Genomic DNA, 163,483 nt, shown 5'->3' on the forward strand with positions numbered 1-163,483 from the left:
TCCGACGCCACCACGCTCGACGCCGTGATCGCCGAGATCGCCGCATCCCGCCTCACCGAACGGGGCGCGACCCGCGCCGACGACAAGCTCTCCGAAGCCGCGATGGAAGACCGCAAGCGCGAGGGGTACTTCTAGACATGACCAGCACCACCAGCACCTCGGAGCAGCTCGCCGGTCTGTCGGAGACCACGCTGCTGCGCTTCGCGACGGCCGGTTCCGTGGACGACGGCAAGTCGACCCTCGTCGGCCGTCTGCTGCACGACTCGAAGTCGGTCCTCGCCGACCAGCTCGAGGCCGTCGAGCGCGCCTCCGCCAGCCGTGGCCAGGAGGGCCCGGACCTGGCGCTGCTCACTGACGGCCTGCGCGCCGAGCGGGAGCAGGGCATCACCATCGACGTCGCCTACCGCTACTTCGCCACGCCCCGGCGCCGGTTCATCCTTGCCGACACCCCCGGCCACGTGCAGTACACCCGCAACATGGTGACGGGTGCCTCCACGGCCGAACTGACGGTCATCCTTGTGGACGCGCGCAACGGCGTCGTCGAGCAGACCCGCCGCCACGCCGCCATCGCCGCCCTCCTCCGCGTCCCCCACGTCGTCCTCGCCGTCAACAAGATGGACCTCGTCGACTACCAGGAGAGCGTGTTCGCGGCCATCGCCCAGGAGTTCACGGCGTACGCGACCGAGCTCGGCGTCCCCGAGGTCACCGCGATCCCGATCTCGGCGCTCGCCGGGGACAACGTCGTGGAACCGTCCGCGAACATGGACTGGTACGGCGGCCCGACCGTGCTCGAGCACCTGGAGACCGTCCCGGTCAGCCACGACCTCGCGCACTGCCACGCCCGCCTCCCCGTGCAGTACGTGATCCGCCCGCAGAGCGCCGAGCACCCCGACTACCGGGGCTACGCGGGTCAGATCGCGGCCGGCACGTTCCGCGTCGGCGACGACGTGACCATCCTGCCGTCCGGCCGTAAGTCGAAGATCTCCGGCATCGACCTGCTCGGCAAGCCGGTCGACGTGGCCTGGACGACCCAGTCGGTGACCGTCCTGCTGGAGGACGACATCGACATCTCGCGCGGCGACCTGATCGTGCCGAGCAAGGACGCGCCCGCGACCACGCAGGACGTCGACGCGACCGTCTGCCACGTCGCGGACCAGCCGCTCACCGTCGGCCACCGCGTGCTGCTCAAGCACGGCACCCGCACCGTCAAGGCGATCGTCAAGGACATCCCGTCCCGGCTGACGCTCGACGACCTGTCCCTGCACCCGCATCCGGGACTGCTCGTCGCCAACGACATCGGCCGCGTCACGATCCGTACCGCGGAGCCGCTGCCGCTCGACTCGTACGCCGACTCCCGCCGCACCGGCTCGTTCATCCTGATCGACCCGGCCGACGGCACCACGCTCACCGCGGGCATGGTCGGCGAGTCCTTCGCCTCGCCGGACCCGGTCAAGGACGAGGCCGACGACGACGGGTGGGACTTCTAGTCATGACCATCACCGACATCTTCTCGACGTTCGCGAAGGAGGGCGGCCGCGTCGGCAGCGGCGCCCTCGGCAGCGGGCAGGGCGGAGTGGCGCGATGTGCGCGATGACGTACGCGCACTGCCTGCGCGCCCCGTCCCCCCACCTGCCGTCCCAGAAGAGACGAAGACCTGCCGACCTCCCGGCCACGACCTGAGAGACCGTGACCGCCGGGCCAACGAGAGGAAAGCCTCCCGTGCCTGCCACTCGCTCCACCGCCGTACGCCGCGGCCTCGCCGTCATAGCAGCCCTGCCCCTTCTCGCCCTTGCCGCCTGCGGTTACGGCTCCGAGGCGAAGGACGACAGCTCGAAGGCCAACGTCGCCTCCGACGCCAAGAAGATCGACGGCCTCGACTCCGTCAAGATCGGCTACTTCGGCAACCTGACCCACGCCACCGCCCTGGTCGGCAACCAGAAGGGCTTCTTCCAGAAGGAGCTCGGCGGTACGGAGGCCAAGTACTCCGTCTTCAACGCGGGCCCCTCGGAGATCGAGGCGCTCAACGCCGGCTCCATCGACATCGGCTGGATCGGCCCCTCCCCCGCGATCAACGGCTACACCAAGTCCGACGGCAAGAGCCTGCGCATCATCGGCGGTTCGGCTTCCGGCGGTGTGAAGCTCGTCGTCAACCCGAAGAAGATCAAGTCCCTGAAGGACGTCAAGGGCAAGAAGATCGCCACCCCGCAGCTGGGCAACACCCAGGACGTGGCGTTCCTCAACTGGATCGCCGACCAGGGCTGGAAGGTCGACGCGCAGAGCGGCGCGGGCGATGTGTCCGTGGTCCGCACCGACAACAAGGTCACGCCGGACGCCTACAAGTCGGGTTCCATCGACGGCGCCTGGGTGCCGGAGCCGACCGCGTCCAAGCTGGTCGCCGAGGGCGGCAAGGTGCTGCTCGACGAGTCGACGCTGTGGCCCGACAAGAAGTTCGTGATCACGAACATCATCGTGTCGCAGAAGTTCCTCAAGGAGCACCCGAAGGCCGTCGAAGCCGTGCTGAAGGCCTCCGTCGAGACCAACAAGTGGATCAACGCCAACCCCGACGAGGCGAAGGCGGCGGCGAACGCCCAGCTCAAGGTGGACTCCGGCAAGGAGCTGCCGGCCGACGTGCTCGACCCGGCGTGGAAGTCCATCCAGATCACCAACGACCCGCTGGCGTCCACCCTCAACACCGAGGCGGAGCACGCGGTGAAGGCCGGTCTGCTGGAGAAGCCGAACCTGAGCGGCATCTACGACCTGACGATCCTCAACAAGGTCCTGAAGGCCGAGGGCGAGTCCGAGGTCGACGACGCCGGTCTCGGCGTCAAGTAAAGCCGTAGTCCCGTAGTCCCGTGAGTTCCCAGGAGGTGACGACCATGGCCACCACCCTCGCCAAGGCCGCCGACAGCGACGCCCCAGCGGTGGACCACGCCGCCCGGATCGAGCACGTCTCGAAGTCCTTCGCAGGCCCGACCGGGCAGCAGCTCGTCCTGGACGACATCACACTCGATGTCGCGCCGGGCGAGTTCGTCACCCTCCTGGGGGCCTCGGGGTGCGGTAAGTCAACGCTGCTCAATCTCGTCGCCGGCCTCGACAGGCCGACTGCGGGCAGCATCAGCACGGACGGCCGTCCCGCGCTGATGTTCCAGGAGCACGCCCTCTTCCCGTGGCTGACCGCGGGCAAGAACATCGAGCTCGCCCTGAAGCTGCGGGGCGTGCCGAAGTCCGAGCGCCGCGAGCGGGCGGAGGAGCTCCTTGAGCTCGTACGGCTGAAGGGCGCGTACGGCAAGCGCGTCCACGAGCTGTCGGGCGGTATGCGCCAGCGCGTCGCGCTGGCCCGCGCGCTGGGCCAGGACAGCAAGTTGCTGCTGATGGACGAGCCGTTCGCCGCGCTCGACGCCATCACCCGCGACGTCCTGCACGACGAACTGACCCGTATCTGGCGCGAGACGAACCTGTCGGTGCTGTTCGTGACGCACAACGTGCGCGAGGCGGTGCGGCTCGCGCAGCGCGTCGTCCTGCTGTCGTCGCGGCCCGGGCGGGTGGCCCGCGAGTGGCGCGTCGACATCCCGCAGCCGCGCCGCATCGAGGACTCCGCCGTTGCGGAGCTGTCCGTCGAGATCACCGAAGAACTGCGTGGGGAGATCCGCCGTCATGGCCAGCACTGAGACGTCCGTCGACAAGGCCGAGCCGGTCGACGAAGCCGAGAAGCTGGCCAGGGAGGCCGGCAGGACCGGCCGGGACCACCACGACCTGGCCGGTCTCGAGGCCGGCCTCGACGCACTGGAGACGGTCCACTCGAGCCGTACTCCCCTGCGTGAGACTCTGCTCCGGAAGGTGCTGCCGCCGGTCGTGGCCGTTGCGCTGGTCGTGGTGGTGTGGCAGGCACTGGTGTCGTTCAAGGTCGTCGACGACCCAAGCAAGCTGCCCTCGCCGGGCGCTGTGTGGGGCGAGGTGACCGACGCCTGGGCGCAGGGCACGCTCCTCGGCTACATCTGGACCAGCATCTCCCGCGGCCTGCTCGGCTTCCTGATGGCACTGGCGATCGGCACGCCGCTCGGACTGCTCGTGGCCCGCGTGAAGTTCGTGCGCGCGGCGATCGGCCCGATCCTGTCCGGCCTGCAGTCGCTGCCGTCGGTGGCGTGGGTGCCCCCGGCGGTCCTCTGGCTGGGCCTGGACAACAAGATGATGTACGCGGTGATCCTGCTCGGCGCAGTCCCCTCGATCGCCAACGGCCTCGTCTCCGGCATCGACCAGGTGCCGCCGCTGTTCCTGCGGGCGGGCCGCACGCTGGGCGCGACCGGCCTGCGCGGGACCTGGCACATCGTCATGCCGGCCGCGCTCCCCGGCTATCTGGCCGGCCTGAAGCAGGGCTGGGCCTTCTCCTGGCGCTCGCTGATGGCCGCGGAGATCATCGCGTCCTCGCCCGACCTGGGCGTGGGCCTCGGACAGCTCCTGGAGAACGGCCGCAACACCAGCTCGATGTCGATGGTCTTCCTCGCCATCCTCCTCATCCTGATCGTCGGTATCGCCATCGACCTGCTGATCTTCAGCCCGCTGGAGCGGTCGGTGCTGCGCAGCCGCGGTCTGCTCGTGAAGAGCTGATCGAGAGCTGACTTCCATGCCCAACCCGGTCCTCCTCGTCATCGCCCACGGCAGCCGCGACCCGCGGCACGCGGCGACCGTGCACGCCCTCGTACGGCGGGTGCGGTCGCTGCGGCCCGGCCTGCGCGTGGAGACCGGCTTCCTGGACTTCAACATCCCGTCGGTGACGGGCGTGCTGGAGTCCCTGGCGGCGGAGGGAGTACGCGACGTCGTCGCCCTCCCCCTGCTGCTGACCCGCGCCTTCCACGCGAAGGCGGACATCCCGGCAGTGCTCCGGGAGGCCCCGCCGCAGCTGCGCATACACCAGGCCGAGGTGCTGGGCCCCTCCCCGCTGCTCCTCTCGGCCCTCGAACGACGCCTGTACGAGGCCGGGCTGACGCCTGCGACTGCATTCTCCCGGGGGGCAACCCCCGTACCCCCGGCCGACAACCCTGCCTGGCGGCGTGAGATCGACCGGATGAAGTCCTCGACCGGCGTCGTACTGGCCTCGGCGGGATCCACAGACCCGGAGGCGATCGCAGTGATCGCTGAAATCGCGCGGGAGTGGCGGCACACCGGTTGGTGCGCCGTGCGACCTGCGTTCGCCTCCGCATCCCTTCCACGCACGGAGGACGCGGTACGCGAGCTGCGCGCTCTCGGCTGCGCCCGCGTCGCCGTCGCGCCGTACGTCCTCGCCCCCGGCTTCCTGCCGGACCGCATCGCACGGGGCGCGGCCGAGGCGGACGCCGACGTCCTGGCGGATGTCCTGGGCCCGACACCGGAGGTGGCGCGGGTGGTGCTGGAACGATACGACGAGGCACGGGTGCCGGTGCTGACGGCGCTGGGGGCCTGACGCGCTTCCGGTTTTCGTAGACGAGGTCGGTCTCAGTCGAAGCTCAGGCTGCCCATGCGCGTCCGCTTCAGCTCGAAGAGGTCGGGGTGGGCGGCGAGGATGCGGAAGCTGTCGAAGATGCGGGCCGCCTCTGCTCCGCGTGGGATGGCCCTGAGCACAGGTCCGAACCACACGGTTCCGTCGACGTGAATGGTGGGGGTGCCCACATAGCCGTCTGCCTCCGGGTCCTTGCCGGCATCGTGGCTGCGGCGCACGGCCTCGTCGTACGCCGGGTCGTGCGCCGCCTTGGCCAGGCCCGCGGGCAGCCCGAGTTCGGCCAGGGCCTGGGCTACGACCTCGTCGAAGTCGTCGCTCTTCTGTTCGTGGATACGGGTGCCGAACGCCGTGTAGAGGTCTCGCAGTACCTCCTCGCCGTGCTGCTCCGCCGCGGCGGCCGCGACCCGGACGGGGCCGATCGACCGGTCGACCAAGTCCCGGTACCCGTCCGGGAGTTCGTTGCCGATGTTGTGCAGGTAGAGGCTCATGACGTGGAAGCGGAGGTCGAGATCGCGTTCGCGCTCGACCTCCAGCAGCCAGCGGGAGGTGATCCAGGCGAAGGGGCAGGCGGGGTCGAAGTAGAAGTCGACGCGGGTGGTGAGGTCATCCGTCAGGTCATCCGTCACGCCTCTGACGCTACCGAGCCAGTGGCTCCCGCCGGTGGTCCACTTATGCCGCCTTCCATTGGGCCACCTTGGTTCGGGGCGCTGAGGAGTCGCCCTAGCTGATCCACTGTCATCGACCCCGCCTCCCTCCGCTCCCGCGCAAAGGCGTTCGCAAGGTGCTGCAGAGTGTCGTTCAGAGGTGTCGGTACGCCGTGCAGGCGGCCCAGCAGGGCGATCTCACCGTTGAGGTAGTCGGCCTCGATGGTGCCGGTGCCGCGGGTCAGGGACTGCCAGGAGGAGCCGCCGCCGCGCTCGGAGCCGTCGAGGGGTTCCAGCCGGATCTTGTCGCCGCGGGTCTCCTTCTCCTCCGCGGCGTCGGCGTACGGGATGCCCGCCGCGGCCAGTACGGCCTCACCCTCCGCCCGTACCCGCCGGAGCAGGGCCAAGCCCTCCTCGCCGGCCACCGGCCCGGTCAGGGCCTCGACGGCGTTCGCGAGATTGGAGAGCAGCTTGGCGTACTTCCAGCGCATCACATCCGGCACGACCGGGGCCTCGAACCGGGACTTCTCCAGGTCGGCGGCGATACGGCTCGCGGTCTCGTCGGTGCCCGACGGGTAGCGGCCGATGTGCAGGATGCCGGTGAGCGGGGTCCCGGCCGCCGAGACCGATCCGGGTTCGAGATACGTGGCGGGCAGCCATACGCACATGCCGTACACCCGGCGGAAGCGGCGCAGCGCCAGGCGTTCGCTCTCCACGCCGTTCTGGGCGCAGACCAGCGGGAGGCGTTCCGCGGCCGTGCCGCCGCCGGCGACCGGGCGGGCGCTCCAGGTCTCGAGGGCCGCCGTGCTGTCCTGTGTCTTCACGGCGAGGATCAGTACGTCGTCGGCTCGGAGTTCGCCGAGCGGTGCGGGGCCGCCGACGACGGGCAGGCGGTGTGTGTGCAGGCCGTCGGGCGTCGCGAGCCGCAGGCCGGTGTCGCGCAGCGCCGCGTAGTGGGCACCGCGGGCGACGAGCACCACCTCGTGGCCCGCCTCTGCCAACCGGCCGCCGATGGCGCCGCCGATCGCTCCTGCTCCGATGATGATGTAACGCATGTGGTCGAGCCTCGCACAGTCGTGTGCAGCGGCGATTACGGCACCGATAAGCGGCCGGAGCGTCAGCCCGCCGGCTTCTCGTCCCCGTCGAACGGCGTCGCCTGGTGGAAGTACAGCCGCCAGCTTCCCTCGGTGTACCGCCACAGGGAACTGCGGTGTGCCCGCCTGCCGTTGTAGTCGGTGTCGAAGGTGAGGTGGACGACGTCCGGGGCGAGCTGGACGCCCTTCATGCGGGAGATGGTGAAGGGGCGTACGCGAGGTTCCGAATCGCCGGTCAGGGTCTCCATGATCGAAGCCCGGTCCCAGCGTCGTCCCGAGGCGCCGAACTCGGTGAACTCGGGGTGCAGAAGCGCACCGAGCCGCGTGGGCGAGCGGCGCACCTCGGCGTCGAGGAGGCTCAGTTCTCTCTCGATGGCGGCGTCGACGGCGTGGTTGCGTTCAGGCACCGGTCAACTCCACGAGTTTGGTGACGGTGTTCCAGTTCCGGGTGGTGGCGACGATTCCCTTCAGCGGGCGGCGGCGCGACAGGGCTTCCGCGAGCTTGGAGCGGCCGAGGCCGTCCGGCGCGTAGAGGTAGAGGGCGCGTTCGCCGAGGCGGAACTCCTCCGGCAGATAGGCGGCCTGGTCGATCTCCGCGAACCGTTCGGGGCCCACCTGCTCGGAGAAGTAGGTGACGTGCAGCTGCTTGGCCTCCAGGGACGCGGCGGGGAAGGGGCAGGCGTCGGCGACCCTGCGCAGATACGTTCCTCCCCGCACCAGGCAGTCGACGGTGAAGCCGAACCGATCCGCTATGGCCTTCTCCAGCGCGCCGGCGACGGCCTGTTCGTCATCCGAGTCGCTGGTGAAGACGGCGTTCCCGCTCTGCAGATAGGTGCGTACATCGCGGTGGCCGAGTCCCTCGATGACCGTGCGCAGCTCGGCCATGGGGAGCTTCTTGTTACCGCCTACGTTGATCCCGCGCAGCAGCGCCGCATACGTCGTTGTCACCCACACACGATAATGCGGCCGCCGTGCCCCGTGGGGGTGGGCACGGCGACCGCGGTACGGAGGCTATTCGACGATCTTGAGCAGCTTGTTCGCGGTGCCCTCGGTCGCGTTGGAGATCGCGTCCGGGGTCGCGCCGTCGGTCAGGGCCTGGGCGACCTGGGCCGGCGTGGCGTCGGGGTGGCCGGCGAGGTAGACGGCGGCGGCGCCCGTGACATGCGGGGTCGCCATCGACGTACCGGAGATCGTGTTGGTGGCGTCGTCGCCGGTGTTCCAGTCGGAGGTGATGTCCGAACCGGGGGCGTAGATGTCCACCGCCGAGCCGTAGTTGGAGAAGGAGGACTGCTCGTCGTCCTTGGTGGAGGAGGCGACGGTGATGGCCTCGGGGACCCGGGCCGGGGAGCCCTCGCTCGCGTCGGTGGACTCGTTGCCGGCCGCCACGGCGAAGGTGACGCCGGACGCGATGGCCTTCTGCACGGCCGCGTCGAGCGCCTCGTCGACGCCGCCGCCGAGGCTCATGTTGGCGACGGACGGGCCCTGGTGGTTCGCCGTGACCCAGTCGATGCCCGCGACGACCTGCTCTGTGGTGCCGGAGCCGTCGTCGTCGAGGACGCGCACGGCGACGATCTTCGCCTTCTTGGCCACACCGTGCGCCTCACCCGCGATGGTGCCCGCGACGTGGGTGCCGTGGCCGTTGCCGTCGTCGGCGCTGTCGTCGTTGTCGATCGCGTCGAAGCCGTACGAGGCGCGGCCCCCGAAGTCCTTGTGGCTGATGCGGACGCCGGTGTCGATGACGTACGCGGTGACGCCCTCGCCGGCGCTGTCCGGGTAGGTGTACGCGCCGTCGCCCGCGGTCTCGGTCTGGTCGATGCGGTCCAGGCCCCACGACGGCGGGTTCTGCTGGGTGGCGTCGATGTGGAACTTCTTGTTCTGGACGACCTTCGAGACAGCCGGGTCGGCGGCCAGGTGCTTGGCCTCTGTCCCGGTCAGGCCGGAGGCGGAGAAGCCGTTGACGGCGGAGGAGTAGTTGCGCTTCAGGGTGCCGCCGTACTCCTTGGCGAGGTCCTGCTTCGCTCCTTTGCTCGTCTTCTCGTCGAGCATGACGATGTAGCTGCCGGCGACGGCGCCCTGGGCGTCGGCGCCGTAGACCTTGCCCTCTGCCGGGGTGGCGGCGCCCGCGAAGGAACCGGCGAAGACGGACACGCCCACTGCGGTGGCAGCGGTGGCTATGGCCGCGGTCAGCTTCATCGAGCGTGTGCGCTTGTGAGTTGCCATGAAGAGGGGTCTCCTCGTGGTTTTTGTGGGGGGAATTGTGGGGGGTTGCCGGGCGATGCCTCGGGTCGGCGCCGACACCTCGTCAGGTCGGCCGACGACCGTGTTGCCGTCAGCATTCCGGCATCAACGCCCGTAGATCCGGAAGATCTCCGGGTGTTGGCACGAAACACTGGCGGATTGACGCGGTCAGATCAAGGCCTTCATACACCTGTGATCCGTTCAACAAGGCTTCGCAATAACAAATCGGCACGGGTGCGGCAGACCGGACAGCCATAGGGCCGGCGGGACGAGGCCCCGAGGGCGCTGCCCCGGAACCCCTATAGATGTAAGGGACTTGTGTCCTTCCTGACGGTGAGGGGGCGCCCGTCCAGAGGGATGACGGAGCGTCGTCGCGGTTCACCGGACAGCACGACGAGACGCTCCACGGCGGCTCATAAGTTCTGTGTGAAGGCGGCGGCGCGGGGTCGTCGCCGCACACGAGGGGGCCGTTACGTCATGGGGAACGCACACACACGGGTCCGGGGCGTCGCCGCCCGGGCGGGCGGCTGGAGCGCCCGGCACCGATGGGCGGCGGTCGGCATCTGGGTCCTGTTCGTCGTCCTGGCGATAGGGCTCGGCTCGGCCCTGGGCACGGTCCAGGTCAAGGACAGCGACCAGCTCAAGGGCGAGACCAGCCAGGCCGCGCACATCATCGAGGACACCGGGATCGAGGAGCCGGCCGGTGAGACCGTGCTCGTCCAGGCGAAGGCCGACGGCACCAAGGCGACGGACGCGGAGTTCCGGGACGCCGTCGACGCGGTGATCAAGGCCGTGGAGGCCACCGGCAAGGTGACGGACGTGACCTCGCCGTACGACACGCAGACCATCTCGAAGGACGGCCGCAGCGCGCTCGTGCAGTTCGACATGCGCGGCGACGCCGAGACCGCGGGCGACCGGGTCGAGCCGGTGCTGAAGGCCGTCGAGGGTGTGCAGAAGGACCACGACGGGCTGCGGATAGAGGAGATCGGCAGCGCCAGCATGAACAAGACGTTCGACGACGCCTTCGGTAAGGACTTCCAGCGGGCCGAGTACTCGGCCGTACCGGTCGCGCTGGGCATTCTGCTGATCGCGTTCGGCGCGGTGGTGGCGGCCCTGTTGCCGGTGGCGCTGGCCATCACCGCGATCATGGCGACGATGGGCCTGATGGGCGTCGTCAGCCATCTGGTGCCGATGAGCGACACCGCCAGCTCCGTGATGCTGCTGGTCGGTCTTGCAGTCGGCGTCGACTACTGCCTGTTCTATCTGCGGCGGGAGCGCGAGGAGCGCGCGGCCGGCCGGGATCCGCAGACCGCGCTGCGCATCGCGGCGGCGACGAGCGGCCGGGCTGTGATCGTCTCGGGTGTCACGGTGTGCGTGGCCATGGCGGGCATGCTGTTCACGGGGCTTGCCGAGTTCGAGGCGATGGGCCTTGCCTCGCTGATGGTCGTCGCGGTCGCGATGGTGGGTTCGGTCACGGTGCTGCCCGCTCTGCTGTCGCTGCTCGGTGAGCGCGTCGAGAGGGGCCGCATTCCGTTCCTGCACCCGGACAAGCGGCGGAACCGGGCCGGTGGTTCGGGCAACGGAGAGAGCAGGTTCTGGAAGCGGGTGCTGGGCGTCGTCCTCGCCAGGCCGGCGATCTCACTGGTCGTGGCGGCAGGCGCGCTGCTGGCGGTCGCGGCACCCGCGGTCGGCATGAAGACCCAGAACCTCACCCTGGACCAGGAGTTCGGCGACTCGCTGCCGATCGTGGCGACGTACAACCGGGTCAACGAGGCCTTCCCGGGCGGCTCGGAACCGGCCGAGGTGGTCGTCAAGGCCGACGACATCAACGCACCCGACGTGCAGGCCGCGCTCACCGACTTCCGCGAGCAGGCGGTGAGTTCGGGCGCCTCGCGCGGCCCGGTCGAAATCAAGGTGCACGATGCGCAGAACATCGCCTTCGTGTACGTACCGCTGGTCGGCGGCTCCGACCTGGACAAGGCGGAGAAGAGCCTCGACGTCATCCGCGACGAGGTGCGGCCCGCCACGCTCGGCAAGGTCGACGGGCTCGAGGCCCCCGTGACCGGTCAGGTCGCCGGTTCGAAGGACTTCAACGACCAGCTGGTCGGCTCGGTGACCCCGGTCTTCGCCTTCGTCGTGGTCTTCGCCTTCCTGCTGATGCTGCTGTCGTTCCGCTCGCTGACGATCGCGATCACCTCGATCGTCCTCAACCTGCTCTCGGTCGGCGCGGCCTACGGCATCCTGGTCGCCGTCTTCCAGCACGGCTGGGGCGCCTCGCTCGTCGGCGCCGAGGGCGTGGGCGCGATCATCACCTGGCTGCCGCTGTTCCTGTTCGTGATCCTGTTCGGTCTGTCGATGGACTACCACGTGTTCGTGGTCTCGCGGATCCGCGAGGCACGGATGCGGGGGCGCACCACGAAGGACGCGATCACCCACGGTGTGGTGACCACGGCCGGCGTGGTGACCAGCGCGGCGGTCATCATGGTCGCGGTGTTCGCGATCTTCGGAACGCTGTCCATGCAGTCCATGAAGCAGATGGGCGTCGGCCTGGCGGCCGCGGTGCTCATCGACGCGACGATCATCCGGGGCGTGCTGCTGCCGGCGGTGATGGCGCTGCTCGGCGAGCGCAACTGGTACCTGCCGAAGTGGCTGCACCGGCTGCCGGACCTGACGCATGACGAGTCGCCGACCGTCCCTGCTCCGGGGGCACCGCCCGCGGTCGAGGGCGAGAAGGTCGGGGTCTGACGGCGGTGATGCGGCCGCGGTGAGGACGGCGGTACGGGGCCGGGGGTGCACACCCCCGGCCCCGTTACCGCGCCGTTCAGGTCGGTCACGCTGCCGTGGAGAGCTTGTCCTCCTCGAAGGAGGCGATGGTCCGGCTGAAGTCGCGAGTGGAGAGCAGAAGCTTGTAGATGATGGCGAGTTCGAAGACCAGCAGGAGCGCGCCGGAAATGATCGTTGCGGGGATCACCGCGTCGCACAGCGGGCCGATGATGAAGACGCCCATCTGGAACTCGATGCCGCTGATCAGGTGGGTGCGGATGCGGTGACGCAGCAGGAAGGAACGCAATCGCAGATACGCGGGGAAGCGGTGCCGGAACTCCTGGTGGAGGTCGATGACCTGGGCCTTGGGCTGTTCGGGAAGCCCGGCTTGTTCGGGAATTCCGGCCTGTTCGGGAATCCCGCGCTGCTGGGGAATCCCGATGTTCTCGGGGTGCGCGGTCACAGTCGCGATCGCTGTCGGAGTCGCGATTTCGGTCCCGGATTCGGCGCGCGGGTCCTGCGCGCGGAGCGACGCCAGATCCTGTTCGACGTCGGCTTCCGGGTTGTCGCGGAGCAGGTCCTCCATGAAGGCGACGCCCGCCTCGTCCTCGCTGCGCCGCGCCTGGCGTATTCGCGCCTTGATCTGCTTCCGCATGGTGTGCCGCGTCTTGAAGATCTCCAGCGAGTTGATGTAGCGCAGGCCGTCGAGGCAGACCACGGCCACCGCCAGCCAGATGTACCGCAGATCGCCGGTGCGCTCGTACTGGCCCGCCATCAGGGCGATGGCGCAGGCGATCACGCGGATGCGGTCGAAGATGTAGTCGAGCCACGCACCGAACACCGAGCCCTGACCGGTGAGCCGGGCGACCTTGCCGTCCATGCAGTCGAGGACGAAGCTCAGGTGGTAGACGATCGCCCCGGCGATCAGCCAGCGCCAGTCGCCCACGGCGAAGCATCCGGCGGCACCGAGTCCCAACAGCAGCGCACCCCAGGTGATCTGGTTCGGGGTGATCCTGGTGCGCAGGGCGACCTGTCTCACGAGCGGCGTGGCGACCGGGTCGACGAGCAGCACGGTCCACCACGCGTCCCGCTTCTTCTGCGTGAGGCGGCGCACCTCGGTGAGTGGCGGAATGTCAGAGCGCATGCATCGGCCAACTTCCTGGCGTTCGACTGAAGTTCGTTTCACGTTAGGAAGCCGGTAAGAGAAGGAACAAGAAGGTGCCTGTGCAACCTTTCTCGGGGGTAACGGGTCGAAGAGAACAGACCGGGTCCATGGCGGTCGAGGGCATGGCCTGCGTTATCCGAGCGTTATCGAATGACCCGACCGTTATCGAATGTGCGCTATCGCTTCACCGCCGCTGTGCAACCAAAGCGGCGCACCTGCCGTACCGCCGCGAAAGCCGCAGGTGGCCGGTGTCCGGGTGGCACTCATCGGGCGAGTGCTGCGTGGAGCGCGAGCCACTGCCCGGGCGGCACCTCGCCGACGAGCACCCGCGGATCGAGGCGCGCGGCACGGAATGCCGCGTCCACGCGGCGCCTCGGATACGCCTGACGCAGCGAGGCGTGCAGAGAGCCGCCGACCCCCGAGAAGCCCAGCTCGACCAGGTGCCGCCAGCTCGGATACGCGTCCGGCGCCACCAGCGGTGCCCGGCGGCGTTCGATGCGTACGATCCCGGCGTCGACGCGCGGCACCGGCCTGAACCGCGTCCGGCCGACCCGGCCGACCAGCCGCCACTCGTATCGGGGCCAGCTTCGGATCGTCACCAGTGTCCAACTCCCGTAGTCGCCGGTGCGTTTGCGGGCGTACTCGAGCTGGGTGAGGAGGGTGGCGTCGGTGAGGGCGGGGGCGCGCAGGCACCAGTCGACGATGGCCGCGGTGCGTGAGAACGGCACGTTCCCGACGACGGAGAAGGGCGTCCGCGGGGGGCGCCCGGCGAGGAAGTCCCCGCCGATGACGCGCACGTGGGGCGTGCCGGCGAACCGGTCGCGCAGCACGGGCACCAGCCGCGGGTCGATCTCATAGGCGACAAGTTCCCGGCAGCGGCGGGCGAGCATCTCGGTCAAAGCTCCCTTTCCCGCGCCGACTTCGAGCAGCAGACCTGCTTGGTGCGGGCGCGGGACGGCGAGACGGGCGATGCGGTCGGCGGTGGCGCGGTCGGCGAGGAAGTTCTGCGAGAGCGCGCGGGAAACGTGCGTGGGGCGGGCCATGGCCTGCGGTCCTTGTCTTCCGTGAAGGGCGTACGGGCAGACGAAGGCCCCGACCGGAGACAGGAGGAGGACGCGCACGGCGGGCACGCGTCGCGTCGGATGCGTGCACGCTCAAGGCGTACGGGAGAGAAGGGGTGCCGCTGCGGTGGAACCGTCAGCGGGCGTTGCTCCCCGGGCCGGTCAGGGCACCGGGGCCGCGGCGCAGCCGGATGAAGTGCGTGCAGCCCCGGCCGTGACCGGAGTTGATGATCGCGTTGAATGCTGCCACGACCGGCACGCTAGGCGAGACCGGTCGAGGCCGACAACAGGTTTTTTTCGTCCCGGCGGCCACGACAGTCGCGGCCGTCACCAGTCCGGCCGGCCGTCATGAGTCGCGGCGGTCACGAATCGCGGGCGTCATGAGTCGCGGCGGTCACGAATCGCGGGCGTCACGAATCGCGGCAATCGCGAATCGCGGCCGTCACGAGCGTTCAGCGGCTGATGAAGCATTCATCAGCGCTGGTAGCGCGCCAGCACGAGATTCCCGTCCTCGACGAGCCGTTCGCGCAGCTCGTCCAGTGTGATCGCCCCGCTGTAGTACTCCTGGAACGCGGGCGTGGCCACCTTGTCCTTCCACTCGGGGTATCCGCGGACCGACTGCGCGGGTGCCGAGCGGAGGTGCTCGGCGAGTGCCGTGCCGGTCGCCCAGTCGTACTTGTCGGTGTGCAGCGCCGGGTCCTCCAGTGCTTTCCTCCCCGTGGGCAGCATCCAGTCGCCGAGCGCCAGCCGCACCATGTTCTCCGGTCGGAGGAGGAAATCGATGAACTCGGCCGCCTCCTTCTTGTGCGGGCTGTCCTCGGCGATCGACAGCGTCTGCGGGCTCACGCCCTGGGTGAGCCCGTCGGCTCCGGCGGGGGCGGGCAGCACCTGCCAGTCGAAGCCCTTGGGCGCCTGCTGCACGATCTGCTGCCGGTAGGAGAACCCGAGCGGGACCATCGCGTACTTGCCGCCGAAGAACCCTGGCAGCGTGTCGGAGCCGCCCATGCCGAGTGTCGTGCCGGACGCGCTCCTGTCGGTGGCCACCTGGTCGTGGACCGTGCGCGGCACCACCTCGTCGGCTGCGTCGAAGCGGACCTCGACCTTGCCGTCCGCGCCGCGGTGGAAGATCCGCCCGCCGGCCGAGAGCGACAGGTTGAGCGTCGCCGACACGGGTTCCTTCAGCGGCCAGGCGACGCCGTACTTGCCGTCGCCGCTCAGCTCCTTGGCGACCTGCCGGAACTCCTCCCAGCTCCAGGGCTTCTCGGGCGTGGGTATGCGTACGCCGGACTCCTTGAGCCATTTGGCGTTGGCGATCAGGACGCGCGGCTCCTGCAGGAACGGCACGCCATAGATGCCGTCGCCGAACGTCGCCGTCTCCCAGCTGCGGGCCGGGATGTCCTCCTTCAGCCGCTGGGGCAGCAGATCGCGCAGGTCGGCGAGATATCCGCCGTACGCGAAGTCAGCGAGGTCGTCGGAGGCGTCATGGATGATGTCCGGCGCCTCGCCGCCCTCGAAGGACGTGAGCAGCTGGTCGTGGACACTGTCCCAGCTGCCCTGGACGTACTCGACCCGCACGTCCGGGTGGGCGGCGTTCCACTCCTTCACCAGCTCCTTGTTGGCCTCGACGGACTCCTTCTGCCAGGCCAGCGACTGGAAGCGGAGCGTGATCCTCCCGCCGGAGCCGGAACCGGAACTGGAACCGGAGTCGGATTCGCCGCTGTCGCCCGTGCATCCGGTCAGCAGCAGTCCGAAGACGGCTGCGAGGGCGGTCAGGACCATTCGGGTACGCATCAGCTCTTCACCGCCCCGGCGAGCATGCCGCTCGTGATCCGCTTCTGGATGATCGCGAAGACGACGAGGGAAGGAAGCGTCGCCAGGAAGGCAGCCGCCGCGAGCGGGCCGAGGTCGGCGACGCCCTCCGCGCCGATGAAGTGCGTGAGGACGACCGGCAGGGTCTGTTTCTCCGGCGTCTTGAGCAGGACGAGCGCGAAGAAGAACTCGTTCCATGCGCTGATGAACGCGAACAGCGCGGTCGCCACAAGACCGGGCGCGAGGAGCGGCGCGACGACGGACGCGAGGGTGCGCACCTTGCCCGCCCCGTCGACGGCAGCCGCCTCCTCCAGCTCGGCCGGTACGGCGCGTACGTACCCGACGAGCATCCACAGCGCGAACGGCAGCGCCCAGACCACGTACACCATGATCAGTCCGGGCACGGAGTTGATCAGCCGCAGATTCTTCAGCACCAGGAACAGCGGGATGATCACCAGGACGAACGGGAACGCCTGGCTGACCACGACCCAGCCGGTCGCGGCCCTCGCCAGCAGGGTCCTGCGACGGGCCATGACATACGCCATGGGGGTCGCGATGACCACGGCGATCAGTGCGGCCCCGAGCGCGGCTACCAGGGAGTTGAGCGCCGCGCCGAGCAGTGGCTGCTCGTCGAAGGCCTGCCGGAAGTTCGCGAGCGTCGGGTCCTTCGGGATCCAGGTCGGATGCAGACTCGCCAGCTCCCGCGGCGGCTTGAAGGCCGTCGAGACCAGCCACAGGAACGGGAAGGCGAGGAACACGAGATACGCGAGGAGCGCGACGTACTGTCCCGCGCGAGCGGGCCGACTGGTCCGGAGCATGCTCACCGCTGGTCGCCTCCCCTCAGCCGCCCCACGAGATGGACTGCCAGGACGAGCGAGATCACGGCGACCATCACGCAGCCCATCGCCGCGGCATAACCGAACTGGCCGTAGCGGAATGCCTCTTCGTAGGCGAAAAGCATCGGCAGCCGCGTACGGCCGCCGGGGCCCCCGCTGGTCAGTACGTAGACCAGCGCGAACGAGTTGAAGTTCCAGATCAGATTGAGCGCCGTGACGGCCAGCGCCACCGGTCGGAGGGCCGGCCAGGTGACCGTGCGGAAGCGGCGCCAGGCGCCCGCGCCGTCCATGGCCGCCGCCTCGTGCAGCTCACGTGGGGTGTTCTGCAGCCCGGCGAGCAGCACCACCGTGGTCTGCGGCATGCCCGCCCAGACGCCGACGACGATCACGGCGGGCAGGGCGGTCGCGAGGCCAGTGAGCCAGTCCCGTCCGTCACCGAGGCCGAGGTCGCGGAGGGTCTCGTTGAGGATGCCCGCGTCCGGGTTGTAGACGAGGCGCCACATGATGCCGACGACGACCTCGGGCATCGCCCAGGGGATGATCGCGAGCGCCCGCGCCAGCCAGCGCAGCCGGAGATCCTGGTTCAGCAGCAGCGCAAGCCCCAGCGCGAGCAGGAATTGCGGGACGGTGACTCCGACCGCCCATAAGAGCCCGATGCGGAACGACTCCCAGAACAGCGTGTCGTGCAGCAGGTCGCTGAAGTTGAGCAGCCCGATCCACTGGGTGGGTGCGGTGCGGCCCGACTGGGCGTCGGTGAAGGCCAGCGCGATGCCGTACAGCAGCGGGCCGACGCTGAGCACCAGAATGGGTAACAGCGCGGGCAGCACCAGGAACCAGGCACCGTGCTCCGTCGGGCGCCGGTCGCTGCCGGGTCCGGGTGCGCGCTTCGTTGACCGCGCCGTTGCGGTCGCCAAGGTCACGGAAATCGGCTCCTTTGGGCGGCTCGTACGGTCCGGATGCGGTTCTGCTGCGGTCCGGCCGCCCACGCGGCCTCCGTCATCGTGGGGGCGGACCCCTGTGCCGTCAAGGCACTGCGCAGTCCCTTCTCGGCCCTTCTCACCGGTCTCTACCTGTGCAAATGCGAGACTGGCGGGCGTACGGCGTGATCGAGTGGAGGCGGATGATGGACGAGGCCCGGGCGCGGGACGTGCTGGCGGCGGCGGGCGTACTGCCGGATGCGGCACCCGACGCGGAACTGCTCGCCCTGGGCGAGAACGCGGTGTTCGCCGCCAGTGGCCTGGTGGTCAAGGTGAGCCGCAGCGCCGAACTCCTCGACCGGGCGCGGCGCGAGCTGCGCATCGCGGGCTGGCTCGCGGAGGCAGGCGTACCGGCGGTGCGGGCCGCAGAACCCGATCCCCTCCTGGTCGACGGCCATCCGGTGACGGTGTGGCACCGCATCCCGGTGGCGCTCCGGCCCGCCGAGCCCTGCGATCTGGCCGAACTGCTACGAGTGGTGCACGCACTTCCCTCCCCCTCCTTCGCGTTGCCGCGCCGCGAGCTGCTCGGCGGCGTCGAGCGCTGGCTGCGGCTCGCGGGCGACGCGATCGATCCGGCCGACGCGGCGTATCTGCGCGAGCGCCGCGACGGCTTCGCGGCCGCCGCTGCCGCGCTGAAGCCGCATCTGCCGCCCGGCCCGATCCACGGCGACGCGCTCCCCCGCAACGTGCATGTCGGCCCCGACGGCCCGGTCCTGGTGGACCTGGAGACGTTCTCCTCCGATCTGCGCGAACACGACCTGGTGGTCATGGCCCTGACCCACGACCGCTACGGCCTGCCGGACGACGCGTACAAGGCCTTCACGGACGCGTACGGCTGGGACGTGCGCGAGTGGGAGGGCTGTGGCGTGCTGCGCGGCGCCCGCGAGACGGCGAGCTGCGCATGGGTCGCGCAGCACGCACCCACGAACCCGAAGGCGCTGGCCGAATTCCAGCGCCGGGTCGCGTCGTTGCGGGACGGGGACGAGACGGTGCGGTGGTATCCGTTCTGACGGACCCCCGGCGCGCCGGAGATCCCTCGGCTCACACCAAGTCGTCCGCCAGCTCCCGCACGGGCCACGCCCCGTCCACCACCGCCTCCGGGTTCCCCTGTCTGCGCAGGAAGCCCTGGAAATCGGCGGCCCACTCCGCGTACCAACCGATCTGGCGGCGGTGCAGCTCCGCCGGGGCGAGGCCCGCGATCTTCGGGTGGCGGGCGGCTATCGCGCAGGCGAGACGGGCCGCGGCCACGGCGTCCGCCGAGGCGTCATGCGCCGTGTCCAGCGCCACGCCGTACTCCGTGCAGACCGCTTCGAGGTTGCGCTTGCCGCGGCGGTAGCGGTCGACGGACCGGTCGATCGTGTACGGGTCGATGACCGGGGCCGGATCGATGCCGCCGAGGCGGTCGCGCAGCGACGGCAGCCCGTGCCGCCGGAGCTCCGCGGAGAGCAGCGTCAGGTCGAAGGCCGCGTTGTACGCCACGACCGGAACGCCCGTCTTCCAGTACCCCACGAGGACCGTGGCGATGGCGTCGGCGACCTCGTCGGCGGGCCGGCCATCGGCGGCTGCCCGTTCGCTGGTGATCCCGTGCACCGCCACGGCCTCGTCGGGGATCGGGACCCCCGGGTCGGCCAGCCACTCGCGGTGCCCCAGCAGCTGCCCGCTCCTCAGCTCGATCACGGCTCCTGTGACGATGCGCGCCTCGCGCGGGTCCGTCCCGGTCGTCTCCAGGTCGAAGCCGATCAGCAGCTCCCGGTGCCAGCCCATGCGGCCCCTCCTTCGTAGTGCCTTCCCCCAGTGACCATCACGATCGCATCCGCCACTGACAATCAGACGAGCCCGTTCCGCTTCCCCTCGCCGCGGGGAGCCCGCAGGGAGCTCCCAGGGACATCGCAAGGCCGTTCACCACAGGCTCAGAACACCGGCCGCAAGCTCAGGACACCGGCCGCGAATCCACCCACGCCGCCTCGAACTCCTCGCGGTATGTCGTAAAAAGCCCGGTCTCACCCATTTCACCGATCTCGCCCGGCTTGACCACCCGGCCCCCGCCCCGCAGCACCAGCACCGGCGCCTCCATCCCGCGGGTCCTGCGCAGATACGACTGGACGACGGCGATGCCGTCCGAGCCGTCCCCGTCGACCAGATACGCCGTGAAGCGGGGCGTCTCGTCGAAGACCTGGATCTCGAAGGCACCGGGGTCGCGCAGCTTGGCGCGCACCCGCCGCATGTGCAGGATGTTCATCTCGACCGACCGGCTCAACTCGCTCCGCTTGAGGCCGAGTTCGCGTTCGCGTCGCTTCACCGCGCTGGACGCCGGGTTCAGGAACAGCAGCCGCACCCGGCAGCCGGACTCGGCGAGGCGCACGAGGCGCCGGCCGGAGAAGTTCTGCACGAGCAGGTTCAGGCCGATGCCGATCGCATCGAGGCGGCGGGCGCCGCCGAAGATGTCCTCGGCCGGGAACTGCCGCAGCAGCCGCACCCGGTCCGGATGCACGGCGACCACGTCCGCGTACCGGTCGCCGACGAGGTCCTCGACGGCGTCGACGGGCAGCCGGCGCGCGGACGGCACGTCGGAGCCGGCCCCGAGTATGTCGAGCAGGCGGGCGGAGGCGCGTTCGGCCTGGGCGAGGACCGTCTCGGACAGGGCGCGGTTGCGGGACACCACGTTCCGGGTGACCTCGAGCTCGTCCAGGGCGAGTTCGACGTCGCGCCGGTCGTCGAAGTAGGGCTCGAAGCACGGCCAGTGCTGGACCATCAGCTCGCGCAGCTGCGGAAGGGTCAGGAAGGAGAGGATGTTGTCGTCCGCGGGGTCGAGCAAGTACCCCTTGCGGCGGCTGACTTCGCGTACGGCGACGGCGCGCTGCACCCATTCCTGGCCTGCGGGTCCTGCGGCCGCGACGACCCAGTCGTCGCCGTGGACGGGCTCGTAGATGGGACGCAGAACGGCGGCCACGACGGCGCGCAGCCGCTGTTCGACCAGGTTCAGCCAGATGTAGGCGCGCCCGGCTCGCTGTGCGCGCGTACGCACCTCGCTCCAGGCGTCGGCGCCCCAGTCCAGTTCGGGTCCGATCTGAGATCCCATCTCCATCGGCCGCGCCAGGGACACCGCACCCGGTGGGGCGTCCGCGGAGCTCCCCTCGTGACCGCTGTCACCAGGGGGCAGCTCCAGCCCTCCCGAGCTCACCCGTGCACCGCCTTCCGCTCCCCCGAGCACTCCCCCGTTCAACGATCAAGGAAGGGTACTCCGGGAGCGGGTGGCGGTGCAGCCTGATGCACAGGGTCCTTTCTCAACTCCCTTCTTCCGGCTTGCCGTTCTGGCCCGCGAGGTCGGGTGGAGTGAGCGGATTCATAGCCGTCACATCGCGCGGGACCAGCGCGAAGCCCTGCCAGTGGACCGGCATGGGCTGCTGGTCCTCGTCCCGGGCGATGTGGTGGAAGCCGATGTTGACCCAGGTGACCGGGTGCTTGAGGGTCTGGCCGTTCACCCATTTGTCGACACTGGTCGGTACGCCGTCCGCGCAGTTCGGGTTGTCGGACGCGTACTGCTCGCACTTCTTGTACTCGGTGAAGTACACGTCGTGCCTCGTGAAGGAGCGGCCGGAGAACTTGTCGGTGTGGCCGGGCACGATCTCGTAACTGCGCGGGTGGCCGTCCTTGTTCTTGCCGGCGGTGCTGACGATCCGCCACCAGCGCATCGACTTGGCGTCGCCCGCGAGTTCCTTGGTCACCGCCGTCCGGGTAGTCCGCGTCGTCGGCATGCCGTTGCCGCGAGGCGGGGTGACCTTCGAGTCGTACTGCTCGACCCTGGCCTTGGAGGAGCCGTCGAGGCCGAAGTTGAGCCGCCAGAAGACGTTGTGGGTGTGGCTCTCGGCGTAGGCGGTGGCGCCCTTGCCGATGGGCCAGCCGCGGCCGTCGCCGCCGTCGTAGTCGTACGGCGAGAGGCTGCCGGTGGCTCCTTCGTTCGCCGTGATCGTGCCGTCCGAGCCGAACCGCCACTCGGTGATGTACTCGTACCAGGACGCCTTGTTGACCGTGTACACGAGCAGGTCCTTGCCCTGAGCCTGCCAGACCTTGGTGCCCTCGTCGTTGGCGAGGCGGTAGGCGTGGCCACGCGCGCGTGTCGTGGTGCACAGGCCCTTCACATTGCCCATGTCCGGGACCTTGACGGTCTTGATGGTGCCGCCCGGGCACTCGCCGGGCCTGAGGTTCTGCAGCGCCAGACCGAAGTCGGTGCCGGTGACGTCGTCGTACTCCTCCTGGCCGTCGTCGTAGGGCACATGGATCTGCGCAAGGCGCGCGCTGGTGAGCACGGGTATGGGCTTGGACTCGCCCTTGGGCTGGTAGCTGACGTTGTCCAGGACGAGCCCGGAGAGGGTGTTGTAGTGCCAGCACATGCGCCAGGTGGTGCCGCCGTCGAGGGTCTGCTCGATGCGGTAGGCGGCGCTGCAGCCGGGGGCGGCGGCGGGGGCCTCCGGCGCCTGCTCGGGCGCGGCTGAGGCGGGGCCTGCGGCCGTCACGGCGGTGCCGAGAAGCGCGGAGACCGCAACGGCGAGGGCTGCTCGCTTGCGGGCGCGCGACAGTCTGCTGACGGGCATGCGGAATGACTCCTTCGTGGAGGAGAAGATCGCGTACGGGAGAAGAAGAGGAAGCGGACGGGCCGCGGATCAGCCGAGGCGGCCGACGGTGCGGGCGCTGAGGTCGACGACCATGGACCGGGTGTCTATCCACGGGCCGTTCTTGACCTTGGCGACGATCCGCAGGCACCGGTGCCGCCCGCAGTCGTCGAGGCCGGACGGCACCTGCCGGGCGGTCTCCTTGCGGAAGACCATGCCGCTCAGCTCCAGCTGGTCCGGGCCGGTCAGCTCCTTGTCCGTGGCGTGCCGGTAGTCGTTCTTGAGGTCCGTGCCGAGCGGGTCGGCGATCAGCAGCTGTGCCGCCTCGCGCAGCTCCTCCTTGCTGGGCGGCGGCTGTACGCCGTGCGCGATGTCCGTCTGTTCGACCTTGCCTGTGGTGAGATTCACAGTCTTGGTGATCACGGCGTCGCTCTTGTAGTCGTAGAGGACGACGTCGGCGCGGCGCTGCTGCGACGTGGCCGCGGTGTCGTCCGGCGCCGGCTCGCTGAGATTGGTGGACAGGCGCTGCGGGCCGCGGTCCCCCTCGACGTCGCGCGCGTCGGACCGCAGGGCCCTGGTCACGGCGATCCGCTCGGCCCGTGTCAGCTCGTCGTCGGTGAGCGGATCGCTGCCGACGCCCTGGTCAGCCTGGGTGGGCGCGGCCTCCACGACGCCCTCGGGCGGTACGGCGTCCTGCTGCGCGGCGCCCGCGGACGCGCGCCTGTCCGCCTGCTCTCCCGCGCCCGCCTCGCCCGGCAGCGTGACGGCGACCATCAGGGCAGTACCCGCCACGGCGATCGCCGCCCCTGCCACCACCTTGCCCAGGTGGCGCCTTGCTAGTTCGCGCACATGTTCCCCCTGTGTCCCTACAGTCTCTGGAGTCCCCTCGGGCGCATACCGGGTGGTCAGTACACATACCGGGTACGCGTGGTCACCCTGTAGGACGGCACGAAGTCCTAGGAGGTTCACTCACTTTCAGGGAGACTCGAGGCCGAGTGGCCCCCCGTACCCGGGCCGGAAATGGAAGAGTCGTATCCATGCAGGTCTGGCCTGGACAGGCGTACCCCCTCGGCGCCACGTACGACGGCGCCGGTACGAACTTCGCGGTCTTCTCCGAGGCCGCGCACCGCATCGAGCTGTGTCTGCTGCACGACGACGGCTCGGAGACAGCCGTGGAGCTGCGCGAGAGCGACGCCTTCGTGCGGCATGCATATCTGCCCGGGATCATGCCGGGGCAGCGCTACGGCTTCCGGGTGCACGGGCCGTACGCGCCGGAGCGCGGGCAGCGCTGCAACTCGGCGAAGCTGCTCCTCGACCCGTACGCACGTGCGATAAGCGGCCGCATCGAATGGGGCGAGGAGGTCTACGGCTACCACTTCGGCGAGCCCCACAAGCGCAACGACCTGGACTCGGCGCCGCACACCATGGCGTCCGTCGTGGTCAATCCGTACTTCGACTGGGGCGACGACCGGCTGCCGCGCACCGACTACCACCGGACGGTGATCTACGAGGCCCATGTGAAGGGCCTGACCATGATGCATCCGGCACTGCCGGACGAGCTGCGCGGCACATACGCGGCCCTGGCGCACCCGGCGATCCTTGAACACCTGACCGAGCTGGGCGTGACGGCCCTCGAGCTGATGCCGGTCCACCAGTTCGTGAACGATCATCGCCTGGTCGAGATGGGCCTCAACAACTACTGGGGCTACAACACCATCGGCTTCTTCGCGCCGCACAACGCCTACGCCTCGTGGGGCGACCGCGGCCAGCAGGTGCTGGAGTTCAAGTCGGCGGTGCGGGCCCTGCACAAGGCCGGCATCGAGGTCATCCTGGATGTCGTCTACAACCACACGGCCGAGGGCAACCACCTGGGCCCGACGCTCTCCTTCCGGGGCCTGGACAACGCGTCGTACTACCGCCTGGCGGACGATCCCCGTTATTACATGGACACGACGGGGACCGGGAACTCGCTGCTGATGCGCTCGCCGCACGTGCTGCAGCTGATCATGGACTCGCTGCGGTACTGGGTCACCGAGATGCACGTGGACGGCTTCCGGTTCGATCTTGCGGCGACGCTGGCGAGGCAGTTCCACGAGGTGGACCGGCTGTCGTCGTTCTTCGACCTCGTGCAGCAGGACCCGGTGGTGTCGCAGGTGAAGCTGATCGCGGAGCCCTGGGACGTCGGCGAGGGTGGCTACCAGGTGGGGAACTTCCCGCCGCTGTGGACCGAGTGGAACGGCAAGTACCGCGACACGGTGCGCGACCTGTGGCGCGGCGAGCCGCGGACACTCGCCGAGTTCGCCTCCCGGCTGACCGGTTCGTCCGATCTGTACCAGGACGACGGGCGCCGCCCGCTCGCCTCGATCAACTTCGTGACCTGCCACGACGGCTTCACGATGCACGATCTCGTGTCGTACAACGAGAAGCACAACCAGGCCAACGGCGAGGACAACCGTGACGGCGAGAGCCACAACCGGTCCTGGAACTGCGGCGCGGAGGGCGAGACCGACGAACCCGAGGTGCTGGAGTTGCGCCTGCGCCAGATGCGCAACTTCATCGCGACGCTGATGCTCTCCCAGGGCGTGCCGATGCTCAGCCACGGCGACGAGTTCGCCCGCACGCAGCGCGGCAACAACAACGCGTACTGCCAGGACAGCGAGCTGTCCTGGGTGCACTGGCCGGAGGACGGCGAGGGAGAGCTGCTGGCCTTCACGCGCGCGATGGTGTGGCTGCGGCGCGACCACCCGGTCTTCCGCCGCCGCCGGTTCTTCCACGGGCGGCCCGTCCAGGGCACCCACGACGAGCTGTCCGACATCGCCTGGTTCACCCCCGAGGGCGAGGAGATGACGCAGCGCGACTGGAGCGCGTCCCAGGCCCGGGCCCTGACGGTGTTCCTCAACGGCAACGCGATCTCCGAGCCCGGCCCGCGCGGCGAGCGCATCGCGGACGACTCGTTCCTGCTGATGGTCAACGCGTCACCCGAGGAGCTGGAGTTCGTGGTGCCCGTCAACCACGGGCGGCAGTGGGAGGTCGTCGTGGACACGGCACGGGCGGACGGGGTGTCGCCGGGGACGGGCGTGAAGGTGCAGGCGGGAGATCGGCTGACGCTGGTGGATCGGAGTCTCGTGGTTCTGCAGCGGCCTGCGTAGGCGGCGCGGCCGCTGCCTGTGAAGGCGCGGCGCGCGGCCTACGTCGTGGGTTGTGCCCACCCTCCCCCAGCTACCGCCGGGAGGTGCCCCCAGCCCTGCGGAACGCCTGCCCACAACGGGAGCGCACTCGGGCGCACCTCCCCCGGGGCATGACACGAATGCCCGCCAGCCGGGTACGTACGTTCCCATGACGCCTCAGCCGATCCCAGCGCCGCCCACCGCCACGTACCGGCTCCAGCTCCAGCCCGCGTTCCCGTTCGCCGCGGCCGAGGCGGCCGTGCCGTATCTCGCCGCGCTCGGCGTCTCGCACCTGCACCTGTCGCCGGTCCTTGAGTCCGTCCCCGGCTCGCTGCACGGGTACGACGTCGTGGACCACGCGCGCGTGCGCGACGAGCTTGGCGGCGAGGAGGGGCTGCGGGCGCTGGCGCGTACCGCGCGGGAGCACGGGCTCGGGCTGATCGCGGACATCGTGCCGAACCACATGGCCGCGGTACCGCGGTTCAATCGGGCCCTGTGGGAGGTGCTGCGCGACGGCCCGCAGTCCCCGTACGCGCGCTGGTTCGACATCGACTGGGAGGCGGGGGGCGGCCAGGTGCTGATGCCGGTCCTGGGTCACCGGGTCGGCGAGGAGTGGGACCGGCTCAAGGCCGACGGCGACGTGCTGCGCTACCACGAGCACACGTTTCCGTTGCGCGAGGGCACCGCGAAACTGCCGCTGCCGCAGCTCCTCGACGCGCAGTGGTACCGGCTCGGCTGGTGGCGGCTGGCCCGCACCGAGCTCAACTACCGGCGGTTCTTCACCATTTCGGATCTCATCGGTGTACGCGTCGAGGACCCCGAGGTGTTCGCCGCCACGCACGGCAAGATCCTGCAACTGCTGAGCGAGGGCGTGCTCGAGGGTCTGCGCATCGACCATCCGGACGGGCTCTCCGACCCCGGCGCGTACCTCCAGAGGCTGCACGAGGCGACCGGTGGGCGCTGGACGGTCGTGGAGAAGATCCTCACGGACGGCGAGCAGCTGCCCGCCGCCTGGCCTGTGGCCGGCACCACCGGCTATGACGCGCTGCGCCACATCGACGGCCTGTTCACGGACCCGGCGGGCGCGGGCGAACTCCTCGGCCAGTACCGGCGCTTCGCCGCCCCGCCCGCCGACCGCGGCGGCGACTGGGCGGCCACGGTGCGGCGCGCCGCGTACAAGGTGGTCACCCGTGAGCTGGCCGCCGAGGTCGACCGCCTCACGCGCGTGGGGACCCTCATCTGCACCGCCGACCCCGCCCTGCGCGACCACGCGCCCTGGGCCCTGCGCACCGCGATCCGCGAACTACTCGTCCGCCTGCGCGTCTACCGGCCGTACGTCAACGGGGGCAGCGAGTTCGTCCTGACCGAGGAGGCCGCCGAGGACGCGAAGGCGGTCTTCGCGGTGCGCGAGGAGGCGGGGGCCGTCGACGTCGTCCGGAACCTGGTGATCGGCCGGCTCGGACACGGCCTTGACCAGGTCGCGTTCGCCACGCGGTTCGGCCAGATCGCGTCGGCGCTGCACGCCAAGTCGGTCGAGGACACGGCGTTCTACCGCTATGTGCCGCTGATGTCGGCGACCGAGGTGGGCGGGAGTCCCGGCAGTCCGGCCGTGTCGCCGGAGGTCTTCCACGCGTACTGCGCGCGCGTGCAGCGCGACTGGCCGCTCACCGGGACGGTGCTGTCCACACACGACACGAAGCGCAGCGCCGACGTACGGGCCGGCATCGCCGTGCTCACCGAGTGCCCGGACCGGTGGGCGGGCCTGCTGGCCGAAGTGACCGAGCAGACCGCGCGCGGGGACGCGCCGGCCACGCCCGACCTGCAGGTGGCCTGGGCGGCCTGGCAGACGGCGGTCGGCTTCGGGCGGGGCTTCCCGGAGGACCCGTCCGGTGGGCACGGCGACCGGCTGCGGCAGGCGATGCTCAAGCACGTGCGCGAGGCGGGGCTGCACACCAGCTGGACCGAGCAGGACCCGGCGTACGAGGAGGCGGTGGCGCGGTTCGTCGAGGCCGGGCCGTCCGGGCCGCCGCTGCACGCGGTCGAGGAGTTCGCGGGCGCGCTGCGTCCCCATCTGCGCGCCAACGTCCTCGGGGCGGCGCTGCTCCAGCTGACGATGCCCGGCGTGCCCGACGTGTACCAGGGCACCGAGAGCGAATACCGAGCGCTGGTGGATCCGGACAACCGGCGGCCGCCGCTGTTCCGGCCTGAGCTGCTGCGGCGCCTGGACGCGCGAAACGGCGGCGCGGAGTCCCCCAGTGTGCCCGACGTCTCGGAGGCTCCCGACGTCTCCGGGCCTCCGGATCTCTCCGCTGAGAAGCTGGCGCTCACCGCGGCCGCACTGCGGCTGCGCAGGCGTCGCCCCGAGCTCTTCGGCGACGCGGCGACGTACGAGCCGCTGGACGCACAGGGGCCCGGTGCCGCGCACTGCGTCGCGTTCGTACGGTCCGGTGAGGTGATCTGTGCCGTGACGCGGCTGTCGCTGCGGCTGGCCGATGCCGGCGGCTGGCGGGACACGCGGCTTCCGCTGCCGGAGGGGCAGTGGTCCGATCTGCTCTCCCCGGGGCGTAGCTTCGCGGGCCACGCGCGCGTGGCGGAGCTTTTCACGGACCTGCCGGTGTCTCTGCTGGTGCGGGCCGAGACCGGAACCGGACTGTAGTTGCGCGGACGGTTCCGGTTGTGGCGCCTTATTGACAGGCGCTTCACAGCGTGGGGTACTGCGGATGCGCACAACGGGGGCGCGACGACCGGCGGAGGGGGGCCTGTGTTCCCTCCGCCCGGCGGTTGTTCGGCTAGGCCAGCGGGAGGAGCCGGGGTGCGTGAGCGGCAGACGCCCTCGTAGGGCCCGATCAGCCGGGATGCCGGTTCCGGACCGGTCGCACAGGCGGCCGGGCGCAGAAAGGCGGCGGCAGTCCGCCCCATCCGCCCCTGCGGTACCGAACCGGCCACCAGCGTGTCCACCACCGCTCCGGACGCGCGCCGAGCGCACGTCCTTACGCCCGTGGCTGCTCGGCGAGGAGGAGCGGTGACCCACCCGATAGACCAGCGCTATCCCAGCGTGAAGGAACTCACCTGGGCTGCCGGGGAGTTGTCCGCTCACCGGCCTGATCTGTGTGTGCTGCGGCAGATCGGCACCTCACGCGCGGGAAGACCGCTGCACCTGCTGTCCGTCGGCCGGTCGTCGCGCGCGGTCCTTGTCGTCGCGGGCGCCCACGCCAACGAGCCGACGGGCGGTTCGACGCTGCTGTACCTCGCCGAACAGGCCCTGCACGACCCGGCGTTGCGCAGCGGTGTCTCCTGGCACTTCCTGCTGTGCGCCGATCCGGACGGTGCGAGCCTCCACCGCACTCCGGCGCCCCGCTCGCTGCTGGACTACCACCGCAACTTCTTCCGTCCCGCGGGCCCCGAACAGCCTGAGTGGTCGCCGTCCGTGCTGCCTCCCCACCGGCTGCCGCCCGAGACGCTGGCCCTCACCGGGGTCATCGACGAGCTGCGGCCCTACCTGCAGGTATCGCTGCACGGGACGGACCTGGGCGGCACCTGGGTGCAGCTGACGAAGGACATCCCCGGGCTCGCCGAGCCGTTCGCCAAGTCGGCAGCGGAGTTGCACATTCCGGTCGAGACGGGGGCGTCCGACGCCGCCGGCTGGCCGGCCTCAGGACCCGGCGTCCATGTGATGCCGGCCGCGGACTCGGACGCGGTGTTCCCGAGCCTGCCCGACGACGCGCGGCAGAGCACCTGGCACCACGCCCACCGGTACGGCGGGCTGACGGCGATCGTCGAGGTGCCGATGTGGGCGAGCGACCTGGTCGGCGACCCGGCGCCGCATCCCGCACCGGCCGAGGCCATGCTGCAGCTGTCCCGGCGGCTGCGCAGGGACACGATCCTGGTGGAGGAGATCCTCGAGGACGCACTGCCGCGCCTGGCCGGGGCTGACGGCCCCCTGCTGCGCGCCGCCGGCTGGGCGCTCGGGCTGGTTCCCGGGCTCGCCGACGACTGGGTCCAGCCGCCGCCCGCGGACGCCACGAGGGCGTACATCAGCAGCATCGACGCGTTCGGCCGCCGGCTGCCGCTGCGCGCCGCCTCCATGCTGCTCCGGGTTCTGCGAGAGAGCGGCGACCGCGCGGCGCCGCGGCTCGACGAGCTCGTGACGCACTGGTGTGCCGCCTTTGCGGAGCGGTTCGGGGCCCGCTGGGTGCCGATGGACCACCAGGTCGAGCACCAGGCCCGTACGGTGGTCGAGGCGACGCGGCAGGCGCTCGCGGTCACATGTTGACCGCACAGGGTCCTCTGCGGCTCAGCCGCCCGACAGACGGAACGACATCTGACCGAAGCTCACTTGGTCGCCGTCCTGGACGACGACCGCGCCGATCACGCGCCGCCCGTTCACCGACGTGCCGTTGGTCGAGCCCAGGTCGCGCAGCACCCACGTGCCGCCCTGGCGGCTGAGTTCGGCGTGCACCCGGGACACCGTCTCGTGGCTGAGCCGCAGCCCGTTCGCCGGGTCCCGGCCGATGCGCAGCGGGTAGGGGCTGCTCGGCGCGGGCAGCAGCAGCTTCGGCAGCCGCTCGGCCTGCCAGGCCCTGCGCAGCCGCACCGTGAACCCGGAGACCGCGCCGACCGCGCCGAACACCCAGCGCGACCAGCGGCCTTCGGTGTGCAGATCGGCGGTGAGCACCGCGAGTTCGTCGGGCCTGCGGGCGGCCAGTACGAGTTCCATGCGCCGTACGAACGTGTCGTGCGACAGCCGGCCCAGGGCCACGCCGTTCCTGAGCACCTTCAGTGCCCTGTCGCGTTCGGCGTCGGAGAGCCGAGCGGGATACGTGTGGAACTCGAAAGACGACGTCACGCTGGTGATTGTCGAGCAGTACCGGACGGGGTGTCCAGGAAACGCCGGACTTCCCGGGCCTGAGGCCCCGCCCTGACCAGGCTCGACGACCGGCATGTCCGGCGAAAGAGGACTCCGCGCGGCGTACGGCGATTTCGGAAGCGCATCGATCCCCTGTACAGCACCATGGACACCGATGCCACAGCCGGGAGACGAGGGGATACCGTCCGTGCAGCAGTTCGAGGTGTGGGCACCGCAGGCCGACCGGGTGACGCTCCATCTGGAGGGCGCCACGCACACGATGGAACGCGATCCGGACCGCGCAGGGTGGTGGACGAGCGACGCGGAGGCGGAGGACGGCGCGCGCTACGGCTACTCGCTCGACCACGGCCCCGTGCTGCCCGACCCACGCTCACAGCGCCAGCCGGACGGCCCCGACGGGCTCAGCGCCGTCGTGGACCACAGCCGGTACGCATGGCGCACGGAGTGGACCGGGCGCGGGCTGCCGGACGCGGTGCTGTACGAGCTGCATGTGGGGACGTACACGCGCGAGGGCACGCTCGACGCGGCGGCCGACCGCCTCGGCCATCTGGTGGAACTGGGCATCACGCATGTGGAGCTGATGCCGCTGTGCCCGTTCCCGGGGCGGCACGGCTGGGGGTACGAGGGGGTCTCACTGTGGGCCGTGCACGAGCCCTACGGAGGCCCGGAGGCGCTGAAGCGCTTTGTCGACAGAGCGCATGAACACGGTCTGGGTGTCGTCCTCGACGTCGTGCACAACCACCTCGGCCCGTCGGGCAACCATCTCCCGCAGTTCGGCCCGTACTTCACGGACGCGTACCACACCCCGTGGGGCGTCGCCGTCAACCTCGACGGCTCCGGTTCGGACGACGTGCGCGCGTATCTCGTCGGCAGCGCGCTGGCCTGGCTGCGCGACTACCGCATCGACGGCCTGCGGCTCGACGCGGTGCACGAGCTGCACGACAGGCGCGCGATCCACTTCCTCGAGGAGCTGTCCACAGCGGTCGACGGGCTCGCCGACGAGCTCGGCCGGCCGCTGTTCCTGATCGCCGAGTCGGACCTCTGCGACCCGCGCCTGATCACCCAGCGCTCGGAGGGCGGCCTGGGACTGCACGCGCAGTGGAACGACGACTTCCACCACGCGCTGCACACCGCGCTCACCGGCGAATCGCAGGGCTACTACGCCGACTTCGCCCGGCAGCCGCTCGCCGCGCTCGCCAAGACGCTGACGGGCGGGTTCTTCCACGACGGTACGTACTCGAGCTTCCGCGGCCGCCACCACGGCCGCCCGCTCGATCTATCACGCATCTCCGCGCATCGCCTCCTCGGCTACTCCCAGACCCACGACCAGGTCGGCAACCGCGCCCAGGGCGACCGGCTCGCCGCCTCCCTCTCCCCCGGCCTGCTCGCCTGCGCGGCGGTCCTCACCCTGACCGGGCCGTTCACGCCGATGCTCTTCATGGGCGAGGAGTGGGCCGCGAGCACGCCCTGGCAGTTCTTCACCGACCACACCGACCCGGCCTTGGCGGAGGCGGTACGGCGCGGCCGGCGGCGGGAGTTCGCGGCCCACGGCTGGGCGGAGGAGGACATCCCGGATCCCCAGGACCCGGCGACCCGGGACCGCTCGTGCCTCGACTGGTCGGAGCGGGAGCGCGACCCCCACGCGCGCGTGCTGGCCTGGTACCGGGAGCTGATCGCCCTGCGGCACAGGCTGCCGGACCTCTCCGACCCGGACCTGGCGGCGGTGCGGGTCTCGTACGACGAGCAGGCGCGCTGGTTCGCCTTCCGGCGAGGCGACGTCCGGGTCGCCGTGAACCTCTCCAAGGAACCCGCCTCGGTCCCGCTGAGCGCGGGCCACGCACGCGTACTGGCCGCGTGGGAGCCGGTCGGAGCGCCGGACTCGGAGGGGACGCTGGTCGTGCCGGGCGAGTCGTGCGCGGTCCTGGTGCAGGGGTGACCTCGGCGCCCGGCCCGGCCTCGCCGGCAGCCGCTTCCGGGACCGTGTGCCACGGGACTGAGACGCCGGCGGCGGCCGCGCCCCGGGAGGAGCCGTCTCCCGCCCGGGTCCCGGGCCCGGGCCTATCCGGTCCCGGCCCGGTACCTCCGGGCCCCGCCCGCCCGTGCCTTCGACGAGTACGCGCAGCACCTGATGGCCTCTCAGGCCGCTGGGCGGCCGCGGCGCGGGCCGCTCCAGCCGGGTCCCGCGGCGGGCTCTGCGAGGCTGCGATTCGTTCCCTGCTGCGCACAGCGGTCCCCGGGCCCAACGCGGGGTGGCGCCCCCAGCGTTGGGCCCGGGTCGGAGACCTTCTCCCGGTCGGGGACCTCGATCCGATGCGGGCCGCTGACCCGCGTCCTGCTCCCTGACCCGCGTGCGGAGCCCTTACCCGCGCGGGGGCCGCTGTCCCTGGTCAGGGACCCTGGTCCGGTACCTCCGTGAGGCGTTCGAGGAGGATCGCCTCCCAGGCGCGCCGCTGCTGTGCGCGCAGCGGCGGCAGCGGGCCCTCGTCCGGGCCGTGGAGTCGGCCGGCGAGGCGGATGACGGTGTCGCAGCGGGCCAGCCACAGACCGCGCAGGCACAGCCGGCCCTCGTATCCCGCAAGGGTCGCGGCCCGGACCGCGGCGGGGGCGCCCACGGCGACGGCGAGGCCCGCGATGTCCTCGGCCGGGTCGCCGATCACCGCGTCGGCCCAGTCGAGGACACCGCACACCCGTCCGTCCGCGGTCACCTTGACGTGCTCGCCCGTGAGGCCGTGGTGGACGACGACACCGGTGCCGGGCAGCGGGGCGAGCTGCTGCATGGCCCGCGGGGTCAGCCGGTCGAGCCGCCCGGGGTCGAACTCGCCGTCCTCCGCGAGCCGCCCCGCGCCCCGTACTGCCTGCGCCCGCAGTTTCTCCAGCGACCGCGGCGCGGTCACCCGCACGCCGAGTGCCGCGGCCGCGCGCACGGGGACCGAGCGGAGCCCGGACAGAAGCGCCGCCAGGTCCGCCTCGCCCGCGGGGGAGACGGCACGGCCCTCCGCGGAGGCACCCGGCAACCGGGTGTCCAGCGTGAAGGCGAGCCCGTCCGCCCACTCACCGGCCGCGTAGCTGACCGGTACCGGAACGCCGACGTGGGGGCGTACGAGACCGCGGAGCCGGACCTCGCGCCGCTGGCGGGCGGAGGCGGCCGGGTCGGAGGCGAGCCGCAGCACATGGCGCCTGCCGATCCACCAGGAGAGAGGCTCGCCGCCCTCCTCGGCCGGGCGCACGTCGAGGCCGTCGCCGACTCCGGCCGCTTCGCCGAGGGCGGTGCGGACGAGTCGCCGTACGGTGTCTGCTGTCGGTGGCCGGTGCATCCTCGCGTCGCTCCCAGTCCACGATCTCCACGATCGCCGGTTACCCGACTTCCACGATGTCCGACCGGCACGCATCGCGCACGGGTGCCCCTCCCCCGCAGTCGGTCCTCAGTGCACGATCGCCATCTTCCGTGCCGTGTTGTTGAGCCGGCGCCCGCCGTCCTCCGTGACGGTCACGATGTCCTCGATACGCACGCCGAAGCGGCCCGGCAGATAGACGCCGGGCTCCACGGAGAAGCACATTCCCGGCACCAGCGTCTGCTGTTCGCCCTCGATCATGTAGGGCGGTTCATGGGTGGTGACGCCGATGCCGTGGCCTGTGCGGTGGATGAAGAACTCGCCGTACCCGGCCTCGGTGATGTAAGCGCGGGCGACCCGGTCGACGTCCTGGCAGGCGATACCCGGCCGTACGGCCTTGACGGCCTCCTCCTGGGCGGCGCGGACCACGTCGTGGACGCGCTGTTCCTCGGCGCTCGGCTCTCCGACGTGCACGGTCCGGGACGTGTCCGATCCGTAGCCGTGCATCAGGCCGCCGAAGTCCAGGACGATCATGTCGCCGTGCTCGATGACCCGGTCGCCCGCCTCGTGGTGCGGATTGGCGCCATTGGGTCCCGAGCCGACGACGGTGAAGTCGACCTGCTCGTGCCCGCACTGCCGCAGCAGATGCGCGAGATCCGCAGCGACGTCCGCCTCCCGGCGACCCTCGAACTGGACTCTCTTGATCTCCTCGTACGTCATGTCGGCGGCCGCCCCGGCGGCCGTGAGACGTTCGAGTTCCGCGGCGTCCTTCACGGCTCGCAGCATCGGCAGGGCGTCCGTGAGCGAGACGTACGAGGTGCCCGGCAACTCCTTCTGGAGCCCGAGCAGATGCAGCGCCCAGGTGTTGTCGCTGATGCCGAACCGGCCGGAGGCGTCCAGGAAGGGTGCGGTCGCCGCGTAGGGGTCCTTGCCGTCGGTCCAGTCGTGCAGGGTCAGCGCGGGCGCGCCCGCCGCCTCGGCCGCGTCCGGCGCCTCGAGCGTCGGCACGACGAGAACGGGGTCCTGCCCGGCGGTGAGCACCAGCAGGGTGAGCCGCTCGGTCGTCGCGGGCGGCCGGTAGCCGGTGAGCCACACGAGATCGGGGCCGGGCGCGACGAGGACGCCGGCAAGGCCCGCATCAGCCGCAGCCTGTGCGGCACGGTCCATACGGGACTTGTAGTCGTCGGCGGTGAAGGGCGCGGGCGTGCCGGACATCAGGACCTCCAGGCCTCCATGGCTCACGCGTCCACGGACCTACGGGTTCGAGGGTTCGCGGGTCTACAGCTCTAACGGTCTACGGGTCTACGGGTCTACGGGTCTACGGGTCTACGGGTCTACGGGTCTACGGGTCTACGGGCAGCATCCTGCCCGTCCGTCCGGGTCCGCGCGAGCGGGCATGCACGGCTTCCGGGCCGGCCGGGAGCGGCCGGTCGAGCCGACCGGTTCATGCGGCGTCAGCTCTCGAGCCCGAGCCGGATCCCGAGGAGCACGAGCACTCCACCCGAGACCTGCTCCAGCCGGCGCCGCACTCCCGTACGCGAGAGGACCTGCTTCATCCGGCCCACGAACCACACGTACGCCCCGTACCAGCCGACTTCGTAGACCGCCCACAGCGCCGCGAGGCCGACCATCGTGGGCAGATGAGGGGCGCCCACCGGTACGAACTGCGGCAGGAAGGACATCGCGAAGATCGCGGCTTTGGGGTTGGCGAGGTTGAGTAGCAGCCCGTCCCGGTAGGAGGCCCAGCCGGACTTCTGTGTGCCGTGCCATCCGTCGTCCGCGGCCCCGGCTGCCTTGTGGCGGCGTGCGTTCCGCAGCGTCTGGACGCCGAAGACGACGAGGACGACGGCGCCGACGATCCGCATGACGTCGTACGCGATCTGGGACGCGGCCAGCAGTGCGCTCAGCCCGAACGCCGCGACGACACCCCAGATGAACACGCCCGTCTCGTTGCCGAGCACGGTGAGGAATCCCGACCGCCTGCTCTGCAGCGACTGCTTGATGATCAGCACGGTGCTGGGGCCCGGCGATGCGGCGATCAGTGTGCAGGCGCCGAGAAAGGCGAGGAGGGTGCTCAGCATGGGCCCATCCTGGTGCCCTCCGCCCCTGCCGGACCAGTGGTTTTCCTCTCAGGTGACGACGCCCGGTGTCGCCGACAGCTCCTGCCGGTCGCCGTCGGCGCGCCGGACGGTGAGGGTGACGGCCTTGCCGGGGCGTGCGGCGGCGACGGCCGACGCAAGGTCGGCGGCCGAGGAGATACGGGTCCCGCCGAACGCGGTCAGTACGTCCCCGCGTACGAGCCCCGCCGCCTGGCCCGGGCCGGGAACGTGTACGCCTACGACCATCGCGCCGCCGCCTTTGGGAGCATCGACGGCCTCGACTCCGAGGGTCGCGCGGGCGCCTCCGGCGGGAAGGGACGCGGCGGCGGTCTCGCCCTCCGGAGGAGCGGACGCGGAACTTCCACCACCGGTGGACGGCTCGGCACCGTCCGGCTGCACGGGCACGGGCGGCTTCTGCTGCGCGCGCTTCTGCTGCCCTGGCTGCCCCGGTGCCGCCTGAGGCCTCGGCTGCTTCTGCAGCTCCGCCACCTTGGTCATGCCGATGACGGCGGCGCTCACGGTGCCGAGGCCCACCCCGGAGAGCACCAGAACGGTCCCGAAGAACAGGCCGAACAACAGGCTCACCAGGCGCCGCCCGCGCCTCCGGGCGGCATGCGGACGAGGGCCCCCACCGGTCTTCCGGTCCCCACCGGCCTTCCGGCCTTCACCGGGCCTCGACGCCGTCTGTTCCTTCAAAGCTGTCTGTTCCATGGCTCGCCTCCGGCGGGTGCTCTACCCGGCGGCCTCCCACGCCAAGATCCACGAACGGGTGACAGGCACAAAGCCGCAGATGACGGCGGTCACCGGACCCCGCCGACACATGGCGCACCACGATCGAGTAAAAAAGATGCCAAATACAAAGACTTGGTAAAGCGCCCTGCAGCGGATCACGCCGCACCACACAGGGACGCACCAGACAGGGGAGACCACCGTGCCCGCACCGCGCCTGCGCCAGACACCGCTGCCCGGCATCGGCGTCCGCTACGACCTCACCACCCGAGAACAGGACCGCTTGTCGGTGATCGCTCACCGTGACGGCGGTCGCACGCTCAGCGCGTATCGGTCGGACGACCCCGACGCCTGTGCCCTCTCACTCCGGCTGACCGCCGGAGAATCGGCTTACCTGATCGACGCGCTGACGCCGGCACACCACAGTCCCAACCTCCTCCACACCACCGATCTGGGGCTGGTCGCCGAACGCATCGAGCTGTCCCCCACCTCGTACTGGAACGGGCGGCTCCTGGGCGACACCCGAATGCGTACCGAGACGGGCGCCTCGATCGTGGCGGTGCTGCGGCGCGCGGAGGCCATCCCCTCGCCCGCCCCGGACTTCCGGCTGGCCGGTGGGGACACGCTGATCGTCATCGGCACCCGCGAGGGTGTCGAGGCGGCCGCGGACATCCTGGGACGGGAGTGATTGCGTGCACTCCGCTGTCTTCCTCATCGAGTTCGGCGCGATCATCCTCGGCCTTGGGCTGCTCGGACGGTTCGCCGCCCGTTTCCGGTTCTCGCCGATTCCGCTCTATCTGCTGGCCGGACTGGCGTTCGGGGAGGGCGGGCTGCTGCCCCTCGGCGCGAGCGAGGAGTTCGTCGCCATCGGCGCCGAGATCGGCGTCATCCTGCTGCTGCTGATGCTGGGCCTGGAGTACACGGCAAGCGATCTGGTCAGCAATCTCAAGACGCAGTACCCGGCCGGCCTCGTCGACTGCGCCCTCAACGCGCTGCCAGGTGCCGCCGTGGCCCTGCTGCTCGGCTGGGGCCCGGTGGCCGCCGTCGTCCTGGCCGGCGTCACCTGGATCTCGTCGTCGGGTGTCATCGCCAAGGTCCTCGGCGACCTCGGCCGGCTGGGCAACCGCGAGACGCCCGTCATCCTGAGCATCCTGGTCCTCGAAGACCTGGCCATGGCCGTGTATCTGCCGATCATCACCGCGCTGCTGGCCGGCGCGGGCTGGGCCGCCGGCGGCGCCACGCTCGCCATCGCGCTGGGCGTGGCCGGGCTCGTACTGATGATCGCCGTGCGCTACGGCAGGCACATCTCGCGGTTCGTCTCCAGCGACGACCCCGAGAAGCTGCTGCTGGTCGTGCTGGGACTGACGCTGCTGGTCGCGGGCATCGCGCAGCAGCTCCAGGTCTCCGCGGCGGTGGGCGCGTTCCTCGTGGGCATCGCGCTGTCCGGGGAGGTCGCCGACGGCGCACACACGCTGCTCAGTCCGCTGCGGGACCTGTTCGCCGCGGTGTTCTTCGTCTTCTTCGGGCTGCACACCGATCCCGCCAGCATCCCGCCGGTCCTGCTGCCCGCGCTCGCGCTGGCCGTCGTCACAGCACTGACGAAGATCGCCACCGGATACTGGGCGGCCCGGCGGGCCGGGATCTCTGCCAAGGGCCGCTGGCGGGCGGGCGGTGCGCTGGTCGCGCGCGGCGAGTTCTCCATCGTCATCGCGGGTCTGGCCGTCAGCGCCGGAATCGAGCCCTCGCTCGGCCCGCTGGCCACGGCGTACGTGCTGATCCTCGTCGTACTGGGTCCGCTCACCGCACGGTTCACGGAGCCGGTGGCCATGGCGCTGGGGGCCCGGCGCCGCAAGGCCGACGGGCGGGGGCGGGCCGACCGGTCGACGGACACACCTGCCCCCGCGTCAGCGCCGGAATCGGCATCGGTTGCGGCCCCGGCGTCGGCTCAGACGCCGGCGCCGGACGACTCACTCACGTCCGAGGAAAGCGACAGCGACGAGGCGGCCGTTCGTCGTCCGTGACGTGCTGTGACGGGACCGCCCCGCAGATGGTCCCGTCACAGCACTGCCGAGGCCGGCGTCCCGGCTCCCCGACCGGTCCAGGTGAAGGGGAGCCGGGGCGGCCGAGGCACGGGCACGGCCGGGCGCCCGGCCGCGGTCCCATGGGCCAGATACTCCTCCCGGTAGCGGCGGCACTCCTGATGCCAGGTCAGGATGCCGGCCATCCAGTTCTCGAGCTCCTTCACGAACCCGCCGAGGACGGTCCGCTCGCTCTCCCCCAGCTCGAAGTCGTCGTACAGCACGGGGAGTTCATGTGCTGCGACGTGCTGGAACTGGCGCAGGCGGCCGTTCATCAGGTCGTGGACGATGGCCACGGCGGTCGGATAGTCGCAGCCGAAGAAGTTCTGCACGACCAGGACGCCGTTGTGGACGTCGCCCTCGAACTCGATCTCCTTCTGGTACGAGAAGAGGTCGTTGAGCAGCGTGGCGTAGTCCACTGCGGCGTTCACCAGGGAGCAGAAGGGGCCGCTGCCGTAGATCTCGGGCGGGACCTGTTTGCCGTGGGAGATCCGCGCGAGGCTCATCGTCATGTCGGCGCCGAAGGTGGCCCTGCGCATCTCGATGTAGTCGACCGGGTCGGGGATGCGGTGCTGCACCTGGTTGGTGAGCTCCCAGTGGAAGCCGTCGAGCATGGCCTCGACCGACTCGCGGAACAGGGCGCGCGCGTCCGGGGCCATCGGTTCCGCCGTCCGCGTCCACAGTTCGGCGAGGCCCCGCTCGATGGCGTTCGCCGGTGCGCCGCCGTTCGTCATGTCGAGCGGCATCAGGGTCTTCAGCCGCTCGGTGCACACCCGCGCCCCGACGACATCGCGCGCGCCACCGTACACGCCCGTGTAGAGGTCGTCGGCGTACGTGCCCCAGGCCAGCCAGGAGGAGCCGATGTCGAGGTCGTCGGGCGTGGCGTCCGGATGGAGCCCGGCGGCGCACAGCGCGAAGTCGAAGCGGCGCAGGGCCTGTTCGTCCCAGAGCCCCTCGCCCAGCATGCCCATGCCGCGCGCCCAGCCCACGAGGCGCTCGCGGGCGCCCGGCAGGTGGGGGCTGAGGGTGGTGCGGTACGGCAGCTCGAGGTCGGGGACCAGCGAGGGCCCGACCCGCTGGTACGGCACATGCGTGTAGCTGCGCACCCGGTTGGCGCCCGATGCGGTCATGAGCGCACCGAGGCCGGCGGCCGACGTCCCCAGCCCCACGGGCCCGCCGAGCAGCGGACGCCCGCTCAGGGCGCCCTCGTTCATATAGCGGCTGGAGCGCAGGTGCCACTCATGTCCGCCGGACTGCCAGTCCTGCAGGCCCTTCACATACGCGGCCACGGCCGCGCACTCCTCGGGTGTGAGCCCCTTCTCCGCACACAGCGCGGGAAGCTCCGTCAGCGCCGTCGTCTCGAACTGCTGCAGCCGTGACGTGATCAGGTCGTTGACGGCGTCCGCGGCCTCCTGGGTCGAGCAGCCGAGGAAGGTCTCCAGGACCAGTACGCCGTTGCTGAGCTCGCCCTCCTCCTCGATCTCACGCTGATAGGAGAAGAGGTCGTTGCGCAGGTGCACACCGTCCGAGAAGGCGTCGCACAGCACGCGCAGCGGCCGGGTGCCGGCGACGGATGCGGGGATCTCGGCCGTCGCGTACTCCACGAGTCCCGACGACCATGGCGCGCCGCCCACCTTGCGGCGCATCTCGATGTACTCGACGGGGTTGGCGACGCGCCCCTCGTTGATGTTGGACAGCTCCCACAGCGACTCGTTCAGCAGGTTCTCGGTCGACTCGGCGAACCGTCTGCGCCACTCCGGGGACATCGCGGGCACCGTGCGCGCCCAGAGATCGGCGAGTCCCGCCTCTACGGGGTTCTGCGGCTCCGGCACGGGCTCCGACAGGTCCATGGGCATGAACAGCGGCAGCCTGTCCAGGTAGGCCTTGCCGCCCTCGCGGTCCTGGCTGCGTTTGAACGTCTCCAGGAAGTGGTCGTCGAAGAAGAACACCCATACGTACCAGTCGGTGATCAGCGACAGCGGCGGGCCGTCGCAGTCCGGGTGGGTGTAGGCGCACAGCAGCGCGTAGTCGTGCGCGTCGAGGTCGCGCTCCTCCCAGATGCCGGAACCCTCCAGCATGGACATCTCGCGTGCCCACTGCCTGGAGTGCGCACGCGCCTCCTCGACATGGGGGTTCAGCCGCGCGGGATACGGCATGTAGAACTGCGGCAGATCGAACGGCTGGCTCATGGCCGGGCATTACCCGCGCCCTCCGACGCACATCCGCGGAGCCGGAGATGATCGCACCATCGCGTGAACAGACGAGTGTGGGCACCGCGTACGGGGAAGAGGGCGCCGACCTGTACGGACGGACATGAACTACCGTAACTCCTGTCACAGTTCGACATTCGGGATGGTCATGCGCGAAGACGCCCTCGTCCAGGTCGCCACCGGCGTGCATCTGGTCCACGGCTCCAACACGAACTGGATCGTCCTGACCGAGGGCGACGCCGTCACCCTGGTGGACACCGGGTACCCGGGAGACCGCGTGCAGCTGCTCGAGTCGGTTGCGGCGCTCGGCCACGCGCCCGAGGCGGTGACGGCCGTGCTCATCACGCATGCGCACAACGACCACATCGGTTCGGCGGAGTACCTCAGCCGCACCTTCGGCACACCCGTTCTCCTGCACGAGGCCGAGGTGCCGCACGCCCGCCGCGAGTTCCTGCACCAGGTGTCGGTCGGCCAGGTCCTGCTGAACGCGTGGCGGCCGGGTGTGCTCCCCTTGGGCGGTGCACGCACTGCGCTCGGGCGGCACCGCCAAGGTCCCCGTCGCCGACCCGCAGGCCTTTCCCGCGCAGGGCCCGCTCGATCTGCCGGGCCGTCCGGTCCCCGTCCACACCCCCGGCCATACGGCGGGCCACTGCGCGTACCACCTCCCTGACGCCGGAATTCTGATCTCCGGGGACGCCCTGGTCAGCGGGCATCCCACGGCACGCGCGCGTGGACCCCAGCTGCTGCCGGCCATGTTCGACACCGAGCGCCGACGCGCCCTCGCGTCGCTCGACGTCATGGAGCCCCTCGCGGCCGACGTCCTGCTGCCGGGCCACGGCCCGGTGCACCACGGTCCGGTGGCCGAGGCGGCGCACCACGCACGGGAGCTCGCTTCCTGATCAGCGCGTACGAGCACGCCGCCTGACCGCGGCCGACCGTTTCCTTACCTGTCCTGCTGCTCGCCCTCGCCCGACCCGTCGCGCAGGGCGTGCCTCGTTCCGATGACGACGGTGGCGTACAGCTCCTCGGAGGCGACGACCTGCGGCGTCAGCCCGCAACCGGTGAAGGTTTCGCACACGGACCGTGCCTGGTGTTCGGTCGTCTCGACCAGCAGATGACCGCCCGGCGCCAACCACAGAGCCGCTTGCGCGGCCACCCGCCGCAGGACGTCGAGCCCGTCAGCGCCGCCGTCCAGCGCGACGCGCGCCTCATGGACACGGGCCTCGGCGGGCAGCAGCCCGATCTCGTCCGTCGGTACGTAGGGCAGGTTGGCGAGCAGGATGTCGACGCGGCCCCGCAGGGCGGCGGGCAGTGGTTCGTAGAGGTCGCCCTCGTAGACCCGGCCGCCGAGGGTGGCGACATTGCGGCGGGCGCACCGCACCGCGGCCGGATCGATGTCGGCTGCGTGCAGCTCGACGCGCTCATGGGACGCGGCCACCGCGGCGCCCAGCGCCCCCGAGCCGCAGCCCAGATCGACGACGACGGCGCCTGGGAAGGCACGGCCGGCGGCCTGCCGTACGAGGAACTCGGTGCGGCGGCGGGGCACGAAGACGCCGGGGTCCACGGCGATCCGCAGGCCGTGGAACTCGGCCCAGCCGACGACGTGTTCGAGGGGAAGTCCGGCGACCCGCCGGTCGACCATCGCGGCGAGTTCGTCGGGTGTCCGCGCCGCGGAGACGAGCACCTGCGCCTCCTCCTCGGCGAAGACGCAGCCCGCGGCGCGCAGCGTGGTGACGACGGTGGAGAGGGAGGTGAGGTCGGAGAAGGCGGAGATGGAGGTGACGTCGGAGAAGGGGGGAAGGGGCGGCGAGGCCGACATGAGAGCCTTTCGAGATACCGAAGGGCGCTCTCGAGCTCGCCTACGCCTGAGCGACCGTGCGGACACGAGTTGAGAGCACCCAGCCTGCTGCAGCGGTAATGGGTCTCACCTCCTCGGTCGTCTTCCGGTGCTGCTTCCTCCAGTGCTGGAGACGGCACACAGTACCTGAGCAGGAACCCTCGGAAGCAACCCCTTTAAGGCCCTTTAGGCCAACCCCTTGCGGTCCGTCTGCATCGGCGTAACGTTGATTACATGATTACAGCCGATCAGCGTGAGAAGCTACGCGGCTGGTTCGCCGGCCGCCTGCCGGAAGATCTCTTCGAGAGCCTGCTGGACGTGACAGCGGACCGCGAGGAGATCACCGTCATCGGACGCATCCCCGAACCCCGGCTGCCCGAGGACGTCTCGGACGCCGAGCGGGAGGCGGCCGTCCAGGGCCGTATCCAGGAGTTTCGTGAACGCACCCGCGAGGACCGCGTCGCCGTGGCCCGCGAGGCCGAGCACGGCTTCGGCCGGAAGGTCTCGTGGGGGGTGGAGTGCGGCGGGGAGCGCGCCCTGTTCACGCATGTCGCCGCGCCGGTGATGACCCGGCTGCGGCAGCCCGAACGCCAGGTCCTCGACACCCTGATCGCCGGCGGCGTGGCCCGCAGCCGCAGCGACGCGCTCGCCTGGTGCGTACGCCTGGTCCAGCAGCACACGGACGACTGGCTGAGGGAGCTGCGCGAGTCGCTGGAACACGTTCAGCGTGTGCGCGCCCAGGGGCCGGACGCGCAGCCGCGGGCGAGCAAGGAGTCAGGTCCGGAGGAGGGCTCGACGCAGGGTCCGGCGGAGGGTCCGGAGGAGGGCAAGTCCGACACGACGGGATGACTCGGTGACGGCGGCGTGACCCGGGCACCGCGTCATGCCACGCCCGTCCCGGAATGGCTGGTGAGACGGGGTGGTGGCGTGCGTGACCGGCACCGGCCGCCGGTAAGCTGAGGCGGCTGCGGCTCCCCCAACTCCCACGTCCGTGGGCGAAATGCGTTCCGTGGCCGTCCAGTTGGCTGCTGTCCGGAACGAGGTTGGTGCGCAAGTGCTGGTGGCGGATCGATACCGGTTGCACTCCCCCATCGGCCGGGGTGGCATGGGCGAGGTGTGGCGCGCCACCGACGAGGTGCTCGGCCGGGCCGTCGCCGTGAAACTGCTGCTGAACCAGGAGCCGGACCCGTCGGCGACCGCCCGCTTCCGGCTGGAGGCGCAGACCTCGGCGCGGCTGAGCCATCCGCATGTGGTGGGCGTCTTCGACTTCGGTGCCTGGGACGGGCGTTTCTACCTCGTCATGGAGCTCGTCGAGGGCGGCAGCCTCGCCCAGGAGACCGCGGGCAGGGCCCGCCTCGACCCGGAGCGGGTCGCCGCCATCGCCGCGGAGGCCGCAGCGGGGCTGGCCGCGGCGCACCGCGAGGGCGTGGTGCACCGGGACATCAAGCCCGGCAATCTGCTGCTCGCCACCGACGGCACGGTGAAACTGGGCGACTTCGGCATCGCCCGGTTCCTCGACGACCCGGCTGCCGCGCTCACCAGCACCGGGCAGATCGTGGGTACCGGCCTCTACCTCGCCCCGGAGCGCGCCCTCGGGCAGCAGGCGGGCCCGGCCTCCGACGTCTACTCGCTGGGCTGCGTCCTGTACCAACTGCTTGCCGGGCAACCCCCGTTCGCCGCGGACACCGCCACCGGCCTGCTCTACCAGCACGTCGACACCCCGCCGGTGCCGCCGGGGCAGCTGGGGGTCGCCGTCCCGCCCGCCTTCGAGAACTATCTGCTGGGGCTGCTCGCCAAGCGGCCCGAGGACCGGCCGTCGGCGCAGCAGGTCGCAGACTGGTTCCGGGCGGACGCATGGCGCGGGCGGCCGGAACCGCTGCCTGCGGCGGCGCCCGCGTCCGGGGGGGCGCCCTCGTATACGGCGACTCCCACGTTCGGGGCGACGGCGCCCACGTATGCAGCGACAACGCCCGCGTCCGGGGCGACACCGCCCCATGCGCCTCGCCCCGGTGCCGGGCCTGCACGAGCCCGGCACACCGCCTCGTACAGCTCACCCACCACTGGGGGTACCTCCCATGCCCTTAAGGCAATGGGAGAGGGCCGGTCCGCCCATGCACGGCAGCGTCCCCCGGCGCGGAGCGGCAGCAGTCTGCGCGCCCTGGCGGGGCGCCGGCCGAGGGTGACAGGCCTCGTCGCGGGCGTCGCGCTCTTCGTTGCTTCCCTGCTGATCGGCATGGCCTGGTTCGCGCCCGACGGCAGCTCCGACGAGCAGCCGACGGCCGACCCGGGGGCCACGACGGACGCCGGTACGAGCTCCGCGTCTCCCACCTCCGCCCCCAGCAGCCCGGCCGCTACGGAACCGGTCGTCGGACAGACACCGGAGTCCGCCTCACCAGTCGTCACCGAAGCGCCGCCCACGGCGGACGATAAGCAGAAGGGGCACAAGGAGGGCCAGGACGAGGAGGAGAACTGAGGCGGCACGGCCGGCGCCCGGCGCCGCGGGTCCGTGACCCGTTCGGGGGGATCCGGCGGTCCGACCGGCGGGGATGGTTCCCACCAACCCGTACGGACACCCCCGCCCGCGACGCCGGAGGTCCACCGCCATGCACGACAGCACCCTCCGTCTCTCCGGCCGGCGTCTGCGCGGGCTGTTCGCGCAGCCCAACGTGGTTTTCGGAGGTGTGTACGGGGCGGTGCTGGCGAGTTCCCTGGCCGCCGCGCTGACCGAGTACGGGGAGACGTCCCGCGCCGACCGCCTGTACGACTCCGCATGGCTGCTGTTCACCGCGTGCGCCTCGGCCCTGGCCCACGGCTATGCGCACATCATCGCCCGGCGCGGTGAGCGGCCCGCCCGTCTCAGCGCCCGGGCCGCGCTGCGCGTACTCGCGGAGGAGTGGCCCCTGGTCGTGGCCACGCTGCCCACGGTGCTGATGCTGTTCGGCGCGGGCCAGGGATGGTGGGAGTCCAAGGAGATCGAGTACATCGCGTTCGGGTTCAACATCCTGCTGCTCTTCACCTGGGGCCTGTTCACGATGCGCGCCGCGGGACGGACCTGGCGCTCATCCCTGGTGATCGCCTGCGTCGATGCGCTGCTCGGCGTGATCGTCGTGATCGCCAACGCGCTGATCCATTAAACGGTGGATGCCGTGCAGGAGGGCCGGGGCCGGCCGGCGCATGTTCCGCGCCTGCCGGCCCCGGCCCGATTCAGTGGACGCCTGGAGCAGCGATCAGAAGGTCAGCTTCCAGCTGTTGATCGTGCCCGTGTCCTGGGCCGCCACGTCCTGGACGCGCAGCTTCCACGTGCCGTTGGCGGTCTCGCTGGAGGCGTCGACGGTGTACGTGGTGGTGACGTTGTCCGCGGAATCGGAACTGCTGGAGGACTTCAGACGGTACGTCGAGCCGTCCGGGGCGACCAGGTCGATCACGAGGTCACCGCGGTAGGTGTGGGTGATGTCCACGCCGACCTGCAGGGCCGAGGGGGCGTTGCCCGTGCGGCCGCTGACGGCGATCGGGGACTCGACCGCCGACCCGGCGTCCGGGATGGCGACGGCCGTGGTGCTCGTGTAGGTGGTGCCACTCGATCCGCCGGAGCCGCTCACGGCCTGGACCGTCTTGGTCGCGTCCGCGAGACCCGCGCCGCAGCCGCCCGAGCAGGTTCCGGGCAGGGCACGCGCGTTGGTCTTGATCGCCGACTCGATCTGGGCCGGGGTCAGCGAGGAGTTGGCGGACTTCATCAGCGCGGCGAGGCCCGCGATGTGGGGGGCGGCCATGCTGGTGCCCTGGTAGTACTCGTAGCTCTCGGTGGACGGGCCCTGCGCGCCGCTGTTCAGCGTGGAGAGGATGCCGTTGGCGGTGCCGGTGCTGGTCTGGCCGCCGGGGGCCGCGATGTCGACGACCGAGCCGTAGTTGGAGTACGAGGCCCTGGAGCCGCTGCGGTTGGTGGCGGCGACGCTGATGACGTTGTTGCAGCTCGCCGGCGAGTAGTTGGCGGCGTTGGCGTTGCTGTTGCCCGCCGCGACGACGACCGTGGTGCCGCGGCTGACGGCCGCGTTGATGGCGCTCTGGGTCGCGGAGGTGCAGGAACCGCTGCCGCCGAGGCTCATGTTGATGACCTTGGCGACGTTGGTGTTGGCGGGGACGCCCGAGACCGTACCGCCCGAGGCCCAGGTGATGGCGTCGATGATGTCGGAGTCGTAGCCGCCGCACTTGCCGAGGACGCGCAGCGGGGAGATCTTCGCGTTGTACGCGATGCCCGCGACGCCCTTGCTGTTGTTGGTGACGGCGGCGATGGTGCCCGCGACGTGCGTGCCGTGCCAGGAGGAGTCGCTGGAGCCGGTGCCCGCACCGCATTCGTCGGTCGCGTACCAGTCGCCGGGGTCGGCCGGGTTGCTGTCGCGTCCGTTGCCGTCGACGGAGACGGCGGTGTCGGAGATGAAGTCGTAGCCGGCGACGATGTTGGCGGCCAGGTCGGAGTGCGTCACGTAGCCGGTGTCGATGACGGCGACCGTGACGCCGCTGCCCGTGGCGGTGGACCAGGCGCCCGGCACGCGCATGCCGGCGGTGGCCTCGAACAGGTCCCACTGCTTGCTGTACTCGGTGTCGTTCGGGTCCGCCATCGGCTTGTTGAGCCGGTCGGGCACGACGTAGGCGACCTGCGGGTCCGCCCCGTACTCGGCGATGACGTCGGCGACCTCGGTCTTGCTGAGCTTGTCGCCCAGGTCGACCAGTGCGGCCCCGGTGCCGAGGCGGCGCCGGAAGTCCAGGTCCTCGCCGGCCTCGCGGCCCTTGGCCTCGGCGTCGGCGGACGCGGCCGAGTTCGACTTGGCCTCGGCGGCGGTCGACTTGTAGCCGACGATCAGCCGCTCGGCCGGAACAGCGGTGGAGGGGGCCGGGGCGGCGGCCTCGGCGGAGGGCGTCCCGGCGGCGGCCGGGCCCGCCAGGGCGACGGCGGTGGCGGTGCCGGACAGCAGGGTCGCGGAGATCGCGGCGACGGATATCAGCTTCCGTCTCGCGGCACGCGAAGGACGTGGAGTGCGCAAGGGATTGCCTTTCGTGGCCGGCTCCGGGCAGCGCGGAGGGGCGGTCGATTCGCCTCGTCGTCGAAGCGGAGGGGGGTCAAATCGAGCAGGGCGCGAAGGCCGGCCTGGCGCGAGCCACCGTCAAGGGGTTACCTGTGGGTCAGCTGTGACCGAACGATAGACAGAGCGCGGGGGCGCCGGATACGGGGGAAACCCTCGATCCTGGGGCGGGAACTCCCTCCGGAGCCAAGGACGTTCAAGGGGAACATGCCGTTTCATCGGCTTAAGTCGTGCTTGCGCAAGCACGTCGGCACAGACCGGCACACGGCGCCGCGGTGCGGACCCGCGTCCGGCGTCCGGCGTCCGGCGTCCGGCGTCCGGCGTCCGGCGTCCGGCGTCCGGCGTCCGGCGTCAAGGGCGCGTACAGCGGCCGGTGACCCCGCCTTGCCCGTCCGGCTCGCACGTGTACAACGGTTCTCGTCCCTCGCTCATTGACCAGTCGGTGACCTGGGCGGGGTGACGGTCGGCACTCATCGGCATTCTGGCCCGTGACCACCTCGATGCTCATCAGGCGGCACACGGCCGGCACACCCGAGACCTGTCCTCGGGAGGCCACGTCGCTGTGGCTCGTCGCGGCCCCGAAGTCTCTCGCGATACGCCACGGAACAGCGACCCACTCGCCCAGCCTGCCGAAAGGCTATGGATCAGCCGGGTCGGTGGCATCCGTAGAACTACGCAACGGGTTACCGAGCGGCGGGCCGTGCCCGTCCGGACCGCTTTACGCGTAAAAACGCCCACTGGCCGGACAGGCACGGCGTACCGTCAGGGGCCGGTGACCTGCCGGGAATTGCCGCCGAGCGGCGGGCGCGGTACCGGTGCCGGGAGGCCGAACAGGCGCGCGTGCACGGCGGAGGCGATGAGCGCCGGATAGAACAGGCCGGCCGGTGAGCCCACGAGATGGTAGATGCCGTCCAGGGTGCGCTGGGCGCGCAGATCGCCGTGTACGGCGAGCCGGTCGAGTTCGTGTGACCAGCGGCCGAACAGCGCGTCGATCCGGGACCGGCCCGTTCCGCTGCCGGTGTATCGGAGATCCTCACCGGTCGCGATGGACCAGGGCAGGTCGGCTGCCCGGGCGAGCCTGCGCATCAGCCGCCGTTCCGAACCGGGCGGCAGACCGGAGGCCAGGGCCCTGCGCAACAGGAGCGCCTGGCACGCGGCCACGGTGATGCCCTGCCCGTAGACCGGGTTGAACGCGCAGGAGGCGTCGCCGACCGCGAGGAGGCCGGTGGGCCAGTTCTTCATGCGGTCGTAGTGGTGGCGCACGTTGCCGGTCCGTCGGTGGACGGCGATGTCGCCGACCGGCCGAGCGCTCCTGGCGAAGTCGGCGAGCGCGGGGTCGCGCAGCCGGCCGAGGAAGGCGTCGAAACCCTCGGCGTCGCGCGGCGGCCGCCGGTCCCCCGCCCCGACGGCGGCGACCACCCAGCGGCCGCCCTCCACGGGAAGGGCCACACCGCCGCACGGGGAGTGCGGGGACAGCAGCATGAGGACGCCCGCGACCCGGCCGAGGTGGTCGGCGGGCGCGGAATAGACCCGGCTCGCGTAGCCCACCCTGGCGTCGACGATGGTCGTGGCCACCTCGCCGTACCCGGACCGGGCCAGCCAGATCGGCAGCCGGGAGGCGCGGCCTGACGCGTCCACCACGAGGTCCGCCGTCAGCGGCGCGTCGCCGGAGCAGTCGACCAGCCAGCCGGTGCCCCCGGCGGGGCGCCGCAGTCCCGAGACCCGTGCGCCACCGTGCAGTTGCACTCCGGCTAGCGCCGCCACTCGCTGCCTCACCAGGTGTTCGACCAGCGGCCGGGTCGCCGAGACCAGCTCGAAGGCCGGCGTGCCGAACGGCGCCCAGCCCTGCTCGCCGAGCCAGGCGAGGTCACCGGTGTTCAGTGGTACGCCGCCCGCCTCGACGAGCTCCCGCCGCAGACCCGGCAGCAGTGTCTCGATCGCGCTCAGCCCGCGGTACAGCAGGACGTGCGGCTGATGACCCTGCGGGACGCCGGGCCGGGGCCCGGGGCCGCCGTTGAGTGCGTCCCGTTCGAGCAGGGTCACCGTCCACCCGGCGCTGCCGAGTGCAGCGGCCGTGAGCAGCCCCGCGAGGCCCGCCCCGACCACGACGGCATGCCCGACCGTTGCACTGCCGCGCCCCTTTGTGTCTTTGTTCCTCCGACTCCGCGAGCTTCCGAAATCACCCATCACTACACCAGCACGAAGAGCAGCCGGCGCATCAGCCGCAGCCAGGAAAGAGGCAGGATCCGCCATAGCGGAGCACCTGCCGACAGTGGTATATGTCCGCGGAGAATGGCCCCGTGATCGAGCGACGATTCGTGCGGGAAATAGTCCGGCTTGCAGGCCTCGATGCTCTTGAAGCCCTTGTTGTAGTAATAGCGGAGCTGCGGGTCCCGCGGAAGATTGTGACGCTTCTCATGTAGATATGCGTCAACCGGCACATCTGAATGGGCCCTTTTCCAGGCACGCAGCCCCGGCATGGGTGATCCGAGGTAGATGTCACGCCAGCCGCTCTTAAGGGCGTAGGGCCAGAAGAACTCGAAGATGGCCGTGACCGCGTCGGCGTCGATACTGCTGAGGCTGATGCCGAACAAGGACCGGGTTTCCGCCGGGACCGGACGCTCCACTCGTGCACAGTCGGCCCAGGTCTTCGCCGCCCGCAGCCGCTCCGGCGTGATCGGCTTCATGAACAGCGAGGCCAGCGCCTCGCCTGTGTCCAGCGCGAAGGCGCCGATGCCCAGCTGCGGATACGCCTCGATGCGGGCCGCCAGCTCGTCGCCGTCTGCGGCCTGCTCCTGATTCCATTTCGTCTGTTCGAGCGCCATCAGCCACTCGACGTCGTCCGACCGCAAGAAGCGGACTTCGACAGAACCGCCAGGCGAATTCGGCCACTGCGGGTCACGCGGTTTCGATGTCCGAACCGGGCTGGTCATGAATTGCCTCTCTCAGCACGACGGGAGGTTCCCGTCCGCTGAGGAGGATTGCACCCGCTCAGGGGGTCAAGAATCGTTGCGCGCGTTTGGTCATCCGACGTTCATCGGGAGATAACCACTTCGCGGACTACGCATCTCCGTTACGTAGTTCTACGGATTCTCAGAAAACGGGCCGTGCGGCATGATTGCCCGGACCGAAATTTCCGGCGTCAGGCGTCAGGCATCAGGCGTCATCCCGCGAAAACATGGGGTGCGGCTGACCGCGGTGCGCGAGCACCGCGGTCAGCCGTCCGAACTGATCGTCAGCAGGGTGGGGCGTCAAGCGCATTCGATTGCCTGTCGGCAGTTGCGCCGAAGACCGGTCAGGGTCGAACGGGCTTGCCGCGCCCCCAGCCCCAGGCGAGCCGGTCGGCTCCGGACTGGTTGGTGGTGGCCAGCCAGGGCCGGTCGGGGTCGCCGATCAGGGTCTGCATCGTGTAGGTGTCGTCGGTGCGCAGGCCGGGCCAGTAGACGGACCCCATCTTGAGCTCGCGGAAGGTGTCGGTGACGGCCTGGATGAAGTTGATGTAGTTCTCGGAGGGAGCCGGCTTGTTGTAGTTGAGGCCGGTGGTCATCGGGGCGCCGAACTCGTCGGCGACGGTCCGGTTGGCACAGTCACCGATGCGCTCCTTGAGGTCGGCCACCCACTGGTCGTAGGTGGCGTACCCCTTCCAGAACCCGTAGTGGTGCAGCGACAGGTAGGTGCCGTCGAGGCGCGGGTCGGCGCAGACGGAGGTGACGTGGTCGTTGTAGCCGGCGCCGCTGACGAACACCCGGTTGCGCGGGACCGACGGGTACGTGGCCAGCCACTGCGCGGCGATGTCGGCCCACTCGGTGTCCGTGTAGCCGTGGGGCTCGTTCATCGGCTCGAAGTAGACCCGAGAGTTGTCCTTGTACGCCTTGACCACGGTGTCCCACATGGGCCAGAAGGTGGCAGGATCGTCGATGAATCCGTCCCTGCGGGCGCCCGCACCCTCCCAGTAGGAGACGATGACCTTGAAGCCCTGGGCCGACGCCGCGTCGATGACCCCGCGGTAGGACTGCCAGTAAGAGCCGTTGACGGTGTACGGGTTGATGGGCAGCCGGACGGTGTTGGCGCCGAGGTTCGCGCGGAATGCCGAGATCACCCGACTCGCCTTGGCATACGTCTGAGCGTAGCTGTCGGAGATCGACAGACCGGACAGCACGACAGCGTCGTCGGCGAAGTTGTCGCGGGGATCGGCCCAGTTCACGCCCCTGAACTGGGTGGTGTCTCCGCTCGGCGCGGCGGAGGCGGGGCTGCCGGCGATGGTTGTGCCGCTGATCGCGGCGATCGCGACCGCCACGAAGGCGGCACGCAGCCGGGGGGTGAGGCGGGTTCTGGCGGGGGTCTTGCGCATCAGCTTGCCCTTTCAGGAGATGGCGGCTCGACGCATGGGGAAATGTGCGTCTGGAGGAGCGGTCGTCGGGAGGTTGCCGGGCCGGAGGGGTGGTGTCGCTCGCCGTCGGTGGGCCCGGTGATGACCGGTGGTGTACCAGTGCCCCCAACGCTTGACGTGAGGGAGTACGGGGTACGGTCCTGCGGCCCGCGCGGGCGGGAAATCGGGGATTCTTCGGCTATGCGGTGGCCGCGGGGAGGGCGCCGCCGTCGACGCGTGTCTGCACGTCGGCGTCGCCGTTGGCGTACTCAGGGAAGGTGTAAGGCGAGGTTCTTATTGGCGCCGGCCTCCGGGATGGCCGACGAGCTTCCGTCGTCGAACTGCCGCCCGATCACGATCGCCGTCTCGAGGGCGACGGCCTCCAGGCGCTGTGCATCCTCGCCTGCGGTGCTTGGACCACCGTTCCGCTCCTCCCTGCTCCACCGACCGCGATGTCGTGTTTACGTAAACACGCTGGGAAACAAGGCGGGCCGGAACTTGAGCCGGGCTGCTCCCGTGGCGATGTTTACGTAAACTCGAGGGCGTCGGAATCGTGGCACCCGCCCCAGCGATCGTCAAGGTTTCCCACACGTAACATCCGTTGCGTTGCGTGGCGGAGTCCCGGGGGCGAGGGAAGCGGGAGTGGTGGAGCGATGGACTTGAACGACCGGGAGCAGCGGGTTTCCGCACCCGCGGGCGGTGCGCAGCGGGGCGGCTCGGGCGTGCCCGGCGGGCGGCGCAAGCAGCGCGTCTCCATGGCCGATGTCGCCAAGCTCGCGGGCGTCTCGTCCCAAACGGTCTCGCGGGTCTCCAACGGTCATGCCGGGGTGATCAGTTCGACACGGGAGCAGGTGCTCTCAGCGATGCGGGAACTGGGCTACCGGCCCAACAGCGCCGCACGCGCCCTGCGGTACGGCCAGTTCAACACCATCGGCGTGATCCTCTTCAGCCTGTCCTCGACGGGCAACAGCCGCACCGTGGAGGCGATCGCCACGCACGCCGCAGCCGAGGGATACGCGATCACCCTGATCCCCATCGACGTCCCGACCCAGGACAACGTACTGGGGGCCTTCACCCGGATGGGCGAGCTGGCCGTCGACGCCGTCATCGTCATCATGGAGATCCATCTGCTCGACACCGGCACGGTGCAACTGCCGCCCGGCGTACACGTCGTCGTCGTGGACTCCGACGCCGGGGACCGCTACAGCGTGGTCGACACCGACCAGGCCGACGGTGCCCGGAAAGCCGTCAGGCACCTGCTCGACCTGGGCCACAGGACCGTCTGGCATGTGACCGGTCCCCAGACGTCCTTCGCCGGCCAGCGCCGGACCCAGGCCTGGCGCGCCGCCTTGGAGGAGGCCGGACGCCCGGTGCCGCCGCCCCTGCACGGCGACTGGTCGGCCGAGTCCGGGTATGCGGCCGGCCTCGCGCTCGTCGAGGAATCCGACTGCACCGCCGTGTTCGCCTCCAACGACCAGATGGCCCTGGGTCTGCTGCGCGCCTTCCACGAACACGGCCTCTCCGTCCCCGGAGACATCAGCGTCGTCGGCTTCGACGACATCCCCGACGCCGCCCACTTCGTCCCGCCCCTCACCACCGTCCACCAGGACTTCGCCGAGGTGGGCCGCCGCTGCGTCCAGGGCGTCCTCCGGCAGATCCGCACCAACGGTGGCTCCCGACCTGGGACCGACCTCGTCCCTACCAGTCTGGTGATCAGGCACAGCACCGCAGCGCCATCAAGCTGACATGCGGGCAGCGCGTGCTCTCAGAGGACTCCCGTCGTTTCGTCCTCGGGTTTTCCTTTCATCCCCGGGTTTTCCTTTCGCCCCCGTGATGTCGGGTCGCGACAGGGACGTCCGTCGGTATGCCCAACGCGAGCCAGGGCGCGAGCGCGGCGAAGAAAGCCATGGGGGCACAAGCGGAGCATCGTCTCTGACCCGCTCGACCTGCTGCCGGGCGCCGCTGCACCCCTGCGCGGTCGATATGCAGGATCGCGTCCATGATCGTGCGAAGGTCGTGCACACGCGGACGGCCGATGTCCAGGCCGCGACCGCGGCGCTCGGTCCGCCAGTCGGCCAAAGTAAGCACGATCGACCTCGGTCCGCCAGTCGGCCAAAATGGGCACGATCGACTCGCCTCGACGAAATCCGCAGCCGGACGTGCCCCCATCCGACTGGCGATCCGTCAGCTTGCCGAGCACCGATCCAGCAAAGGCACCCGGCAATCGACAATGACGAGGCGTCAGGAAATCCAGCACGGATACAGCACCGGGCACGGTGACCCGGCCGACCCACCGGATGGGACGGACCCCGTGCGACCTACTCGTTTGTCAGATCGCTGCATCGATGCCACGGCGGGCACCAAACGTTGAAGCGGAACCCGACGGCTTCGCGAGTCGATGGATTCGCAGGGGCGCCCCCCTCACGCCTCGTCCGGGACCAATCGCAGCGAGATCGAGTTGATGCAGTACCGCTGATCGGTCGGAGTGGGATAGCCCTCCCCCTCGAAGACGTGCCCGAGGTGGGAGCCGCACCGGGCGCACCGCACCTCCGTGCGCACCATCCCATGCGACCGGTCCTCGATGAGTTCGACCGCGTCGGTGTCCTTCGGGTCGAAGAAGGACGGCCAGCCGCAGTGCGACTCGAACTTCGTGTCAGAGGTGAAGAGCTCGGCGCCGCAGGCGCGGCACGAGTAGACGCCCTTCGTCCTGGAGTCGGTGTACTCGCCCGTGAAGGCGGGCTCCGTGCCGGCCTGGCGCAGCACCGCGTACTCCGCCGGGCTCAGCTCCGCCCGCCACTGCTCGTCCGGCTTGTCGACGTCGTACGACATGAAGCTCAGCCCCTCACTCCGGCTACTTCGACAGGTTGTCCAGGATCTGCGGGCCGAGGTCCGTCACGTCGCCCGCGCCCATGGTGAGAACGAGATCACCGGGCTTGGCCATTCCCGCGACGACCGCCGGCGCCGCGGCCTTGTCGTGCACGGCCTGGACGTCCGCGCCTGCCGCCCGCGCCGCGTCGATGATCAGGGCGCTGGTGACGCCCGGGATCGGGTCCTCGCGGGCCGGGTAGATGTCCAGGACCACCGAGGCGTCGGCAAGGGCCAGCGCCTCGCCCATCTCCGTGCCGAGCTCCTGCGTACGGGAGAAGAGGTGCGGCTGGAAGAGGACCAGGATGCGGGATTCCCCGGCTGCGGAGCGCATCGCCTCGAGGTCGGCGGTCATCTCGGTCGGGTGGTGCGCGTAGGAGTCGATGACCTGCACGCCCGCGGCTTCGCCCTTGAGCTGGAGGCGGCGCTTGACGCCGGTGTAGGAGGCGAGGGCGGGAGCGAGATCGGCCGCCGGGACACCGAGGGCGGCGCCCGCGGCCAGCGCCGCGACGGCGTTGGACGCGTAGTGGCGGCCGGGCACTGAGACCGTGAAGGTCAGCTCGGCACCGTCCAGCAGCACCGTGACCTCGCTCTTCAGCCCCTGGGCGACGACGGAGAGGATCCGGACGTCGGCGTCCTCGGCCTCGCCGTACGTCACCACCTTGACGCGGTCCCCGATCCGCCGGGTCAGCTCGCGCGCGCCGTCGTGGTCCGCGGAGATGACCAGCGTCCCGCCAGGGACGATCTTCCCGGCGAACGTCTCGAAGGACTCGTAGATCTCGTCCATGGACGCGTAGTTGGCGTGGTGGTCCAGCTCCACGTTCAGCACGATCGCGACCTCGGGCGCGTACTTGTGGAAGCTGCGGTCGCTCTCGTCCGCCTCGGCGACGAAGATCTCGCCGGTGCCGTGCTGGGCGTTCGAGCCGGGTGCGTCCAGGTCGCCGCCGATCGCGTACGACGGGTTCAGACCGAGCGAGGTGAGGGACACCGCCAGCATCGACGTCGTCGTGGTCTTGCCGTGCGTACCGGCAACCGCGATCGGACGCAGGCCGTCCATCAGCGAGGCCAGGGCGTCCGAGCGGTGGACGACCGGGATGCCGAGCTCGGCGGCGCGGGCCAGCTCGGGGTTGTCGGCGCGGATCGCGGACGAGACGACGACGCAGGTGGCGTCGTCCGCGAGGTGCGCCGCGTCGTGGCCGATGTACACCGTGGCGCCGAGCGCGCGCAGCGCGTCCGCCGTCGCGGACTCCTTCGCGTCACTGCCCGCGACCTTGGCGCCGCGCTGGGTGAGGACCTTCGCGATCCCCGACATTCCGGCGCCGCCGATGCCGATGAAGTGCGGTCGGTCCATGGCGGTGGGAAGGCCGGGTGCCATGCGTGTGTCTCCCAGGTGACGAGTGGTACGGCTGGTTTTGGCAAGTTATACGGCTGGGGCCGCGGCCGGCGAAACGACGCCGGGCGGGGACCCAGCCTATGCCCTTGCGGGTGGCCCTCAGGGCCCCGGCTGGCCGTCACGGTTCCCGGGCCGCGCCCGAACTCCTGGGCACCGGAGCGAGCAGGGGCACCCGCCGTCGTGGGTTGTGCCCACCCTCCCAGCTACCGCTGGGAGGTGCCCCCAGCCCTGCGGAACGCCTGCCCACAACGGGAGCGGCCACTGTCGGCAGTCGCGCTCCTGCCCAAGGGGACGTGGCGGGATGTGCGCCCGCAGCTGCTGGCGCAAAGCTACGGCCTCCTTCGACAACATACGGCTCGGCGCCAGACCGAGGACGTACATCCCGGCGCGGCCCCGACCCTGCCGCCGGCAGGTGGCGCACAGCCCACCCCGGCCGGAAGCCGCGCACACGGCTCGACCCACCCACCGGCAGATGGCGACCCCCGCACGACGGCCCGCACCCCGCAAGCCGCCGCAACCCACAGAAAAGCCCCCGTCCCCGCAGGGGGACAACTCCCGCCAAACCCCCGTACCCCTACGCCTTCCTGTGCGAGAACAGCTTCAGCACCGGCACCCCCACCTTGTGCCGCGCCCGCGACGCCCAGTCGCGGTGGAAGAACTCCTCCACGTAGTGGGGGTCGGTCAGCACGATGACCTCGTCGGCGTTCGTCTCCGCGACGAGCATCTTGAGGGCGTCGAGCGGGTGGTCCGCGACCAGCCGCCCCTCCGCGGCGCAGCCCGAGGCGCGCAGGGCCGCCAGGGAGACCTCGAGGGCCTGCTCGCCGACGGCCGCCGCATCCCTGCCCTCGGGAGTCTCGTGCTCGTGGGCGGCCTCGTCGAGCTCGCCCATCGCGATGTCGTCGATGGCGCGCAGCAGGCGGTCCGCCTGGTCGCCGCGCGGCTGCAGCAGTACGTGGAAGGAAGCCCCCTCGTCACCGTGCAAGGTGGTGATGAACTCCACGTCGGCGGATGTCAGGGCCTTCTCGATCATCAATACGCTCTTGAACACGACAGGAGCCCTCTCCTCCATGGGCCGCGAAGTGCCCCTTCGGAAACCATCCCGCCCCGCCTCTGCACGGGGTCTTCAAGATTCAGTCTGCCTGGCGAAGACAGAGCGGAACGAGTAATTCCGCGGTGTGTCAATTACGACGGTAGCGAGCAAAGAGGAACCCAGTGTCCTCCAACAGGGAGGCCAAGGCGAATCGTTTCAGCACATCCACTTCCGGCCCTCCGACAATGCGCTGTGCCGCCCCCGCGGCCAGCATCGGGGACAGCGTCAGACAGAGCTCGTCAAGGGCGTCCGCGGCCACGAACTGGCCGAGCAGGCGCGGTCCGCCCTCCGTCAGCAGGCGCCTCAAGCCGCGGTCCGCGAGGGCCCGTACGATCCGGGCCGGCTCGGCGCCCGCTCCCTCGCCGGCGATGACCACCTCGACGCCCGCCTTCTCCGCGGCCCGCAGTCGCGCCGGGGGCGCGCCCGCACCGGTCACCAGGAGGGTGGGGACGAGCGGCTCGGTGAAGAGGGGGAGGGTGAAGTCCAGCTCCAGGCCGGCGCTGACGACCGCGATGGCGGGCGCCTGCCCCTGCCCCGCCGCGGCCCGGCGGGCGGCGAATGCCTCACGCGCGCGTGCGGGCCGATAACCCTCCAGACGGACTGTCTCCGCGCCCACGACCACGGCGTCCGCGAGCCCGCGCAGCGTGCCGAAGATCCGCATGTCGGTCTCGCAGGAGATGGGCTGCGAGCGGCCCTCGTGCTGGGCGGCTCCGTCGAGCGTCGAGACCATGTTGGCGCGCAGCCACACGTCCCGGTCGGCCGGGTACGCGTACGCCTCGGCGAGCTCCTCCAGCCCCCACTCGCGGTCGGCGGCCTCCGGGGAACCCGTACGGTCCGCCGTGGAACCCGTACGGTCCGCGGTGGAGCCGGTACGGTCTGCTGTTTCGTCGGTCACAGGGAACAGGCGTCGCATGTCGATCAGTCTTCCACGGCCCCTAAAGTGGGGAAGCGTGTCGTCCTCCACTGCCGCCCGCGGGCACAGCCCGATAACCGAAGCGGCCCCGCTGTCCCTGTGCGCCCGTGAGCCGCACGTCCCCGCGGACCGGCTCGTCGCCGAGATGGTGCCGCCGCCGCGCTTCGATTCCGTGCGCTTCGATACGTACATTCCGGACCCGAACCAGTCCAGCCAGCACGAGGCGGTGCAGGTCCTGAGCGGCTTCGCGGCCGGGCTCGGCGGGGCGCACGCCTCCGGGAGCGGCAGGCGCCGGTGGTTCGGCGGACGGGCGAAGCCCGCCGTGCCGTCCGGTCCGCGCGGTGTGTATCTCGACGGCGGGTACGGCGTCGGCAAGACACATCTGCTGGCCTCGCTCTGGCATGCCGCGCCGGCCGCGCGCGAGCAGAAGGCGTTCGGCACGTTCGTGGAGCTGACCAATCTGGTCGGTGCGCTCGGCTTCCAGCAGACCGTGCAGACGCTGAGCGGCCACAGCCTGCTCTGCATCGACGAGTTCGAGCTGGACGACCCGGGCGACACGGTGCTGGTGTCCACGCTGCTCGGCAAGCTGGTCGACGCGGGCGTGGCGCTCGCCGCGACGTCGAACACGCTGCCCGGCAAGCTGGGCGAGGGCCGGTTCGCGGCCGCCGACTTCCTCCGCGAGATACAGGGCCTGTCCGCGCACTTCCGGGCGCTGCGGATCGACGGCGAGGACTACCGCCACCGCGGCCTTCCCGAGGCGCCCGCGCCGTTCTCGGACGACCAGGTGACGCGGGCGGCGTATGCCACGCCGGACGCCTCGCTGGACGACTTCCCGCATCTGCTGGACCACCTCGCGCGCGTGCACCCCAGCCGGTACGGCGCGCTGACGGACGGTTTGAAGGCGGTCTGCCTCACGGACGTCCAGCCGGTTCCCGACCAGTCGACGGCGCTGCGCCTCGTCGTACTCGCCGACCGACTGTACGACCGCGAGGTCCCGGTCCTGGCCTCCGGCCTGCCCTTCGACAAGCTCTTCAGCGAGGAGATGCTGCGCGGCGGCTACCGGAAGAAGTATTTCCGGGCGATCTCGCGGCTGACCGCACTGGCGAGGGACGCGAAGGGGCTGGTCGGCGAGTAGCCGGGGCGCGGTCCGGGCGCCGCCGACGCCGCGAGGCCCGCGGGACGGCAGGACCGGAGGACTGCGGGGCTCCGAGGGCGCGGCGCCCGCGAGGCCGCGTACCGGCTGGTCCGCGGCCCGCGCGCTCGAGCCGAGGGTCGCGCACTCGAGCCCAGGTCGCCGTCAGGCGCGCAACTTGGGCACGTTCGTGCGTCTGTTCGCCGGTTTCGGTGGAACCGGTGTGCCGTCTGCGGCAGTCTTGCTGATCATGTCCAGCCTCCCGCCTCAGCAGACCGCGTCCACGCCCGCCGCCGGCCACATGGTGGTCTGCGGGGACGACGCGCTGGCCCACCGGCTCGCCGCGGAGCTCCGCAGCCTGTACGGCGAACAGGTCACGTTGGTCGTGCCGCCGGCCGGCCGGAGCGGGCGGCCGCCCGTCGTGGGCCGGACGCGCGCCTCGTCGCTGCTCGGGCGGATGTCGGCGGCGGTGACGCGGACAACCGGCAACGGCGCGGCCGGCAATGGCACGGCCGGCAGCGGAGGGTCCGGCGGCGCCGCGGCCGCCAACGGCGGGAACGGTCACGGCCGGAACGGCAACGGCCGCGCCGGGAACGGCCGGGCCGGCAACGGCGCGACCGCCGATGGCGATGCCGCCGACGGCGCGTCCCGCAATGGCGAATCCGCCCCGCCCGAGCGGCTGCTGGAGGCCGCCGAGCCGACGGAGGAGGTCCTGGCCGAGGCGGGCGTGGAGCACGCGGCGGCACTCGCCCTCGTCCATGACGACGACGAGACGAACATCCGGGCCGCCCTGACCGCGCGCCGCCTCAACCCGCGGCTGCGCCTGGTGATCCGGCTCTACAACCGCCGGCTCGGCCAGCATCTGGAGGCCCTGCTCGACCAGGCGGCCGCGCTGGCCGCACCCGGACCGGACGCGGAACCGCACGACGCGTCGACCACGGTGCTGTCGGACGCCGACACCGCCGCACCCGCCCTGGCCGCCACCGCCGTGGCCGGCACCAGCAAGGTCGTCCAGGCCGACGGACTGCTGCTGCGGGCGGTGGAGCGCACCCCGCCGGCGCCCGGCGAGGTGGCCGACCCCGAGCTGTGCACCCTGGCCCTGCTCTCGGCGACCGCCACGGACCCGGCGGGCAGTGAGGGCGCGGAGGGCAGCGGGGCTGAGGGGCCCCGGCTGCTGCCCGACGAAGGGGCGGTGGCCTCCGCGACCGGCCGCGGCACCGTCGTACTGGAGACCGTGTCGTACTCGGGTCCGGCCCTGCCCGCCGGCCGCAGCGCCCCCTTCGCTTCACTGCTGTCGCGCCGACTGCGCTGGTCCTTCGCGACCCTGGTGGGCAGCGTGGTCGCCCTCGTGGTCGCGGCCATGCTGACGACCGGTGAGCATCCGCTGCACGCGACGTATCTGACGCTGCTGGACCTCTTCGCCATCAACGACCCGGCGCTGGACGAGGGGACCAGCCGCAAGGTGCTCCAGCTGCTGTCCGGGCTGGTGGGTCTGCTGCTGCTTCCGGTGCTGTTCGCCGCCGTACTGGAGGCGCTGGGCACGTTCCGCAGCGGAACCGCGCTGCGCCGGCCGCCGCGCGGGCTGTCCGGCCACGTCGTGCTCCTCGGCCTCGGCAAGATCGGCACCCGGGTGCTGGCGCGGCTGCGGGAACTCGACATCCCCGTCGTGTGCGTGGAGTCCGACCCGGAGGCGCGGGGCCTCGCCCTCGCCCGGCGGCTACGGGTCCCGGTGGTGCTGGGCGACATCACGCACGAGGGCGTCCAGGAAGCCGCCAAGATCGGCCGGGCGCACTCCCTGCTCGCGGTCACCAGCTCCGACACCACCAACCTCGAGGCCGCGCTGGTCGCCCGGTCGGTCAGGCCCGACCTGCGGGTGTCGCTGCGCCTGTACGACGACGACTTCGCGACCGCCGTCTACCGCACCCTGCGCGCCGCGCACCCGGGCGCGCTGACCCGCAGCCGCAGCGTCTCGCACCTCGCCGCGCCCGCCTTCGCCGGGGCCATGATGGGGCGTCAGATCCTGGGGGCGATCCCGGTCGAGCGGCAGGTGCTGCTGGTCGCCGCCGTCGACGTGGCAGGCCATCCGCAGCTCGAGGGCCGCACGGTCCAGGAGGCCTTCCGGCCCGGCGCCTGGCGGGTGCTCGCCCTGGACTCCGCCGCCCCCGGCGAACGGCTGCCCGACCTGTCCGCGAACCCCTCGCCGTACCCGGGCGGCCGCCCGTCGGAACTGGTCTGGGATCTGCACCCCGGCCACCTGCTGCGCCCCGAGGACCGCGTCGTGCTGGCCGCCACCCGGCACGGCCTCGCGGAACTCCTCGGCCGACGGACCCGGCAGCGAACGCACGCTTCCTGACCGGCGTACGCGCTGACCGGCGTACGCACTGACCGGTGTACGCGCTGACCGGCATACGCCGCGACGCCGGCGCGGCGACCGGCTCGTCTGACGCGCGCCAGGTCCTGCGGGCGGGACGCAGGGGCCGAGGGAGAGGCAGGACACCGCGCGCCGGACACCCTCTGGATCGGGCAGGGCCCATCTGGCCGGGCACCTACACGCCGGGCAGCCCACCGGGGAGACACGTCTGCTCGGTGTGATCACCGCGTCGCATCTGCTCCATGAGCTGCTGGCGGCGGCAGGGGCGCTCGGCTCGCCGTGACCACGGCCGTACGGAGCGCTGCGTCACCCGGGCTGGGCGGACCCGGGGGCTCGGTGCGCACCCGGCTCGACGCACCCGTGGGCTCGGTACGCACGTGTGCTCGACCGCGCACCGAGCGCGTCCTATCGTGGTAACCGTGCCGAAAACGGCACGATCGGGCGGCTCAGACGGCATCAGACGTCAGTCGTCAGGCGACAGGGGGTCGTCATGCTCGAGGACCTGCTGGCAGCGGCAGTGGCGGCCGGTGCTGCCGGGGCGGTGTACGTCATAGCGGCGGCCAAGATCATCAAGCAGTACGAGCGGGGCGTGGTCTTCCGTCTCGGACGCGTGCTCGACGGCGTACGCCAGCCCGGATTCACCATGATCATCCCGGCGGTGGACCGGCTGCGGAAAGTGAACCTGCAGATCGTGACCATGCCCGTGCCCGCGCAGGAGGGCATCACGCGGGACAACGTGACGGTCCGCGTCGACGCGGTCGTCTACTTCAAGGTGGTCGACGCGACCTACGCGATCGTCCAGGTCGAGGACTACCGCTTCGCGGTCTCCCAGATGGCGCAGACATCGCTGCGCTCGATCATCGGCAAGAGCGACCTGGACGACCTCCTGTCCAACAGGGAGAAGCTCAACCAGGGCCTGGAGCTGATGATCGACAGCCCGGCGGTCGGCTGGGGCGTGCAGATCGACCGCGTCGAGATCAAGGACGTGTCCCTGCCCGACACGATGAAGCGGTCCATGGCCCGCCAGGCCGAGGCCGACCGCGAACGCCGCGCCCGCGTCATCAACGCCGACGCGGAACTGCAGGCCTCCAAGAAGCTGGCGGAGGCCGCCGGGGTGATGTCCAGCGAGCCGGCCGCGCTCCAACTCCGCCTGCTGCAGACCGTGGTGGCGGTCGCCGCTGAGAAGAACTCCACGCTGGTGCTTCCCTTCCCCGTGGAGCTGCTGCGCTTCCTGGAACGGGCCGCCCAGCAGCAGGGGGCCACGGCGCCCGTCGCCGCTCCTGCTCCCGGTCCCGCTATGGCTCCCGCGGCGCCGAGCTCGGCGCCGGAGCAGGTTGCTCCCGCACCGCCCCCATCGGCACCAGAGTCCCCAGCTGTCATGCCGACGGCACCGTCCCCGGCCGTAGGTGCAGCGACCGAGGTGGAGCCCGCCGCTGCACACGAGCCGAATCCGGCCATGGCGCCCGAGGCGCCGGTGCAGGCGGACCCACCGGCCGGAACGGCCGGAACGCCGGACGAGTCACGGACGCCTGAGCCCTCCTCCCAGAAGGCCTGACCGAAGGTCGAACCGAAGGCCTGACCGAAGGCCTGACCGAAGGCCTGACCATCTGTCAGGCATCGCTCGGCGGGACCGCAATCGTGCGGGCCCGCCGACGCGCGTCCGCATCCGTGACGCGCCCTCCGCCTGACCGCCGCTCGGACGCGCGGCGTGCGTGGCCCGCGCGACAGGCGTGGTTCCGGAGACCCTTGGCGCGTGGTACACACAGGCGGGTCACAGTTCCTGTCCGCCAGCAGGAGGTTGCCCCATGTCTGCGTCCGCACAGCCCGCACCCGCGCGGTCCTCGGAACAGCCGCCGTCGGCACAACCGCCCTCGAAAGAACCGTCCTCGGAACAGCCGTCCTCGGAAGAACGGTTTCCGGAGCAACGGTCCGCACGGTCCGCGACTCGACGCCAAGTCCTCGCCCGCACCGGTGCGGTGGGCGCGGGCATCGCCTTCAGCGGCGCCGTCTCCGAGCTCTTCGCGGGTACGGCCGCCGCCCAGGGCAGGACCGGATACGGCCCGCTCGTACCCGACCCGGACGGCCTGCTCGACCTCCCGCAGGGCTTCCGCTACAAGGTGCTCTCCCGCGAGGGCGACGACCTGCGCTCAGGCGAGGGCAAGGTGCCCAGCAACCACGACGGGATGGCCGCCTTCGCGGGCAGACAGGGCCGCGTGCACCTCGTGCGCAACCACGAGAACCGCGTCACCGGCAGGATCCCCGTGCCGACGGTCGACGGCCTCACCTACGACCCCGCGGCCAAGGGCGGCTGTACCGCGCTCACCCTCGACGGCCGCAACAACGTCCTGTCCGAGCGCGTCGCGATCGCCGGCACCGCGGTCAACTGCGCGGGCGGGCCGACCCCCTGGGGCACCTGGCTGACCTGCGAGGAGACCGAGGACAAGGCCGGCACCAACGGCTACACCAAGGACCACGGCTTCATCTTCGAGGTCCACCCGTCGGATCCGCACCGCTCAGGAGCCGTACCCCTGACCGCGATGGGCCGCTTCCAGCACGAGGCGATCGCCGTCGATCCGCGCTCCGGCATCGTCTACGAGACCGAGGACGCCTTCGAGAAGCCCTTCGGCCTCTTCTACCGCTTCCTGCCCGAGAAGCCGGAGGGCGGGCTCGGCTCCCTGCGCGCGGGCGGCAGGCTGCAGGCCATGCGCGTACCGGGCGTGCCGGACCTCTCCGCCATCCAGGAGACGGGCACGACGTTCGACGGCATCGAGTGGGCCGACGTCCCGGACCCGCTCGCCACCTCGACACCCATCCGCCTCCAGGACTTCGGCAAGAAGGGCATCACGCACGCCCAGAAGCTGGAGGGCTGCTACTGGGGCGGCACGTCCGTGTACTTCGTCTCGTCGTACGCGCGCAGCCGCGAGGGCTCGGCCGCGGACCACTTCGGGCAGATCTGGCGGTACGACCCCGCCCGGCGCCGCCTCACCCTGGTGATCGTCTTCGGCCCGGACACCGATGTGCAGCTGCCCGGCGAGGAACCGGACAACATCTGCCTGGCACCCAGCGGCGGTCTCATGGTCTGCGAGGACGGCGAGGGCGCCCAGCACGTGTTCGGCGTGACGCGGCGTGGCGAGGTCTACGCGATGGCGCGCGGGCGCCAGAACATCGGTACGCCCGAGGCGCCGGAGTGGGGAGAGTTCGCCGGCGTCACCTTCTCGCCCGACGGCTCCACGATGTACGTCAACTGCTACACGCCCGGCACGACGTTCGCGGTGACCGGGCCCTGGTAGAAGCGGCGACGCCGGCAGCTGCCGGAACTCGGGACGGCCCGGCCCACGGTCTCCGTGTGCCGGGCCATCCCCGGGCTCGGAGCCCACTCTGAGCTCCCGTGCGGTACGCAGCGTGATCGCACCCCTCCACGGCTTGCGCCCGCGCTTTCAGGGGCGTACAGGATTGGACGTCACCCTTTCGGACGTACAGGATTGAATGCGGGGATTCCGGGCGTCCCGCAGCGGTGCAACGCGATGGCGAGCATGTAGGAAAGAAGGCGATCGCCATGCAGAACGACGCAACCTGGCATGTGGATCTGGGCATCAAGGAAGACGGCAGCGACACCGGGGCCAACGCGGCACTGAGGCTGCCGGACAGCACCGAGCTGAAGGCTCACGGGCATGCCAAACGGCACCCGGGCGACCCCGTACAGAATCGCGTGGGCGAGGAGCTGGCGGCGGCGCGGGCGCTCAACGACCTGGCGCGGCAGCTGCTGCGCAAGGCGGCCCACGAGATCGAGGAGGCCACGCACGTACCGGCGCACCCGCACCCGTAACACCGGCGTCGCCGGTCGACCGCGGATGCGGTGGCGACCGCGGATGCGAGCGACGTCCGGCGACCGCGACTGCGAGCACGGCGGGCGGCCTCGGATGCGATGGGCAGGTGACCCCGGGCCCCTTGAATGAGCGACTCCGGGTCCGGTGAGCGGGTGACTTCGGCGGGGCGAACGGGGGTGTCCGGCGCGGCACCCCGCCGAAAAGCCGGTTTTAGCACTATATGTTCGCTGAGTGATCACCTCTGCACGGAGAATCATCACGCGCCGCGCGCGGAGCGCCGCGCTTTGCGCGTTGGGCGCCGCACTCGTCGGGTGCGGCGCCCACGGCGTGCAGGACGCCGGACACCCGGAGCGTCCAGGCCACGCGACCGCCAGCGCCTCGGCCTCGGCCTCGCCGTCCCCGTCCCGGCCGCCCACCCTCGCGCCCGGTCCTGCCGGTCTGACCCCGGTCTTCATGAACGGTCCGCGCACCGACGGGAAGACCGTGGCGCTCACCTTCGACGCCGACATGACCGCGGACCAGGGCCCCCGGGCGGCGGCCGGGGAGCACTTCGACAACCCGGAGCTCATCGCCACACTGCGCCGCCTGAAGGTGCCGTCGACCGTCTTCATGACGGGACGGTGGGCCGACGAGTACCCGGACGAGGCCCGTTCCCTGGGACGCGACCCCCTCTTCGAGATCGCCAACCACTCCTACAGCCACTACGCCTTCACCCCCGACTGCTACGGGCTGCCGACCATCGAACCCGCGCAGATGCGCTCCGACGTGGAGCGCGCCTTCACTGCGTTCCGCAGGGCGGGCGTGCCGCACGTGATGCCGTACTTCCGTTTCCCCGGCGGCTGTTACGACGACCGCGCCCTGCGGGAGCTGACTCCCGTGGGCGTCACGGCCGTGCAGTGGGACGTGGTGAGCGGCGACGCCTTCGCGACCGATGCCGACGCGGTGGCGCAGCAGGTGCTGGACGGGGTCCGGCCCGGTTCCGTCGTGGTGATGCACTGCACGCGCAGCGCGGCTCCGGTGACGGAGGAGGCGGTACGGACGATCGTCCCGGAGCTGCGTGAACGCGGGTTCCGGTTCGTGAAGGTGTCGGAGCTGATCGGGGCGAAGGCGGGCGAGGCGGCGGAGGCCGGCGATCGCGGGCAGGCCGGCGGCAGCGGGCAGGCTAGCGGCCGCGGATAGACGCGGGCCGCGGATAGGTGGTCGGCCGGCGAGTGCTCCCGGGCGTTCTAGGCTGGCGGCATGGAGGACTCCTACTGCACCACCGGCGACGCGACCGGCCAGGACGCCGCCGCCCACGACACCGTAGCGGCCGCGGCCCCGCAGGCGGACGGCCCTCCCTTCGCCGAGTGCGTCCTGTGCCGTGAGCCCACCGAGTATCCGGAGTCGTACAAGGGCATCACGCTGTGCCCGGTCTGCGAGTGGCAGGAGGCGCAGCGCACGGCCTGTTCGGGCTAGCGCACAGCCTGCTCGGGCCGGCGCGCGGACTGCTCGGGCTGAGGCACCGGCTGGATCCGGCGGCACCGGGCCGGGCCCGAAGAACCGATCATCCCCCTGGCAGACTGGACGGGTGAGCAGCCACGACGCCCCCAGCACGCCCGACACCGACACGCCCGCCGCGGTCCCCGAGAGTCCCTTCGTCCCCCGGCGGACCGCGCGCGATACGGCCCCCCAGTTCGTACTGCCCCTGGTCGTACGCGTCGAACGCGCCGCTCCCCCGGCCCGTACGGACGCGTTGGAGACCGCCGCACGGGCCGTCCTGAGGATGCTGAGCGACGAGCGGTCGCAGGGCGACGGCGTGTGGGCGCAGGCCGTGCGGGACTGGGAGGACGCGCGGATCCGCAAGGTGGTGCGGCGGGCGCGCGGTGCCGAGTGGCGACGTGCCGAGGCACTGCCCGGCATCACGGTCAACGGCAAGTCGGCCGAGGTGCGGGTCTTCCCGCCTGTGCCGCTGGACGGCTGGCCCAAGGACCTGGCGCGTCTGCAGGTGTCCGGCACCGACCTCGACGACCCGGAGGCCCCGGCCGACGCCGACGCCACCGCTCCTGTCCTGTGGCTGAACCCCGGCGTCGAGATGTCGGCGGGCAAGGAGATGGCCCAGGCGGGTCACGGTGCCCAACTGGCGTGGTGGGGGCTGCCGGACGAGGAGCGCACGGCCTGGCTCGATGCGGGCTTCCCGCTGTCCGTGCGGACGGCGGACCCCGGGCACTGGGACGAACTCACCGGGAGCGGACTGCCGGTGGTACGCGACGCGGGCTTCACGGAGATCGCCCCCGGCTCGTGCACGGTGGTCGCGGACCATCCGGCACTGCACCGGAATCGCTGACGGGGTGGCGGCGCGGCCGAAACGGGCCGCCACCGAACCGGGCCATTGAACATCCCGGCCACTGTGCACGTACCTCTCGATACCGCCAAGTAGCTTGAACCCCCTTGCACGCGGCGGTTGGTTCACGTGATCGAGCAGAGGCAGCTGGCACACGCACCGGGAGGCTCATTTGCTGCGGCGGATCAACGGCACAGGACTCGTCATCGCGGCACTCGTCGCCACCATCGGCGCTCTCGCCTTCCCCGTGTGGTCGTACGCCGACCGGTCGGGCACCGGGCCCGCCAACCTGGCCGCGGGCACCGTGGCCACGCGCTGGGGGCCGCTGTCCACGCTGGACCGCGAGCTGGTGGTCAAGGTGCGGCTCGCCGGGCTGTGGGAGATACCCGCAGGCCAGCAGGCCATGGAGCGGGCACCGACCGAGGCGATCAAGGCCACGGGTGACCATCTGGTGGTCGGCCACACCGATCTGGACAAGCGGGTACGGAACGTCGCCGCGCAGCTCAACATCGAACTTCCCAACCAGCCGAACGAGCAGCAGCAGGGCTGGCTGCGCGAACTGACGGAGGCCCAGGGCCAGGACTACGAGCGGAAGTTCGCCAACCTGCTGCGTGCCGCGCACGGCAAGGTGTTCAGCGTGATCGCCCAGGTCCGCGACAGCACCCGAAACTCGCTGGTCCGGCAGCTGGCCACGGACGCCAACCAGACCGTGCTCGACCACATCACGATGCTCGAAGGGACCGGCATGGTCGACTTCGACGCGATTGCGAACGGCTCCGTCGCCACGCAGACCGCGAGCCCCACCGGGCCTCCGCCGCCCTCCGGCATCGCGCCGTCGGCACCGCCTGCCGGCGCGAGCGGCGACGTCTCGGTCACCTCGCGGCCGTCGCCCACGACGCCGGGAGAGGTCAACACGGACCGGCCCGACCCCGAGTAGGCCGACCAAACCTCTAGGTGCTGCAACCTCAAATGTTGCTCTGAACGTCCCCGCACATGGGTTCGGCGCCGGGCGCCGGGGCCATGACTCCGTCCACACAGGGTCTGCGTGAAGGAGGGGGAACGTGCAGCACTTGGGTACCGGAATCGGCTGGCGGCCGGAGATCGCCGACGCGGTGGAACGGATGCCGGGCATCGACTGGGTCGAGGTCGTGGCGGAGAACATCTGCCCGGGGCACCTTCCCGACTCCCTGCGGCGGCTGCGCGAGCGCGGTGTCACAGTGGTGCCGCACGGGGTGTCGCTCGGCCTGGGCGGCGCGGACCGTCCCGACGAGGAGCGGCTGACCGCCCTCGCCGAGCGCGCGCGGGCCCTGGGCGCCCCGCTCGTCACGGAGCACATCGCGTTCGTACGGGCCGGTGGCGCGCTCACCGCCTCGCAGCCGCTGGAGGCGGGGCACCTGCTGCCGGTGCCCCGCACCCGCGACGCGCTGGACGTGCTCTGCGAGAACGTGCGGATCGCGCAGGACGCACTGCCGGTGCCACTCGCCCTGGAGAACATCGCGGCGCTGATCTCGTGGCCCGACGAGGAGATGACGGAGGGCCAGTTCCTGTACGAGCTGGTGGAGCGCACCGGCGTACGCCTGCTCATCGACGTGGCGAACCTGCACACCAACCACGTCAACCGCGGCGAGGACCCGTCCGCGGCGCTCGACGCACTGCCTGTCGAGGCCATCGCGTACGTCCATGTGGCGGGCGGCTTCGAGCGCGACGGCGTGTGGCACGACAGCCACGCCCACCCGGTCCCGGAGCCGGTCCTCGGCATCCTCGCCGACCTGGCGTCCCGCGTGACCCCGCCTGGCGTCCTGCTGGAGCGCGACGAGAACTTCCCGGCCCCTGCGGAGCTGGAGGCGGAGCTCGACGCGATCCGGTCGACGGTGAGGCGGGAGTCGGTGACACAGAAGTCGGCGACACGGGCCTCGGTGGTCACAACTCGGGAGGCCGTCGGTCCGGCCGGCAGCCGCGAATCCGGCCCCGAGCGCCAGCGCGTAGCGCTCGCGCAAGCCTCGCTGCTGTCCGCGCTGGTAGCCGGGACCCCCGTGCCTGAGGGCTTCGACCGGGCCCGGCTCAAGGTGCAGGCCCGCGCGCTCACCGCCAAGCGGGCCGATGTAGTCGCCAAGGTCGCGCCCGAACTGCCGGAGATCCTCGGGGACACGTACCGGGCCGCCTTCTTCTCGTACGCCCGGACGCGGCCGATGACCGGCGGCTACAGGCGTGACGCGCTGGGCTTCGCCGAGGATCTCCTGCTTGCCGGGAGGCCCGAAGACGCGGAGCAGCGACGGGAGTTGACGGGGTGGTGGCTGGAGCGGACCGGTCCGAAGCCGCCGTCGCGGCGACCCGTGGCCCGGCTGGTCCGCGCGGCCGCGTCCCGCCTCGCACTGCACAGGGGGTGACGTCATGGACACCATGGCAATATCGATCTTGTACTACGTGCTCATCGGTGGCTCCTCAGCCGCCCTGATCGTCGCGCTGGTCAAGGCACGCGGCCGTGGCGCGCCCACAGGCGCGTTCGTGCACGACACTCTGGAAGCCGCCTTCCTGTCCGGCGGGCCCGGCCGGGTCGCGGACACGGTGATCACCGCGATGCACGAGGACGGGCGGCTGGCCGTCGTATGGCCCGGCATCGTCTCGATCCCCCAGGGCGCCGCCACCCGCAACCCCGCCGAGAGCGCGCTGATCGAAGCGCACTCCGCTGCTCCCAACGGCGCCCTGCACCAGCTGCGCGTCGGCGTGATGCGCAGTCTCGCCGTCCAGTCGATCGGCGACGGGCTCGCCGCACGCGGCCTGCTGATCCAGCCCGGCGCACTGCGCCCGATCCGCCGCTGGGCCATCGCCCAGATCGTGCTGTGCGTGGCGGGCTTCCCGCTTGCGATCGTCCTGACCGTCGTACAGTTCGCGCAGATCGACGGGTACGACTTCGAACTGCCTCTCGTCTTCGCGGTGTTCCCCGCCGTGGCCCTCGGCATCGTGGTCGGATCCGTGTGCGCGGCCCGTACCGGGAAACGGCTGACCGGCGCCGGCCGGAGCGCCCTGCGGCAGTACGCGGCATCCCCCGCCGCCCGGGCCGCGGGCGCCGCACACCTGGTAGCCATGGGCGGCCCGCGCGCGGTGCCCGACGCGGAGCTGCGGACCCGACTCGCGGCGGCCGCGCGGACGCGGGTGAGCGTGGGCGGCAGCCCCCACTCCGGCTCCTCCTCATCCGGCTCCCATGACGCCGCGGTGTGGATATCGGCCGCCGACGCCGTCACATGGTGCGGCGGAGGCGGAGGGGGCGGCTCCGACGGCGGTTCCTCGTGCGGCGGTTCGAGCTGCGGAGCGTCGGGCTGCGGTGGCTCTTCGGGCGGTTCGAGCTGCGGTGGGTCGTCCGGTGGGGCGAGCTGCGGTGGCGGTGGATCCAGCTGCGGCAGCTCCTCGTAGCCCGCCTGCGGCGCACCACCCCACCCGCGTACCGAAGTTGACGTACTCACGCGCGTATGGCGACAGCGCGTACCCGAAGCGCATTAGCGTGCGGTGCCGCAACAGGAGGCACCATGCGATCCATCAACGGCACCGGACTCATCGTCGCGGGACTCACGGCGACACTGGTCGCGCTGATCTTCCCCATCTGGTCCTACGCGGACCGCTCGGGCACCGGCCTGGACACCCTCAACGCCCAGACCGTCTCGACCAGATACGGCCCGCTGTCCGCTCTGGACCGCGACTTCATCACCAAGGTGCGGCTCGCGGGCCTGTGGGAGCTGCCCGCGGGCCAGCAGGCCGAGGAGCGCGGGACGACGCAGGCCGTGCAGACCGCCGGCGAGCACCTGATGGAGGGCCACACTTTCTTGGACGCACGGGTACGCGAGGTCGCCGCGCAGCTCAGCCTCGAACTGCCCAACCAGCCGAACGCCCAGCAGCGCGCCTGGCTCACGGAGCTGAGCGCGGCGCACGGCGACGAGTACGACACCCTGTTCGCGAACATCCTGCGCCGCGCCCACGGCAAGGTCTTCTCCGTCGTGGCGCAGGTGCGCGCGACCACCCGCAACACGCTGGTACGGGACCTCGCCGACGACGCCAACACCACGGTCCTGGACCACATCACGGTGCTCGAGGACACAGGGCTCGTGGACTTCGACGCACTGGCGAGGGACGCCGCCACGACGGGCCCGCAGCCGGTGACCAGTTCCCCCGCGCCGCCCGGCCCGACTCCCTCCCCCACCCCGCCCGTACCGGTCACTCCGTCGTCCTCGCCCTCCTTCTCACTGCCCCCGGCCGCGTCCCGGCCGAAGCCGGCAGACACGGACAAGAGCAAGGACGACAAGGACAAGAGCAAGGGGAAGAAGGAGGACTAGGGCCGGGGCGAGGGCAAGCACAGCAAACAAGGAGGACAGAACGTCACCTATGGAACACGCTACGTCCACATCGTGAACACGCCGTGGCGGCCAGGCGATCGGTCGCATAGAAAGCGGCCATGTTCTGGGTCCCTCTCCTGCTTCTCGCCTGGGCCGCTGCCGGTCTCTCCTGCGCCCGGCTTTGCCTGGCGGCCCTCCGTACCGCCTCGGAAGCGGACACCGCGGCCACGGCGGACTCCGGCTCCCCACACGGCCACGACGCCGACCGCGAGTTGACGCTGTATGAGGCCGCCTTCCTGTCCGGCGGCCCCTACCGGGTCGCCGATCTGACCCTGGTGGCGATGGCCCGTCAGCGCCGGCTGCTGCTCGCGCACACCGGCTGGGCGACCGTGGTCGATGCGGAGGGGCGGGACGACATGGAACGGTCGGTGCTGGGCGCGATCGGCCCCGGCGGCCAGTCCCGGATAGCGCCGATACGTTCGGCGGCTGCGGCCGCGGACGCGGTACGCACGCTCGCCGACCGGCTCGTCGCGGCAGGGCTCGCCGTGCCGGACGGGGCGCGTACGACGGTGGCGGGCGCGGTGCGCCAGGTGCAGGCGGCCACAGCGGCGGTGGCGATGCTCGGCGGGGTCGCGCTGCTGATGCTGACTCCGGATCAGGTGGCGCAGGGTCACCGTGCTCCGGTGGTCGCCTCGTTCGTGCTGCCCCTGGTACTCACGCTGGGCTGTCTGACCATCGCCCGCTTCGAAGTGCATCCGTACACGCGCTGGGCGTCACCTGCCGGTCAGCGGCTGCTGGGGCAGCTGACGCCTCTGGGCGGGGCCGCCGACGAACGGGCGTATCTCACGGCTGTGGCCGTCCGCGGCATCCGTGCCGTCACCGATCCCGGTCTCAGGGCGGCGTTCGCGCATCGCCCGTCCGAACGGGAGGCGACGCAACGGGGTCATTGAAGGGGGCATTGACCCGACACCGGCAGTCCGGTGCTTTACTTCACCGTTCACCGATCGAATTATCCCTTTTATTCAGTGGCCTCGACGTCAGTCGGCCTGGAAGGGATACCGAAAAGCGATGAGATCAGCCGTCCTCTGCGGAGCCGCCGGATCCATGGTCTTCACGGCCCTCGTCGCATCCCCCGCGGGCAGTAACACCTCCTCGGACACACGCGGCGCCTCGGCGGAGATGCGCGGCACCGCCGTCGCCGCCACACGCGCCGCGGCAGCCGGTATCCACTTCGGCGCCTGTCCCAAGGAGGAGAACCTCCCCGGCCACATCAAATGCGGCACCGTGAGCGTGCCGCTCGACTACGCCGACCCCGACGGCAAGCAGATCGAACTGACCGTCAGCCGCGTCCAGGCCACCGGCAGGGTCGAGGCCGCCGACAACTCGCCCGCCGAAGGCGACAGGGACGGGAGCACGGACGGGGAAAAGGGCCGGAGCACGGAGGGGGAACGGAAGGGCACGGGCCCCGGGAAGAGCGCTCCGGTCGCCCGCCAGGGGGCGCTCGTCTTCAACCCCGGCGGCCCGGGCGCCTCCGGCATGTACTTCCCGATGGCCGGCGGAATGCCCGAGTGGCGGCGCATCGCGGCCGCGTACGACCTCGTCGGCTACGCCCCCCGCGGCGTCGGCCGGTCGGCGCCGCTGTCCTGCCAGGCCCCGGAGCAGTTCGTGCACGCGCCGACGCAAGCGCCCACGCACCCTTCCGATGCGTACAAGAAGCAGCGCATCGCGGAGGCGAAGGCGTATGCGCAGGGCTGCGCGCGCAGGGCGGGGTCAGCGCTGCGCCACTACACGACGCTGGACAACGCCCGGGATCTGGACGTGCTGCGAGCCGCGCTCGGCGAGAGCAAGCTGACGTTCGTCGGCGCCTCCTACGGCACGTACATCGGGGCCGTCTACGCCACGCTCTTCCCCTCACACGTGCGCCGCATGGTCTTCGACTCTGCGGTCGACCCGGACCCGCGGCAGATCTGGTACCGCAACAACCTCGACCAGTCGCTCGCCTTCGAGCAGCGCTGGGAGGACTTCCGCACCTGGGTGGCCAGGCACGACAGCACGTACCACCTCGGCACCACGCCCGAGGCGGTGCAGCTGAGTTACAAGAAGGTGGAGGCGGAGCTCGCGCGTCGGCCCGCGGGCGGCAAGGTGGGACCCGGCCAGTTGCACGCCGCGTATCTGAAGGTGGGCTACTACGACGACTACTGGCCGATGCGCGCCGCCGCGCTCACCGAGTTCCTGAACGGCGATCCGCAGCCGTTGATCGGCCAGGCGGCGCCGTATCCGCAGGTGGCCGGCGAGGAGGAGAACAGCGCCGCCGTCTACACGGCGGTCCAGTGCAACGACGCGCCCTGGCCCACGGACTGGGCGGCATGGGACCGCGACACCACCCGCCTCGCGCGCGTGGCGCCCTTCACGACCTGGGACAACGCCTGGATGAACCTGCCGTGCGCCTACTGGACGGCGCCGCGGCAGCAGCCCGTCGACGTGGGCACCGCCGAGGGTGCCCTGCCGCCGACGCTGATCCTGGCGGCCGAGCGGGACGCTGCCACGCCCTACAAGGGGGCTCAGGAGCTGCAGCTGCGGCTGCCCGGTTCCGTGCTGGTGACGGAGCGGGGCGCGGGCACGCACGGCATCGGCGGCGGCGCCAACCAGTGCGTCAACGGTTACCTGGACGCGTATCTGCTGGCGGGCCGCCTGCCGGCGCTCCGCGCGACGTGCGCCCCGCACGCGGAGCCGAAGCCGCTGGCGCTCCGCTCCGGCTCATCCGGAGCGGAGCGGGCGGACTAGCCGCCCGTCCGCACCGTCCACACAGGAACCGGTCAGGCGAGCCCTGCCACCAGCTCCGCCACCGACTTGCGGCGCCCCGTGAAGAACGGGACCTCCTCGCGTACGTGCCTGCGGGCCTCGGAGCCGCGCAGGTGACGCATCAGGTCGACGATGCGGTACAGCTCGTCGGCCTCGAAGGCGAGGATCCACTCGTAGTCGCCGAGGGAGAACGAGGCGACCGTGTTGGCGCGCACGTCCGGGAAGCCGCGGGCCATCTTGCCGTGGTCCGCGAGCATGGTGCGGCGCTCCGCGTCGGGCAACAGGTACCAGTCGTAGGAGCGGACGAAGGGGTAGACGCTCACGTAATTGCGGGGCGTCTCGTCGGCGAGGAACGCCGGGATGTGCGAGCGGTTGAACTCGGCGGGGCGGTGCAGCGCCATGTTCGACCACACCGGCTCCAGCGCGCGGCCGAGCTTCGTGCGGCGGAAGAGGTTGTACGCCTCCTGCAGCTGGTCGCTGGTCTCCGCGTGCCACCAGATCATGAGGTCGGCGTCCGCGCGCAGCCCGGACACGTCGTACGTACCGCGGATGGTCACGTCCTTGGCAGCGAGCTGGTCGAAGAGCTCCTGGACCTCGTCGGCGTAACCGGCGCGGTCCTCGGGCAGCACGTCCTTCAGCTTGAAGACGGACCACAGGGTGTAGCGGATGACCTCGTTGAGGTCCTTGGCCAGCTTGCCCTTGTTCGGGACCCTGCCGGACTCGGTGGTGGGGGCGTCGTCACTCATGCGCCTATTCTCCCGCTCCGCCGTGCAGGCTCTGCACCGGGTTCGCGGTGAGCTGCTCCACACCGCGCCGGTCACCGCCCAGCTGGTCCGCGGCCGCGTACGCGCTCGCGATGCAGGCCGGGATGCCCACACCGTCGTACGCCGCCCCGCACACGGCGAGGCCCGGCAGCTTGCCCACGTGCTCGCGGATGCGGGCCACGCGCGCGTGGTGGCCGACCGGGTACTGCGGCAGACCGCCCTGCCAGCGCGTGACGCGGGTGGCGACCGGGGCGGCGCCCAGGCCGGTGGCCTCACGAAGATCGTGCCGGGACAGCGCGACGAGCTCGGCGTCCTCGCGGCCGAGGTCCTGCTCCTCGCCGTACCGGCCGACGGAGGTGCGCACCACCAGCAGCTCCGGGTTCTCGTCGGCGATCCACCCCCACTTGCGGGAGGAGAAGGTGGACGCCTTGATGGTGCGGCCGTCGACGGGCGGCACGAGGAAGCCGCTGCCCTCGGGAAGACGCGCCTCGTCGCGCCGGTACGCGAGCGTGATCAGCGCCATGGAGGCGTACTCGACGGTGCGCAGCTCCGCGGCCGCGGCCGGCGACTCCGAGGCCAGCAGCCGAGCGGCGGCCGGCGCGGGGAGGGCGAGGACGACGGCGTCGGCCGCCTCCACGTGGTCGCCGATCCGCACCTCCCAGCCGTCGGGCGTCCGGCGCAGGCCGCTGACAGGGCTGTTCAGGCGGATTTCGCCGCCACGCGCGCGTACCGACTCCGCGACCGCGAGCGGCAGCTCGCCGATGCCGCCGCTGATGCCCATGAAGACGGGGCCGGTCTGCTGGTTCTGCGCGGCGCGGGCCTGGATCTCGCGCACTGCCTCGGTCAGTGAGGTGTGGCGGTGGGCCGCCTCGAAGAGTTGCGGGACGGCGGAGCGCATCGAGATGCGGTACGCGTCCCCTGCGTAGACGCCGCCGAGCAGGGGCTCGACGAGCCGGTCGACGACCTCGCGGCCGACGCGCTCGGCGACGTAACCGCCGACCGCGACGTCGTCGCCGATCTCGGTGGGCGGAAGATCGCGGTCCTGCTCGATACGGCGCAGACCTTCATCCGACAGGACGCCGGAGAGGGCGTCGGCCGTGCCGGGCACGCCCATCACGTGCCCCTTCGGCATGGGCCGCAGCGCACCACGGGTCCAGATCGACGCGGTCGCGGTGGCGGGCGGCTGCAGCCTGTCGTCGAGGCCGACCTCGCGGGCGAGGGCGACGGCCTCGGGGCGGCGGGCGAGCATCGACTCGGCACCGAGGTCGACTCGCGCGCCCGCGATCTCCCCGGCGTGCAGCTTGCCGCCGATGCGGTCCGATGCCTCCAGTACGGTCACGCGCGTGCCGCCACCGGGCGTTCCGTCGTGGGGGACGGCGGGCGAGTCGGCGGGCGAGCCGCCGGGTGGGCCGAGCAACCGGTGGGCGGCGGCCAGGCCGGCGATTCCGCCCCCGATGACGACGACATGACCGGCACCCGTACGTGTGTCCCCTTCGCGCATGCCTCCACTCTCTCAAACCGTTCTGGGTGGCCATCCCCGCACCGGGCGGCCGTGACGAGTCCCGACCGTGACCGCATCGGGACCGGACAGCGACAACGAAACCGGAGACCGGGGCGTCGAAGGAGCACCAGTCATCACCAACCCCGGGGGTACGCCGAGATGTTCGCTCGTGGCACGTCCAGGCACCGAGACGGCACGTCCATGGACCGATACGGCCCGTCCAGGCACCGGTCCGTCCAGGCACTGTCGGCAGTCCTGCTGGCGGCGGCGCTCGCGCTCGCGGGGTGCGGCGCCAACGACAGTGCCGGGTCCAGCTCCGACAGCGCCGACAAGGGCGCTCTCCCGGCCGCTGGGGACGCCAAGGAGGGCGCGGCCGGCAGCCAGGCCGACAGCGGTTCCGGGGAGCAGGCGGGCGACAAGGCGACCTCCCCGCCGAAGCTCACCGGCACCCACATCATCCGTACCGCATCGCTCACCGTGCTGGTCAAGGACGTGCCCAAGGCGCTCGACGAGGCACGCTCCGCCGCCGAGGGCGCGGGCGGCATCGTCGGCAACGAGACCACGACCCGCGACGAGGACAGCCGCGAGGAGTCCCGCGTCGTACTGCGCGTTCCCACGGAGCGCTACGAGGACGTGCTCACCGAACTGCAGGGCACGGGCAAGCTCATGGAGCGCAAGGTCAAGGCGCAGGACGTCACCGACCAGGTCGTCGACGTCGAGAGCCGCATCAAGACGATGCGCGCGAGCGTGGAACGCGTGCGGGAGCTGATGGACAAGGCCACCAAGCTGAGCGATGTGGTCGCACTGGAAGGCCAGTTGAGCTCCCGTCAGGCGGACCTGGAGGCGCTGCTGGCGCAGCAGGCGTCGCTCAAGGACCGCACCAGCCTGGCCACGATCACCCTGACGTTCTACGAGAACCCGAAGAAGCAGGCCGAGAAGAAGGACGACGACCCCGGGTTCGTGGATGCGCTGGCGGGCGGCTGGGACGCGTTCGTCACGCTGCTGCGCTGGATTGCCGTCGCCTTCGGCGCGACCCTGCCGTTCCTGGCCGCGGCGGTACTGATCATTCTCGTGTGGCTGCGGTTCGCACGCTCCCGGCTGTCGCGCGGTGCGCGGACGCCGGTGCCGGCGGGAACGGGGTCGGCTGCATCGACGGCGCCTGCGGCTCCGACCACACCCGCTGCTCCCGCAACTCGCCCGGCGGAGGAGAAGGGAGAGGAGCAGGGAGGTGACGCCGCCGAGCGGGAGTGATCCGGTAGCCGGCCGACGGAACCACCGGCCCCGGGGCGGCAGCCGTCCACTGCGACTCCTGCCACCCCGGGGCGTCCGCCTCGCGAACCGGGCGTCCGCCTGCCGCCCCGGCGCCCGGCGTCGTACGGTCGCCTGTGCGGCCTACGGTGCCGCGGTGCGTACGGCAGCGGCGCTTCCCGAGGCAGGTGAGGAGAAGGCGATGCGAGAGCGACTGGTGGTCATCGGCGGAGACGCGGCGGGCATGTCGGCCGCGTCGCAGGCGCGCAGGCTCAAGGGCCCGGACGAGCTGGAGATCATCGCGTTCGAGCGCGGCCACTTCACGTCGTTCTCGGCGTGCGGCATCCCGTACTGGGTCAGCGGCGACGTCCCGGAGCGGGATCGGCTGATCGCGCGTTCGCCGGAGGAGCACCGGGCCCGCGCGATCGACCTGCGGATGCGTACCGAGGTGACCGAGATCGATGTCGCCGGCGGCCGTGTCCGGGCCCGTGATCTGGAGTCCGGCGCCGAGGAGTGGACGGCGTACGACAAACTCGTGATCGCCACGGGGGCCCGGCCGGACCGGCCGCCGCTGCCCGGCATGGACGCGCCCGGGGTCCACGGGGTGCAGACCCTCGACGACGGTCAGGCGCTGCTCGACACCCTGGAGCGGACGGAGGGCCGCCGTGCCGTGGTCGTCGGCGCCGGGTACATCGGCGTGGAGATGGCCGAGGCGATGATGAAGCGCGGTTACGACGTCACGGTCGTCAACCGCGGCCAGGAGCCGATGGCCACGCTCGACCCGGACATGGGCCGTCTCGTCCACGAGGCGATGTCCGGTCTCGGTATCACCATGGTCAACGGTGCCGAGGTCACCAAGGTCCTGACGGACGGTGGGGGTACCTCCCTGCTCGAGCGAAGCCGAGAGCTTGGGGGAGGCCGGGCCCGCGCGGTGGCCACGGACGACGCCGAGTTCCCGGCGGACGTGGTGGTGCTCGGCATCGGCGTACGCCCGGAGACCGGGCTCGCCCGTGCGGCGGGGTTGCCCGTGGGCGAGTACGGCGGTCTGCTCACCGACCTGGCGATGCGGGTGCGCGGCCACGACGACATCTGGGCGGGCGGCGACTGCGTGGAGGTCCTCGACCTCGTCTCCGGCCGCGAGCGCCATATCGCGCTGGGCACGCACGCCAACAAGCACGGGCAGGTCATCGGCTCGAACGTGGGCGGCGGGTACGCCACGTTCCCGGGCGTCGTCGGCACGGCGGTCAGCAAGGTCTGCGACCTGGAGATCGCCCGCACGGGGCTGCGCGAGAAGGACGCGCGGGCGGTCGGGCTGCAGTACGTGACGGTCACCGTCGAGTCGACGAGCCGCGCCGGCTACTACCCCGGCGCGGCCCCCATGACCGTGAAGATGCTGGCCGAACGCCGTACGGGACGGCTCCTCGGCGTCCAGATCGTCGGACGCGAGGGTGCGGCGAAGCGGGTCGACATCGCGGCCGTTGCCCTCACGGCCGCTATGACGGTGGAGCAGATGACCGCGCTGGATCTGGGGTACGCGCCGCCGTTCTCGCCCGTGTGGGATCCGGTGCTGGTCGCTGCACGGAAGGCTTCGGCGGCGGTGCGGGCGGCGGGCGACTGAGGTTTCCCCCAGGTGCTCCGCCCCCAGACCCCCGTCGCCCTTCCGGCTCGTCCTCAATCGCCGGACGGGCTGATTTCGAGGGGCCGGGGCCGGGCAGGGATCGAATGTGGTCATCCCCGTCCATGACGTGAATCCGGCGCGACGCACCCCTTGGGTGACGTACGCGCTGATCGTCGCCAATTTCGTCGTCTTCCTGCTTACGCCGGGAATGGCCGGCTCGCTGACCGGCGGAAGCAGCCTTGCGCAGCTGTGCGAGCTGCGGGCGTTCATGGAGCACTGGGCGGCCGTGCCGCAGGAGCTGATCCACCTGAGGATGCCTCGCGCGGTGCCCACGGGCGAGGTGGGCCTCGGTCCGTCCGGGCCCGGCTGCGTGGTGGGTCCGCCCGACTACGAGAAGTCTCCCCCGCTGTCCGTCCTCACCTCGATGTTCCTGCACGGCAGCTGGCTGCACCTGCTCGGCAACATGCTGTTCCTGTGGGTCTTCGGCAACAACGTCGAGGACCGCCTCGGGCATGTGCGGTACGTGCTGTTCTACCTCGTGTGCGGGTACGCCGCCGGCTATGGATACGCGCTGGTCAACCCCGCTTCCGGCGCCCTGCTGATGGGTGCGTCCGGAGCGGTCGCCGGGGTCCTGGGCGCCTATCTGGTGCTGTATCCGAAGGCGAGGGTGTGGGTGCTGGTGCCGTTCCTGTTCTTCCTGCCGCTGCGGCTGGCCGCCTGGATCGTGCTGGGCCTGTGGTTCGTGCTGCAGGCGGTGTACTCGTACGGCGCGGCGGTCACGCAGGCCGGAACCGTGGCCTATGTGGCCCACGTGGTCGGCTTCCTGGTGGGCACGGTCCTCGCCTGGCCGCTGCGCCGGGGCACTCCGCCGCCGCCTGAGCCGAGCCGCATGCTGTGGGGCAGGCAGGCTCGGCACAACTGGTGACGACCGGCCGACGGGACGCGCCGACGGCAGGGGTCAGCGCGCCGTCTGCGTGTGCACGTACTCCACGAGGCGAGTGAGCGCGTCCGGCTCGGTGGTCGGCAGGACGCCGTGTCCGAGGTTGAACACGTGGCCCTCGAGTCCGGCCGCGGCGTCCAGGACCTCCTGGGTCTTCTTCTCGACGGCCTCGGTCGACGAGAAGAGGACCGCCGGGTCGAGGTTGCCCTGCAGCGCCTTGCCGGGGCCGACCCGGCGGGCGGCCTCGTCGAGCGGGACGCGCCAGTCGACGCCGACGACGTCCGCACCGACCTCGCCCATCAGCCCGAGCAGTTCGCCGGTGCCGACGCCGAAGTGGATGCGCGGCACCCCGTATCCGGCCACCGCGTCGAAGACCTTGCGGGAGGCGGGCATCACCGAGCGCCGGTAGTCGGCGGGCGCGAGGGCGCCCACCCACGAGTCGAAGAGCTGCACGGCCGAGGCGCCCGCCTCGATCTGCACCTTCAGGAACGCCGCGGTGATCTCCGCGAGCCGGTCGAGCAGGTCGGCCCACAGCTGCGGGTCGCCGTACATGAGCGCCTTGGTGTGCTCGTGGTTGCGCGACGGACCGCCCTCGACGAGGTAGCTCGCGAGGGTGAACGGCGCACCCGCGAAACCGATCAGCGGGGTCGCACCGAGCTCGGCGGTGAGCAGGCCGATCGCCTCGGTGACGTAGGAGACGTCCTCGGGGGTGAGGTCCCGCAGCTGCGCGAGGTCCGCGCGCGTCCGGATCGGGCGCTCGACGACCGGGCCGACACCGGGCTTGATGTCGAGGTCGATGCCGATGGCCTTGAGCGGTACGACGATGTCGCTGAAGTAGATCGCGGCGTCAACGCCGTGGCGGCGCACCGGCTGCAGCGTGATCTCGGTGACCAGCTCGGGCCGCATGCACGACTCGAGCATGGGGATGCCCTCGCGGACCTTGCGGTACTCGGGCAGTGAGCGCCCGGCCTGCCGCATGAACCACACCGGCGTGTGCGGCACGGGCTCGCGCCTGCACGCCTTCAGGAAGGCTGATTCCTGGACTCCCTGCACTGCCTCGACGTCGTGGTCGACGTCACCGTGCATGGTCGGCTGCTGGCCCGAGGGGCTGTCGTTGGCACTCACGTCGGAAAGTCTCGCATGCAGCGGACATCGCCTGTTCCCGGGGACGGCGAGCGTAAGGGCACCGCCGGTCGTTCACCCGTATGGGGACTGGCGCGCGGAGTATTCATGGGGGCGTGAACCGGACAGCGGTGGCGCTGCCGGGTGTCTCTCCCTGCACGGAGGCTCGGTTCCCCTTAATCTTCCCCGCATGGCTGCGGCTCAGGGACGACTGTCGGACGACGCTGACGATATGGACGGTACGGAGGGCAACGCGGCGGACTCGGCGACGCTGCCCTTCCGCGCGGCTGTCGACGCGCTGCGGGGTGCACGACTGCGCACGGAGATCGAGATCTCCGCGGCGCGCCCGCCACAGCGCCTGGCGCCCTTCGCCCATGCGCTGGAAGCCGTGGTCGTCGACGGCGACGACGACCTCGCCGACGGGCGGCTCGTCCTGCTGCACGACCCGGCGGGGCACGAGGCGTGGCAGGGCTCGTTCCGGCTGGTCACGCTCGTACGGGCCGAGCTGGAGCCGGAAATAGCGGCTGATCCGCTGCTGCCCGAGGTCTGCTGGTCGTGGCTGACGGGCGCGCTGACGACGCGCGGGCTGTCGTTCGGGGAGCCGAGCGGCACCGTCACGCGCGCGGGATCGCACTACTTCGGCGCGCTCGCCGAGCGTCCGCCGGCGTCGCAGATCGAGATCCGGGCCTCCTGGACGCCGCGCGAGGGCCTCGGCGGGGTCCCGGACACGGCAGCGCATCTCGCCGCATGGTGCGACCTGCTGTGCCAGGTGGCCGGGCTGCCACCGGCCGGTCCCGGCGATGCGTCGGTGGTCTCGCTGCCGCAGCGGCGGGGCCCGCAGACGCGCTGAGACCGGCATCGAGGCGGGGGGCTTCGGCCGCGTCCGTACGCCCTGAGAGCAGCGCCCCAAGGTCCCTCCGAGGGATCCCCACCGAAGGGTCCACCCAGGGGGCGCCCACTCCAAGGGGTGCATTTTCGGACGCGTACGGACACGCCGCGGCCCGACTCGGGCGCGCAGCGATGGAACTCGACGGATTGCGACCTGGTTCGGTTCGATTCGATGTCTCACATGATCGCTCGCATGTCTGAATTGCACGAATTGTTACTCACCAAATCGTGATCTTTCTCTAAAGGCGGACGGGTTTGGTGCCGAAGAGGTCTGTGACCTTGAAAGCACGGTTCGTCCCGGCTTCATCCCCGAGCCGGTTCCGTCCCGCACCCCCAGGAGGCCTGGTGTCCGTTCTCCTCGAGCAGCCCGCAAGCCTGGTCGCCTACCGCCCGAACAAGCCGACCGCCATGGTGGTCGTGGCCGACCCGCGCGTACGCTCCACAGTCACCCGTCATCTGTGGGCGCTCGGAGTCCGCGACGTCATCGAGGCGTCGTCCATCGCGGAGGCCCGCCCCAGGATCGGCAACCCGCGCGACATCTGCGTCGCCGACGTCCACCTCCCCGACGGCAGCGGGCTCACCCTGCTGTCCGAGACCCGAGCCGCCGGCTGGCCCAACGGGCTGGCCCTCTCCGCCGCCGACGACATCGGCGCCGTACGCAACGCCCTCGCGGGCGGTGTGAAGGGCTACGTCGTCACCGGCACCCGTACGAACGTGGGTCTTCCCACCCGCCCCGGCGCCGCACCCATCGGTTCGGCCGCCGCCCGTATGCACCGCCGCCCCCCGGGCGCCCCGAGCCACCCGGGCGGCTACCGCGAACTGTCCGGCCGCGAGGTCGAGGTGCTCCGGCTGGTGGCCGAAGGCCAGTCCAACAAGGCCATCGGCGTCTCGATGGGCTTGTCGGCGCTGACCGTCAAGAGCCACCTCGCCCGCATCGCCCGCAAGCTCGGCACCGGCGACCGTGCAGGCATGGTCGCCGTGGCCCTGCGCACCGGAATCATCCACTGACCGGAAACTTCACCGACCTGACTGGTTTACGTCCCTCCCGCGCCCGCCGACGGAACGTTCCGACGACGGGCGCTGTGCATGCACAGATACCCTTGACAGGTGACCGACGCCCAAGAGACCGCAGCAGCCAGTTCACTGCGAACCACCGGGGGCGCCCCTCCGGATCACGGCGTCGCAGGCCTCGTAGTCGACGGGACGCCGATCCCGTTGCTCGAGCCGCGTGACGGCATGCCCCCGGTGGTCGCCGACGAAGCGACCCTCGCCGAGGTGATCGCGGCTTTCGCCGACGGCACCGGACCCGTCGCCGTCGACGCCGAGCGCGCCTCCGGCTACCGCTACGGACAGCGGGCCTACCTCGTGCAGCTGCGCCGTGAAGGCGCCGGTACCGCGCTCATCGACCCCATCGCCTGCCCGGACCTCTCGGGCCTCGGGGCGGCGCTCTCCGACACGGAGTGGGTGCTGCACGCCGCCACCCAGGACCTCCCGTGCCTGCGCGAAATAGGCACGATCCCCACGCGTCTCTTCGACACCGAGCTGGCCGGCCGCCTCGCGGGCTTCCCGCGGGTCGGCCTCGGCGCGATGGTCGAGGGCGTCCTGGGCTACGTACTGGAGAAGGGCCACTCCGCCGTCGACTGGTCGACGCGGCCGCTGCCCGATCCCTGGCTGCGCTACGCCGCCCTCGACGTCGAGCTGCTCGTCGACCTCCGCGACGCGCTGGAGAAGGAGCTCGACCGGCAGGGCAAGCTGGAGTGGGCCCAGCAGGAGTTCGACGCCATCGTCTCGGCGCCGCCCGCGGCGCCGCGCAAGGACCCCTGGCGCCGCACCTCCGGCATGCACAAGGTGCGCCGCCGCCGGCAGATGGCGGTCGTACGGGAGATGTGGAACACCCGGGACCGGATCGCGCAGCGGCGCGACGTGTCGCCCGGGAAGGTGCTGAGCGACACGGCGATCGTCGAGGCGGCGCTCGCCATGCCCCCGAACGTCCATGCCCTGGCCGGGCTGAACGGGTTCGGGCACCGCACGGGGCGGCGCCAGCTGGAGCAGTGGCAGGCCGCGGTGGACCGCGCCAGGGCGCTGCCCGACTCGTCCCTGCCGCAGCCGGGTCAGCCCGTGACCGGGCCGCCGCCGCCGCGCGCCTGGGCGGACAAGGACCCGGCCGCGGCCGCGCGTCTGTCCGCGGCCCGGGCCGCGGTCTCGGCGCTTGCCGAGCAGCTGAACATGCCTCAGGAGAACCTGATCACTCCGGACACGGTTCGGAGGGTGTGCTGGGAGCCGCCCGTCTCGCCGTCCGCGGCCTCGGTCGCCGAGGCCCTGGCCGGGTACGGGGCGCGCCCCTGGCAGATCGAACAGGTCACGCCGGTTCTGGTGGCGGCTCTGAAGGCCACGTAGGGCTGACGGACCGCTGCGGGGTTTCCCCTCGCGGGCCCCAGTAAGCGACGCAGCGTACGCCGTGGGGTTGTGCCCACCCTCCCCCAGCTACCGCTGGGAGGTGCCCCCAGCCCTGCGGAACGCCTGCCCACAACGGTATCGGCGCGCCTGCCCACAAGGGTGGCGGCGCGGCTGCCCACACGGCGCGGCCCCGACCCACCCACCGGCAGGTGGCCCAAACCGGCAGGGTAACCACGGGAACAAACCGGGAATGAGGCCGTATAGCACTCGTAATACCGAAAGGGCAGCTGTGGGGATGCGCGAGGAGAGAGACCGCACCCGACGCCAGGCCGCATTCGATGTGGCGGATGCCTCGATACTGCTGCTCGACGCCGGGGGCGTGGTGCTCAGCTGCAGCGGGAACACGGGACAGCTCCTCGGCTACCCGCAGGACGGCCTCGTGGGCAGCAGCGTCACCTCACTCCTGACCGACGAGGACGCGGCACGGCTTCCGGCCGTCACCGAACGGTGCCGGCAGGACGGCGGGTGGAGCGGCCTGCTGTCGGCACGGCACCGGGACGGCCGACCGGTCAGGCTGATGGTGCGGATGATCCCCGTACAGGAGACCGGCGGATGTGCGCGCTGGATCGTCCTGGCCGGGGACATGACCGGCGCCCAGGGCTGGGACATGAGCCGCCACCTGCTGGAGCGGATCGCCTCGCAGTCGCCCATGGGCATCGCCGTCGTGGACACGGACCTGCGGTACGTGTGGTCGAACACCGCCCTGGAGAAGTTCGGCGGAGGACCACCGCAGCGGCGGCTCGGGCGCCGGCTCGGCGACATCCAGCCCGACCTGGACGTGCAGGCGATCGAGGCGCGGATGCGCCGGGTGCTCGAGACCGGTGAACCGGTGATCGGTTACGAGCACGTGGGCCGGCTGCGGGCGGCCCCGCACCGGGAGGCCGCCCACTCGATGTCGTTCATCCGGCTCGAGGACGACCACGGCCACCCGGTGGGCGTGTACTACACGGTCACGGACATCACGGACCGCTACCGCGCGCGGCAGCGCCTGGCCCTGCTCGACCGGGCGGCCGAGCACATCGGGCGCACGCTCGACGTCGTGCAGACCGGACAGGAGCTCGCCGACTCCGCGGTGCCGGAGCTCGCCGACTTCGTCGCCGTCGACCTGCTGGAGTCCATGCTCAAGGGGGCCGAGCCCGCGCACCGCCCCCTCGACGACCCGGAGGTCGTCCCGCTGCGCCGCGTCGGCCACCAGTCCGTGCGCCCGGGGAACCCGGAGGCGGTCGTCGAGATCGGAGGCGTGGCCCGCTACCACGCCGGTTCGCCGCCCGTAGAGTGCCTGACCAGCGGCAAGTCGTGGCGCGAGGAGCGTCTGGACCCGCTGGCCAGGGAATGGGCCACCGACATCCCCGGCGGCCGGGCAGCCACGTTCCTCGACCTCGGGCTGCACAGCGTGATGATCGTGCCGATCCGCGCCCGCGGCATCACCCTGGGCATCACGACGTTCTTCCGGCGCCAGACGCAGGAGCAGTTCGAGGCCGACGACCTCAGTCTCGCCGAGGAGTTCGTCGCCCGTGCGGCCGTGTGCCTCGACAACGCCCGCCGCTACACCCGGGAGCGCGACGCGGCCCTCGTACTGCAGCGGAACCTGCTGCCGCACGGTGCCCCCGATCAGGAGGCCGTCGACGTGGCCACCTGCTACCGGCCCGCCGACGAGCTGACCGGCCTCGCAGGCGACTGGTTCGACCTCATCCCGCTGTCGAGCACACGGGTGGCCCTGGTGGTGGGCGAGGTGGTCGGCCACGGCATCGAGGGGGCGGCCGCGATGGGGCGGCTGCGCACCGCCGTACAGACCCTCGCCGATCTCGATCTGCCGCCCGACGAGGTGCTGGCCCACCTGGACGACCTGATCTGCCGAGGGGCGCGGGAGGCGGCATCGGGCCAGGGCGCCCCCGCGGGAGGCGCCCACACCGTGGGGACGAGCTGTCTGTACGCGGTCTACGACCCGGTGAGCGGGGACTGCGTCATGGCGAGCGCCGGCCATCTTCCGCCCGCGATCCTGGCACCCGACGGCACGGTCACGTTCCCCGAACTGCCGCTCGGTCCGGCGCTGGGCGTGGGCGGCCTGCCCTTCGAGTGCGCCGAGTTCAACCTGCCGGAGGGCAGCGTGCTCGCGCTGCACACCGACGGCCTGGTGGCGACGCACGCACACGAGGGCACGGTCCCCGACGCAGAAGCGGGCCGGGAGCGGCTGCGCCGTGCACTGGAGGCGCACCACCTGCCGCTGGACAACCTGTGCCGGACGATCGTGGACGACCTCGTGCCCTCGCAACCGCACGACGACGCGGCCCTGCTGATGGCGAGGACCCGCCGCATAGGCGCCGACCGGGTGGCCTCCTGGGAGCTGCCCGCGGACCCGGCCGTCGTCGCCCAGGCCCGTCAGATGACCACCCGGCAACTGGCCGCATGGAGTCTGGAGGAACTGACCTTCACCATGGAGCTCATCGTGAGCGAGCTCGTCACCAACGCGATCCGGCACGCCTCGGGTCCGCTCCGGCTGCGCCTGATCATGGAACGGGCCCTGATCTGCGAGGTCTCCGACACCGGCAGCAGCGCTCCGCACCTGCGCCATCCGCGGACGACCGACGAGGGCGGCCGTGGGCTGTTCCTGGTCTCGCAGCTCACCCGACGCTGGGGCACCCGCTACACCACGAGCGGCAAGATCATCTGGGCGGAGCAGCCGCTGACCGAGTCGCCGGCGTAACCGCCGCCGTCGTGTGACCTTCGCCGCTCCGGGCGGGGGGACTGGGCAGCATGGTTACCCGCAAGTAGCATGATGAGGTGAGCGCGCGCTCAGTGGCGTGCGCCCCGCAGCAGTGCCATCCCGCACCCTGGAGGAGAGCCATCGTGCCTCGTACCGTCAGGGACGTCGTCTTCGTCGACGGCGTCCGCACCCCGTTCGGCAAGGCGGGCCCGAAGGGCATCTACCACGAGACCCGCGCGGACGACCTCGTCGTGAAGGCCATCCGGGAGCTGCTGCGCCGCAACCCCGGCCTCGACCCGGCCAAGATCGACGAGGTCGCCATCGCCGCGACCACGCAGATCGGCGACCAGGGCCTGACCCTCGGGCGCACCGCGGGCATCCTCGCGGGGCTGCCGCAGTCCGTGCCCGGCTACTCCATCGACCGCATGTGCGCGGGCGCCCTGACCGCCGTCACGACCACCGCGGGCTCCATCGCCTTCGGCGCGTACGACGCCGTCATCGCCGGTGGTGTCGAGCACATGGGCCGCCACCCGATGGGCGAGGGCGTCGACCCGAACCCGCGGTTCGTGTCGGAAAAGCTCGTCGACGAGTCGGCCCTGTTCATGGGCATGACCGCGGAGAACCTGCACGACCGCTACCCGGGCATCACCAAGCAGCGCGCCGACGAGTACGCCGTGCGCTCGCAGGAGAAGGCCGCGAAGGCGTACGCCAACGGCAAGATCCAGGCCGACCTGGTGCCGATCTCCGTACGCCGTACCAACGCCGAGGCGGGCGAGACCGGCTGGGGCCTGGTCACCGCCGACGAGCCGATGCGCCCGGGCACCACCCTGGAGAACCTGGCCGGTCTGAAGACCCCGTTCCGTGTCCACGGCCGGGTCACCGCCGGCAACGCGGCCGGTCTGAACGACGGCGCGACGGCCTCGATCATCGCGTCCGAGGACTTCGCCCGCGAGAACAACCTCCCGGTCAAGATGCGCCTGGTCTCGTACGCCTTCGCGGGCGTCGAGCCCGAGGTGATGGGCTACGGCCCGATCCCGGCGACCGAGAAGGCCCTCGCCAAGGCGGGCCTGTCGATCGAGGACATCAACCTCTTCGAGATCAACGAGGCGTTCGCCGTCCAGGTCCTGGCCTTCCTCGACCACTACGGCATCGCGGACGACGACGAGCGCGTCAACCAGTACGGCGGCGCCATCGCGTTCGGCCACCCGCTGGCCTCCTCCGGCGTCCGTCTGATGACGCAGCTGGCCCGCCAGTTCGAGGAGCAGCCGCAGGTCCGCTACGGCCTCACCACCATGTGCGTCGGCTTCGGCATGGGCGCGACGGTCATCTGGGAGAACCCGCACTTCGAGGGGGACAAGTGAGCACCACCGCTGAACTGTTGAAGGGTGCGGCCGAGCTGTTCCCGGACGAGGTCGTGACCAAGGCGCACGTACGCCACCTCGACCTGCCGAAGGGCGCGGGCCGCTTCGCCCTCATCACCCTCGACAACGGCTTCGACCACACCAAGCCGAACACCTTCGGCCCGGCGGGTCTCGCGAACCTCAACGCCGCGATCGACCAGGTCGAGAAGGAGGCCGCGGACGGCGAGATCGTCGGCGTCGGTGTCACCGGCAAGCCGTTCATCTTCGCGGTCGGCGCCGACCTCAAGGGCGTCGAGGAGCTGAAGAGGCACGAGGACGCGCTGGCCATCGGCAAGGGCGGCCACGACGTCTTCAAGCGCCTGTCGGCTCTCGCCGTCCCCACGTTCGCGTACTACAACGGCGCGGCGATGGGCGGCGGTGTCGAGGTCGGTCTGCACTGCGGCTACCGCACCGTCTCGAAGGCGCTGCCCGCCTTCTCGCTGCCCGAGGTCTTCCTCGGCCTGGTCCCCGGCTGGGGCGGCTGCACCCTGCTGCCGAACCTGATCGGCGCGGACCGCGCGGTCTCGGTCATCATCGAGAACTCGCTCAACCAGAACAGGCAGCTCAAGGGCAAGCAGGTCTTCGAACTCGGCATCGCCGACGCGATCTTCGAGGGCGCGGACTTCCTGGAGCAGTCGCTGCTGTGGACCGCCGACGTCCTCAAGGGCGACGTCGAGGTCGTACGTCCCGTCATCGACCGCGGCGAGGCCTGGGACCAGGCCGTGGCGCGCGGCAAGTTCATCGCCGACAGCAAGGTGCACGGTGCTGCCCCGGCCGCGTACCGCGCCCTGGACATCATCTCCGCGGCCAAGAACGGCGACCTGCAGCAGGGTTACGACGCCGAGGACCAGGCCCTCGCGGACCTGATCATGAGCGGCGAGCTGCGCGCCGGCCTCTACGCCTTCAACCTCGTCCAGAAGCGCGGCAAGCGCCCGGCGGGTGCGCCGGACAAGAGCCTGGCGCGCCCGGTGACGAAGGTCGGCGTGGTCGGTGCGGGCCTGATGGCCTCTCAGCTGGCCCTGCTCTTCCTGCGCCGCCTCGAGGTGCCGGTCGTCCTGACCGACATCGACCAGGCGCGCGTCGACAAGGGTGTGGGCTACGTCCACGCCGAGATCGACAAGCTGCTCGGCAAGGGCCGCATCAACCAGGACAAGGCGAACCGTCTGAAGGCGCTGGTCTCCGGTGTCCTGGACAAGGCGGAGGGCTTCTCCGACGCCGACTTCATCATCGAGGCGGTCTTCGAGGAGATCGGCGTCAAGCAGCAGGTGTTCGCGGAGGTCGAGGCTGTCGCCCCGGCGCACGCGATCCTGGCGACCAACACCTCGTCCCTGTCGGTGTCGGAGATGGCCTCGAAGCTGCAGCACCCCGAGCGGGTCGTCGGCTTCCACTTCTTCAACCCGGTCGCGATCCTGCCGCTGCTCGAGATCGTGCGCGGCGAGAAGACGGACGACGCGTCGCTGGCCACGGCCTTCGGCGTCGCCAAGAAGCTGAAGAAGATGGCGGTTCTGGTAAAGGACGCCCCGGCGTTCGTCGTGAACCGCATCCTCACCCGCTTCATGGGCGAGGTCCAGAACGTCATCGACGAGGGCACCCCGGTCGAGGTCGCGGAGAAGGGGGTCGAGCCGCTGGGCCTGCCGATGTCCCCGCTGGTCCTCCTCGAACTGGTCGGCCCGGCGATCGGCCTGCACGTCTCGGAGACCCTCCACGGCGCGTTCCCGGACCGCTTCAAGGTCTCCCCGAACCTCAAGGCGGTCGTCGAGGCGGGCAAGCGCGGCTTCTACGTCTACGACAGCGGCAAGCCGGAGCTCGACCCCGAGGTCGCCGCACTCCTCAAGCAGGGCGACACCGTCCTGACGGAGGAGCAGGTGCGCGCCCGCGTGCTCGACGCCGTCGCCCAGGAGATCGGCCTGATGCTCGACGAGGGCGTCGTGGCGGAGGCCCAGGACATCGACCTGTGCCTGATCACGGGTGCGGGCTGGCCGTTCCATCTGGGTGGGATCACGCCTTACCTGGACCGGGAGGGCGTCTCGGAGCGGGTCAACGGGAAGCGGTTCCTGGAGCTCGGAGTGGCTTCGGTTCCGGCGTAGCAGTCGTACGCCCGGTATGTGAAGAGGGCCTCCGCCGTCGGCGGAGGCCCTCTGTCGTGCGCGTCCTCAGTAGTTCCCGCCGTAGTACGGGGTCGCCGTCGCCCCGGCCGAGGCGTTCATGACGGCGAAGGGAATCTGGGTCACCGGGGACTCGGCACCGGAGGCGTCCACGGCGAAGACGTCTACGACGTGCATGCCCGCCGCCCAGGCCCAGCCCGAGTCCCACGACCAACTGCCGGTCGGGGCGACCACGACGCCACCCAACAGCACGCCGTTCTCCCGGAATCCCACCTGTGCGGCGCCCGTGGCGGCCCCGGTGAAGACCACCCGGGAGTCCATCACCTGCTCGTGGGCCACGGGTTCCAGCACCACCGGCGCGGCCGCGCTCTGCCCGACCGTCGACAGCACGGGCCCGCGGCCCATGCCCGGCATCCCGGAGCCCGCCGGGACGGGTGCCCCGCTCGGGCTGTCGACCGCCGTGAAATGCACCTCGGTGCGTTCGGTCTGGAATCCCGCCGCGTCCACCGCGTAGATCTTCACAGGGTGCTTGCCCTTGCTCCAGGCCCTGCCCAGCTCCCAGGACCAGCTGCCGTCGGCCGCGACATCGGTCTGCCCCAGGTACTTGCCGTGCTCCCAGACGATCACGCGGAGGGCTCCCCGGGCATAGCCCGTGAACCGTACGGCGTCCCTGCGTACCTCCTCCTGGAACGACGGTGCCGTCACCACGGGCGGCGGGAACTCCGCACCCCTCACCACCGAGGTGGAAGCGAGATAGGAGTTGATGGCCGACGGGTCGCGGTCGGGCTCCTCGTAGCCGTTGCGGACGTAGCCCAGGCGCGGTGGGGTGCCGTCGGCCAGGAGGTTCACGATGCCCATGAGGGCGGGGACGTTGCGCCGGGTGACCTGCGTGTGGTCGGTGATGAACGGGGACTCGCTGTATATGAAGTTGAAGTTCTCGTACCGCTGGAAGAGGCCCAGGAAGGGCTCCACCTGCTCCTTGTACTGCTCGTCCTGGGGCGAGGAGAGGAGGTAGATGTTGGCGCCGCGGTTGGACTCCGACCGGACCAGGTCGGGCAGGATCGCGTCCACGATCCGCACGTTCTCCTCCGGGACTCCCTCACCCAGCATGAACCGGGCCACCTTCGGGTGGATCTTGTTCACATACGTCCCGACCAGGAACTGGGGCACGATGGAGACGATGTTCCGGAAGCCGTAGCGCAGCCCGAAGTACAGGGCCGCACTACCGCCCTTCGAACCACCCCACATGGTGACGTCGTCCGGGGTGAGCTCCAGGGACTTCATGACGTTGAAGATGAGCCCGGCGACGGATGTCTCCAGAGAGAAGTCCATCTCCTTGCACAGGTAGTAGCTGTTCATTCCGTCGAACCGGTCACGGATCCACAGAATGTTGGCCCTGACGTTGTCGAAGACGCCGTTCGACCATCCGTAGTCGTGAGGCGCCGAGAAATTGGCGAAGACCACGACCAGATGGCGGTTGCCGTTCTTGGCATGGGCGAACCGGTACTCGACGGGAAACGTTCCTGAAGCCTCGATCCCACTGAGCAGCTGCCGCCCGTTCGAGGGTGCTTTGGACATGTACGGACTCCACTCCCAGATGTGCTTCGAGGACAGGCGGGCTCAGTACCCGGCGGGTGCCGCACCGGCCGGGGCGTTCATGACGGTGAAGGGCACGGATGCGGCCGGGGACTCGCCGCCCGCCGCGTCCACCGCGAAGACCTCGACGGTGTGCATACCCTCGGCCCAGGGCCAGCCCGGGTCCCAGGACCAACGGCCCTCGGGGGCGACCGCGCACGCCCCGAGGAAGACCCCGTTCTCCCTGAACCCCACCTGCGCGGCGCCCCTGGCGGCGCCCGTGAAGCCGACCCTCGCCCCCCGCACCTGCTGGTACGCCGTCGGCATCTGCACCACCGGCGCCGGGAGTGCGCCCGGCACCCGCTGACCCGCGAACCCCGGCCCGCCGGCATGCAACGCGCGGGCTTCCGCGCCCGAGTGCACCGGGGCGTGCTCCGACACCGTGAACCGGGCGTCGGCGCGCTCGGACTGGTAGCCGTTGGCATCGACCGCGAAGAGCCTCACCATGTGCTCGCCCGTGCTCCACGGCTTGTCCCGCTCCCAGGTCCAGCCGCCGTCGCCGCCGACGGGAGCCGACGCCAGGTACTTGCCGTTCTCCCAGATGCTCACGCGGACGGCTCCGGGCGCCCAGCCCGCGAAGCGGACGGCTGCGGCGGGCAGCAAGGTGTGCTCCGTGGGCATGGTCACAACCGGAGCGGCGAACGACTCCTGCAGCACTGACGTGGACTTGAGGTAGGCCGAGATGCCCGACTTGTCAGCTTCGGGTTCCTCATAGCCGTGGCGGGCGAGACCGAGACGGGGAGCGATTCCCTCGACGAGCAGGTAGGCGATACCCAGGAGAGGGGGCGTGTTGCGCTGGGTCACCTTGCCGTGTCCCGTGATGAACGGGGACTCGCTGAAGATGAAGTTGAAGTTCTTGTACCGCTGCAGCAGCCCGAGGAACGGCTCCACCTGGGTGCTGTACTGCTCGTCCTGCGGCGAGGACACCACGTAGATGTTCGCGTCCGGGTTCGCCCCCGACGCCAGCAGGTCGGGCAGGATCGCGTCGAGGACGCCGACATTGCCGTCCGGCATCGCCTCGCCCAGCATGTGCCGGCCGGTGTCCGGATAGACGTCGCGCACGAACGTTCCGATCCGCAGCTGCGGAACGCTGGCGACGATGTTCCGGAATCCGTACCTCAGGCCGAAGTAGAGCGCCGCGCTGCCGCCTTTCGAGCTGCCCCACAGCGTGACGTCGCCGGGAGTCAGGCCGAGGGCCTTCATCACCTTCGATATGAGCCCGATCACGGACCTCTCGACGGCGAAGTCCATGTCCTTGCACAGGTAGTACGTGTTCCTGCCGTCGAACCGGTCGCGGATCCAGAGGATGTTCGACCGGAGGCCGTCGAGGACACCGGTGGCCCACCCGTAGTCGTCCGGAGCGTAGATGTTGGCGAAGACGACCGTCAGGTGCCGGTTACCGCTCCTTGAGTGGGCAAACCGGTACTCGACGGGGTAGCCGCCGGAGGCGTCTATCCCCTGGACCACGTGGCGGCCCTTCGCGGATGCTTCAGACATGGTGCGGTTCCACTCTCATCAGGTGCTTCGAAGTCGGGCGGGTGCTGTACCCCCGGTGGGACGAATGTCCGAGACAGGTTGATACGTCGGCACATTGGTGCACAGTCAGCCGATAGGACATCATGTCGGGATGCTGCTGATGCCTACTCAGTCGGCGTCCGGATGGCGCAGGCACCGAGGACTCAGGTTCGTGGTCGCTGTACTCGCCCTGCTGGGACTCGCCTCCGCGGTGTCCGTGACACAGTCCGTCGTGTCGGACCGTTCGGTCGCCGCGGCACGGGAGGTGACCGTGGCGACCTGGAACATGTGCGGCGTACAACAGTGGGGCTGCGCCGAAACCGGCAGCAGGAGCGAGAAGAAGCGTCAGCTGAAGCGGCTCGCCACCCGGGCAGGAGCCCGGGTGATCCTGGTACAGGAGGCCTGCGCCGCCGACCTGAAGGCGACGCGCAAGGCTCTCGGATCGTCCTGGCGCAGCTCCTTCAAGGCCTACAAGTGGCGTGACCGCAACGGGCGCAAGAGCACCGTGCAGTGCGCCGCGCGTGGTCAGGGCGCGGCAGGGTTCGGCATTCTCTCGGACTCCGCGGTGTCCGAGGTGACCGCGGTGGCCTCGCAGCAGCCCACCGTCGGACTGCAGCGCGGCATTCTCTGCGCCACGGTGGCCGCGCACCGCCTGCGGATCTGCAACGCTCACCTCAGCCCGCCGGGCAGCGATACGGCCCATCCGGACTGGGACTTCCGCGACGACCAACTGAAGGCACTGGTGGGCGCCGCGTCCGGCCGGCGCACGGTCTACGGCGGCGACATGAACGTGGATCCGCCGGAAGACGGCAGCCCCTCCGCCTGGGTATGGCCGGCAGGCCCGTACACCGCATATCGGGAGTGCGACCAGTCGTCCGCATCCTCGCGCTCGGGCCGTCCTACCCATTCTTCCGGTCACAAGCTGGACTACCTGTTCACCAGGTTGCCGAGGTCCGGATGCGACGTGCGGGACACCGGCGCGTCGGACCACCGGGCCCTGCTGATCAGGGTGCGGACGGCATGAGCGGGCATCAGACGATCACGCCCTCGTAGGTCCGGCCGTCGGAGGTCCGGGCTGCGGACGGCGAAGCCGGTAGTTCGAAGCGTGCCGGTTGCAGCCCCGCGTGGGGGCGGCGCTGTTGCTCGCCCTGCCGGGGCTGGTACGGCTGTGCATCGCCGGTCGCGTACGGCTGCCGAGGCGGGTATGGCTGCTCCTGCCCGGGCGGGCCCGGCTGTACGGGCACGGCACCCAGGAGGCGGCCGTTTGCCGAGGCCGGTTGCGCCTGTGCGGGTTGCCGCTGCTGACCCTGGGGAGCGAACCATTGCTGGGCCCGCCACTGGATCGGCGTGAGGGCGCGCACGGCATGCCGGGTGTCCACCGTGCCGACAGCCGGGGCCTTCGCGTCCTCGGGTGCCAGGTCCCCGCCCTCGATCAGCAGCCGGTCCGCGAGCCGGGCGGAAGCGAAGCCGTCGTCCAGATCGCAGAACTCGCCCTGGAACCAGCGGTAGCGCTCGGCGTAGGCCTCCTGGATGCGGTCGATGTCGCGGATGGCGGACACCAGATCCTGCGACGTGTACACCAGAGGGCCCGGCGCGCTGCGCTCGAAGTCGAAGTAGAAGCCACGCAACGTGTCGCGGTAGTGGTCCAGGTCGTAGGTGAAGAAGAGGATCGGGCGGCCGGTGTTGACGTAGTCGAACATGAGGGACGAGTAGTCCGTGATCATCACGTCGGTGATCAGGGACAGGTCGGCCATGTCCGGGTAGTCGGAGACGTCGAAGACGAATCCGTCGCCCGCCCCCGGCACCGGGTCCACCACGTTGGGGTGGCGGCGGACCATGAGGACGTGGTCGGCGCCCAGGCGTGCGCGCGCGTCGTCCAGGTCGATGCGGAAGTCGAACTTGTACTTGCCGGGCGCGTAGAACTGGTCGTCGCGCCATGTGGGGGCGTACATGATGATCCGCTTACCCTCGGGCAGGCCGATGCGGCGGCGGATCTCCTGCTCGCGCCGCTCCATGCCGGGGCGGCGCAGGATGTCGTTGCGCGGGTAGCCGCACTCGACCATCTCGCCCGGGAAGCCGAAGGCTCGCTTCAGGATCGGGGTGGAGAAGCTGTTGGGCGAGACCAGCATGTCCCAGTTCTGCACCTCCTTCTCGACCCGCTCCAGGTAGCGCTGGTCGGCGAAGTGGATGGCCTCGATGTCGTGGCCGATCTTCTTCAGCGGGGTGCCGTGCCAGGTCTGCACGACGATCTGCCCGTCGCGCTTCTGGAACCAGTCGGGAAGGTGGTTGTTGGCGATGACGTACCGGCTTCGGGCCAGCGCCTCGTACCACTCCGGCGACCACATGCGCACCGGGGTCGCCGTCTGCGGCACCTCCACCTGGTCGTCTCGCACCACCCACAGGTGTTCCAGGTCCACACCGCGGCGCACCAGTTCCTCGTGCAGGGCGCGGGGGCTGTCCGAGTACTGGGTGCCCTTGAAGGCGTCGAAGAGGATCGCGGGGCGGACCTTCTTGCGGCGGGCCGCCGGGTATGCCTTGGTGCGCAGCAGCTTCTGGCGGTACGGGCCACGCGCGTAGTCCGGCATGGCGGAGTGGACCAGGAGGGAGATCCGGTCGTAGGCCTCGGCCTGGAGCTCGTACCGGCGCTCGTTCTCCTCATACTCCTCTGGGAAAGCGCTGATCAGGTCCTGCTCGATCTTGATCATCAGGTCCTCGAGGCGGTCCTCGCGAGCGACTGCCGAGAGGTCCTGGCGGCGCAGGAAGAAGTCCCAGCGGCCGGCCGCGAGCGGGATGCCGCCGGCAAGCGTCCGCATGGCCGCAGGCGTCAACACGCAACGGAACTCGTTGCCGTTCCAGGCGAGTGGGAGGGCACGCTCGGCGCCGTGAGCACGCGAACGCACCACCATGTGCGCCGCCCGGTACTCCGCGACCGAGAGCCGGTCGGCGGCCTTGTAACGGCCGATGATCTCCAGCGATCCGTCCTCCCCCCAGGCGAACCGGGTGACGGTGGGCAGGGTGGCGCGCTCGAACAGGACCAGGTATCCGGAGCCGTTCCGGTGCACCACGACCTCGCGGTCGCCCTCGCGTGTCTGGAGGGACGCCGGCATGCGGTAGTGCCCGTCCGGCGTCTCCTCGGCCATGACGGGGTACATGGTCATCTTGCGGCCCTCGACATGGAAGGTGGTCTTCCAGCCGTTGCTGCCCATGCTCCAGGACTGCGGGATCTCGGCACCGTCCCGCGCCTCCGTACGAAATCCAGGCACCAGTTCACGCAGGGGGAGACGGGTGACCCAGGTACACCAGCCGTCGCCGCCGGGGGTGAAGCGCACCCAGGCGTCGTGGCGCCCCGCCCCGCTCATACTGGCGACCCGGAGCTTGCCCCATTCAGGCACCTTGGGGCCGAGGTAGACGCCCCCCAGTTCGAGCTGGTCGCCCACCACCCGGTGGCGGGTGATGCGGCAGCGCACGGTCTCCACGCGTAGCTTGAGCTTGCCCTGGAGGAAGAGCGGCAGGATCCGGGTGTTCTTGTCGACATAGCGGTACGGCGGGTTGGCTGCCGTACCGGCGCTTCCCCGGTCGAGGCCCCGGTAGCGGAACAAGCCCCGGCTGAGCACGCCCGCGGCGACGTCCCAGGTGCCCTCGACCCACTCCCCCTTGCGCTTGAGGCGCGTGGTGTCGATCCGGGCCTCGAAGCCGGCCCAGTCGTAGCAGTAGCGGTTCTGGTTGGAGTGCTCGGTGGCCTGGGGCGCATAGGTGGTCTTCGCCTGAGTGATCACCATCCGCCCCTGCTTCTTGTTCCGCAGGGCGAGAGCCTTCACGGACATGTGCTTTTTGTGCACATTGATGAACCGGACGTATGCGGCACCGGTGAGGACTAGCCACTCGGACTTCCACTGCGCGCCGCTCACCGAGCCGTGCAGTGAGAACTCCTTGTCGAGACGGTAGGCCTTCTTGTCGATACCGACCTGACGGTCCCCCAGATAAGGGTAGTTGAGGTAACGACGAAGGCGTCTCTGCACGGGCATCGGCCCGCCACGTCTCTCGAACTCGATGACATTGAGCAGTTCGTCGAGTCGCCACTCACGAACGAGCAGCCACTTAACGCGGGCATCGGCCGGAAGTTCGTCGATGATGTCGGGGTCGGCCTCGTCCAGGAACTGGTTGGCCCACTCCATGAACGCGTCCTGGTATTCCTCGTCGGCGTCCGGCAGCACCTTCAGGTGCAGCAGCAGATCGGACTTGAGGCAGGCGAGGTCGTACTTGCGCTTGCTCTCGACATAGGTACGCGAGCGCCGCTCGGCGAGGAAGCGGCTCACGGACTGCACGGCCGCGACCCGGTCCCGGAGGTTGCTCAGCTCGGTGTGGCGCTGGGTGATGGACGGAGCTGCGCCCCCCTCCCTGCGGCGCCAGAAGTACACGATGTCCGTGATCACATCGACCTTGGTGGCCCGGAAGTGAGCGAACATGTTCACCCAGGAGTCCTCATAGAGAACACCCTCGGGGAACTCGATGTAGTGGTAGTCCCAGAAGGACCGCCGGAACACCTTGTTCCAGACGGTTCTGTCGTAGATGAGCGCATCGAACTTGGTGATGTGTGTGCCACGCCGATTGCGCTGCATGGGGCCCTTGTGCAGCGGAGACTGCCACTTCTTCGTGGAGTTCATCATCTGCACGTTGCCCGAGACGAAGTCCGAGCCCGACTCCTCGACGGTTCGGATCAGGAGCTCGTACGCGTACTCGGGGATGACGTCGTCCCCGTCGACGAAGGCAAGGAATTCACCTTCGGGATGCATGGCGCGGATGCCGACATTCCGGGCCTGGCCAGGCCCATGGGCTTCCTGCCTGATCATCCGGAAACGCGGGTCGCGGGCGCAGAAGTCGGCTGCTATCTCCGTGGACCTGTCGGTCGAACCGTCATCGACGAGGATCACCTCGAAGTCCTTGAAGGACTGCCGGGCTATCGACTCCAGGCACTCGGCGAGATAGACCTCAACATCCTGAAATGGCACGACAACACTGAGACGCGGCCTCTCAGCCAAGATCTACTCCCACCAGACACTCCGCCACACCCAGTGATCACCGGACAGCTCTGGCCGGACTACCCTGGGTGCCCCCTCCCACTGACGTCGCCTGCATCAACCCCCCAGCCGATCAGACGCCGTCACACCTCGTGATCAATCAGCGATCACAAGGCTCACACATCCTAGGTCACTCCTAAGAGTGGTCAAGAGTCAGTCATGTGTTGTTTACTGCCGCTTCTCACTTGGGCCTACTCTCCTTGAAGAAATGCATATAGTGCCCACTGAACAGTTGGCAGATGGCAAAGTGGGCCGGCCTCCCCCCACCCGGGTCCCACACTCCGCCGGCGGCGGAGCCTGTGAGGAGAGGGACCGAAGGGAATGACGCACAGCGCCACCACCGAGTCACGGCGCGGGCACCGGGCAGCACCCGATCCAAGGCAACCTGAGCACGGCAGGCGACGGCGCTCCGAGCGGCGCGGAAAGCGGCGAAGGGGACGAATAGCACTTCTGACGCTGCTGGTCCTCGTGTTGGCCGCGGGCGGCACCGGCTACTGGCTCTACAGCGACCTCAACGGCAACATCGAGGGCGTCGACTTGGACAAGGCTCTCGGCGACAACCGCCCCGAGAAGCTGCCCACGTCGGGCCAGAACATCCTCGTCCTGGGCTCCGACTCGCGCTCGGGGGCGAATGCATCGCTGAACACGGGCAAAGTCTCGGGAGCCCGCTCCGACACCGCCCTCGTGATGCACATACCCGAGGGCCGCGCGCAGGCGACCGCCATCAGCATCCCCCGTGACACCCTGGTCACCCGCCCGAAGTGCACCAAGTCGGACGGCTCCACTTTGCCCTCCGCAAAGCGTGTGATGTTCAACTCCGTGTACTCGCTTGCCGGTCCAGCCTGTGTGGTCAAGACCGTGGAGCAGATGTCCGGGGTGCGGCTCGACCACTTCGTCGAGATAGATTTCGCCGGCTTCAAGGGTCTCGTCGACGCCATAGGGGGCGTGACGGTCACGGTCGACGAGGCCATCCACGACGAGTCCAGCGGCCTGGACCTCGAGGCCGGCACCCACAAGCTGAACGGCACCCAGGCCCTGGCTTTCGTACGGACGCGGCACGGCATCGGCGACGGCAGCGACCTCGGCCGTATCGGCCTTCAGCAGCAGTTCATGATCGCCCTGCTCTCCGAGATCAAGAAGCAGGACCTACTGGGCAGCCCCACGAAGGCGTACAAGATCGCCGACACGCTCACCGAGTCGCTGACGACCGACTCCGAGCTGGCCTCCCTGACAAAGCTGGCTGAATTCGCCCGCAGCATGAACGGTGTCGACCCCTCCACCATGGAGACGATCATGCTGCCGGTGAAGTACGACACCGCCGACCCGAATCGCGTGGTGCCCGCCGAGCCGCAGGCGACGCAGCTGTGGAAGGCGATCCGCAACGACGAGGAGATCCCCGCGTCGGCCAAGAAGTCCCCCGCGACGGGCGGTTGAGCCGGCCACCACGCCGAACCCGGGGGCGTCGGACCGTCAAGGTCCACGCCCCCGGTGGCTTGTCGCACGAGTACCGGTCAGAGCCGCTGCCGCCGGATCTGGGTCAGAGCCGCTGCCACCGGGTGAAGGCGAGACCGGCGCCGTCGTCCTGCCGTGCCAGGCGCGGCACCCCGTCCGGGTCGATCAGTGCCATGACCACGCGGCCGAAGCCGTCGCGGGCCAGCGCGGGTGTGCCCTGACAGCGTTCGGCCAGTGGGTACCACCAGAAGCCGTTCGTCTCGTTCTCGGCACCGCCCACGCCAAGCACGGCTGTGCCGTCCTGGCCTCGGTAGGCGAGCACGACACAGTCGTAGCCGTCCAGCGCTGTGCGCAGCACTGCGTACGGTCTCTCCGCGGGGGACGCGCCCAGCGCGATGGGCCAGCCACCGGGACGCCAGGCCACCGTGCCGCCGTCCACGGCGTCCGTCCAGAAGTAAGTAGCGCGGTCCGGTCCTGTCTCCAGGGCCGCGACCGTGCCCGGCGTCGGCCGTAGTGCGAATCCCCGCGGCGCGGCGAAGCCTCCGCCTGCCTCCGCCTGCCTCCACACCAACACGCCCGTCTCGGCGGCGGCGCAGACCTCCACCCTCCCGCCCGTGAGAGCGACAGCAGCAGGCGGTGCGTCGATGCCCATGCCTAGCAGGTCCTCCCACGCCTTCCACTTGCCGTTCGGAGCCTCGCGCCGCAGCATCAGGCCACGCTCCGCGCTTCGTACGAAGACGTGCACGGTTCCGTCCGAGGCGATCGCGCCCATCGGCACGCCCAGCCCACGACCCTGCTCGCGGTCCTTGTGCGGATTGCCGAGCGATCGCCAGTCGGTGAAGGCGCGACCCGTCTGGTACTGGATGGCATGCACGATGTCCACGCTCCGGGAGCCGTCGGAGCCGGTGCGCTGCCTACGGCCGAGAAAGTGGACATATCCGTCGATGCCCTGGGTCACGGTCAGATCGGTCAGATCGGCCACGGCCACGAAGTGCGGCCCGCTCCAGGCAGGGCCGCCGACGGCAGTCTCGGACCAGCGCAGCAGCCCGCCGTCCGTGGGCGCGTACAGGGTGAGTCGGCCGTCCTTGCCGAGAGTGAGCCAGTTCCCGTGGGCCGTCCCGGAGGCGACGTACCTGGGATCGGCCGCTTCGCTGTCCCCGTTCGGGCGGGCATACCCCACGGCGCCTGCCGACCTTCTCCGCATGGCCTGGCGTCACCTTCCTGAAGCCCACCGCATCATGAACACGGAAACGGATCCTTTGATTCGCGCCACATCATATGCCGTTCGCGCATCAGTTCTCCGGGGCGCCGGTGGCGGCCCCCACGGGGCGACGCCGCGACGCCGATACGGACGGTTCGCTCCCGTTGCACACCGGCGCGGATACTGTCAACGGCAGTGGAGATGCCGCCTGCCTGAGATCAGGCACGGCAGAGGAGGACCCCGTGACGGCACTCGTGATCATCGACGCCGCCAACGTCGTCGGCTCCGTCCCCGACGGCTGGTGGCGCGACCGGCGCGGGGCCGCGGAGCGGCTCAGGGACCGGCTCGTGCGGTACGCCGCCGACGGTCTGCCCGCCCGTCCGGGACCCGTGGACATCGTGCTCGTGGTGGAGGGCGCGGCCCGCGGAGTGGAATCCGTGCCCGGCGTACGCGTAGACGCGGCCCCCGGCAGCGGCGACGACCGCATCGTGGAGCTGGTGGCCGAGGCGCAGGGCCGCCCTTGTCTGGTCGTCACGGCGGATCGTGAACTGAGGCGGAGGGTCGGCGAGTTGGGGGCCGAGGTCGCCGGGCCGCGGACGGTCCTGGGTAACAGCTGACACCGTTCCTGCCCCCCTCCTCACGCCACCCGTGCGTACAACACCGCCCCGTCCACCGTCCCCACCGCCTCGTACCCGGCCGCCAGCAGGTGTTCGAGTGACGGCACGCGGTCCGGGGCGTACGGCTTTCCGCGTGAGTCGTCGACGATCAGGGCCGGTGCGTGGGTCCTCATCTCCTCGCGGAACACCGGCCACGCGCCCGCGACGGCGTACTTCTCCCCCACCTGGGGCCCGTTGCGGCCGCCGCTGTAGTTCGTGAGCAGGCCGGCTGTCAGATAGCGGGTGGCCGGGGTGCGGTCGGCGAGCCAGTACGTCTCCGGGTGTATGCCCCAGATGAGGATCCGGTCGCCGGGTGCCGTGCGGTGCGCCACGGCGTCCGCCACGCGCTGCGCGTGCGTCAGCTCGGGGCGGGGCGCCAGGACTCCCCAGGCGAGGAACAGCGTGCAGGTGCAGGCCGAGGTGAGCAGGGCCGTCGCCAGCCGGTCGCGGGGCAGGATCTGCAATGCTGCGGTGGCCAACAGCGTGAGGGGCGGGATGACTTGCAGGTAGTAGTGGCCGAAGAAGTGGAAGCCCGCCAGGACCGCAACGGCCGACGCACCGAGCCACAGCCACAGGTCCCCCGATCCGGTCCTGGCGATCCGCAGGACGCGCACGACCGGGGGGATCAGGCCTGCGCAGGCCACGGCCAGGATCGCCGTGTTGGCCAGCCCTCGCCCCAGTACGTGGAGTTCGGACCCGGTGAACGAGGCGTACGTGCCGGAGCCGGTGACCGTCCAGAACAGGAATCCGGCCGGATCGGTGAGCGCGGCAGCCGCCAGTACCGGTGCCACCAGCCCCACCGCGAACAGCAGTAGGCCGCTGCGCGGCGGGCCGGACCGCCACAGCAGCCACACCACCGGCACCAGTACCGCCCCGCCGGTCTGTTTGGCCAGGAACGCGCAGGCCACGGCGGCGCCCGCGGCGCCCCAGCGGCGGCGGTCGGCGCACCACATGGCCGCCGCCATGGGCGCCAGCATGAAGATCTCGAAGGTGGCGGCCTGGGCGTCCTCGGGGTTGAGGCCGATGGAGGCCGGCAGGTACAGGATTCCGGCGGTGCGGCCCGCGCCGTCGCCCCAGCGCCGCCGGGCCAGGGACGCAAGGAGGACGGCGGCCAGGAGCTGGGCCAGGACCGCCAGCACCCGTACAGAGGTGAGCGACGCGTCGCCGAACAGCGCGAACGCGCCCGCGTACAGCCAGGGCACCAGCGGCGGTTTGCGGTCGACCACCGTCTCGTACAGCTCTCCCCCGTGGGCCAGCATCCGTGCCTGCACGGCCAGATAGCCCTCGTCGGGGTTCCACAGCGGGCGCAGGAACGCCGGCACGTGGGTGATGCACGCCAGTGCGGCGAGGGCGGGGAGCAGGCGTGTCCAGTACCGGTACCGGGAGCCGGCCGGCAGCTCCGCGCGCGGCGCCGGCGGACACGGCGGCTGCGGCGCCCGCCGCGTCCGAGGCATCTGGGGCGTCCGAGGCGGCCGCGGCATCCGCGGATCGATTACGGAACGTGGCGAAGCTGTGGGCTCGGCGAGCATACGGGCACGCTATCCGGCTCCGCAGCCCCTACCTAATCAGGACATACGGGTCCGGATGGTTGGCGAGCAGGGACCAGGGCGTCTACTTCCGTCGCTTGACCATCTCACTGTGCGTGCGCCCGTACAGGAAATAGACGACGAAGCCGAGCACCATCCAGATGGCGAACCGCAGCCAGGTCTCGGCCGGCAGGTTGAGCATGAGCCACAGCGAGGCCGCCACGGAGACGATCGGGAGCACGGGCACCCACGGGGTGCGGAAGGCCCGGTGCAGATCGGGCCTGGTGCGGCGCAGGATGATGACGCCGAGTGCGACGACGACGAAGGCGAAGAGCGTACCGATGTTCACCAGCGTCGCGAGCTCGTTGATGCTCGTGAAGCCCGCGACGATCGCGATGATCACGCCGAGCAGGATGGTCGGGCGGTACGGCGTGCGGAAGTGCGGGTGCGTGACCGAGAAGAAGCGTGGCAGCAATCCGTCGCGGCTCATCGCGAAGAACACCCGCGTCTGACCGAGCAGCAGGATCATGCACACGGTCGTCAGACCGACGGCGGCGCCGAAGCTGATCACGCCCGCGTAGAAGGGGTGCCCGATGGCTTTGAAGGCGTCGGCGAGCGGGGCGCTGACAGACAGTTCGGTGTAGTGCTGCATACCGGTCACGACGAGCGAGACGGCGACGTACAGCACGGTGCAGATGAAGAGGGAGCCGAGGATGCCGCGAGGCATGTCGCGCTGCGGGAGCTTGGTCTCCTCTGCGGCGGTGGCCACCACGTCGAAGCCGATGAAGGCGAAGAAGACGACGGATGCGGCGGTGAAGATGCCCATGACGCCGAAGTTCGTGGGTGCGTAACCGAACATCAGCTGAATCAGCGGGGCGTCGAGCCCGCCGCCCGCCGGCTGCTCCTGCGCGGGCGGGACGAACGGCGAGTAGTTGTCGGCCTTGACGAAGAAGAGACCCGCAATGATCACGATCATGACGACCGTGACCTTGATGGCCACGACGACGGTGGTGATCCGGGCGGACAGCTTCATGCCGATGACCAGAATCACCGTCAGCAGCAGGACCAGGAGGAAGGCAAGGAGGTCGAAGGTGCCACCCGGCACGTCCGGTCCGGACAGGGCGGCGGGCATGTGCCAGCCGATGTTGTCCATCAGGGAGCGCACATAGCCGGACCAGCCGACGGCGACGACGGCCGTGCCGAGCGCGAATTCGAGGACCAGGTCCCAGCCGATGATCCAGGCGGGCAGCTCACCGAGTGAGGCGTACGAGAACGTGTATGCGGAGCCGGCCACGGGAACGGTGGAGGCGAACTCGGCGTAGCAGAGGGCGGCCAGGGCGCAGACGACACCCGCAACGACGAAGGCGAGTGCGGTGGAGGGTCCTGCGTTCTCCTTGGCCACTTTTCCGGTGAGTACGAAGATGCCGGTGCCGATGATGACGCCGACGCCGAAGACGGTGAGGTCGAGGGCGGACAAGGACTTCTTGAGCGCGTGCTCCGGCTCTGTCGTGTCCCGGATCGACTGCTCGACACTCTTCGTCCGGAAGAGAGCGCTGAACAAGACTGGACCTCCCACGCTTGTCGCCTCGACTCGGTCGAGAGCGGGTATGGTCCGTATGCCACGTTATGGCCGGTTTCATGCGAATGGGTCGGTCCCACCACCCGGGCAGGGGGTGGGACCGACCCAAGGGACCGGCTGGGCGGCCCATCGCCGGCATGCCTGCTGTCGACGGACCAGCCGCGAGGTCGACGGATCAGCCGAGAGTTCGACGGACCAGCCGCGACGCCTGCGGGTCAGTCCCGCACCGGCTCCACCGAGTCCACCTCGTCGGCGGCGGTTCGCTCAACGCCGTCGAGCTTCGCGACCAGGCCGGTGACCTGCCGGGCGATGTCCGGGGCGGTCAGGCCGATCTCGGCCAGGACCTCCTTGCGCGTCGCGTGGTCGAGGAAGCGCGGCGGGATGCCGAAGTCGCGCAGCGGCAGGTCGACGCTCGCGTCGCGCAGCGCCTGCGCGATCGCCGAACCGACGCCGCCCGCCCGCGAGTTGTCCTCCACGGTCACCACGACGCGGTGCTGCTCGGCCAGCGGCGGCAGCGCCTCGTCGACGGGCTTGACCCAGCGCGGGTCGACGACGGTCGTGGAGATGCCCTGCTTGTCGAGCAGGTCGGCGATCTCCAGGCACATGGGGGCGAGCGCGCCGACGGAGACCAGGAGCACGTCCGGCCGGTCCGTCCCGGCCTCGCGCAGCACGTCCATGCCACCGACCTTGCCCACGGCCTGTACGGCGGGGCCGACGGCGCCCTTCGAGTAGCGCACGACGGTCGGTGCGTCGTCGACCTCGACGGCCTCGCGCAGCTGGAGGCGGACCTGGTCGGCGTCGCGCGGAGCGGCGATCCTGAGGCCCGGCACGCACTGCAGGATCGACATGTCCCACATGCCGTTGTGCGAGGCGCCGTCGGTGCCGGTGACGCCGGCCCGGTCCAGGACGAAGGTGGCACCGCACTTGTGCAGCGCCACGTCCATCAGCACCTGGTCGAAGGCGCGGTTGAGGAAGGTCGCGTACACCGCGAAGACGGGGTGCACGCCGCCGGTGGCGAGGCCCGCGGCCGAGACGGCGCCGTGCTGCTCGGCGATGCCGACGTCGTAGACGCGGTCGGGGAACTCCTCCGCGAACTTCTTCAGGCCGACCGGCTGCAGCATGGCGGCGGTGATGGCGACGATGTCCTCGCGCTCCCGGCCGAGCTTGACCATCTCCTCGCCGAAGACGGACGTCCAGTCGAGGCCGGCCTCGGAGATCGGCAGGCCGGTGTCGGGGTGGATGACGCCGACGGCGTGGAAGCGGTCGGCCTCGTCCTCGACGGCGGGCTGGTAGCCGCGGCCCTTCTCGGTGAGGCAGTGCACGATGACGGGGCCGCCGAAGCGCTTGGCGCGCGACAGCGCGGACTCCAGTGCCGCGATGTCGTGGCCGTCGATCGGGCCGACGTACTTCAGACCCAGGTCCTCGAACATGCCCTGCGGGGCGATGAAGTCCTTCAGGCCCTTCTTGGCGCCGTGCAGCGTGTCGTAGAGCGGGCGGCCGACGACCGGGGTGCGCTCGAGGAGGTCCCGGGTGCGGGCCAGGAACCGCTCGTAGCCGTCGGTGGTGCGCAGCGTCGCGAGGTGGTTCGCGAGGCCGCCGATGGTGGGGGCGTAGGAACGCTCGTTGTCGTTGACGACGATGACGAGCGGGCGGTCCTTGGCGTCCGCGATGTTGTTGAGCGCCTCCCAGGCCATGCCACCGGTCAGCGCGCCGTCTCCGATCACCGCGACGACATGGTCGTCCCTGCCCAGCACCTCGTTGGCCTTCGCGAGGCCGTCGGCCCAGCCGAGGACGGTGGAGGCGTGCGAATTCTCGATGACGTCGTGCTCGGACTCGGCGCGCGACGGGTAGCCGGACAGGCCGCCCTTGGTGCGCAGCCCGGAGAAGTCCTGGCGACCGGTCAGCAGCTTGTGCACATAGCTCTGGTGGCCCGTGTCGAACAGCACCTTGTCCTTCGGGGACTCGAAGACCCGGTGCAGGGCGATGGTGAGCTCGACCACGCCGAGGTTGGGGCCGAGGTGGCCGCCGGTCTTGGCGACCGCGTCGACGAGGAAGGTCCGGATCTCGTCAGCCAGCTGGTCCAGCTGCTCCGGGCTGAGCCGGTCCAGATCGCGCGGTCCCCTGATGCGGGTCAGCAGCGGCACCCGTGCCTCCTTGCAGTAGAGCTGTTCGAGCCTTGGCGGGCCTGTCGAGTCTAATGTTCCGCCCGTACGGCCGACGTCCGGGCCGTGCGTCCCACGTCACGCCGTCGGCCGTACGAGGGAACAAAAAAGCGTCATTTTCAGGGCATACCGGACACGACTGTGCCCGGCACCACGGTTGGGGTGCCGGGCACTTGGCCGGTCCGAGAGGACGGTTGCCGTCAGGCGCGGCCAGCCGTCTTCTGGGTCTTTCGGGTCACCGAGTCGATGACGACCGTGGCGAGAAGCACACCACCGGTGATCATGTACTGGATCGGTGTGGCGATGCCCTCGAGGGCCAGGCCGTACTGGATCGAGGTGATCACCATGACACCGAGCAGCGCGTTCCAGGTGCGGCCTCGGCCGCCGAAGAGGCTCGTGCCGCCGATGACGGCCGCCGCGATGACGTTCATCAGGAGGTCGCCGGCGCCGGCGCTCTGGTTGGCGGCCGCGATCTTCGAGGCCCAGAACAGGCCGCCGATGGCCGCGAAGGTGCCGGCGATGGCGAAGACCGAGATCCGCACCGCGGTGACGTTGATGCCCGCGCGACGGGACGCCTCGACGCTGCCGCCGAGGGCGAAGACCTTCCGCCCGTACGCGGTGCGCCGCAGCACGAAGTCGGTCAGCACCAGCACCGCGACGAACAGCACCAGCGCCAGGGGCAGGCCCTTGTACTGGTTGAACATGGCGGCGGCGGCGAAGCCGACGACCGCGAGGACCGCGGTGCGCAGCACGATCTCGCTGAGCGGCCGCGACGGCACGCCCGCGGCCTCGCGGCGGCGGCTGTCCAGGAAGGAGGTGACGAAGAACACCACGACCGCGAGCGTCGCGAGCCCGTAGGCCGCCGCGATATCGGAGAAGTAGTACGTGGTGAGCTGACCGACGACTCCTTCGGAGTCGATGTTGATCGTGCCGTTGTCGCCGAGGATCTGCAGCATGAAGCCGAGCCAGAACAGCAGGCCGGACAGGGTGACGGCGAAGGCGGGCGCGCCGATGCGGGCGAAGAAGAAGCCGTGGATGACGCCGATGAGGGCACCGCCGGCGATGGCGGCGAGCACCGCCAGCCACTCGTTCACGCCGTGCGTGACGCTGAGCACGGCCATGATCGCGCCGGACACACCGCTGACGGAGCCGACCGACAGGTCGATCTCGCCGAGCAGCAGCACGAAGATGATGCCGACGGACATCATGCCGGTGGCGACCATCGCGACGGAGATGTTGCTGAGGTTCTCGGCGGAGAGGAAGTTCGAGTTCAGGCTCTGGAAGATCGCACAGATGATGATCAGGCCGATGACCACGGGTACGGAGCCCAGATCGCCGGCGCGCATCTTGCGCTTGAACTCGGTGACGTAGCCCTTGAGGCCCTGTTCGCGCACGAGCAGCCGCGGGTCCACGGCGGTCACGGCGTCGGCGGCGGCCTCGGGGTTCTCCACCGCCGGTGCTGCGGAGGTCTTGTCGATGCTCACTTCTGAGCCTCCCCGTTGGTACGCGCCGCACGACGGGTCACGGCGTTGTCCGTGGCGCCGGTGATGGCGGAGATGATCTCTTCCTGCGAGGTGGTCTTGACCTCGAAGACGCCGTTGTTGCGGCCGAGTCGGAGCACCGCCACCTTGTCGGCGACGGCCTTGACGTCGGCCATGTTGTGGCTGATGAGGATCACGGCGTGGCCGCGCTCGCGCAGCCGCTCCACGAGGTCGAGGACCTGCGCGGTCTGCTCGACGCCGAGGGCCGCGGTGGGCTCGTCGAGGATGACCAGCTTGGGCTCGCCGAGCATCGAGCGGGCGATGGCCACGGTCTGGCGCTGACCGCCGGAGAGCGAGGCGATCGGGATGCGGACGCTGGGGATGCGGATCGACAGGGTCGTGAGCAGCTCGCGGGCGCGGCGCTCCATCTCGACCTCGTCGAGGATGCCGCGCTTCTTCAACTCGCGGCCCAGGAACAGATTGCCGACGACGTCGATGTTGTCGCACAGCGCGAGGTCCTGGTAGACGGTCGCGATGCCCAGGTTCTGGGCGTCGTGCGGCTTGTTGATCGATACGGCGCGGCCGTCCCACTCGATGACGCCGTCATCGATGGGGTGCACGCCGGCGATCGTCTTGACCAGCGTGGACTTTCCGGCGCCGTTGTCGCCGACGAGGGCGACCACCTCACCGGCGTGGACCTCGAGCTCTACGTCGGTGAGCGCCTGGACGGCACCGAACCGCTTGGAGACCCCGCGCAACGCCAGCACAGGCGTAGCGGACACGTGAACCATCTCCTTCGCCGCCTGACCCGGCGGGAGGTTGTGCAGAAACGAAAGGGGGGGTGGGCCGTCCGGCGCCCCGCCGGAGCCGCGGGGCTGATGGAGCCGGGGCGCGCGGACGACTTCCGTATGACGAGTCCTGAAAGAGCCCCGTGGCGGGGCCCGTACGGGAATTCTCGGATGAACTCCCGTACGAGCAAAGGGACTCGGAGTGAGAAATCCCGGAATCCGGAGTGAGAATCCCGGAAAGAGGACTCGCGGAAGGGCCCCTGAAAGGGGCTCAGCAGGAACTCAGCCGAGGAGACCGAGCTTCTCGCAGGCGGCCTTGTACTTGGTCGTGCAGATGTCGCTCGCCGTGTAGACGCCGTCCTTGATGACGGTGTCCTTGATGTTGTCCTTGGTCAGCGAGGTGACGGCGACGAGGACCGAGGGGATGCCCTTGTCGGTGGGGCTGTCGACCGTGTCCTTCGCGATGGAGTCGAGCTTCTCGCCCTTGGCGAGCGCGACGGCCATCTCGGCGGCGGCGTCGGCCTCGGGGGCGTACGGCTTGTAGACGCTCATGTACTGCTCGCCCGACACGATGCGCTGCACACCGGCGAGTTCGGCGTCCTGGCCGGTGACCGGCGGGAGCTTGGACACACCGGCGGCCTTCAGGGCGGTGATGATGCCGCCCGCCATGCCGTCGTTGGCGGAGTAGACGCCCACGATGTTGTTCTTGCCGAGTGCGGAGATCGCGCCCTCCATGTTGGCGTTGGCGTTCTCCGGCTTCCACTCCTTGGTGTCGTACTCCTTGCCGACCTCGACCTTGCCGTCGAGCACGGAGTGGGCACCGTCCTTGAACTGCTTGGCGTTCGGGTCGGTGGGCGACCCGTTCATCATGACGATCTTGCCGTCCTTGGCCTTGTCGCCCAGGGCCTTGAGGAGGGCCTCACCCTGGACCTTGCCGACCTGGACGTTGTCGAACGACGTGTAGGCGTCGATCGGGCCCTCGGCGAGGCGGTCGTACGCGACGACAGGGATGCCCGCGTCCTTGGCCTTCTTGACCGAGCTCGCAATGGCCTTGGAGTCCACCGCGTCCACGATCAGCACGTCCACCTTGTTGGTGATCATCGTGTCGACCTGCTGGTTCTGGGTGGTGGCGTCCTGCTTGGCGTTGGCGTAGACGACCTCTGCCTTGCCGTCCGTGAGCTCGCTGACCTTCTTCTCGATCAGCGGCTTGTCGAACTTCTCGTAACGCGCCGTCTGGTTCTCCGGAAGGAGCAGACCTATCTTCAGCGCGTCACCCTTGCTCGAGCTGCTGGCCTTGTCGCTGCTGTCGCCGGACTCCTTGGCGCTGCCACAGGCGGCGAGCGAAACGGCCATCGCGGAAGCGGCAACGGCAACGGCGGCACGACGCATACGCGTGTTCACTTCAGAAACCTCCCTGACGTGGCCGCGTCGCTGCGGCCGAGGTGCTCGAAGTCAACTCGGCAGTAGCCATCGCCGTCAAGGAGTAAATCCTTAACGAGATGACAACGGTGCCATGCGTGAACTAAGTGAAGGCGGGCGTGGCCACGGCGAGCGAGCCGTCCAGAAGGGTCGAATCACCCATCTCGCTCAGCGCCAGCGCCAGCGCACCGAGCACCTCGGCCCGGCCGCCCAGCGCCCCCGGGCGTACGGACAGCTGGCGCGCGGCACTTGGGATCGCGTACCGCCCGACGGACTCGCGGATCGGCCCGAGCACCAGCTCACCGGCCTCGGCGAGATCCCCGCCGAGCACCACACGGGACGGGTTCAAAAGGTTGCAGAGACTGGCCACACCGCTGCCGATGTGACGCCCGACGTCGGCGATCACGCGCCGACAGCCCGGGTCGCCGTCCCGCGCCAGCCGGACGACGCCTTCCATGGTCAGATCCGTGCCGTGACTGGGCTGGAGCAACGGCAGCACATAGCGGGCGGCCGTGAAGGTCTCCAGGCAGCCACGGTTGCCGCAACGGCAGACCGGGCCGGACTCATCCAGAGTGATATGCCCGATTTCTCCCGCGGTCCCGCCGGGCCCCCGGTAGATCTTCCCGTCGATCACAAGGCCGGCGCCCACACCGCTCGAGACCTTGATGTACGCCAGGTCCTTCACCCCGCGCCCGCTGCCCCAGACCAGCTCGCCGAGCGCGCCCAGGTTGGCGTCGTTGTCCACGTGCACCGGGACGCCGAGCCGGCCCCGCAGCTCCTCGGCGGGTCTGGTGCCCGTCCAGCCGGGCAGGATGGCCGTCGAGCCCAGCGTGCCCGACTCCACGTCGATGGGCCCCGGCACGCCGAGCCCCACACCGGCGACCTTGGAGCGGTCGACTCCCGTGGCCACGATCAGGCGGTTGACCAGCTCTTCCGCCCGGTCGAAGCCCTGCGCGGCGGAGGCGTCCACGTCCAGCGGCTCGGACTCCTCGGCCAGCACCTGGTGCGCGAGGTTGCCGATCGCGACGCGCAGGTGCGTGTGCCCGAAGTCGACGCCGATGACGATGCCGGCGTCACCGCTCAAGGACACGCTGCGCGCCCGCCGGCCGCCCGCCGAGGTGGGCGTGACCTCGACGGTTCCGCCCTCCTTCAGCTCCCGCACGATGTTGGAGACCGTCGCCGCGGACAGACCCGTCGTCCTTGCGATCTCCGCCTGCGTGAGCGATCCGGCCAGCCGCACGGCACGTACGACCCGCTCGAGATTGGCCCGGTGCAGCGACGACTGCGACCCCGGAGTCTCCATCGACCCATCCACTCCTGCCCTATAACGGACAGCTCTGATGCCGCCCGTGGGCCCGGATCACGGCAGCGGTGAGCCGGGCCACTTACAAGTTGTGAACTCCAAGCTCTGCCGAAGGGGTTACCACAGTCAAGTCCTTGACAGAAATCGCTTCCCTTGGATCGAGGTTCCGGGGCATGCCGAAGGCCCGGTTTCCGGGGCGTTTGTCCTGGGACCGGGCCATGATGGTGGCCTGAGGCTACTTCAGTGCGCCTGCCGTGAGCCCGGCCTGCACCTGCCTCTGGAAGATGAAGTAGACGATGAGGACCGGAAGCATGGCGATCATCATGCCTGCCATGAGGGCGCCCCAGTCGTTCTCGTAGCCCTGCTGCAGCGCGATCATCGCGAGGCCCTGGGTGAGGACGTACTTGTCCTCCTGCTGGTTGAGCACCATGGGCAGCAGGTACTGGTTCCACTGGCCCAGGAAGTTGAAGATCCCGATGCTGATCAGGCCGGGCTTGGCCATCGGCAGCATCACCTGGAAGAACACGCGGGTGTGCGAGGCGCCGTCGATCAGGGCGGCTTCCGCGACCGAGGTGGGCAGGGTGCGGAAGAAGGCCGTCATGAAGAAGACCGTGAACGGCAGCGAGTACGCGATGTAGACCAGGATCAGGCCCTGGTACGTGGCCAGCAGGGACGTCCCGGGGAAATCCCGCAGGACGAAGAAGAGCGGGATCACGAGCATGAAGACCGGGAACGACATCCCCGCCACGAACAGGAAGTAGATGAACCTGTTGCCCGGGAACTGGAAGCGGGCCAGGACATAGGCGGCCATGGAGCCGAGCACCATGGTGCCGATCAGCGAACCGCCCACCACGATCGCGGTGTTGATGAAGTACTGGCCCATGTTCGCCTTGTCCCAGGCGTTGGACCAGTTCTCCCAGTGGAGGCTGGTGGGCAGCCCCCAGGGGTCGGAGAGGATGCCGTTGCTGGTCTTGAAGGAGCTCCACAGCACCCACAGCAGCGGTACGCCGACCATGAGCGCCCATACGACGAGCATGCCGTGCGAGAAGACGTTGAGGACGCCGCCCTCCGAGCCCCGGCCGTCGGTCGGCCCGATTTTCCTGGTGACGCTCGCCCTGGCTGCAGAAACTCCCTTGTCCTCGGCCGCCCCGTCGTCCTTGGCCACCCCGTCGATTTCGGTCGTCATGCGCCCGTACCCCTAGAACTCGATCCGCTCACGCCGCGCGAAGCGCATGGTGAGGATGGCGAACGTCATGGTGACGATGAGCATGGCGACGCCCATCGCGGATGCGTAGCCGAACTGGCTGTCGCGGAAGGCGGTCTGGTAGAGGCGCAGCGGCATGACGTCCGTCGCACCGTCGGGGCCGCCCATGTTGACCGACATGATCTGCACCAGGGCGAAGCCGTCCAGCGCGATGATGCCCATGTACACCCAGCCCGTCTGCACCGTGTCCCACAGGAGCGGAAGGGTGATCCGGAAGAAGGTGTTGGAGCGGTTGGCTCCGTCCAGCAGCGCGGCCTCGTAGATGTCCCGCGGAATGGACGCCATGGCGGCGGAGAACAGCACGACATAGAAGCCGACGTGCGACCAGATCATCACCGCCATGATGCAGAGCAGGGCGAGGCTCTTCTCGCCCAGCCAGGCGTTCTGCAGGCTGTCCAGGCCCACCGCGCCCAGCAGGGTGTTCAGCATGCCGTCCTGCGGGTCGGGGTTGTAGATGTTGAACCAGATCACCGCGATGATCGTGATCGAGATGACCTGCGGGAAGAAGAAGACGAACCGGTAGAACTTCGAACCGGCGACACCGGTCACCACTTCGTTCTTACGGCGCTTTCCCCCGACGTTGAGCATGAAGGCGAAGAACAGGCCGAGCCCCAGCGTGACGACCGGCACCGCGATCAGCATGTAGACGTTGTGGCGCAGCGCGTTCCAGAAGTCGTCGCTGTTCCAGAGCTTCTCGAAGTTGTCGAGGCCGACGAACTTCGCGGTGCCGACGAGCCCGGACCAGTCGGTCATCGAGATCTGGAACGCCTGGACGAACGGCGAGATCACGAAGACCGCGTAGATGATGAGAGGCAGGGCCAGGAAGCCCACGATGAATCGGTACTTGCCGTGCTGCATGGTGCTCCCCGGGCCCTTCCCCTCGGCGTGCCGTGCTGCCTGCCTACCCGATCAGGCCGTGCGCTTGAACTTCTTGACGGAGTCGTCCTTGGCGACCGCGTCGCAGTAGGCCTGGGTCTTCTTGATCCAGTCGGCGGCCTTCAGGTCGCCGGTGAGCAGCTGGCTGGTGAGGCCGCCGATCTTCTCGTCGGTCAGCGCCGGGTACCACTCCTGGAGCTGGAGGCTGATCAGGTTCTCGCCCGCCTCCTTGAACACCTTGCTCGCGGAGGCGAGGCCCGGCGAGAGGGTCATGCCGTCGGTGGCGCCGACCACGCAGGTCAGCGACTTGACCTTGGTGGCGAAGTTCTGCGCGTGCTTCTTGGAGAGCATGATGCGCAGCAGCTCCATGCCGCCCTCGGGGTTCTTGCCCTTGCTGGCGACGATGTAGGGCTCGCTCGGCTCGCCGCGCAGCGTGCCGTGCGGCATCTTGTCGCCGGAGCCGCCGTCGAAGAGGGCGCCCACGGCCATGCCGAAGTCCTTGGGCGTGGTCGGCGCGGACTCGTTCTCGACCCAGGAGCCGTTCGGGATGAAGACGGCCTTGCCCTTGTTCCAGGCGGTCTGCGACTGGATGTGGGTCAGGCCCTGGCTGCCCTGCAGGAAGTACTTCTTGGCCGCCAGCTCCTCGTAGTGCTCGACGACCTGCTTGACGGCGTCGTTGCTTGTCCAGGCGTTCGGCTCGAGGTTGTCGATCGCGATCCAGCCGTCCATGCCGCCGATCTTGGCGATCTGGGCGAAGAGGTTGAAGTGGACGTAGTACGGATACTTGCCCGCGTACGTCCAGGGCGCGATGCCCTCCTTCTTGATCTCGCCGCAGAGCTTGACCATGTCGTCGAGGGTCTTGGGGTACTCCCAGCCCTTGTCGTCCAGGAGCTTCTGCGAGTACCAGGTGCCGTAGATGGTGAAGGCGTAGTACAGCACGTCGAAGACGTCGCCGTGCTTGCCCTTCTCGATGGTGCTCGGGTGGATCGTGTCCTTGACCTTCTTGCTCGCGTCATCGATGGACGCGGCCTCGAGCAGCGCGTTCAGGTCCTGCAGCTGGCCCTGCGTGGACAGCTTGTTCATGTCCAGGTGGTCGGCGCCGGAGTTGTCGATGACGTCCGGCGGGTTGCCGCCCGCGAAGCGCGGGGTGAGCTTGGGGCCGACCTGCTGGGTGCCGGTGTGCTTGACCGTGACGCCGTACGTCTTGCCGTAGTCGGCCTCGGCGTCCTTCGCGTACTGGTCGCCCAGACCGCCCTTGAAGATGAACGCCTCCAGCGGCGCACCCTTCTCGACACCCAGCGGGTTCTTCGCGGACGTCTTGCCGGGGGCCTTGGTCTCCTTGTTCTCGTTGCCACCGCCACCGCCGGTGGCACACGCGGAGAGGAAGCCCATCGTGGGAACGGCGATCAGGCCGAGCGCCGCGGACCGCTTGATCAGATCGCGGCGGCCGACGCCCGCCGAGTTGCTGCCGGCGTTCTCGGAGCTGCTGTGGCCGGAAGTGGATCCCATGCTCAAGTCCTCGCCTTCTCCAGGACTCAGGCGGTGAACCGGATCCTCCCCGGCACCGCGGTGAAGTGCTGTGTCTTCGATGGAGCTGGATCGTGCTGGAGTGCTGGAGTGTCGGAATCAGCGGAAACGACACGGCGGTTGCGGCATGGTCCGGCCCGCCTCTGTCTCTCCCCCGGCTCCCCCTCCCTGTCCACAACCTGTCGAACGGCTGGGTGGACGCCGACAGGTATAGTCCACTCTCCGCCGGGGGAGCAAGATCGAATGCGGGTTTGGTCTGCCATCTTTCCCTACTTGAGACCTCGCGGACACACGGGCGGGCCGCGGATTCTCCGCGGCGATCACCGGTTTCGGCCATCAGGCGACGGGCCGGGGCGGACAGACAAAGGGCGGGGGCGGACAGACGCCGCCCCCGCCCTGAACCGCTCAGCCCACCCGGCAGGGAAGGCTCGTGGCGGGATCGTCCCCGGAACCGGTGACCACGTAGCCGAACGTCGTGCTTTCGCCCGGATCCAAGGACCCGTTCCATTCGGCGTTGTGCACCATCACGTCCTGGCCTTCGGTCGTCACGGTGCCGTTCCACAGACTGTCGATCTTCTGTCCGTCGGGCAGCGACCAGTCCACCATCCAGCCGAGCATCGGGATGTCGCCGGTGTTGGTGACGGTAACCTCGGCCTGGTAGCCGCCGGACCAGCTGCCGGTGGTACGGCGGGTGGCGGAGCACTCGCCGGGCGGCGGCTCCGTCGGGGCGCCGGGGTCCTTGATGCCGGTCACTTCACCGTTGCCGCCGTCGAAGACGACGTCGGAGCAGGAGTAGAAGGTCTCCTGGCTGTCCGAGCGCTGCCACACCATGTAGATGATGTGGCGCCCGTCCTTGCCCTCGGGCAGGGCGCCCGTCCACGAGTAGTCGGCCTCGACCGTCCCCGGCGTGCCGTTCAGCGGCGGGTGGTCGACCGTGAGGAAGGGCTGCTCCTCCATGTCGTCCCAGGTGAGCGGCTGGGTCGGATCGAAGCCGTCCTTGGTGATGTAGACGTAGAACCAACCCGGGTGCGCGGCCCAGGCGTTGTACGAGAAGTCGACCGTCGATCCCGCCGTCAGATGCGTGAGCGGCCAGTCGTCGCGCGGCAGGTTGAACCCGGTGAAGTTCGTGTTCCCGCCGCTGCACAGCTCCCCGTCGGGGACGAAGCCGCGGGTGCGGCCGGCTCCGTCCGAGCGGAGCACGGAGAACCAGTTGTAGAACGGCGTGGTGCCGCTCACCTGGGCGGCCGCCGCGCAGGCCGGGTTGACCGGCTTGATCTCCCCGGTGTCCGTGAGCCCGTCCTGCCAGCACAGGAAGGTGCGGCTGCCGGGCTTCATGGGCGTGCCGTGCGCCTCGGCCTTCCCGCCCGCCGTGAAGACCAGCCCCAGGGCCGGGACCGTGGTGAGCAGGGCCAGGAGGACGAGGAAGAAGGCTCTGCGGCGGCGGGGCAGCAGCGGTAATCGCAATCTTGCAACGGACATGACAAACGCGTCCCTTCGTTTTCGATGGCTCGATGATCGTGAGGAAGGTGCGCGTGAGATGGGAACGCCCCTGGGCGGGTTCCGGTCCGCTGACATGTGGGAGCGCTCCCATCCCACTGTTCGTGAAGTTAGCGAGGGCCGCCACACTTGTAAACGCCTGGCGCAGCAAGCAGCGCCGACACATCAGGGCCGTCTGTCCACCGCTGCGTCGTCTGTCCACCGTTGCCCACCTGTCCGCGGGCGCACGAGGGCCGCACCCCCGTGAAGGCGGGTGCGGCCTCGCGATGACTGGAAACCCTGTTCAGCTCGTTCAGCTCACCAGTGGATCACTGGTGGTGAGGAGACGTCAGATAGTGCTGTCGAAGGAGCTCCTTTCCGTAGTCGTTGCCGTTCGGCGTGCGGATGATGGAGTGGACGTGCTTCTGCGTCGCGCCGCTCCCTTGCGTAGCGCCGTAAGCACCCGCGAGGGGACCCGGTCCCTGGCAGTCGACCTCGATCCAGACGACGGGGCTGTGCACCCGGATATAGAAGGCGGAGTCGTCCTCGATGCCGCCGGCCCAGGTGACGTAGGTGTCGCCCAGGTGCTTGCGGATCTCGGCCATGCGTACCTTGGCGGCGTCCGCCTTGGCACGGCCGACGAACGCCTCGGCGACGGCGAGGAGCTTGAGCCTCTGGGCGCCGGTGAGTGCGTTGCCCCGGATGCCTCCGTACTCCTGGACGGTGTTGTCAGAGAAGGCTCCTGCCTTCATCGACTCGTTGGACTTCGTCGAGGACTCGATGGCCACCTTCTGCTGCGCCTCCGTCAGGGAGTTGATGAAGGCCAGGCTCGCCACGACCTCCTCGTGGCACACTGTCACGGTCTCCCCGTCGATCTCCATGGAGGTCGGCTCCGAGCCCCAGAAGCAGGGGCTCATGACGACCTGGTCGCCGAGGACGAAGTAGTTGATGACCAGGTGGTGGCCGTCGAACTGGAAGCCCCAGGGCTCGGTGGCGGACGGTGTGCCCATGACCGTCCAGTAATACGCCTCGGAGTTGAAGGACTTCGTGTTGTCGATCGCCTCGCCCGCGGCCTGGTTGATCTTGCGGACCTTCTCCGCGGTCTCCAGTCCGTCGGCGCTGAGGGCCGACTTCAGCAGGGTGGTGCCGAGCGCCTTCTGGTCGTCGGAGAGGTCGGCGAGGCTGACGCCCTGGCGCTCGTACGAGTCGACGTTGCTCCACAGCCGCCACTCGGTGGAGTGGACGGTGAACTGCGTCGACGACTTCTGGTCGTCGGTCAGGCCCGCCAGGAATGCGTTCGCGGCGGCGATCACGGGAGCGGTGGCGACACCCGTGGAGTGGATCGTGAACAGGTCGTCGATCCTCTTGCCGTCGGTGGTGAGACCGAAGAAGTCCTCGGTGATCGACTGGTTGCCGGGGCCGCCGGCCCCGCCGCCAGGGCCGCCACTGGGCGCGCCGCTCGGTGCGGCCGACGCCGAGGCATCGGCCGTTGCGGTGGTGTCGTCGGCGAGAGCGGCCCAGGCCCCGGCGCCGCCCATGGTCGCAACGGCCGTGGCACCGCTCGCGAAGAAGACCTTGCGCATGAAGTTGCGGCGACTGGCGTGAGCGCCTCGGCCCGGCTTCGGCTCCGTGCCGGGCTCTTCGGTGTCGAGCTCGATCATCGTCGCTGACTCCCTTCGTCGTGGCCACGTCCCTCCCGGACGGCCGTGCGTCACGACTGTGGGGCCCCAACCTGAGCCGAACCTGAAGCCGCGTCCGAAACCGCGTCCGACGCCATGTCCGGGGCCGCGCCTGCCGGGGGCAGCGTGAGCGCGAACTCCGTGCGGCCGGGTTCGCTGTCCACGGTGATCCGGCCGCCGTGCGCCGCCGTGATCGCGGCGGCGATGGCCAGCCCCAGGCCCGTACTGCCGCTGCCACCGCTGCCGGTGGTGCTGGTCCGGGACCGGGAGGCGTCGCCGCGCGTGAAGCGCTCGAAGACCGACGGCAGGAACTGAGCCGGGATGCCGGGGCCGTCGTCCCGTACGCGGATGGTGCAGCACGCGTCCGTGGCCTCCACCGACGCGACGACGGTCGTCCCCGGCGGCGTGTGCACACGGGCGTTGGTCAGGAGGTTCGCCACGACCTGGTGCAGCCGCGCCTCGTCGCCGACGACGAGCGCCGGACGGTCGATGAGCAGCGCCAGCTCCCAGTGGTGGGTGTCACCGGCGGCGCGCGCGTCCCACACGGCCTCGGCGACCAGCGCCGCGAGGTCCACCTCCCCGGAGTGAAGGGGGCGGCCCTCGTCCAGCCGGGCCAGCAACAGCAGGTCCTCGACGAGCCCGGTCATACGGGCCGACTCGGCGGAGACCCGGCGCCAGGCAAGGCTGGACTCGATCCGCTCGGTGCCGCGGTTCATCAGCTCCGCGTATCCGGCGATCGACGCGAGCGGCGTGCGCAGTTCATGGCTGGCGTCCGCGAGGAACCGGCGCATCCGTTCCTCGCTGCGCCGCATCTCCTCCTCGCTGCGCTGGCGCTGGGCGAGCGAGGTCTCGACGTGGTCGATCATGCGGTTGAGCGCGGCGCCGACCTGTCCGGCCTCGCTTCCGGGGTCGGTGTCGCGTTCGGGGACCCGGGTGAGGCCGGTCACCTCGCCACGGTCCAGCCGGAAGCGCGACACCTCGACGGCGGTGGCGGCGACCCGGCCGAGCGGGCGCAGCTGCCGCCGGATCACCACGGCGCACACGCAGCCCGCGACGGCGAGGCCGACGCCGGCCACCACGGCCTCGACCACGACCAGTCGGCTGATCATGTCCTGTACGTCGTCCATCGGCAGCCCGGCGAGGACGGACGTGCCGTCGCCGCCGATGGCGGTGACGCGGTAGGTGCCGAGGCCCGGGACGGTGCGGGTGTGCAGCGTGCCGTCGGTCCTGATGCCGTCCAGAGCGGCACGCTGGCCGGCGGTGAGTACCTGCTGGCCGCCGTCCCGGGTCACCACTTCCGCGGTGCTGACGTTCCCCTCGTCGTCGAACCGGGCGGCGAGCGTACCGACGGCATGCCCCCGCTCGCCGAGGAACCCCAGGTCCGTCGCGTCTCCTGGACGGCGCTGGAGTCCGCCCTGGCTGCGTTCGGCGGTGTCGGTGACGCGCTGGTCGAGATTGCCGAGCAGATAGGCGCGTTGGGCGAGGATCGTGGTGAGGGCCATGGCGGCGAGCACTGCGACAAGGGTCATGCTGATGAAGACCAGCAGCCGCGTCCGCAGCGACCGCCCGTTCAGGCGTGCGTGCCCGCGGGTGTTCATCGCCCGTCCTCCGGCGGCCTGATGGCGTATCCCACCCCGCGCACCGTGCGGATCATCGGCGCACGCCCCTTGTCGATCTTGCGGCGGAGGCTGGAGATGTACACCTCGACCAGGTTCCCGCCGCCGTCGAAGGAGCTGCTCCACACGTACTCCAGGATCTGGGCCTTGCTCAGCACCTGGCGCGGGTGGCTCAGGAACAGGCTGAGCAGGTCGAACTCCTTGGCCGTCAGCTGGATCGACGTGCCGTCGCGGTGCACCTCCCGGGTCTCCTCGGTCAGGACCAGGTCCCCGAGGACCAGGACGGTGTCGTCGGCCCTGGTGTCCTCGACGCCGGCCCGGCGCAGCAGCCCTCGCAGCCGCAGCACGACCTCCTCCAGGGCGAAGGGCTTCGTGACGTAGTCGTCGGCGCCCGCGGCGAGCCCGTCGATGCGGTGCTCCAGCGCGTCGCGTGCCGTGAGCATGAGCATGGGGAGCTTCGGGTTCTCGGACCGCAGCCGCTTGAGCACCTGGACGCCGTCGAGGTCGGGCAGCATCCCGTCGAGCACGACGGCGTGCGGGGCGCAGCCGCGTGCGGTCTTCAGGGCGGTCCGGCCGTCGCCCGCGAGATAAGGCCGCCACCCCGCCTCCGTCACCGCCACGGACAGCAGTTCGGTCAGGCTGTCCTCGTCGTCGACGATCAGCACGCGGACGTGGCCGCTTCGGGTGCCAGGCATAGCCGGATGCTCCCCCGGTCGTCTGGGAGGAGCCTGTGGGCCACATGTGCGTCGGCGACGAGTCCAGCGCTCCGGGCACGGCGGCAGCGGGGGCGGTCCGTACCCTGCGTCCCTCCCGTGACCGAAGTAGGCCATGGCACAGCTCGGCCACAGAGATCCCTTGAGCGCCTGATCTCACGGCGACCACCCTGATCACAACTCCCGGCAGGACAGCCGGGTGTCATCAGGGGAGGCAGCAGACACATGCGAAGACTCCATATCCTCTGGGCCGCCGTGGGGGCGGCCACCGGACTGCTCGCGGGTGCCATCGCGCCCGTGGCAGCAGCCGATCCGAGGTCCCCGGCCACCACGCCGGGGACCTCGATGGCGAAGGGGGCCGGTGCCCGGACCGTCACCCTCATCACCGGTGACACGGTGACCGTCACCACCGCCGCGGACGGGAAGCACGCCGTGGACGTGCAGCGCGGCGAGGGCCGCGAGGCCGTCGAGTTCGTGTCGAGCGAGCAGAACGGCGAGGTCAGCGTCGTACCGGTGGACGCGCTGCCGCTGGTGCAGGCGGGGCGGCTCGATCCGGCGCTGTTCAACATCACGCGACTGGTGAAGCAGGGGTACGCGGACAAGGCGGACAAGGCAGGCAAGGGAGCCCAGAAGACCGGGACCACGTCCATCCCGCTGATCGCCACCTATCGGGAGGGCAAGGCAGCCGAGGTTCCCGAGGGTTCGCGCAAGACGGTGGCGCTGCCGGGGATCGACGGAGCCGCGCTCTCGGCGAAGAAGGCGGATGCGGAGGACTTCTGGGCGGACATCGCACCGGCATCGGCGAAGGACGTCGAGGGCGTCAAGAACTCCAAGCTCGGCGAGGGCCTCGACAAGCTCTGGCTGGATTCCAAGGTCAAGGTCTCCCTCGACGTCAGCGTCCCGCAGATCGGCGCCCCCGAGCTGTGGAAGGCCGGTTACGACGGCAAGGGCGTCAAGGTCGCCGTCCTCGACACCGGCGCCGACACCGGCCACCCCGACCTCGCGGGGAAGATAGCCGAGTCGCAGAGCTTCGTGCCCGACCAGGCGGTGCAGGACGGGCACGGCCACGGTACGCACGTGGCGTCCACGATCGTGGGATCGGGCGCGGCGTCGGGAGGCAAGTTCAAGGGCGTGGCGCCGGGCGCCGACCTGATGGTCGGCAAGGTGCTTGACAACTCCGGTTCCGGCCAGTCCTCCTGGATCATCGCGGGCATGGAGTGGGCCGCGGACTCCGGCGCGGACGTCATCTCCATGTCGCTGGGCGGCACCGCGTACGCGGCCTCGGATCCCCTGAGCGAGGCCGTGGACGAGCTGTCCGCGTCCACGGGCGCCCTGTTCGTGATCGCAGCGGGCAACTCGGGCCCGCGCGAGCAGACCGTCGGCACCCCCGGCATCGCGGACTCCGCCCTCACCGTGGGCGCGGTCAGCAAGGCCGACGCACTCGCCGCCTTCTCCAGCCGCGGTCCTCGTACCGGCGACTACGGGGTCAAGCCGGAGATCACCGCGCCGGGTGTCGGCATCGTGGCGGCCCGCGCCTCCGGCACCACCATGGGGACGCCCGTCGACGACAACTACACGTCGGCGAACGGTACGTCGATGGCGACCCCGCATGTCGCCGGCGCGGCAGCGCTGGTCGCCCAGGCGCACCCGGACTGGACGAACCAGCAGCTCAAGGCCGCCCTCGCCAGCACCGCGAAGACCAACACCACCAACTCCGTCTTCCAGCAGGGCGATGGCCGCGTCGACGTCGTGCGCGCCGCCAACCAGAACGTCTTCGCGACGCCCACGCTGAGCTTCGGGCTGTACGAGGAAGGCGACACGGAGGTCGACGGCAAGGACATCACGTACACCAACGCCACGGACGCCGCGGTCACGTTGAAGCTGAGCAGCTCCCTGAGCGACGACTCGCTCAGCCTGGGCGCCTCCGAGGTGACGATCCCGGCCGGCGGCACCGCCACCGTCCCCGTCGCGGTCGACCCCGCCAAGGCCGAGAAGGGCCGCTACGCGGGCCACATCACCGCGACCGCCGAAGGCGTCACCGTCACCACGGGCATCGGCTACGAGAAGCAGCCGAAGAAGTACAACCTGAAGGTGAAGGTCCTGGGCCGCGACGGCGCCGAGGTTCCGTCCGCGACCTACACCATGCAGGAACTGGACTACGCGTACCCCAACGAGTACGGGTTCATGGGCGGTTCGGACACCTGGCGGGTCCCGGCCGGGACGTACTCCTTCGCCACCTGGATCCCCGAGCTGGACTCCAGCGGCGGGGCAATCAGCACCTCGGTCGTCGGCGATCCTCAGATCGAGGTCACGGGTGACATGGAGGTGACACTCGACGCCCGCAAGGCGGTCGAGATCAAGCCGGTGACGAAGGACCGCGACGCCAAGCACAAGGGCTTCACCACCTCGTGGCACCGGGAGGGCCCAGGCAGCAGCTTCGGCCTGACGTACTCCGAAGGCCAGTGGAAGGACCACATCTATGTCGCGCCGACCGAGGAGGTCACGAAGGGGACCTTCGACTTCTACGCCAAGTTCCGCCTGTATGCGAAGGAGCTGACGGCGAGCGTCACGAGCCCGGAGAGTTACGCGCTCAATCCCGCGTACGCCAACACCTACACCGGCTTCCCAGTGAAGATCACCGGTGACCGCACGGTCCAGGCGGTGGACGCGGGCGCCGGCACCGCGGCCGACTTCGAGGGCCTCGACGTGAAGGGCAAGGCGGTCGTGGTCGGCGTCGGCGCGACGGTGTGGGGCCCGGACGAGGCACTCGCCAACGCCACCGCGGCCGGGGCGAGCTACCTCATCGCGTATCGCAAGAAGCCCGGTCGCTGGCTCACCGCCGTGGACAGCGCGACGATCCCCGTGATCACCCTCTCCGGGGAGGAGGGCGAGGAGCTCACCTCGCTCCTGCAGAGCTCCGATGAGGTCACGCTGAAGCTGGGCGGCACGGAGATCAGCCCGTACGTCTACAACCTGGTGTTCGCGGAGTCCGGGGCGATCTCGGCCGACCAGACGTACAAGCTCGACCACACCAACCTCGTCAAGCAGAAGGTGCGCTACCACGCGGCCCGGGCCGACGAGATCAGCTACGACAGGCTGCACACCTTCCGCCCCTGGCAGCTCTTCTCGATCGACACCGGTCAGTATCTGTACACGGGCACGGAGCGCACCGAGTACCACCTCGCCGACCCCGACACCCGCGTCTGGCACAACGCGGACCCGGCGTACGACGCCCGGCAGGGACAGTGGTCGCACCTGCGCACGTACGACAAGGCGGGCACCGAGCCCGCCGAGGACTGGTTCCGGCAGGTCGTCCGCCCCGCGACGGACACCGAGTACGGCCTCTCGGAGCGCACCGGCGACAAGCTCACCTTCACCGTCGCGGAGCTGAGCGACTCGACGCTCGGCCACTACGGATACGTCGACGGCACCCAGGCCACGTCGAAGGGCACGCTGTACGCGGACGGCACACCGGTCGGCGACGCGGCGTACGGCGGCTGGGGCGCCTTCGACGTCCCGGCGGCCGAGGCCTCGTACCGCTTCGTGCTCGACACCAAGCGGACGGCCGACTGGGCACCGTACTCCACGAGCACCCACACCGAATGGTCCTTCACCTCGGCGCACACCGACGCGGAGACGGCGCTGCCGCTGCTCTCCGTCGACTACGACCTGAACGGTCTCGACATCCTCAACCGCGCTGCCGGCCCGGAATTGGATCTCGGTCTCTCGGTCCGGAACCAGGAGGGGAACGTCGAGGCTCGCGATCTGAAGGCCTGGGTCTCCTACGACGACGGCACGTCCTGGAAGGAGGTGATGGTCCGGCAGGGCGAGGACGGCTACCTCGCGAAGATCAAGCACCCGAAGGGCGCGAAGTTCGTGTCGCTGCGCGTCCAGGCATCCGACCCGGACGGAAACAAGATCGACCAGACCGTGCTGCGCGCCTACGGCGTGAAGTAGGCATCACAGCTTTAACACAGATCCACTACCGTGCCGGGTCATGGTGAACACGGGACTCGACTCGGCACCCCGGACCCCCGCCGCGAACCCCTGGGCCGCGGTGGGGGTCTCCTCTTTCGACGAGCTGCTGTACCAGGCGATCCTCCATCAGCCCGACGCCGGCCCCGCCGGCTGGGCTCTGCTGACCGGCGCGTCCGCCGACCAGGTCCACGAGGCCTGTGACCGGCTCCTTGCTCTGGGGCTGCTGCAGCCGCCGGACTCGGTCGGCGAGCTGCGGGCCGTCGATCCGCGCGTGGCGATCCGCGCCCTGATCCGCCGACGTGAGACCGAGTCGGAGCTGCTCGCCGCCACCGCCGCGGAGATGGCCACGGCGTACGAGGCAGGACTGTTACGCGAGAAGCCGGACCGCCTGCTCGACGTCGTATCGGGCGAGGGCGCCAACGCCGCGCGCCTGGAGGAGCTGTACGCCCGCGCCGAGCACGAGGTGTGCCTCTTCGACACACCGCCGTATCTCGCCCCGCGCACCCCGCAGTTGGATCTTCAGGCCGATCTGCTGAGCCGAGGAGTGGTCTACCGCGCGGTCTACGCGGCCACCGCCCTCGAGGACCCCGACGTCCTCTCGCATGCCCGGAAGATGGTCGAACTCGGCGAACAGGCCCGTGTGCTGCCCTCCGTGCCGGCGAAGCTGCTGCTCGTCGACGGCCGGGCGGCGATGCTGCCGCTGACGGCCTCCGACGCGGGCGGCTACTGCTCGGTCGTCGTACGGCACTCGGCGGTGACCGAGGCGTTGCAAAAGCTGTTCGAGATGGCCTGGCAGCAGGCGACGCCGCTCGGCCAGCCGGTGCCCGACGGTGAGCTGACGGAGGGCGAGCGGAGGCTGGTCGGTCTGCTCGCGGCCGGCATGAAGGACGAGGCGGTGGCGCGGCACCTGGGTGTGAGCCTGCGGACGCTGCGGCGCCGGGTGAGCGAGTTGCAGGACCGGCTCGGCGCCGCCAGCCGGTTCCAGCTGGGGGTGCGGGCGGCGCAGCGCGGCTGGGTGTGACACCGACACCGCACACCGCGTACGTACGGCGAAGGGCCGCACCCCCGGTGAACGGAGATGCGGCCCTCAAGTGCCGGTGCCGTACCGCTTACTTGCGGATCAGCGAGCGCAGCACGTACTGCATGATGCCGCCGTTGCGGTAGTAGTCCGCCTCACCGGGGGTGTCGATGCGGACGACCGCGTCGAACTCGACGCCGGTGTCGGTGGTGACCTTCACCGTGCGCGGCGTGGTGCCCTCGTTGAGCTCGGTCACGCCGGTGAAGGAGAAGGCCTCCTCGCCGGTCAGGCCGAGGGACTCGGCCGAGGCGCCCTCCGGGAACTGCAGCGGCAGGACGCCCATGCCGATGAGGTTCGAGCGGTGGATGCGCTCGTACGACTCGGCGATGACGGCCTTGACGCCGAGCAGCGCGGTGCCCTTCGCGGCCCAGTCGCGGGACGAGCCGGAGCCGTACTCCTTGCCCGCCAGGATCACCAGCGGGATGCCGGCGGCCTGGTAGTTCTGCGACGCGTCGTAGATGAAGGAGACCGGGCCGCCCTCCTGCGTGAAGTCGCGGGTGTAGCCGCCCTCGGTCCCCGGCGCGATCTGGTTGCGCAGGCGGATGTTGGCGAACGTGCCGCGGATCATGACCTCGTGGTTGCCACGGCGGGAGCCGTAGGAGTTGAAGTCACGACGCTCCACACCGTGCCCGGTGAGGTACTTGCCGGCCGGGGTGTCGGCCTTGATCGCACCGGCCGGGGAGATGTGGTCGGTGGTGACCGAGTCGCCCAGCTTGGCAAGGACGCGGGCGCCGGCGATGTCCGAGACCGGGGTGGTCTCCATCGTCATGCCCTCGAAGTACGGGGGCTTGCGGACGTACGTGGACTGCGGGTCCCACTCGAAGGTGTTGCCGGTGGGGATCGGCAGCGACTGCCACTGGGCGTCGCCGGCGAAGACGTCCTGGTAGGACTTGTTGAACATGTCCTCGCCGATGGCCGAGGCGACGACCTCGTTGACCTCGGCCTCGGTCGGCCAGATGTCCTCGAGGTGGACCGGCTTGCCCTCGGTGTCCGTGCCGATGGCGTCGCGCGTGATGTCGACCTTCATCGAACCGGCGATGGCGTAGGCGACGACCAGCGGCGGGGACGCCAGGTAGTTCATCTTGACGTCGGGGTTGATCCGGCCCTCGAAGTTACGGTTGCCGGAAAGCACCGAAGTGACCGCCAGGTCGTGCTCGTTGACGGCCTTGGAGACCTCTTCGTCGAGCGGACCGGAGTTGCCGATGCAGGTGGTGCAGCCGTAGCCGACCAGGTTGAAGCCCAGCTTGTCGAGGTACGGGGTCAGGCCCGCCTTGTCGAAGTAGTCCGTGACGACCTTCGAGCCCGGCGCCAGGGTGGTCTTGACCCACGGCTTGCGGGTCAGGCCCTTCTCGACCGCCTTCTTGGCCACCAGGGCGGCGGCGACCATGACGTACGGGTTCGAGGTGTTGGTGCAGGAGGTGATGGCCGCGACGGTCACAGCGCCGTGGTCGATCTCGTACGTCGAGCCGTCGGGGGCGGTGACCAGGGTCGGCTTGGTCGGCACACCGTTGCTGACGGCCGGGGAGTCGGAGGCCGGGAAGGACTCCTCGCCCGCCTCGTCGGCGGTGTCCACGTAGTTCCGTACGTCCTGCGAGAACTGGTACGCGGCGTCGGCGAGGACGATGCGGTCCTGCGGGCGCTTCGGGCCGGCGATCGACGGGACGACCGTCGACAGGTCCAGCTCGAGCTTCTCGGAGAAGTCGGGCTCGGCGGCCGGGTCGAGCCAGAGGCCCTGCTCCTTGGCGTACGCCTCGACGAGCGCGACCTGCTGCTCGCTGCGGCCGGTCAGCTTGAGGTAGTTCAGGGTCTCGCCGTCGATCGGGAAGATCGCGGCGGTGGAACCGAACTCCGGCGACATGTTGCCGATGGTGGCGCGGTTGGCGAGCGAGGTGGCGGCGACGCCCTCGCCGTAGAACTCGACGAACTTGCCGACGACACCGTGCTTGCGGAGCATCTCGGTGATGGTCAGCACGAGGTCGGTGGCGGTGGTGCCCGGCTTGAGCTCGCCGGTCAGCTTGAAGCCGACGACGCGCGGGATGAGCATCGAGACGGGCTGGCCGAGCATCGCGGCCTCGGCCTCGATGCCACCGACGCCCCAGCCGAGGACGCCGAGGCCGTTGACCATGGTGGTGTGCGAGTCGGTGCCGACGAGGGTGTCGGGGTAGGCCTGGCCGTTACGGACCATGACCGTACGGGCCAGGTGCTCGATGTTGACCTGGTGGACGATGCCGGTGCCCGGCGGGACGACCTTGAACTCGTCGAACGCGGTCTGGCCCCAGCGCAGGAACTGGTAGCGCTCCTTGTTGCGGCCGTACTCCAGCTCCACGTTCTGGGCGAAGGAGTCCGGGGTGCCGAACTTGTCGGCGATGACGGAGTGGTCGATGACCAGCTCGGCCGGGGCCAGCGGGTTGATCTTCGCCGGGTCGCCGCCGAGCTCCTTGACGGCCTCGCGCATGGTGGCGAGGTCCACGACACAGGGCACACCGGTGAAGTCCTGCATGATCACGCGGGCCGGCGTGAACTGGATCTCCTGGCTCGGCTGCGCCTGCGAGTCCCACCCACCGAGCGCCCGGATGTGGTCGGCGGTGATGTTCGCGCCGTCCTCGGTGCGGAGCAGGTTCTCCAGCAGCACCTTCAGGCTGTAGGGCAGGCGAGCGGAGCCCTCGACCTTGTCCAGCCTGAAGATCTCGTACGACTCGTCGCCCACCTGCAGCGTGCTGCGGGCGTCGAAGCTGTTCGCCGACACGACAGTCTCCTTCATTTTTGTGCGCGTACCACCGCATCCTGCCGCCACGACTCGTCGCCGATCCGCTAAGGTAAGGCTAAGTTAGGTCACCCTTACCGGGGTGGCGGCTGCGGTGCGCCTCGGCAGATATCTCGATGTCGAGATAACTCTAATACATGGGGGCTGTTCGGTCATGCCCTGACCCCGCGCCACTACCGATGAACCGGCGACCCGCCCCTGAAGCTCCGGCCGAGGATCGTCACGCCCCTGCATCATTAGATGCAAACCGGGACAACCAGAACACTTCGACACCCGTTCGGCCGCGCCCCGGTTGCGCGGAGCGAATGCCCGACTGACCGTCAAAAAGCGCCTCCCGCGCGCGTACCAGCCTCACTCGGATGCCACCCCCGACGCGTGTCCATCTCATATCTGAGATAACCTGCGCCACATGGCAGACGACTACCTCGTACGCATCGGCAAGCTCATCCGTGACGCGCGTCAGCATCGCGGCTGGTCACAGGCGCAGCTCGCGGAGGCTCTCGGCACCAGTCAGAGCGCCGTCAACCGGGTCGAGCGCGGCAACCAGAACATCAGCCTTGAGATGATTGCCCGGATCGGCGAAGCGCTGGACAGTGAGATCGTCTCACTGGGGTACGCGGGGCCGATGCACCTTCGCGTGGTGGGCGGACGCCGGCTGTCGGGATCCATCGACGTCAAGACGAGCAAGAACGCCTGTGTGGCGCTGCTGTGCGCATCACTGCTCAACAAGGGGCGTACGGTGCTGCGCCGCGTCGCCCGTATCGAGGAGGTGTACCGGCTCCTCGAGGTGCTCAACTCCATCGGCGTGCGCACCCGTTGGATCAACGACCGGGTCGACCTGGAGATCGTGCCGCCCGCCGAGCTGGACATGGGCGCCATCGACGCGGAGGCGGCCCGCCGCACCCGCTCGATCATCATGTTCCTCGGCCCGCTCCTGCACCGTATGGACCACTTCAAGCTGCCGTACGCGGGCGGCTGCGACCTCGGCACGCGCACCGTCGAACCGCACATGATCGCGCTGCGCCGGTTCGGCCTCGACATCACGGCGACCGAGGGCCTTTACCACGCGCAGGTGGACCGCGCGGTGACGCCCCAGCGGCCGATCGTGCTGACCGAGCGGGGCGACACCGTGACCGAGAACGCGCTGCTCGCGGCCGCGCGCCACAACGGCACGACGGTCATCCGCAACGCCTCGTCCAACTACATGGTCCAGGACCTCTGCTTCTTCCTCGAAGCGCTCGGCGTCAAGGTCGACGGCATCGGCACGACGACCCTGACCGTGCACGGCGTACCCAACATCGAGGTGGACGTCGACTACTCGCCCTCCGAGGACCCGGTCGAGGCGATGAGCCTGCTCGCCGCGGCCGTCGTCACCGAGTCCGAGCTGACCGTGTGCCGCGTGCCGATCGAGTTCCTCGAGATCGAGCTCGCGGTGCTGGAGGAGATGGGCCTCGACCACGACCGCACCCCGGAGTACGTCGCCGACAACGGCCGCACCCGGCTCGTGGACCTCACCGTCCGGCCCTCCAAACTCGAGGCGCCGATCGACAAGGTCCACCCGATGCCGTTCCCGGGCCTGAACATCGACAACGTCCCGTTCTTCGCGGCCATCGCCGCCGCCGCCCAGGGCAAGACCCTGATCCACGACTGGGTGTACGACAACCGCGCGATCTATCTGACCGATCTGAACCGCCTCGGCGGGCGGCTGCAGCTGCTCGACCCGCACCGGGTACTGGTCGAGGGCCCGACCCGCTGGCGCGCCGCCGAGATGATGTGCCCGCCCGCGCTGCGGCCGGCCGTCGTCGTCCTCCTCGCGATGATGGCCGCCGAGGGCACGTCGGTCCTTCGGAACGTGTACGTCATCAACCGCGGTTACGAGGACCTGGCGGAGCGACTCAACTCGGTGGGCGCTCAGATCGAGATCTTCCGGGACATCTGAGCGTTCTCTGAAAGATAGCCGCCGCGCCCGGTCTGACCTGCGCAAATGCGGGTTGGGAGGGGCGTGGCGGCCCCTGTGGGATTTCTCTGGGACTTTGGGCCGGACCGAAGCTGCTCCGTAGAGCACGGCGGCACCGAACGACTTGGCGACGGAGTTCGCTCGCTCCGCGGTCGACAGCTCACTCCCTCCGGCTTCGGTCGAGGAGGCCGCACACCACGACACCCGTCACCAGGAAGGCGCCCATGGCCGACAGCAGCGCGACCTCCTCGTACGACGGCGGGGTCACCCGCAGGGCCAGGGCTGCGGCGACGGCGCCCGCGAGGACCGCGCAGCCGACGCGGGTCGCCAGCCGGAGGGCGCCGACCTGTGTCTCACGGGCCGCGCGCACACTGGCCACCACGGCCGTCAGAGCGCCCGCGGCCAGTGCCAGGCGGGGCGTGCCGAACAGCAGGCCGTAGCGGATCGCCAGGGCCGGCACGAAGAACAGCAGCAGCCAGTGGCGCAGGGCGTGCGCCACGAAGGACAGCGTGGGCGCGGACCGGGCCGCCGCCGGCCGGGAGGCGACGGCACGCAGCACGAGGAGCGCGCCCCCGGCAGCCAGGGCGAGCGGCAGACGGTCGTCCAGGCGGCCCAGGTTGTACAGCAGCGCAGTGTCGTAGACGACCAGCACCAGCGCGCCCAGCGCGCCCAGCGAGCCGACGAACACCAACAGGCCCGGCACCGAGGGCGGCACCCGGGTCGTGCCCGTGTCGCGGGCCGCCGCACGGGCGAGCAGCAGCGGGGTGACGACCGCCGAGGCGGCACGGATCAGCACGTCGTCCACGGTGTACGGGTTGCGCAGATCCCACTCGACCAGACAGAACACGGACGTGTACGACACCGAGGCCAGCGGCAGCAGGGCCGAGCGTGCGATCCGGCGGTACAGGTCGGCGTCCAGCCAGCGCACCACCGACGCGAACGCCAGCAGGACGAAGGGAAGTTCCAGGAAGGCCTGCACCCGCAGCACGCTCGGCGCGAGCAGCCCGGGTGCGGGGAACACCTCGGCCAGGTGCCGCAGGGCGGGATTCGCCGACGCCAGGTCGAACCATCCGGCGGGCAGATACCGCGCGACGAACGACGGGTCCCCGTCGTGGACGCGCAGCACGTACACGGTGAACAGCACCTGGTTGACGTAGACCAAGCCGGTCACCAGCGCCAGCCACGCGGCCGGCGAGAAGACGCGGCGGCCCGCCGCCCCGACCGGGTCGGGGCGGCGGGCCAGGACACGCGGGGTGATCGCGAGGGCCGATACGACCGACGCGACCACCACCACGTCCACGAGTACCCGCACGCTGATCACGTGTGCAGGTACACCTTGCATTCCGTGCCCGTCCGATGGGTCACCACACCCACCGGCCGGTCCCGGTCCCGCAGGTAGCGCGGGTCCTCGTCGTCGTCGGTCCACCCATGGTCCCTTGCGAAGACCTGGGCACCGGCGATTGCTCCCTCCCGGGAGGAGGCCTTGCGCAGTCCGCTGCCCGAGACGAAGCCGGGCAGCGCGGAACAGGGCATCCGCAGCACGGCCGCCATCGGGTACGTGTCGTCCTCGGACCACGCGTAGTACCCGACGACCTTCGCCGACGCCGGCACTTCGAGGCCGAAGTCACGGAACGCCTGGGACGCGCTCACATCGGTGTGCGTGCCCGGGAAGGCGCCCGGGAAGTGCTTCTTCGGTTCCTCGCCGCACGAGGCGACCGCCAGCAGCGGCAGCATGCCCAGGATCAGGCCCACGGCCGTGCGCCGAATGGCACGGAAACGCATCTCACCCCCCCAACTGGTACGAATAGGTGCCCCAGACATTGAAGTCCTGGGCAAAGCCATCAGTGTGCAACTGTGCCAGAGCGTTCTGGTCGACTTCCTCGAAGAGGCCGACGTTGCCTCGCGGCGCACCGCCCGTCGGGTTGCCCCAGTTGTACCGCTTGAAGACCTCGACGGTGATCGTCTTGTTGTCACCGCTGCTCTTCACCCGGTACTGGAACCCGTTGAGGGCGTACCACCAGCCCTGGACCGCGGCACCCTTGTCCCCGGCCTCCATGAAGTCGGCCACGCTGGTGCCCTCGCTCCACCCGGAGTCGTAGCTGCCGCCCGACTTCTTGGCTTCGGCCGCTCGGTCGTCGATCAGCTTCTGGAACGACGGCATGTCGTCCATCATCCGCTTGGCATCGATCTCGTACGCGTCACCGGACGCGCCCAGCCAGTGGTCGAGCAGGTCTGCGGCCACGTCGTAGTGCATGTAGTTGCGCAGACCCTGGACGCCGGCCTTCATGTACGCCCACCCAGCCATGTCGAATTCGTGGTTCCACCACTGCGTGAACCAGTTCGCCGTGTTGAACGGGCGGTCGTCCTCCTCCTGCTGCTTGGGCGCGTCGAGCGGGGTGTCGTTCTCGTAGAACTCGCCCTCGCCCGGCTTGGTGAACTCCTCGGCCGCGCGGTCCTCGTAGTAGTTGTCCAGGAACGCCTCGCTGCCGCACACACCCATCTCGGCACAGATCATGTGGCCGTCGTACTCGACCCGGCTGGTCGGGTTGCCGCCGGTGAAGGCGTAGCGGTTGCCGGTGTACGGGTCGACTCCGAGGCCCATGTCGGCGAGGGCGCCGTTGTACATGTCCCGGGTGGTGAAGCGGTTCAGGCCCGGGTTGTAGTCGCGGAAGCCCATGTCGTAGGTGCCGGACTGGGCGTCCCAGCGCTTGGCGTTGTAGCGGTAGGGGTTGTACGTCTCCTTCGTCGGGTCCGTGGCGTCGGGCTTGTCGATGCCGGTGAACTCGCTGTCGTCGTCCTTGCCGTAGGCGGTGTAGCCGTACGTCGCCTTGGTGTTGCCGTCCTTGTCGGTCAGCGTCTCGACGTCGGTGTGGCTGTTGTAGCCGTAGTAGCCCTCCTCGGTCGTGCCGTCGCTGTTGTGCTTGATCTGCGACAGACGCTCGCCCCACGGGCTGTACTGGTAGGACTTGGTCAGCTCGCCGGCCACCTTCTCGTCCAGGACCTCGGTGGACAGGCCCAGGTAGGAGAAGTCGGTCGTCTTGCCGTCCGCGGACTTCGACGCGGTGCGGTCCAGCGGGTCGAACGTGTACGTCGTCGCCTTCAGCGCGCCCGTGTCGTCCATCTTCTCGGACTTCACGACATGGTCGAAGCCGTCGTACGTGCTGCGCTCGATGACCTTGTCGGCGGCCACGACGGACTCCATGCGGCCGAACGGGTCGTAGTTGTACTTCGCCTGCACGCCCGAGGTGGTCGCGGTCAGCAGCCGGTTGCGGTCGTAGTCATAGACCGTCTCCGTGCCCTTGAGCGTCTGCCGGATGACGTTGGCGTTGTCGTCGTAGACGTACGTCTCCGTGCCGGCGCCGTTGCCGGTCTTGACCGTCTCCTTCAGCCGGTCGACCGGGTCGTAGCTGTAGTCGGTGGTGGACTCCAGGTACGCCGTGTTGTTGTCGGCGTTCATCTTCTTCGCCACGTCCTGCGCCTTGTTGCCGTTGGCGTCGTAGGCGTAGGTGTGGGAGGAGACGAGGGTGCCGTTGGCTTTCTTCTCCGTCGACGTCTTCAGCGCCGCGTTGAGGTAGTACGTGTAGTCGACCGTGTTGCCGTTGGCCTTGGTCTCCTTCAGCTTCAGGCCGCGGTCGGTGTAGGTGTACGTCGTCCTCTTCGGCGACGTGTCCGTGGCGGACTTGCCGACCTCGACGGTCGCGACCAGGTCGCGCAGGTCGTAGGTGTACTTGGAGAACTGGTCGGGGTGGGTGATCGTGTCGACCAGGCCGTTGGCGTCGTAGGTGTACGACGTGGCCTTCTTCTCCTGACCGGCGAGTGCCTCGGTGACCTTCTGGACCTGGTTGAGGCCCGTGTAGGCGACCGTGTAGGCGTCGATCTTCGTGCCCGACGACGTGTCGTCGATCGACGTCAGGTTGCCGTTGACGTCGTAGGCGTAGGCGAAGGTCTTCTTCTCGTCGTCGGTCTCACCCGCGTTGTCGCGGACCAGCTTGACCGCGTCGGCGACGGCGATGCCGCCGCTGCTCTGGTCCAGCTTCAGCTTGGTGTCCTCGCCCTGCTTGAGGGAGTAGCTGCCGAGGCTGACCCAGGTGCCCGCGCCCGTCGTCTGGTTCTTGGTGACGGCCGGCTCGGTGGTCGTGCCGTGGGTGAGCGTGTACTTCGCGGTGGTCGTGGCGCCGGTGACCTGCGGGTACTTCACGTACGCGGTGTACGTGCCGTCCTTGGGTATGTTCAGCGTCCAGGTGAACGCGTCCGTGCCGGTGCCCGCCGCGTGGGTGCGGTGGTCGTAGCCCTGCTGGCTCGTGATGTTCCCGGCCGTCCAGGTGCCCGTGGAGGACGTGTTCTGGGTGTCGGAGTTGTCCACCACGACGACCGACTTGCCGACCGGCACACCGTCGTCCGACTTGGACTTCAGCTTGCCGTCCGGGTAGTAGGACCACGTCATCGTGCGGTTGGAGGAACCGCCCGCCGAGGTCAGCGTGCGGGCCGTCTGCAGACCCAGCTCGTTGTACTCGTAGGTGGTGGCGATGTCCCACGGGTCGGCGGAGGACCGCACCCAGCCGTTGTCGAAGTACTCGTACGTCGTGTCGTTGCGGACGGTCTCACCGTCCGACGGCGGCAGCGAGGTCTTCGCCACCCGGCCGACCTTGTCGTACGTGGTCTCCGTGTAGACGTTCGGGTTGTTGTTGCGGGTGTCGTTCGGGTCGTAGGGCTGGTACTTGCGGACCACGCGGTTCAGCTCGTCGTAAGCGGTGCGCACGGTGAAGTCATCCGCGTTCGCGGTCGCCGCACCGCGCGGTGTGATCACCTTGGTCACGTTGCCGACCTGGTCGTACTCGTACTTGGTGGAACGGGTCGTGGTGCCCTCGTAGGGGACCTTGACCTCGGACTGCATACCCCGCTCGTCGTAGGTGACGGTCGTGGTGTTGTTCTCCGCGTCCGTGGTGGTGACGACCAGCGAGTCCTTGTCGTATCCCCGCTTGGTGGACTTGCCGGTCGCGTCCGTGACGGTGGTGACCCGGTGGTTCAGGTCGTAGGCCGTCTTGGTGGTGTAGTCGGTGGCGTCCGTGGTCGCGTTCTTCCTCGGGTCGATGACCGTGACCAGGTTGCCGACGTTGTCGTACTCGTAGGAGACCTTCTCCTGCTTGGCGTTGACCACCGAGGTCAGCTGGTAGACCGCGTCGTAGTTGTTCGTCGTGACGTAGTCCGTCGTGTCCGACGTCGTCAGCGAGCCCTTCGGCTCCGTCGTCGTCCTGAGGTTGCCGGCCTTGTCGTACGTATAGGTCGTCTTCCGCTCGCCCGACGTGGTGGTGTCCTTCGGCGCGGTGGCCGAGACGACCTGGTCCGCGTCGTCGTACACCGCCGTGGAGACCGCGCCGCCCGGCGAGGTGGACTTGGTGACGTTGTCGTTGGCGTCGTACTCCGGGGCGGGCGTGGTGATCAGGTCACCGGCCGCCTGGTCCTTGGGCACCGTGCTGCCCGTCGGACGCCCGAAGGTGTCGTAGCTCTGCGTGGTGACCTTGGAGTTGGCGTCGGTGACGTGGAGGACCTGGCCGCGTTCGTCGTAGTCGAAGAGCGTCGAGTTGGACTTGGCGTCCGTGATCGTCTCCGGGTACCCGTTCGCGTCGAAGCCCGAGTACGACGTCGGGTTACCGTTGGCGTCGGTCGCCTTGGTCAGCTGGCCGTAGGCGTCGTAGTCGTACTTGGTGGTGTAGCCGCTGGTGGTCGGCGCGCAGGTGCCGGCATTCCATGTGGCGGTGCCCTTGGGGTCGGTGACCGTCTTCAGGTTGCCGAAGCAGTCGTAGCCGAACGTCCAGGCGCGGCCCTCGGGTGAGGTCTTGCGGACCAGGTCGGCGGCGAAGCCGTCGGCGCGGGTCTGGTACTCGTACTTGGCCGCGTGGGCGGGGTAGGTGCCCGGGGCGCAGTCCGAGGCGGGCGGGACGCCGTTCTTGTTGTTCTCCGCGTCGCGCTGCCAGAGCGGGTAGCCCGTCTTCTGGTCGTAGCAGAACGCGGACTTGGCGCCGTTGTCCTCCTCCAGGTACGTGACGTTGTTGTCGGCGTCCCAGCTCATCTTGGTGGTCTGGGACTTGGCGTTGGTGGTCTGCACCGGGCGGCCGTAGTCGTCGGCGACGTACTTGGTCGCGTGGTTCTCGGCGTCGGTGACCGTGGTGTCGGTGAATTTCGTGTTCGTGGCGTTCGCCGCGTACGCGAAGGTGGTGTCACCGCCGAGCCGGTCGCTGATCTTCTTGGTCCACCAGTGGTACTTCGGGTCGTCACCGGCCTGCGGGGCGTAGTACGTCAGTGCCGTGTCGTGGCCGCGCGGGTCGGCGACCGAGACCAGCTTGACGTTCTTGTTGCCCTGCGTGGCGTCGTAGGTGAAGCCGAACACCTTCGGCTGGGCGGAGCCCGCGCCGTCGGTCAGCTTGGTCAGCAGACCCTGGTCGGAGTACTCGAAGGTCACCTTGCGCGTGGAGATGTCCGTGATCGACTTGACGTGGTCGGCGATCTTCGGGCTGGTCGCCTCGGCCTTGGAGTAGTACTCCACGGTCAGCGACTGCCGGCCGGCCGGGTCGGTGATGTAGGTGAGGAACTTGGTCGGCTTGTTGTTGGACTTGCGCTCCTCGTACGTGTACGTCTGCGTGTTGCCGTTCTTGTCCACGACCGACGTCAGGTAGCCGTCGCAGCCGAACAGGAACCGCGTGCCGTCCGGGCGCAGCAGCGTCCAGGCGTCCGGCACCGGGTCCTTGTCCGGGGTGCAGTCCAGGCCCGGCTTCATCGACACCTTGTAGTGGACGCCCGCGGGGGCCTTCCAGGTGCCGTCCGCCTGCTTGGTGAAGACGTGCGTGGTGCCGTCACCGTCGGGCAGGCGGATCTCCGTCGCGTTGGCGCTGGGGTTGGGGTGGAAGTCCAGCGGCGCGCCGAGGCGGATCGGACCGGCGAGCTGTGCCGACCAGCCGCCGCCCAGGACCGTGTCGGAGGTGTCGAGGGAGTTGTAGGAGAAGCGGGCGAAGGTCGTCAGGCCCCGGCCCGGGTTGGTGAACGCGTTGTAGGACCACACGGTGTTGCCCGACGCCAGGTTGTTCATCACCGTCGAACCGGCACCGGTGTTCTTGCCCGTGTAGGAGTAGAACTTCTCCAGGCCCAGGCTGTTGGAGGTGGGGTCCTCCACTGCGACGTTCTGTTTCAGGCTCGGGATGCCGCCGGTGCCGGCCGACAGCCAGCTGCCGTCCGAGATCTTGCGGACGTCCCAGCCGAGCACGTAGTCCGTGCGCTTGTTGCCGTTGTCGCTGTTGATCGGCGTCTTGACCTGCGCCTGGAGCAGGGCCGACTGACCCGGCGTGAGGGCCGGGATCGCCGTGGAGACCTGGTTGCCGCCGTTGGTGACGTCGGTGCCGTCGGGCAGCTTCCAGGTGTAGGACAGCTCGCGCTCGCCCGCGGCCCACGCGGTGTTCGTGGTGTTGGTGACGGTGAACTCGACCGTGTAGGTGGAGTTCGGGGTCATCCGGGCCGGGGTCTTCGGCGCGTAGTACGTCGACTCCGTGGTGGAGTCGATGTAGGTGACCACCATGCGCGGACGCAGCTTCTTCTCGGGCGCCTCGGAGGACAGGAACACCGTGCGCTCCTGCTTCACCGACTCGTCCGCCATCTTCAGCAGCACGCCCTGGTTGGAGCCGGGCGTGGTCACCCAGCTCTGGACCATGGACGCGGCGCTCCAGTCGTGGCGGGCCGGGTCGTTGCTCATCGCAGGGGCGGTGTCGGCGACCGTGGCGCCGAAGTCACCGCCGGCCGCGGTCCAGTTGGTGGTGGCGTTCGCCTTCACCCAGGTCGCCGACGCCTCGTCGAAGTCCCGGGTCAGCGGCCGCATCTCATAGACCGCGCCCGTGTTCTCGGTCGTGGTCTGCGTGCCCCACAGCCGCATGGTGGCGTCCAGCACGCGGGCGCTTGCGGGGATGTCCAGCGCGGGAAACTTCAGCATCGCGCGGGTGGTGCCGTAGGTGGGCGAGTTGTTGCCCACCGCCAGCCACTTCTGCGCGACGCCGTCGGTGAGCGTGTCGTGCGGGGTGGTCGACTCCGTCTGGGACAGTGTGGTGTCCTGTGCCGCCTCCACGATCTTCGTGGTGCGGCCCGCCTTGGGCAGCCGCACCAGCTGCGTCGGGGCCCCGATCACCTGCCCATCCTGCGTCTTGACCGCGACCATGTAGTAGTACGCCCGCCCGAAGGGGTCCGCACTGTCCGCCGCGGTCGGCGTCGCCGAGGTGTCCGTGTACGACGTGGACGTCGACGAGACCGGAGCGACCAGGGTCGCCGCCGACGGCGTGAACGTCTGGTAGATCGACCGGTGCACCTGGTACTCGACGATGTTGTCACCGGTCGCGGTCGACGGGTCGGTGTACGCCGACCACTTCAGCTCCGCACCTGTGTCGTGGATCGTCGTGGGCGCCTCCAGTTCCACGCCGGGGCGGCCGTAGGTCAGCACCAGGCGCGGGTTGTTGGCGCTCTCGCCGTCGTAGGCGAACTCGCTGCCCTCGTAGCGCGGGCCGCCCTTGGGGCCGTTGGCGGACTCGTCCCCGGCCTTGACGACGAAACCGTAGTTGACGTTGGTGCCGTCGATCCACGACTGCACCGTCTTGGTCACCGGGAAGGAGTGCCAGACGTTCACCTCGGAGGGCTGCTTGGTGACCACCCCGCCCTTGGTGAAGCGGACGGCGTCCGCGAGCACCGCGGTACTCGTCGATGCGGGACCGTCACCGAGGACGATCTTGCCCGCGGTGCCCGCTTTGAACGGGTGGGTTCCCAGCGTCTTCCACACCCCGGCCGAGCCCGCCTGCTGGTTGACGGTGTAGGTCTGGCTGCCGCCGTTGTAGGTGACGGTGTACGGGGCGTTGGTGGCCCGGTCGGTGGCCGGGACGTAGTGCGCCTCGACCTGGTAGTCGCCGTCCTCCGGCAGGTTCGGCTGCCAGGTGTAGGTGTCGCCGGCCACCGAGTCCTTGTTGTACAGGTAGTCCTGGTTGACCGCGTACTGCGTGTAGGCGGTGTTCCCCGACGCGGGCCACGAGCCCTTCGCAGCCGTGGTCCCCGCATCCCCGTCGTCGACCAGGACCGAGGTGCCCGACAGCTCACCGGTGATGCCGTTGGCGTTGTTCCAAGTCGCGGTCGACTCGCTCCAGTCGGCAGTCGCCCGGTGCGCCTCCAGCTGGACCTCGGTGTCGCCGGTGGTGTGGGTCTGGTCGTAGTACAGCTTCAGGTCGGCCGAGTCCAGCTTCGTCCCGGCCGGGACGCCGGTCATCGGGAACTTCAGCAGCGCCCGGGAGGTGCCGGTGCTGGTGTTGCCGACCGACAGCCGCCAGTTGTCGTCGTAGTTGGACCCCGGACCGTCCGAGGAGATCATCACGTCCTGCGCCGTGGCCGGCGTCGGAGCGATCTGGATTGTCGGATCGATGGTGACCGGGTACTGCCGCTTCGGCGAGGCCAGCCACTTCGCGTCTGGCACCACGGTCAGCTTCCAGCCCTTGCCGTCCCGCGACAGTTTCTGCCGCACGGCGGTGCTGTAGGCGGTGCCGTACGGCGACTCCGCGTCCCTCTTCGCGTCCGTCATGAACGGCGCCGGGATCACCAGGACCGGATTGGTGCCCTCGCCGTAGAAGGCGATTGAACCGTTCTTGGCGGCCTTCGGCGTCAGCCCGTCGGTGTCCAGCGTGAACGTGAACTTCAGGGGCACGTCCGGGCGTTCAGCCAGGACGATGTTCTCCTTCACCCGGCCCGGACCCACCTCGTACGACAGGTCCGCACCCGGCACGGCGTCCCGGTAGGTGACGGTGTCGCCCTTCGCCACGGGCTTCAGCGACGCCCCGGCGCCCTCCAGGCCCAGGACCACCGAGTGGCCATCGGCGGACTCCACCCGCATCAGCCGGTCCGGATCACTGCCGAACCAACTGCTGGTGGCGTTGGTCGTGTTGGCGTACCGATAGCCGTCCCGGCCGCTCGCCTTCACCCGGGCGTCTATGTCGCGCCACGACTTGCCCGCCCGGTAGGCGGTCGGCACGGCCGACACCTCTGCCTGCACCCGCCCGTCCGACAGCTTGAAGAACCGGGCGTTCGCCGTGCGCCTGCCAGTCAGCTCCGCGACCCGCTTCGCCTTCGGGGCCACCTTGCCCTTCGGCAGCTTCTGCCGCTCGGCGACCCCCGCCTCGTCGTACGAGGACGGCTTGTCCAATTCCTTGCTGTCGTCCGCGAACCAGTCCTTGATGCTGTCGACGACACCCTCGCCGTCACCACCGGAACCGGACGCGGCATAAGCGGCCTGCGGCAGCAGTGAACTCGTCACCGCGGCCACCACAAGGCACGCCAGCACCCTGCCCAATCTGGGACTCACGCCAAACCCTTCCATCAACGGTCGTTGAAATCCACCGAATTTCCCCGACCCGTCCCGAGGGGACCTGTCTAGGGCATACGCAGTGGCGGCCGGAGGTCTAGTGATCGAAATGAAGGTCAGTCAAGTGACCAGACATTCCGACCACTTGATGCGACAGCACCAGCAAGGCGGTTATATAGGCGGAGGGCGATGTCCGATATCTCCGCTCGCTGGAAAAGGGCCGAAGACAAGGCTGCGCAGACCCACGCCTACCCGGCCTGACGCACAGCAGTGACGGAAGCACACGCGGCACGACGTGCGAGACGCCGGATCAACGGGCATGAGCGTGAAACACAGGAGTGCCCCCGGCGCTGTGCACCGGGGGCACTCATCAGGTGTACTGCCCCACAGGGGCGTTGGGATTACTTGATGTAGACGAGACCGTCGGTGGTGATGGTGGGACGGCCGCTGGTGCCGACCACGACGATCTTGATGGTGTGCTTGGCGCTGCTGGACCAGGTCTTGGTCCAGATCGCTTGCCGGTACTTGGTGGTGGACGACTTCAGGTCCACGGTCGAGACCTTGGTGCCGTCGACGTAGACGTACGCCTGACCCGAGCTGGAGGCGCGGGAGACTACCCAGGCGGCGGAGCGGCCGGTGAAGGTCCAGGTGAGGCTGGCGCCCTTGGAACCGCTGGAGTACGACTTGCCGCCGAGGTAGCTGGTGGAGGAGCGAGTCGTCCAGCTGCCGGACTTGGTGGCCGAGGACTCCTGCAGGATCACCGGGGTGTAGGAGGGCGACGAGGTGCGGTAGTTGCCCGCGTAGTCGTAGGCCCGCATCGACCAGGTGGTGGCGGTGCCGGACTTGGCGGTGCGGCTGGAGCTGGTGGTGGTCGGGCCGAAGGTGGCCGTGGTCGGGGCCAGCAGCTTCACATCGCGCAGGGCCTTGTCGTCCGTGGCCTTCCAGCCGAGGGTCACCGGGACGGCGCTGGTGTTGACGGTGCCACTGCGCAGGGACAGCTTCGGGGTGGTGCTGAAGGTCGGTGCGGTCGTCTCCGCGACGAAGTTCAGCGCGGCGCTGGTAACGGTCTTGCCGGACTGGTGCACGGCCCGCACGGCGACGGTGTGGCTGCCCAGGGCCAGCGTGGCGCTCGCGGAGGTGGCGGTGCCGGAGGTGGTGGCGACGGTCTTGCCGTCGACCAGCAGCTCGAACTTGGAGATGAGGGAGCCCGGCGTGGTGGCCGACCAGTGCGCCGTGATGGCGCCCTTGGTGTAGTACGTCGAGCCCGACAGGCTCGCGCCGTCGACCGAGGTGGTCTTCAGGCCCTGCACCGGGCCGGACGCCCAGGTGCGGATGGTCGGCAGCTGGGCGTAGAGGGAGCTGCCGGGGCACTGGGTGTTGTAGCCGTCACGGTGGGCGGAGATCCGCTTGAAGGTGTACTTGGTGCCCGCCGTGAAGCTGGTGCCGAAGTAGTTCGTCTGGCTGGCGCCCGAGGTGAGCTGGACGGTCCCGGCCGGGTCCGCGCCGTACTGTCCGAGCTTCCAGGCCGCCACGCGGGCGACCGCGGTCAGCGCGGCGTTCGAGGCGCTGGTGGAGGTGTACTCACCGAGCACCGCGACGCCCGTGGACTCCCGGTTCCAGCCGTACGTGTGGGCGCCGAGCACCGGCAGGCCGACACCGCCCTTGCGGCCCTCGAAGATGGTGCCGCACTTGTCGACGAGGAAGTTGTAGCCGATGTCCTTCCAGCCGTTGACCTGCACGTGGTAGGCGTAGATGCCCCGGACGATCGACGCCGAGTCGGAGCAGGAGTAGTCGTTGGAGCCGTCGGTGTGGTGGACGAAGACGGCCTTCACGTCCGCGTTGTACTCCGGCGCCTCGGGGCTCATCGACTCGTCGGCACCCCAGCCGGCGCGCGAGACGATCGGCGGTTCGGGCACGGTGGACGGCGGCGCGGTGGGCGTGGTGGGCGACGGGCTCGCGGACGCGCTCGTGGAGGGGGACGCGGAGCCCGAAGCGGTCGGGGTGGCCGCGGGCGTGGTGTCGGTGGGAGCCGGGGATGTGGTGGTCTGGCCGTTCGTCGGCGTGGCGGTGGTGCCGTCGCTCGGTGTGGCGGAGTCGGTGGCCTCGGCGGTGTCGGTGGCCGCGGCGGTCGTGGCGCCGGGGGTCTCCTCGGCGACGAACGCGGCCGGGTCGGCCTCGTTGCCGGCGGACTTGCTCTCGGCCGCGGTCACCACGCCCGGGTCGACCAGGTTGACCTCGAGCCCCTTGGGCAGCGAGCTGGTGGTGCCGTTCTTGCGGACGACCTGGACCTGGACGCCGTCGGAGGGTCCGACCCACAGCGGCTCGGACGCGCCGCGCACCTTGGGACCCGGGTTCTCCAGCGGGTCGACGTTGACTTCGAGGTCCTGCCAGGCGCTCCACTCGCCGGTCTCACGGCTGTGGGTGCGCACCTGCACCGTGCCGTGGAGCCGCTTGGTGGCGCCCGACCAGGAGACGCCGACCATCGAGAACTGCTCGGTGTCCGTGCGCGGCAGCTCCCGCTTGTCGCTTGCGGACCCCTTCAGCGCGAGGTCGTAGACCTTCACCGGCCGCTTGGCCCGGCCCGCGCCCGGATCGGCGGACGGGCTGGCGACGGCGTAGGTCACCAGGCCCCCACCGCCCAGGAGCACCGCACCGAGCGTCAGCCATGCCCGTCGCTTCAGGCTCAGTGGTCTGTACGCATGCAACGTACGACGATTCACGACGTATCCACCCCATAGAAGGCCCGAGCAAGGCCACGGAAGAAAGCCACATCAGGCACACCCGTCACATAGGCGGCCCGACCTGTACTGCGCCGCCCGACCTGCAAACATCACGGGGAACCAGACTGTGGTGACGCAGATCACTTCCGAACTTCCGCATGGCGGGGGCGGCTTCGTTGCGCCTTCGTTCCTTGAGCAGCGCAGAGGGCCCGTTGCCCGGACACGCGGTCCGGGCAACGGCCCTCGGAGGTTGCGGCGCTACAGGGCCGCGCCCGACCAGGCGTTGGTGCCGGAGTCCCGGATCCTGCGTTCCTCGGCGCGGGTCAGGAACCGCGGGGCGGCCTCCCGTACGTGCTCCGGGAACGAGAGGGGGTACAAGTACAGCTCCGCCTGGAAGAGCTTGCACAGGAACGTGGCCATGCCGCATCGGTACAGGGTCCACCTGTCGGTACGGCGGGAGTACAGCAGCACCGGCCAGCTGTCCGGGTCCGCACCTGCGGTGAACCAGCACAGCACGTCACCGGCGGCGTCCACGCCCCAGGCCACGAGGCCGCCGGACTTGGGATCCATACCCTCGGGGTGGGTGGCGAAGCCGTCCTCCCACTCCTCGCGCGCGGCCTCGGTCTCCTCGTCCATGTCGCCCTCGATCTCGGCGTTACCGACCGTGCCCGCGCCGTACACCGAGACGAACTCCCGGTAGTCGGAAGGGAAAACGACACCCCACGCCCGCTCGACCGCGGGCCAGTCGACGACCCGACCCGCCCCGTCGTGCGGGGGCATCAGACGCACCAACTGCACGGGAACTTCAACAGCGTCGTCCGCGCGGGACCGACCAGACAGAACACGGCCGTGCCGGGGGTCCCGCTTCAACGGCGTGTCCTCCGGCATCGCCCACCGCGTCCCGCTACGCGGCCGGAGGCTGACAGGGTGGCGTTGGCGGCGGGGCAAGATCGGACGGGGCGGCTGGGTCTGATCACATGTCGGCCAGAAGGATCTCGGGCCGTTCCACGCAGTCGGCCACGAAGCGGAGGAATCCGCCGGCCACACCGCCGTCGCAGACCCGGTGGTCGAAACTGAGGGAGAGTTGCATGACCTTGCGGACGGCCAGCGCGCCGTCCACCACCCAGGGTTTGTCGACGATGCGGCCCGCGCCGAGGAGCGCGGCCTCCGGGTGGTTGATGATGGGCGTGGACCCGTCCACGCCGAACACCCCGTAGTTGTTGAGGGTGAAGGTCCCGCCGGTCAGCGCCTGCGGCGGCAGGCTGCCGCTCCGCGCGAGGTCGGTCAACCTGGCCAGTTCGGCGGCCAGTTGTGCGGTCGTCATGCGATGGGCGTCGCGTACGACCGGGACGACCAGGCCGCGCTCGGTCTGGGCGGCGAAGCCGAGGTGCACCTCGCTGAAGCGGATGATCTCCCTGCGTTCGGTGTCGACCGTGGAGTTCAGCTCGGGGAAACGGCTGAGTCCGGCGACGCAGATGCGCGCCAGCAGGGCCAGCAGCCCGATGCGGCGGCCTGGTTCGGCGGCCTCCAGCGCCTTTTTCGCCTGCAGCAGTCCGGTGGCGTCCACGTCCACCCAGGTGGTGGCGTCGGGGATCTCCGTACGGCTACGGGAGAGCTTGTCCGCGACGGCACGGCGCACTCCGCGCAGCGGGATGCGCTCGGGACCGTCCGGCGCCGGGCGCGCGCCCGGCGCGGGGGTGTGGTCCGACGAAGGCTGCTGGGCGGGGGCGTTCGGGGCGGGTCCGGGGCTCGTTGCCATCTGTGGATGTGCCTGCGTGGTGGCCCGCTCTGCGACGGCGTGCTCCACGTCCCGTCGCAGAACGACCCCGGCGGGGCCGGAGGGCGACAGCCCGGCGATGTCGATCCCGTGCTCCCGGGCCATCCGGCGTACGAGAGGGGAGATCACCCGGGGAGCCTGAACGGCACCGGCCGCCGCGAGCCGTACGGCCGCAAACGTCCCGACGGCCGCGCCGCTCGCGGCGTGGTGGCCGGGCGAGGCGGGGGACCCCGCGACGGGGGCCTCCGCTGCCGTGCCGGTACCGGCGCTCGCGCCGTGCGCGGCGGTCGTCGCCGCGAGGCCGCGCCGACGGCGGCGGCGCGGGGCCGGGCCATGGCCGGTTCCGTAGCCGATCAGGACGTTGCCGGATCCGGCCTGTTCCTCTTCGCGGTATCGCTCGGCGTCGGCGGAGGCCGGTCGGCCCGGGGCCGCGCCGGACGTGCCGTCGGCCCGGGACGCGCCGCTGTCCGCGGCGGCCCCGGACGGGTCGGCGAGCGGGGCCCTCGGACCTGCCCCGCCACCCGCGTCCGCGCCGGCCGCCGAGGGTCGGGACCCGCCATCGGAATCCGCGCCCCGGCCATTCCCGCCGTCTCCCCCGGAGGCGCCCGCCCCCACCGTGATCAGCGGCTCCCCCACCGCCAGCGCCGTACCCGCATCGGCGTGCAGCCGCAGCACCGTGCCCGCGAACGGGACCGGCACCTCGACCGCGGCCTTGGCGGTCTCGACCTCGACCACGATCTGGTCGATGGTCACCGTGTCGCCGACCGCGACCTTCCACTCGATGATCTCGGCCTCGGTCAGGCCTTCGCCGAGATCGGGCAGCCGGAACAGCTGCTCCTGGAGCGTCCCGGTGGTCATGCCACTGCTCCCTTCAGCAGATGCCCGGTGTCCGGCTCGTCGCCGAACTGCAGACGGTCCACGACGTCGAGGATCCGGTCGACCCCGGGCAGGTGCGCATGCTCCAACTTCGGCGGCGGATACGGGATGTCGAAGCCGGAGACCCTCAGCACGGGCGCGGCCAGCGAGTGGAAGCAGCGCTCCTGCACGCGGGCGGCGATCTCCGCCCCGACGCCGGCGAAGCCCTGCGCCTCCTGGACGACCAGGCAGCGCCCGGTCCGGCGGACCGATGCGGTCACCGTCTCGTCGTCGAAGGGCACCACGGTCCGCAGGTCCACGACCTCCAGCTCGATGCCCTCGGCCGCCGCCGCTTCGGCCGCGGCCAGGGCGACGGGCACCGACGGCCCGTACGCGACGACCGTGGCGTCATGGCCCTCGCGCCGTACCGCCGCCCGGCCGAACGGCAGTGCCCCGCGCCGCTGAAGATCGGTCTCCTCCCGCGACCAGTAGAGCTTCTTCGGCTCCATGAAGACGACCGGGTCGGGGTCGGCCACGGCGTCGCGCAGCAGCCAGTACGCATCCTCGGCCGTCGCCGGGGTGACCACCTTCAGTCCCGGAGTGTGCGCGTAGTAGGCCTCGCTGGAGTCGCAGTGGTGCTCGACTCCGCCGATCCCGCCCGCGTACGGGATGCGGATCACCATCGGGAGCGTGACCCGTCCCCGGGTCCGGTTGCGCAACTTCGCGACATGGGAGGCGATCTGCTCGAAAGCGGGGTAGGCGAAGGCGTCGAACTGCATCTCCACCACGGGCCGGAAGCCGCCCATCGCCATGCCGACCGCGAGGCCCACGATCCCGGCCTCGGCCAGCGGCGTGTCGAAACACCGCTGGTCGCCGAAGTCGCGGGTGAGCCCGTCGGTGATCCGGAAGACACCGCCGAGCGGGCCGACGTCCTCCCCGAAGACCAGGACGCGTTCGTCCTCGCGCAGTGCGTCGCGCAGCGCGGTGTTGAGCGCCTGCGCCATCGTGACCTTGGCCATGCGTCAGTCCTCCTGGACCTGAAGTGCGGCAGATGCGGCGGTCCCGGCTTCGACCGTCCCGTCGATGGCGACCGTCTCGGCGGTTTCGGCCGCCTCTGCCAGCTCGGCCGCCAGCAGGGCGCGCTGCTCGCGCAGCTGCGGGGTCGGCTCTGCGTAGACGTGGTCGAACAGCTCCAGCGGGTCCCGTACGGACTCCGCGTTCATGCCCGCGCGCAGGTCCGCGGCAAGGGCCTCTGCCTCCACCCGCATCGCTGCGACGTCCTCGTCGGTGAGCGCGCCGCGGGCCCGCAGATATCCCTCCAGCCGGCTGAGCGGGTCGGCGGCGCTCCACCGCTCGACCTCTTCGTCGTCGCGGTAGCGGGTCGCGTCGTCGGCGTTGGTGTGCGCGTCCATGCGGTAGGTGTGCGCCTCGACGAGGAAGGGGCCGTGCCCGGCGCGCGCATGGGCGACGGCCTCGGTCAGCACCGCGAGCACGGCGACCAGGTCGTTGCCGTCGACCTGCTCGGAGCGCACCCCGTAGCCGACGCCCTTGTACGCGAGGGCGGGCGCCGCTGTCTGCCGGGCGAGCGGCACGGAGATCGCGTACTTGTTGTTCTGCACGAAGAACACGACCGGCGCGCGGAAGACGGCCGCGAAGTTCAGCGCCTCGTGGAAGTCGCCCTCACTGGTGGCGCCGTCTCCGACGAGGGCCATCGCCACGCCGTCCTCGCCCTTGCGGCGCAACGCCTCCGCCATGCCGGTGGCGTGCAGCACCTGCGTGGCCAGCGGGGTGCACTGGGGTGCGACACGGGTGGCGACCGGGTCGTAGCCGCAGTGCCAGTCGCCGCGCAGCAGGGTCAGCACCTCGAGGGGGTCGATGCCGCGGGTGACCAGGGCGACGGAGTCGCGGTAGGTCGGGAAGAGCCAGTCGTCCGGCCGCAGCGCGAGCACGGCGCCGATCTGGCAGGCCTCCTGGCCCCGGCTGGACGGGTAGACCGCGAGCCGCCCCTGTTTGGTGAGGGCGGTCGCCTGGGTGTCGAACCGGCGGCCGAGGACCATCCGCCGGTAGGCGTCGCGGAGCGCCTCGACCGGGGGCTCGGTGTATCCGGCCGGCGGCTTGACCGGGGTGCCGTCCTCGGCCACGAACCGCACCGGCGTGAGAGACGGCAGGAAGCCCTGGACCGTCTGTCGGAGGCTCTTCACGGACATGGAGCGCACTCGCCTTTCTCTGGACACTTGACAGGAGAATGGTCGTCACTACGAAATATGTGTTCAATGCTTCGGCCGAACTGGCGATGAACTGCCGAACCGAAACCGCCGGGAGAACAAAATGTCCGAGGAAGACTCCCCGCCGAGACCCGTGTCCGGACGAACTGCCGTCCCGCTCGACGACATCGACCGGCAGATCCTGAGCCGGCTCCTCCAGGACGGCCGGATGTCGGTCCGGGCGCTCGCCGAGCAGGTGCACATCTCGCGCGCCAACGCGTACACGCGCATCGGCAGGCTGATGGCCGAGGAGGTCGTCACCGGCTTCACGGCGCAGCTGAACCCGCAGCGCGCCGGTCTCGGCACGAGTGCGTACGTGACGGTGACGATCGACCAGAACGCGTGGCGCGACATCTCGCGCGAGCTGCGCAAGATCCCGTACGTCGAGCATTTCGCCCTCGTCGGCGGCGACTTCGACGTCCTGGTGCTGGTCCGTACGCCGGACAACTCGGCGTTGCGCCGGGTCGTACTGGAGAGCATCCAGGCGGTGCCGGGGGTGCGCTCGACCCGTACCTGGCTGGTCTTCGACGAAATGCGGGGGCCCGGGGCCGATTGGACCGCCTGACCGGGTCAGACGTCGACCAACCGACCGGCGGGACCGGGGTCCGGAAGCTGCACCATGGCCGGATCGGTGGCCGGGTCCAAGGCGGGATCCCAGGCTTGGCCCTGAGACGGATCCGGAGCCGGGTCGTGGCGCCGGGACCGCACCACCCGGAACCGCCCGGTGACGAAGTGGGCGCCGGCGGCGGGGAAGTCGGCGAAGGCCGACGACGGATCGGCGGGGAGGTCGTCGGCGAGGTTCTGCACCAGATGCACCCCGGCGTCCAGCGACGCCGTCTCCGCGGCAGCGAGCACCAGCGGGTCGGTGGAGTGCACCGCGGCGAACAGTGCGCCGCGGCGGCCCGCGGTGGCCCGGAAGAGCGCCAGGCTGTGCGAGGTCGAGTCGGTCCCCACCAGGAACGAGACCGGACCGGGCCACTCCCGCGCGTAGACCCGTTCGTCGCGCGCCCCGAGCCGGACGATGAGCGGGCTGCGCACCTCGGCGCCGGGATGGCCGGGATGGGGCAACCGCTGGGACGCGTGCACCACCGCGCCGTACCGGGAGGCCTCCGTCAGCCCCGCCCGCACCGTGTCGCCCGCGATGGCGCCCAGCAGCTTCGCCACGCGCGCCGGGTGCCCGAGCAGCCGGTCCACCGTCTCGCCGAGGTCGGCACCGAACTCCCGGAGGGTCTTGTGCCCTTCGTCGGTGTCGACGCCCGCCGCCGGCATCAGGATGTTCTGCGGCGTGGTGCGGACCGTGCCGCTGCACAGGCACAGGGAGAGAGCGAGTCCCCGCAGCAGGGCGCGGTAGTCGTGGGTGGAGTCGACGATGACGGTGTTCAGCCCGGTCCGGTTGGCGAACACGGCGGCCTGGCGGGCGTGTTGCTCCAGCCAGTCGGCGAAGCGCGCCGAGCCGGTGAAGTCGACGATCCGCACCTCCGGGTCGGTGGCGAGCCGCTGGTGCAGGCCCTCGCCGGGTTCTGCCACCGCCAGCGTCACGATGTCCGGGTCGTGACCGGCCTCCGCCAGCACCTCGCGGGCGATGCGTACGGTGATGGCGAGCGGCAGCACCGAGCGCGGATGCGGGGCCACGATCACGGGATTACCGGTCACGAGGCTGGCGAACATGCCCTGATACCCGTTCCAGAGCGGGTAGTCGGGGCAGCCGACGAGCAGCGACACTCCGCGTGGCACCAGCGTGCAGGTGCCCCGCATCGGCTGCGGCTGACTGTGCCTCCGGGTGGTCTCCCAGCGCATGTCCGCGGGGATGCGGGTGGACTCGGCGAAGGCGTGGGCGACGGTCTCCAGGGCGCGGTCCTGGGCGCGCGGCCCGGCGGCCCGGAACGCCGCCGCGAGCGGCTGCCCGGTGGTGTGGTGCACGGCGAGGGCCAGCTCGTGGCTGCGGGTGTTCAGCCGGCGGACCATCTCCAGCGCCAGCCCGGCACGTTGGTACGGGCCGGCGGCACGCCAGCCGGCCGTGGCCCACCCGGCCGCCGACACCAGGACGGCGGGATCGCTGCGCGGGTAGCCGATATCCATGTCCATGCCGTACGGCGATGACTCGGTGACCACCCGGCCGAGCCGGCCCGGCTGCTCGAGGCCGAAGGTCCGGCCCCGCAGGGAGCCGAAGACCTTTCCCGCGGTCCGTGCCGACCTCATGCCGGCTTCGGTGGCCTCGAGCCCCGTCCGCCGGGTGAAGGGCGCGTGACATTCACCGGTCGCGATGGCCCGTACCGCCTGCTGGAGCAGCTCACGATGCCGCTCGTAGGGACCGGGGCGCATGGCTTCAGCCTCTCCAGGTCGCCGCGAGGGCGAGGAACGCGTCGTTCTCCTCCGGCAGCCCGATCGTCACGCGGACGCCCTCGCCCAGGAAGGGGCGGACCACCACCTTGCCGTCGAGGCAGTGCCGGGCGAAGTCCGCGCTGTCGCCGGCCAGCGGCAGCCAGACGAAGTTGGCCTGGGACTGCGGCACTTCGAAGCCGAGCGCCCGCAGCCGCAGGGCCGTCCCCTCGCGTTCGGCAACCGTGAGCGCGGCCCGGCGGGCGACCTCCGGGCACTCGCCGAGGGCGACGACGGCGGCCTCCTGGGCGAGTGCGCTGACGCTGAACGGCACCTGCGTCTTGCGCACCTGGGCGGCTATCTCCATGGGTGCCACGCAGTATCCGACGCGCAGCCCGGCCAGTGCGTACGCCTTGGAGAAGGTGCGCAGGACCACCACGTTCGGCCGGTCGCCCAGCAGGCCGAGGGCATCGGGTACGCGTTCCGGGTCGGCGTACTCGCGGTAGGCCTCGTCGACGACGATCAGCACGTCCTGCGGTACGCGGTCCGCGAAGTCACGCAGCGCCCGCTCGCCGACCGCGGTGGACGTGGGGTTGTTGGGGTTGCAGACGAAGACCAGCCGGGTCCGGCCGGTGACAGCCGCGGCCATGGCGTCGAGGTCCAGGGTGTGGTCGCGCAGCGGGATCTTCACCGCCGTGCCGCCCGCCACCGCGGTGAGGATCGGGTACGCCTCGAAGGACCGCCAGCCGAAGACGACCTCGTCGCCGGGGCCGACGACCGAGTGCAGCAACTGCCCGCAGACCTCGGAGGAGCCCGCGCCCACCGCGATCCGGTCCGGCTCGACGCCGTGATGCGCGGCGATGGCCCGCACGAGGGCGGTGGCGCCCATGTCGGGATACCGCGAGACGCCGCCCGCCAGCTCCGCGAGCCTTCCGGCGACCCCGGGCAGCAGCCCGTACGGGGATTCGTTGCTGGCCAGGGCGGCTGCGCCGGGCGCCTTGCGGCCCGGGACGTAGGCAGGCAACTCCGCCAGGGACGAACGGACACGCACCATGCTCGACTCGCTTCTTCGCAGAGGGACCCGAAGCCGTGCCTCCGGGCACTTGACAGGAGAATCGTGAACAGAGGACGACAAACGTTCAACCATCTGCCTGATTCAGCGACAGACAGCCGAAATCGGGCGCGCAGATCGTCAATTCATCCCCTCGCCCGCCCGCTCGGGCCGCTCCCGCGAGACGGACTGCCCGAGAGCCGCCGCGCCACCGCGCCGGACGTTGATCACGAAACGGCGACATGGCGTTCTGCGCCACCCCGGCCGTCGGCACGGTGCGCGAAGACTGCTCCCCGGGCGCCGACCGAGGCGTGTCCAGCACACTTCGATCGAGGGGAGACCATGGCCAGGACCGGCCTCGCACACGGGACCTTGACGTCACTGGCGGCGGCTCTCGCGCTGCTGACCGCCGGCTGTTCGGGAACAGCCGACGGCGCGGAGCGCTCTGGTGCCGGCGGTTGCCGGGAGAACGGCGACCGGACGGCGAAGGAGCAGGCCCGATGGCTGCGGCAGACCGTGTCGTTCCCGGGGGGCACGACCCGTCAGGGCGCGGTCGCGCTGACCGGCTCACGGGACGCTGCCGACGACGTGCCGCTGTGTGCACCGGTCACCGTCCGTGTCGAGTTCTGGAAGCTCACCCTCACGACGGCGGGGACCGACGTGGCTTCCGTACAGCGCACACGGCTGCGCACCGACGGGCGCAGGGATCACAGCCTCAGCCTTCCTCCCACTCTGTCCGCCCGGCAACGCGACGTCTGCACCGGCGTCCTCATCGCGGCATACGTGGGCAAGCCGCTGACCGAGGCCGAACTGCCCGAGGACATCGGCCGGGCGGCTCTCGCCGGGTCCGCGGAGATCGCGTTCAGGTCCGATCGGGTCGCCGCGTACGAGCTGCTACCGCCAGCAGATCCGGGAGCGTGTGCGGCCGGGGAGACCGCGACCGACCGCCCGTCCACGACCAAGCCCCCGGCCACGACCACGACCAAGCCTCCGGCCACATCGAATCCGTGGGGCCTCTACCACCCGTGACCGACGGGCATTCCGGCCGGTCGGCATTCCGGCCGGTCGGCGTCTGCTACTTCACCGCGGTCAGCGTCGCGTACACCACGACGTTGCCCTGGTAGCCGGTGCGTTTGGTGTAACCGCCGCCGCAGGTGATCAGCCGGAGTTCGGGTCGGCCGGAACTGCCGTAGACCTTCTTGCTGGGGAACTTCTTCTTGTCGTAGAGCTCCACGGCGCGGACGGTGAACACGGCCGTGCGCCGGTCCGCCCGGCTGATGTCGATGGTGGCGCCCTTGGGCAGTGCGCCCAGGCCGTAGAAGACACCGGGGGCCCCGGTGGGTGTGTCCACATGCCCGATGGCGACGGCTGTCCCTGCCGAGCCGGGAGCCGTGCCGTCGCCGTACCAGCCGGCGAGGCCGGGTTTGGCCGGTGGCGGTGTCCGTAGTGCCCCTTTCGCGTCAAGGCCCAGTCGCGTCATGGCGGCGTTCACGCCGATGGCGGGGATGCGGAGCCGTACCGGATTCGCCGGAGGCAGCGGCTGGACGGCGAGGTGAGGGGCGGGACTGGTACGGGTGGCGGGACTGGTACGGGCGGCCGGAGCGGTACGGGTTGCGGAAGAGGTATGGGCAGCTGGAGCGGTGCGGGGGGCCGAGGCGGGGTGGGTGGGCGAGGGGTTGCCGGCGGACGAGGCGGCGTCGTCGGGCGACGGATCCGCAGAGGGGGCGAAAGCCTGAGCGGTCGAGGGTTGCGGCGGCCCGTCCTCCGATGCCCCGCTGATCAGCAGCACCGCACCCGCCAGCAGTGCGCACGCCAGAAGACCGACTGAAGGGATGAACGGGTCTCGGGAGGCGCTGGTGTTGTGCCCGGGTTCCATCGCGGTTGAGCCTTTGCTGCAGGGCGGGTGCTTCGTATCAGTTGGGGGCGGGGTCGGGGCGCGGGCCTCGCGGCCCCCGACCGATGCCGTGTCAGGGGCCGGTTCAGACCGAGTCGGACGGGAGCCGGGGCGGACGACACCCGTCGAGCCGACGCAGCGGTCAGGCTCGGTCGGCGTTCGTCCGGCGGCGCATCATGACCACACCACCGGCCGCGGCTCCGGCGACCAGCACACCGCCGAGGGCCAGCTGCGTGCTGCTGTCCTCGGGCGGCCCGAAGCCGGCGCCGACCGAACCGCTCGGGGGGCGGCCCGTGACCTGGTACGTATCTGTGATCTGGATCCGCGGTGGACACTTGAGGGTGATGGTGTCGCTGCCCGGTCTGGTCCCTTCCGGGATCTCGAACTGGCCGACTAGCTCTCCCGGGTAGTCGCCCTCGAAGAGGTGGAACTGCCCTCCCACCTCCGACCAGCCCTTGCCGTAGTCCACATCAGGGCCGCAGGCCTCGGTTGTGACGGTGACCGTGGAGCCCGGGGAAGCGCTCCATGGGTTGATCTGTACATCCGAACCATCGGCGGCGACAGCGACCGGGACCTGCAGAACGAGGGCACCGAGAACCAGGCCGATACCTGCACCGACGTGTGTGTAACGCATGAGAATCCTCCAACGGAGCATTGTCCGGCCTGACTGCGCGGCGCCTCTGCTGTGCTCCGTTCACGAGGCAACCGACAGTCCGTCAGCCCCGCAACATGACGGGTCGGCAGATCTGTCGCCCAGTCAGCCGCAGCGGCGTTCCCGCTTGATCGTTTACGCAGGTCACCGACGCAGGGGTCGGGATGGTGGAGGAAGCGCCGGAGGGGAGCGAACGGGGTACTGGTGCCTCGTCGGATCTGCCGGCCCCCGAAGCGCCGGCACAGCTGCCCCTACGGCTGCGACTGCGGCTGCGGCTGCGGCTGCGGCTGCGGCTGCGACTGCCACCGCCCCGGAGCGAGCCCCCAAGAAGAACGGCCCAATCTCCATAAGTTAGGTTAGCCTAACCTTGCTCGCTCTCCTTGGAGGTCCGATGAACCCCACCACCGCCTCCGCAACGGAACCGACCGCCGCGGAACGGATCCGTTCGGTACTGGTCCGCGCCGGGTCGCTGACCCTCACCACGGACGGGCACCGCTACGACCTCGTCGGCCTGCACCACGTGGACGGCAAAGGCCAGGTGAGGCTGCGGCTGCCCGCCGACGACCCGCTGGTGGCGCGAGCCGTGTGCGCGCCACGCGGCGCCCTGGCCGCACTGCTGGAGTTCACCGACGTCTCCCCCACCTCCGTCCGGGCCCGGGTGCGCGCCAAGGTGACGCTCTCGGGATGGCTCGCCCTGACCGGCGACACGGAGGACGACGGGGACGACGCGGACGACGCGGACGACGGCTCCAGCCTCCGCCTGGACCTCGCGCGCGCCACCCTCGAAACGGGGGAGGACATGGTGGTCGTCGGCCTGGACGAACTCGTGCTCGCAGAAGCGGATCCCCTGGCCGTCGAGGAGGCGGCCTTGCTGACGCATCTGGTCGACGCCCACCAGGACATGGTGACGAGGCTGGCCCGGCTGGCCGGCCCGCGGCTGCTGCAGGGGGTCGTCCGCGTGCAGCCCGTCGCCCTCGACCGCTACGGCATCACCCTGCGCTGCGAGTACGCCAGCGGCCACGGTGACCTCCGGCTACTCTTTCCCGAACCGGTGCGCGACCCCGCCCAGGCCGGGGACGGGATCCACCAGCTCCTCGCCGCCGCGCATGCCTGCCCGCACCGGCGCCGCACGTCGCCCCGCCCATGACGTCGCGTCAGCAGCCGCCTCGTCCGGACGGGCCGTACGACCACGTGGCGGCGATCATGCGCGCGGCTCCCCTGGCAGCTGCCCTGTACACGCCCCCTCAGAGCGACGGGCACGGCGATCCCGCGGCGGCGTCGGCAACCGCGCCGACACGGCGTACCGAAACCGAGCGTATGAAGCCGACCTGATGAATCAGGGGGACGCCGTCTCGCGCACGAAAGTCCGGATCGCGTCGGCGAGCCCGTCGGGGCGGTCCAGCGGGATCAGCGTGCGGCACTCGTCGAGCTCGACGAGGCGGCGCCCCCGGGGCAGCAGTTCCGCCAGCCGGCGGCCGTGTTCCGGCGGCATCATGCGGTCCTGCCTGCCCCAGACCACCAGGGCGGGACGGTCGTAGGAGCGCAGGCCCTCGGCCGCTTCGGACATCTCCGTCTTCCGCACGCCGCGCAGATAACCGACGAGCAGGCCGCGGGCTGCGCGGTCCCTGCGCAGCGGTTCGATCCAGCGGTCGATCAGGTCGTCCGGTACCGGCTTGTGGCCCATGATGGCGTATCCGGTGCCCGGGATCCGGCGTAACGGCCGGACGGCGAGGGCGCGCGCCATCGTCGCGATACCGCCGGGGATCCTGGCGGCCGCCGCCAGCATCGTGCCGCCCGCCCGAGGCGGATAGTTGTCGAAGGCCTCGCAGCCTGCGATGACCATCCGGCCGACGCGATCCGGCCGCTCGGCGGCCAGTTGCTGCAGCCGTCCGGCGTCGTTCTCGACGAACACCGCGTCGTCGCCCAGTCTCAGCGTGTCGGCGAACTCTCCGACGAGCAGGGCCATCGAGTGCGGGGTGAGCTGCACTCCGGGGCGCAGAGGCGTGCGGTGGCTGCCGTACGGGAGGGTCGGGACGATGCAGCGGAACTCGGGGCCGAGTGCGTCCACGACGTGGCGCCAGACCGTTCCGTCCTGCACAAGGCCGTGCAGCAGCACCACGGGGACGCCGTATCCCCCCGTGTCCTCGTACTCGATAGTGCCGACGCTGAGCTCGGTCTTCGGCATGACGGCCCCCATGTCGTCGTGTCCTGCGCCTGGTCCCCGAGGCGTCACCACGCTACCTCCGCCCGGTGCGGGCCGCCCCGTGCCGCGGCCGGAAGACCGGAGAGCTTCCGGGAGCCGGGGACCGTAGAGTGATCACGTGTCCGAGCAGCACACTCCGCGATCCCTGATCGTCACGTTCTACGGTGCGTACGGGCGGGACTTCCCCGGCCCCGTCCCGGTGGCCGAGCTGATCCGCCTCCTGGCCGCGGTCGGGGTCGACGCCCCGTCCGTGCGCTCGTCGGTGTCCCGGCTGAAGCGGCGCGGCCTGCTGGTCCCCGAACGCACCGGGACCGGCACGGCCGGATACGCGCTGTCGCCCGACGCCCGCCAGCTGCTCGACGACGGCGACCGCCGCATCTACCGGACGGAGCCGCCGCGGGCCGACGACGGCTGGGTGCTCGCCGTCTTCTCGGTCCCGGAGCAGGAGCGCCACAAGCGGCACGTCCTGCGCTCACGGCTGGCCGGACTCGGCTTCGGCACGGCGGCACCAGGCGTCTGGATCGCCCCCGCCCCGCTGTACGAGGAGACCCGGCACACACTCGAGCGCCTGCAACTGGCCCGGTACGTCGATCTGTTCCGCGGCGAGCACCTGGGTTTCGCGCCGACCGCGGAGGCTGCCGCCCGCTGGTGGGACCTCGCGGCCATCGCCAAGCTCCACGAGGAGTTCCTGGACCGCCACGAGCCGGTGCTGCGGGCGTGGCGGAAGCGGGCCGGCACCCCCACGGAGGACGCGTACCGCGACTTCCTGCTCGCGCTGGACTCGTGGCGGCGTCTGCCGTACGCGGACCCAGGGCTCCCCGCCGAGCTGCTGCCCCAGGGGTGGCCGGGGGCCCGGTCGGCGCAGGTCTTCCAGGAACTGCGGACCCGGCTGCGGGACGCCGGGAAGGAGTTCGTGCACTCGCATGAGGGCGCGTGACCGCTGAGCCCTGTGAGGCTTGGGTCACATTCTGAGTCGCTAAGTAAACCCTAAGGTTCCTTCGCCCCTCTTCTCAGAAAGCGCTCATACCATCGGGCCGCATGAGATTGCTGCCCAAGCTCAACCAGGCACTCGCATCGGCCACGGGCTACCAGGTCCGTCGCGCGGGAGGAGCGACCACAGCGCCTCCCAAGAAGGCGCAGGCGAGGAGCGCGCCACCGAAGAAGCGTCCCGACGTGCCGTTCCGATGTCCCGACGACCCCGAGGTCGACCGGCTGCTGCGGCAACCGGTCTTCATCATGTCGCCCGTGCGGTCCGGCTCCACGCTGCTGCGGATGCTGCTCAACGCGCACCCCCGCCTGCACGCCCCGCACGAGCTGCACATCCGCCGCCTCGAGGTCGGTTTCGGCAGCAAGCTCTCGGAGAAGGCGATGAGCGCTCTCGACCTCGAGCGCGGTGATCTCGAGCATCTGCTGTGGGACCGGGTCCTGCACCGCGAGCTGACGAGGTCCGGCAAGGACTTCGTCGTCGAGAAGACGCCGAGCAACGCCTTCGCATACAAGCGCATAGCCGCCTGCTGGCCGGACGCCAAGTTCGTGTTCCTGCTCCGCCACCCCGTGTCCATCGCGCGCTCCTGGCACGAGGCCGACCCCGAGAAGCGCACCTTCGACGAGGCCGCGGCCGACGCGCTGCGCTACATGAAGGCCGTCGACAACGCCCGCAAGGGCATCACCGGCGGCCACACCATCCGCTACGAGCAGCTCACCGAGGACCCCGAGGGGCAGCTGCGGGACCTGTGCACCTTCCTCGGCATCGACTTCGACGCCTCGATGCTCTCCTATGGCGAGCGCCAGGACGGCGACCTGGTCAAGGGCCTCGGCGACTGGCGCGACAAGATCCGCACCGGCCGGGTCCAGTCGGGCCGCGCGCTGCCCACGGAGGACGAGATCCCCGAGATCCTGCGACCGATGTGCTCGTCGTGGGGCTACGCCTCGTGAAGCCGCACGCCGAGGTAGCAGAGGTGTGGCCGCGGGACGGACGTATACGCGTCGTGGGCCGGCTGCACGGCCGGCGCGGGGACACCCGCGCGGACTGGCAGCTGCTGCTGGTCCGCAGGAGCGGCACGCAGGAGCAGCTGAGGTACGGAGCCCGGGTCGAGGGAGACCGCTTCGAGAGCGAGGTGCCGGTCGCGGACCTCGCCGCATACGACCCGGCCGGCATCGAGCAGTGGGATCTGCACCTCACCGACGGCGAGGTGAAGCTGCGGGCCGGGCGGCAGCTCGACGACATCCGCGGCAAGAAGAAAATCATGGTCTTTCCGGCGCAGCACGTGCCGGCCGCGCGCGGGACCCTCACAGTGCAGCCGTACTACACGGTCCAGGACAACCTGTCGCTGGAGTGCCGCGTATGAGACCCGGCATCAAGATCCGCTATCTGCTGCTGCACGCGTACGGCCGCGGCGGCACCATCCGCACCGTCATGAACCAGGCCAACTCGCTGGTGGCCGCGGGCTGGGACGTCGAGCTTGTGAGCGTGCTGCGCCGCCGCGACAAGGTGCAGTTCCCGCTGGACCCCCGGGTCACCGTGTCCACGCTGGTCGACCTGCGCGAGAGCGAACAGGAGCCGCCGCGGGGCCTGATGGCGCGGCTGCGAGAGCGGCGCCGGATCCGGCAGCTGGAGGCGCCCGCGCGGGAGATCCCGCGCGGCGAGTTCGGGTATCGCTACTTCAACCGGCACGTCGAGGACGCGGTCATCGCGTACGTGGCGTCGCTGCACGACGGCGTTCTGGTGACCACCAGGCCTGCCCTGAACTTCCTCGCCGCGCGGCACGCGACCGGCGGGGTGGTCCGGGTCGCGCAGGAGCACATGAACCACGGCACGCACCGGGCAGACGTCCAGCGGCGCATCGTGGAGTGCTATCCGGAGTTCGACGCGGTGGCCGTGCTGACCGAGCGCGACCGCCAGGACTACGAGCAGCTGCTGCCCGGCACGCGCGTCATCCGGATTCCGAATGCCGTTCACTCGCTCGACCAGATTCCGTCACGCCACGACTCCAAGATCGCGGTGGCGGCCGGGCGGCTCTTCCCGCAGAAGGGCTTCGACCTGCTGATACCGGCCTGGGCACGGCTCGTCGACAAGTACCCGGACTGGCAGTTGAGGATCTACGGCAGCGGCGAGAAGAAGGCGGAGCTGAGGGCCCTCATCGAGGAGCACCATCTCTACAACCACGTCTTCCTCATGGGGCACACAGACCGCCTCGACGACGAGCTCGCCAAGGCCTCCTTCTATGTGCTCAGTTCGCGCTTCGAGGGCCTTCCGATGGTGATGATCGAGGCGATGAGCCACGCCCTGCCCGTGGTCGCCTTCGACTGCCCGACCGGACCGGCCGACGTTCTCACGCAGGGCGTGGACGGGCTGCTGGTCCCGGCCGAGGACACCGACGCGCTGGCCGATGCCATGAGCCGTCTCATGGCCGACCAGGAGCTGCGCGCCGAGATGGGCTCGGCGGCCCTGTTGACGGCGGCCTCCTACGGCCCGGACGCCGTCCATCACCGGTGGGAAGCACTCTTCACCGAACTCCACGAGACCCGGCACCGCGACGGTGCCGCGAAAGGACTTCACGTATGACCACGGCACGGGCACAGGGAGCCACGATCTGGCTCACCGGCCTGCCGAGCGCGGGCAAGACGACGATCGCACGCGGGCTCGCGGGCCGGCTGCGGGCGGAGGGACACCGCGTGGAGGTCCTGGACGGTGACGAGATCCGTCGCTTCCTGTCCGCGGGCCTCGGCTTCAGCCGCGAGGACCGCAACACCAACGTGCAGCGCATCGGCCTGGTCGCCGAGGTGCTGGCGCGCAACGGCGTGCTGACGGTCGTCCCGGTGATCGCCCCTTACGCCGACAGCCGTGAGGCGGTCCGCAAACGGCATCAGACCAGCGACACTCCGTACTTCGAGGTGCATGTAGCGACGCCTGTGGAGGTGTGCAGCGACCGCGATGTGAAGGGCCTGTACGCGCGTCAGGCGGCCGGGCAGCTGAGCGGGCTGACGGGTGTCGACGACCCGTACGAGCCGCCGGTCGACCCCGAACTCGTCCTGGAGACGCAAGCCCAGACGCCGCAGCAGTCGGCGGACGCGGTGTACGCCGTGCTGGCGGAGAGGGGGCTGGTGTGAGCACCATGACGAGCTCCGTCGGCGCCACCAGCCCCGCCGGCGCCTTCAAGCTGTCGCACCTGGACGCTCTGGAGTCCGAGGCGGTGCACATCTTCCGTGAGGTGGCGGGCGAGTTCGAGCGGCCGGTGATCCTGTTCTCCGGCGGCAAGGACTCAATCGTCATGCTGCATCTGGCGCTGAAGGCGTTCGCGCCCGCGGCGGTGCCGTTCTCGCTGCTGCATGTGGATACGGGACACAACTTCCCCGAGGTCCTCGAGTACCGCGACCGTGTGGTGGCCGCCCATGGGCTGCGCCTCCATGTGGCCTCCGTACAGGACTACAT

119 protein-coding genes and 3 pseudogenes are annotated in these 163,483 nt (G+C 70.2%); 57 read left to right on the forward strand and 65 right to left on the reverse strand.

Features of this window, described 5'->3' with window-relative positions:
- From ABT009_RS30700 to ABT009_RS30725, 6 genes and pseudogenes are all read left to right on the forward strand, one after another.
- Positions 1 to 135, forward strand: a pseudogene (locus tag ABT009_RS30700) (sulfate adenylyltransferase subunit CysD); the annotation flags it as partial.
- 2 nt (positions 136 to 137) lie between these two features.
- The gene (locus ABT009_RS30705) at positions 138 to 1,487 is read left to right on the forward strand and encodes a sulfate adenylyltransferase subunit 1 (protein ID WP_351302125.1); all 1,350 of its coding nucleotides are present in this window, start codon (positions 138 to 140) and stop codon (positions 1,485 to 1,487) included.
- 232 nt (positions 1,488 to 1,719) lie between these two features.
- Positions 1,720 to 2,832, forward strand: a complete 1,113-nt coding sequence (locus tag ABT009_RS30710; protein WP_351302128.1) for an aliphatic sulfonate ABC transporter substrate-binding protein — start codon at positions 1,720 to 1,722, stop codon at positions 2,830 to 2,832.
- A 44-nt stretch (positions 2,833 to 2,876) separates the two neighbouring features.
- Complete coding sequence (locus ABT009_RS30715) at positions 2,877 to 3,668, forward strand: ABC transporter ATP-binding protein (RefSeq protein ID WP_351302426.1); 792 nt, start codon at positions 2,877 to 2,879, stop codon at positions 3,666 to 3,668.
- Positions 3,655 to 4,605, forward strand: coding sequence for an ABC transporter permease (locus ABT009_RS30720; protein WP_351302131.1), 951 nt, complete (start codon positions 3,655 to 3,657; stop codon positions 4,603 to 4,605). Before ABT009_RS30715 ends, ABT009_RS30720 begins: the two co-directional genes overlap by 14 nt.
- A 16-nt stretch (positions 4,606 to 4,621) precedes the next feature.
- Positions 4,622 to 5,437, forward strand: coding sequence for a sirohydrochlorin chelatase (locus ABT009_RS30725; protein ID WP_351302134.1), 816 nt, complete (start codon positions 4,622 to 4,624; stop codon positions 5,435 to 5,437).
- 32 nt (positions 5,438 to 5,469) lie between these two features.
- On the opposite strand, the gene ABT009_RS30730 is transcribed toward ABT009_RS30725, so the two are convergent.
- The 5 genes from ABT009_RS30730 to ABT009_RS30750 form a co-directional block, all read right to left on the reverse strand.
- A complete protein-coding gene (locus tag ABT009_RS30730; RefSeq protein ID WP_351302137.1) occupies positions 5,470 to 6,099 on the reverse strand; it encodes a mycothiol-dependent nitroreductase Rv2466c family protein in 630 nt (209 codons plus the stop codon).
- On the reverse strand, positions 6,096 to 7,172 hold the full coding sequence (locus tag ABT009_RS30735; protein ID WP_351302140.1) for a ketopantoate reductase family protein: 1,077 nt from the start codon (positions 7,170 to 7,172) through the stop codon (positions 6,096 to 6,098). The genes ABT009_RS30730 and ABT009_RS30735 overlap by 4 nt, the downstream gene beginning before the upstream one ends.
- 62 nt (positions 7,173 to 7,234) lie before the next feature.
- Entirely contained in the window at positions 7,235 to 7,618 is a 384-nt protein-coding gene (locus ABT009_RS30740; protein WP_351302142.1) for a nuclear transport factor 2 family protein, read from the reverse strand.
- Positions 7,611 to 8,159, reverse strand: coding sequence for a DUF1697 domain-containing protein (locus ABT009_RS30745; protein ID WP_351302143.1), 549 nt, complete (start codon positions 8,157 to 8,159; stop codon positions 7,611 to 7,613). Before ABT009_RS30745 ends, ABT009_RS30740 begins: the two co-directional genes overlap by 8 nt.
- A gap of 63 nt (positions 8,160 to 8,222) precedes the next feature.
- A complete protein-coding gene (locus ABT009_RS30750; protein WP_351302145.1) occupies positions 8,223 to 9,431 on the reverse strand; it encodes a S8 family peptidase in 1,209 nt (402 codons plus the stop codon).
- A gap of 495 nt (positions 9,432 to 9,926) precedes the next feature.
- On the opposite strand from ABT009_RS30750, the gene ABT009_RS30755 reads away from it, so the two are divergent.
- Positions 9,927 to 12,194: an MMPL family transporter gene (locus ABT009_RS30755; protein WP_351302148.1), complete on the forward strand. Its 2,268-nt coding sequence runs from the start codon at positions 9,927 to 9,929 to the stop codon at positions 12,192 to 12,194.
- Between the two features lie 85 nt (positions 12,195 to 12,279).
- Here ABT009_RS30755 and ABT009_RS30760 read toward each other — a convergent pair whose 3' ends face one another.
- From ABT009_RS30760 to ABT009_RS30780, 5 genes are all read right to left on the reverse strand, one after another.
- Complete coding sequence (locus tag ABT009_RS30760) at positions 12,280 to 13,356, reverse strand: CDP-alcohol phosphatidyltransferase family protein (RefSeq protein ID WP_351302151.1); 1,077 nt, start codon at positions 13,354 to 13,356, stop codon at positions 12,280 to 12,282.
- 284 nt (positions 13,357 to 13,640) lie between these two features.
- Positions 13,641 to 14,420 carry an ErmE/ErmH/ErmO/ErmR family 23S rRNA (adenine(2058)-N(6))-methyltransferase gene (gene erm / locus ABT009_RS30765; protein WP_351302154.1) on the reverse strand — a complete coding sequence of 260 codons (780 nt, stop codon included), beginning with the start codon at positions 14,418 to 14,420 and terminating at the stop codon, positions 13,641 to 13,643.
- 492 nt (positions 14,421 to 14,912) lie between these two features.
- Positions 14,913 to 16,229, reverse strand: coding sequence for an ABC transporter substrate-binding protein (locus tag ABT009_RS30770; RefSeq protein WP_351302156.1), 1,317 nt, complete (start codon positions 16,227 to 16,229; stop codon positions 14,913 to 14,915).
- Positions 16,229 to 17,065, reverse strand: coding sequence for a carbohydrate ABC transporter permease (locus tag ABT009_RS30775; RefSeq protein ID WP_351302429.1), 837 nt, complete (start codon positions 17,063 to 17,065; stop codon positions 16,229 to 16,231). The genes ABT009_RS30770 and ABT009_RS30775 overlap by 1 nt, the downstream gene beginning before the upstream one ends.
- A 2-nt stretch (positions 17,066 to 17,067) precedes the next feature.
- Positions 17,068 to 18,003, reverse strand: coding sequence for a carbohydrate ABC transporter permease (locus ABT009_RS30780; protein ID WP_351302159.1), 936 nt, complete (start codon positions 18,001 to 18,003; stop codon positions 17,068 to 17,070).
- Positions 18,004 to 18,206: 203 nt separating this feature from the next.
- Here ABT009_RS30780 and ABT009_RS30785 point away from each other — a divergent pair, with 203 nt between their 5' ends.
- Entirely contained in the window at positions 18,207 to 19,070 is an 864-nt protein-coding gene (locus ABT009_RS30785; protein ID WP_351302432.1) for a phosphotransferase enzyme family protein, read from the forward strand.
- 31 nt (positions 19,071 to 19,101) lie between these two features.
- On the opposite strand, the gene ABT009_RS30790 is transcribed toward ABT009_RS30785, so the two are convergent.
- The 4 genes from ABT009_RS30790 to ABT009_RS30805 form a co-directional block, all read right to left on the reverse strand.
- Positions 19,102 to 19,824 (reverse strand): 3'-5' exonuclease, encoded by a 723-nt coding sequence (locus ABT009_RS30790; protein ID WP_351302162.1) that lies wholly within the window; start codon positions 19,822 to 19,824, stop codon positions 19,102 to 19,104.
- Positions 19,825 to 19,990: 166 nt separating this feature from the next.
- Positions 19,991 to 21,241, reverse strand: coding sequence for a DUF5919 domain-containing protein (locus ABT009_RS30795; protein ID WP_351302165.1), 1,251 nt, complete (start codon positions 21,239 to 21,241; stop codon positions 19,991 to 19,993).
- A gap of 103 nt (positions 21,242 to 21,344) precedes the next feature.
- Positions 21,345 to 22,652 carry a copper amine oxidase gene (locus ABT009_RS30800; protein ID WP_351302167.1) on the reverse strand — a complete coding sequence of 436 codons (1,308 nt, stop codon included), beginning with the start codon at positions 22,650 to 22,652 and terminating at the stop codon, positions 21,345 to 21,347.
- A 69-nt stretch (positions 22,653 to 22,721) separates the two neighbouring features.
- A complete protein-coding gene (locus ABT009_RS30805; protein WP_351302170.1) occupies positions 22,722 to 23,519 on the reverse strand; it encodes a Tat pathway signal sequence domain protein in 798 nt (265 codons plus the stop codon).
- Positions 23,520 to 23,707: 188 nt separating this feature from the next.
- On the opposite strand from ABT009_RS30805, the gene glgX reads away from it, so the two are divergent.
- From glgX to ABT009_RS30820, 3 genes are all read left to right on the forward strand, one after another.
- A complete protein-coding gene (gene glgX, locus ABT009_RS30810; protein WP_351302173.1) occupies positions 23,708 to 25,819 on the forward strand; it encodes a glycogen debranching protein GlgX in 2,112 nt (703 codons plus the stop codon).
- Positions 25,820 to 26,006: 187 nt separating this feature from the next.
- Complete coding sequence (gene treY / locus ABT009_RS30815; RefSeq protein WP_351302176.1) at positions 26,007 to 28,493, forward strand: malto-oligosyltrehalose synthase; 2,487 nt, start codon at positions 26,007 to 26,009, stop codon at positions 28,491 to 28,493.
- Between the two features lie 366 nt (positions 28,494 to 28,859).
- Positions 28,860 to 30,110 carry a M14 family zinc carboxypeptidase gene (locus tag ABT009_RS30820; protein ID WP_351302179.1) on the forward strand — a complete coding sequence of 417 codons (1,251 nt, stop codon included), beginning with the start codon at positions 28,860 to 28,862 and terminating at the stop codon, positions 30,108 to 30,110.
- A 21-nt stretch (positions 30,111 to 30,131) separates the two neighbouring features.
- Here the strand turns inward: ABT009_RS30820 and ABT009_RS30825 are convergent, their stop codons facing one another.
- On the reverse strand, positions 30,132 to 30,683 hold the full coding sequence (locus ABT009_RS30825) for an FHA domain-containing protein (RefSeq protein WP_351302182.1): 552 nt from the start codon (positions 30,681 to 30,683) through the stop codon (positions 30,132 to 30,134).
- A gap of 175 nt (positions 30,684 to 30,858) precedes the next feature.
- Here ABT009_RS30825 and treZ point away from each other — a divergent pair, with 175 nt between their 5' ends.
- Positions 30,859 to 32,640 (forward strand): malto-oligosyltrehalose trehalohydrolase, encoded by a 1,782-nt coding sequence (gene treZ, locus ABT009_RS30830; protein ID WP_351302185.1) that lies wholly within the window; start codon positions 30,859 to 30,861, stop codon positions 32,638 to 32,640.
- A 451-nt stretch (positions 32,641 to 33,091) separates the two neighbouring features.
- Here the strand turns inward: treZ and ABT009_RS30835 are convergent, their stop codons facing one another.
- From ABT009_RS30835 to ABT009_RS30850, 4 genes are all read right to left on the reverse strand, one after another.
- Positions 33,092 to 34,018, reverse strand: a complete 927-nt coding sequence (locus ABT009_RS30835; RefSeq protein ID WP_351302188.1) for an aminoglycoside phosphotransferase family protein — start codon at positions 34,016 to 34,018, stop codon at positions 33,092 to 33,094.
- A gap of 108 nt (positions 34,019 to 34,126) precedes the next feature.
- Positions 34,127 to 35,251 (reverse strand): M24 family metallopeptidase, encoded by a 1,125-nt coding sequence (locus tag ABT009_RS30840; protein ID WP_351302191.1) that lies wholly within the window; start codon positions 35,249 to 35,251, stop codon positions 34,127 to 34,129.
- 239 nt (positions 35,252 to 35,490) lie between these two features.
- Complete coding sequence (locus ABT009_RS30845; RefSeq protein ID WP_351302194.1) at positions 35,491 to 36,117, reverse strand: LysE family translocator; 627 nt, start codon at positions 36,115 to 36,117, stop codon at positions 35,491 to 35,493.
- A gap of 48 nt (positions 36,118 to 36,165) precedes the next feature.
- Positions 36,166 to 36,846: a PDZ domain-containing protein gene (locus ABT009_RS30850; protein WP_502989991.1), complete on the reverse strand. Its 681-nt coding sequence runs from the start codon at positions 36,844 to 36,846 to the stop codon at positions 36,166 to 36,168.
- A 220-nt stretch (positions 36,847 to 37,066) separates the two neighbouring features.
- On the opposite strand from ABT009_RS30850, the gene ABT009_RS30855 reads away from it, so the two are divergent.
- Complete coding sequence (locus ABT009_RS30855; protein WP_351302200.1) at positions 37,067 to 37,552, forward strand: cation:proton antiporter regulatory subunit; 486 nt, start codon at positions 37,067 to 37,069, stop codon at positions 37,550 to 37,552.
- A 4-nt stretch (positions 37,553 to 37,556) separates the two neighbouring features.
- Positions 37,557 to 38,885, forward strand: coding sequence for a cation:proton antiporter (locus ABT009_RS30860; RefSeq protein ID WP_351302203.1), 1,329 nt, complete (start codon positions 37,557 to 37,559; stop codon positions 38,883 to 38,885).
- Positions 38,886 to 38,920: 35 nt separating this feature from the next.
- On the opposite strand, the gene ABT009_RS30865 is transcribed toward ABT009_RS30860, so the two are convergent.
- Entirely contained in the window at positions 38,921 to 41,131 is a 2,211-nt protein-coding gene (locus tag ABT009_RS30865; protein ID WP_351302206.1) for a terpene synthase family protein, read from the reverse strand.
- A 169-nt stretch (positions 41,132 to 41,300) separates the two neighbouring features.
- Between ABT009_RS30865 and ABT009_RS30870 the strand changes: the two are divergent.
- Positions 41,301 to 42,051, forward strand: a pseudogene (locus ABT009_RS30870) (MBL fold metallo-hydrolase).
- Between the two features lie 44 nt (positions 42,052 to 42,095).
- Here the strand turns inward: ABT009_RS30870 and ABT009_RS30875 are convergent.
- Positions 42,096 to 42,971, reverse strand: a complete 876-nt coding sequence (locus tag ABT009_RS30875; RefSeq protein WP_351302209.1) for a putative protein N(5)-glutamine methyltransferase — start codon at positions 42,969 to 42,971, stop codon at positions 42,096 to 42,098.
- A 252-nt stretch (positions 42,972 to 43,223) separates the two neighbouring features.
- Here ABT009_RS30875 and abmR point away from each other — a divergent pair, with 252 nt between their 5' ends.
- From abmR to ABT009_RS30890, 3 genes are all read left to right on the forward strand, one after another.
- Positions 43,224 to 43,838 carry an ATP-binding transcription factor AbmR gene (gene abmR / locus ABT009_RS30880; RefSeq protein ID WP_351302212.1) on the forward strand — a complete coding sequence of 205 codons (615 nt, stop codon included), beginning with the start codon at positions 43,224 to 43,226 and terminating at the stop codon, positions 43,836 to 43,838.
- A gap of 205 nt (positions 43,839 to 44,043) precedes the next feature.
- Positions 44,044 to 45,462: a serine/threonine-protein kinase gene (locus ABT009_RS30885; RefSeq protein ID WP_351302215.1), complete on the forward strand. Its 1,419-nt coding sequence runs from the start codon at positions 44,044 to 44,046 to the stop codon at positions 45,460 to 45,462.
- A gap of 130 nt (positions 45,463 to 45,592) precedes the next feature.
- Positions 45,593 to 46,123, forward strand: a complete 531-nt coding sequence (locus tag ABT009_RS30890; protein WP_351302218.1) for a hypothetical protein — start codon at positions 45,593 to 45,595, stop codon at positions 46,121 to 46,123.
- A gap of 93 nt (positions 46,124 to 46,216) precedes the next feature.
- Here the strand turns inward: ABT009_RS30890 and ABT009_RS30895 are convergent, their stop codons facing one another.
- From ABT009_RS30895 to ABT009_RS30910, 4 genes are all read right to left on the reverse strand, one after another.
- A complete protein-coding gene (locus tag ABT009_RS30895) occupies positions 46,217 to 48,028 on the reverse strand; it encodes a S8 family peptidase (protein WP_351302220.1) in 1,812 nt (603 codons plus the stop codon).
- Between the two features lie 801 nt (positions 48,029 to 48,829).
- Entirely contained in the window at positions 48,830 to 50,173 is a 1,344-nt protein-coding gene (locus ABT009_RS30900; protein WP_351302222.1) for an NAD(P)/FAD-dependent oxidoreductase, read from the reverse strand.
- An 83-nt stretch (positions 50,174 to 50,256) separates the two neighbouring features.
- Positions 50,257 to 51,000, reverse strand: a complete 744-nt coding sequence (locus ABT009_RS30905; RefSeq protein WP_351302225.1) for a hypothetical protein — start codon at positions 50,998 to 51,000, stop codon at positions 50,257 to 50,259.
- A gap of 362 nt (positions 51,001 to 51,362) precedes the next feature.
- Positions 51,363 to 52,418, reverse strand: a complete 1,056-nt coding sequence (locus tag ABT009_RS30910; RefSeq protein WP_351302226.1) for a glycoside hydrolase family 5 protein — start codon at positions 52,416 to 52,418, stop codon at positions 51,363 to 51,365.
- A gap of 671 nt (positions 52,419 to 53,089) precedes the next feature.
- Between ABT009_RS30910 and ABT009_RS30915 the strand changes: the two genes are divergently transcribed.
- Positions 53,090 to 54,181, forward strand: coding sequence for a LacI family DNA-binding transcriptional regulator (locus ABT009_RS30915; protein ID WP_502989992.1), 1,092 nt, complete (start codon positions 53,090 to 53,092; stop codon positions 54,179 to 54,181).
- A 211-nt stretch (positions 54,182 to 54,392) separates the two neighbouring features.
- Here the strand turns inward: ABT009_RS30915 and ABT009_RS30920 are convergent.
- The 5 genes and pseudogenes from ABT009_RS30920 to ABT009_RS30940 form a co-directional block, all read right to left on the reverse strand.
- A pseudogene (locus tag ABT009_RS30920) lies at positions 54,393 to 54,518 on the reverse strand (IS5 family transposase); the annotation flags it as partial.
- A 339-nt stretch (positions 54,519 to 54,857) separates the two neighbouring features.
- On the reverse strand, positions 54,858 to 55,265 hold the full coding sequence (gene msrB / locus ABT009_RS30925) for a peptide-methionine (R)-S-oxide reductase MsrB (RefSeq protein ID WP_351302229.1): 408 nt from the start codon (positions 55,263 to 55,265) through the stop codon (positions 54,858 to 54,860).
- Between the two features lie 22 nt (positions 55,266 to 55,287).
- Positions 55,288 to 56,676 (reverse strand): UDP-N-acetylmuramate--L-alanine ligase, encoded by a 1,389-nt coding sequence (gene murC, locus ABT009_RS30930; protein ID WP_351302232.1) that lies wholly within the window; start codon positions 56,674 to 56,676, stop codon positions 55,288 to 55,290.
- Between the two features lie 592 nt (positions 56,677 to 57,268).
- Positions 57,269 to 57,742, reverse strand: a complete 474-nt coding sequence (locus ABT009_RS30935; RefSeq protein WP_351302235.1) for an indole-3-glycerol phosphate synthase — start codon at positions 57,740 to 57,742, stop codon at positions 57,269 to 57,271.
- 130 nt (positions 57,743 to 57,872) lie between these two features.
- A complete protein-coding gene (locus tag ABT009_RS30940; RefSeq protein WP_502989997.1) occupies positions 57,873 to 58,772 on the reverse strand; it encodes a pyrimidine reductase family protein in 900 nt (299 codons plus the stop codon).
- Here ABT009_RS30940 and zapE point away from each other — a divergent pair.
- The 14 genes from zapE (at position 58,735) to ABT009_RS31010 (ending at position 75,456) form a co-directional block, all read left to right on the forward strand.
- Complete coding sequence (gene zapE / locus ABT009_RS30945) at positions 58,735 to 59,832, forward strand: cell division protein ZapE (RefSeq protein WP_351302241.1); 1,098 nt, start codon at positions 58,735 to 58,737, stop codon at positions 59,830 to 59,832. The genes ABT009_RS30940 and zapE overlap by 38 nt on opposite strands.
- A gap of 298 nt (positions 59,833 to 60,130) precedes the next feature.
- Positions 60,131 to 62,182, forward strand: a complete 2,052-nt coding sequence (locus tag ABT009_RS30950; RefSeq protein ID WP_351302438.1) for an NAD-binding protein — start codon at positions 60,131 to 60,133, stop codon at positions 62,180 to 62,182.
- A gap of 508 nt (positions 62,183 to 62,690) precedes the next feature.
- Entirely contained in the window at positions 62,691 to 63,755 is a 1,065-nt protein-coding gene (locus ABT009_RS30955) for a slipin family protein (protein ID WP_351302244.1), read from the forward strand.
- 250 nt (positions 63,756 to 64,005) lie between these two features.
- The gene (locus ABT009_RS30960) at positions 64,006 to 65,490 is read left to right on the forward strand and encodes a PhoX family protein (RefSeq protein WP_351302247.1); all 1,485 of its coding nucleotides are present in this window, start codon (positions 64,006 to 64,008) and stop codon (positions 65,488 to 65,490) included.
- A 266-nt stretch (positions 65,491 to 65,756) separates the two neighbouring features.
- Positions 65,757 to 66,026, forward strand: a complete 270-nt coding sequence (locus ABT009_RS30965) for a DUF1876 domain-containing protein (protein ID WP_351302250.1) — start codon at positions 65,757 to 65,759, stop codon at positions 66,024 to 66,026.
- Positions 66,027 to 66,279: 253 nt separating this feature from the next.
- The gene (locus ABT009_RS30970) at positions 66,280 to 67,206 is read left to right on the forward strand and encodes a polysaccharide deacetylase family protein (protein WP_351302441.1); all 927 of its coding nucleotides are present in this window, start codon (positions 66,280 to 66,282) and stop codon (positions 67,204 to 67,206) included.
- A gap of 60 nt (positions 67,207 to 67,266) precedes the next feature.
- Positions 67,267 to 67,482 (forward strand): hypothetical protein, encoded by a 216-nt coding sequence (locus ABT009_RS30975; RefSeq protein ID WP_351302253.1) that lies wholly within the window; start codon positions 67,267 to 67,269, stop codon positions 67,480 to 67,482.
- Positions 67,483 to 67,594: 112 nt separating this feature from the next.
- Positions 67,595 to 68,350, forward strand: coding sequence for a peptidyl-tRNA hydrolase (locus tag ABT009_RS30980; protein ID WP_351302256.1), 756 nt, complete (start codon positions 67,595 to 67,597; stop codon positions 68,348 to 68,350).
- Positions 68,351 to 68,522: 172 nt separating this feature from the next.
- A complete protein-coding gene (locus tag ABT009_RS30985; RefSeq protein ID WP_351302444.1) occupies positions 68,523 to 69,284 on the forward strand; it encodes a DUF4142 domain-containing protein in 762 nt (253 codons plus the stop codon).
- A gap of 184 nt (positions 69,285 to 69,468) precedes the next feature.
- Entirely contained in the window at positions 69,469 to 70,734 is a 1,266-nt protein-coding gene (locus tag ABT009_RS30990; RefSeq protein WP_502989998.1) for an MbnB/TglH/ChrH family RiPP precursor modification enzyme, read from the forward strand.
- A gap of 4 nt (positions 70,735 to 70,738) precedes the next feature.
- Positions 70,739 to 71,758: a TIGR04222 domain-containing membrane protein gene (locus tag ABT009_RS30995; protein WP_351302261.1), complete on the forward strand. Its 1,020-nt coding sequence runs from the start codon at positions 70,739 to 70,741 to the stop codon at positions 71,756 to 71,758.
- 113 nt (positions 71,759 to 71,871) lie between these two features.
- The gene (locus ABT009_RS31000) at positions 71,872 to 72,672 is read left to right on the forward strand and encodes a DUF4142 domain-containing protein (protein WP_351302264.1); all 801 of its coding nucleotides are present in this window, start codon (positions 71,872 to 71,874) and stop codon (positions 72,670 to 72,672) included.
- A gap of 119 nt (positions 72,673 to 72,791) precedes the next feature.
- Positions 72,792 to 73,622, forward strand: coding sequence for a TIGR04222 domain-containing membrane protein (locus ABT009_RS31005; protein WP_351302266.1), 831 nt, complete (start codon positions 72,792 to 72,794; stop codon positions 73,620 to 73,622).
- Positions 73,623 to 73,740: 118 nt separating this feature from the next.
- On the forward strand, positions 73,741 to 75,456 hold the full coding sequence (locus ABT009_RS31010) for an alpha/beta hydrolase (protein ID WP_351302268.1): 1,716 nt from the start codon (positions 73,741 to 73,743) through the stop codon (positions 75,454 to 75,456).
- 32 nt (positions 75,457 to 75,488) lie between these two features.
- Here ABT009_RS31010 and hemQ read toward each other — a convergent pair whose 3' ends face one another.
- Both hemQ and hemG read right to left on the reverse strand, forming a co-directional pair.
- Entirely contained in the window at positions 75,489 to 76,220 is a 732-nt protein-coding gene (gene hemQ, locus ABT009_RS31015; protein ID WP_351302271.1) for a hydrogen peroxide-dependent heme synthase, read from the reverse strand.
- A gap of 4 nt (positions 76,221 to 76,224) precedes the next feature.
- Complete coding sequence (gene hemG / locus ABT009_RS31020) at positions 76,225 to 77,739, reverse strand: protoporphyrinogen oxidase (RefSeq protein WP_351302273.1); 1,515 nt, start codon at positions 77,737 to 77,739, stop codon at positions 76,225 to 76,227.
- 201 nt (positions 77,740 to 77,940) lie between these two features.
- Here hemG and ABT009_RS31025 point away from each other — a divergent pair, with 201 nt between their 5' ends.
- From ABT009_RS31025 to ABT009_RS31035, 3 genes are all read left to right on the forward strand, one after another.
- Positions 77,941 to 78,990 carry a DUF4349 domain-containing protein gene (locus ABT009_RS31025; protein WP_351302276.1) on the forward strand — a complete coding sequence of 350 codons (1,050 nt, stop codon included), beginning with the start codon at positions 77,941 to 77,943 and terminating at the stop codon, positions 78,988 to 78,990.
- 199 nt (positions 78,991 to 79,189) lie between these two features.
- Positions 79,190 to 80,605 carry an FAD-dependent oxidoreductase gene (locus ABT009_RS31030; RefSeq protein ID WP_351302278.1) on the forward strand — a complete coding sequence of 472 codons (1,416 nt, stop codon included), beginning with the start codon at positions 79,190 to 79,192 and terminating at the stop codon, positions 80,603 to 80,605.
- 106 nt (positions 80,606 to 80,711) lie between these two features.
- Positions 80,712 to 81,530 carry a rhomboid family intramembrane serine protease gene (locus ABT009_RS31035; RefSeq protein WP_351302281.1) on the forward strand — a complete coding sequence of 273 codons (819 nt, stop codon included), beginning with the start codon at positions 80,712 to 80,714 and terminating at the stop codon, positions 81,528 to 81,530.
- A 33-nt stretch (positions 81,531 to 81,563) separates the two neighbouring features.
- On the opposite strand, the gene hemE is transcribed toward ABT009_RS31035, so the two are convergent.
- A complete protein-coding gene (gene hemE, locus ABT009_RS31040; RefSeq protein ID WP_502989993.1) occupies positions 81,564 to 82,670 on the reverse strand; it encodes a uroporphyrinogen decarboxylase in 1,107 nt (368 codons plus the stop codon).
- Positions 82,671 to 82,857: 187 nt separating this feature from the next.
- Between hemE and ABT009_RS31045 the strand changes: the two genes are divergently transcribed.
- The 6 genes from ABT009_RS31045 (at position 82,858) to ABT009_RS31070 (ending at position 92,203) form a co-directional block, all read left to right on the forward strand.
- Positions 82,858 to 83,517: a DUF3000 domain-containing protein gene (locus ABT009_RS31045; protein WP_351302284.1), complete on the forward strand. Its 660-nt coding sequence runs from the start codon at positions 82,858 to 82,860 to the stop codon at positions 83,515 to 83,517.
- A gap of 383 nt (positions 83,518 to 83,900) precedes the next feature.
- Entirely contained in the window at positions 83,901 to 84,563 is a 663-nt protein-coding gene (locus ABT009_RS31050; protein ID WP_030687574.1) for a response regulator transcription factor, read from the forward strand.
- 99 nt (positions 84,564 to 84,662) lie between these two features.
- Positions 84,663 to 85,952, forward strand: coding sequence for an HRDC domain-containing protein (locus ABT009_RS31055; protein WP_351302288.1), 1,290 nt, complete (start codon positions 84,663 to 84,665; stop codon positions 85,950 to 85,952).
- 289 nt (positions 85,953 to 86,241) lie between these two features.
- Positions 86,242 to 88,716, forward strand: coding sequence for a SpoIIE family protein phosphatase (locus ABT009_RS31060; RefSeq protein ID WP_502989994.1), 2,475 nt, complete (start codon positions 86,242 to 86,244; stop codon positions 88,714 to 88,716).
- A gap of 143 nt (positions 88,717 to 88,859) precedes the next feature.
- Positions 88,860 to 90,077, forward strand: coding sequence for a thiolase family protein (locus tag ABT009_RS31065; RefSeq protein WP_351302294.1), 1,218 nt, complete (start codon positions 88,860 to 88,862; stop codon positions 90,075 to 90,077).
- Positions 90,074 to 92,203 (forward strand): 3-hydroxyacyl-CoA dehydrogenase NAD-binding domain-containing protein, encoded by a 2,130-nt coding sequence (locus ABT009_RS31070; RefSeq protein WP_351302296.1) that lies wholly within the window; start codon positions 90,074 to 90,076, stop codon positions 92,201 to 92,203. The genes ABT009_RS31065 and ABT009_RS31070 overlap by 4 nt, the downstream gene beginning before the upstream one ends.
- A gap of 66 nt (positions 92,204 to 92,269) precedes the next feature.
- Here the strand turns inward: ABT009_RS31070 and ABT009_RS31075 are convergent, their stop codons facing one another.
- Both ABT009_RS31075 and ABT009_RS31080 read right to left on the reverse strand, forming a co-directional pair.
- Positions 92,270 to 93,799, reverse strand: a complete 1,530-nt coding sequence (locus ABT009_RS31075; protein ID WP_351302299.1) for a hypothetical protein — start codon at positions 93,797 to 93,799, stop codon at positions 92,270 to 92,272.
- Positions 93,800 to 93,841: 42 nt separating this feature from the next.
- Complete coding sequence (locus ABT009_RS31080; protein ID WP_351302302.1) at positions 93,842 to 95,353, reverse strand: hypothetical protein; 1,512 nt, start codon at positions 95,351 to 95,353, stop codon at positions 93,842 to 93,844.
- A gap of 190 nt (positions 95,354 to 95,543) precedes the next feature.
- On the opposite strand from ABT009_RS31080, the gene ABT009_RS31085 reads away from it, so the two are divergent.
- The gene (locus ABT009_RS31085; RefSeq protein WP_351302305.1) at positions 95,544 to 96,395 is read left to right on the forward strand and encodes an endonuclease/exonuclease/phosphatase family protein; all 852 of its coding nucleotides are present in this window, start codon (positions 95,544 to 95,546) and stop codon (positions 96,393 to 96,395) included.
- 7 nt (positions 96,396 to 96,402) lie between these two features.
- Here the strand turns inward: ABT009_RS31085 and ABT009_RS31090 are convergent, their stop codons facing one another.
- Positions 96,403 to 100,380, reverse strand: a complete 3,978-nt coding sequence (locus ABT009_RS31090; RefSeq protein WP_502989995.1) for a bifunctional glycosyltransferase/CDP-glycerol:glycerophosphate glycerophosphotransferase — start codon at positions 100,378 to 100,380, stop codon at positions 96,403 to 96,405.
- A gap of 390 nt (positions 100,381 to 100,770) precedes the next feature.
- Between ABT009_RS31090 and ABT009_RS31095 the strand changes: the two genes are divergently transcribed.
- On the forward strand, positions 100,771 to 101,883 hold the full coding sequence (locus ABT009_RS31095) for an LCP family protein (RefSeq protein WP_351302311.1): 1,113 nt from the start codon (positions 100,771 to 100,773) through the stop codon (positions 101,881 to 101,883).
- 103 nt (positions 101,884 to 101,986) lie between these two features.
- On the opposite strand, the gene ABT009_RS31100 is transcribed toward ABT009_RS31095, so the two are convergent.
- Positions 101,987 to 103,105: a PLL family lectin gene (locus tag ABT009_RS31100; RefSeq protein ID WP_351302314.1), complete on the reverse strand. Its 1,119-nt coding sequence runs from the start codon at positions 103,103 to 103,105 to the stop codon at positions 101,987 to 101,989.
- Positions 103,106 to 103,344: 239 nt separating this feature from the next.
- On the opposite strand from ABT009_RS31100, the gene ABT009_RS31105 reads away from it, so the two are divergent.
- On the forward strand, positions 103,345 to 103,719 hold the full coding sequence (locus ABT009_RS31105) for an NTP pyrophosphohydrolase (RefSeq protein ID WP_351302317.1): 375 nt from the start codon (positions 103,345 to 103,347) through the stop codon (positions 103,717 to 103,719).
- A 20-nt stretch (positions 103,720 to 103,739) separates the two neighbouring features.
- On the opposite strand, the gene ABT009_RS31110 is transcribed toward ABT009_RS31105, so the two are convergent.
- The 14 genes from ABT009_RS31110 to ABT009_RS31175 form a co-directional block, all read right to left on the reverse strand.
- The gene (locus tag ABT009_RS31110) at positions 103,740 to 105,212 is read right to left on the reverse strand and encodes an ArnT family glycosyltransferase (RefSeq protein WP_351302320.1); all 1,473 of its coding nucleotides are present in this window, start codon (positions 105,210 to 105,212) and stop codon (positions 103,740 to 103,742) included.
- A gap of 157 nt (positions 105,213 to 105,369) precedes the next feature.
- Complete coding sequence (locus ABT009_RS31115) at positions 105,370 to 106,845, reverse strand: amino acid permease (RefSeq protein WP_351302322.1); 1,476 nt, start codon at positions 106,843 to 106,845, stop codon at positions 105,370 to 105,372.
- Positions 106,846 to 107,078: 233 nt separating this feature from the next.
- Entirely contained in the window at positions 107,079 to 109,007 is a 1,929-nt protein-coding gene (dxs, locus tag ABT009_RS31120) for a 1-deoxy-D-xylulose-5-phosphate synthase (RefSeq protein WP_351302325.1), read from the reverse strand.
- A 218-nt stretch (positions 109,008 to 109,225) separates the two neighbouring features.
- The gene (locus ABT009_RS31125) at positions 109,226 to 110,509 is read right to left on the reverse strand and encodes a sugar ABC transporter permease (protein WP_351302328.1); all 1,284 of its coding nucleotides are present in this window, start codon (positions 110,507 to 110,509) and stop codon (positions 109,226 to 109,228) included.
- Positions 110,506 to 111,297 carry an ATP-binding cassette domain-containing protein gene (locus ABT009_RS31130; protein ID WP_351302331.1) on the reverse strand — a complete coding sequence of 264 codons (792 nt, stop codon included), beginning with the start codon at positions 111,295 to 111,297 and terminating at the stop codon, positions 110,506 to 110,508. Before ABT009_RS31130 ends, ABT009_RS31125 begins: the two co-directional genes overlap by 4 nt.
- Positions 111,298 to 111,576: 279 nt before the next feature.
- Positions 111,577 to 112,683, reverse strand: coding sequence for an ABC transporter substrate-binding protein (locus tag ABT009_RS31135; protein WP_351302449.1), 1,107 nt, complete (start codon positions 112,681 to 112,683; stop codon positions 111,577 to 111,579).
- A gap of 133 nt (positions 112,684 to 112,816) precedes the next feature.
- The gene (locus tag ABT009_RS31140) at positions 112,817 to 114,016 is read right to left on the reverse strand and encodes an ROK family transcriptional regulator (protein WP_351302334.1); all 1,200 of its coding nucleotides are present in this window, start codon (positions 114,014 to 114,016) and stop codon (positions 112,817 to 112,819) included.
- 235 nt (positions 114,017 to 114,251) lie between these two features.
- Positions 114,252 to 115,202 carry a carbohydrate ABC transporter permease gene (locus tag ABT009_RS31145; RefSeq protein WP_351302337.1) on the reverse strand — a complete coding sequence of 317 codons (951 nt, stop codon included), beginning with the start codon at positions 115,200 to 115,202 and terminating at the stop codon, positions 114,252 to 114,254.
- Positions 115,203 to 115,214: 12 nt separating this feature from the next.
- Positions 115,215 to 116,138, reverse strand: coding sequence for a carbohydrate ABC transporter permease (locus tag ABT009_RS31150; RefSeq protein ID WP_351302340.1), 924 nt, complete (start codon positions 116,136 to 116,138; stop codon positions 115,215 to 115,217).
- A 51-nt stretch (positions 116,139 to 116,189) separates the two neighbouring features.
- The gene (gene ngcE / locus ABT009_RS31155) at positions 116,190 to 117,665 is read right to left on the reverse strand and encodes an N-acetylglucosamine/diacetylchitobiose ABC transporter substrate-binding protein (protein ID WP_351302343.1); all 1,476 of its coding nucleotides are present in this window, start codon (positions 117,663 to 117,665) and stop codon (positions 116,190 to 116,192) included.
- A 423-nt stretch (positions 117,666 to 118,088) separates the two neighbouring features.
- Positions 118,089 to 119,162, reverse strand: a complete 1,074-nt coding sequence (locus tag ABT009_RS31160; protein ID WP_351302346.1) for a lytic polysaccharide monooxygenase auxiliary activity family 9 protein — start codon at positions 119,160 to 119,162, stop codon at positions 118,089 to 118,091.
- 326 nt (positions 119,163 to 119,488) lie between these two features.
- Positions 119,489 to 120,820: a DUF3500 domain-containing protein gene (locus ABT009_RS31165; protein ID WP_351302349.1), complete on the reverse strand. Its 1,332-nt coding sequence runs from the start codon at positions 120,818 to 120,820 to the stop codon at positions 119,489 to 119,491.
- A 50-nt stretch (positions 120,821 to 120,870) separates the two neighbouring features.
- A complete protein-coding gene (locus tag ABT009_RS31170) occupies positions 120,871 to 122,436 on the reverse strand; it encodes a sensor histidine kinase (RefSeq protein ID WP_351302352.1) in 1,566 nt (521 codons plus the stop codon).
- Entirely contained in the window at positions 122,433 to 123,149 is a 717-nt protein-coding gene (locus ABT009_RS31175) for a response regulator transcription factor (RefSeq protein ID WP_351302355.1), read from the reverse strand. The genes ABT009_RS31170 and ABT009_RS31175 overlap by 4 nt, the downstream gene beginning before the upstream one ends.
- 243 nt (positions 123,150 to 123,392) lie before the next feature.
- Between ABT009_RS31175 and ABT009_RS31180 the strand changes: the two genes are divergently transcribed.
- Positions 123,393 to 127,124 (forward strand): S8 family peptidase, encoded by a 3,732-nt coding sequence (locus ABT009_RS31180; protein ID WP_351302358.1) that lies wholly within the window; start codon positions 123,393 to 123,395, stop codon positions 127,122 to 127,124.
- A 40-nt stretch (positions 127,125 to 127,164) separates the two neighbouring features.
- Positions 127,165 to 128,166, forward strand: coding sequence for a helix-turn-helix transcriptional regulator (locus ABT009_RS31185; protein WP_351302361.1), 1,002 nt, complete (start codon positions 127,165 to 127,167; stop codon positions 128,164 to 128,166).
- Between the two features lie 88 nt (positions 128,167 to 128,254).
- On the opposite strand, the gene acnA is transcribed toward ABT009_RS31185, so the two are convergent.
- Positions 128,255 to 130,969 carry an aconitate hydratase AcnA gene (gene acnA / locus ABT009_RS31190; RefSeq protein WP_351302364.1) on the reverse strand — a complete coding sequence of 905 codons (2,715 nt, stop codon included), beginning with the start codon at positions 130,967 to 130,969 and terminating at the stop codon, positions 128,255 to 128,257.
- Positions 130,970 to 131,396: 427 nt separating this feature from the next.
- Here acnA and ABT009_RS31195 point away from each other — a divergent pair, with 427 nt between their 5' ends.
- The gene (locus tag ABT009_RS31195; protein ID WP_351302367.1) at positions 131,397 to 132,926 is read left to right on the forward strand and encodes a UDP-N-acetylglucosamine 1-carboxyvinyltransferase; all 1,530 of its coding nucleotides are present in this window, start codon (positions 131,397 to 131,399) and stop codon (positions 132,924 to 132,926) included.
- A gap of 178 nt (positions 132,927 to 133,104) precedes the next feature.
- On the opposite strand, the gene ABT009_RS31200 is transcribed toward ABT009_RS31195, so the two are convergent.
- The 8 genes from ABT009_RS31200 to pdhA form a co-directional block, all read right to left on the reverse strand.
- A complete protein-coding gene (locus ABT009_RS31200; protein ID WP_351302370.1) occupies positions 133,105 to 134,265 on the reverse strand; it encodes a hypothetical protein in 1,161 nt (386 codons plus the stop codon).
- On the reverse strand, positions 134,262 to 134,726 hold the full coding sequence (locus tag ABT009_RS31205) for a hypothetical protein (RefSeq protein WP_351302373.1): 465 nt from the start codon (positions 134,724 to 134,726) through the stop codon (positions 134,262 to 134,264). The genes ABT009_RS31200 and ABT009_RS31205 overlap by 4 nt, the downstream gene beginning before the upstream one ends.
- Position 134,727: 1 nt before the next feature.
- Positions 134,728 to 143,331, reverse strand: coding sequence for a golvesin C-terminal-like domain-containing protein (locus tag ABT009_RS31210; protein ID WP_502989996.1), 8,604 nt, complete (start codon positions 143,329 to 143,331; stop codon positions 134,728 to 134,730).
- A 386-nt stretch (positions 143,332 to 143,717) separates the two neighbouring features.
- Positions 143,718 to 145,997: an N-acetylmuramoyl-L-alanine amidase gene (locus tag ABT009_RS31215; RefSeq protein WP_351302454.1), complete on the reverse strand. Its 2,280-nt coding sequence runs from the start codon at positions 145,995 to 145,997 to the stop codon at positions 143,718 to 143,720.
- 297 nt (positions 145,998 to 146,294) lie between these two features.
- Positions 146,295 to 146,816 (reverse strand): SMI1/KNR4 family protein, encoded by a 522-nt coding sequence (locus ABT009_RS31220; protein ID WP_351302376.1) that lies wholly within the window; start codon positions 146,814 to 146,816, stop codon positions 146,295 to 146,297.
- Between the two features lie 193 nt (positions 146,817 to 147,009).
- Positions 147,010 to 148,671 carry a dihydrolipoamide acetyltransferase family protein gene (locus ABT009_RS31225; protein WP_351302379.1) on the reverse strand — a complete coding sequence of 554 codons (1,662 nt, stop codon included), beginning with the start codon at positions 148,669 to 148,671 and terminating at the stop codon, positions 147,010 to 147,012.
- Complete coding sequence (locus ABT009_RS31230) at positions 148,668 to 149,687, reverse strand: alpha-ketoacid dehydrogenase subunit beta (protein WP_351302382.1); 1,020 nt, start codon at positions 149,685 to 149,687, stop codon at positions 148,668 to 148,670. Before ABT009_RS31230 ends, ABT009_RS31225 begins: the two co-directional genes overlap by 4 nt.
- Positions 149,688 to 149,690: 3 nt before the next feature.
- Complete coding sequence (pdhA, locus tag ABT009_RS31235) at positions 149,691 to 150,875, reverse strand: pyruvate dehydrogenase (acetyl-transferring) E1 component subunit alpha (RefSeq protein ID WP_351302385.1); 1,185 nt, start codon at positions 150,873 to 150,875, stop codon at positions 149,691 to 149,693.
- Between the two features lie 121 nt (positions 150,876 to 150,996).
- Between pdhA and ABT009_RS31240 the strand changes: the two genes are divergently transcribed.
- On the forward strand, positions 150,997 to 151,497 hold the full coding sequence (locus ABT009_RS31240) for an Lrp/AsnC family transcriptional regulator (RefSeq protein WP_351302388.1): 501 nt from the start codon (positions 150,997 to 150,999) through the stop codon (positions 151,495 to 151,497).
- A 5-nt stretch (positions 151,498 to 151,502) separates the two neighbouring features.
- Here the strand turns inward: ABT009_RS31240 and ABT009_RS31245 are convergent, their stop codons facing one another.
- On the reverse strand, positions 151,503 to 153,254 hold the full coding sequence (locus ABT009_RS31245; protein WP_351302391.1) for an aldehyde dehydrogenase family protein: 1,752 nt from the start codon (positions 153,252 to 153,254) through the stop codon (positions 151,503 to 151,505).
- A gap of 4 nt (positions 153,255 to 153,258) precedes the next feature.
- Entirely contained in the window at positions 153,259 to 154,305 is a 1,047-nt protein-coding gene (locus ABT009_RS31250) for a histidinol-phosphate transaminase (RefSeq protein ID WP_351302394.1), read from the reverse strand.
- A gap of 339 nt (positions 154,306 to 154,644) precedes the next feature.
- Here ABT009_RS31250 and ABT009_RS31255 point away from each other — a divergent pair, with 339 nt between their 5' ends.
- Complete coding sequence (locus tag ABT009_RS31255; protein ID WP_351302397.1) at positions 154,645 to 155,331, forward strand: hypothetical protein; 687 nt, start codon at positions 154,645 to 154,647, stop codon at positions 155,329 to 155,331.
- A 46-nt stretch (positions 155,332 to 155,377) separates the two neighbouring features.
- Here the strand turns inward: ABT009_RS31255 and ABT009_RS31260 are convergent, their stop codons facing one another.
- Together ABT009_RS31260 and ABT009_RS31265 are read right to left on the reverse strand one after the other, a co-directional pair.
- Positions 155,378 to 156,178 carry a class F sortase gene (locus tag ABT009_RS31260; protein ID WP_351302400.1) on the reverse strand — a complete coding sequence of 267 codons (801 nt, stop codon included), beginning with the start codon at positions 156,176 to 156,178 and terminating at the stop codon, positions 155,378 to 155,380.
- A 160-nt stretch (positions 156,179 to 156,338) separates the two neighbouring features.
- Positions 156,339 to 156,830 (reverse strand): sortase, encoded by a 492-nt coding sequence (locus ABT009_RS31265; RefSeq protein WP_351302403.1) that lies wholly within the window; start codon positions 156,828 to 156,830, stop codon positions 156,339 to 156,341.
- A 409-nt stretch (positions 156,831 to 157,239) separates the two neighbouring features.
- On the opposite strand from ABT009_RS31265, the gene ABT009_RS31270 reads away from it, so the two are divergent.
- Positions 157,240 to 157,995, forward strand: a complete 756-nt coding sequence (locus ABT009_RS31270) for a DUF2470 domain-containing protein (RefSeq protein WP_351302406.1) — start codon at positions 157,240 to 157,242, stop codon at positions 157,993 to 157,995.
- A 189-nt stretch (positions 157,996 to 158,184) separates the two neighbouring features.
- Here the strand turns inward: ABT009_RS31270 and ABT009_RS31275 are convergent, their stop codons facing one another.
- A complete protein-coding gene (locus ABT009_RS31275; RefSeq protein WP_351302408.1) occupies positions 158,185 to 159,033 on the reverse strand; it encodes an alpha/beta fold hydrolase in 849 nt (282 codons plus the stop codon).
- A gap of 136 nt (positions 159,034 to 159,169) precedes the next feature.
- On the opposite strand from ABT009_RS31275, the gene ABT009_RS31280 reads away from it, so the two are divergent.
- The 6 genes from ABT009_RS31280 to ABT009_RS31305 form a co-directional block, all read left to right on the forward strand.
- Positions 159,170 to 159,988 (forward strand): PaaX family transcriptional regulator, encoded by an 819-nt coding sequence (locus ABT009_RS31280; RefSeq protein ID WP_351302411.1) that lies wholly within the window; start codon positions 159,170 to 159,172, stop codon positions 159,986 to 159,988.
- A gap of 101 nt (positions 159,989 to 160,089) precedes the next feature.
- Entirely contained in the window at positions 160,090 to 160,986 is an 897-nt protein-coding gene (locus tag ABT009_RS31285) for a sulfotransferase family protein (protein WP_351302414.1), read from the forward strand.
- The gene (locus tag ABT009_RS31290; RefSeq protein WP_351302417.1) at positions 160,968 to 161,399 is read left to right on the forward strand and encodes a hypothetical protein; all 432 of its coding nucleotides are present in this window, start codon (positions 160,968 to 160,970) and stop codon (positions 161,397 to 161,399) included. The genes ABT009_RS31285 and ABT009_RS31290 overlap by 19 nt, the downstream gene beginning before the upstream one ends.
- A complete protein-coding gene (locus ABT009_RS31295; protein ID WP_351302420.1) occupies positions 161,396 to 162,616 on the forward strand; it encodes a glycosyltransferase family 4 protein in 1,221 nt (406 codons plus the stop codon). Before ABT009_RS31290 ends, ABT009_RS31295 begins: the two co-directional genes overlap by 4 nt.
- Positions 162,613 to 163,161 (forward strand): adenylyl-sulfate kinase, encoded by a 549-nt coding sequence (gene cysC, locus ABT009_RS31300; protein WP_351302423.1) that lies wholly within the window; start codon positions 162,613 to 162,615, stop codon positions 163,159 to 163,161. The genes ABT009_RS31295 and cysC overlap by 4 nt, the downstream gene beginning before the upstream one ends.
- A gap of 5 nt (positions 163,162 to 163,166) precedes the next feature.
- Positions 163,167 to 163,483: phosphoadenosine phosphosulfate reductase domain-containing protein (locus ABT009_RS31305; protein ID WP_351302457.1), on the forward strand; the 317-nt coding region annotated here is incomplete at its 3' end.

Source organism: Streptomyces sp. NPDC002896, assembly GCF_040295225.1.
GTDB lineage: Bacteria > Actinomycetota > Actinomycetes > Streptomycetales > Streptomycetaceae > Streptomyces.

Bases quoted from the DNA above. Each gene is read 5' to 3' on its own strand.
- ABT009_RS30890 (WP_351302218.1), top strand. From the start codon at position 45,593: ATGCACGACAGCACCCTCCGTCTCTCCGGCCGGCGTCTGCGCGGGCTG.
- ABT009_RS30725 (WP_351302134.1), top strand. From the start codon at position 4,622: ATGCCCAACCCGGTCCTCCTCGTCATCGCCCACGGCAGCCGCGACCCG.
- ABT009_RS31100 (WP_351302314.1), bottom strand. From the start codon at position 103,105: ATGCGGAGAAGGTCGGCAGGCGCCGTGGGGTATGCCCGCCCGAACGGG.
- treY (WP_351302176.1), top strand. From the start codon at position 26,007: ATGACGCCTCAGCCGATCCCAGCGCCGCCCACCGCCACGTACCGGCTC.
- ABT009_RS31260 (WP_351302400.1), bottom strand. From the start codon at position 156,178: ATGGAACCCGGGCACAACACCAGCGCCTCCCGAGACCCGTTCATCCCT.
- ABT009_RS30990 (WP_502989998.1), top strand. From the start codon at position 69,469: ATGCCGGGCATCGACTGGGTCGAGGTCGTGGCGGAGAACATCTGCCCG.
- ABT009_RS31170 (WP_351302352.1), bottom strand. From the start codon at position 122,436: ATGAACACCCGCGGGCACGCACGCCTGAACGGGCGGTCGCTGCGGACG.
- ABT009_RS30960 (WP_351302247.1), top strand. From the start codon at position 64,006: ATGTCTGCGTCCGCACAGCCCGCACCCGCGCGGTCCTCGGAACAGCCG.
- ABT009_RS31130 (WP_351302331.1), bottom strand. From the start codon at position 111,297: ATGGTTCACGTGTCCGCTACGCCTGTGCTGGCGTTGCGCGGGGTCTCC.
- ABT009_RS30775 (WP_351302429.1), bottom strand. From the start codon at position 17,065: ATGCTCCGGACCAGTCGGCCCGCTCGCGCGGGACAGTACGTCGCGCTC.
- ABT009_RS30735 (WP_351302140.1), bottom strand. From the start codon at position 7,172: ATGCGTTACATCATCATCGGAGCAGGAGCGATCGGCGGCGCCATCGGC.
- ABT009_RS31275 (WP_351302408.1), bottom strand. From the start codon at position 159,033: ATGCCGAAGACCGAGCTCAGCGTCGGCACTATCGAGTACGAGGACACG.
- ABT009_RS31075 (WP_351302299.1), bottom strand. From the start codon at position 93,799: ATGTCCAAAGCACCCTCGAACGGGCGGCAGCTGCTCAGTGGGATCGAG.
- ABT009_RS31110 (WP_351302320.1), bottom strand. From the start codon at position 105,212: ATGCCTCGGACGCGGCGGGCGCCGCAGCCGCCGTGTCCGCCGGCGCCG.
- ABT009_RS31265 (WP_351302403.1), bottom strand. From the start codon at position 156,830: ATGCGTTACACACACGTCGGTGCAGGTATCGGCCTGGTTCTCGGTGCC.
- ABT009_RS31080 (WP_351302302.1), bottom strand. From the start codon at position 95,353: ATGTCTGAAGCATCCGCGAAGGGCCGCCACGTGGTCCAGGGGATAGAC.
- ABT009_RS31005 (WP_351302266.1), top strand. From the start codon at position 72,792: ATGTTCTGGGTCCCTCTCCTGCTTCTCGCCTGGGCCGCTGCCGGTCTC.
- ABT009_RS31160 (WP_351302346.1), bottom strand. From the start codon at position 119,162: ATGTCCGTTGCAAGATTGCGATTACCGCTGCTGCCCCGCCGCCGCAGA.
- ngcE (WP_351302343.1), bottom strand. From the start codon at position 117,665: ATGGGATCCACTTCCGGCCACAGCAGCTCCGAGAACGCCGGCAGCAAC.
- ABT009_RS30875 (WP_351302209.1), bottom strand. From the start codon at position 42,971: ATGTCGGCCTCGCCGCCCCTTCCCCCCTTCTCCGACGTCACCTCCATC.
- ABT009_RS31045 (WP_351302284.1), top strand. From the start codon at position 82,858: ATGGCTGCGGCTCAGGGACGACTGTCGGACGACGCTGACGATATGGAC.
- ABT009_RS31245 (WP_351302391.1), bottom strand. From the start codon at position 153,254: ATGCGCCCCGGTCCCTACGAGCGGCATCGTGAGCTGCTCCAGCAGGCG.
- ABT009_RS31225 (WP_351302379.1), bottom strand. From the start codon at position 148,671: ATGACCACCGGGACGCTCCAGGAGCAGCTGTTCCGGCTGCCCGATCTC.
- ABT009_RS30965 (WP_351302250.1), top strand. From the start codon at position 65,757: ATGCAGAACGACGCAACCTGGCATGTGGATCTGGGCATCAAGGAAGAC.
- ABT009_RS31030 (WP_351302278.1), top strand. From the start codon at position 79,190: ATGCGAGAGCGACTGGTGGTCATCGGCGGAGACGCGGCGGGCATGTCG.
- ABT009_RS31240 (WP_351302388.1), top strand. From the start codon at position 150,997: ATGTCCGAGGAAGACTCCCCGCCGAGACCCGTGTCCGGACGAACTGCC.
- hemG (WP_351302273.1), bottom strand. From the start codon at position 77,739: ATGCGCGAAGGGGACACACGTACGGGTGCCGGTCATGTCGTCGTCATC.
- murC (WP_351302232.1), bottom strand. From the start codon at position 56,676: ATGGCACCCGGCCTTCCCACCGCCATGGACCGACCGCACTTCATCGGC.
- msrB (WP_351302229.1), bottom strand. From the start codon at position 55,265: ATGTCGTACGACGTCGACAAGCCGGACGAGCAGTGGCGGGCGGAGCTG.
- ABT009_RS31025 (WP_351302276.1), top strand. From the start codon at position 77,941: ATGGACCGATACGGCCCGTCCAGGCACCGGTCCGTCCAGGCACTGTCG.
- ABT009_RS30915 (WP_502989992.1), top strand. From the start codon at position 53,090: ATGGACTTGAACGACCGGGAGCAGCGGGTTTCCGCACCCGCGGGCGGT.
- ABT009_RS30835 (WP_351302188.1), bottom strand. From the start codon at position 34,018: ATGCACCGGCCACCGACAGCAGACACCGTACGGCGACTCGTCCGCACC.
- ABT009_RS30955 (WP_351302244.1), top strand. From the start codon at position 62,691: ATGCTCGAGGACCTGCTGGCAGCGGCAGTGGCGGCCGGTGCTGCCGGG.
- ABT009_RS30845 (WP_351302194.1), bottom strand. From the start codon at position 36,117: ATGCTGAGCACCCTCCTCGCCTTTCTCGGCGCCTGCACACTGATCGCC.
- ABT009_RS30715 (WP_351302426.1), top strand. From the start codon at position 2,877: ATGGCCACCACCCTCGCCAAGGCCGCCGACAGCGACGCCCCAGCGGTG.
- ABT009_RS31285 (WP_351302414.1), top strand. From the start codon at position 160,090: ATGAGATTGCTGCCCAAGCTCAACCAGGCACTCGCATCGGCCACGGGC.
- glgX (WP_351302173.1), top strand. From the start codon at position 23,708: ATGCAGGTCTGGCCTGGACAGGCGTACCCCCTCGGCGCCACGTACGAC.
- ABT009_RS31150 (WP_351302340.1), bottom strand. From the start codon at position 116,138: ATGCAGCACGGCAAGTACCGATTCATCGTGGGCTTCCTGGCCCTGCCT.
- ABT009_RS30705 (WP_351302125.1), top strand. From the start codon at position 138: ATGACCAGCACCACCAGCACCTCGGAGCAGCTCGCCGGTCTGTCGGAG.
- ABT009_RS31195 (WP_351302367.1), top strand. From the start codon at position 131,397: ATGGCAGACGACTACCTCGTACGCATCGGCAAGCTCATCCGTGACGCG.
- ABT009_RS30950 (WP_351302438.1), top strand. From the start codon at position 60,131: ATGGTGGTCTGCGGGGACGACGCGCTGGCCCACCGGCTCGCCGCGGAG.
- ABT009_RS30850 (WP_502989991.1), bottom strand. From the start codon at position 36,846: ATGGAACAGACAGCTTTGAAGGAACAGACGGCGTCGAGGCCCGGTGAA.
- hemQ (WP_351302271.1), bottom strand. From the start codon at position 76,220: ATGAGTGACGACGCCCCCACCACCGAGTCCGGCAGGGTCCCGAACAAG.
- ABT009_RS31140 (WP_351302334.1), bottom strand. From the start codon at position 114,016: ATGGAGACTCCGGGGTCGCAGTCGTCGCTGCACCGGGCCAATCTCGAG.
- ABT009_RS30720 (WP_351302131.1), top strand. From the start codon at position 3,655: ATGGCCAGCACTGAGACGTCCGTCGACAAGGCCGAGCCGGTCGACGAA.
- ABT009_RS31010 (WP_351302268.1), top strand. From the start codon at position 73,741: ATGAGATCAGCCGTCCTCTGCGGAGCCGCCGGATCCATGGTCTTCACG.
- ABT009_RS31210 (WP_502989996.1), bottom strand. From the start codon at position 143,331: ATGGAAGGGTTTGGCGTGAGTCCCAGATTGGGCAGGGTGCTGGCGTGC.
- ABT009_RS31165 (WP_351302349.1), bottom strand. From the start codon at position 120,820: ATGATCGAGCTCGACACCGAAGAGCCCGGCACGGAGCCGAAGCCGGGC.
- ABT009_RS31180 (WP_351302358.1), top strand. From the start codon at position 123,393: ATGCGAAGACTCCATATCCTCTGGGCCGCCGTGGGGGCGGCCACCGGA.
- ABT009_RS31250 (WP_351302394.1), bottom strand. From the start codon at position 154,305: ATGGTGCGTGTCCGTTCGTCCCTGGCGGAGTTGCCTGCCTACGTCCCG.
- ABT009_RS31255 (WP_351302397.1), top strand. From the start codon at position 154,645: ATGGCCAGGACCGGCCTCGCACACGGGACCTTGACGTCACTGGCGGCG.
- ABT009_RS31135 (WP_351302449.1), bottom strand. From the start codon at position 112,683: ATGCGTCGTGCCGCCGTTGCCGTTGCCGCTTCCGCGATGGCCGTTTCG.
- ABT009_RS31220 (WP_351302376.1), bottom strand. From the start codon at position 146,816: ATGCCCCCGCACGACGGGGCGGGTCGGGTCGTCGACTGGCCCGCGGTC.
- ABT009_RS30865 (WP_351302206.1), bottom strand. From the start codon at position 41,131: ATGAGCCAGCCGTTCGATCTGCCGCAGTTCTACATGCCGTATCCCGCG.
- ABT009_RS30975 (WP_351302253.1), top strand. From the start codon at position 67,267: ATGGAGGACTCCTACTGCACCACCGGCGACGCGACCGGCCAGGACGCC.
- ABT009_RS31175 (WP_351302355.1), bottom strand. From the start codon at position 123,149: ATGCCTGGCACCCGAAGCGGCCACGTCCGCGTGCTGATCGTCGACGAC.
- ABT009_RS31205 (WP_351302373.1), bottom strand. From the start codon at position 134,726: ATGCGTTTCCGTGCCATTCGGCGCACGGCCGTGGGCCTGATCCTGGGC.
- ABT009_RS31145 (WP_351302337.1), bottom strand. From the start codon at position 115,202: ATGACGACCGAAATCGACGGGGTGGCCAAGGACGACGGGGCGGCCGAG.
- ABT009_RS31000 (WP_351302264.1), top strand. From the start codon at position 71,872: ATGCGATCCATCAACGGCACCGGACTCATCGTCGCGGGACTCACGGCG.
- erm (WP_351302154.1), bottom strand. From the start codon at position 14,420: ATGGCCCGCCCCACGCACGTTTCCCGCGCGCTCTCGCAGAACTTCCTC.
- ABT009_RS31095 (WP_351302311.1), top strand. From the start codon at position 100,771: ATGACGCACAGCGCCACCACCGAGTCACGGCGCGGGCACCGGGCAGCA.
- treZ (WP_351302185.1), top strand. From the start codon at position 30,859: ATGCCACAGCCGGGAGACGAGGGGATACCGTCCGTGCAGCAGTTCGAG.
- ABT009_RS30755 (WP_351302148.1), top strand. From the start codon at position 9,927: ATGGGGAACGCACACACACGGGTCCGGGGCGTCGCCGCCCGGGCGGGC.
- ABT009_RS30790 (WP_351302162.1), bottom strand. From the start codon at position 19,824: ATGGGCTGGCACCGGGAGCTGCTGATCGGCTTCGACCTGGAGACGACC.
- ABT009_RS31230 (WP_351302382.1), bottom strand. From the start codon at position 149,687: ATGGCCAAGGTCACGATGGCGCAGGCGCTCAACACCGCGCTGCGCGAC.
- ABT009_RS31185 (WP_351302361.1), top strand. From the start codon at position 127,165: ATGGTGAACACGGGACTCGACTCGGCACCCCGGACCCCCGCCGCGAAC.
- ABT009_RS30905 (WP_351302225.1), bottom strand. From the start codon at position 51,000: ATGACCAGCCCGGTTCGGACATCGAAACCGCGTGACCCGCAGTGGCCG.
- ABT009_RS30770 (WP_351302156.1), bottom strand. From the start codon at position 16,229: ATGCGTACCCGAATGGTCCTGACCGCCCTCGCAGCCGTCTTCGGACTG.
- ABT009_RS31295 (WP_351302420.1), top strand. From the start codon at position 161,396: ATGAGACCCGGCATCAAGATCCGCTATCTGCTGCTGCACGCGTACGGC.
- abmR (WP_351302212.1), top strand. From the start codon at position 43,224: ATGATTACAGCCGATCAGCGTGAGAAGCTACGCGGCTGGTTCGCCGGC.
- pdhA (WP_351302385.1), bottom strand. From the start codon at position 150,875: ATGTCCGTGAAGAGCCTCCGACAGACGGTCCAGGGCTTCCTGCCGTCT.
- cysC (WP_351302423.1), top strand. From the start codon at position 162,613: ATGACCACGGCACGGGCACAGGGAGCCACGATCTGGCTCACCGGCCTG.
- ABT009_RS30910 (WP_351302226.1), bottom strand. From the start codon at position 52,418: ATGCGCAAGACCCCCGCCAGAACCCGCCTCACCCCCCGGCTGCGTGCC.
- ABT009_RS30800 (WP_351302167.1), bottom strand. From the start codon at position 22,652: ATGCCCGTCAGCAGACTGTCGCGCGCCCGCAAGCGAGCAGCCCTCGCC.
- ABT009_RS30760 (WP_351302151.1), bottom strand. From the start codon at position 13,356: ATGCGCTCTGACATTCCGCCACTCACCGAGGTGCGCCGCCTCACGCAG.
- ABT009_RS30750 (WP_351302145.1), bottom strand. From the start codon at position 9,431: ATGGCAACTCACAAGCGCACACGCTCGATGAAGCTGACCGCGGCCATA.
- ABT009_RS30995 (WP_351302261.1), top strand. From the start codon at position 70,739: ATGGACACCATGGCAATATCGATCTTGTACTACGTGCTCATCGGTGGC.
- ABT009_RS30840 (WP_351302191.1), bottom strand. From the start codon at position 35,251: ATGTCCGGCACGCCCGCGCCCTTCACCGCCGACGACTACAAGTCCCGT.
- ABT009_RS30785 (WP_351302432.1), top strand. From the start codon at position 18,207: ATGGACGAGGCCCGGGCGCGGGACGTGCTGGCGGCGGCGGGCGTACTG.
- ABT009_RS31270 (WP_351302406.1), top strand. From the start codon at position 157,240: ATGAACCCCACCACCGCCTCCGCAACGGAACCGACCGCCGCGGAACGG.